The 221,597-nt window shown below is 69.8% G+C and carries 199 protein-coding genes and 3 pseudogenes; 117 read left to right on the top strand and 85 right to left on the bottom strand.

The genetic code is table 11. The features are described 5' to 3' along the window. Window positions 1-412, bottom strand: a 412-nt coding sequence (locus tag ACIA5D_RS31670; protein WP_396034008.1) for a LysR family transcriptional regulator, incomplete at its 3' end; no start/stop codon positions are given. Window positions 413-687: 275 nt separating this feature from the next. Between ACIA5D_RS31670 and ACIA5D_RS31665 the strand changes: the two genes are divergently transcribed. From ACIA5D_RS31665 to ACIA5D_RS31655, 3 genes are all read left to right on the top strand, one after another. Then, window positions 688-1,422, top strand: a complete 735-nt coding sequence (locus ACIA5D_RS31665; RefSeq protein WP_396034007.1) for an SDR family NAD(P)-dependent oxidoreductase — start codon at window positions 688-690, stop codon at window positions 1,420-1,422. 99 nt (window positions 1,423-1,521) lie between these two features. Beyond that, on the top strand, window positions 1,522-2,145 hold the full coding sequence (locus ACIA5D_RS31660) for an NADPH-dependent F420 reductase (protein WP_396034006.1): 624 nt from the start codon (window positions 1,522-1,524) through the stop codon (window positions 2,143-2,145). A 176-nt stretch (window positions 2,146-2,321) separates the two neighbouring features. Further along, the gene (locus ACIA5D_RS31655) at window positions 2,322-2,498 is read left to right on the top strand and encodes a hypothetical protein (RefSeq protein WP_396034005.1); all 177 of its coding nucleotides are present in this window, start codon (window positions 2,322-2,324) and stop codon (window positions 2,496-2,498) included. A gap of 54 nt (window positions 2,499-2,552) precedes the next feature. On the opposite strand, the gene ACIA5D_RS31650 is transcribed toward ACIA5D_RS31655, so the two are convergent. The 5 genes from ACIA5D_RS31650 to ACIA5D_RS31630 all read right to left on the bottom strand — a co-directional run bounded on the left by ACIA5D_RS31650 (window position 2,553) and on the right by ACIA5D_RS31630 (window position 7,474). After that, window positions 2,553-3,797, bottom strand: coding sequence for a serine/threonine-protein kinase (locus ACIA5D_RS31650; RefSeq protein ID WP_396034004.1), 1,245 nt, complete (start codon window positions 3,795-3,797; stop codon window positions 2,553-2,555). A gap of 95 nt (window positions 3,798-3,892) precedes the next feature. Continuing rightward, a complete protein-coding gene (locus ACIA5D_RS31645) occupies window positions 3,893-4,681 on the bottom strand; it encodes an NAD(P)-dependent oxidoreductase (protein WP_396034003.1) in 789 nt (262 codons plus the stop codon). Next, complete coding sequence (locus tag ACIA5D_RS31640; RefSeq protein WP_396034002.1) at window positions 4,678-5,688, bottom strand: amidohydrolase family protein; 1,011 nt, start codon at window positions 5,686-5,688, stop codon at window positions 4,678-4,680. Before ACIA5D_RS31640 ends, ACIA5D_RS31645 begins: the two co-directional genes overlap by 4 nt. Next, a complete protein-coding gene (locus ACIA5D_RS31635) occupies window positions 5,685-6,359 on the bottom strand; it encodes a 4-carboxy-4-hydroxy-2-oxoadipate aldolase/oxaloacetate decarboxylase (protein ID WP_396034001.1) in 675 nt (224 codons plus the stop codon). Before ACIA5D_RS31635 ends, ACIA5D_RS31640 begins: the two co-directional genes overlap by 4 nt. After that, entirely contained in the window at window positions 6,359-7,474 is a 1,116-nt protein-coding gene (locus ACIA5D_RS31630; RefSeq protein WP_396034000.1) for a zinc-binding dehydrogenase, read from the bottom strand. The genes ACIA5D_RS31635 and ACIA5D_RS31630 overlap by 1 nt, the downstream gene beginning before the upstream one ends. A 56-nt stretch (window positions 7,475-7,530) precedes the next feature. On the opposite strand from ACIA5D_RS31630, the gene ACIA5D_RS31625 reads away from it, so the two are divergent. Both ACIA5D_RS31625 and ACIA5D_RS31620 read left to right on the top strand, forming a co-directional pair. Next, window positions 7,531-8,400, top strand: a complete 870-nt coding sequence (locus ACIA5D_RS31625; RefSeq protein WP_396033999.1) for an ABC transporter substrate-binding protein — start codon at window positions 7,531-7,533, stop codon at window positions 8,398-8,400. Window position 8,401: 1 nt separating this feature from the next. After that, entirely contained in the window at window positions 8,402-8,866 is a 465-nt protein-coding gene (locus tag ACIA5D_RS31620; RefSeq protein ID WP_396033998.1) for an RpiB/LacA/LacB family sugar-phosphate isomerase, read from the top strand. On the opposite strand, the gene ACIA5D_RS31615 is transcribed toward ACIA5D_RS31620, so the two are convergent. Genes ACIA5D_RS31615 through ACIA5D_RS31600 form a run of 4 tightly spaced genes read right to left on the bottom strand, consistent with a single transcriptional unit; the run spans window position 8,853 to window position 12,267 of the window. Next, window positions 8,853-9,698: an alpha/beta fold hydrolase gene (locus ACIA5D_RS31615; protein ID WP_396033997.1), complete on the bottom strand. Its 846-nt coding sequence runs from the start codon at window positions 9,696-9,698 to the stop codon at window positions 8,853-8,855. The two genes, ACIA5D_RS31620 and ACIA5D_RS31615, sit on opposite strands and share 14 nt — an antisense overlap. After that, entirely contained in the window at window positions 9,679-10,512 is an 834-nt protein-coding gene (locus tag ACIA5D_RS31610) for a 3-methyl-2-oxobutanoate hydroxymethyltransferase (RefSeq protein ID WP_396033996.1), read from the bottom strand. The genes ACIA5D_RS31615 and ACIA5D_RS31610 overlap by 20 nt, the downstream gene beginning before the upstream one ends. After that, complete coding sequence (locus tag ACIA5D_RS31605) at window positions 10,509-10,958, bottom strand: hypothetical protein (protein ID WP_396033995.1); 450 nt, start codon at window positions 10,956-10,958, stop codon at window positions 10,509-10,511. Before ACIA5D_RS31605 ends, ACIA5D_RS31610 begins: the two co-directional genes overlap by 4 nt. Window positions 10,959-10,962: 4 nt before the next feature. Continuing rightward, window positions 10,963-12,267, bottom strand: a complete 1,305-nt coding sequence (locus ACIA5D_RS31600; RefSeq protein WP_396033994.1) for a Rieske 2Fe-2S domain-containing protein — start codon at window positions 12,265-12,267, stop codon at window positions 10,963-10,965. An 82-nt stretch (window positions 12,268-12,349) separates the two neighbouring features. Between ACIA5D_RS31600 and ACIA5D_RS31595 the strand changes: the two genes are divergently transcribed. The 7 genes from ACIA5D_RS31595 to ACIA5D_RS31565 all read left to right on the top strand — a co-directional run bounded on the left by ACIA5D_RS31595 (window position 12,350) and on the right by ACIA5D_RS31565 (window position 22,082). Next, on the top strand, window positions 12,350-13,588 hold the full coding sequence (locus ACIA5D_RS31595; protein ID WP_396033993.1) for an MFS transporter: 1,239 nt from the start codon (window positions 12,350-12,352) through the stop codon (window positions 13,586-13,588). Between the two features lie 175 nt (window positions 13,589-13,763). Continuing rightward, window positions 13,764-14,816, top strand: coding sequence for an ABC transporter substrate-binding protein (locus ACIA5D_RS31590; RefSeq protein WP_396033992.1), 1,053 nt, complete (start codon window positions 13,764-13,766; stop codon window positions 14,814-14,816). 76 nt (window positions 14,817-14,892) lie between these two features. Then, window positions 14,893-16,659 carry an ABC transporter permease gene (locus tag ACIA5D_RS31585; RefSeq protein ID WP_396033991.1) on the top strand — a complete coding sequence of 589 codons (1,767 nt, stop codon included), beginning with the start codon at window positions 14,893-14,895 and terminating at the stop codon, window positions 16,657-16,659. A 4-nt stretch (window positions 16,660-16,663) separates the two neighbouring features. Beyond that, window positions 16,664-17,797, top strand: coding sequence for an ABC transporter ATP-binding protein (locus tag ACIA5D_RS31580; RefSeq protein WP_396033990.1), 1,134 nt, complete (start codon window positions 16,664-16,666; stop codon window positions 17,795-17,797). A gap of 10 nt (window positions 17,798-17,807) precedes the next feature. After that, on the top strand, window positions 17,808-19,283 hold the full coding sequence (locus tag ACIA5D_RS31575; protein ID WP_396033989.1) for a hypothetical protein: 1,476 nt from the start codon (window positions 17,808-17,810) through the stop codon (window positions 19,281-19,283). Continuing rightward, window positions 19,264-20,055 carry a CbbQ/NirQ/NorQ/GpvN family protein gene (locus tag ACIA5D_RS31570; protein ID WP_396033988.1) on the top strand — a complete coding sequence of 264 codons (792 nt, stop codon included), beginning with the start codon at window positions 19,264-19,266 and terminating at the stop codon, window positions 20,053-20,055. Before ACIA5D_RS31575 ends, ACIA5D_RS31570 begins: the two co-directional genes overlap by 20 nt. Next, a complete protein-coding gene (locus ACIA5D_RS31565; protein WP_396033987.1) occupies window positions 20,052-22,082 on the top strand; it encodes a nitric oxide reductase activation protein NorD in 2,031 nt (676 codons plus the stop codon). Before ACIA5D_RS31570 ends, ACIA5D_RS31565 begins: the two co-directional genes overlap by 4 nt. Here the strand turns inward: ACIA5D_RS31565 and ACIA5D_RS31560 are convergent. After that, window positions 22,055-23,080, bottom strand: coding sequence for a cupin domain-containing protein (locus ACIA5D_RS31560; RefSeq protein ID WP_396033986.1), 1,026 nt, complete (start codon window positions 23,078-23,080; stop codon window positions 22,055-22,057). The genes ACIA5D_RS31565 and ACIA5D_RS31560 overlap by 28 nt on opposite strands. An 85-nt stretch (window positions 23,081-23,165) precedes the next feature. On the opposite strand from ACIA5D_RS31560, the gene ACIA5D_RS31555 reads away from it, so the two are divergent. Continuing rightward, window positions 23,166-24,155, top strand: coding sequence for an ABC transporter substrate-binding protein (locus ACIA5D_RS31555; RefSeq protein WP_396033985.1), 990 nt, complete (start codon window positions 23,166-23,168; stop codon window positions 24,153-24,155). A 52-nt stretch (window positions 24,156-24,207) separates the two neighbouring features. Here ACIA5D_RS31555 and ACIA5D_RS31550 read toward each other — a convergent pair whose 3' ends face one another. After that, window positions 24,208-24,783: a cupin domain-containing protein gene (locus ACIA5D_RS31550; RefSeq protein ID WP_396033984.1), complete on the bottom strand. Its 576-nt coding sequence runs from the start codon at window positions 24,781-24,783 to the stop codon at window positions 24,208-24,210. A gap of 57 nt (window positions 24,784-24,840) precedes the next feature. Continuing rightward, entirely contained in the window at window positions 24,841-25,584 is a 744-nt protein-coding gene (locus ACIA5D_RS31545; protein ID WP_396033983.1) for a class II aldolase/adducin family protein, read from the bottom strand. A 91-nt stretch (window positions 25,585-25,675) separates the two neighbouring features. Here ACIA5D_RS31545 and ACIA5D_RS31540 point away from each other — a divergent pair, with 91 nt between their 5' ends. The 4 genes from ACIA5D_RS31540 (at window position 25,676) to ACIA5D_RS31525 (ending at window position 29,080) form a co-directional block, all read left to right on the top strand. Next, window positions 25,676-26,431 (top strand): FadR/GntR family transcriptional regulator, encoded by a 756-nt coding sequence (locus ACIA5D_RS31540; RefSeq protein ID WP_396033982.1) that lies wholly within the window; start codon window positions 25,676-25,678, stop codon window positions 26,429-26,431. 101 nt (window positions 26,432-26,532) lie between these two features. Next, entirely contained in the window at window positions 26,533-27,513 is a 981-nt protein-coding gene (locus ACIA5D_RS31535) for an NAD(P)/FAD-dependent oxidoreductase (RefSeq protein ID WP_396033981.1), read from the top strand. A gap of 23 nt (window positions 27,514-27,536) precedes the next feature. Next, window positions 27,537-27,866 carry a ferredoxin gene (gene fdxA, locus ACIA5D_RS31530; protein ID WP_396033980.1) on the top strand — a complete coding sequence of 110 codons (330 nt, stop codon included), beginning with the start codon at window positions 27,537-27,539 and terminating at the stop codon, window positions 27,864-27,866. 5 nt (window positions 27,867-27,871) lie between these two features. Beyond that, window positions 27,872-29,080: an MFS transporter gene (locus ACIA5D_RS31525; RefSeq protein WP_396033979.1), complete on the top strand. Its 1,209-nt coding sequence runs from the start codon at window positions 27,872-27,874 to the stop codon at window positions 29,078-29,080. A gap of 290 nt (window positions 29,081-29,370) precedes the next feature. Here the strand turns inward: ACIA5D_RS31525 and ACIA5D_RS31520 are convergent, their stop codons facing one another. Continuing rightward, window positions 29,371-30,447, bottom strand: a complete 1,077-nt coding sequence (locus ACIA5D_RS31520) for an FAD-dependent monooxygenase (protein ID WP_396034016.1) — start codon at window positions 30,445-30,447, stop codon at window positions 29,371-29,373. Here ACIA5D_RS31520 and ACIA5D_RS31515 point away from each other — a divergent pair. From ACIA5D_RS31515 to ACIA5D_RS31490, 6 genes are all read left to right on the top strand, one after another. Further along, window positions 30,346-30,780, top strand: a complete 435-nt coding sequence (locus ACIA5D_RS31515; RefSeq protein ID WP_396034017.1) for a hypothetical protein — start codon at window positions 30,346-30,348, stop codon at window positions 30,778-30,780. The genes ACIA5D_RS31520 and ACIA5D_RS31515 overlap by 102 nt on opposite strands. A gap of 153 nt (window positions 30,781-30,933) precedes the next feature. Next, window positions 30,934-31,980, top strand: a complete 1,047-nt coding sequence (locus ACIA5D_RS31510) for a glycosyl hydrolase 53 family protein (protein ID WP_396033978.1) — start codon at window positions 30,934-30,936, stop codon at window positions 31,978-31,980. 13 nt (window positions 31,981-31,993) lie between these two features. Then, window positions 31,994-33,337: a right-handed parallel beta-helix repeat-containing protein gene (locus tag ACIA5D_RS31505; protein ID WP_396033977.1), complete on the top strand. Its 1,344-nt coding sequence runs from the start codon at window positions 31,994-31,996 to the stop codon at window positions 33,335-33,337. 41 nt (window positions 33,338-33,378) lie between these two features. Next, window positions 33,379-34,890, top strand: a complete 1,512-nt coding sequence (locus tag ACIA5D_RS31500; protein ID WP_396033976.1) for a cellulose binding domain-containing protein — start codon at window positions 33,379-33,381, stop codon at window positions 34,888-34,890. Window positions 34,891-34,899: 9 nt separating this feature from the next. Beyond that, a complete protein-coding gene (locus ACIA5D_RS31495; RefSeq protein ID WP_396033975.1) occupies window positions 34,900-36,069 on the top strand; it encodes a right-handed parallel beta-helix repeat-containing protein in 1,170 nt (389 codons plus the stop codon). 152 nt (window positions 36,070-36,221) lie between these two features. Further along, a complete protein-coding gene (locus tag ACIA5D_RS31490; protein ID WP_396033974.1) occupies window positions 36,222-36,656 on the top strand; it encodes a hypothetical protein in 435 nt (144 codons plus the stop codon). 696 nt (window positions 36,657-37,352) lie between these two features. On the opposite strand, the gene ACIA5D_RS31485 is transcribed toward ACIA5D_RS31490, so the two are convergent. After that, window positions 37,353-38,294, bottom strand: coding sequence for an SDR family oxidoreductase (locus ACIA5D_RS31485; protein ID WP_396033973.1), 942 nt, complete (start codon window positions 38,292-38,294; stop codon window positions 37,353-37,355). 175 nt (window positions 38,295-38,469) lie between these two features. Between ACIA5D_RS31485 and ACIA5D_RS31480 the strand changes: the two genes are divergently transcribed. The 4 genes from ACIA5D_RS31480 to mraY all read left to right on the top strand — a co-directional run bounded on the left by ACIA5D_RS31480 (window position 38,470) and on the right by mraY (window position 42,669). Next, the gene (locus ACIA5D_RS31480) at window positions 38,470-39,294 is read left to right on the top strand and encodes a helix-turn-helix transcriptional regulator (RefSeq protein ID WP_396034015.1); all 825 of its coding nucleotides are present in this window, start codon (window positions 38,470-38,472) and stop codon (window positions 39,292-39,294) included. 131 nt (window positions 39,295-39,425) lie between these two features. Then, window positions 39,426-39,824 carry a ChaB family protein gene (locus tag ACIA5D_RS31475; protein ID WP_396033972.1) on the top strand — a complete coding sequence of 133 codons (399 nt, stop codon included), beginning with the start codon at window positions 39,426-39,428 and terminating at the stop codon, window positions 39,822-39,824. Window positions 39,825-40,181: 357 nt separating this feature from the next. After that, window positions 40,182-41,381: a pectate lyase gene (locus ACIA5D_RS31470; RefSeq protein WP_396033971.1), complete on the top strand. Its 1,200-nt coding sequence runs from the start codon at window positions 40,182-40,184 to the stop codon at window positions 41,379-41,381. A 184-nt stretch (window positions 41,382-41,565) separates the two neighbouring features. Next, window positions 41,566-42,669, top strand: a complete 1,104-nt coding sequence (mraY, locus tag ACIA5D_RS31465) for a phospho-N-acetylmuramoyl-pentapeptide-transferase (RefSeq protein ID WP_396033970.1) — start codon at window positions 41,566-41,568, stop codon at window positions 42,667-42,669. A gap of 47 nt (window positions 42,670-42,716) precedes the next feature. On the opposite strand, the gene ACIA5D_RS31460 is transcribed toward mraY, so the two are convergent. Continuing rightward, a complete protein-coding gene (locus ACIA5D_RS31460; RefSeq protein ID WP_396033969.1) occupies window positions 42,717-43,211 on the bottom strand; it encodes a hypothetical protein in 495 nt (164 codons plus the stop codon). A gap of 177 nt (window positions 43,212-43,388) precedes the next feature. On the opposite strand from ACIA5D_RS31460, the gene ACIA5D_RS31455 reads away from it, so the two are divergent. Then, the gene (locus tag ACIA5D_RS31455) at window positions 43,389-44,408 is read left to right on the top strand and encodes a winged helix-turn-helix domain-containing protein (RefSeq protein WP_396033968.1); all 1,020 of its coding nucleotides are present in this window, start codon (window positions 43,389-43,391) and stop codon (window positions 44,406-44,408) included. A 54-nt stretch (window positions 44,409-44,462) separates the two neighbouring features. Here the strand turns inward: ACIA5D_RS31455 and ACIA5D_RS31450 are convergent, their stop codons facing one another. Next, window positions 44,463-46,469 (bottom strand): M6 family metalloprotease domain-containing protein, encoded by a 2,007-nt coding sequence (locus ACIA5D_RS31450; RefSeq protein ID WP_396033967.1) that lies wholly within the window; start codon window positions 46,467-46,469, stop codon window positions 44,463-44,465. A 17-nt stretch (window positions 46,470-46,486) separates the two neighbouring features. Further along, window positions 46,487-47,389 (bottom strand): LysR family transcriptional regulator, encoded by a 903-nt coding sequence (locus ACIA5D_RS31445; RefSeq protein WP_396033966.1) that lies wholly within the window; start codon window positions 47,387-47,389, stop codon window positions 46,487-46,489. Between the two features lie 71 nt (window positions 47,390-47,460). On the opposite strand from ACIA5D_RS31445, the gene ACIA5D_RS31440 reads away from it, so the two are divergent. Beyond that, on the top strand, window positions 47,461-48,366 hold the full coding sequence (locus tag ACIA5D_RS31440; RefSeq protein WP_396033965.1) for a DMT family transporter: 906 nt from the start codon (window positions 47,461-47,463) through the stop codon (window positions 48,364-48,366). On the opposite strand, the gene ACIA5D_RS31435 is transcribed toward ACIA5D_RS31440, so the two are convergent. Further along, window positions 48,346-50,112: a DUF4153 domain-containing protein gene (locus ACIA5D_RS31435; protein ID WP_396034014.1), complete on the bottom strand. Its 1,767-nt coding sequence runs from the start codon at window positions 50,110-50,112 to the stop codon at window positions 48,346-48,348. The two genes, ACIA5D_RS31440 and ACIA5D_RS31435, sit on opposite strands and share 21 nt — an antisense overlap. A gap of 774 nt (window positions 50,113-50,886) precedes the next feature. On the opposite strand from ACIA5D_RS31435, the gene ACIA5D_RS31430 reads away from it, so the two are divergent. The 3 genes from ACIA5D_RS31430 (at window position 50,887) to ACIA5D_RS31420 (ending at window position 53,935) form a co-directional block, all read left to right on the top strand. After that, window positions 50,887-51,054: a hypothetical protein gene (locus ACIA5D_RS31430; RefSeq protein WP_396033964.1), complete on the top strand. Its 168-nt coding sequence runs from the start codon at window positions 50,887-50,889 to the stop codon at window positions 51,052-51,054. 68 nt (window positions 51,055-51,122) lie between these two features. After that, window positions 51,123-52,244 (top strand): FxsB family cyclophane-forming radical SAM/SPASM peptide maturase, encoded by a 1,122-nt coding sequence (locus ACIA5D_RS31425; RefSeq protein ID WP_396033963.1) that lies wholly within the window; start codon window positions 51,123-51,125, stop codon window positions 52,242-52,244. After that, window positions 52,241-53,935 carry an aKG-HExxH-type peptide beta-hydroxylase gene (locus ACIA5D_RS31420; protein WP_396033962.1) on the top strand — a complete coding sequence of 565 codons (1,695 nt, stop codon included), beginning with the start codon at window positions 52,241-52,243 and terminating at the stop codon, window positions 53,933-53,935. Before ACIA5D_RS31425 ends, ACIA5D_RS31420 begins: the two co-directional genes overlap by 4 nt. A 7-nt stretch (window positions 53,936-53,942) precedes the next feature. On the opposite strand, the gene fxsT is transcribed toward ACIA5D_RS31420, so the two are convergent. The 8 genes from fxsT to ACIA5D_RS31380 all read right to left on the bottom strand — a co-directional run bounded on the left by fxsT (window position 53,943) and on the right by ACIA5D_RS31380 (window position 66,106). Next, window positions 53,943-58,205 carry an FxSxx-COOH system tetratricopeptide repeat protein gene (fxsT, locus tag ACIA5D_RS31415; RefSeq protein WP_396033961.1) on the bottom strand — a complete coding sequence of 1,421 codons (4,263 nt, stop codon included), beginning with the start codon at window positions 58,203-58,205 and terminating at the stop codon, window positions 53,943-53,945. Then, window positions 58,205-59,197 (bottom strand): AAA family ATPase, encoded by a 993-nt coding sequence (locus ACIA5D_RS31410; RefSeq protein ID WP_396033960.1) that lies wholly within the window; start codon window positions 59,195-59,197, stop codon window positions 58,205-58,207. The genes fxsT and ACIA5D_RS31410 overlap by 1 nt, the downstream gene beginning before the upstream one ends. Next, complete coding sequence (locus ACIA5D_RS31405; protein WP_396033959.1) at window positions 59,194-60,720, bottom strand: hypothetical protein; 1,527 nt, start codon at window positions 60,718-60,720, stop codon at window positions 59,194-59,196. Before ACIA5D_RS31405 ends, ACIA5D_RS31410 begins: the two co-directional genes overlap by 4 nt. Window positions 60,721-60,823: 103 nt before the next feature. Then, complete coding sequence (locus tag ACIA5D_RS31400) at window positions 60,824-62,053, bottom strand: hypothetical protein (RefSeq protein WP_396033957.1); 1,230 nt, start codon at window positions 62,051-62,053, stop codon at window positions 60,824-60,826. Between the two features lie 486 nt (window positions 62,054-62,539). Further along, window positions 62,540-63,559 carry a redoxin domain-containing protein gene (locus ACIA5D_RS31395; RefSeq protein WP_396033956.1) on the bottom strand — a complete coding sequence of 340 codons (1,020 nt, stop codon included), beginning with the start codon at window positions 63,557-63,559 and terminating at the stop codon, window positions 62,540-62,542. A gap of 100 nt (window positions 63,560-63,659) precedes the next feature. After that, window positions 63,660-64,886, bottom strand: coding sequence for an epoxide hydrolase family protein (locus ACIA5D_RS31390; protein ID WP_396033955.1), 1,227 nt, complete (start codon window positions 64,884-64,886; stop codon window positions 63,660-63,662). A 153-nt stretch (window positions 64,887-65,039) separates the two neighbouring features. Then, a complete protein-coding gene (locus ACIA5D_RS31385) occupies window positions 65,040-65,720 on the bottom strand; it encodes a response regulator transcription factor (RefSeq protein ID WP_396033954.1) in 681 nt (226 codons plus the stop codon). Then, window positions 65,717-66,106, bottom strand: coding sequence for a response regulator (locus ACIA5D_RS31380; RefSeq protein WP_396033952.1), 390 nt, complete (start codon window positions 66,104-66,106; stop codon window positions 65,717-65,719). Before ACIA5D_RS31380 ends, ACIA5D_RS31385 begins: the two co-directional genes overlap by 4 nt. A 337-nt stretch (window positions 66,107-66,443) precedes the next feature. Here ACIA5D_RS31380 and ACIA5D_RS31375 point away from each other — a divergent pair, with 337 nt between their 5' ends. Together ACIA5D_RS31375 and ACIA5D_RS31370 are read left to right on the top strand one after the other, a co-directional pair. Continuing rightward, entirely contained in the window at window positions 66,444-71,999 is a 5,556-nt protein-coding gene (locus ACIA5D_RS31375) for an AAA family ATPase (protein ID WP_396033951.1), read from the top strand. A gap of 320 nt (window positions 72,000-72,319) precedes the next feature. Next, window positions 72,320-73,078, top strand: a complete 759-nt coding sequence (locus ACIA5D_RS31370) for an ankyrin repeat domain-containing protein (protein WP_396033950.1) — start codon at window positions 72,320-72,322, stop codon at window positions 73,076-73,078. A gap of 127 nt (window positions 73,079-73,205) precedes the next feature. On the opposite strand, the gene ACIA5D_RS31365 is transcribed toward ACIA5D_RS31370, so the two are convergent. Continuing rightward, entirely contained in the window at window positions 73,206-73,613 is a 408-nt protein-coding gene (locus tag ACIA5D_RS31365) for a hypothetical protein (protein WP_396033949.1), read from the bottom strand. 246 nt (window positions 73,614-73,859) lie between these two features. Next, window positions 73,860-74,501 carry a TetR/AcrR family transcriptional regulator gene (locus ACIA5D_RS31360; protein ID WP_396033948.1) on the bottom strand — a complete coding sequence of 214 codons (642 nt, stop codon included), beginning with the start codon at window positions 74,499-74,501 and terminating at the stop codon, window positions 73,860-73,862. A gap of 498 nt (window positions 74,502-74,999) precedes the next feature. Here ACIA5D_RS31360 and ACIA5D_RS31355 point away from each other — a divergent pair, with 498 nt between their 5' ends. Together ACIA5D_RS31355 and ACIA5D_RS31350 are read left to right on the top strand one after the other, a co-directional pair. Beyond that, window positions 75,000-75,491: a hypothetical protein gene (locus tag ACIA5D_RS31355; protein WP_396033947.1), complete on the top strand. Its 492-nt coding sequence runs from the start codon at window positions 75,000-75,002 to the stop codon at window positions 75,489-75,491. A gap of 138 nt (window positions 75,492-75,629) precedes the next feature. After that, the gene (locus ACIA5D_RS31350; protein ID WP_396033946.1) at window positions 75,630-75,914 is read left to right on the top strand and encodes a serine hydrolase; all 285 of its coding nucleotides are present in this window, start codon (window positions 75,630-75,632) and stop codon (window positions 75,912-75,914) included. Between the two features lie 80 nt (window positions 75,915-75,994). On the opposite strand, the gene ACIA5D_RS31345 is transcribed toward ACIA5D_RS31350, so the two are convergent. Genes ACIA5D_RS31345 through ACIA5D_RS31335 form a run of 3 tightly spaced genes read right to left on the bottom strand, consistent with a single transcriptional unit; the run spans window position 75,995 to window position 78,639 of the window. Further along, a complete protein-coding gene (locus ACIA5D_RS31345; protein ID WP_396033945.1) occupies window positions 75,995-77,020 on the bottom strand; it encodes an ABC transporter substrate-binding protein in 1,026 nt (341 codons plus the stop codon). Further along, entirely contained in the window at window positions 77,013-77,852 is an 840-nt protein-coding gene (locus ACIA5D_RS31340) for an ABC transporter permease (protein WP_396033944.1), read from the bottom strand. The genes ACIA5D_RS31345 and ACIA5D_RS31340 overlap by 8 nt, the downstream gene beginning before the upstream one ends. Then, window positions 77,842-78,639, bottom strand: coding sequence for an ABC transporter ATP-binding protein (locus tag ACIA5D_RS31335; RefSeq protein WP_396033943.1), 798 nt, complete (start codon window positions 78,637-78,639; stop codon window positions 77,842-77,844). The genes ACIA5D_RS31340 and ACIA5D_RS31335 overlap by 11 nt, the downstream gene beginning before the upstream one ends. A gap of 168 nt (window positions 78,640-78,807) precedes the next feature. Here ACIA5D_RS31335 and ACIA5D_RS31330 point away from each other — a divergent pair, with 168 nt between their 5' ends. The 3 genes and pseudogenes from ACIA5D_RS31330 to ACIA5D_RS31320 all read left to right on the top strand — a co-directional run. Continuing rightward, window positions 78,808-80,397, top strand: a complete 1,590-nt coding sequence (locus tag ACIA5D_RS31330) for an ATP-binding protein (RefSeq protein ID WP_396033942.1) — start codon at window positions 78,808-78,810, stop codon at window positions 80,395-80,397. Next, window positions 80,394-81,056 (top strand): response regulator, encoded by a 663-nt coding sequence (locus ACIA5D_RS31325; RefSeq protein ID WP_396033941.1) that lies wholly within the window; start codon window positions 80,394-80,396, stop codon window positions 81,054-81,056. The genes ACIA5D_RS31330 and ACIA5D_RS31325 overlap by 4 nt, the downstream gene beginning before the upstream one ends. A 180-nt stretch (window positions 81,057-81,236) precedes the next feature. Beyond that, window positions 81,237-81,458, top strand: a pseudogene (locus ACIA5D_RS31320) (response regulator); the annotation flags it as partial. On the opposite strand, the gene ACIA5D_RS31315 reads toward ACIA5D_RS31320, so the two are convergent. From ACIA5D_RS31315 to ACIA5D_RS31285, 7 genes are all read right to left on the bottom strand, one after another. Continuing rightward, on the bottom strand, window positions 81,415-81,885 hold the full coding sequence (locus ACIA5D_RS31315; RefSeq protein ID WP_396034013.1) for a phosphatase PAP2 family protein: 471 nt from the start codon (window positions 81,883-81,885) through the stop codon (window positions 81,415-81,417). The pseudogene ACIA5D_RS31320 and the gene ACIA5D_RS31315 overlap by 44 nt on opposite strands. A 443-nt stretch (window positions 81,886-82,328) precedes the next feature. Then, the gene (locus ACIA5D_RS31310; protein ID WP_396033940.1) at window positions 82,329-82,850 is read right to left on the bottom strand and encodes a hypothetical protein; all 522 of its coding nucleotides are present in this window, start codon (window positions 82,848-82,850) and stop codon (window positions 82,329-82,331) included. Next, window positions 82,843-83,625 (bottom strand): ABC transporter permease, encoded by a 783-nt coding sequence (locus tag ACIA5D_RS31305; protein WP_396033939.1) that lies wholly within the window; start codon window positions 83,623-83,625, stop codon window positions 82,843-82,845. Before ACIA5D_RS31305 ends, ACIA5D_RS31310 begins: the two co-directional genes overlap by 8 nt. A 2-nt stretch (window positions 83,626-83,627) precedes the next feature. After that, complete coding sequence (locus ACIA5D_RS31300; RefSeq protein WP_396033938.1) at window positions 83,628-84,566, bottom strand: ABC transporter ATP-binding protein; 939 nt, start codon at window positions 84,564-84,566, stop codon at window positions 83,628-83,630. Between the two features lie 43 nt (window positions 84,567-84,609). Next, window positions 84,610-85,938, bottom strand: a complete 1,329-nt coding sequence (locus ACIA5D_RS31295) for a sensor histidine kinase (RefSeq protein WP_396033937.1) — start codon at window positions 85,936-85,938, stop codon at window positions 84,610-84,612. Then, window positions 85,935-86,615: a response regulator transcription factor gene (locus ACIA5D_RS31290; protein WP_396033936.1), complete on the bottom strand. Its 681-nt coding sequence runs from the start codon at window positions 86,613-86,615 to the stop codon at window positions 85,935-85,937. Before ACIA5D_RS31290 ends, ACIA5D_RS31295 begins: the two co-directional genes overlap by 4 nt. A 46-nt stretch (window positions 86,616-86,661) precedes the next feature. Continuing rightward, window positions 86,662-86,910, bottom strand: a complete 249-nt coding sequence (locus ACIA5D_RS31285; protein ID WP_396033935.1) for a hypothetical protein — start codon at window positions 86,908-86,910, stop codon at window positions 86,662-86,664. Between the two features lie 409 nt (window positions 86,911-87,319). Between ACIA5D_RS31285 and ACIA5D_RS31280 the strand changes: the two genes are divergently transcribed. The 4 genes from ACIA5D_RS31280 (at window position 87,320) to ACIA5D_RS31265 (ending at window position 91,109) form a co-directional block, all read left to right on the top strand. Further along, complete coding sequence (locus ACIA5D_RS31280) at window positions 87,320-88,246, top strand: ABC transporter ATP-binding protein (protein WP_396033934.1); 927 nt, start codon at window positions 87,320-87,322, stop codon at window positions 88,244-88,246. After that, window positions 88,243-89,091 carry an ABC transporter permease gene (locus tag ACIA5D_RS31275; protein WP_396033933.1) on the top strand — a complete coding sequence of 283 codons (849 nt, stop codon included), beginning with the start codon at window positions 88,243-88,245 and terminating at the stop codon, window positions 89,089-89,091. Before ACIA5D_RS31280 ends, ACIA5D_RS31275 begins: the two co-directional genes overlap by 4 nt. 78 nt (window positions 89,092-89,169) lie before the next feature. Further along, complete coding sequence (locus ACIA5D_RS31270) at window positions 89,170-90,435, top strand: histidine kinase (RefSeq protein WP_396033932.1); 1,266 nt, start codon at window positions 89,170-89,172, stop codon at window positions 90,433-90,435. Further along, complete coding sequence (locus tag ACIA5D_RS31265; RefSeq protein ID WP_396033931.1) at window positions 90,432-91,109, top strand: response regulator; 678 nt, start codon at window positions 90,432-90,434, stop codon at window positions 91,107-91,109. Before ACIA5D_RS31270 ends, ACIA5D_RS31265 begins: the two co-directional genes overlap by 4 nt. 176 nt (window positions 91,110-91,285) lie before the next feature. Here ACIA5D_RS31265 and ACIA5D_RS31260 read toward each other — a convergent pair whose 3' ends face one another. From ACIA5D_RS31260 to ACIA5D_RS31250, 3 genes are read right to left on the bottom strand one after another with little or no spacing between them, the layout of a single operon-like run. Further along, entirely contained in the window at window positions 91,286-92,059 is a 774-nt protein-coding gene (locus ACIA5D_RS31260) for an ABC transporter permease (protein ID WP_396033930.1), read from the bottom strand. Continuing rightward, a complete protein-coding gene (locus tag ACIA5D_RS31255; protein ID WP_396033929.1) occupies window positions 92,056-93,570 on the bottom strand; it encodes a hypothetical protein in 1,515 nt (504 codons plus the stop codon). The genes ACIA5D_RS31260 and ACIA5D_RS31255 overlap by 4 nt, the downstream gene beginning before the upstream one ends. Then, on the bottom strand, window positions 93,567-94,490 hold the full coding sequence (locus ACIA5D_RS31250; protein WP_396033928.1) for an ATP-binding cassette domain-containing protein: 924 nt from the start codon (window positions 94,488-94,490) through the stop codon (window positions 93,567-93,569). The genes ACIA5D_RS31255 and ACIA5D_RS31250 overlap by 4 nt, the downstream gene beginning before the upstream one ends. Before the next feature lie 146 nt (window positions 94,491-94,636). Between ACIA5D_RS31250 and ACIA5D_RS31245 the strand changes: the two genes are divergently transcribed. Both ACIA5D_RS31245 and ACIA5D_RS31240 read left to right on the top strand, forming a co-directional pair. Beyond that, the gene (locus ACIA5D_RS31245; RefSeq protein ID WP_396033927.1) at window positions 94,637-95,776 is read left to right on the top strand and encodes a sensor histidine kinase; all 1,140 of its coding nucleotides are present in this window, start codon (window positions 94,637-94,639) and stop codon (window positions 95,774-95,776) included. Then, window positions 95,773-96,450, top strand: coding sequence for a response regulator (locus ACIA5D_RS31240; protein WP_396033926.1), 678 nt, complete (start codon window positions 95,773-95,775; stop codon window positions 96,448-96,450). The genes ACIA5D_RS31245 and ACIA5D_RS31240 overlap by 4 nt, the downstream gene beginning before the upstream one ends. A 365-nt stretch (window positions 96,451-96,815) precedes the next feature. Here ACIA5D_RS31240 and ACIA5D_RS31235 read toward each other — a convergent pair whose 3' ends face one another. Continuing rightward, the gene (locus ACIA5D_RS31235) at window positions 96,816-96,995 is read right to left on the bottom strand and encodes a hypothetical protein (protein ID WP_396033925.1); all 180 of its coding nucleotides are present in this window, start codon (window positions 96,993-96,995) and stop codon (window positions 96,816-96,818) included. A gap of 32 nt (window positions 96,996-97,027) precedes the next feature. Here ACIA5D_RS31235 and ACIA5D_RS31230 point away from each other — a divergent pair. The 7 genes and pseudogenes from ACIA5D_RS31230 to ACIA5D_RS31200 form a co-directional block, all read left to right on the top strand. Continuing rightward, window positions 97,028-97,195 (top strand): annotated as a pseudogene (locus tag ACIA5D_RS31230) (response regulator transcription factor); the annotation flags it as partial. A 190-nt stretch (window positions 97,196-97,385) separates the two neighbouring features. Next, window positions 97,386-98,084 (top strand): energy-coupling factor ABC transporter permease, encoded by a 699-nt coding sequence (locus ACIA5D_RS31225; RefSeq protein ID WP_396033924.1) that lies wholly within the window; start codon window positions 97,386-97,388, stop codon window positions 98,082-98,084. Then, a complete protein-coding gene (locus tag ACIA5D_RS31220; protein WP_396033923.1) occupies window positions 98,081-98,464 on the top strand; it encodes a PDGLE domain-containing protein in 384 nt (127 codons plus the stop codon). The genes ACIA5D_RS31225 and ACIA5D_RS31220 overlap by 4 nt, the downstream gene beginning before the upstream one ends. Then, window positions 98,464-99,225, top strand: a complete 762-nt coding sequence (gene cbiQ, locus ACIA5D_RS31215) for a cobalt ECF transporter T component CbiQ (RefSeq protein ID WP_396033922.1) — start codon at window positions 98,464-98,466, stop codon at window positions 99,223-99,225. The genes ACIA5D_RS31220 and cbiQ overlap by 1 nt, the downstream gene beginning before the upstream one ends. Next, window positions 99,222-99,968 carry an energy-coupling factor ABC transporter ATP-binding protein gene (locus tag ACIA5D_RS31210; RefSeq protein WP_396033921.1) on the top strand — a complete coding sequence of 249 codons (747 nt, stop codon included), beginning with the start codon at window positions 99,222-99,224 and terminating at the stop codon, window positions 99,966-99,968. The genes cbiQ and ACIA5D_RS31210 overlap by 4 nt, the downstream gene beginning before the upstream one ends. 110 nt (window positions 99,969-100,078) lie before the next feature. Beyond that, a complete protein-coding gene (locus ACIA5D_RS31205) occupies window positions 100,079-101,035 on the top strand; it encodes a hypothetical protein (RefSeq protein WP_396033920.1) in 957 nt (318 codons plus the stop codon). Further along, window positions 101,035-101,469 carry a MerR family transcriptional regulator gene (locus ACIA5D_RS31200; RefSeq protein ID WP_396034012.1) on the top strand — a complete coding sequence of 145 codons (435 nt, stop codon included), beginning with the start codon at window positions 101,035-101,037 and terminating at the stop codon, window positions 101,467-101,469. Before ACIA5D_RS31205 ends, ACIA5D_RS31200 begins: the two co-directional genes overlap by 1 nt. A gap of 170 nt (window positions 101,470-101,639) precedes the next feature. On the opposite strand, the gene ACIA5D_RS31195 is transcribed toward ACIA5D_RS31200, so the two are convergent. Next, window positions 101,640-102,401 carry a TetR/AcrR family transcriptional regulator gene (locus tag ACIA5D_RS31195; protein ID WP_396033919.1) on the bottom strand — a complete coding sequence of 254 codons (762 nt, stop codon included), beginning with the start codon at window positions 102,399-102,401 and terminating at the stop codon, window positions 101,640-101,642. An 85-nt stretch (window positions 102,402-102,486) separates the two neighbouring features. On the opposite strand from ACIA5D_RS31195, the gene ACIA5D_RS31190 reads away from it, so the two are divergent. Beyond that, window positions 102,487-103,335, top strand: coding sequence for an SDR family oxidoreductase (locus ACIA5D_RS31190; protein ID WP_396033918.1), 849 nt, complete (start codon window positions 102,487-102,489; stop codon window positions 103,333-103,335). 75 nt (window positions 103,336-103,410) lie between these two features. Further along, on the top strand, window positions 103,411-103,827 hold the full coding sequence (locus ACIA5D_RS31185; RefSeq protein WP_396033917.1) for a PPOX class F420-dependent oxidoreductase: 417 nt from the start codon (window positions 103,411-103,413) through the stop codon (window positions 103,825-103,827). Between the two features lie 108 nt (window positions 103,828-103,935). On the opposite strand, the gene ACIA5D_RS31180 is transcribed toward ACIA5D_RS31185, so the two are convergent. Continuing rightward, on the bottom strand, window positions 103,936-104,649 hold the full coding sequence (locus ACIA5D_RS31180; protein WP_396033916.1) for a phosphatase PAP2 family protein: 714 nt from the start codon (window positions 104,647-104,649) through the stop codon (window positions 103,936-103,938). 216 nt (window positions 104,650-104,865) lie between these two features. Next, entirely contained in the window at window positions 104,866-105,429 is a 564-nt protein-coding gene (locus tag ACIA5D_RS31175) for a dihydrofolate reductase family protein (protein WP_396033915.1), read from the bottom strand. Between the two features lie 122 nt (window positions 105,430-105,551). On the opposite strand from ACIA5D_RS31175, the gene ACIA5D_RS31170 reads away from it, so the two are divergent. From ACIA5D_RS31170 to ACIA5D_RS31150, 5 genes are all read left to right on the top strand, one after another. Next, window positions 105,552-106,247, top strand: a complete 696-nt coding sequence (locus ACIA5D_RS31170; RefSeq protein ID WP_396033914.1) for a winged helix-turn-helix transcriptional regulator — start codon at window positions 105,552-105,554, stop codon at window positions 106,245-106,247. A gap of 286 nt (window positions 106,248-106,533) precedes the next feature. Beyond that, entirely contained in the window at window positions 106,534-107,430 is an 897-nt protein-coding gene (locus ACIA5D_RS31165) for an ABC transporter ATP-binding protein (RefSeq protein ID WP_396033913.1), read from the top strand. Next, a complete protein-coding gene (locus ACIA5D_RS31160) occupies window positions 107,427-108,209 on the top strand; it encodes an ABC transporter permease (RefSeq protein ID WP_396033912.1) in 783 nt (260 codons plus the stop codon). The genes ACIA5D_RS31165 and ACIA5D_RS31160 overlap by 4 nt, the downstream gene beginning before the upstream one ends. A gap of 25 nt (window positions 108,210-108,234) precedes the next feature. After that, on the top strand, window positions 108,235-109,383 hold the full coding sequence (locus ACIA5D_RS31155) for a sensor histidine kinase (protein ID WP_396033911.1): 1,149 nt from the start codon (window positions 108,235-108,237) through the stop codon (window positions 109,381-109,383). Beyond that, a complete protein-coding gene (locus ACIA5D_RS31150; RefSeq protein ID WP_396033910.1) occupies window positions 109,380-110,048 on the top strand; it encodes a response regulator in 669 nt (222 codons plus the stop codon). Before ACIA5D_RS31155 ends, ACIA5D_RS31150 begins: the two co-directional genes overlap by 4 nt. Window positions 110,049-110,073: 25 nt before the next feature. On the opposite strand, the gene ACIA5D_RS31145 is transcribed toward ACIA5D_RS31150, so the two are convergent. The 3 genes from ACIA5D_RS31145 to ACIA5D_RS31135 all read right to left on the bottom strand — a co-directional run bounded on the left by ACIA5D_RS31145 (window position 110,074) and on the right by ACIA5D_RS31135 (window position 113,186). Further along, window positions 110,074-112,059 carry a cellulase family glycosylhydrolase gene (locus tag ACIA5D_RS31145; protein WP_396033909.1) on the bottom strand — a complete coding sequence of 662 codons (1,986 nt, stop codon included), beginning with the start codon at window positions 112,057-112,059 and terminating at the stop codon, window positions 110,074-110,076. Window positions 112,060-112,382: 323 nt separating this feature from the next. Then, window positions 112,383-112,700 (bottom strand): hypothetical protein, encoded by a 318-nt coding sequence (locus tag ACIA5D_RS31140; protein WP_396033908.1) that lies wholly within the window; start codon window positions 112,698-112,700, stop codon window positions 112,383-112,385. A gap of 39 nt (window positions 112,701-112,739) precedes the next feature. After that, entirely contained in the window at window positions 112,740-113,186 is a 447-nt protein-coding gene (locus ACIA5D_RS31135) for an Hsp20/alpha crystallin family protein (protein ID WP_396033907.1), read from the bottom strand. A gap of 121 nt (window positions 113,187-113,307) precedes the next feature. Here ACIA5D_RS31135 and ACIA5D_RS31130 point away from each other — a divergent pair, with 121 nt between their 5' ends. The 3 genes from ACIA5D_RS31130 to ACIA5D_RS31120 all read left to right on the top strand — a co-directional run bounded on the left by ACIA5D_RS31130 (window position 113,308) and on the right by ACIA5D_RS31120 (window position 115,912). Continuing rightward, complete coding sequence (locus tag ACIA5D_RS31130; protein WP_396033906.1) at window positions 113,308-113,967, top strand: hypothetical protein; 660 nt, start codon at window positions 113,308-113,310, stop codon at window positions 113,965-113,967. A gap of 137 nt (window positions 113,968-114,104) precedes the next feature. Then, the gene (locus tag ACIA5D_RS31125; protein WP_396033905.1) at window positions 114,105-114,644 is read left to right on the top strand and encodes an ArsR/SmtB family transcription factor; all 540 of its coding nucleotides are present in this window, start codon (window positions 114,105-114,107) and stop codon (window positions 114,642-114,644) included. Then, entirely contained in the window at window positions 114,641-115,912 is a 1,272-nt protein-coding gene (locus tag ACIA5D_RS31120; RefSeq protein ID WP_396033904.1) for an MFS transporter, read from the top strand. The genes ACIA5D_RS31125 and ACIA5D_RS31120 overlap by 4 nt, the downstream gene beginning before the upstream one ends. A gap of 20 nt (window positions 115,913-115,932) precedes the next feature. On the opposite strand, the gene ACIA5D_RS31115 is transcribed toward ACIA5D_RS31120, so the two are convergent. Beyond that, on the bottom strand, window positions 115,933-116,817 hold the full coding sequence (locus ACIA5D_RS31115) for a helix-turn-helix domain-containing protein (RefSeq protein ID WP_396033903.1): 885 nt from the start codon (window positions 116,815-116,817) through the stop codon (window positions 115,933-115,935). Window positions 116,818-116,886: 69 nt separating this feature from the next. On the opposite strand from ACIA5D_RS31115, the gene ACIA5D_RS31110 reads away from it, so the two are divergent. Both ACIA5D_RS31110 and ACIA5D_RS31105 read left to right on the top strand, forming a co-directional pair. Further along, window positions 116,887-117,636, top strand: a complete 750-nt coding sequence (locus tag ACIA5D_RS31110; protein WP_396033902.1) for a phytanoyl-CoA dioxygenase family protein — start codon at window positions 116,887-116,889, stop codon at window positions 117,634-117,636. A 69-nt stretch (window positions 117,637-117,705) separates the two neighbouring features. Beyond that, a complete protein-coding gene (locus tag ACIA5D_RS31105) occupies window positions 117,706-118,590 on the top strand; it encodes an arginase family protein (protein WP_396033901.1) in 885 nt (294 codons plus the stop codon). 126 nt (window positions 118,591-118,716) lie between these two features. On the opposite strand, the gene ACIA5D_RS31100 is transcribed toward ACIA5D_RS31105, so the two are convergent. Then, on the bottom strand, window positions 118,717-119,895 hold the full coding sequence (locus ACIA5D_RS31100) for an MFS transporter (protein ID WP_396033900.1): 1,179 nt from the start codon (window positions 119,893-119,895) through the stop codon (window positions 118,717-118,719). Between the two features lie 16 nt (window positions 119,896-119,911). Here ACIA5D_RS31100 and ACIA5D_RS31095 point away from each other — a divergent pair, with 16 nt between their 5' ends. Further along, window positions 119,912-120,961, top strand: a complete 1,050-nt coding sequence (locus ACIA5D_RS31095; RefSeq protein WP_396033899.1) for a LacI family DNA-binding transcriptional regulator — start codon at window positions 119,912-119,914, stop codon at window positions 120,959-120,961. Window positions 120,962-121,004: 43 nt separating this feature from the next. On the opposite strand, the gene ACIA5D_RS31090 is transcribed toward ACIA5D_RS31095, so the two are convergent. After that, window positions 121,005-121,715, bottom strand: a complete 711-nt coding sequence (locus ACIA5D_RS31090; RefSeq protein WP_396033898.1) for a GntR family transcriptional regulator — start codon at window positions 121,713-121,715, stop codon at window positions 121,005-121,007. A gap of 94 nt (window positions 121,716-121,809) precedes the next feature. Here ACIA5D_RS31090 and ACIA5D_RS31085 point away from each other — a divergent pair, with 94 nt between their 5' ends. The 8 genes from ACIA5D_RS31085 to ACIA5D_RS31050 are packed head-to-tail and all read left to right on the top strand — an operon-like array spanning window position 121,810 to window position 128,788. Then, entirely contained in the window at window positions 121,810-122,610 is an 801-nt protein-coding gene (locus ACIA5D_RS31085) for an FAD binding domain-containing protein (protein ID WP_396033897.1), read from the top strand. A 19-nt stretch (window positions 122,611-122,629) separates the two neighbouring features. Then, the gene (locus tag ACIA5D_RS31080; protein WP_396033896.1) at window positions 122,630-123,130 is read left to right on the top strand and encodes a (2Fe-2S)-binding protein; all 501 of its coding nucleotides are present in this window, start codon (window positions 122,630-122,632) and stop codon (window positions 123,128-123,130) included. Next, window positions 123,130-124,521 (top strand): xanthine dehydrogenase family protein molybdopterin-binding subunit, encoded by a 1,392-nt coding sequence (locus tag ACIA5D_RS31075; protein WP_396033895.1) that lies wholly within the window; start codon window positions 123,130-123,132, stop codon window positions 124,519-124,521. The genes ACIA5D_RS31080 and ACIA5D_RS31075 overlap by 1 nt, the downstream gene beginning before the upstream one ends. Continuing rightward, window positions 124,518-125,537: a xanthine dehydrogenase family protein molybdopterin-binding subunit gene (locus tag ACIA5D_RS31070; protein ID WP_396033894.1), complete on the top strand. Its 1,020-nt coding sequence runs from the start codon at window positions 124,518-124,520 to the stop codon at window positions 125,535-125,537. Before ACIA5D_RS31075 ends, ACIA5D_RS31070 begins: the two co-directional genes overlap by 4 nt. Continuing rightward, on the top strand, window positions 125,537-126,403 hold the full coding sequence (locus tag ACIA5D_RS31065; RefSeq protein WP_396034011.1) for an AAA family ATPase: 867 nt from the start codon (window positions 125,537-125,539) through the stop codon (window positions 126,401-126,403). The genes ACIA5D_RS31070 and ACIA5D_RS31065 overlap by 1 nt, the downstream gene beginning before the upstream one ends. Continuing rightward, window positions 126,390-127,565: a VWA domain-containing protein gene (locus ACIA5D_RS31060; RefSeq protein WP_396033893.1), complete on the top strand. Its 1,176-nt coding sequence runs from the start codon at window positions 126,390-126,392 to the stop codon at window positions 127,563-127,565. The genes ACIA5D_RS31065 and ACIA5D_RS31060 overlap by 14 nt, the downstream gene beginning before the upstream one ends. Then, window positions 127,558-128,484, top strand: a complete 927-nt coding sequence (locus ACIA5D_RS31055; RefSeq protein ID WP_396033892.1) for an amidohydrolase family protein — start codon at window positions 127,558-127,560, stop codon at window positions 128,482-128,484. The genes ACIA5D_RS31060 and ACIA5D_RS31055 overlap by 8 nt, the downstream gene beginning before the upstream one ends. A 25-nt stretch (window positions 128,485-128,509) precedes the next feature. Further along, the gene (locus tag ACIA5D_RS31050) at window positions 128,510-128,788 is read left to right on the top strand and encodes a YciI family protein (protein ID WP_396033891.1); all 279 of its coding nucleotides are present in this window, start codon (window positions 128,510-128,512) and stop codon (window positions 128,786-128,788) included. Here the strand turns inward: ACIA5D_RS31050 and ACIA5D_RS31045 are convergent. Then, window positions 128,763-131,027 (bottom strand): rhamnogalacturonan lyase, encoded by a 2,265-nt coding sequence (locus ACIA5D_RS31045; protein ID WP_396033890.1) that lies wholly within the window; start codon window positions 131,025-131,027, stop codon window positions 128,763-128,765. The genes ACIA5D_RS31050 and ACIA5D_RS31045 overlap by 26 nt on opposite strands. A gap of 422 nt (window positions 131,028-131,449) precedes the next feature. On the opposite strand from ACIA5D_RS31045, the gene ACIA5D_RS31040 reads away from it, so the two are divergent. From ACIA5D_RS31040 to ACIA5D_RS31025, 4 genes are all read left to right on the top strand, one after another. Then, a complete protein-coding gene (locus tag ACIA5D_RS31040; protein ID WP_396033889.1) occupies window positions 131,450-132,469 on the top strand; it encodes a glycosyltransferase family 4 protein in 1,020 nt (339 codons plus the stop codon). A gap of 101 nt (window positions 132,470-132,570) precedes the next feature. Next, on the top strand, window positions 132,571-133,722 hold the full coding sequence (locus ACIA5D_RS31035) for a glycosyltransferase (RefSeq protein WP_396033888.1): 1,152 nt from the start codon (window positions 132,571-132,573) through the stop codon (window positions 133,720-133,722). After that, the gene (locus ACIA5D_RS31030; RefSeq protein WP_396033887.1) at window positions 133,719-134,786 is read left to right on the top strand and encodes a glycosyltransferase; all 1,068 of its coding nucleotides are present in this window, start codon (window positions 133,719-133,721) and stop codon (window positions 134,784-134,786) included. Before ACIA5D_RS31035 ends, ACIA5D_RS31030 begins: the two co-directional genes overlap by 4 nt. 54 nt (window positions 134,787-134,840) lie before the next feature. After that, a complete protein-coding gene (locus ACIA5D_RS31025; protein WP_396033886.1) occupies window positions 134,841-135,824 on the top strand; it encodes a Gfo/Idh/MocA family protein in 984 nt (327 codons plus the stop codon). Between the two features lie 5 nt (window positions 135,825-135,829). On the opposite strand, the gene ACIA5D_RS31020 is transcribed toward ACIA5D_RS31025, so the two are convergent. The 3 genes and pseudogenes from ACIA5D_RS31020 to ACIA5D_RS31010 all read right to left on the bottom strand — a co-directional run bounded on the left by ACIA5D_RS31020 (window position 135,830) and on the right by ACIA5D_RS31010 (window position 138,440). Next, window positions 135,830-137,131 carry a chloride channel protein gene (locus ACIA5D_RS31020; protein ID WP_396033885.1) on the bottom strand — a complete coding sequence of 434 codons (1,302 nt, stop codon included), beginning with the start codon at window positions 137,129-137,131 and terminating at the stop codon, window positions 135,830-135,832. A gap of 76 nt (window positions 137,132-137,207) precedes the next feature. Beyond that, window positions 137,208-137,330 (bottom strand): annotated as a pseudogene (locus ACIA5D_RS31015) (DUF2252 family protein); the annotation flags it as partial. 501 nt (window positions 137,331-137,831) lie between these two features. After that, complete coding sequence (locus ACIA5D_RS31010; protein ID WP_396033884.1) at window positions 137,832-138,440, bottom strand: AAA family ATPase; 609 nt, start codon at window positions 138,438-138,440, stop codon at window positions 137,832-137,834. Window positions 138,441-138,517: 77 nt separating this feature from the next. Here ACIA5D_RS31010 and ACIA5D_RS31005 point away from each other — a divergent pair, with 77 nt between their 5' ends. The 3 genes from ACIA5D_RS31005 to ACIA5D_RS30995 all read left to right on the top strand — a co-directional run bounded on the left by ACIA5D_RS31005 (window position 138,518) and on the right by ACIA5D_RS30995 (window position 141,841). Next, the gene (locus ACIA5D_RS31005; RefSeq protein ID WP_396033883.1) at window positions 138,518-139,900 is read left to right on the top strand and encodes an FGGY family carbohydrate kinase; all 1,383 of its coding nucleotides are present in this window, start codon (window positions 138,518-138,520) and stop codon (window positions 139,898-139,900) included. 29 nt (window positions 139,901-139,929) lie between these two features. Next, window positions 139,930-140,787, top strand: a complete 858-nt coding sequence (locus ACIA5D_RS31000; protein WP_396033882.1) for a tagatose-bisphosphate aldolase — start codon at window positions 139,930-139,932, stop codon at window positions 140,785-140,787. A gap of 76 nt (window positions 140,788-140,863) precedes the next feature. Further along, entirely contained in the window at window positions 140,864-141,841 is a 978-nt protein-coding gene (locus ACIA5D_RS30995) for a LacI family DNA-binding transcriptional regulator (protein WP_396034010.1), read from the top strand. Window positions 141,842-141,883: 42 nt separating this feature from the next. Here the strand turns inward: ACIA5D_RS30995 and ACIA5D_RS30990 are convergent, their stop codons facing one another. Further along, on the bottom strand, window positions 141,884-142,912 hold the full coding sequence (locus ACIA5D_RS30990; RefSeq protein ID WP_396033881.1) for a LacI family DNA-binding transcriptional regulator: 1,029 nt from the start codon (window positions 142,910-142,912) through the stop codon (window positions 141,884-141,886). Between the two features lie 161 nt (window positions 142,913-143,073). Here ACIA5D_RS30990 and ACIA5D_RS30985 point away from each other — a divergent pair, with 161 nt between their 5' ends. The 8 genes from ACIA5D_RS30985 (at window position 143,074) to ACIA5D_RS30950 (ending at window position 151,799) form a co-directional block, all read left to right on the top strand. Then, entirely contained in the window at window positions 143,074-144,099 is a 1,026-nt protein-coding gene (locus ACIA5D_RS30985) for a zinc-dependent alcohol dehydrogenase family protein (RefSeq protein ID WP_396033880.1), read from the top strand. A 24-nt stretch (window positions 144,100-144,123) separates the two neighbouring features. After that, complete coding sequence (locus tag ACIA5D_RS30980; RefSeq protein ID WP_396033879.1) at window positions 144,124-145,641, top strand: xylulokinase; 1,518 nt, start codon at window positions 144,124-144,126, stop codon at window positions 145,639-145,641. Between the two features lie 25 nt (window positions 145,642-145,666). After that, a complete protein-coding gene (locus ACIA5D_RS30975; protein ID WP_396033878.1) occupies window positions 145,667-146,467 on the top strand; it encodes an ATP-binding cassette domain-containing protein in 801 nt (266 codons plus the stop codon). Beyond that, window positions 146,464-147,543: an ABC transporter permease gene (locus ACIA5D_RS30970; protein WP_396033877.1), complete on the top strand. Its 1,080-nt coding sequence runs from the start codon at window positions 146,464-146,466 to the stop codon at window positions 147,541-147,543. The genes ACIA5D_RS30975 and ACIA5D_RS30970 overlap by 4 nt, the downstream gene beginning before the upstream one ends. Window positions 147,544-147,557: 14 nt before the next feature. Continuing rightward, on the top strand, window positions 147,558-148,595 hold the full coding sequence (locus ACIA5D_RS30965; RefSeq protein WP_396033876.1) for an ABC transporter substrate-binding protein: 1,038 nt from the start codon (window positions 147,558-147,560) through the stop codon (window positions 148,593-148,595). A gap of 73 nt (window positions 148,596-148,668) precedes the next feature. After that, the gene (gene sigJ / locus ACIA5D_RS30960) at window positions 148,669-149,613 is read left to right on the top strand and encodes an RNA polymerase sigma factor SigJ (RefSeq protein ID WP_396033875.1); all 945 of its coding nucleotides are present in this window, start codon (window positions 148,669-148,671) and stop codon (window positions 149,611-149,613) included. An 82-nt stretch (window positions 149,614-149,695) separates the two neighbouring features. After that, complete coding sequence (locus tag ACIA5D_RS30955) at window positions 149,696-150,877, top strand: NAD(P)/FAD-dependent oxidoreductase (protein ID WP_396033874.1); 1,182 nt, start codon at window positions 149,696-149,698, stop codon at window positions 150,875-150,877. Window positions 150,878-150,974: 97 nt separating this feature from the next. Next, window positions 150,975-151,799: a lysophospholipase gene (locus ACIA5D_RS30950; RefSeq protein WP_396033873.1), complete on the top strand. Its 825-nt coding sequence runs from the start codon at window positions 150,975-150,977 to the stop codon at window positions 151,797-151,799. Between the two features lie 563 nt (window positions 151,800-152,362). Here ACIA5D_RS30950 and ACIA5D_RS30945 read toward each other — a convergent pair. The 4 genes from ACIA5D_RS30945 to ACIA5D_RS30930 form a co-directional block, all read right to left on the bottom strand. After that, window positions 152,363-154,327, bottom strand: a complete 1,965-nt coding sequence (locus ACIA5D_RS30945; protein ID WP_396034009.1) for an alpha-L-rhamnosidase C-terminal domain-containing protein — start codon at window positions 154,325-154,327, stop codon at window positions 152,363-152,365. Between the two features lie 78 nt (window positions 154,328-154,405). Continuing rightward, a complete protein-coding gene (locus ACIA5D_RS30940; protein WP_396033872.1) occupies window positions 154,406-156,616 on the bottom strand; it encodes an alpha-L-rhamnosidase C-terminal domain-containing protein in 2,211 nt (736 codons plus the stop codon). 818 nt (window positions 156,617-157,434) lie between these two features. Beyond that, window positions 157,435-158,466 (bottom strand): LacI family DNA-binding transcriptional regulator, encoded by a 1,032-nt coding sequence (locus tag ACIA5D_RS30935; RefSeq protein WP_396033871.1) that lies wholly within the window; start codon window positions 158,464-158,466, stop codon window positions 157,435-157,437. A gap of 48 nt (window positions 158,467-158,514) precedes the next feature. Next, window positions 158,515-159,564 carry a LacI family DNA-binding transcriptional regulator gene (locus tag ACIA5D_RS30930; RefSeq protein ID WP_396033870.1) on the bottom strand — a complete coding sequence of 350 codons (1,050 nt, stop codon included), beginning with the start codon at window positions 159,562-159,564 and terminating at the stop codon, window positions 158,515-158,517. A gap of 251 nt (window positions 159,565-159,815) precedes the next feature. Here ACIA5D_RS30930 and ACIA5D_RS30925 point away from each other — a divergent pair, with 251 nt between their 5' ends. The 4 genes from ACIA5D_RS30925 to ACIA5D_RS30910 are packed head-to-tail and all read left to right on the top strand — an operon-like array spanning window position 159,816 to window position 165,542. Further along, on the top strand, window positions 159,816-160,745 hold the full coding sequence (locus tag ACIA5D_RS30925) for a carbohydrate ABC transporter permease (protein WP_396033869.1): 930 nt from the start codon (window positions 159,816-159,818) through the stop codon (window positions 160,743-160,745). After that, window positions 160,742-161,563, top strand: a complete 822-nt coding sequence (locus tag ACIA5D_RS30920) for a carbohydrate ABC transporter permease (protein ID WP_396033868.1) — start codon at window positions 160,742-160,744, stop codon at window positions 161,561-161,563. The genes ACIA5D_RS30925 and ACIA5D_RS30920 overlap by 4 nt, the downstream gene beginning before the upstream one ends. Next, complete coding sequence (locus ACIA5D_RS30915; protein ID WP_396033867.1) at window positions 161,560-164,241, top strand: family 78 glycoside hydrolase catalytic domain; 2,682 nt, start codon at window positions 161,560-161,562, stop codon at window positions 164,239-164,241. Before ACIA5D_RS30920 ends, ACIA5D_RS30915 begins: the two co-directional genes overlap by 4 nt. A 29-nt stretch (window positions 164,242-164,270) precedes the next feature. Next, on the top strand, window positions 164,271-165,542 hold the full coding sequence (locus ACIA5D_RS30910) for an ABC transporter substrate-binding protein (protein ID WP_396033866.1): 1,272 nt from the start codon (window positions 164,271-164,273) through the stop codon (window positions 165,540-165,542). A gap of 119 nt (window positions 165,543-165,661) precedes the next feature. Here ACIA5D_RS30910 and ACIA5D_RS30905 read toward each other — a convergent pair whose 3' ends face one another. Next, on the bottom strand, window positions 165,662-166,918 hold the full coding sequence (locus ACIA5D_RS30905; protein WP_396033865.1) for a glycoside hydrolase family 1 protein: 1,257 nt from the start codon (window positions 166,916-166,918) through the stop codon (window positions 165,662-165,664). Window positions 166,919-166,943: 25 nt separating this feature from the next. On the opposite strand from ACIA5D_RS30905, the gene ACIA5D_RS30900 reads away from it, so the two are divergent. Next, the gene (locus ACIA5D_RS30900; RefSeq protein WP_396033864.1) at window positions 166,944-167,093 is read left to right on the top strand and encodes a hypothetical protein; all 150 of its coding nucleotides are present in this window, start codon (window positions 166,944-166,946) and stop codon (window positions 167,091-167,093) included. 17 nt (window positions 167,094-167,110) lie between these two features. Here ACIA5D_RS30900 and ACIA5D_RS30895 read toward each other — a convergent pair whose 3' ends face one another. Further along, complete coding sequence (locus ACIA5D_RS30895; RefSeq protein ID WP_396033863.1) at window positions 167,111-167,500, bottom strand: nuclear transport factor 2 family protein; 390 nt, start codon at window positions 167,498-167,500, stop codon at window positions 167,111-167,113. Further along, window positions 167,497-169,029 carry an aldehyde dehydrogenase family protein gene (locus ACIA5D_RS30890; RefSeq protein WP_396033862.1) on the bottom strand — a complete coding sequence of 511 codons (1,533 nt, stop codon included), beginning with the start codon at window positions 169,027-169,029 and terminating at the stop codon, window positions 167,497-167,499. Before ACIA5D_RS30890 ends, ACIA5D_RS30895 begins: the two co-directional genes overlap by 4 nt. 205 nt (window positions 169,030-169,234) lie before the next feature. Here ACIA5D_RS30890 and ACIA5D_RS30885 point away from each other — a divergent pair, with 205 nt between their 5' ends. Continuing rightward, complete coding sequence (locus ACIA5D_RS30885) at window positions 169,235-170,242, top strand: helix-turn-helix domain-containing protein (RefSeq protein ID WP_396033861.1); 1,008 nt, start codon at window positions 169,235-169,237, stop codon at window positions 170,240-170,242. A 15-nt stretch (window positions 170,243-170,257) separates the two neighbouring features. Here the strand turns inward: ACIA5D_RS30885 and ACIA5D_RS30880 are convergent, their stop codons facing one another. Genes ACIA5D_RS30880 through ACIA5D_RS30870 form a run of 3 tightly spaced genes read right to left on the bottom strand, consistent with a single transcriptional unit; the run spans window position 170,258 to window position 173,945 of the window. Next, complete coding sequence (locus tag ACIA5D_RS30880) at window positions 170,258-171,775, bottom strand: sugar ABC transporter ATP-binding protein (RefSeq protein WP_396033860.1); 1,518 nt, start codon at window positions 171,773-171,775, stop codon at window positions 170,258-170,260. 2 nt (window positions 171,776-171,777) lie between these two features. Continuing rightward, window positions 171,778-172,854, bottom strand: a complete 1,077-nt coding sequence (locus tag ACIA5D_RS30875) for a sugar ABC transporter substrate-binding protein (protein ID WP_396033859.1) — start codon at window positions 172,852-172,854, stop codon at window positions 171,778-171,780. An 11-nt stretch (window positions 172,855-172,865) separates the two neighbouring features. Then, window positions 172,866-173,945 (bottom strand): ABC transporter permease, encoded by a 1,080-nt coding sequence (locus ACIA5D_RS30870; protein ID WP_396033858.1) that lies wholly within the window; start codon window positions 173,943-173,945, stop codon window positions 172,866-172,868. A gap of 176 nt (window positions 173,946-174,121) precedes the next feature. Between ACIA5D_RS30870 and ACIA5D_RS30865 the strand changes: the two genes are divergently transcribed. From ACIA5D_RS30865 to ACIA5D_RS30825, 9 genes are all read left to right on the top strand, one after another. Next, window positions 174,122-174,934, top strand: coding sequence for an SDR family NAD(P)-dependent oxidoreductase (locus ACIA5D_RS30865; RefSeq protein ID WP_396033857.1), 813 nt, complete (start codon window positions 174,122-174,124; stop codon window positions 174,932-174,934). 12 nt (window positions 174,935-174,946) lie between these two features. Next, window positions 174,947-175,765, top strand: coding sequence for a molybdenum cofactor biosynthesis F family protein (locus ACIA5D_RS30860; RefSeq protein WP_396033856.1), 819 nt, complete (start codon window positions 174,947-174,949; stop codon window positions 175,763-175,765). Continuing rightward, window positions 175,762-177,267 (top strand): GMC family oxidoreductase, encoded by a 1,506-nt coding sequence (locus ACIA5D_RS30855; RefSeq protein ID WP_396033855.1) that lies wholly within the window; start codon window positions 175,762-175,764, stop codon window positions 177,265-177,267. The genes ACIA5D_RS30860 and ACIA5D_RS30855 overlap by 4 nt, the downstream gene beginning before the upstream one ends. Further along, entirely contained in the window at window positions 177,264-178,709 is a 1,446-nt protein-coding gene (locus ACIA5D_RS30850) for a fumarylacetoacetate hydrolase family protein (RefSeq protein WP_396033854.1), read from the top strand. Before ACIA5D_RS30855 ends, ACIA5D_RS30850 begins: the two co-directional genes overlap by 4 nt. Beyond that, window positions 178,706-179,659, top strand: a complete 954-nt coding sequence (gene dapA / locus ACIA5D_RS30845; RefSeq protein ID WP_396033853.1) for a 4-hydroxy-tetrahydrodipicolinate synthase — start codon at window positions 178,706-178,708, stop codon at window positions 179,657-179,659. The genes ACIA5D_RS30850 and dapA overlap by 4 nt, the downstream gene beginning before the upstream one ends. Continuing rightward, window positions 179,656-181,149, top strand: a complete 1,494-nt coding sequence (gene hpaE / locus ACIA5D_RS30840; protein WP_396033852.1) for a 5-carboxymethyl-2-hydroxymuconate semialdehyde dehydrogenase — start codon at window positions 179,656-179,658, stop codon at window positions 181,147-181,149. The genes dapA and hpaE overlap by 4 nt, the downstream gene beginning before the upstream one ends. Window positions 181,150-181,159: 10 nt before the next feature. Then, window positions 181,160-182,191, top strand: a complete 1,032-nt coding sequence (gene hpaD / locus ACIA5D_RS30835) for a 3,4-dihydroxyphenylacetate 2,3-dioxygenase (protein ID WP_396033851.1) — start codon at window positions 181,160-181,162, stop codon at window positions 182,189-182,191. 71 nt (window positions 182,192-182,262) lie between these two features. Continuing rightward, window positions 182,263-183,900, top strand: coding sequence for a carboxylesterase/lipase family protein (locus tag ACIA5D_RS30830; protein WP_396033850.1), 1,638 nt, complete (start codon window positions 182,263-182,265; stop codon window positions 183,898-183,900). A gap of 46 nt (window positions 183,901-183,946) precedes the next feature. Beyond that, window positions 183,947-184,051 carry a hypothetical protein gene (locus tag ACIA5D_RS30825; protein WP_396033849.1) on the top strand — a complete coding sequence of 35 codons (105 nt, stop codon included), beginning with the start codon at window positions 183,947-183,949 and terminating at the stop codon, window positions 184,049-184,051. On the opposite strand, the gene ACIA5D_RS30820 is transcribed toward ACIA5D_RS30825, so the two are convergent. From ACIA5D_RS30820 to ACIA5D_RS30785, 8 genes are all read right to left on the bottom strand, one after another. Beyond that, on the bottom strand, window positions 184,029-184,352 hold the full coding sequence (locus ACIA5D_RS30820) for a hypothetical protein (protein WP_396033848.1): 324 nt from the start codon (window positions 184,350-184,352) through the stop codon (window positions 184,029-184,031). The genes ACIA5D_RS30825 and ACIA5D_RS30820 overlap by 23 nt on opposite strands. Further along, window positions 184,337-185,539 (bottom strand): sensor histidine kinase, encoded by a 1,203-nt coding sequence (locus tag ACIA5D_RS30815; RefSeq protein ID WP_396033847.1) that lies wholly within the window; start codon window positions 185,537-185,539, stop codon window positions 184,337-184,339. The genes ACIA5D_RS30820 and ACIA5D_RS30815 overlap by 16 nt, the downstream gene beginning before the upstream one ends. Then, a complete protein-coding gene (locus ACIA5D_RS30810) occupies window positions 185,536-186,219 on the bottom strand; it encodes a response regulator transcription factor (protein ID WP_396033846.1) in 684 nt (227 codons plus the stop codon). The genes ACIA5D_RS30815 and ACIA5D_RS30810 overlap by 4 nt, the downstream gene beginning before the upstream one ends. Before the next feature lie 7 nt (window positions 186,220-186,226). Next, on the bottom strand, window positions 186,227-187,078 hold the full coding sequence (locus tag ACIA5D_RS30805) for a S1C family serine protease (RefSeq protein WP_396033845.1): 852 nt from the start codon (window positions 187,076-187,078) through the stop codon (window positions 186,227-186,229). 13 nt (window positions 187,079-187,091) lie between these two features. Then, window positions 187,092-188,045 (bottom strand): VWA domain-containing protein, encoded by a 954-nt coding sequence (locus ACIA5D_RS30800; protein ID WP_396033844.1) that lies wholly within the window; start codon window positions 188,043-188,045, stop codon window positions 187,092-187,094. Further along, on the bottom strand, window positions 188,042-189,010 hold the full coding sequence (locus tag ACIA5D_RS30795; protein WP_396033843.1) for a DUF58 domain-containing protein: 969 nt from the start codon (window positions 189,008-189,010) through the stop codon (window positions 188,042-188,044). Before ACIA5D_RS30795 ends, ACIA5D_RS30800 begins: the two co-directional genes overlap by 4 nt. Further along, window positions 189,007-190,002, bottom strand: coding sequence for an AAA family ATPase (locus tag ACIA5D_RS30790; protein WP_396033842.1), 996 nt, complete (start codon window positions 190,000-190,002; stop codon window positions 189,007-189,009). Before ACIA5D_RS30790 ends, ACIA5D_RS30795 begins: the two co-directional genes overlap by 4 nt. A gap of 747 nt (window positions 190,003-190,749) precedes the next feature. Next, window positions 190,750-191,529, bottom strand: coding sequence for an LLM class F420-dependent oxidoreductase (locus tag ACIA5D_RS30785; protein WP_396033841.1), 780 nt, complete (start codon window positions 191,527-191,529; stop codon window positions 190,750-190,752). Window positions 191,530-191,626: 97 nt separating this feature from the next. On the opposite strand from ACIA5D_RS30785, the gene ACIA5D_RS30780 reads away from it, so the two are divergent. Then, complete coding sequence (locus tag ACIA5D_RS30780) at window positions 191,627-192,013, top strand: Rid family detoxifying hydrolase (RefSeq protein WP_396033840.1); 387 nt, start codon at window positions 191,627-191,629, stop codon at window positions 192,011-192,013. Between the two features lie 13 nt (window positions 192,014-192,026). Here the strand turns inward: ACIA5D_RS30780 and ACIA5D_RS30775 are convergent, their stop codons facing one another. The 5 genes from ACIA5D_RS30775 to ACIA5D_RS30755 all read right to left on the bottom strand — a co-directional run bounded on the left by ACIA5D_RS30775 (window position 192,027) and on the right by ACIA5D_RS30755 (window position 196,666). Further along, window positions 192,027-192,776: an IclR family transcriptional regulator gene (locus ACIA5D_RS30775; RefSeq protein ID WP_396033839.1), complete on the bottom strand. Its 750-nt coding sequence runs from the start codon at window positions 192,774-192,776 to the stop codon at window positions 192,027-192,029. Continuing rightward, complete coding sequence (locus ACIA5D_RS30770) at window positions 192,773-193,699, bottom strand: PDR/VanB family oxidoreductase (protein ID WP_396033838.1); 927 nt, start codon at window positions 193,697-193,699, stop codon at window positions 192,773-192,775. The genes ACIA5D_RS30775 and ACIA5D_RS30770 overlap by 4 nt, the downstream gene beginning before the upstream one ends. Further along, complete coding sequence (locus ACIA5D_RS30765; RefSeq protein ID WP_396033837.1) at window positions 193,687-193,863, bottom strand: hypothetical protein; 177 nt, start codon at window positions 193,861-193,863, stop codon at window positions 193,687-193,689. The genes ACIA5D_RS30770 and ACIA5D_RS30765 overlap by 13 nt, the downstream gene beginning before the upstream one ends. Before the next feature lie 41 nt (window positions 193,864-193,904). Next, window positions 193,905-194,930 (bottom strand): Rieske 2Fe-2S domain-containing protein, encoded by a 1,026-nt coding sequence (locus ACIA5D_RS30760; RefSeq protein ID WP_396033836.1) that lies wholly within the window; start codon window positions 194,928-194,930, stop codon window positions 193,905-193,907. 248 nt (window positions 194,931-195,178) lie between these two features. After that, window positions 195,179-196,666 carry a non-reducing end alpha-L-arabinofuranosidase family hydrolase gene (locus ACIA5D_RS30755; RefSeq protein WP_396033835.1) on the bottom strand — a complete coding sequence of 496 codons (1,488 nt, stop codon included), beginning with the start codon at window positions 196,664-196,666 and terminating at the stop codon, window positions 195,179-195,181. Between the two features lie 460 nt (window positions 196,667-197,126). On the opposite strand from ACIA5D_RS30755, the gene ACIA5D_RS30750 reads away from it, so the two are divergent. The 8 genes from ACIA5D_RS30750 (at window position 197,127) to ACIA5D_RS30715 (ending at window position 212,110) form a co-directional block, all read left to right on the top strand. After that, on the top strand, window positions 197,127-198,230 hold the full coding sequence (locus tag ACIA5D_RS30750; RefSeq protein ID WP_396033834.1) for a ricin-type beta-trefoil lectin domain protein: 1,104 nt from the start codon (window positions 197,127-197,129) through the stop codon (window positions 198,228-198,230). A 3-nt stretch (window positions 198,231-198,233) separates the two neighbouring features. After that, a complete protein-coding gene (locus tag ACIA5D_RS30745) occupies window positions 198,234-199,859 on the top strand; it encodes a glycoside hydrolase family 27 protein (protein WP_396033833.1) in 1,626 nt (541 codons plus the stop codon). 17 nt (window positions 199,860-199,876) lie between these two features. Beyond that, a complete protein-coding gene (locus ACIA5D_RS30740) occupies window positions 199,877-201,688 on the top strand; it encodes a family 43 glycosylhydrolase (RefSeq protein ID WP_396033832.1) in 1,812 nt (603 codons plus the stop codon). Window positions 201,689-201,708: 20 nt separating this feature from the next. Further along, window positions 201,709-203,160, top strand: coding sequence for an arabinofuranosidase catalytic domain-containing protein (locus ACIA5D_RS30735; protein ID WP_396033831.1), 1,452 nt, complete (start codon window positions 201,709-201,711; stop codon window positions 203,158-203,160). Window positions 203,161-203,174: 14 nt separating this feature from the next. Continuing rightward, window positions 203,175-205,136: an alpha-L-fucosidase gene (locus ACIA5D_RS30730; RefSeq protein ID WP_396033830.1), complete on the top strand. Its 1,962-nt coding sequence runs from the start codon at window positions 203,175-203,177 to the stop codon at window positions 205,134-205,136. Window positions 205,137-205,173: 37 nt separating this feature from the next. Further along, complete coding sequence (locus tag ACIA5D_RS30725) at window positions 205,174-207,537, top strand: RICIN domain-containing protein (protein ID WP_396033829.1); 2,364 nt, start codon at window positions 205,174-205,176, stop codon at window positions 207,535-207,537. Continuing rightward, window positions 207,534-209,909, top strand: a complete 2,376-nt coding sequence (locus ACIA5D_RS30720) for a ricin-type beta-trefoil lectin domain protein (RefSeq protein WP_396033828.1) — start codon at window positions 207,534-207,536, stop codon at window positions 209,907-209,909. Before ACIA5D_RS30725 ends, ACIA5D_RS30720 begins: the two co-directional genes overlap by 4 nt. Before the next feature lie 179 nt (window positions 209,910-210,088). Next, on the top strand, window positions 210,089-212,110 hold the full coding sequence (locus tag ACIA5D_RS30715) for a right-handed parallel beta-helix repeat-containing protein (RefSeq protein ID WP_396033827.1): 2,022 nt from the start codon (window positions 210,089-210,091) through the stop codon (window positions 212,108-212,110). A 54-nt stretch (window positions 212,111-212,164) separates the two neighbouring features. On the opposite strand, the gene ACIA5D_RS30710 is transcribed toward ACIA5D_RS30715, so the two are convergent. Together ACIA5D_RS30710 and ACIA5D_RS30705 are read right to left on the bottom strand one after the other, a co-directional pair. Next, on the bottom strand, window positions 212,165-212,920 hold the full coding sequence (locus tag ACIA5D_RS30710; RefSeq protein WP_396033825.1) for an SDR family oxidoreductase: 756 nt from the start codon (window positions 212,918-212,920) through the stop codon (window positions 212,165-212,167). Then, entirely contained in the window at window positions 212,917-213,945 is a 1,029-nt protein-coding gene (locus ACIA5D_RS30705; RefSeq protein ID WP_396033824.1) for a zinc-binding dehydrogenase, read from the bottom strand. Before ACIA5D_RS30705 ends, ACIA5D_RS30710 begins: the two co-directional genes overlap by 4 nt. A gap of 112 nt (window positions 213,946-214,057) precedes the next feature. Here ACIA5D_RS30705 and ACIA5D_RS30700 point away from each other — a divergent pair, with 112 nt between their 5' ends. The 5 genes from ACIA5D_RS30700 to ACIA5D_RS30680 all read left to right on the top strand — a co-directional run bounded on the left by ACIA5D_RS30700 (window position 214,058) and on the right by ACIA5D_RS30680 (window position 219,255). Then, window positions 214,058-215,416 carry an ABC transporter substrate-binding protein gene (locus ACIA5D_RS30700; RefSeq protein ID WP_396033823.1) on the top strand — a complete coding sequence of 453 codons (1,359 nt, stop codon included), beginning with the start codon at window positions 214,058-214,060 and terminating at the stop codon, window positions 215,414-215,416. Between the two features lie 83 nt (window positions 215,417-215,499). After that, window positions 215,500-216,345 carry a carbohydrate ABC transporter permease gene (locus tag ACIA5D_RS30695; RefSeq protein WP_396033822.1) on the top strand — a complete coding sequence of 282 codons (846 nt, stop codon included), beginning with the start codon at window positions 215,500-215,502 and terminating at the stop codon, window positions 216,343-216,345. 3 nt (window positions 216,346-216,348) lie between these two features. Next, entirely contained in the window at window positions 216,349-217,248 is a 900-nt protein-coding gene (locus tag ACIA5D_RS30690) for a carbohydrate ABC transporter permease (RefSeq protein WP_396033821.1), read from the top strand. A 28-nt stretch (window positions 217,249-217,276) separates the two neighbouring features. Then, window positions 217,277-218,431: a mandelate racemase/muconate lactonizing enzyme family protein gene (locus ACIA5D_RS30685; protein WP_396033820.1), complete on the top strand. Its 1,155-nt coding sequence runs from the start codon at window positions 217,277-217,279 to the stop codon at window positions 218,429-218,431. Continuing rightward, window positions 218,428-219,255 carry an amidohydrolase family protein gene (locus ACIA5D_RS30680; protein WP_396033819.1) on the top strand — a complete coding sequence of 276 codons (828 nt, stop codon included), beginning with the start codon at window positions 218,428-218,430 and terminating at the stop codon, window positions 219,253-219,255. Before ACIA5D_RS30685 ends, ACIA5D_RS30680 begins: the two co-directional genes overlap by 4 nt. 19 nt (window positions 219,256-219,274) lie before the next feature. Here the strand turns inward: ACIA5D_RS30680 and ACIA5D_RS30675 are convergent, their stop codons facing one another. From ACIA5D_RS30675 to ACIA5D_RS30665, 3 genes are all read right to left on the bottom strand, one after another. Next, window positions 219,275-220,027 carry a FadR/GntR family transcriptional regulator gene (locus ACIA5D_RS30675; RefSeq protein ID WP_396033818.1) on the bottom strand — a complete coding sequence of 251 codons (753 nt, stop codon included), beginning with the start codon at window positions 220,025-220,027 and terminating at the stop codon, window positions 219,275-219,277. A gap of 10 nt (window positions 220,028-220,037) precedes the next feature. Further along, a complete protein-coding gene (locus ACIA5D_RS30670) occupies window positions 220,038-220,805 on the bottom strand; it encodes a FadR/GntR family transcriptional regulator (RefSeq protein WP_396033817.1) in 768 nt (255 codons plus the stop codon). Window positions 220,806-220,884: 79 nt separating this feature from the next. Continuing rightward, a partial coding sequence (locus ACIA5D_RS30665; protein ID WP_396033816.1) for a ricin-type beta-trefoil lectin domain protein occupies window positions 220,885-221,597 on the bottom strand: 713 nt, incomplete at its 5' end.

The following is a 221,597-nucleotide window of genomic DNA, read 5'->3' as shown; positions in this document are numbered from 1 at the left end:
GGCCGTTGAGCAGCATCGTGGCCTGGTCGTCCCATTCGATGCGCTGCATGTCCACGATCACGTTGGGGTGCTGGGTGGCGAACTGCCGTACCGCTGGGGTGACCGCGATGCCCGCCCGGAAGCCGACCGTCAGCCGCTGGCTGCCGCGCGCGGCCATGGTCACCCGGTGGCGGACCGCGTGCGCGGAGGCCAGCAGCGGGCCGGCGTCGGTCAGTAACTGCCGGCCGGCGTCGGTCAGCGCCACGCCGTGGCTGTCCCTTGTCAGCAGCGGGGTGCCGAGATCGTGTTCCAGGGCGCGGATCTGCCGGCTGAGCACTGGCTGGGCGATGTGCAGCTCTTCGGCGGCGCGGCCGAAGTGCAGCTTGTCGGCGACGGCGACGAAGTAGCGCACCTTGCGCAGGTCCAGATCCATGGGGCCTCCCGGTCCGGCGATGCCTTGAGGGTATCGCAACCGCTGAAAGAAGTCTTGGACACCGACTCAGGCCAATGGCACGCTTAATCGGTACCTGATGGAGCCGGAGCGAATTCGATATAAGAATGAGCCGGACCCGTCGTGTCATTTGACGGCATCGACGACACAACCGTTGACAACGGCACTCCGACCAGCCACTGAGTACGTTAAGTAAATAGTCTTGTGTATATGAGAACCGAACAGTTTTGGATACTCATCAATTCAACGGAGTGATCGTGGGAAAGCTCGATGGCAAGGTAGCGGTGATCACCGGCGGATCCACCGGCATGGCACTGGCCGGCGCCGAACTGTTCGTGAAGGAAGGAGCGTACGTCTTCATCCAGGCCCGGCGGCAGGAAGCATTGGACGACGCCGTCAAGCTGATCGGCCACAACGTCACCGCCGTCCAGGGTGACGCGGCCGAACTGGACGACCTGGACCGCTTGTACGACACCGTCAAGCGTGAAAAGGGCTCGATCGACGTGCTGTGGGCCAGTGCCGGGATGGGCGAACCCGCCGTCCTCGGCGAGATCACCGAGGAACAGTTCCACCGCGCCTTCTGGCTCAACGCGCGCGGCACCCTGTTCACCGTGCAGAAGGCGCTGCCGCTGATCAACGACCACGGCTCGATCTTCATGACCGGATCCAACGCCTCCCTCGGCGCCTTCCCTGGCTGGAGCCTCTACGCGGGAAGCAAAGCCGTCCAGCAGGCCTGGGCCCGCGTCTGGCTCAACGAACTGCGCGACCGCAAGATCCGGGTCAACGTCCTGACCCCCGGCCAGGTCGCCACCGCCAAACAGGAAGAACTGTTCGACGAGGCAACCAGGGCCGCATTCGAGTCCCTCATCCCCCGCGGAAAGATGGGCCGACCCGACGAAATCGCCACCGTCGCGCTGTTCCTCGCCTCCGACGACTCCAGTTACGTCAACGGCCTGGAACTGGTCACCGATGGGGGCACCACCGCCATCTGAACACACAACTGGCCCAGAAACGTCGTGCCGACGCTCTGCGCCTGATCCGGCACGAACGAGACAGAGCGACAACTCGGGAACAGGAAGAGAGCACACCTCATGACCAACATCACCCTCATCGGTACGGGGAACATGGCCCGTGCCATCGGCACGCTCGCGGTGGCGGGCGGCAACACCGTCGAGGTCATGGGACGCGATCAGTCCAAGGCCGATCGGCTGGCCAAGGCTCTGGGCGGCGGCGCGACGACGGGCAAGTGGGGCGCCGTCCCGGCCGGGGACATCGTCATTACGGCCCTGTTGTACGACGGTGTCGTTCCGGTCGTCGCCGAGTACGGAGACGCCCTCGCGGGCAAGGTCATCGTCGACATCAGCAACCCTTTCAACGCCACGTTCGACGGACTGGCCCACGGCGAGGAGACGTCGATCGCGCAGGAAGTCGCCAAGGTGGCCCCGGCCAGCGCCGGCGTGGTGAAGGCGTTCAACACCATCTTCCGTAATGTCCTGGAGAAGGGCCGGCCCAACGTCTTCATCGCCGGCGACAATGCGCAGGCCAAGGCGGGCGTGGCGGCATTCATCGAGAGCCTCGGGCTGCGCCCGCTGGACGTCGGCGGCCTGAAAATGGCGCACTGGCTGGAAGGAATGGGCCTGGTCACGGTGGGCCTCGCCGGCAACGGGGTCGGCCACGGGGACTTCGCCCTCGGCGTCGACGAATTTACCGGCTGAGCCCCCGGGGCACTGGCGGGAACCGGCAAGCCGCTGGTCGTAGCGGGCAGCATAGGCTCGTCCGGGAGCCTGGGCCGGCCGGCCACCGAGGAGGACCCTGGCACGCGGTCGGGGACGGGGGCATCCCGTTCCGCGAGATCGCCGAGGCCATCGGCAGCTGTGTGGGCCTGCCCGTCGTGAGCGTTCCCCAGGACGTCCTGATGGTGCCGGGATACTTCGGGTTCCTCGCGAACATCGTCACGCAGAGCTACCCGGCGTCCAACCTCATCACCCGCCGGACCCTCGGCTGGGAACCCACTCAGCCCAGCCTGCTCGCCGACCTGGACAACGGCCATTACTTCCCCGCCAGCTGATGGCAGGGACGGCGGCCGGGCTCGCTGGTGATCGTGATGGTGAGTCAGCCCGGGTCACTTCTTGCCGGGCTTCTTCGGCCGCGGGGGCTTGGCCGCCTTCCCGGGCCCGGCGGGAGCCGGCGCCGACTTTCCCTTCGATACTTGCACGGCCATCGCGCTCGGCGGTTTCCTCGCTGAGCCGGTCGGCTTTCGCTCCGCGGAGACCGGTCGTACGGTGCCCTCCGGCGAGGACGAGGACGAGGACGAGGGCGGGGACGAGGACGGCACCGGCGCACTGGTAGTCACCGCGACGGACGGGGCCGTCACCGCATCGGCTTGGCCCGGCTTCACCGGGCCGTCGTCGGCCCACCAGGCGCCACCCGCGATCAGCACCCCCGCGACCACGCCGGCGGCGATCAGCAGCGCTCGGCCGCGAAGGCGGGTCGTCACCGCGGGCAACGCCACCGTTGGTGCGGCCACGGTGCGCAGCAGGGTCGAGGACGGCAGGCCGGCGACCTCCCCGAATACCTCCGAGACCTCGATCGCACTGGGCCGGTCGGCCGGTCGCTTCGCCAGGCAGCGCGACACGAGCCGGGCAACCGCAGGTGGGAGTCCCGGAAGAGCCGGCAACGGCGCGGGTTTCGCGTACACGTTTGCCTTGACCATCTGGGTGACGGTCGATGCCTGCCACGGCATCTGCCCGGCCAGCGCGAGGTACATCAGCAGGCCGAGGGCGTACACGTCGGTCGCCGGCCGGACCGGGCCGCCCTCGATGCGCTCCGGCGCCAGATAGGCGGGCGTACCCAGCAGTTGCCCGTCGGCGCCGTCGAGCGCACCGACCGCAGCCGAGATGCCGAAGTCGAGCAGCTTCACTCCCGCGCTGGTCACCATGACGTTCGCGGGTTTGACGTCGCGGTGCACGACGCCGTCGGCGTGGGCCGCCGCGAGGGCGGCCGCGACCTGAGCGCCGACCAGCGTCGCCACCTTCCACGGGAGCGGGCCGCCGGTCAGCATGTCGGCCAGGGTCCGGCCGTCCGCCAGCTCCATCACGACGTACGACATCGTGCGGTCCGCGTCGGCGAACTCGCCGTAGTCGTAGACGGCGACGACGTTCGTGTGCCGCAGCCGCGCCGCGGCCCGTGCTTCGTCGCGGATCAATCGCCGCTGGTCAGGGTCACCGGCCAGAACGGCGGACAGCACCTTCACCGCCACCTCGCGGCCCAGCACGTCATCGTCGGCCCGCCACACGTCCGACATTCCGCCCTGACCCAGCCGCTCCCGGAGCCGGTAGCGCCCGGCGATCAGTTGTCCGATCTCCACGGGCCATCTCGTTCCCTCGTGGATCCGGGCGAAACCCTTCGGCGTCGGCGCAGTCCCGCGCAGGAGGTCAGGGCCTGCCCGCACCTGACGACTGGTTACGGCGCCGGCGAGGGCTCAGGGCTGAGCAGCTCGCGGATACTTTCCACGGTGATCGTCGGCATCAGGCGCCGGGATTGCCCGGCCACGGGCAGTTCGCGGTTGACCGCCGCGGCCATCTGCTCGGCGATCGCGATGTCCTTGGCCCACCAGGTGAACTTCATCAGCTCCAGCTCGCGCAGCGTGCGGCTGTCGGTGCCGCCCTCCTGCAGGGCGGCCCGCAGCACGGCGGGCGCCACGCCGTACGCCGCGGCCAGTCGCATTGCCTCGTCGATGGCGACGATCTCGGCCCAGTGGATCAGGTTGCTGGCTGCCTTGCCGACCTGGCCGGCGCCGACCGGGCCCAGTACGTGCCGGCCCGTCGAGATGGCGGCCAGCACCGGGGTGGACCGCTCGACCACCGCTGGGTTGCCGCCGATCAGCAGGTTGAGCGTTCCGGACTCGGCGCCCCGGATTCCGCCGGTCAGGGCTACGTCCAGGACGTCCACGCCGTGGGTGGCGGCCTTCTCGGCGAGGGCTCGGCAGGTCTCGGGACGCACGGACGCGCTGATCGCGATGATCTGACCTGGGTGGGGAGTGGTCAGGAGGCCGTCGACCACCTCGGCCACGTCCTCGTCGGTCGGCACGATGACGAAGACGAAATCGGCTTCGGCCAGGCTCGACACGAGATGGACGCCCGGGATGGCGGCGGCGTGGGGATCCAGCCCGAGGACGTCGAAACCGGCATGGCCCAGTCGCGTGGCGATCGGGCGGCCCATCGCGCCCAGACCGGCGACCCCGACGATCACGACAGCACCTTGTTCAGGCGGGGATACACCCGCCGTACGTTCTCTTCCTCGATCTGCCGCCGGACGGCGAAGGACAGGCCGGCGGCGTCGAGGTAGCGCTTGGTGTCGTCCCACGGCGCGCCGGTCGACGGGTTGTTCCCGCGGACGGCGCCCAGCATCTCGGCGGCGAACAGCAGGTTGGCCGCCGGCACGATCCGGGTCAGCAGGTCGAAGCCGGCCTGGTGGTAGACGCAGGTGTCGAAGAAGACGTTGCCCAGGACGCTCTCGGCCAGCGGCGGCTTGCCCATCCGTACCGACAAGCCCTCGAACCGGCCCCAGTGATAGGGCACGGCGCCGCCGCCGTGCGGGATCACCAAGCGCAGCGTCGGGAAGCGGCTGAACAGGTCGCCCTCGACCAGTTGCATGAAGACCGTGGTGTCGGCGTTCAGGTAGTGGCCGCCCAGCGTGTTCACCGCGGGATTGTCCGAGGACGACACGTGGATCATTGCGGGCACGTCCAGCTCGGCCATCGCCTCGTACAGGGGAAACCAGAACGGATCGGTCAGCGGCCGCGCGGTCCAGAAGCCACCGGACGGGTCGGGGTTGAGGTTGCAGCCGACGAAGCCGAGCTCCTCCACGCAGCGGCGTAGCTCGCGCACCGGCTCGACCATCGATCCGCCGGGCGTCTGTGGCAGCTGGCACACCGCCGCGAACCGGCCCGGGAACAGCGAAGCCACCCGGTGCACCAGGTCGTTGCTGACCCTCGCCCAGTCCCGGGCGATGCCGCGATCCGGGCGGTGGTGCTCCATGCCTGAGGCGCGGGGCGAGATGAGCATGATGTCCTCGCCGCGCTCGTCCATCAGGCGCAGCTGGTTGCCGGCGATGCTGTCGATGATCTCCTGATCGGAGATGAGCGGCGGCCGGGGGCGGCCGAGCGTGCGGTCGTCCATCCAGGCGAGTTGCTTTTTCCGGTACGCGGACAGCGCCGTCGGGGAGGTCGTGTAGTGGCCGTGGCAGTCGATGATCATCGGTAGGTCAGCCCCTTCGCTGCCAGGGCCGCCCGCATGTCCGACACGTCGAGGCTGAGCTCGCCGGCCGCGTACCGCTTGCGGGAGATCGCCTCCTTCTCCTCACGGGCCTGCGACGCGGCCAGCACCTGTCCGGCGTCGGCCCGCGGCACGACCACCACACCGTCGGCGTCGGCCACCACCACGTCGCCGGGGTCGACGATCTGGCCGGCGCAGACGATCGGCACGTTGACGCTGCCGAGAGTCTCCTTCACGGTTCCGGTGGCGGACACGCACGCCGACCAGACGGGAAAGCCCATCCGCTCGAGCTCGGCCACGTCCCGGCAGCCGGCGTCGATGACCAGGCCGCGTACGCCGCGGTGGGTGAGCGCGGTCGCCAGCAGCTCGCCGAAGTAGCCGGCGTCGGAGAACGAGGTCGGCGCGACCACCATGATGTCGCCGGGCCGGCACTGCTCGACCGCGACGTGCAGCATCCAGTTGTCGCCGGGCGGCACGCTCACGGTCACGGCGACGCCGGCGATGTGCGCGCCGGCCCAGATCGGCCGGATGCGCGGCTTGAGCAGGCCGGTGCGTCCCTGTGCTTCGTGCACGGTCGCCACGCCGTACGCGGCCAGCGCGTCGACGATCGGCGCGGGCGTCCGCGGCGGGTTCTGCACGACGACGTGCGCCATCAGAGATCCCGCCACGGCAGCAGCGAGACATGGATGACGCCTTCGCCGATCTCGCCGCCGACCGCCCGGATCGCGGTGTCCACGTCGGACAGCCCGTACGCGTGGGTGGCCAGCTCGTCGAGGGGGAAGCGGTGCGAGGCGAGCTGGGCCAGCGCGAGCTCGCAGGAGCGGAAGCTGTGCCCGCGGGCGCTCTTGATGGTGATCGCCTTCTCGGTGAGCTTCTTGACCGGGAAGTCGGGAAACGCCGCCAGCTCGCCCTGGATCAGCAGCGTGCCCTCGCGGCGCTTGAGCACGTCGATGCCGAGCAGGACCGGCGCGGTGCCGGCGCCCGCGGTGCAGTCCAGCACCACGTCGAAGCCCTTGCCGCCGGTGATGTTGCGCAACTGCTCGCGCGGGTCGCCGGCGGTCACGTCGACGACATGGTCGGCGCCGAGCGCGAGGGCGAGGTCGAGCCGGGCCTTGTCGCGGGCCGTGCCGGTGATCACGATCAGCGAGGCGCCGGCCTGCTTGCACGCCACCACCTGGGACAGGCCCTGCTGACCGGGGCCCTGGATCAGCACCGTGGAGTCGTAGCCGACGCCGCCGTCGACCAGGGCCCACTCGATGCCGTTGGAGAGCGGGGTGACGATGCCGCCGAGCTCGGCGGTGACCGTGCCGGGGACGCGATGCAGCACGGCGTTCCACGGCAGGTACATGTACTGGGCGAAGCCGCCCCAGAGCCGGCCCGGCTTGTCGGACGAGGTGTAGCCGTAGCGCCGGGCATCGGGGTTCGTGCGCCAGTCGGTGTTCTCGCAATGGCGGTACTGCCCGATCCGGCACCACTCGCACTTGTAGCAGCCGACGTAGTGCTCGACGAAGACGCGGTCGCCGTCCTCGACGCCGTGGCGTTCGCGGAACGTGGGCCCCGAGCGCTCGATGATGCCGATGTTCTCGTGGCCCATGATGACCGGATCGGCAAAGGGCGGCTTCGCGTACATCTTCACGTCGGTGCCGCAGATGCCGGCCACCTCGACCCGCAGCAGCGCTCCGTCGCCGGGCACGTCGGGCATCGGGAACTCGCGTATCTCGGTGGTGCCCGGCGCGACGCGTACGGCCGCCAGAGCCTTTTCCGCCATCGGGGAACTCCTGAAGGTCGGTGACTAATGGTCTAACCATTTGGTACCCTAACAGCATGGCGGCGGAGAAGCGACTGACGGCGGTGAGCCGGCCCTCGGGCCTCAACCGGGCTCTGCTCGACGGCACGGTGCGACCGGCCGGGTACGAGTTGGACTGGCAGGACGTCCCGGTGCTCGTGCAGGCGTTCCGGCGGATGGTGCGCGGCAACGAGTTCGACGTGTGCGAGATGGCGGCCACCACCTATCTGGCCGCCAAGGCGTACCGGAAACCGTTCACCGCGCTGCCGGTGTTCCTGGCGCGCGGCTTCCACCACGGCGCGATCCTGCGCGCGGCCGGGGGTCCGATCGAGCACCCCAAGCAGCTGGAGGGCCGCCGGGTCGGCGTGAACCGCGGCTACACGGTGACCACCGGGGTCTGGGCGCGGGCGGTGCTGCAGGAGGAGTACGGCGTCGACCTGTCCCGGATCACCTGGGTGCCCTCCGGCGACGAGCACGTGGCCGAGTTCGAGCCGCCGCCGAACGTGGCGCCGGCGCCGCCGGGGTCGTCGCTGCCGGAGATGGTGGCGTCCGGCGACCTGGCCGCGGTGGTCGGGGTGACCGCCGCCGACGGCCTGGTCCCGCTGATCGAGGATCCGGAGGCGGCCGCCCTGGCCTCGTTCCGGCGCACCGGCCTCCTCCCGATCAACCACCTGGTGGTCGTGCGCGACGAGCTGCTGGCCGCCGATCCCGCCCTCGCGCCCGCCCTGTTCCATGCGTTCGCCGAGGCGAAGAAAATCAACGGCGACGACACCCCCGCGTACGGGATAGAGCCCAACCGCCACGTGCTGACCACACTGATCCGGCACGCCCTCGACCAGCGGATCCTCGCCGCCCCGCCGGTGCTGGAGGAGCTGTTCGCCTCCGGCACCTGGGACCTGGTGGGCTGACATGCGGATCGCGATCGCTGCCGACCACAACGGCGTGGCCCTCAAGGCCCGCCTGATCGCCCACCTGACCGCGCTCGGCCACGACCTCGACGACCGTGGCAGCCACGGCGACGAACAGGTCGACTACCCGGCGCTGTGCGTGGACGTGGGCCACCTGGTGGCCGGCGGCGCGGCCGACCGCGGCATCATCGTCGGCGGCAGCGGCCAGGGCGAGCACATCGCCTGCAACAAGATCCACGGAATCCGCGCCGGCCTGGCCTTCGACCGCTTCACCACCGAGATCTCCCGGCTGAACAACGACAGCAACATGCTGATCCTCGGCGCGAAGGTCCTCGCCGACGACGTGGCGATCGACCTCGCCGACCTGTGGCTGACCACCGGCTTCCGCGGCGGCATTCACCAGCGCCGGGTCGACGCGGTGATGGCGATCGAGAAGGACGAGATCACCCGGGTCAGTGGGCGTTGAGGAACTCCAGCACCCGGGCCGGCGCGGTCGACTCCTGATCGGCCACCGGCATGTCCCAGTAATCGGCGGCCGGGAGGCATTCCTGCAGGTAGCGGGCCGCCGACGGGGCATGCGAGGCGTCCTGCCCCGGGACGATCAGCGCCGGCACGTCGAGGGCCATCAGGTCCTCGGGCTCGGCGCCGGGAACCGTGTCGCGGTCGTAGAGGACCCGGGCGGTCGCGGCCAGCAGCAGCTCGTAGCGGGCCGGGTCGAGCTTCGCGAAGGACTCCGCGAACGCCGGGTCGGTGCGGATCACCGTCACCCACGGGCCGACCCGCGGGTCCTTGGTGAAGCTCGCGTCGCTCGACCGGGCCAGCTCCACCACCGCGTCCAGACCGGCCGAGCGCACGTACGCGGCATGGGTCGCGAAGCGAGCGTGCTGGGTGATCCGGTAGCGCGGGCCGCCCGCGGGGGAGTAGAGCACCAGGCCCCGGGCCAGCGACGGGTGCGCCCGCGCGAGGGCGAGGACCGAGGAGCAGCCCACGCAACCGCCCATCAGGAAGGCGGACGAGAACCCCAAGTGCGACAGCAGGCCGGCGCCCTGGTCGACGTACGAGGACCAGGACAGCCGCTCGACCCGGCCGCCCGAGAGCCCGGACTCCCGCCGGTCGAACGTGATGCACGTGTAGGACGCGGCCAGCCGGGCCAGGATGCCGGTCCTGCGGTAGATGCCGAGCGTCTCCCAGTTCTCCAGGCGGGAGTCGAAGCCGCCGGGGGAGTACATCAGGATCGGCGGGCCGTCGCCGGTCACCGCGTACCGGGTGGTGATCCCGTCAATGACCGTCCTCGGCAACGCGGATCCCTCCTCTGATCTGCTTCCCGGCGCGCACATCCGACGCGTACGCCGAGAGCGCCTCCAGTGCGGTCCGCGCGACCTGCGCGTACGTGTCAAGGGGTTGATCTATCCCGGAGGCCGCGTAACCGATCGCCGCGTGGGCCAGCCGCACCCGCCCGTCCAGCCAGGGCCCGCCGCCGAAGCCGCCCAGCACCGGGATCGACACCGCGTCCACGACGAGCGGACCGGCGACCGGGCCCGAGTTGGTGAAGTCGATCATCGAGGCGCCGGCCGATTCGAGGCGCTTGGCCTCGGCCACCAGCGAGGAGGCCAGCGTCGAGGGAACCTCCGCGCCGGGAGCGGACAGCGACGCGTAGTCGACGCCGTGCCGCAACGCGAGCTGCGGGGTGACGCCCATCTGCGCGAACACCGGCACGCCGGCCCGCCGGACGGCCTCCACCCCGTCGAGGTGGTCCGCGGCCCCGTCCAGCTTCACCAGGTCGGCCCCGGTCTCCTTCACGATGCGGACGGCGGCGCCGACGGCGGCCCGCGGTCCCTGCTGCAGTGGGCCGTACGGGAAGTCGCAGCAGACCAGCGTGCCGGACGAGCCGCGCCGGACCGCCGCCGCCACCACGATCATCTCGTCGAGCGTGACCTGGAAGGGGTTGCTGTGCCCCCACAGGTTGACGCCCACCGAGTCGCCGACGACCAGGAGGTCGGCGCTCGCGCGGACGGCCACCCGGGCCATCTGAAAGTCCCAGGCCACGACACCGACGATCTTCGAACCGGTGCCCTTGCGATCGAGCAGCGCGGGCAGCGTCGGGGGCGTCATGCGCCCACCTCGGACAGGATCTCGACGATGTCCTGCCGGTCCTCGGTCACCAGCAGCACCCGGGCGTGCGGCCGCAGCGCCGCGACCGCCTCGGTGGTCTGGTAGCCCAGCCCGAGCACGATCCCGGCGGTGGTGATGCCCCGGTGGGCGCAGGCGTGCCCGATCGCCGAGGCGGCCGCGGCGCCGTCGTCGGCCGTCGCGATCATCATGGCGAAATCGGCGTCCCGGAGCTCGTCGTCCAGCCGGCCGAGATCGACCGAGGGGATGAACCGGGTGTCGTGCCACGGCAGGCGGACCAGATCCGCGACCACCGTTCCGGCGCCGGGGTCGAGGGCGAAGACCCGGCTCGTGCGTACGCGGGCCGGGGGTTTGTCGATCCGGAAGGCCGCCTCGCGGGCGGTGGCCGCCCATGCGCAGCTGTTGAGGAGCGTGGGAGGAGAGGTCATCGGCTCACACCGTGGTCTGACGGACGCCGGGGGTGGCGGTCAGCGCGTCCTTGCAGGCGTCGAGGAACGACGCGTCCTGCGGCAGCACCGTGGCGACCGACCGCACGCGCTGATGGGCGGTGTCGACGCCGGGCGGGACGACGCCCTTCTCGCGCAGCTCGACGGCGGCGGCGACCAGCTTGCGCCGGGCCTTGATGATGCCGCTGTCCGCGGAGACCAGGCGCTCCTTGGAGCGGTCGACGATCGGGCCCATGCTCTCCTGCAGCGAGGCGTCCTGCATCGCGATGCCCCTGATGCCGGAGAACGTCTCGCCGCGGCGCTGGGCGGCCCGATCCATCAGGTAGTCGTTGTCCTTGTTCTGCAGTGGCCGATAGGTGCCGCCCGGCTCGTACTCGTTGTGCACGCCGTGACCGGCCTTCATCGCCCGCAGCTCGGCGTCGGTGAGCGCCCGCACCGGCAGGTAGTCGAAGGTGTAGACCCAGCAGTTCTCGTCGTCGATCGGCACCCAGAAGTGGCCGTGGACGGGATGGTCGGCGCGCGGCGGGACCATCGTGAACGCGGGCATCACCCAGGGCGTGATCCGCCAGTAGTAGTGGCCCTCCTCGGCGTTGCGCCGGACCCCGACGAACAGGCCGCCCTCGGAGTCGACGACCTCGAAGAACGGGCGCATGTCGTTGAGGTTGTACTCGTTGCCCTTGGAGCCCTTGAACAGCGGGTCGGTCTTGAGCCCGGCGCTGTGCAGCCAGGAGACGTGGCTGGAGTCGATGCCGCCCTCCAGGGCCTGCAGCCAGTTGCTCTCCTGCCAGCGCTTGGACGTGTACGTCTGCTCGGGCGCGACGGTGCAGAACTCGTACTCGGGAAGATCTGGCCGTGTTGCCGGGTCGCCCATGTGCGTCCAGAGGATGTCGCCCACCTTGACCAGCGGGTACGAGGTGAGCTTGACCTTCCGGCAGAACGTGCTGTTGTCGGGCTCGGAGGGCACCTCGACGCACTGACCGGTCACGTCGTACTTCCAGCCGTGGTACGCGCAGCGCAGCCCCGGGCTTTCCCCCTCGGCGAGCTCGTTGTTGCCGAACCAGAGCGAGGCGCCCCGGTGCGCGCAGAACTCGTCGATCAGCCCGTAGTTGCCGGCGCTGTCGCGCACGGCGATCAGGCGCTCGGAGAGCAGCTTGACCCGCACCGGCGGGCCGCCCGGCTCGGGGAGCTCCTCGGCCAGCAGCGCCGGAATCCAGTACTGCCGGAAGAGGTCGCCCATCTCGGTCCCGGGACCGGTCCGGGTCAGCAGCTCGTTGATTTCCTGCTTGAGCATCAAGATCCGCCTTTCGCGACGCCGGATGGCTGCGAGGCAAACTGTAATACCATTTGGCCTCTGAATCGAGAGGGGAGGCTTGATGGGCGTACCCGCGGTCCTGAAGCACCGCGATTTCGATCTCTACTGGTTCGGCGTGGTGTTCTCCCAGATCGGCACGCGGGGGACCGTGGCCGCGAACCTCTACCAGGTGTACGAGCTGAGCCGCTCCACCGCGATCACCGGCCTGGTCGGTCTCGCCCAGGCCGTCTCGCTGGTCGTGCTCAGCCCGCTCGGCGGCGCGTACGCGGACCGCCTCGACCGCCGCCGGCTGCTGCAGGCCACCCAGCTGCTGGCGCTGGTGGTCGCGATCGTGCTGACGGTGCTCACCGAGACCGGCCGGGCGACCACCGCCGAGGTGCTGGTCTGCGTGCTGCTGACCACCGCGGCCGGCACGTTCGACCAGCCGGCCCGCCAGGCGCTGATCCCGGCCATGGTTCCGCGCTCCGAGCTTCCCCAGGCGTTCGCGCTGCTCAACCCGTCCCGCGAGCTGGCCGTGCTGACCGGTCCGGCGCTGGCCGGGCTGTTCATCGCGATCCACGGGCCGGGCCTGATGTACCTGGCCGACGCGGCCACGTACGCGGTGCTGGTGGTCGTTCTCGGGGTTCTGCGGGTGCCGCGGCTGGTGCCGGGCAAGCACCTGCCGGTGCTGCACAGCATCGCCGAGGGCGGCCGGTTCGTGGCGCGGCGGCCGACCATCTGGATGATGATGAGCCTCGATCTGTCGGCCACCCTGTTCGGCGCCTACCGGGTGGTGCTGCCGGCGCTCACGATCACCGTGCTGCACGCCGGGCCGACCGCGTACGGGCTGCTCTCCAGCGCACCCAGCGCGGGCGCGCTGCTCGCCACCGGGCCGGTCGTGCACCTGGTCGGCCGGCCGGGCCGCACCGGGCGGATTCTGCTGATCGGCTCGGCCGGGTACGGGCTGGCCACGCTCCTGCTCGCCCAGTCCCGGACGCTTCTGCTCGCGCTGGCGGCCGGGCTGCTGGTCGGGGCGTTCGACGCGCTCGCCACCACGATCCGGCAGGCCGCCGTGCAGCTGGAGACACCGGACCCGATGCGGGGCCGGGTCACCTCGATCTACCAGATGGCCTCCCGCGGCGGACCGGCGCTCGGCGACACCATCATCGGGGCGGTCGCGGCCGGCCTCGGACCGGTCGCCGCGCTGTCGCTGGGGTCGCTCGTGCCCATCGCCTACGCGGGTCTGCTCGGGGCCCGCAGTCCCCGGCTGCGGGATTACACCTCGGCCGATCCAGCGGACGCGGCTGTCACGGGCCCGTAACTTGCCATTGACAAATGGTCCTACCTTCGGTCCATACTCCAGGAGCTGCGGCGTGATCCAAGACACCCTCATTGCCGGCATCGCTTGAGTCTCTGCGCCACAGCGGCATCTTTCCCTCGAAGGGTTCACGCAGATGAGAGCTCGCGGAGAACGTCACTTCCGATTACTCACGATCATGTCCGCCTCCCTCGTTCTGGCCCTGGCCGCCTGCGGCGGTTCCGGCGGCAGCCCTACCCAGGCCGCCGGCAAGGACCAGAGCCTCGACTCGCTCTCCACCGCCGACCTGGCCGCCGCGGCCGCCAAGGAAGGCACGCTCACCTGGTACACCACCTTCGCCGACGACGACGTCCAGCCCATCGTCGCCGCGTTCAACAAGAAGTACCCGGACGTCCAGGTCAAGCCGCTGCGGCTGTCGGCCGACAAGATCCCGCCCCGGGTGATCACCGAGCAGCGCGGCAAGCAGTACACCGCCGACATCGTCTCGGGCGACTCACCCCAGGTGGCCCAGCTGCTGCAGGCCGGCGCCCTGCAGCCGTACACGCCCAAGGACCAGTCCGCGCTGCCGTCCGGCCTCGCGCTGCCCGAGGGCTACGAGGGGATCGTGTACGTGGTGACCACCGTCATCGCGTACAACCCCGACATCGTGAAGTCCAAGGGCCTGCCGGCGCCGACCGGCTGGGAGGACCTGACCAAGCCGGCCTGGAAGGGCCAGTTCTCGATCGACCCGGGGGCGGTCAACTGGTACGACAGCCTGGTCAACGGGATGGGCCACGACCAGGCGCTGGACCTGCTCAAGCGGCTCGGCGCCAACAAGCCCGTGTTCGTCGAGAGCCACACCCAGGCGCTCACCCAGGTGCAGGCGGGCGAGCCGGCCGGCGCGGCGACCGCGTACGGATACAAGGCCTCCAGCCTCAAGAAGAAGAACGCCAAGACCGTCGAGTTCGTCAACGACGCCCAGCTGCCGTCCTCGCTGACGCTGATCGACGTGGTGAAGAACGCGCCGCACCCGGCGGCCGCCCGGCTCTTCGAGGACTGGATGGTCTCGCAGGAGGGCCAGCAGGCGGTCGTCGACATCACCAACCACACCTCGATCCGCGCCGACGTCAAGAACGACACCGCGGTCTGGGACCCGGCCAAGTGGAAGCCCGCCTGGGGCGAGCCGAACCTGCCGGCGAAGACGTACAACGACGAGCTCAACGAGATGAAGACGGCGCTCCAGGCGCCGTGAACCGGTCCAGCGGCGGTGGGGTATCCCAGCACCGGACGGCCCGCCGCCGCCCGATCCGACCAAAGGGACGCGATCCATGTCGTTGCTCGCGGAACAGCCGACCACCGCACCGCCACCGCCCGAGCCGCCGGCGCCGTACCGGCGGGGATGGCGTGAGCGTCTCGACCCCCGGTACATCACGCTCGCGGTGGCGGCGATCGCCGTCGCCTATCTGGCGCTGGTGCCGGTCGGCACGATGCTCTACGCCAGCTTCCAGTCCGACTTCCTCGGCACCACGCCGAGCACCTGGACGCTGCACAACTATGTGAGCACGTTCTCGGCGCCCGGCATCGGCAGCCTGATCCTCAATTCGTTCGTGTACGCGGCGGCCACCGCGATCGTCTCCACGGTCCTCGGGTTCGGGCTCGCCTGGCTGGTCGTCCGGACCAACACGCCGGCCAAGGGCTTCGCCCGGATCGCCGCGCTCGTCCCGCTGATCCTGCCCGGCATCCTCAACACGGTCGCGTGGAGCCTGCTGCTCTCCCCGCAGCGCGGCCAGGCCAATCTGGCGCTGCACGCGCTGCACCTGCCCCAGTTCAACGTCTACACGCTGGGCGGGATGGTCTTCGTGCAGTCGATGCACGTCGTCCCGGTCGCCTACCTGATGGGCACCGCGTCGTTCACCTCGATGGACTCCTCGCTCGAGGAGGCGGCGCTGGCCTCCGGCTGCTCCCCGGCCCGGACCTTCCGCACCATCACGCTGCGGATCGCCCGCCCGGCGATCCTGTCGGCGGCGCTGCTGATGTTCGTGCAGACCATCTCGACGTTCGAGGTGCCGCAGCTGATCGGCGTCCCGGCCCGGCACTACGTGTTCGTCAGCCGGATCTACTCGGCGCTGCAACAGTTCCCGGCCGACTACGGCACGGTCGGCGTGCTCGGCATCTTCGTGCTGGTGGTGGCGTGCGCCGGGCTGATCCTGTCGCAGAAGGTGGGCCGCGACGGCGCCGTGCAGACCATCACCGGCAAGGGCTTCCGGGCCCGCCCGCAGGACCTCGGCGGCTGGCGCTGGGCAGGGTTCGCCGGCTTCGTCGTCTTCTTCGTGGTCGCGGTGGCGCTGCCGCTGCTCATGTTGCTGTGGGCGTCCTTCCTCCCCACGTACGAGTCACCGTCGGTCGACGCCCTGCACCACCTCAGCCTCACCAACTACTCCCAGGTGCTGCACCGGCCCGGTATCACCGACGCGTTGCGCAACAGCCTGGTCACGGCGTTCGCGTCCGGGCTGATAGTCACCGCCCTGGCCGCGGTCGTCGCCTACCTGACGATCAAGACCCGGATCCGCGGACGCGGGCTGCTGGACGGCCTCGCGACCGTCCCGATCGCGGTGCCCAGCGTCGTGATGGGCGTCGGCATCCTGTACTGGTACCTGGCCGCGCCGCTGCCGTTCCACCTCTACGGCACGCTCACCATCCTCGTCGTCGCCTTCGTGACGATCACCCTCCCGTACGCCATGCGCTACCTCGTCCCCGGCATGGCACAGATCAAGGACGAGCTGGAGGAGGCGGCCACCGCCAGCGGGGCGAACTGGCCGCAGGCGTTCCGCCGGATCTTCATCCCGCTGCTCATGCCGTCGCTGCTGTCCGCGTTCGTCTACACGATGATCGTGGCGTTCCGGGAGATCTCCGCGGCGATCTTCCTCTACACCTCCGACACCGAGGTGGTCTCGGTGCAGGTCTACGACCTGTACTCGTCCGGCAACTACCCGGTGGTTGCCGCACTGGGCGTGCTCATCGTGGTGTTCCTCAGCGCGCTCGCGCTGGTCGTACGGCTGATCAGCCGCCGGTTCGGCATCAAGAACGGAAGTTGACCTCATGATTAAGTTGACCGGGCTCACCAAGCGCTACCCCGGGCGGGCGGTCGCCGCGAACGCCGTCGACGGCATCGACCTCGAGGTCGGCGAGGGCACGCTGACCACGCTGCTCGGCCCCAGCGGCTGCGGCAAGACCACCACCCTGCGACTGATCGCCGGCCTGGAACGGGCCGACGCCGGCACCATCGAGATCGGTGGCCAGGTCGTCTCCGATCCGGCCCGCGGCATCTACGTGGGCGCGCACCGGCGGCCGATCGGGATCGTCTTCCAGTCGTACGCGATCTGGCCGCACATGACCGTCATCGAGAACGTGATGTTCCCGCTGCGGGTCAGCCGCCCCCGCCCGCGCAGGGCCGAGGCCAAGCGCAAGGCCCTCGAAGCCCTCGACCAGGTCGGGCTGGCCGACTTCGCCGACCGCCCGGCGCCCGCCCTCTCCGGCGGCCAGCAGCAGCGGGTCGCCCTGGCCCGCGCGCTCATCCGCGAGCCCAAGGTGCTGCTGCTCGACGAGCCGCTCAGCAACCTGGACAAGGGCTTGCGCGGGCGGATGCGCGACGAGATCCGGGCCGTGCAGCAGCGGCTCGGCATAACCACCGTGTTCGTCACCCACGATCAGGACGAGGCGCTCGCGGTCTCGGACGACGTCGTGGTGATGAACGGCGGCCACATCGTCGAGCGCGGCATCCCGCACGCCATCTACACCTACCCCCGCGACATGTTCACGGCCACGTTTCTCGGCGTCTCCAACAGCCTCACCGGGATCGTCGAGTCGGTCGGCCCGGACGGCGCCACCGTCTCGTTCGGCAAGCGCTCGATGCTGTGCCGGCAGTGCGAGACGGTCGAGGCCGGCCAGGAGGTCAGCGTCTTCATGCGGCCGGAGAGCTTCCGGCTGTCCCGCCGCCAGCACAGCGACGAGGCGTGGACCGGCACCATCGAGTTCTCGATCTACCACGGCGACTGCTGGGACTACCACGTACGCCTCGGCGCCGACCTGCTCAAGGTCCGCGTCTACCGGGAGAAGGTCGGCCTCGAACACGGCGACCTGGTCTTCCTCGAGCCCGACCCGGACAGCGCGATCGTCATGCCCGCGGCGACCGGCCTGGCCGCCGGCCCCGCGGAAGTCAAAGCCACCCGATAGGGAGTCCGTCTTGTCCACACCCGCGCTCCAGGCACCCGGGGTCCCCGCGCCCCTCGACGGTTTCGACTTTCCCGCCCCCCGATTTCCCCGTTACCTGCTGCAGGACCGCACCGACGACATCGAGGAACTGATGCCGCTGGCGCGGGCGCACGTCCGGCGCCGTTACGGCCGCTCCGCGCTCGGCGACGTACGGCCGGGGGACGAGCTACTGATCGTCACCTTCCCGCACCAGCACGAACTGGTCTTCCAGGCCCTGCGGCGGGCGCTGCTCGAGCTGGGCGTGGCCAAGGTCGACCGGATCGACGTGACCGACCTGGGCATGGAGGTCCGCGAATACAGCGCCGCCGACGGCTGGCGGGAGATCACCGACCGGCTGCCGCCGATGATCGAGGAGGGCGTCGAGTTCAACGTCGCGGCGGCGGCGCTCAAGAAGTTCCTCGACGACCGGCCGGGCTTCACCGGGGTGTACGCGGGGGAGGCCGGGCGGTCGCACTGGAAGCGGGCGGCCGGCAAACGGATCCGCAACAACTGGGTCTACTCCACGTACGAGGACTTCATCTCCCGGGCCAACGGTGTGCCGGACGAGATCTGGCGCACCGTGGACCTGATGGTGGTCGATGCGTTCCGCAATGCGTCCGAGGTTCGGATCACCAGTCCCGAGGGCACGGACATCGGCTGGAAGGTCACGCCCGAGCAGGCCGAGCTGTGGCCAAAAGGCGCATACATCTCCGGACATATCCTTGGATCGACGATTCAGGGCATCAGGTTCGGCCACCCCGCCGCGACGTTCCTGCGGGAAGCCAGAACCCTGATGCCGACCCTCAACGGCGTGATCGGCGGAACCAGCAACCACACCGGGTACTACCCGCACATCTCCATCACCATCGAGGGCGGCATGATCTCCGGCATCGAGGGCGGCGGTCGCTACGGCGATCTCTGGCGGGAGGTCGTGGACCGGTACCGGGACGTGCAGTACCCGGGGTTCCCCTACAAGGGGTGGGCGTACTTCAACGACGCGTCGATCGGCACCAACCCCAAGAGCTACCGGCAGATCGAGACGCTCTGGAAGTACAACGACTCCTGGACCAACCTGCCCGAGCGGGCCCAGGCCGGTGTCATCCACTTCGGGTTCGGCGCCGAGCACTGGGACCAGACATTCCTCGACTACGCCAAGCGCAACAAGCTGCCGACCATGCACTTCCCGCACGTGCACAACCTGTTCGCGACCTACCGGATCAAGCGGCGGGACACCGGGGAGTGGTTCACGCTGATCGACAAGGGACGGATCGCCGCGCTCGACCACCCCCGGGTCGTCCGGCTGGCCAGCAGTCTCGGCGGCACCGAGCACCTCGAGTACGACTGGATCCCGGCCCTGCCCGGCATCAACTTCCCCGGCGACTACCGGCGGGACTACGCGGCCGATCCGGTGTCCTGGATCGCCCGCGAGCAACGGGGGGAGTTCGCCGATGTCCGGCACGCTTCTTGAGGCGCCGTTCTATCTGCCGACGGGCGACGAGGTCTCGCTGTTCCGGGCCGCGTACGAGGAACGCATCCCCGTCCTGCTCAAGGGACCCACCGGCTGCGGCAAGACCCGGTTCGTGGAGCACATGGCCTGGCAGCTCACCCACGACCTGGTGACCGTCACCTGCCACGACGACATGACCGCGGCCGACCTCGTCGGGCGCTACCTGCTGAACACCGACGGGACGACGTGGCTGGACGGGCCGCTCACCCAGGCCGTACGGTCCGGGGCGATCTGCTACCTCGACGAGGTCGTGGAGGCGCGCAAGGACACCACGGTCGTCCTGCACTCGCTGACCGACCACCGGCGCACGCTCCCGATCGAGCGCCTCGGCGCCTCGCTCACCGCCCACCCGGACTTCCTGCTGGTCGTCTCCTACAACCCCGGGTACCAGGCCACCGCCAAGGACCTCAAGCCCAGCACCCGGCAGCGGTTCATGGCCATCGAGTTCGGTTATCCGGACGCCGGCCTGGAGGCGGCCATCATCGAGCACGAGTCCGGTGTCGAAGCGGCGACCGCGGAATCGCTGGCCTTCCTGGGGGATCGGCTGCGCAACCTCGACGAGGCCGACCTGATCGAGGGGCCCAGCACCCGGCTGCTGGTGTACGTGGGCGCGCTGATCCGCAAGGGTGTGCCGCCGCTGCGGGCCTGCGACGTCGCCCTGGTGCAGGCGATCAGCGACGACGCGGAGATCCAGGAGGCGGTACGGCGGGTCGCCCGGGCCGTCTTCGCATGAGGCCGGCCTTCGAGGCGGACCAGCTGCCGCTGACCCTGTACTTCCGGGCGTTGTCACGGCGGGGCTGCGAGCTTTCCGCGTACGCCGACGACGCCGACCTCTGGCAACACCCCGACACCCAGACGACGGTACGGCTGCCGCTCACCGCCCCGCCGGTCGACGGCTTCTACGACGTGGCGCTCACCCATCGGGCGCTGCACCACGCGCTCGGCACGTTCACGCCCGACCTCGACGCCCCCGAGCCGCTGTTCCGTCGCCTGCGCCTCTTTTCCGGGAACAGCCGGCCCGCGCTGGAACAGTTCAGCGGGTGGTTCGGGCGGGCGGCGCTGGCGGTCGAGTGCTACGCGCTCGCCGAGGATCTGCGGATCGACGCGGCGGCTATGCGGCGTTTCCCCGGTCTCGCGCCCGCTTTCCGCGGGGTGCAGCGCCAGGCGCTGCAGGACCGGCCGGACCTCACGCTGCTGCCTCCGCGCGCGGCCGTTGCCGAGGCTCTCGTACGGTTCTCGCTCGGCGCCACCTCGGTCATGGCGCCCGGGGAGCTGCGTACGCCGTTGGCGCGCGCCGTCTCCGTGGCCCGCCTGCTGGCGTCGCCCGCGGCCACCGCGGAGTCGTCGGCCGAGGCGGCGATCCGGCTCTACCAGGTCCTCGCGGCGCTGCCCAACGTCGGCGTGCGGCGCAGCGTACGGCCGCTGGCCTTCGCCCGCCTGGACGAGGACGTCGACGACGCCTGGTTCCGGCTGGGGGAGAAGGAGATCCGGCTGGAGGGCGACGAGAAGTTCGACGTCCGCTTCCACCCGGTGCGCTACCGGGACGTGCCCGGCCCCCGCTACGCCGGTCAGCAGGCGTCCGGGATGCCGTTGCAGGAGGCGATCCTGCGGATGACCCCCGACGACGCCTTGTCCGCCGATTCGTCGGACGAGGACACCGACGGCCTGGTCGAGCGGTCGCTGCAGGCCGAGCGGGGCGGCGTCGACGTGACCGCCACCGATCGTCCGGACACCCCGCCCGAGCCGCTGCCGCACGACCACGGCCCGGACCTCGACGACCATCACGACCACGCCCACGGCCACCTGCACGCCCACGGGCGGGACGAGTTCGTGTACCCGGAATGGGACTCGGTCGCCGGACGATACCTGGCCGACTGGACGCTGGTCCGGTCCCGGCGCCCGCGCAGCGAGTCGAAGCCCAAGCCGGAGCGCAGCCACCGCGGCGCCCTGGCCCGGCACGGTCACCTCCTGCCGAACCTGGTCGGTCAGCTGTCCCGCGTCCGTCCGGCCGGCCGCGACTTCGTCCGGCGCAGCCGGCACGGCGACGACCTGGACCTGGACGCGTGCATCGAGGCGCTGATCGACCTGAGTACCGGCGCCGAGCCCAGCGACCGCACGTTCGTCAGCGTTCAGGAGCGCCGCCGGGACGTGGCGGTGGCGTTCGCGATCGACCTGAGCTCGTCGACGGCCGAGCGGCTGCCCGGGACCACCCCGGTGAAACGGATCCTCGACCTGCAGCGGGACGCGGTCAGCCTGTTGCTGGAGGCGCTGGACCAGGTGGGGGACACGTACGGCATCTTCGGGTTCTCCAGCGGCGGGCGCGACGACGTGCGCGTCTGCGTCGTCAAGGACCTGGACGAACGCCGTACGCCCGCGATGCTGCACCGCCTGGCCGGCCTGGTCCCCGATCACACCACACGGATGGGCCCGCCCATCCGCCATCTGACCGCGCGGCTGCGCCGCCACGACGCCGCCACGAAGATCCTGCTGATCATCTCGGACGGCCGTCCCTACGACCTCGACTACGGCCAGCAGTACGGCGACGACCAGGTTCTCGGGTACGCGGTGGGCGACACGGCCCGGGCGCTGGCCGAGGCCCGCGACGCCGGCGTGCGGCCCTACCTGATCACGGTGGACCCGGCCGGCGCCGACTACCTGGGCACGATGTGCAGCCCCCGGGAGTACCACGTCATCGCCGACGCCATGGGACTCCCGGAGGCGCTGGCCTCGCTCTACCTGGTGGCCCGCAACGCGGCGTGACTCTCCTCGTACTCGGGCGCGTTCTCGAGGTAGTGGACCGTGTCGTAGCCCAGGTACTTGAAGATGCGGTTCTGCACGGACAGCAGGTGCAGCGGGGTGCCGTCGGCCGCGAAGTGCTGCACGATCGTGTTCTGGGGGACGTAGAGCGTGTCGCCCTCCCGGATCTCGTGCCGGGTCGGCTCCTTCGCGATGCGCGCGTAGTAGCGCTCGGCGATCTCGGCCTCCACCTCCCAGTGCAGGGAGTACCCCTCGCCCTCGAGGACGTAGACCACCTCGTCCGCCATCTTCCAGTACTTGCCGGACCGGCCGGCCGCCGGAATCTTCTGCTCCTGCACGTCGACCGAGAACTGGCGGTGGTCGGTCTGCTCCTTGCTGTTCATCACCCGGATGTGGCCCATCGGGGTGGTCTCCCACTGCCCGTCCTCGGCCCTGACGACCTTCTTGCGGTCCAGCACGCCCGGCGTCCAGATGCGGGTCCAGTCCTCGCGCTCGCCGAACTTCTCCGGGTTGTCGATCGGGCCCGAGCGACCCTGCTGGATCAGGCCCATGAACATCCACGTCGACTTGGCCTTCATCACCAGGCAGACGGCCCGCTCGTCGTACGGGTTGAAGTGGCGGTGCACCGAGTCCGTGTGCACGAAGACCAGGTCGCCCTTCTTCCAGTCGTACCGCTGATCGTCGTGGATCTCGTAGCCGCGCCCCTCGAGGATGTAGAACGCCGCCTCGTTCTGGTGGCCGTGCCCCCGGTTCGAGCTCTCCGGGGGCAGCTCGACGAAGTGGATCTGCACGGTCTGGGTGAGGAACGGGTCGTCGCCCGGGCCGATCCGCCACCAGGTCCGGGACTTGGCCGAGTCGCCGGAGTGCGCCGCGCTGTCGCCGGTGTCGACCACGACCGAGTCGTCGCGCACCCGCTCGGCGTCGAGCTGCTCGCGGCGGAAGTGGTTGAGGCCGTACGTCTCGGAGTTCAGGCCCCGTACAAATACGCGTCCCTTGGCCATGCTCGTGGCTCGCTTCCTTCTGCTTGTGCGTCGGACCACAGTATAGGACCATTGGTCTAACCATTCTAGGTATCAGGAGGCCTTGGTGGGCAACGTTCACCTCAGCATCGCGACCACGGATTACGACCACTTCCGCGACTTCCGGCTGGGCACGGTCACCGCACAGGGAATCGACCACACCTGGTCGGTTCTCGGGCACCACGAGGTCTTCGCCCGATTCACCGCGCATCGCGAATGGGACGTCGCCGAGCTGTCGATCGCCAAGTTCGCGGCCCAGGTCACCCGGGACGATCCGGACATCGTCGGCCTGCCGGTGATCTGCTCGCGGCTGTTCCGGTTCGGGGCTTTCTATGTGAACAGGCGCAGCGGCATCACGTCGGTCGAGGACCTGCGCGGCAAACGCGTCGGGTCGCCGGAGTGGGCGCATTCGGCCGCCGTCTACATGCGGGGCTGGCTGCACAACGACGTCGGCGTGAAGCTCGACGAGATCGAGTGGTACCAGGCCGGCGCGAACTCGCCGGGCCGGCAGGAGAAGGTCGAGCTCTCGCTGCCCGCCGGCGTCCGGCTCGTCCGGGTCCCCGATCGTTCCCTGTCCGACCTGCTCGCGGCCGGCGACATCGACTGCGCGATCATCGCCCGTCCGCCGGACTGCTTCCTGCGGGGTCACCCCGACGTCGTCCGGCTCCATCCCGATTTCCAGCCGATGGAGGCCGACTACTACGCCCGGACCCACGTCTGGCCGGTCATGCACCTGATGGCGATGCGCCGGGCGGTCCTCGACGAGAACCCGTGGGTCGCGCGCAACCTCTACAACGCGTTCCTGGAATCGAAGAACCGCAGCGTGGAGCGGCTGCTGGACCCGGCGGTCTCGCGCTATCCGTTGCCCTGGCTGGCCACGTACGGGCGGCAGGTCACCGACCAGTTCGGCGGCGATCCCTTCCCGTACGGCATCGAGCCCAACCGGGCCACGTTCGAGCAGTTGCTGACCTATGCGCATCAGCAGGGCATCGCCCACCGCCTCGCCACCCCCGACGAGATCTTCCCGGACGGGATCATGACCAAGGTCGTGGTCTGACCCGGAAGCGCCCGGCGGAGTCCCCTCCCGCCGGGCGCTCGTTCCGCGGATCTCAGCGCTTCACGTTGTGCCCACGGCCCTGCTCGACGGCCTCGGCGAGGAGCCTCCGGGCGTCCTCCGGGTCGAGCTGGACGGCGTGCCGCTCGATGTTGTGCAGCCGCAGCGTGCGCAGCAGCCCGGTGTCCTGGATCGCCAGGTAGCGTGCGGTGTCGTCGGGGTCGAGGTTGAAGTGCTGGTGCCAGGCCCAGCGCGGCGGCGCGAACAGGGTGCCCTCCTGCCATTCGACCGCCTCGATCGGCTCGTCGTCGTAGTTGATCAGCGAGAAGCCGTGCCCCTTGACCACGTACAGGTACGCCTCGGTGGTGTGACGGTGCCGTACGGAGTTGCGGCCCGGCATCAGCTCGGAGATGTGGGCGCCGAGCACCTCGTAGTCGGCCAGGTCGAAGTAGTGCCCGCGGTTCTTGCGCCACGGCCGGGCCGGCAGCTCCATCTTCCGCAGGTCGTCCTCGACGACCAGGCCCTTGGTCGGCGGGTGTTGCCGGTTGAACTCGTCGCGGGCGGCGATCTCCGAGGAGTCCAGGTTCTTCTTCTCGCTGGAGATCACGCCCTTGGGGTACTCGTCGCGCATCCGGTGAGCCTCCTCGGCGGTGGGGCGGGTCGGGTTAATGGTTAGTCCATTGGCAAGTCAATCCGCCGCGGGCAGCCGTGTCAACAGGTGCCGCCACATCGTCTCGACGTTGAACCCGCCGCCGAGATCGGGCAGCCCGGCCAGGTCGTCGTCGCCGATCGCGCGCGGGGTCCCGCCGGCCTGCCGGACCGCGAGCGTGACCCGCGCGAGGGTGTCGAGCGCGAACGCCTGGAGCACGGCGGTCCGGACCGCGGCGACCGGGTCGTCGCCCCCGGCCGCGCTGACCACCCCGTGCCCGCGCAGCACCACGACCGGCCGGTCGCCCATCGCCTCGGCCATGGCCCCGGCCAGCTCATCGGTGGTGACGAGGGCGGAACGGCTCCACACCGGGATGCCGCCGGCCGCCATCCGGGCGCCGGGAATGTCGTACGCGCCGTACACCGGGAGCAGAGGTTCGTCGAGCAGTGAGTGGGTCACGACCGCGGGTGGGTGTGCGTGCGCGACCGCGGTCACCTCCGGCCGCCGGCGGAGCACGCCGGTGTGAATGGGCAGCTCGTTGGGGGGCGTCCAGCCATCGAGGTCGCCGGCCGGGCCCTGGATCGGGACCAGCTTGATGTCCTCGGGCCGGGTGCGGGACAGGCCCGCCTCTCGCGGCCCGCGGCACCGTACGAGAAGATGGTGGTCCCCGGCCCGGGCGCTGATATGACCCAGCACGTGTTCGACCAGGCCGCCGGCCGCCATGACCCGGCAGGCGGTCGCGATCGCTTCCGTCAACGCGGCTGTGATCCGGTCATCCGTCATGTCTGACATGATGGGGCCATTGGTGGACTGGTGGTCATACCTTTAATCGTTAAGATTCAAGTACGGGCTTTCCCCCGAGTGAGGATCCGACATGAGTGAGGGTGTGGTCGCCCCCCGTGAGCCGATGCGGGCCGACGGTGACCTGTACAAGACCGTCTCGTCCAACCGGATGTCCGAGGCGATCGTCGATCAGATCCGCGGGCTGATCCGCAGCGAGCAGCTGCGGCCCGGCGACCGGCTGCCCAGCGAGCGCGACCTCGGCGAGCGGATGGGCGTCAGCCGGGTCACCGTCCGCGAGGCGATGCGGGTGCTCGAGGCCGGCGGCCTCATCGAGATCCGGGTGGGCGCGCGCGGCGGGGCGGTCGTCACGACTCCGTCGTCCAGCAAGATCGGGACGGGTCTGGCCGACCTGATCAGCCTGTCCCCGCTCACCGCGGCCGAGGTGACCGAGGCGCGTCAGGTCTTCGAACTGGGGATCATCCCGATGGTGGTCAACCGCGCGACCGAGGAGGACGTCGCCGAGCTGCGCGCGATGGTCGCCGGGCACCAGGCGGCGCTCAAGCGCGGCGAGTACAACATGCAGATGTCGGCCGAGTTCCACCAGCGCGTGGCCGCGTGCACGCACAACGCGGCGATCGAGATGCTCGTCCACTCGTTCCACGGCCCGCTGCTGATGTCGTTGCGCGAGGCCCAGGTGGCGGCGCCGCTGATGGGCGTCCGCGGCACGAACGAGCACCGCGACTTCGTCGAGGCGGTCGCCCGCCGCGACCTGGAGAAGGCCGAGGAGATCATGCGTGCCCACCTCGACCGGACGGCCCGCCGGGTGAGCCGCAAGAAGTCTTCCTGACCGTCGCAAGAAGACCCCGGCGCCTGTGACGCGCGCCGGGGTCTTCTTGCGTCCGGATCCGTCCTCTGGTCAAATGGTTAGACCATTACGAGGAGGGGTCGATGAGTGATCTCGAGGTCGACATGGTCGTGGTCGGGGCGGGGCCCGTGGGGCTCTACGCCGCGTACTACGCCGGCTTCCGCGGGATGTCGATCGCGGTGGTCGACTCGCTGCCGGAACCCGGCGGGCAGGTCGCCGCGCTCTATCCGGAGAAACTGATCCACGACGTGGCCGGGCTCCCCGGCGTCCGCGGGCGCGATCTGGTCAAATCCCTGCTGCGCCAGGCCGAGTCGTACGCGCCGCGGTGGCTGCTCGGCCAATCCGCGAGCACGATCGAACGGCTCGGCGACGGCCGGATCCGGCTGCACACCACCACCGGCACCGAAGTCGTCACCCGGTCGATCGTCCTGGCGGCCGGAATCGGCACCTTCCGCCCGCGGCCGCTGCCGGCCGGCGGTGAGTACCTCGGCCGCGGCGTCGACTACTTCGTGACCGATCCGGACGCGTACGCCGGGCACGACGTGCTCATCGTCGGCGGCGGAGACAGCGCGGTGGACTGGGCGCTCGCCCTCGAGCCCATTGCCCGTACGGTCACGCTCGTCCACCGGCGCGAGCGCTTCACCGCCCACGAGGCGTCGGTCGCCGAGCTGCGCCGATCCCGGGCCACCGTGCGTACGCCGTACGTCGTCCACGCCCTCAGCGGCGACCGCGAGGTGAGCCGGGCGATCCTGCGCGGCACTGCGGCCGGCGAACTGCACGAGGTCGATTGTTCCCGGGTGGTCGCCGCCCTCGGCTTCACCGCCGACCTCGGCCCGCTGACCGGATGGGGACTGCGGATCGTCGACCGGCACATCGTCGTCGACTCGACCATGGCGACCGGCGTCCCCGGCGTGTACGCGGCCGGCGACGTCACCGAGTACCCCGGCAAGGTCCGTCTGATCTCGGTCGGCTTCGGCGAGGCGGCGCTGGCCGTCAACAACGCGGCCGTCGCCGGTGACCCGTCCGCGCAGCTCTTCCCCGGCCACTCGACCGCCACCGCCTAGCCGCATTGCTGGAAGGATCCGTCATGCCGTTCTTCGTCACCGGCGCGTGCCTCGACGTGCTCGACAAGTCCTGCATCGAGGAGTGCCCGGTCGACTGCATCTACGAAGGGGGTCGCAAGATGTACATCAACCCCCGGGAGTGCATCGACTGCGGCGCCTGCGAGGCGGTCTGCCCGGTCGCCGCGATCGCGTCCGACCTCCCGCTGAGCGAGCCCAACCGGCCGTGGCGCGACGACAACCGGGCGTTCTTCGAGAGCGTGCTGCCCGGCCGCGACGAGCCGCTGGGATCGTCGGGCGGCGCCACCGGCCTGGGCCGGATCGACGCCGACACACCGCTGGCGGCCACCTCCTGAGCGGCATGTTCAGCTCGCTGCGCGAGCCCAACTACCGCCTGTTCTTCGTCGGCCAGCTCGCCTCGGTCATGGGCAACTGGATGCAGACGGTCGCCCAGTCGTTCCTCGTCCTCGACCTGACCCACTCCGGCACCGAACTGGGCCTGACCGTCGCCGCCCGCTACGCGCCGGTCTTCCTGTTCGGCCCGTGGGGCGGCGTGATCGCCGATCGGTTCGACCGGCGCCGGCTGATGTTCGCCACCCAGATCGCCTCGGCCGTGCTGGCCGTCGCCTTCGCGCTGCTGATCGCGCTGGGCCTGATCCGCCTGCCGATGGTCTACCTGCTGGCGATCGGCTTCGGGCTGGTCAACGTCATCGACAACCCGGCACGCCAGTCGATGATCTCCGACCTGGTGAGCCGTGAGCACCTGTCCAACGCCGTGCTCCTCAACTCCATCACCATCAACGCCGCCCGGGTCTTCGGCGCCGCGGCCGGTGGCGTGATCGCGGCCGGCCTCGGCCTCGCGCTGTGCTTCGCGCTGAACGCCCTGTCGTTCGTCATCGTCGTGGTCACGCTGCTGCTGATGGACACCGCCCGGATCGCCCGGTCGCCATCGGCCCCCCGCGCGCCGCGCCAGGTGCGCGAGGGATTCCACTACGTCGCGCGTACGCCCGAACTGCTGTTCCCGCTGCTGATGATCGCGCTCGTCGGGATGCTTGCCTGGGAGTTCCCGGTGAGCCTCCCGTTGCTGGCCGGCCAGACGTTCCATGCCGGCGCCGGCACGTACGGGCTGATGACCTCGGTGATGGGCGCGGGCGCGGTGGCCGGCGGGCTGGTCTCGGCCTCCCGCAAGCACATCGGCACCCGGGCGCTGGCCCTCTCGGCGATCGGCTGGGGCACGGCGATCACGCTGGCCGCCGTCGCGCCAACCCTGCCGATCGAGTACGCGGTGCTCGCGCTCGTCGGATACGGGAGCATCACCTTCAACTCGTACGGGAAAATCGCCCTGCAGATGACCGCCCGCCCCGAGATGCGCGGTCGGGTGATGGCCCTGTGGGCGCTGGCGTGGGTCGGCTCGACCCCGATCGGCGGCCCGATCGTAGGGTGGTTCGGCCAGAACCTGGGCGCCCGCTGGGGGCTGCTGGTCGGCGGGATCCCCACCCTGATCATCGGCCTGGCACTGTATCCGGCGCTGTCGCGCCTGGACCGCCCCGCGGAGACGGCGGTCCGATAAGGGACGCCGATCTCGATACTTGTGTCGCCGACGCGCACACTGCCCGCATGGCTCGCGTCGATGCGATGCCGGCCGCGGGTGCCGGCGGGATCAACCACCGCCAGCAGCCTGGCCGGCCCCGCCGAGATCACGATTACCACCACCGCGTACAGCACCCACTGCACTGCACTGCCCACCCGACGCGGATCGCGCGCATCTGTCCTTGGGTGAGGTCGGCGGCCTGGTCGAGTCCCCACGGGGTCGCCGAATTTCCGGACGGCCCTTCGTTTGCTCGGGTGGACGTGCGAACGTCAGCCGCCGGTGCTGGTGGTCAGGGCGGTCTGGAAGTCGGCCACCGGATCGAGGGACGTTGTGGCACTGCGCCAGGCGACATGCCCGTCGGGGCGGACGAGGACCGCGCCGTCGGCTGCGACGCCGTACAGGTCGGGCCATTGCGGTTCGGCCAGGACGTGGCTGTCGACGGGTACGCCGGGGCAGCGGGCAACGGCGGCGCGCCAGGCGTGGCCGGGCGCGGCGGTCAGCAGGACGAAGCGTTTGTCGAACAGGTCGATGGTGGAGGTCCCATCGGCTCGCCACAGGTGCGGTGCTCGGCGGCCGGGCGCGGCGGTCTGCTGGTAGTCGGCGCCCGCCGGGTCAGCGTCGGGACTGTCGTCGCCGACGATGACCGGCGACGCGTACTGGTAGCCCATGTCGAGCTGGGCCAGGCTGCGTCCGCTGAACGGCACACCGTTCCCGGTGAAGATCCGCGTCCAGGCGGCGCCGGTCTCCTCGGCGTTGCGCCGGCCGACCGGTTCGCGTTCGGCGGCGTAGCTGTCCAGCAGCTTCTCACCGCCGCACCCGTGGACAACGGCGGCGATCTTCCAAGCGAGGTTGTGCACGTCGTGCATCGCCGCGCTGACTCCGGTAGCGCCGGCGGGCGGGAAGCGGTGGGCGGCATCACCGGCCAGGAAGACCGGCCCTTGCGCGTACCGGGCGGCCGACTGCGCGGCTGCCGTCCATGGGCTGGTGGCCAGCACCTCCAGCTTCAGGTCGCCGAGGCCGAGGATCCGGCGGACGACTGTGGCGGGATCGTCGTCGGGAGCGATCGGCCCGGGCCGGCTGATCACCCAACGGTCGTCGGCGTGGGTCCAGATCAAGGCCGCGCCGGTGGCGGTGAGGAAGTAGATTCCCCGCGGGCGAGGACCGGTCAGCGCGCTCAGGTCGGCACGGAACGCGATCATCGTCTGCCGGCCGACGTCCTCCGGGCCGTTCATGGCGATGCCCAGGTGCTGACGTACGCCGCTGCGGGCGCCGTCGGCCGCGATCATCCACCGCGCCCGGACCTCGGCACGGCGGCCCGACGCTCGCTCGACAACCGTGGCCCGCACACCGTCGCCGACGGTCTGGAACGACTCCAGCAGGACGCCCGTGCGCAGCTGTGCGTACGCGTGGCCGCGGGCCAGGAAGCGGCCCGCACCGATCCGGACATCGCCCGAGACATGCAGACCATCGCCGCCAACCGCGAAGGTGCCTTCCGCCGCCACATCGAAGCCATCGCAGCCCACCTCGCCCCCGGCGTCAGCATCGACGACGGCGTGGCCATCTACCTCACCCTCGTCCTGCCCGAGGTCTATCGAACCCTGGTCATCGAACGCGGATGGACCACCGACCGCTACGAAGACTGGCTCGCCGACGCCTTGACCACGCAACTGTTGCCTTGAGGAACCATCAGGACAGGTAGCGATGCGAAAGAGGGCCGGACAACGGTCAAACCGCACCTATTCACTGATGATGTGACTTCTGCTGGTAAGCGCTTTCCTCGCTGCGGTAGGTGTCAATAGATTGACGACCTTCGATACCAGACGGAGGCATCAATGACCAGTGAACCGGCCGAACGTGCCGGCGTGCCGCGACGTAGCCTGCTGCTCGGGACGGCTGCCGGCGCCGGCGCCCTCGCGCTGGGCGTCGGCGCGATCGCGCCCGCGGCGCACGCGGCGGCGGCGTTCGTCAAGGGCGCGGACATCAGCTGGATGCCGCAGATGGAAGCGAAGGGCTACTACTGGAACAACAGTAGCGGCGTGCGGCAGGACCTGTTCACCATCCTCAAGGGCTACGGCATCACGGCGGTCAGCCTGCGCACCTGGGTCAACCCGTCCAGCGACCCGGGCAACGGCCATTGCAGCATCGAGGAGACCGCGCAGGTGGCGCAGCGCGCCAAGAACGCCGGCATGCAGGTGCTCATCGGCTTCCATTTCGGCGACACCTGGAACTCGGTCGGCGTGCAGAACCCGCCGGCGGCCTGGGCCGGCCTGAGTTACAGCCAGATGCTTCAGGCCATGTACGACTACGTCTACCACTCCTGCAACGTCATCAAGTACTACGGCGTGACGCCGGCATGGGTGAAGATCGGCAACGAGACCAACTCCGGCATCTGCAAGCCGACCGGCAGCATCAGCAAGCCGGCCCAGATGACTGGCCTGCTCAACGCCGCGTACGACATGTCCAAGCAGGTCTTCCCGAGCACGCCGGTGCTGGTGCACCTGGCCCAGCCGCAGAACCTGGCCGGCGTCCAGAATTTCCTGGACGCCTACCGCAGCAACGGCGGGAAGTGGGACATCACCGGCCTGTCCTCGTACGCCCAGGGCGGGAACGTGCCCACGGTGCTGGCCAATATGCAGACCATCCAGTCCAGCTACGGCAAGCCGGTCATGCAGGTCGAGTACGGCGGCCCGGTGGGCAAGCCCACCCAGGTGCGCGACTCGCTGAGGGCGTTCGTCACCGGGATCAAGGGCTTCGGTGGACTGGGCACCTTCTTCTGGGAGCCGGAGGGCTACCCGTCCTTCAACAACTACAACAGTTCAGCCTGGGACGAGAGCAGCCGACGGCCCACGGCGGCCATGGACGGTTTCCTCAACGTGTGATCGGGAGCGACTGATGCACCCTGCCGCAACGACGACCCGTGCTCTGCTCATCGCGGCGGTCACGGTCAGCCCCATTGCGATCATCGCCGACGCGGCGACGGCGAGTCACGCAGCGGCCGCGATGGCCTACTACATCGCCCCCAACGGCAACGACGGCGCGGCGGGCACCCAGGCCGCTCCGTGGGCGTCGATCGCCCGCGCCCAAACCGCTGCCCAAGCCGGCGACACGGTCTATTTCCGGGGCGGCACCTACGCCTACAGTCGCGCGAACACCGCCTGTTCGAGCCGGACAGCCCGCGTCGACGCGATCACCCTGAGCAAGAGTGGCGGCTCCGGCAGTCCCATCCGCTACTGGGCATACCCGGGGGAGAAGCCGATCTTCGACTTCTCCCGGATGACCGACGACTGCCGCATCAAAGGCTTCGACGTCACCGGCAGCTGGATCCACCTCAAGGGACTGGAAGTCACCGGCGTACGCCAGAACAACACCCTCAACCATGAATCGTGGGGGATCTGGATCTCCGGCGCCAACAACACCTTCGAGCAGATCAACGTCCACCACATCATGGGTACGGGTCTGTTCGTCAACGGTGGGGGCGGCAACCTCGTGGTGAACTCCGATGCGCACGACAACTACGACTCCCTCAGCTCCAACGGGGCCGGCGAGAGCGGCGACGGATTCGGCGCGCACTACATGCCGGCCGGTGCTCCCAGCAACGTGTTCCGCGGTTGCCGGGCCTGGAACAACTCGGACGACGGCTTCGACCTGATCGACGCCTACTCGCCGGTGGTCATCGAGAGCTCGTGGGCGTGGCGGAACGGCTACGTGCCGGGAACGACCACCGCCGCCGGCAACGGCAACGGGTTCAAGGCGGGCGGCTACGGTGGTGACTACGACGCCGGCGCGGTGAAGCACACCGTTCGCCTCTCGGTCGCCTTCGCCAACCGGGCGGCCGGCTTCTACGCCAACCACCATCCGGTGGCGAACGACTTCTTCAACAACACCAGCTACGGCAACCACCCCGACTTCAACATGTTGGGGGTCGATTCGAGCGGCGCCGCCGTCGGCCAGGGGAACCTGCGCAACAACATCGCCTACGCCGGCACCCTCACGTCGAACATGACCGGCGCGAACGCCTCGTACAACTCGTGGAATCTGGGCCTTCCCCTGTCGGACGGACAGTTCCAGAGCGTCTCGGTATCCGGTTGGGACGCGCCCCGCCAAGCCGGCGGCAGCCTGCCCGTCCTGCCCCAGCTCCACCTCTCCGCGAACAGCACCCTGATCGACAAAGGCACCGCTGTCGGCCTGCCCTACCAGGGCTCGGCGCCGGATCTCGGCGCCTTCGAACAGCGGTAGAAGCCACGCGAAGCTCTCTCGCCAACCGGGAAGGAGGACAGATGCGACTGCGTTCCCGTCCAACGGTCGCTCTCCTCACCACCGGCGCCATCGTCGCCGGCGCCGTCCTCTCCACCGCCCTCGCCGCGCACGCCGCCGCCGGCTGCACGGTCACCTACAAGGTGACCAGCCAATGGCCCGGCGGCTTCGGCGCGAGCGTGGACGTCACCAACCTCGGCGATCCCCTCACCGGTTGGAGGCTGACCTGGTCGTTCACCGCCGGGCAGACGATCAACCAGCTGTGGAACGGCACCGTGACCCAGTCCGGCGCGAGCGTCACGGTCGCCAATGCCGCCTGGAACGGCAGCATCGACACCGGGGCCACCACCTCGTTCGGCTTCAACGCCTCGAACAGCGGCGCGTCCAACACGGTGCCCGCCGCCTTCTTCCTCAACGGCGCCGCCTGCACCGGCAGCACGGCGCCCACCACCTCGACGCCGGCGACCCCGACGACCCCGGCGACCTCCAGCGGGCCCGCCGCCGGCGTCCTCGACCAGGTCAGCACGCCGAGCCGGGTCCGGCCGGCCAACGCCGGAGTGCAGTTCACCTGGCCCGGCACGTACTTCGAAGGACGCTTCCGCGGCACCGGCGTGGGCCTCGTGCTCAACGACGCCAACAACGACTACGTCGTCGAGGTGGACGGGGCGATCGTCGGCACGCTGGTGACGCCGGGGCAGACCACCTATTGGGTCAAGGGCCTGGCGGACCGTGACCACACCGTGCGGCTGGCGAAGCGTACGGAAAGCCCGTGGGCCGTGGGTGAGTTCGACGGCCTGGTCGCCGCGAACGGCGGCGTGATCCTCGCCAAGCCGGCGGCCCGTAGCCGGCAGATCGAGTTCATCGGCGACTCGTGGACCGCCGGCTACGGCGACATGTCCACCACGCGGGACTGCGGCAGCAACGGCGGCGTCACCCGGAACACCAACGCCGACGTCAGCTTCGGCGCGCTGACCGCCAAAGGCTTGAACGCCGGCTACCAGATCAACGCCTGGTCCGGTCTCGGCATGGTGCGCAACTACAACGGCACGAACCCCGATGACAACTTCCGCACCTACTACGACACCGACCTGCAGGCCCTCTACAACAGCGCGACCTGGCAGGTGCCGAGCACCTGGCGACCGCGAGCGGTCGTGATCGGCCTCGGCATCAACGACTTCTCCACCGCGCTCAACTCCGGCGAGAAGTGGGCGACGATCGACGAACTGGCCGCCGACTACCGGACGGCCTATCTGGCGTTCATCGACAAGCTGCGGGCCCGGTACGGCTCCGACACGTTCATCGTGCTCACCTATCCCGATCTGTCGTACCAGACCACCGCGTTCGCCACCTCGATCCAGCAGATCGTCAAGACGCGCAACGACGCGGGCGACTCCCGCGTGTCCGCGGTGTACTACGACGACACGGCCCTCGGACTCGACCACCTCGGCTGCGACTGGCACCCGTCGCAGCACGACCACCGGATCATCGCCGGCGCCCTGACCCAGTACCTCTCGACGCTTCCTCTGACCTGGTAGGAGGTTTCCGTGAAGTCCCTGCTCGCCCTCGCGATCGCCGTGCTCGTCCTGCCGGCGCCGGCCGCCGCCGCGGCCATCACCACCTATTACGTCGCGCCCACCGGCAGCGACAGCAACGCCGGCACCCTGGCCGCGCCGTTCGCCACCATCCAGAAGGCGGTCGCCGTCGTCGCCGCCGGCGACACGATCGCCCTGCGCGGGGGCACCTACAAACTCGACACCACCATCACGATCGCGAAGAGCGGCACCGCGAGCGCGCCCATCACGCTCGCCGCCTACCAGTCGGAGCGCCCGGTCATCGACGCCGAGGCGCTGCCCTACACGCCCGGCGCGGTCGGCTCGACCATCCCCAGCGCGCAGCGCGGCGCGATCCACATGGAGGCTTCCTACTGGCGGATCACCGGCCTCGAGATCGTCCACGGCCCGTACGCGGTCTATTGCAACAACTGCAACAACAACACGTTCGAGCGGTTGTCCACGCACGACAACTACGAGACCGGCTTCCAGTTGCAGGGCACCTCGGCCGGCAACCTGATCCTCAACCTGGACAGCTACCACAACCGGGACCCGCGCAAGAACGGCGAGAGCGCCGATGGCCTGGGCATCAAGGAGGGCAGCGGCACCGGCAACGTGGTGCGCGGCGCACGGCTGTGGAACAACATCGACGACGGCTTCGACGCGTGGGCCTTCACCTCGCCGATCACGATCCAGAACAGCATCGCGTACGGCAACGGCTACAACCGCTGGAGCATCCCCAACTTCTCCGGCGACGGCAACGGCTTCAAGCTGGGCGGCAGCGGCGGCACCGGCCCGGCCGCCGGCCACGCGGTGAGCAACAGCATGTCGTTCGGCAACGCCGCGCACGGCTTCACCGACAACGGCAACACCGGCACCATCACGATCAGCCGCAGCACCGCCTACCAGAACGCGAAGACCGGCTTCGACGTCGACGGCGGCTCCGCCTCGAAGCTGACCGCCAACCTGGCGGTGGGCAACAAGACCGCGGTGGCGCTGGGCTCCTCGACGGCCTCGGGCAACTCGTGGAACATCGGCGGCACCTGGACACTGCTCAGCACCGACCAGTCCACGATCACCGGCGCCCGCAACAGCGACGGCTCGATCCGTACCTCCAACTTCCTGGTGCCGGCCAACGGCGCCGCGGTAGGAGCCAAGATCTAGGTGACCGGCCGCTTCCGGCACGAGCCGGAAGCGGCCGACCGTCACGACCTGCGGCTCCACCAGGGCCAATCGCTGTCCGACGCGCGCGAACGTGGTCATCGGAACCCAGCGGACCCGCACCCCGTCAGAACACCATGCGATGGAGATCATGGTTGCAGCTGTCCGCGTCGGCGCTCATGGCCGCTCTTGGGGCGGGACTGACGTGGGCGACCAACCCGTTGGAGGGCAAGCGCAACGGCCTGACCGTGATCTTCGGCGACCATGCCTCGGCGCCGGCCACCCTGGTCCTCCTCGGCGCACTGATGGTGGTGCTCGCCGGTGTCGTGGCCGCCATGGTGTACCGCCGGAGGATGTTCGCGTGGGCGGCGATCGTGGGCGGCCTGACCGCGCTGAGCTGTGTCAGTTGGTACGGCATCCGGATCAGCGGCGAGCGGGTCCGCGCCATCGGCATGGACAGCGCCGGAAACCTCATCGAGCCGGAGGCGGTCAGCCGCCTTGGCATCGGCTGGTATCTCACAACTGCCTCGCTCCTGACACTGGCTGTGCTCGCCATCGGCCTCATGCGGCGTGCCCGCACCATCTCCTGACCGGATGCCCTGCTGCACCGGGGAGCGAGCAAAGGCACGACCGGACGGCACCGTCGGCGGACAGACGGGGATCGGCGCCTCGATCGCGTGATCGAGACGGTCATGCAGATCCAACGGGTGCCACGTCGACGACCACCAGCAGCGCCTCGTGCCACCCCGATACTCTCGGATTGACCTGTCCGCATCGCAACGATCGGAGCTTCCCCAATGAGCGCCATCGACGATCCCGCCGCAGAGCCCAGCAGGGACCCAGCTCGTGCGGACCGAGCAAACGACGAGCTGGAAGACTGGCTGTCGGATCTTCGCACCGAGGTGGCCGCTGATTCATCTGAATGGATGAACGAAGATTCAGCCGGCCAGCACCCGGCCGACAGGGCGGTTGAGCCCGGCCCGCTTCCCCTCGGCCAACGCGAGACCGGCGTCTCTGAGCCGAGCAGCGGCGGACGACACCGCGCCGCGGACTAAGCGACCCACCGGACCGTTCCATCCAGGTCAGCGTCATCGCCCTCCGGCCGGGCGGACGCGCGATGACAACGGCATAGGACTGACCGGCTGGCAGCCTGATCGACCGCGGGCGACGGCCGCAGGTCTCGGTCCGGGGACGCAGCGCGTTGATTCCGACCTTGCCCATAGTCGTCGGCATCCAACTGGCGTGGCGGATGCCGCGCCCAGTTGAGGTTGGAAGACACCTCGGGCTCAAGCCGGGAACGACGTATGGGCGAGGCGCTCGGAGATCTGCCAGATGCGGGTCGCGTCGTCGGTGCTTCGGAGCCGGGAGTAAACCGTCTGCTCGGCGGGCGCGCCGGACAGGTGCTGAAAACCGCTCGGCCCGTACATCCGGGCACCGCGGGCGTCCGGGCTGGTGGCCGCCAGGAGGGCCGGCAGCAGGGCGGTCTCGGACGTGCCGACGATCAGGCCGCGGCGGGCCAAGGCGTGGATCAGACGAGCCCCGGTGGTTGGCCGGGCCCGGCCCACCTCGGGGCGCGCGGTCAGCAGGCTGGTAGCGGCGACGCCGGGGTGGGCGAGGTTGCTGGTGATACCCCAGTTCCCGGCCTGGCTGCGCCGCTGCAGCTCGAGTCCGAACAGGCCGAACGCGATCTTGGATTGGCTGTAGGCGCGCATGCCGTTGTAGGACTTCTCCCAGTTCAGGTCGTCCCAGTTGATGGCGTTGGAGTTGGCGGCCACGCTGATCTGCGACGTCACCCGGGCCCGGCCGGCGCGCAGCAGGGGCAACAGCTGGGCGACGAGAGCGAAATGCCCGAGGTGGTTCGTGCCGAACTGCAGCTCGTACCCGTCGGCAGTGGTCTGCCGGTCGGGCGGCGTCATGACGCCGGCGTTGTTGACGAGGATCTGGATCGGGCGATCCTCGTCCCGCAGGCGCGCCCCGAGCGCGGCTACCGACTCGAGCGACGAAAGGTCGAGCTCCCGCAACGACACAACAGCCTGCGGGTGCCGGCGCCGGATCGTTGCGATCGCCGCCTCACCCTTGCCGAGATTGCGTACCGGCATGAGCACCTCGGCGCCCGAAGCGGCCAGGCGCGCCGCCAGGCCCAGTCCGACGCCGTCGCTCGCGCCCGTGACCACGGCGAGCTTGCCCGCAAGGCGGGGAACGGCGATGTCGGTCGGCGTACGCGTCATGATGTGCTCCTGGAATCTCGGGCCTCGACGGCGAATGTGTTTCCAGGCTGGCCGCGATCCTCGGGGACATCCACGGCCTGTCGATCCCAGGCTGACCGGGTGGGCCGGCGACGAGAAGGGGGGATCGGCAATCCGTGGCTGCACCCCGTGACCGGCTGGTAGAACCAACCTCGTGATCGATCGAACTGGGCTCGCCGAGTTCCTGCGCCGCCGCCGGGAGTCCCTGCAGCCCGAGGACGTGGGCCTCCCGCGCGGGCAACGCCGGCGCACCAGCGGACTGCGTCGCGAGGAGGTCGCCGCGCTCTGCCACCTCTCCGTCGACTACTACAGCCGGCTCGAGCGCGAGCGCGGCCCGCACCCGTCCGAACGCCTGCTCGCCTCGATCGCGCAGGGCCTGCATCTGTCCCTCGACGAACGCGACCACCTGTTTCGCCTGGCCGGGCACAATCCCCCGGCCCGGGGCTCGATCAGCGAGCACATCAGTCCGGGTCTGCTGCGCATCTTCGACCGTCTGGCCGACAGCCCGGCCGAGATCATCACCGAGCTCGGCGAGACGCTGCGGCAGACCCCGCTCGGCGTCGCGCTCACCGGCGACCTCACGCGCTACACCGGCCCGGCCCGCAGCATCGGCTACCGATGGTTCACCGACCCGGCCACCCGGGCCTTCTATCCACCGGAGGATCACACGCACCACTCCCGCGTCTTCGCCTCCGGGCTGCGCCGGGTCCGCACGCTCCGCGGGCGCAACTCGCGGGCCGCGCACCTCACCGAGCTCCTGCTCGAGCGCAGCGAGGAGTTCCGCACCGTCTGGAGCGAGCACGAGGTCGATGTCGGCTTCGACGACACCAAGCGCGTCGTGCACCCCGAGCTCGGCGACCTCGAGCTTTCCTGCCAGTCGCTGATCGATCCGGGGCAGTCGCACGTCCTGCTGGTCTACACCGCTACCCCCGGTAGCGAGAGCTACGAGAAATTGCAGCTGCTCGCCGCCATCGGGCCGTAACGGCCACCGCTGCCGGGGGTCAGGCGGTGATGTCGCGGAACTGCGGTGGGGCGGTTGCTGGGGTCGGCCGTTTGAAGCGGGAGCGAACGGGCACGCCAATCACTGGCCGTCGTCGTTCGTAGGAGGTTGTCATGCCGGGTCGTGAGGACATGCCGAGCACGCTGAAGCGGTCGCCGAAGAAGGCGCAGGACACCTACGCCGAGACTCACGACTCGGCTGTCGAGCAGTACGGCGAGGGTGAGCGGGCGCATCGCACGGCGTTCTCGGCGGTCAAGCATTCGTTCGAGAAGGTCGGCGACCACTGGGAGCCGAAGGAGCAGAAGGGGCCGAGCGACGCCAAGGCGGCCGGCGGCCGGGACACCGACGCGGAGACGGCCGGTGGGGTGGACGCGAACGCGAGCAAGACGCACCTGCTGGACGTGGCCGGGCGCCTCGACATCAGCGGCCGCTCCCGGATGACGAAGGCCGAGCTGGTCGACGCGATCCAGAAGGCGAACACGGCCGCCACCAGCAAGGCTCGCGCCCGGTGAGTGCCGTGTCCGGCCAGGCACCGGCACCATCGACATCGGCGGTCGGGCCGACTCAGCCCCGTCTTTAATCGGTCAGGCGTCGGCGCTGGAGTCCACGTTGCGCGGCGGTCATGATCCGCACGGTCGGTCAGCCCATGCCGGCGCCGTGTAGCAGTTCTTCGTGTTGGCATCGGCCTTCACGGCTGCCTTTGATCGGCCGGCATCACTGAGGTGCGGCCGGAGCTTCGTGTAACGCACATCACACACGTATCGGACACCTTCTTGTCATCGCATCGACACATCTCTATGCTCCAGGAAAGCGCTTACCTGTGGTCAGCCCACCACGCGACGCGCTCTCGACAACGAGGTGAGACAGAGATGAAACGACCACCCGCTCTACGATGGATCGCCGCAGGGGCCACCGCAGTCGCGGCCGCCGCTATCACGGTGATGTTGCCGCTGTCCTATGCATCGGCCGCTGACAACCTGAGCCTCAACGGCGGCGCCGATGGTTCCAGCAAGGCCAGCGGCACCAGCTACGGCAACGTCAAGGACGGCAACACCAGCACCTACTGGTCGCCGGCCAGCACGCTCGGTTATGTCTCGGTCAAATGGAGCAGCGCCACCACGGTGTCCCAGGCCGTCATCAGGCAGGCCTCCGGCGGCGGCTCGATCAGCGCCTGGCGGCTGCTCAATGCCGACAACGGCGCCGTCCTGGCCAGCGGCAGCGGCAGCCCGAGCACCATCTCGTTCTCCTCGACGTCGCTGAAGAAGCTCACGCTCGACATCACCAACGCGTCCAGCGCGCCGCGGATCGCCGAGTTCGAGACGTACGCCAGCGGCGGCTCGACCCCGACCACGAGCCCTACGACCGGCCCCACCACCAGCCCGACCAGCAACCCCGGCACCCCGACCGGCGCATGGCCGAGCTCGGCCGGTTCAGCCAGCGTGTCCGGGACGGTCTCCGTCTCGGGGACCTTCGACGGTGGCATGAAGACCTACTGCTGTATCGGTGACGGCTCGCAGAACGAGTCCCAGGACCCGATGTTCGAGATCGCGAACGGCGGCACCCTGCAAAATGTCATCCTCGGCTCTCCCGCCGGTGACGGCGTGCACTGCCTGGGAACCTGCACCATCAGGAACGTCTGGTGGAACGACATCGGCGAGGACGCCGCAACCTTCCTGCAAACCAACGGTGGCACCAGCTACGTCATCGGCGGCGGCGCGAGGAACGGCAGCGACAAGACGTTCCAGCACAACGGCAACGGCACCGTCAACATCTCGGGCTTCTACCTCAACGGCGCCGGCAAGCTCTACCGAGCCTGCGGCAACTGCACCAATTCGTACCAGCGCAACGTCGTGGTCAACAACGTGCTGCTGACCGGTGTCGACTACGTCGTCGGCATCAACACCAACTGGGGCGACACCGCCACCATCACCCGCGTCACCGTCAACTCCGGCGCGGTGGTCTGCGGCATGTACAAGGGTGTCGCCAAGGGCAGCGAACCGAGCTACCTCGGCGAAGGCTGGAACACCAGCAACTGCAAGGTGAACAAGAGCGACGTCACCTACCGGTAGGCCGCTGCTACAAGTTCTCCGGGGCCGCTCACCAATGAGGTGGGCGGCCCCAGGGCTGATCCGCTTGCTGCCGGATGGCACGCTCATGCACCGTGACCGAGACCCGCGAACAGATCATCGACTTCTGTCCGGCATTGCGCGGTGGGGACGCCGTGAGAAATCCGGATCTCGTAAAGGCTCGCCCGTGAGGGCGGTCATCGTCGCGGCCGCGGTCGCGTTCATCATCTCGCTGTTCGGCACGCCGGTGGCCATCCGAGTCTTCACCGCGCTCAAGGCCGGCCAGCCGATCCGATCCATCGGCCCGGCCACCCATCTGGCCAAGAAGGGCACCCCCACCATGGGCGGCGTGGCCTTCATCGTGGCCACCGTCTTCGCGTACGTGGCGGGGCACGTCGCCCTGACCACCCTGCCCGACCGGCAGATCGCGCAGGAGGGCCCGACGATGACGGCCCTGGTCCTGCTCGGGCTGTTCGTGTTCTGCGGCGTGGTGGGCTTCCTGGACGACTTCCTCAAGGTGCGCCGGCGCAACTCCGACGGACTGTCCGCCAAAGGCAAGCTGCTCGGCCAGGCGATCGTCGGCGGCGGGTTCGGCATCGCCGCGCTCTACGTGGCCAGCACCAACGGCCAGACCGTGGCGAGCGAGCACATCTCGTTCATCCGGGACATCAGCTGGCTCGACGTCGGCAAGGTCGGCTCGGTGATCGTGTTCGTGTTCGTGATCATGGCGATGTCCAACGGCGTGAACCTCACCGACGGTCTCGACGGCCTCGCCACCGGCGCCTCGATCCTGGTGCTCGGGGCGTACGCGCTGATCGGTTTCTGGCAGTACCGGCACTGGTGCGGCGACACCGACTACGCCCGGGTCAACGACTACTGCTACCAGGTGCGGGATCCCCTGGAGATCGCGATGATCGCCGCCGCCGCGGCGGCCGCCTGTGTGGGCTTCCTGTGGTGGAACACGTCCCCGGCGCGGATCTTCATGGGTGACGTGGGCTCGCTGGCGCTCGGCGGCCTGATCGGCGGGCTCGCGGTGGCGACCCGCACCACGCTGCTTTCGATCTTGATCGGCGGGCTCTTCGTCCTCATCACGACGACCTGGGTGATCCAGATCGTCTCGTTCCGGACCACCGGTAGACGTGTCTTCCGGATGGTGCCGTTGCACCACCATTTCGAGCTGGCCGGCTGGAGCGAGGTCAATATCGTGGTCCGGTTCTGGATCGTGGCCGGCGTCTGCGTGGCGGCCGGCCTGGGCCTGTTCTACTCGGATTTCCTGGCGGCCGTCGGTTAAGAGCCACTCGCGATAGCGCGCAGCGCGTCGAGCACGGCCCGAACCGGTCAGGAAGTGCCGGTGAGCTGCCAGGTGTACGCGCCCTTACCGTCGTTGGCGATGTCGTAGACGATCTTGCCGTCGGCCGAGACGCCGGAGGTGTTGGCCGATTGCCACGCGCAGGTGAAGGCAAGGCTGCCCGAGTCATAGCTGTTGATCGACGGATACCCGGTGCCGGTGCACTTGTTGACGTCGTTCTTCTGCACCCACACCGTGGCCGTGAAGCTGTTGAACCGCTTACCGACGATGAATCCGCCGTCCCAGCTGACGTTGCTGATCGCCTGGTAACTGCCGACATGGTTGTAGAGGCAAAGGTCGACGTAGACGGTGATGTCCGGCTTGCCGGGCAGGGCGATTTTCTTGGCCTGGTAGTACTCCTGGGTGTAGTTGCCTGAGCAGTACTCCACGTCCGCTGCCGCGGCGCTGGTGGCCGGAGCTACGGCGGTGGCCCCGGCTACGGCAGCCGCGACGACCCCGGCGCGGCGCAGTCCCATTCCCCACATCGATGTCCTCCTTGGTTGTCCGGTGCAAACGTCCACGTGTCGGCCATGCCGAACGGGCCGCGGCTTCAGTCTTTGCCGGCCACCTCCGCGTACCAACGTGTTTCGGGCTCGGCCGAAAAGCGACGATGCCCTGAATCGACTAGGTTGGATGAGCACGGGACTGCGGGGGTGGCGTTGGTGTACCGGATTCACTTCACCGCTGCCGACCTGGCAGGCACCCGGGTCGCGGGTTCGCCCCGGCCCTTGCTCGAGGCCCTCATGGCGATGCGCCTGCTGCAGGAACGAACCGAACCGGCGCGCTTCGACGCCTGGCGTCACCAGGTCCGTGCCCGGCTGCGGCAACCGGCTCGGGCCCTGTTCGACCTCGTGCCCGCCCGCGGGTACACGCCGATGTTCCTCGCGCCGAACGCGTCGGGCACCGTGGCCGAGCAACTGGACCTGGTCCGCGGCGCGGATCCGCGGGACATCGCCGCCGAGATGGCCACCTTCGCCGGCCTGCATGCGGTGCCGCGCTGGGCCCGCGATCTCGACCGGGACCCGCGCGCCATCGAGCGCCTTACCGGCATGCTCGGCGAGATGCACACCGCGGCGGTGGCGCCGTACTGGCCGCAGGTCTCGGCCCAATTCACCGCCGACCGCTCCGCTCGCGCCCGGCAATTCCTCGACGGTGGGATCGACCGGCTCCTGGCCGGCCTGCACCCGGGTCACATCCGGTGGCGGCCGCCGGTGTTGGAAGTCCTCACTGTCTCCCGCCGCCGTGGCGAGCTGCATCTCGGCGGACGTGGGCTTCTCCTCGTTCCCACCGTCCTGGGCCCGCCGGCGCCGACGGTCGATACCGCAGGCCCGCAGCCGTACGTGACCTACCCGGCCACCGCCGACACCCAGATCGGCGCCCGGATCATCGCGGCCATGCCGACCGGCCGGGCCCCGATCACCGTGCCGCATCTCGCGGCGTTGCTGGGCCGCACCCGAGCCGCGATCCTGTTCTCGATCGCCGAACGTCCGGGCTGCACCACCACAGAACTGGCCACAGCCACACGGATCAGCCCGTCCAGTGCCAGCGAACACGCCACCGTGCTCCGCGCCGCCGGCCTGATCAGCTCGGCACGGCACCGCCAAACGGTCCTGCACACGCTCACCGCGGCCGGCGACTCCCTGCTCGCAGCCAACGTCCCGGCCGGTGCCGGCGACGAATGAACCTGACCGTCACCCCTCGCGCACTGTCAATGGCGGCCTGCTTCCCGCATGGCCTCACTCGCGGGCAAAGCAGAAGGTCGTCGCGGTGGCGGCCGGGTTGCTCTCCGAGCTGACGGTCACCGTTGTACGGCGGGTGTCCTTCGTCCAGACCTCCACCGACGACGTGTGGCCGGCAGGGATGCCGATCACGGTGCGGGGGAGCGAGGCGCCGGGGGCCGAGACCCGGAAGACGTCGGCGGCTCGGCCGGTGTTGCGGACGGGGATGGTGCAGCGTGTCCAGCCGGAACGGTCGGGGCGGGCCAGGTCCGGGTACGCCTTGACGCCCCGCGCGTAGGGGCCGGCGCCGTCCAGGGAGCGGACGGCCACCTCGTACGAAAGCACGCCTTTGTTGTTGCGGTTGCGGTCGAGGACGTAGAAGTGCAGGCGGTTCTCCGTGTCGACGTACTCGAAGCGGCTGCCTGAGTTGGTGCCGGCGTGGAAGAGGGCGTCGGAGAGCTGGCGGTAGTCGCCGATCGTCATCTTCTGCGGTGTGCCGTCCGGCAGGACGAAGTCGACCTTGTCGATGTCCTGCGGGTTCGCGTCGATCGTCCAGATGAAGGGGGCGGCGTCCTGGTTCTTGGTCTTGGCGAGCAGGACGCCGGAGTCGGGCGTGAACGAGTCGTAGCCCATCCGGTCGACGACCTCGAGCGTGTAGTTGTCGTAGCCGCCGCCGTCGCAGAAGGGGTCGGTCGCGGGATCGCAGGCAGCCGAGTGGTCCCCGCCGTCCAGGGTGACGTTGATTCCGGCCACCCGGCCGTTCTCGACCTCGCGGGCGGTCACCCGAGTCAGCACCACGCCCGAGGTGGCCAGCGTGTCACGAGAGAGCTTCAGCACCCCGTCGTCGTCGACGATGCCGAGCTTCATCTTGTTGCGCAGCATGTGCTGGGCGCCCATCGACGAGCCGGCCGTGCCCGGGATGAGCCAGCGGCTGTGCGGGCCGCCGGGGCCGTTGAACGTGCCCCGGCTGAGCATCTCCCACGGGCCGCTGTAGTCGCGGCGCGCCGGGATGCCGTACGGATTGTTGTAGTTGTCGCCGACGCCGAGGATGTGGCTGAATTCGTGCGCGTACGTCGACATGCCGGAGCTTTCGGCCTGCAGCGAGCTGCCCTGGGCCGCGTTCGGCCAAATGTTGGCCGAGGCCTGCCAGGAGGTCCATTCGACGTAGCGGGTGGCGTTCCAGTTGGGCAGCGCGTCGTCCGGCGGGCCCCAGTCGTCGGTCACGTCCTGTTTGGTCGTGAACTTCATCTGGCCGAACTCCTGCCAGGTGGCCGACTCGTCCTGCCCGGCGGACAGGAAGAAGACGAAGTCGTACTTGGCCGCCTCGGCCTCGCCGACCGCGGCGATCCAGGCGGCGCGCGCGTCGGCACGCAGGTTGCGGCCGCAGGTGTCGCCGGACGGGCATCCCTGGCCGCGCTGCATCTGGGTCTCGATGCCGTACTCATGACTGTCGGCCGGCATCTGGTAGACGCCGAAGGCGCTCAGCTCGATGCCGAACCGGCCGTTCGAATCCTCCATCCAGTACTCATGGATGGTGTGGCCGCGGTTGAGCTTGCCGGGCTTGTTGAGGAAGTCGCGGTAGAACCGCGGCACGTCGGCCCGGGCCAGATTCTGTACGCCGGAGGGGTTTCCGTAGATGGTGGAGTTCGCGGGCCGCGTGACGACGAACGGCTGGTTGGGGTAGTCGACGAGCACGAGGGCGCCGTTGAAGTTGCGCTCCGACCCGCGTACGGCCGGGTCGGCCCAGTCGGTGCCCGGCACCGGCTTGTAGTCCGACCAGGTCATGGTGTCGGGTAGTTCGTAGCGCTGCGGGTCGACCGGCTGTGGGCCTCCGCCTTTGCCGGTCAGGGCGGCGGCCTCGTCGGCCTGCCATGGCTGGGTCTGCGGCCAATGCCGCATCCGCCAGGGCGTGGCGGGGTCGACGCCGTCGGAGGGCGCGGCTATGGCCGGCGAGGCGATGAGGGCGCCGGCCAGGGCCAGCATCGCTGCGGAGGTGGCGGAGACCAGGCGTCGCGCGCTCGTCATGCCGCCATCCTGGCAAATTAATCGACATGCTTCAATCGGGCGATGGCGCGCAGCGCGTCGAGCACTGCCCGGACCGATGCGCGGTGCAGCGTTTCCGGCCTGGTCAGGACGTCGATGTGGCGGCCGGCCGGCAGGTCGGCCAGCGGCCGCAGCACTAGCCGTGGGTCTTCCGGCGTCGTGTGGCCCGGCAGCAGGGCGAGCGCCTCCCCGGCCGCGATCACCGACGCTGCGACCGTGAATTCGTTGATCCGGTGGCGGACGTCGAGGGGCCGCCCGGCCAGCGCCGCGATCGCGGTCAGCACCCCGGTCAGCGGAAATCCTTCGTGCACGCTGATCCACGGCCAGGCGCTCACGTCGGCCGCGGTGAGCCGGTCGTGCGCGGCTAGCGGATGATCGGCCGACATCGCGACGTACAGCGGCTCGTGAATCAGCGGGATCACCGTGAGCCGGTCGGCGGGCCAGGGCGGACTGTGTGCCAGCCGGTGCGCCAGCACCAGGTCGTAGTCGCCGACCAGAGCCGGGAACTCGTTCTGCGCCACGTCTCGGTCCGCGCACCGCACCGGCGGCCCGCCGGTCTCGGCGAGTCGTGTGATCAGCGGCGCGAACCAGGTCAGCCCGGCGCTGTGGAACGCGGCCACGGTGACCGGCGTGCCCGGTGCGTCCAGGTAGTCGCCGACCGCCCGGGACGCCCGGTCGAGCGCGGTCATCACCTCGACCGCGGCCGTTGCCAGGGCCCGGCCCGCCTCGGTCAGCACCAGGCGCCGCCCGCTGCGCTCGGTCAGCGGCACCGGCGCCGACCGTTGCAGGACGTTGAGCTGCTGGGACACCGCGGACGGGGTGATGTGCAGCGCGCGGGCCACCGCGGCGACACTGCCCCGTTCGCCGAGTTCGCGCAGCAGCCTCAGGTGGTGCGGATCCATTAGCCCCACTACATCGTCGATTCACCAGTTGGCGTCTTGTCTACCGTATCGGCGGGTCGCAGGCTTCCGGTGTGAGAGGGGACCTTCTGTTACTGGCCGTGGCCGTGATCTGGGGCAGCAGCTATCTGGCGGCCAAGACGCTGGTCGTGGCCGGCGGGGTGCTGGTGGTGCTGGCGCTGCGCTATCTGGTGTCGATGGTGGCGATGCTGCCGCTGATGACCGTCCGGCGTCCGGCGCGGGCCGAGGTGGCGACCGGACTTCTGCTCGGTTGCACGCAGGCGGCGGTGCTGGCGCTGGAGACGTACGGGGTCTCGCTCACCAGCGCCACCAACGCCGGAGTTCTGATCAGCCTGACCATCCTGCTCACGCCGCTCCTGCAGGGCGGCCTGCCGCCGCGGTTCTTTCTGGCCGCCGCGGTCGCGACCGGCGGAGTGGTGCTTCTGGTCGCGGGGCCCGGTTTGCGTACGCCGTCGGCCGGCGACGCCTTGATGCTGGCCGCCGCCGTGGTCCGTGCCGCACACGTCACGCTGTCCGGGCGGTTAAGCCGGCCCTCCTACGACACGGTCACCCTGACCACGTTGCAGACCGTAGTGGGGGCAGTCGTGTTCACCGTCGCGGCCGGTCCGTCGCTGCTTCCGGCGGCCGCCGGTTTCTCTGGCGACGAGTGGCTGGGCGTGCTCTACCTGGCGCTGGGCTGCAGTGTCTTCGCCTTCGTGGTGCAGTTGTGGGCCGTACGCCGCACCTCGGCCGCCCGGGCGAGCCTGCTGCTCGGCACCGAGCCGGTGTGGGCCGTCCTGATCGGCGTCAGCCTCGGCGGCGAGCACCTGACCGTCCTCGCGGCGGCCGGCATCGCCCTGGTCCTGGCCGGCACCTTCTGGGGCCAGCGGGTCGAACGCGTCCACCGCACGGGCCCGGAGCGGGACGGTGCTCCGGTACCGGACCGGAGCACCGTCACCTCATCGGCGGGTCTTGGGTAGGTCGAACTGGTCGGCTGAGCGGCAGTCCTTCTGGTTGCCGATCGCGGCGGGTCCCAGGTCGGCGAGGGCTTCGCGCGCTCGTTGCCGGCCGAGGTTCCACGCGTACCAGGGGTCGGGTTCCTTGAGGTCCTCCGCGATCCAGCTCAGCGTGCACCGCCGTACGGGATCGGGAAGTTTGGTCAGAGCGGGAGTCGCGTCGGCGGAGAGAGCCCGCAGATACCAGGCGTCGATTTTGCCGGAGCCCTGGTAGCGGGCCGCGTTCCGGCTGGCCACGTAGCCCTCGGGGTCGAGGGCCGCCAGACCGAGCAGCATCAGCACGGCGAGAGCGACAGTGGTCGCGGGGATCCACCGGCCCCGCCACTTGATTCCGGCGACCGCGATCAGCACGAAGATCACGCCGAGCAGCATCTCGGACGCCATCACGAAGATCCGCTCACCGGTGAAGCTGTAGACCCGCTGGTACTCCCACATCCGCGACAGCGCGGACGCCACGATGACGACACTCAAGGCACAGAGCAGACCCAGCAGTACGCGTAGCAGCAGTCGTTCCACCGGCTGGTCCCGTTTCGCCCAGCGAGCCAGGGCCGCGATCAACGCCAGCGACAGCAGCGTCACCGCGACCAGCTGCCAGAAGCCGCTCCGGGCGTACTCCGAGTAGCTGAGCCCGGCCGTCTTCAGCACGTGCCGGCGTCCGCCGAACAGCACGGTGAACTGCACCGCCACGAAACCGCCGAAGAGCAACACCAGCGCGGCGCAGGCCGGCGCCCACTCGATCAGGCCGAGCCTGCCCTTGCCCTCGGTGTCCAGGCTGGATGTCGCCGGCGGCGCGGTCAGCGTGTAGATCCCGGAGACGGCGAGCAGGCCACCGGCCACGGCCAGGAAGATCCACTGGAAGACCGAGCCGATGGCGAAATCGGGGATGGCATCGTCCAGCAGCTCGGAGAACGCGATGTCGGCCGACGACAACAGCGCGCCGAAGACGAGCAGCACCACGACGGTGAGGGCGACCGAGAAGAAGGCCCGCCGGGCGATTCCCGGGTTACGGCCCGTCTTCAGGTGCCGGCGGACCCAGGGGATGCCGGCGAGTGCCGCGTACGGGGCGGCCACCAGGCTGAACAGGATCGACCTGACCTGCCGGCCGCCGACGATCGCCAGCGCGGTGCAGCCGATCGCGCCCAGCACGCTGAACGTCACCAGCCACCACGCGTTGCGGAACGCCAGGATGAGCAGCAGGGCGAGCGCCGCCGCGGCCCAGCCGGCACGGACCAGCCGTTCCCGGCGCGGCAGATCGGCGGACTTCCGGACGCCGAACGCCACTCCCAGCGTCAGCACGAGCCAGCCGAGGAACCAGCCGATACCGACCCGGTCCAGCGGCAGGAAGATCAGGAAGCCGAGGGCGCCGGCGAGCACACCGGCCGGGACGGGCCAGCCCCGGGCTTCCTTCGGTGCGGGCCAATGCTTCTTGCGGAACGTCTGCCAAGGGCTTGGCGGCCGCTCGTACGTGCCGAACGGGCGTATCGGGTGCGGGGGTGCGTACGGCTGAGCAACTATCGCTTCAGGTTTCAGCGGTTGGGGGGTCAGCGGCGGGACTGCTCGGGGTGCCGGGGTCGTGCTCTCGGCCGGTTTCGGGGCGACCGCGGTCGGCGTGGTGGCCGCCGGGATGGTTGCGGACGGCGTGATCGCGGGTTTCTCGGGTTGGTCGGCCGGCTTGGTGACGGCCGGGGCCGACGCCGGGGCCGGGACCATTGGCACGAACAGGGCATACCCCCGCGTACCAGATGGAATCTGGACTGGGATTGCCCATGCCGTTTCACCGTCGGTCCCCGGCCAGACCATCGACGGGATCGCGTCGGTAGGCGGCATGACCAGCAGTTGGGGTGCCGGCACAGAGGCGGCCGGAACGTCTTTGCCGGTGTCCGCGGGAACGGCCTTGGCCGCTTCTGCGGGATCAGAACGCTCTGGTGGCAGGTCCGCCACTGCACCCTCCCTGGTTGCTCGGTGCGCACACCGTAAGCCGTGCGCACCGCAATTTCTACGCGGGGACGGGTCCGTATCGCCGCGACGGCTGGCCGGATTGGCACGGATGCGGGAGCAATGGACGGTCGGTGTCCAGCCCAGACGAAGCTCGCGGTGGGCGGTGATCACGCCGGCGCCGAGGACTTTGACGCCCGCGGTCGAGACGCCGGAGCCGGCTGACGTCGTGCCGGCTCGGTCGGCCACGCGACCGCTCCTGGCCGGCATCGAGGTGATCTGAAACCTGGATCGAGTTTAAATTGGTGTATCTCGATGTGACTTGCCGCGCCCGGCCGGTTCGCTTCGACCCTCGGGCGGCCCGGCCGAATTGGCTGGCTACGGCCGCTCGGACGGATCATGCGGGGTTGTTGCTCGGTTCTGCCGCGTCGGTTCTGCCGCTCGGTTGTGGACTGGAGCGGGCTTCTTGCGCAAGGGGATGACGGTACGTTCAATAGAAGTTACTCAGTGAACTCGGTAACGAGTGCGCCTGCTTACGGGAGTGTCTGGATGACTGAACCCCCCGCCGACAAGGAGACCGCCCTCGTCGACGTGTCCGGCATCCCGATCGACGATTTGCTCCGCAGCTCCGAGAGTGCGCTGCTCGAGTCCTTGCGCCGGGTCGAGGAAGAGCGAGACAACGAGGCCATCGCGGGATTCTCGCAGGGCTTGACTTGACGCAGACCGCCGATCCGCGTCGAGACCCGGGTTCATCGGCCGTTCAGCCGGTACCGTTCCGGGAATTCGTGCTGAAGGTGGCTGGGCGGTGCGATCTGGATTGCGACTACTGCTACATGTTCCACGGCGCCGACCAGCGATGGCCGCAACAACGCGGGATCATGCCGGAATCGGTCGCCGAGCGAATAGCGGTCGCCATCGGTGTCCACGCGCGACGGCATCGGCTCCGGGACGTCGCGGTCATCCTTCACGGCGGCGAGCCTCTGCTGGCCGGGGCGCCACGTCTCGCAGCGATCGCGACCTCGATCCGCGCCCGGATGCCGGCCGGGACCACCGCGCGGGTGAGCGTTCAGACCAACGGGGTGCGGCTCGACGAGGCGATGCTCGGCATGTTCGGTGCGGCGGGAATCCGGATCGCGGTCAGTCTCGACGGCGACGCCCCGAGCCACGATCGTCATCGCCGGCACATGAACGGCGGTGGCAGCCATGCGGCCGTTTCCCGGGCGCTGCGGCTGCTGACCAGGTCCGAACACCGGCCCCTCTTCGCGGGCCTGCTCGGCGTCATCGATCTGGCGAACGACCCGGCCGGGGTCTACCGGGAACTGGCCCGATACGACCCGCCCGTGCTGGATCTCCTTCTGCCGTTCGGGAACTGGTCGGCGCCTCCGCCCGGCCGCCTGCCCGACGACGCGGCACCCTACGGCCGGTGGCTGGCGACGGCCTTCGACACCTGGTACGACTCCCCGCCCGGCCGGCCAGAGGTACGCCTCTTCCGCGAGCTGATCACGCTCGTGTGCGGCGGTCGCAGCCGGAGCGAGCAGATCGGCCTCAGCCCGCCGGCGATGATCGTTTTTAATGTCGACGGTTCGATCGAGCAGTTGGACTCGCTTCGCTCGGCTTTCGAGGGCGCGGTCGACACGGGGATGTCGGTCTTCACGCACGATCTCGATGAGGCGCTCACGCATCCGGCGGTGGCCTCACGGCAGCGCGGCCTCGAGGCATTGGGCGACGAATGCCGGAGGTGCCCGCTGGTAAAGGTCTGCGGCGGCGGGCACTACGCACATCGCTACCGCGCCGGCACCGGGTTCACCAATCCGTCCGTCTACTGCGCGGATCTCACCTATCTGATCCGCCACGTCCAGGACCGTGTTCAGCGGGATGTGACGATTCTCCGGGGGCGAGCTCGATGATCATGCGGCACCGGATTCCCTGGCGATCCTTCGAATCGCTCTGTTCCGGTGCCCCCGATGCCACCGCCCTCGCCGTGCTCGGTTCCGCCCAGCTGAGCAAGCACCTGCTCCTGTTGCGGCTTGTCTCGGACCGGCTTCCGGCCGGCTCCGGCGTAGCCGCGGAGGCGCTGGCTCTCCTGTCTGACCTCGCCCGACGAGATCGGCCCGCCGTCGATCTGGTTCTCGGTTACCCGTACGTCGCGGCCGGGCTGGCCGGCTGCCTGCGGATCCTGCGCAATGGGCTGGACGCGACCCCGGTCGAGGGGTATCTGGCGGCGACCGCGATGGCCGCCGCGATTCACGCCGGCCGGGACGCGGAACTCGACGGCGTCCCGACCGCTCGCTTCCTCCACCTGCCGACCCTGGGCACCGCCGACACCGCCGCGGACGATCGGCTGGTGCGGTGGACGGCCGGGGCCGGGCGACTCACCGTCGGGCAGACCGTGATCGACCCGATGGCATCAGGGGACGACCGGACCGGCTGGACCGGCGTCCGCCGGTTGTTGCCCGGCTCCACGCCGCTGTTCGACGACGTCGACCCGAATCGGGAGTCCGCGAACCTGGCGGCCGGGCTCCGCCTGCCGGCCGCGGAGTTCGTCGTGTGGCGGGACGGTTTCGGGGGCGCCACCGCGGTCCTTCGCCACCGGCACCCCGGCCGGGCCCTGCAGGTCGCCGAGGTTCTGCGGGCCGTCACCCCGCTGGCTGTCCTCCGGCCCGGTCAGGGACGCAGCGCCTCGGCCCGGCAGGCGTACGGTGCTGTCGCCACCACGTTGCCGGGCAACCCCGTGGGTTTCGCGGCCACCTTGATTCACGAGACCCAGCATTCGGTCCTCAACGGGCTGCTCGACCTGGTGGACCTGGTCGACCCGTCCGATCAGGGCCTGGTCTACTCGCCCTGGCGCGCTGATCCCCGGCCCGTCGGCGGGCTGCTGCACGGTTGCTTCGCCTTCCTGGCCATCGCCGAGTTCTGGGCGCGCGAAGATGCGGCCGGCGTCGAGGCCCGCGCTGCCTTCGAACTCGCCCGCACCAGGATCCAGGTGCGTCAGGCGCTCGACACGCTGACCGAAGTCCCGGCCCTCACCGCCGACGGACGATATGTCGTGGGCCGCCTCGCCGAACGTTTCGCCCGGCTGGAGAGCGGTCCGACGCCCGCGTTCGCCGCCCGGCTGGCCGAGCTCGCCGCCGACGACCATCGCTTGTCCTGGCGGTTTCGGCTGCTGGCGCCGGAGCAGTCCGCCGTCGAAGCCGCTGCCAAGGCCTGGGACTCCGGTCTGGCCGCCCCCGCACTGCCGGACGCCGCGCAGGTCGGCTCGGCCGTCGAGACGTTCGTGCCCAACGGCCGGATCCGCCGCCTTGGCTTGATCGCCGCGCAGGGTGCGTCCTCCGCGGGCGAAGGCGGGCCGGACGATCAACTGGCCGGTGGCCGCTATCGGGCCGCAGCGGACGCGTACACGGCCGCCATCAGGTCGAACGACGACGACCTCGGCGCCTGGACCGGGCTCGCGATCGCCGGGGCCCGGCTCGGTGGACCGGGCGCGCGCGTGTGGTCGCACCGCCCCGAGCTGGTCCGGGCGGTGTACCAGGGGCTGGCGGCCACACCCGTCGATCCGCTGGCGTTGGCGGACTGGCTGGCGGGCGGGCCACGGGGATGATGCCGGCCTAGGTCGGCGGCGGCTCGATGTCGGCGTCGATGCGTTGCCGGTTGCGGGCTGCCTGTGAGTCGGGATGGTCGGCCCCGAGCGTACGGACGAAACCCTCCACCGCGGTCCGCCGGAGAACTTCGGCCTCATGCCCGCGCCCGGCGCCTTCGAGGTCGAGCGCGTGATTGAGCATGCAGGCGAGCGTGTAGGGATGGGCCGGCCCGCGGATCGCCTCCTGCCGGGAGAATTCCAGAACCTCCTGGGAGTAGACGCTCGCTTCCTCGTACTCGCCCAGCGCCGCCAGGTCGCTCGCCAAGTTGGTGGTCGCGCAGAGAGCGTACGGATGGTGCACGCTCAGGGCGGCCGTGAGCCTCGTGCGGGCCGTCACGTTGAGTTCCCGGGCCTGGGCGACCTGGCCCAGGCGGCGCAGCACGATGGCGAGGTTGATTCGGCAGACCTCGACGAAGGGGTGCCCGATGAAGTCCCGCTCGTAGATGCGTAACGCGTTCTCGAAGATCTCGCGAGCCCGGTTCAATTCGATCGGGTTTTGGCTGTGCTCGTCGCGCAGCGCGTTACCCAGGCTCATGGCCGCCGCCAGCGTGTGTTCGTGGTTCTCGGGGAACTGGGCGGAGTAGGCCGAGTAGTTCGTCTCGGCTCCTTCCCGCGCTTTGGTGTATCGGCCCAGCTTGCGCATCAGCATGGCGACCGTGCGCCGAGCCATCAGCACGTTCAGGTGCGACGACCCGACCACCGCCTCATGGACGGTGATGGCCTCCTCCTGCATGATGAGGCCCTCGCCGTAATGGCCGAGACCGTAGTAGTCGCGCACCAGGTTGCTGATCGCGAACAGGGTGTCCGGGAAGTCGGCGCCATAGTTCTCGGTCCAAAGACGCACGGACTCGGTGTCCAGGTCGCGTGCCTCGCCGAACTCACCCATGAGACGCAGGTCGACGGCGTAGTTGTTGGCGGTACGAAGGGTGGCGGGGTCGTCGGGACGCAGCACCCGGTGGTGCTGCGCGAGGAGTTCCTTGTCGAACTCCAGGGCCTCCCGGAACCGGCCGAGCGCGCGCAGGTCGGCGCCGTAGCCGTTGGCCGTCACCAGATAGTGGTCGCTGTCCTCGCCCAATGTCTCGTGGAACAGCTGGAGTACCTCGCGGTCGATCTTCTGGGCCTGGTTCAGCTCACCGAGTGACCGCAGCGTCTGTGCGAGGTGCCGCCGGGCCAGCAGGACGAGTTCATCCCGCGCGCCCCACTGCGATTGCCACCGTTGCAAAGTCGACTCGGCCAGGTCCCGGCTGCCGGCGAAGTCGCCCACCACGTAGCGGTAGCGGATCTGGTCGAGGACGACGCGGCGTGCCTCCCGGTCGGTGGACTCGACGATGCCGGACGGCCGGATGTGCGGGGACAGCTGCCCGTGGCGAGCCCGGCCGAGTGGGCCCAGCTCATCGGGGTTGCCGGGATTGGCCAAGGCCAGGATGCTGTGCGCCTGCTCGGGGGTGGTCTGGCGCTGTTCGGGGCTCAGAGTGCGACGCAGCACCGTCTGGACCAGGCGATGCAGCTGGAAGCGCTCCCGCGCCTGGTCGAACTTGACCAGCTCGTAGCGAGCGAGTTCACGCAGTTCGCGGCTGATCGTCGAGCGGTCGGCCATCTGGCGGTTGAGCGGAGTGGGCAGGCCATTCACGTTCCGGGCGTTGTACAGCATGTCGACGAAGATCGGCTCGGGTCCGAAATGCGAGCATAACTGGATCAACTGCGCGGCGGCCTTCGATCGTTGTTGCAACTGGTCGTACGAGACGCCGAAGGTCGCGCCCACGGGGCGCGGGTACTCCCGGGGCAGCTCGACCTCGGCCAGCAGGGCCAGCTTCTCGTCGTACCGGCGTCGGTACTCGGCGGCAGGCAGCCTGGTTTCGGCGTGCCAGGCGGCGGCTTGGTGGAGTGCCAGCGGCAGGTCCTCCAAGAGAGCGGAGAGAGCGTCCGCCTCGTCCCTGGTGAGTGTGGCGGCGCGCCGTTGAAGCAACATCATGCTTTCGTCGCGGGTGAAAACGTCGACCTCGAGGAGCTGACCTTTCGCCTCCCAGGCCGGCTCTCGCGATGTGATGAGCACGTGGCCGTGTCGCTTCGGCTTGGGCAGTAGGTCGGTGATGGTCTCGGGGCCGGCCGCGTTGTCGTAGATCAACAGCCACCGCGACTTGGGATTTCCGCTGGACAGTGCAGCCAGCAGGGTGCGGATGGTCTCCGACTGGTCCGTGCTCTCGGGTAACCGGAGGCGGCGCGACAGATCGACCAGGGAACGGCGGATGTCGGCTGGGTCCTCGGCCGGGATCCACCACACTATCTCGTAGTCGTTGCGGTTGAGGTGGGCGTACTCGTTGGCGAGCGCGGTCTTACCGACGCCGCCGAGCCCGACCATCGCCCGGGGAACGAGAATAGCGGCCCGGTTGGGGTTCTCGATGAGATCCTGACGCAGCCGGTCGAGCAGGTCGTCCCGCCCGATGAAATACGGCGTCCGTTGCGGGACGTCCAAGATCTGCTCCGCGGAGCTGATCGCGAACCTGGCCAACGACCTTGCCGCCGCGGGTATGTCGGACGTTGTCACGTCGAGGTCTCCGTCCCTTGCTGACGCGGTACCTGTGGAATTTTGGTTGGTTATGTCAGATGCGAGATCGTTATCAGGAAATAACCGACTAATCGAGTCCGCTTTGTCCGCGTATGTCCCGCCGAGCAGCCGAAGAACCTGAATGGCAACGTGGGCGAGGGGTCGCTCAGACTCCGACAGTGGCTCACTGTTCGAGCCCATCGTCATAAGAGCGAGGAAGTCGAAGGAGCCGCCGAGTCGGGTCATGACGAATTCCGACACGGCGCTCAGAACGCCGAGGCTTTCACGCCGGGTGAGCTCAGTGAGCAGCTCCTCGCGAACCCCGGGCTGGAAGTCGAAGCTCGGTTCGGTGCCGGGCAGCCGCACCACCAGGCCGCTCAGCAGGATCTCGGCCCAGTGTGTGGTCCGCGCTGAGCCGGACATCGTGCGCTGCACCAGGTGCACGACCGGCAGTTGCAGCACGGCCGCGGACAACAGCGTGGCCAGCCGGTAGGCCCCGGGCGACGCCGACGCGCGAAATCTCTTCACCTGCTGGCGGGCGGCATCCGCCGGATCGACCGGATCGGCATCCTCGAAATCGTCGACGAAGGGCCCGTAGCCGCGGGCCGCGGGATCAAATGCGACGCCCTTCAGGTGTCGTCCGATGCCGCCGGCGAGCATGTGAGCCCACCCATTGAGGGCGCTCGCCGAAAAGTCCAGGACTGGCACCAGCTGACGTCCTAGGCTGTCATCGTCCGGCTGGCGGCCGGTCAGGGGGTCGGTCCCGGCGGGCCGCCACCGTTGCGGCTGACGGGCGGCGAACGGAGCTCCGGTCGCCCATTCGACCGGCACGAACGGGGTCGCGCACCGCCTCCAGAGTCGCTGCGGAAGCAGGTTCAGGATCGCGACGGCGTTGAGTGGGGTCCACGTCGACAGCATGACCCCGACTCGGCCGTCGGCCCAGCCGGCGCCGACGCAGTCGCTGAGCACCAGGATCGCGTGCCGGCCGGTCGGGTCGATCAACTCCCGGGCGTTGCGGCCGACCTGCGCGGCGGTCGTGCCCCCGCTGACCGTCAACGGCGTTCCGGCCGGGGAGTCGCTGTCGAACCGCCACAGCCGGATGTCGCCGAACGCCCCGGACTCTTCGACCGACTGGACCAGGCTGCGAACCTCCTGGACCCATGCCGGGCCGGACGCCGCGTCGTCGACGACTACAGAAAGATTCAGCCAACGGTCCGGGGCCGCCACGAGCGACGGAAGCCAGGCGTCGCTCTCGGCGGCCCGGCGTACGGTCTCGGGCACGTCGACCTCGACCGCCGCCCGGTCCGGGACCGTCCGCTTGACCGGCCGGAACGCCCGCGCGAACGCATTGCGGACCAGCGTCTGGGTCATGGGTGCGCGGACCGGCAGGCCTTGAGGCGCATGCGGGCCGGACGAGTACGGCACCATGACGGCGTCACCGGGCGCCCCGTGTGCCCCGGTCGGCGCCGGCTGTGGGTCCGCATCCGGTGGGGGCGGGTGGTCGGGTGCCGGATGAGTTCCCCGGGCGGCCGGCGCATGGGTTCCCGTCGGCACCGGCGGTTGCGGGGCGGCGGCGGGACCGACGACGGAGGCGAGGTAGACGACCTCCCGCCACTCGTCGGGCGACAGATCCAGCTGCGCCTGTCGGGCTGCCTCGATGAGAGCCGCCAGGCGGGCGCGCTCCATCATGCCTCCGCGCCGGGTCCCAGGTCCCGGAAGATTCGCCGCACCGTACTCAGTCGCCGGGGGCCGTCGAGCTCCAGACCCGAGGTGGCGAAGTACACCGCGTTGAGGAGCTGGTCGGTGGACAAGTCCATCCTCTCGCGCAGAGTGAGGAACTCGTCCACCACGTCGTCGGCCTTGTCGAGCGCCGACTCGCTCAACTGACCGGAGACGATCCGGCTCAGCTTCTCGGCGCTCGGCTGCTGAATGTGTACGCGGACACAACGACGCAAAAAGGGCGGAGGAAACTCCCTCTCCCCGTTGCTTGTGATGACGATCATGGGGAAAGCCGAACATTTCACCTGTGCGTTCCGTATCATCGCCCAGCCGCCCGGATCCGCCGTCTGTACCCGGACCTCACCGGTCTCCGCCTCCCGGGTCAGCTCGGAGATCTCGAACCAGCCGGTCTCCAGGACGTTCAACAGGTCGTTCGGCAGGTCGATGTCGCTCTTGTCGAGTTCGTCGACGAGCAGAACGCGAGGTCGTTCGCGCCCCAGCAGGGCGGTGCCCAGGGGGCCGAGCCGGATGAACTCGCCCACCGACGGGACGCCGTCGCCCTCACCGCGCGTCAGGTTCGCCCGTTGAAGCCGGGCAATGGGGTCGTACTGGTAGAGAGCGTCCTGCAGGCGGGACCGCGTCGTGATCGGCCAGTAGAGAACGGGGCCCAAGTTGAGTTCGTGGGCGATGCTGTGAGCCAGGGTCGACTTGCCGGTGCCGGGCTTGCCGGTGACCAGCAGCGGCCGACGCAACAGCAGGGCGATGTTGGTCAGTTCGACGGCGTCCGGCTCCGGCAGGTATCGACTGCCCGGGCCGTCGCCGTCCGGCGCCTCCGGCACGAACTGTTTCACGACCGGGCCGTCGAACCTGCGCCACGGTGGTGGCGGCTTGAGCCGCTCGATCCCGTCGTGCGGGGTGGTCGCACCGCGATAGATGTGCCACTCGGCCGCCTCGCTCATCGCGCCTCCACAGGGTGCGGGGAACGCAGCCGGGCACGGCCGCGATACCTTTCCGGGATCCGGTCGTAGTCGTCGAAGACGATCACAGTGTGCCGGCCGACCATTCCCGCGTCTTTGCTCGCCAGGGCGCCGAGCCGCAGGTGGAAGACGTGCTTCCACAACGTCAGCAGGCTTTCGCCGCACGCCGCCCGGATGGCCTTCACCAGTTCCAGCGCAGCCGCGTCGTCGCGGCTCCACAGCATGATCGGTGCGCCACCGTGCAGGCCCGCGGTGTAGGCGTCGACGCCGAGGCTCTCGCTGATCGGGAGCGCGGTGAGCATGAGCACGATGGCGGGCGGACCGTCCCGCATCAGTTCGCCGCGTAACGCCTGCACCATGTCGCGCTCGTGAGATTCGATCTCCCGGATCGCCTCGACTCCCGCGGTGGCATCGTGCTGTTTGATCCATCGCCAGTTGCGCCCCCAGGCGCCGTACAGGGATGGATCTTCGAGCCGATCGAAGCTACGAAGGACAAGTGGATAATGCGTGCCTATGGCGGCAGGCATGATCTTCCCGACCTCGCGCTGGTCAAGAGAACTCGTGACCAGGGCACGTGGCACGATCAGCTCCAGCACCCGCTCTTCCTCGGTGCCTCGAAGGCTCTCGGCCAGTTGGTGCATAAGGTCATGGGTGATCGTGATCGCCTCGTTCCAGCCGACGGGGTCGTCGGACTGATACAGCGTTTCCTCTGCCTCGCCCTCGTGCTGGCGCCATGCGGCCAGGTAAAATTGATCAGCTCGCAATTGATCCGGTCGTAGTTCCGCTACTAGATAGAAGCGTCCGCTCGACGCTACGCGATTATCCGTGGCGCGGCAGAGCTTGTCGACTGCCGAGTGGTCCTCGCCTATGCGCCGGCTCACCGAATCCATCCATCGATGGAGCCCGGAGCGGGTGAATTGCGGAGAGCGATGTGCTATGTGGTCGACGAACTCGAACAGTACCGGCAGCCGGCCGGAACGCCCCGGGTAGCTCTCGAGACGCGCGATCAATGCCCCGATATCGGCGGAATCCAAGCCTGCTTCCTGGACGGTCTCACCGCGTCCATAGTAGAAGGCCGCAGCGGCGTCCGCGGGATCGACCGACAGCAGAAGACGTTGCAGGTTCTGGCGTTCGTCCCCCTTCAGCAGGTCCTCCGGGTCGACGAGATCGACGAGTCCCTTGATCGGTTTGAGTCTTGGATCGCCGCGGAAGAGGAACGAAACAATGTCGTAAACGGCTTGCAGGGCGCCCGGATATTCATATGCCGCCGAAATGATCTCCATCAGATCCACGGACGGGTCGTCGTGTCGACTCACGGTCCGCAGACCGGGAAAATCTGCCCCTAACTCGCGGACCAGGTGTTCTCGATGCTCTTGTGCCGGCATCTGTGGCAGGGCGAGAAGACGATCGCAGAGTGTCTGCCGAGTGCGCCGCTGGAACGGTGGGCGATCGAGTGTCACTTTGCTGGCCACCGCCCCTCTCGATGGGTCCGATGGTATTGACATCCGGCAACGCCGACGGCAATCATGATCCACAGTAGACGTCGATCATCGCAGCGAGAGCTTAGCCCGGTCCCCTCGGCGTGCGCGATCATCCATGCCGGTGTCCTCATCCCGCTGTCGGAAATCCGACGAGCCGGACCAGCTGCTGCAGGGGGGCGGAGTCGTATTCGATCGATTGCAGTAATTCGATCAGGGAGTGCAGCCCTCCCCGGATCTGCCCGGCCGCACTGACTATGCCGTCCACGTCGAGGTAGGCGTCCCGCACCCGGGTGATTCGCAGGCCGTACGTCTCGGCCAGTTCGGAGACCACCCGGTCGCGGCCGCTCGGCGTTCGCATGGTCCGTACCGCCCACACCGCGTCGACCAGCGCCCGATGAGCCCGGTCGCCGCCGGCTTCGACGTCTATGACCTCGGCCCTCTTCGCAGTGGCGGCCGGAGGATCGAGGCGGCCCAGCAACACCCGCACGTACGACGCGGCGGCCAGCGATGCGTATCGGTGCCATACGTCGTTCGTGCCACCGCCGTAGTCGGACACCCCACGCACCATGAACCAGTCCACCCGCTGGAGGTACGCCGTATCCGCAACGCCGTCGCCCTCCATGTCGAAGCCGATCAGCCGGAACGCGAGGGCCAACCGGTTGCGCTCGGCCGCGCTGTTGATGAGCTTGCCGCCGCTGCCGATCCAGCCGTGATGGATCTTCGGGCGCCCCAGGACATGGCCGGTCTCCGACGGCGCCGGGTGAAGCACGGGGTTGCCCTCGTCGTCAAGGAGTACATCCGAGCTGCCCGATGGCCGCGAATAGTCCTCGGCGGCGTGGCGGCCGCGGGTATCCATGATGTGCTCCCACGCCCGAATGCCGGATTCGGCGTCCACTTGTAGCCGGCGGGCGGCGTTCTTCAGCGGTACCGACGGGCGGGCGGCCGGACGGCGCAGTTCCTCGTGTCCGTTCCTGGTCGCGCGCACGTGGCCGTACGGGACGATGCCGTCCTCGGCGACGAGGATATCGCCGAGCCGTACGTGTCTGTTGGGCTGGTCCGGTCGGGGCACCCCGCAGGCGATGCCGCACATCACCACCTGGTCGACCCGCCACGTGCGCTGCAGGTTGGCGCATCCGTGGGCGGCCGCCACCCCACCGTCCTCCGTCAGCAGCGACACCACGACCCGGTGCGGCGCGTCCGGTTTCGAACTCGGCACGGAACCGATCCAGTAGGAGCCACCGTCGTCCGATTCCGGCGAATCGACCTCGGCGACCTCGTCCAGCACGGCCAGCACGGCGAAGGCCTCGATCGGCAACGCGGTGAGAATGCCGATCGTGGGGCGGTCGCCGGGTCCCATGGACACATCGTGCCGTAACTGCCCGGGGATGCGCGATCGCTGTTTCGTGGATCCATTCCGGCTACCCCAGCACTGCACCCGCCGAGTGGCTCAAGGGCGCCGCCCGCGCGCATCGCCGGCTCAAGGCAGCGGTCGGCCAACCAGGCGGTGCACAGGTAGCCCATGGTCGGACGCGCTTTGTTCCCGGAAGAGCCAGCCCATTGCGCTGAAGCGCTGTCGACGGCGGAGACGCCGATGCGCTCCATCTGTGCTGTTGTCCGGGTCATGCGGGCCAGTTCCTTTCCGGAGTCGGCCACGTCGCAACCGCGTGTCGTCCGGTTCATCGTCGCCGGGCAGATGCGGTGAGGGCGGCGGTGGCATGCCGTTCGATGGGACACCGGGTGGCGAGGCGCCCGGCCAGTGCCGGGAGTGGGCTGGTGTCTGCCCAGCCGTGCGGCAGGCCCAGCCCGGCGAACCGATCGGCCAGATCGGTGCGGCTCCACTGGCCTACCCGAAGGTGAAGGCGAAGGCTTCGGCGGCGGGCTCCGAGAACACGATCTCGAAGGTCCGCTCCGTGACCGGCGGGTCTTGGCTGACGAGCTGGTACAGCCGCTGCTCGCCGAGCGTGCCGGAGCCGTGCTCGTCCACGTCGGTTCCGTGATCCGGGCCCGGCCGCTGCCCGTCGAGGAGCACCCGGAACGACATCGGCGTTCCCGGCGCGGCCGGTCCCATGACGAGGTTGAGGTCGCGTGCCTGGAACCGGCAGGTGATCCGCCCGCCGGCCGCGCCGAGCCTGACGGCCTGGGCCTCGACCGTCCAGTCGCCCGCCAGGGCCCATTGATTGAGCCTCAGCTCGGCCGGGGCGGTGTAGTCATGCGGCCGGCCCGGCATGATGCCGCCGGGGGAGGCGAAGTTCCTGGTGCGCGTGAAGCCGGTGTAGGTCTCCGGTGATCGCAGGCTGGACCGATCGGCCGGGGCCTCTGCTCCCTGGGCGTCGACCGACACCGGATCGTGGTCGTGGTCGGTCAGCCCCGCCTCGACCAGCAGCTGCTGGATGACCATTTCCGACTGCCGGTATTCGCCTTCGCCGAAGTGGTGGTACCGGATGCGGCCCTGCGCGTCGCCGAAGTACAGCGCAGGCCAGTAGTGATTGTCGAAGGCTCGCCAGACCTCGTGGTCGTTGTCGATCGCGACCGGGTATTCGATTCCCAGGTCGTGCACGGCACGGCGGACGTTGTCCCGGTTGTGCTCGAATCCGAACTCGGGGGTGTGCACGCCGATCACGGTCAGGTCGTGGTCGGCGTACTTTCCGGACCAGGCGCGGAGGTAAGGGACTTGGCGAAGCCAGTTGATGCAGGTGTAGGTCCAGAAGTTGACGAGCACGATCTTGCCGCTCAGATCGGTTGTCGTCAGCGGCGGCGAGTTGAGCCACCCGGTCGCGCCCTCGAGGGAGGCCAGCGTGCCCTCGACGGGCAGCTGGGGTGAGGACGTGTGCAGCCCGGCAGGCGCCGGCGAGCGTGTTTTCATGACAGATCCTGTTCGTTGTGATCGGCCTGGCACCCCGACGGAAATCGGCAGGGACCGAGTGGCTCGATGTTGAGCCACCCGGTCGCCCGCCCTGGTCGCCCTAGCGCAGCGATCGGAAGCCGGCACGTAGCTCGGAGGCGTACAGCTCCGGCTGCTCCCAGGCGGCGAAGTGCCCGCCCCGCTCGACCCTGTTGTAGTGGATCAGGTTGGGGTACGCCTGCTCCGCCCAGCTCCGCGGAGCCTGGTAGATCTCGTCGGGGAAGACGCTGACGGCGACCGGGACGGTGACGTTCTTGACAGCGACGTAGCTGAACTTGGACTCCCAGTACAGCCGCGAGGCAGAGACACCCGTCCTCGTCAGCCAGAACAGCGTGATGTTGTCCAGAACGTCGTCGCGGCTCAGGCCTTCCTGCTGACCGGCGAATGCCCGTGTGATCATCTGTTGGCTGGCCGGGTCGTGGTCGAGGATGAACGCCGCCAGGAAGACCGGTGAGTCGGTCAGTCCGTACAGCGTCTGCGGGCGCAACCCCATCATGAGCCCGATGGCGTACGGATAGAGGTCGCCCAGCTGCTCCGCCGTGCGCCGTTCGTCGTCCGAGAGACCCGCCGGGATCGGGCTGCCGATCTGAGCGCCCTTGTCGATGGCGGGCGGCACCACCCCGGCGAAGTTGGTGTGGATGCCGAGCAGCTCCGGCGGCGCCGGCTCGGGCGTCGAGGGCTCGTCACGACCGCCGGCCATGACATCGACCACGACTCCACCCCAGTCCCCGCCGGCCGCCACGAACTTCGTGTAGCCGAGGCGCTTCATGAGGGTCACCCAGGCGCGCCCGATGCGGGCCGGGTCCCATCCGCTCGTGGCCGGCTTGCCCGAGAATCCGTAACCGGGCATGTTCGGGATGACCACGTGGAAGGCGTCGGCGGCGCTGCCGCCGTGCGCGGTGGGGTTGGTGAGCAGGTCGACGATCTTCATCTGTTCGATGAACGAGCCGGGCCATCCGTGGCAGACGACGAGTGGCAGCGCGTTCTCGTGCTGGGAGCGGACGTGGACGAAGTGGATGTCGAGGCCGTCGATCTCAGTGACGAATTGCGGCACGGCGTTCAGCTTCGCCTCGCACCTGCGCCAGTCGTACTTGTCGTGCCAGTACCGGGCGACGGCCTGCATCGTCGCGAGCGGCACGCCCTGCGACTGGTCGTCGACGGTCTCCTTCTCGGGCCAGCGGGTGGCCGCGATGCGCGAGCGAAGGTCCTCGAGATCCGCTTGGGGGATCTCGATGGTGAACGGCCGGACAGCGCTCTCTGCCGCTGACTTGTCAACCGTGGCGGTCATGGGTTCCTCCTTGGTTTGCGGACGGTCGTATCCGGAGCCGGCGCTTTCTCACTCATTTCCGAAGGTGAGGCCGGTCCGATGGGGCCCATAACCGAAGGTACGCATGAATGCGAGAAGGTCTATTGCACGATGGTGTTGACCGATACTTTGGTATCAGGCCTGCGGGGCATGCGGCACGTCGAGCGCCATGGCTATTCGCACCAGGTCGGCAAGTGAATCGACCCGCATCTTGCGCATGACCTTGCCCCGATGGGCCTTCACCGTGATCTCGCTGATGCCGAGCTCCGCGCCGATCTGCTTGTTCAGCAGGCCGGAGACCACCAGAGCCATGATCTCCCGTTCGCGCGGGGTCAGGGACGCGTGACGATTTCTGAACGCATGCAGCTCTGTTTCTCGCGCTACTTCGATGCGACTGCGCTCAAGGGCCTGCCTGATGGCGCTCAGTAGCACGTCGTCATGGAACGGCTTTGTCAGAAATTCGGCCGCGCCCGCTTTCATCGCGCGCACCGACGTCGGCACGTCCCCAAAACCGGTAATGAAGATGATGGGCATGTCCGTCCGGTCGACGATGCGTTTCTGGAGATCGAGACCATTGAGGTCGGGCAGCGACACATCGAGCACCAGACAGCTCGGACCGCCGAGACGCCGATGGGCCAGGAAGTCCGTCGCCGACGGGAAGGTCTCGGGGTGCCAGCCGGCCGCGAGAATCATCAGTTCCAGCGATTCCCGGACTGATATGTCGTCGTCAACGACGAATACGACGGGCGGGACAATGGTGGCGGGCGCGAGTTGCGCTGCCCGTGACCCGAATTCCGCTTCGTCCGCAGAGCTCATGTGGCACCGTCGGGCGGAGCATCCGGCCGCCGCAGTGCGGACTCCAGCGCCTCCAGCAACGCCGCCTCGCTGAACGGCTTGAACAGGCATTCGACGGCTCCTCCCGCGAGCAGGCGCGGACGTAGGCTCCTGTCCCCACTGGCAGTGATGAACACGATGGGAATCATCTGCCTCCGCCGCGTCAGCTCTTGTTGGACCTCTGGCCCGGACATCCCGGGCATCGCGATGTCGAGGAGCAGACAGTTGGTCCTGCCGACCATGTCTGAGCCGAGGAACTCTTCGGCCGACGAGAACGCTTCGGCGGCAAAGCCGAATTGGCGCAGCAGATCCGGCAGCGACTCACGTACGGACTCGTCGTCGTCGACGACCGTGACCAGTGAGAGCACCTGAGGAGAGCCGCCTGCACCGCCAGCCTTCACTTCGGTCCTTCCCGTGACGTCAGCCCCGGGACGAACGCTACGCGCCCCCTGGGCGAGTCTCTATTGTGCTTTGGTGTTGCGCCGCGGCAGGACCCCGGCCGGTCGCACCACCACGTACGAGCCTGCCGTCGACCTGATGACGGACCGCCCGAGTCGGCGTACGGTCCGGTCATGGGCATCGCCTTGCCGGGCTTCTCCGGCCGCTGACGGTCTACTCCCCAGCTGCCTCCCGGGCACGCCAGGAACACGTGTGCGAGGCGTCGCGGGCGAAGGGAAGACCTTGAGCCTGGGAGGAGACCCGACGATGAAGGCGTCCACTCTGTTCGGTGCTGGTTGGGACGACGACGCGGTAGAGGTGCTTTGGAAAGATGGTGAGCGTCTCTTCTGCCGGTTATGGCACGGTGGCGCCGACGGCGATAAGCACGCTTTCATACCCTTTCCCGTCGGCACCGAGCAACCGACGTCCGAAAGCATCACTCGCCTTCGACACGAATACAAGCTGAGAGATTACGTCGACCGTGCGTGGGCCCTTCGGCCGCTGGCCCTCGTGCACGAGCGCGGGCGCATGATGCTGGTCGTCGACTACACCGGAGGCGAGCCCCTCGATCGCCTCATCGACGGTCCCATGGAACTCGGACGCTTTCTCGAACTGGCCGTCGCGCTGACCACCGCACTCGGCCGGCTCCATGGAGCGGGAGTCATTCACAAGGACATCAAGCCGGCCAACGTGCTCGCCGACGCCGCGACCAGGAGAGTCTGGCTTACCGGTTTCGGCATCGCGACCGCATCCGCGCGCGAGCGCCAGGCGCCGACGCCGCCGGAGATCATCGCGGGCACGCTGGCGTACATGGCCCCCGAGCAGACCGGCCGCATGAACCGCTCCGTGGATGCTCGCAGCGATCTTTACGCGTTGGGTGTGACCCTCTACCAGATGCTCACCGGCGTCCTGCCGTTTGCCGCGGCGGATCCCATGGAGCTGGTGCATTGCCATGTCGCGCGCCGACCCGTGCCGCCCGCCGAACAGGCGCCTGGCGTCTCCGCGGCGGTCTCGGCTGTCGTCATGAAGCTGCTGGCCAAGACACCGGAGGACCGGTATCAGACCGCGGCCGGTGTGAACAACGACCTGAGACGCTGCCTGACGCTGCACCGGCGCGGGGTCCGGATCGAGCCGTTCGCCCTGGCGGTGCACGACATCCCCGATGTCCTCCGCATTCCCGAGACGCTGTACGGACGCGAGCGGAGCATCCAGGAGCTGGCCGCCGCGTTCGAGCGTGTCGCCGCTGAGGGCAGCACCGAGTTGGTGCTCGTGTCCGGGTACTCCGGAATCGGCAAGTCATCGGTCGTCGACGAATTTCGGCGTACGACGAGTTCGTCGGACGCCTTCTTCGCCGCGGGAAAGTGTGACCAATCCACCCGCGACATCCCGTACGCCACCCTCGCCCAGGCATTGCACGGCCTCGTACAGATGATCCTGCGCAGCAGCGAAGCGGAGCTCGCGCGCTGGCGCGCGTCCATCGAGCACGCCGTCGTCCCGAACGGCCGGCTCATCACCGGTCTCGTTCCCGAACTGGAGCTGGTGATCGGCGAGCAGCCTGGGGTGCCGGACCTGCCGCCGCGAGACTCGCGCAACCGCTTCCAGATGACATTTCGCGCGTTCCTGCGGGTGTTCTCCCGCTCCGGGCGTCCGCTGGTGCTGTTTCTCGACGATCTGCAATGGGTCGACGCCGCCACCCTGGGTCTGGTCGAGGACCTGGTTGGTCGCCGTGAGACGCGCCACCTCCTGCTGATCGGCGCCTATCGCGACAACGAGGTCGATCGGGCGCACCCGCTCATGCGGGCGCTGGATGCCCTGCGTGGCGGCGGCACGCGGATAGGGGCGGTCGTGCTTTCGCCACTCACCCTGGATGACGTGTGCCGGCTCATCGCTCACGCCGTGCATGCCGGCGAAGAGCGCGTACGGCCGCTTGCCCGCCTGGTGGTCGAAAAGACCGGCGGCAATCCTTTCTTCACGATTCAGTTGCTGACCGAGCTTGCCGCCGGGTCGCTTCTGTTCTTCGATGCCGGTGCCGCGGCGTGGCGGTGGAACCTCGCCGGGATCGGTGTGAAGGGCTATACGGACAACCTGGCGCAGTTGATGGTCGGAAAACTGCAACGCTTGCCCGTATCGGCGCAGGAGGGGTTGAAGGAACTCGCCTGTCTGGGCAGCATCGCGGAGTTCGCCAGGCTCGCCGTCGTTCGGGAAAGTTCGGAGGAGGAAGTCCACGCGACGTTCCGGGAGGCCGCGCGAGCGGGCCTCGTGATACGCCTCCACGATACGTATCTGTTCGCGCACGACCGCGTGCAGGAGGCGGCATATGCACTCATCCCGCATGCGTCGCGGCCCGAGATGCACCTGCGTATCGGGCGTCGGCTCCGCGAAGCGAGCGACGGGGAGCCCACCACGGAGCATGTCTTCGACATCGTCGCCCAGCTGAATCGTGGCGTCGGCTCGATCGCCGACGCCGCCGAGCGAAGGAGGTTGCTCCAGCTGAACGTCCTCGCCGGGATGAAGGCAAAGGCCGGGATCGCCTACACCGCTGCGCGGGACTATCTCGGCCAGGCGGCGGCCCTCGTGACCGAGGAAGCCTGGGGACAGCATTACGACGAGACGCTACAGCTTTATCTTGCTCTCGCCGAGTGCGAATACCTGATCGGCAGGTTCGATTCGGCGGACCGGCTGTTCGAGCTGATGCTGGTCAACGCGCACTCGGATCTCGACCGTACCAGGATCTACGGCTTGCGCATCAAGGTCTATCAGGCCAGTAGCCGATACGACGAGAGCGTCGTCCTGGCGCTCGAAGCGCTGCGACTGTTCGGTGTCGTCTTCCCCGACTCGGACGACGAGACAGCGGCGGCGACGGCCGCGGAGTTCCGCGCAGTGTCCGTCAATCTCGGCGGGCGCCGCATCAGCGATCTGCTCGACGCGCCGGTAGCCGATGACGCCGAGGTGCGGGCCATCATCGGACTGCTCGTCGAGGCGGCACCCGGCGCATACAACGGCCGACCGCAACTATTTCCGTTGGTAACCATGAAGGCAGTGAATTTCGCGCTGCGATACGGCAATACCGAGCAGGCCAGCTACGCCTATGCGGTGCATGCGTTGACACTCGTGTCGACCTATGGCGACGCAGCGCAGGCGTTCGCGTTCTCCGAGATGGCGCTGCGGCTCAACGACAAGTTCGGCAATGCGCGCCTCCGCGGCGCGCTCCTGCACCTGCACGGCAACCACGTCAACTTCTGGCGCCGCCATTTCGCCACCGCCGTCCCGATTCTTGACCAGGCGTTTCATGCGTGCCTCGAAGTCGGCGACTTCGTCTACGCCGGCCATATCGCCTTCTTGGCCGTCTGGCAGGCGATCGAGAGAGGTGACCCGCTCGAGGAAGTGCAGAAGCTGGCCGAACGTAACGCCGAGTTTGCCGGCCAGACCCACATTGATGCGGTGTATCACACCATCGCTCTCCAGCAACAGTTCATCGCGAGCCTCCGAGGGAGGACGAGCGATCGCCTGGCCATCGGCGCGACCGGATTCGACGAGGAGGCGTCGCTCGACGCGATCTCCAGGTCTTCGTTCGGCTGCGGCATCGTCTTTCATCAGGTCATGAAGCAGGTGCTCGCCTTTCTGCACGGCCAGTTCGCCGGGGCTCTGGAGGCCGCGGGCGAGGCGGAGCTGATGCTCGACGCCGCGAGGGCGACGCCGATCGAGGCGACCCACCACTTCTACCACGCCCTCACCTTGACCGCGCTGTACCCAGCGGCGCCCGCGAATGAGCAGGAGCAGTTCACCCGGGTTCTCGAGGGCAAGCTGAAGAAGCTCAGAATCTGGGCCGAGGACTGCCCGCAGAACTATCGCAACCGCTACGCACTCGTACTGGCCGAGATCGCGCGGACCGAAGGCCGGACGGCTGAGGCCATGGATCTTTACGAGGACGCGATCCGGTCCGCCCGGGACAACGGCTTCGCGCAGCAGGAGGCGCTGGCGTTCGAGCTGGCCGCGCGCTTCTACGCGGATCGCGGTTTCGCCACGTTCGCTCACGCGTATCGAAGGAACGCGCGCAGCTGTTATCACCGCTGGGGCGCGCAGGGCAAGGTGCGACAAATGGAGGAGATATACCCGGAACTGCGCGAGGAGATCGCGGCGCCGCACACACCGACCGTGATCGCGGACACCGTGGAACATCTCGACCTCGCGACGGTGATCAAGGTCTCCGAAACGGTATCGGGCGAGATCGTTCTGGAGAAGTTGCTCGACACGGTCATGCGCAGTGCCATCGAATACGCGGGCGCCGAACGAGGCTTGTTGATTCTTCCGCAAGGTGACGGGCTTCGGATAGAAGCGGCGGTCACGAGCCACGGCAATGAGGTCGCGGTCGTTCTGCCCGAAGCGGAAGTGACTGGCGCAGATTTGCCGGATTCAGTGCTCCGTTACGTCCTGCGCACCCACGAGAGCGTCCTCGAGCACAATGCCTCGGCGGAGGGCGCGTTCGCTGCCGACCCCTATGTTCGCCATCATCGAGCACGGTCCGTGCTCTGCCTGCCGCTGCTCAAGCAGTCCCGATTGCTCGGGGTGTTGTACTTGGAGAACAACCTTGCGCCGCATGTCTTCACGCCGGCGCGAGTGACGGTGCTCAAGCTGCTTGCTTCCGATGCTGCCATCTCGATGGAAAATACCCGTCTCTATACCGATCTCCAGGAGCGCGAGTCACGCGTGCGGCGGCTGGTGGATGCCAACATCATTGGGATCTTCATCTGGAACGTCGACGGTCGCATCATCCAGGCCAACGAGGCGTTTCTTGGTATCACGGGACACCAGCATGACGATCTCGTATCGGGCAGAATGCGCTGGAATGAGTTGACGCCGGCCGACTGGGTCGAATCCGACGAGCGCGGTCTTGCCAATCTGCAAGTGAGCGGTATCGCGCAGCCGTACGAGAAGGAGTTCTTCCGGAAAGACGGAACCCGCGTGTCCGTCCTGGTCGGCTCGGCGGTCTACGACAACACGCAGAATGAAGGCATCGCCTTCGTGGTGGATCTGAGCGAGCGCAAGGCGGCCGAGGAGGCTGCTCGTGCGAGCGAGCGGCGTTACCACGACATTCAATCGAAATTGACGCACGCCAACAGAATCGCCGCCATCGCCCAGCTGGGAGCGTCGACCGCGCATGAGATCAGCCAGCCGCTGTCGGGCATCATCACCAATGCCAGCACCAGCCTTCGCATGCTGGACGCCGACCCCCCGAATCTGGCGGGCGCACGCGAAACGGCGCGTCGCACGCTTCGCGACGGGAACCGTGCCGCCGATGTGGTCGCGCGTCTGCGCGCTCTGTTCAGCAAGAAGCTGCTGACTCTGGAACCCCTGGACCTGAACGAGGCCGCGCGGGAGGTCATTGCGCTGTCGTCGAGCGAGCTTCGGAGAAGCCATGTGGACGTTCGGGCGGAGTTCGCCGACGACCTCCCCTCCGTTGCGGGCGATCGTGTGCAGCTTCAGCAAGTCATCCTGAACCTTCTCCGGAATGCGTCCGAGGCGATGGACGGCATCGATGATCGACCAAGACGCATGGTCATCAGGACCGCCCGAAGTGAACACGATGACGTGCGGCTGAGCGTGGAGGACGTCGGGGTGGGGTTCGACATTGTTGAGGTGGACAGTCTCTTCGAGGCCTTCTACACGACCAAGACCGACGGCATGGGTATCGGACTGTCGGTCAGTCGATCCATCATCGAGAGCCATGGGGGGCGCCTCTGGGCAGCAGCGAATGATGGTCCGGGAATCACGCTGGCGTTCTCCATTCCCATTGCGATCGACAGCCTTCCGGCATTTCCTTGACGCCCTTTCCGCCGGCGCGATGTCGTCGAGGACCTGGAACGACCGATGACCCGACCCGTCGGTGCGCACCGACAGCAGCGTGAGCAGAGAGATTCCGTCATAACTGCATCGACAGGATCGCGGGCGCCACCAAGCCGAACCACCTGCAGGGCGCTGTCGCGGCCCTCGATGTCGATCTTGCCGAGCCCACCACTCGCCGCCGCGATCGCCGCCATCGTGTACGGCTTCGAGACGACCTGGAGGAGCCGAGCGGACTCCTGCGCGGTAGGTCCGTCGACCAAACCCCGCGTATCTGTCACGCTTGTCGCAGTCATGACTCGGTGAAGGAGGCGCCCATGTCTGCTCACAACGAGGAACTGCTGGCAGCCGCTGAGACCTCCAACATCGAGGCCGTGAAAGCCGCGCTGGAGGCCGGCGCGGACGTCGACGCACGAGGCCCCGGGGGCCGGACCGCCCTGATGTCGGCGTCGGCGCGCAGCTTCATCCAGATCATGGAGGTGCTGCTGGGTGCGGGTGCCTCCGTCGACCTGCAAGGCGCGCTGGGGGAGACCGCCTTGATCCTCGCCGCGAGCGGTCGTGGCGGAGAGTCGATCCAGTTGCTGCTCGACAACGGCGCAGATCCCAACCTCGGCGATCGCGACAAGAAGCGGCCGCTGATGTGGATGGTCGACACCCAGTTCCACCGAGGGTCCGACACCTCCGCGAACGTCGCACCACTGGTCCGGGCCGGGGCGCGCATCGACGACCGTGACGACGCGGACCGCACGGCGCTCATGTGGGCCGTGACGGGGCTCGGCACATCGTTCGATGTCCGGCCTTCCGTCATCGCCGCACTGGTGGAGAACGGCGCCGACGTGGGCGCCACGGACGTCAACGGCGAGACCGCCATGTTCCATCTGGTGCGCTACGTCGACGACGCGCTGGCCCTGGACCAGGGTGCTGCCTGCATCCGGGTCCTTCTCGAAGCAGGGGCGAACCCCAACGCGGAGAACAACGAGAAAAAGACGCCGCTCGCTGTCGTCGACCCCAGGAACCACCTGGTGCTCGACCTCCTTCGCGACCTGGGCTTCACCGCTTAGCAGACGGCGGGCCCCGGAACATCGAGGAGATCGGCAATCTGGAGAACTTCCTTCCAAGCCTGTACGAGGAGCGCGCCGACCAGGAGCCGTAACCGACCAGGGTCACCCGAACGATCCCCGATAGGAATCAGGGGCCGGTCAGCGACTCCACGTGCCCGACGCCGAAGTAGTAGACAGCGTGGCCGCCGTTGCCGGCCATCAGGTGGCTGATACCGACCCGGTCCGGATATGACGCCGGCACGACCACGAGCGACTCACCTTTGCGCAGGCCTTCGTCGTAAAGCTTGATGATCTCGGCGTGGTAGCCCCAGCTCTCGAAGAACTTGAGGACTCGTTGCCCGATCCCGTGCGGCTCGGGGTCGAGGATGCGTAGGCCGTCGGCGCCGTGCAAGATGCCGACGATGTCCGTCTCGATGCCCAGGCCGGGCAGTGCCGCCATGATTGGTACGCAGTGCCGGCCGCCTGGGACGAGTCCCGCGACCGCTTCCACCGGCCGAAGCCCGAAAATCTTGACATTCTCCAGCGGCCCGGTCATGGCTCCTCCCTCACGGTGATTGTCACGCCCGTATCGTAGACCACATCGAGTTGGACTCGAAAGTCCATCCTGCGTCGGGCGAACGACTGCTGCAAGCGATGGCAGGAGCTGCTGATCATCATGTGCAAGGCATATCGAATGGGCCTGTTTGTCCTGGTCGCCACTGCAGGCCGATGCTGACTGAGCTGGAACCTAGGGGTCCGAGTCAATGCCTGCGCTTCGACTGGACACCTGGCATTGTGGACTTTATAGTCCGGTAGTGCTCGCTTTGAAGGTCTCGACGTGTGCCAGGGCCATGTCCAAGGCCACCCGCATCGGCTCCGCGTCGTGTGCTGTCTGAGCCAGCAGATAGCCGCCCTGAACGGCGGCGATCACCGCTACGGACAGCGTCGCCGGGTCGGCGTCGGCGCGCAGCGTGCCGTTGTCGCGCATTCGCTGGAAGCCGTCCGCGAGCAACCGTTCCCAGGTGGCGAAGTGGCCGGCCAGTGCCTGCCGGGCGGCCTCGTCGGTGTCGGACAACTCTGCCGCGAGGGTGCCGATCTCACAGCCGTGCGCGCCGCTGCGCAGCGTGTTGCGTTGCAGCACGGCGTCGCGCCACCGGCGCAGCCCGGCAAACGAGCTGACGCCGCGCAGCAATTGGTACTGACGCTCCAGCACCACCCCGGCCTGATGCGTGACGACCTCGCGGACCAGTGCCTCCTTGGCCGCGAAGTGGTGGTAGAGCTGGGACTTGCTGGTGCCGCTCGCGAGCCTGACCTCGTCGAGGGTGGTGGCGGCGACACCTTTGGCGGCCATCAGCTCAGCGGCGGCCAGCACGATGCGTTCCCGGGTGGCCGCACCCCGCGCGGTCAGCCGGGCGCCCTCGCTCCTGACCGGCGGGTCGACCACGGCCGCCAGGTTACCCGACCGCCGGGACGACGAACGTCTGCCGGGCGGGCACCAAGGAGGAGAGATCAGATGACGTGCCGTGCCGATCGTGACCTGGGAAACCATCCATGAGTCTGGCGATAGAAGTCGAGCGCGCTCCCCACCTCTGCAACCGATTTGTGGGCGGCGGTGTTGTGCCGCGTGTCCGGCATCTCGGGGCCAACGGGTTACCCTCGTGGCTCTCGTTTGTTCCTCGCGGTCAGCGTGGTTGTATCTCGACGCGAAGTATGCGGTCGTCACCGGGCCGCGAATCGGTGGCTCGATTGCGTAGTGCTTCGGCCTGCGGGTGCGGCCGGGCAGTCTGTACGGCGGGATCGGCCGTGGTGCATCGGCGGCTACCGGTGCCGCTCGCGACGTTCATGTCGGGTGGGCGGTAGCATCGACTTTGTGCGGCAACCGGTCCGTGAGCCGGCGATGACGCGGGCCGCATTGTGGGGACGATCACGAGAGCGGGCTGTAGTGAGCATCCACTTGTCCAGGGGAGGCGCGCTGCGGCGGGTCGTGCTCAGTTGCGACGTGGCGGGATGCCCGATCCAGTTGGAGCCGCCGGCCACCGAGGCGTGGCGCAATGACACCGACGCCCGATCTTGGGCTCGTGATCACGCCGTCGGCTGGACGTCGGACCCGATCCGCCAGACAGACTACTGCCCGGACCACGCCCAGTTCAGTGATGTCCCGGTTGCCGACCACGCCCCGCCGCGGCCAACGGCAACCGCTCGGGATCGTTCCGGCAATCCGCTCAACCGCGATGAATACACCGAAGGTCTGCGGGAGCGGCTCGTCGACGGTGACCGGTCCGGGGGACGAACTCTGACGCTGATGGCGGCTCAGGCTTCGGTCGCGGCCCGGCTGCTGGACGAACTGGCAGGCGTATACCGCGGTGAAAGCCTGGGGACACTTGCCCAGGAGCTTTCCGCACTACTTGACGGCAGGCTCCGCGACCGGGACTGACAGCCGATCAGCGAGTCACCGGCTTTCTCAAACCTCTTGCAGGCGCCGCGGCACTATCCGCAGGCGAATCTTGCCGGCGGGTGACAGGCGACGCCGTCACGCCGCTTTCACCGACTCGCCGCCACGGCGGCCTCCGGCGTGCTCGCCGAGGTGCGCGACACCCGATGGGCCTGGCAGGGCAGCAGCGGCGTCGCCGAGCTCGGCAATACCCGGCGGGTTCCGGTCAACGGCCGGTTCCGGGCGGGCAGTGTCACGAAGTCGTTCGTGGCCGCCGCCGTGCTGGGGTTGGTGGGGAGCGCCGCATCGCGCTGGACGACACGGTCGAACGATGGCTGCCCGGGAACAGTCCCCGCGGGCGACCGGATCACCGTGCACCACCTGTTGCAGCACACCAGCGGCATCGTCAACACCTGGTGGGGCTGACCGGGCCGGGGGTGCCATGGGGGTCGGGGGAGCGTGGTCATGCCGGCATCGGCCTCGGTGCCGGCATGACCATGTCGAAGCTAGCCGGCGACCTTCGCCGTGAACTGTGTGGTGTACGTCTTGGCCAGGTCGACCTTGTCCTTCTTGCCCTTGACGTTGGGCGAGAACTGGCTGAGCACCTCGAGCACGTTCGTCGCCCCCTCCGGTTTCATCAGGCCGTCGCCGTTGAACATCCCGATCGTGTCGTGCACCGCCTTGGCGTAGAGCTGAGGGTCGCCGGCGGCGTACTCCGTGGGCATCTTGGCGGCGATCTCGTCGGCGCTGTGGCCCTTGATCCAGCGCAGCGTCTTGACCAGCGCGTTGGCCAGTTTCTGGACCTGCTCGGGGTGACTGTCGACCCAGGCGCAGTCCATGTAGAGGGAGCTGGCCGGGTAGAGGCCGCCGAGCGCCTGCCGGGCGCCCTCCTCCGTACGCATGTCAAGCAGCACTTTGCCCTTGCCGGTGCTGATCAGCTTGGCCGCGGTGGGGTCGGTGGTCATGCCGGCGTCGATCCCGCCGTTGTCGATCGCGGCGATGAAGGTCTGCCCGGCGCCGGCCTTGACGGTGGTGTAGTCGGCGCTGGTCAGGCCGCCCTTGGTGGCGAGGTACTGGGTGAGGAAGTCGGTGGACGACCCGGGGCTGGTGACCCCCATCTTCCGGCCCTTGAAGTCGGCCGGGGTCCTGATGGACGAGGCCTTGCCGGCCGCGACGATCTCCACCTCGCCGGGCACGTCGGCCATCTGCACGACGCTGGTGATGCATTTGCCCTTGGTCTGCAGGTCGATGGTGTGGTCGTAGAAGCCGACCACGCCCTGCACGTCGCCGGAGATCAGCACGTTCTCGGCGGTCGCGCCGGACGGCTCGGTGAGCAGTTGCACGTTCAGGCCCTCGGCCTTGTATCCGCCGAGTTGCTCGGTCAGCTTCGCGGGCAGGTAGATCACCTTGTCGATGCCACCGACCATGATCTTGATGGTTTCGGGGGTGGAGGAGGCGGAATCGGGGCTGGTGCCGCGGCACCCGGCCAGCGCGACAGCGAGGATGGCGGCGAGAGCCAGAGATTTACGCATTGTGGCCTCCAGACGAGACGGGTGGGCGCCACCGGAGGAGCCGGTTCTCCAGCAGCGTGAGCAGCCACTCGGCGAGCAGCGCGACGACCGTGATGATGATCATTCCGGCGTAGATGCCGGCCGCGTCGAAGGTGCCCTGGGCGTTGGCGATGAGCAGGCCCAGGCCCTTGTCGGCGCCCGCGTACTCGCCGACCACCGCGCCGATGAGCGCGAAGCCGAACGCGGCATGCAGCGAGGCGAAGATCCAGCTGGTGGCGCTGGGCACGACGATCGAGGTGAGCACCTGGGCGCGGGAGGCGCCGAGGATGCGGGCGTTGTCGACCAGGTTGCGGTCGACCTCGCGGGCGCCCTGGAAGGCGTTGAAGAACACCGCGAAGAAGACCAGCACCACGGCGGTGGCGACCTTGGAGGTCAGTCCCAGGCCGAACCAGATGATGAACAGCGAGGCCAGCACGATCCGGGGAACGGCGTTGGCGGCCTTGATGAACGGAGCGGCGACCTCGGCGGCGAACCGGGCCCGGCCGAGCAGGATGCCCAGCACGACGCCGGCCACCGCGCCGATCACGAAGCCGAGAACCGCCTCCTCGAGCGTGACGGCGAGCTGCGTCCAGATCGAGCCGAACGCGGTGCCGTCGGTGAACCAGTCGACCAGCCGTCCCCAGATGGCCGAGGGCTTGGAGTAGAAGAACGGGTCGATCCAGTGCGTGGCGGCCAGCTCCCAGGTGCCCAGCCAGAGAACCACGAACGCCAGGCGTACCAGCCAGAGCCGTAGCCTGCGCCGGTCCGGCCGGGCGATGGTGAGCTCCAGCGGCGCGGTCATCTCAGCCTGCACGACTCGCCTCCTTCCGGGCGCGGGCGACCTCGTCACGGAGGCTGTCCCAGATCTCGCGGTACGCGGCGACGAACTCGGGGGTCATCCGGATCTCCTCGACGTCGCGCGGCCGGGCCAGCGGCACGTCGAAGATCGCCTTGACCGTGGCCGGGCTGGAGGTCATCACCACCACCCGGTCGGCGAGCGCGATCGCCTCCTCGAGGTCGTGCGTGACGAAGACGACCGCCGCGCCGGTGCCCTGCCACAGCCGCAGCAACTCGTCCTGCATCAGCTGGCGGGTCTGCACGTCCAGCGCGCTGAACGGCTCGTCCATCAACATGATCCGCGGCTCGTTGACCAGGGTCTGGGCCAGCGCCACCCGCTTGCGCATGCCGCCGGAGAGCTGATGCGGGTAGTAGTCGGCGAAGCCCGCCAGCCCGACCCGCTCGACCCAGCCCATCGCCTGTTTCCGGGCCTCCGTCTTTCCCCGGCCGCGGTAGCGCGGGCCGGACGCGACGTTGTCGACCACCGAGCGCCAGGGCAGCACGGCGTCGGCCTGGAACATGTAGCCGACTCCGTCGGGGATGCCGCGCACCGGCGCGCCGTCCACCTCGACCTCGCCGCTGGACGGCGGCTCGAGCCCGGAGACCAGCGACAGCGTCGTCGACTTGCCGCAGCCGGTCGGGCCGACCACGGCCACGAACTCGCCGGCCGCCACCTCGAACGTGAGATCCCGGACGGCGGTGTGCGGTCGGCCACCCGTGCCGGGGAAACGCTTGGTCGCATTCCGCAACGCGATTACCGTCAAGACGAGCGCCTCCTCTGATGTAACGCGAACGTTTCGATTCCGCGACCGTAGGAAGTCAGACCGGCGGCCGGAATCCTTGCGGGCGTTGCGGCGCTAACCCGCGTTGACCGCGTATTGCGCGTTCTGCTCATGGACGCGGTCCGCCGTCGGTGGCGTTACAGTGCGGGCATGCCGCGCCGGCCCGTCCCGTTCGCCTGGCAGGTCATGGGCCTGCAGGTCGGCCTGCTCGTGGTGGTCTTCGGCCTGGGCTGCGCGCTGATCGGCTGGCTGTTCGATCGAGAGCTCACCGACCAGTACGGCAGCCGTGCGCTCGCCGTCGCGCACACCCTGGCCGCCGATCCGGCGATCGTGTCGGCGGCGGCCGTCGAGGACCCCGGCGGCGCGTTGCCGGCCCGCGCCGAGTCGGCCCGCGTGGCGAGCGGCGCGCTGTTCGTGGTGATCACCGACCGGAACGGCATCCGGCTCGCCCACCCGATTCCGGAGCGCATCCACGAGCCGGTCAGCACCGATCCCTCGGCCGTGCTCGCCGGCCGGGACATGGTCAATGTGGAGCGCGGAACGCTGGGCCTGTCGGCCCGCGGCAAGACACCGCTTCGCGCGGCGGACGGCAGCGTGGTCGGCGAGGTCAGCGTCGGGTTCAAGGTGGCCGACATCCGCGGGTACGTGTGGCAGCAGCTCGGTCTGGCCGGGATCGTCGCCGGGTGCGCGCTGCTGCTCGGGGTGGCCGGCTCGGCGCTGCTCAGCCGCCGGCTCAAGCGACTGACCCTGGGCCTGGAACCGGCCGAGCTGGCCGAGCTCGTGCGCGAGCGGGAGGCCGTGCTGCGCGGGATCAGCGAGGGCGTGCTGGCCGTCGACGCCACCGGGCGGGTCTCGGTGTGCAACAACGAGGCGCTGCGGTTGCTCGGCGCCGGTCCGGCGCCGGGCACTCTCGTCACCGAGGCGGGGTTGCCGCCGGGGCTGGTGGCCGTGTTCGAGCGGCGGGCGGCCGACAACGTGATCACCGTGGCCGGCGACCGGGTTCTGGTCGTCAACTACCGGGCGGTCCGCCGCGACGGCCGCGACCTGGGCGGCGTGCTGACCCTCCGGGACCGCACCGACCTGGAGAACGTGACCCGTGAGCTCGACTCGGTGCGCACCCTCAGCAACGCGCTGCGCGCCTCCCGGCACGAGTTCGCGAACCGGCTGCACGTGCTCTCCGGCCTGCTCCAGAACGGCTACCGCGACGAAGCCCTCGAATACCTGCACGCGGTCGCCGGCGGCGCACTGACCGCAGCCGGGCCGGCCGGCGCCGTCGACGACCCGTACCTGCAGGCTTTCGTCGCGGCGAAGACCGCGGAAGCCGCCGAGCGAGACGTACGGCTGATGCTGTCGGACACCAGCTGGGTCGGCACCCGGGTCACCGCTCCGGTCGAGGTGACCACGGTGCTCGGCATCCTCGTCGACAACGCGCTGGAGGCCGCCCGCCTCGGCGCCCGGCGCCCGGCCTGGGTCGACCTCGCGCTGCTGTCCGACGACGACGCGCTGCACATCTCGGTGGTGGACTCCGGCGACGGCCTGGACCCGGCGATCGGCGCCGAGATCTTCACGGCCGGCGTCACCACCCGCGGCGAGCAGGGCCGCGGACTCGGCCTGTCGCTGGCCCGGCAGGCCGCCCGCCAGCTCGGCGGCGACGTCAGCCTGGCCACTGCGGCCGGCGACGGCCACGGCGCGGTCTTCGAGGCGCGGCTGCCGCACGCGCTGGTGCCGGTCGCCTCGTGATCCACGTGCTCGTCGTCGAGGACGACTTCCGGGTGGCGCAAGTACACGTGGACTTCACCGCCCGGGTGGCCGGCTTCGCGGTCGCCGGCACCGCGCGGACGGCCGCCGAGTGCCGCTCTTTCCTCGCCGCCCGCCCGGTCGACCTGGTGCTGCTGGACAGCTACCTGCCGGACGAGCCGGGCCTCGACCTGCTGGCCTGTCTGACGGTCGACACCATCATGCTGACCGCCGCGTCGGATGCTGCCTCGGTGCGGCTAGCGCTCGCCCGCGGTGCGCTGAACTACCTGGTCAAGCCGTTCACCGCCGAACAGCTGGCGGAGCGGCTGACGGCGTACCGGCGGTATCGGACAGCGCTGGCCGGGGAACGCCACCTGGGGCAGGAGGAAATCGATCGGATGTGGAGGCTGCTGCACGAAGGCGACCGGCCGGCCGCTCCCAAGGGGCAGTCGGCGGTGACCGTGCGGCTGGTCAGCGAGGCGCTGCGGCACGCCGGCCAGCCGCGCACCGCCGCCGAGATCGCCGACGAGCTGGGCATCTCCCGGGCGACGGCCCAGCGGTATCTGGCTGCGCTCGCACGGGACGGCACGGCCGAGATGCGCCTGCGCTACGGCACAACCGGCCGCCCCGAACATCGCTACCGCTGGGTGGCGATCGGCTGAGCCGCTCTCCGGCGCGGTGGCGATCGCCTTCGTCGTGCTTGCCAGCATCCTCAACGCCGCCGACGTACGCCCAGGCGTCGGCGCAGCGAGACCAGCATGGCCGCCACGGTAGCCGCGGCGCCCGGCGCTCGGCGGCCATCTTCAGCGGATTTTCAGGGGTCGGGGGGTCAGGCTGGGGGGATGCGTGTGTTGGTGGTGGAGGATGAGGTCAGCCTGGCCGAGACGGTCCGCGACGGGCTGACTGAGGCCGGGTTCGTGGTCGACGTGGTGCACGACGGGGTGGACGGGTTGTGGCAGGCCACCGAGACGCCCCATGGGGTGTACGACGTGATCGTGCTGGACATCATGTTGCCCGGGCTCAGCGGGTACGAGGTGTGCCGGCAACTGCGCGCACCGCGCCGAGGGCGAACACGATCGTTCCGACGAACAACCACGCTCCGAGTACGTCGGTGGGCCAGTGCACCACCAACGCCACTCGGCTGACCCCCACGGCCACGGCCCAGGCCAGCGCCGCAGCCGTGAGCGCCCACCGTTGCCAGGTCCGCCGGAGCAGCCGCCCGCCCACCACGATCACCGCCACCGCGGCTACCGCGCTGGCGGTCGTGTGACCGGACGGAAACGACCACCCCGCGGCCGCGACAAGCCGGTCGGCAGGGCGCGGGCGAGCCACGAGATTCACCACGATCAGGCGAAAGCCGATGCAGGTGAGGACAGCCACCGCTACGAATACGGCATCTTGCCGGCGGCGGGCCGCGGCCAACCCGAGGACCGCGAGCACGGCGCCGATCGTGACAACGACCGGGCCGCCGGTAGCCGTGATCGCCGACATCGACGCTCGCCAAGCCGGGTGGCCGAGCGCCGCCCTCAGCGCGGCCGCGCTGATCGCCGCATCGACGCGCAACAGGGGCGCGAAGCGGGTGACGACCAGGATCAGCAAAGTCAGGAACAGCGAGGCAGCCAGGCCGGCGCAGATCAGGAGGCTGCGTCGCGACACCGGTCGACCGTACACCTACAAGTTGTAGGAGACGGCGTCACCGGCTTTCACCGTTTCCTCAGGATCCGGTCGATAATGTCCGGCCGGCCGGCCCGCCGGCGTGGAAAGGCGACGAAGGGGCCGCTGTCGACGCGATCCAGAAATGTCATCGGGTCGGCTGATTCCGTCCGTTCAGATTTCGCCCGGCGCCATCGGCGCCGGTACGGGAGTTGCCCGGAGGCTCGGCTCGCCGGCGGCACCCAGTATTCGGGACCGCCGTCGAGCCCGCCCATCCGGGATCAACAAGGGTGGGTCCGGCGCCTGCGCAGCAGGCCGGCGAGGACCGCGATGGCGGCCGGGACGGCGATGATGACCGGCAGCGCGCCGGCGGCGTTGATGGTGCGCCGGTTGGCCACGGTGACCCGGACCGGAACGCTGACCGTCAACGGCTGCGTCGCGGCGGCCGGCGCCGTGGGCACGAGCACGATGTAGATGTCGAACGTGCCGGCGTTGACCGCCTGGATCGTCCATTCCAGAAGGCCGGGCGTTGCCGGCACGGGTTGGGTGCGTTCGCTCGACCAGTCCTCCGGGTCCACGTACACGTCAGGGGTAAGGCTGACCACGTTCAGGTGGGCGATCAGCGGCCCCGGGCCGGCGTCGGCGGGATGGCGGGAGGTGAGCGTGAACCGGTCCCCGATGCCGACCGAGACGGTGGACCGGTCGAAGGTCAGCGGTTCGGGCGGCTGCGCCGCAGCCGGCGGCGACGCGAGGACCAGGGTGGCGGCGGCCGCAAGCCCCGCGACGAGGCTGCGGCTATTCATGGGTACGTCCCAACGCGTTCGCCATCGCGGCAGCACCCCAGGCCCGGAGCGCGACGGCCGCGAGCACGGCGATCAGAGCGGGCGACAGCAGGAGGCCGAGAGGGTGATTCCACGCGTGGCCGGTCACCACGACATCGCCGGCGAAGCGCAGCGCGGCGCTGACCGGGTTGAGCCAGCTCAACAGGTCACCGAACCAGCTCTGGGGCAGCCCGCGAGGCAATTGGGTGGGCGCGAACAGGGCCAGCAACAGCAGCAGGCTGGCGCCGAGGCTGGTTCGGTTGGTGGTCGCCAGGCAGCTGATCAGCAGCGCGAGCAGCGACAGCGCGGCGGCCAGGATGGTACCGGCCAGCAGGCCCGAATAGATGGCCGGCCAGGCGGCGGACACACCCCGGCCGAGCACCCACAGGTACGGCAGGACGATCGCGTACCCGGCGAACCACCAGGACATCGCGGCCAGCCATTTGCCGAGCAGGATTCCCGGCCGGCGGGCGGGCGTGACGAGCAGGGCCTCCAGCGTGGCGCGTTCCCGCTCGCCGCTGACCCCGTCGGCGGCGAGCACGAGGGTGACGAGCGCGCCCACCGCGATGGCGACCTTCAGCACGAGGTTGACCGCCTCGCGCTGCTCCAGGAAGTTCAGCACCTGGTTCGTGGCGGCCAGATAGGTGATCACGCTCAACAGGACGCTGAACGCCAGGAGCAGCAGCGGCCCGCGCCCGCCACACCACAGTTCGCGCAGTTCGCGACCGGCGACTATCCAGGCCGTACTCGAGGTCATGCTCATACCGCACCCGCCGCGGTGAGGTGCATGAATGCATCGCTGAGCCGCGGCGCGTCGATGTCCAGCCCGACCACGTCTATGTCCGCGTCGACCAGCGCCCGCAGGATCGCGTTGAGTCCGGTGGTGGCGCCGGGCAGGCGAACGGTTACGGTGTCCGGCCGGGCCGGATCGAGGCCGGCGTCCGGATGGATCCGCTGGAGGACGCCGGCGGCGCGCTCGGCCGTCCGGGACGGCACCCGGATCCGGGCCGTCCGCGGGGCCGCCGCCATCGCGGTCACTTCATCGACGGTTCCGCTGGCCAGTACCCGCCCCAGCGACAGGATCAGCACACGGCGGCACAGATCCTCCACGTCCGGCAGGCTGTGCGTGCTCAGCAACACGGTGGTGCCGCGCTCGGCCGCGATGCGCCGGATCAGGGCGCTGACCTCCCGCTGGCCGGCCGGATCCAGGCCCAGGGAAGGCTCGTCCAGGAAGACCACGGCCGGCTCGTTGAGCAGCGCGCGGGCGATCCCGAGCCGCTGCCGCATGCCCCGGCTGTACGTGCCGACCGGGGTGCCCGCGCGCTCGGCGAGCCCGACCTCGGCCAGCGCGCGGCGCGCGGCGCGTACCGCGGCGTCCCGGTCGAGCCCGAACAGCCGTCCATGCACGCTCAGCGTCTCCAGCCCGGTCTCCCGGCCGCGATAGCCGGTGCTCTCCGGCAGGACGCCGATGCGCGCGCGGATGGCGCCGGGCCGGGTGTGCGGGATCCCGGCGATGGCGAACCCGCCGGCCGTCGGGGCCAGGACCGTGGTGAGGATGCGGATGACAGTGGTCTTGCCGGCCCCGTTGGGTCCGAGCAGGCCGACGATGTCGCCCGCGGCAGCGCGCAGGTGGAACCCGTCCAGCGCGGTGCGGGCACCGTACCTTTTGGACAAGCCCTCCGCTTCAATCGTGGTCACGGCCGCAGGCTAGGCCGCCCCGGCTGAAAGCAGTCTTAAAATGTCATTGCTCGGCGGCGGCCGGCAGGTGGACGGCGAAGCTGGTCCACCCGTCTTCGCTCCCCACCTCGATGGCGCCCAGATGCGCGGCGACGATCTCCGCCACGATCGCCAGACCCAGCCCGGCGCCGCCGTCGCGCCGGGCGCGGGCATCGTCGAGGCGGGTGAACCGCTCGAAGACGCGTACGCGGTCCGCGTCCGGGATCGGCGGGCCGTCGTTGGCCACCACGAGCCGTACCCCGCCGCCCGTCTCGCACACCGACAACCGCACTGTCGACTCGGCGTGCCGCATCGCGTTGTCGACGAGGTTGCGCAGCATGCGGGCCAACCTGGCCAGGTCACCGTCGACCCGGCCGGCCCCGATGCCGGTGGCGTCCACCCGGATGCCGCGTTCCCGGACCCGCCGCGCCTCGGCGAGCACCAGGTCGTCAAGGTCGACCTTTTCGTGGCGCCGCCGGGTCGGGCTCTCGTCGGCGCGGGCCAGCTCCAGCAGGTCATCCACCAACTGCTGCTGCCGCCGCGCCTCCACCAGCAGGTCGGTCGCCATGCGGCGGATGTCCACCGCGGCCGGGTCGGCGAGCGCCACCTCCAACTCGTGGCGGATCGCGGTGACCGGGCTACGCAGCTCGTGCGACGCGTCGGAGACGAAGCGGCGCTGCCGCTCCTGTGCGGCCTGCAACCGGGCGAGCATCGCGTTCATCGTGCCGGCCAACCGGGCAATCTCGTCGGTTCCCGCGGGCTGAGGGACACGCCGCGTCAGGTCCCGGTCGGTGATCTCCCCGACCCGCCGCCGGATCGCCTCCACCGGCGCCAGCGTGCGACCCATCGTCGCCCACGTGGTCACCGCGACCAGCGCCACCAGCAACGGGATCCCGGCCGCGAGCAGCACAGCCAGGACGGCGGTGCCCTCGGTGACCGGGTCCATCGTCTGCGCCACCGTCACCAGGTACCGTCCCCCGGCGGCGGACAGGGCCACCACGAGACACGGGCACCCGTCGCCGGCGGGCAGCCGGCCGGCCACAGCGGACTCGCCGGCTCGCAGCCGCGTCAGCGGCGGGCGCTGGCCCAGGCGGGGCGTCGCCGCGACCACGGTGCCGCCACCGTCGATGATCTGCGCCAGCCAGTCCTCCTCGTCGGCCAGCGCGATGTCCGCCGGCCGTGCCCCGGCGTCCAGAAGCGCGGCGATGCGCTCGGCGCGCAGCCGGGCATTGGTAGTCACCTGATCGGTCAACGTGTGCCGCAGGGCGAGCACCAGTAACAGACCGCCCACCGCCAGCGCGACGCCGACGATCGCCGCCGCGGCCGCGGTGGTGCGACCCCGGACGCCGGTCACGCGTCCTCGGGCAGGCGCAACCGGTAGCCGGACCCGCGTACGGTCTGCACGTCCTGCCGCCCGAACGGGAGATCCACCTTCCGCCGCAGGTACCGCACGTAGACCTCGACAATGTTCGGGTCACCGTCGAAGTCCTCGTCCCACACGTGCGCCAGGACGTCCCTTTTGGACACCACGTGACCGGCGTTGCGCGCCAGGTACTCCAGGACGGAGAACTCGCGGGCGGTCAGGCTCAGCATCACCGGACCGCGCCACGCGCGGCGCCTGCCCGGATCTACCATGAGGTCGCCGGCGCGCAGCACGGCCGGTCGCTTCGGCGCGCCCCGGCGCAGCAACGCCCGCAACCGTGCCACCAGAATCGCGTGCGAGAACGGCTTGACCAGGTAGTCGTCCGCGCCGGTGTCGAGCGCCTCGACCTGATCGTCCACGCCATCCTTCGCGGTCAGCATGAGGATGGGCGTCCAGTTCGCCTCGTCCCGCAGGGTCCGGCACAGCACGAAACCGTTCATTCCCGGCAGCATGATGTCCAGCACGATCGCGTCGTACGGGTTCTCTCGCGCCCGCCAGAGACCTTCCACACCGTCGGCGGCGACATCCACGGCGAACCCGTCGGTCGTGAGGCCACGCTTCAGCGACGCCGCCAGCCGGCGCTCGTCCTCGACCAGCAGTAGTCTCACGCCACCTCCCGGCGCGCATCCTCGCATTCGCGGGCTGAACCTGAGCTTAATCCGGCCGGCGCCGGCCGCCTGCGCTGGATTTCAGAGGTCCCGCCGGGGCCAGGTAACAGATCAGCACGGAAATCCCGTCGTCGTCGACGACATGCGGAAAGGCCACGTTCGACTTGACGATCTCGACGGACAGCGCAGCCCAAACGAGCAGCGCGACCAGCACGGCCCGGCGCAGCGCCATCCGCGCCGGCGATCGCGCCGGCCCGGTCAGGCGGGCGTAGGCGGCGCCGCGAAGAAGGTCCACCACGTTCGACAGCCGCCGGCGCCGCCCTTCGCGCCAAGCAGGCCCGCACCGGCCAGGTGAGCAAAGATCAGGGTTTCTCCCGGGATCAACCGATGGCTCGGCGGCGGTCAGCCCGGCCGCACCCGGGGCGCTCCGTCTCACCGACTACACCGGCAACGACGGCCCCACGTCCACCGTGATCCTCGACGGGGCGATCGGTGACTTCGGCACGGCACAGCGGGCCGTCTCCGACGGCAAGCACACCGGCGAGACGGCGGCCCTGACCGCGACCGGACCGACCCCTAGTACCGCGGTACCACTTCACGGGCCGAAGATCAGACCGCGGTACGACGGATCGCCGCCCGCCCGGATCTAGCGTTTTCCCCAGGCGCCACGGACAACGGCGCACCGGACTCCGAGGGCGGAAGCGATGATCGAGGCACGACAGCTCACCAAACGGTACGGCGACAAGACCGCCGTCGACGGGGTGGACTTCACCGTCCGGCCGGGCGCGGTGACCGGCTTCCTGGGGCCGAACGGCGCCGGCAAATCCACCACCATGCGCATGATCATCGGGCTGGACGCGCCGACGTCCGGGACGGTGACCGTGAACGGCCGCCGCTACGCCCAGCATTCCGCGCCGCTGCACGAGGTCGGCGCGCTGCTCGAGGCCCGGTCGATCCACCCCGGCCGGTCGGCGTTCGACCATCTGATGGCCCTCGCGTACACCCATGGCATCTCCCGGGCCCGGGTGTCCGAGGTGATCGAGCTGACCGGGTTGCAGTCGGTGGCCCGCAAGCGTGCCGGCGCCTTCTCGCTCGGCATGGGCCAGCGCCTGGGCATCGCCGCGGCGGTGCTCGGCGATCCGCAGACGATCATGCTGGACGAGCCGGTCAACGGGCTCGACCCGGAGGGCGTGCTCTGGATCCGGAATCTGCTGACCGGGCTGGCCGCCGAGGGCCGTACCGTGTTCGTTTCGTCGCACCTGATGAGCGAGATGGCGCTGGTCGCCGATCATCTGATCGTCGTCGGCCGCGGCCGGGTGCTGGCCGACACCACGGTGCGGGATCTGGTTCTGCAAGCCGGCGGCGACACCGTCGTGGTCGCCACCGCCGACCCCGCGCAGCTGCGCCGGGTGCTCGCCGGGCCGGGCGTGGAGATCACCGGGCAGCCCGGGTCGGAACAGCTGACCGTGACCGGCCTGCCGGCCCGGGAGATCGGCCGCAAGGCCGCCGAGCACCGCCTCGCCCTGTTCGAGCTCACCGCCAAGACCGTCTCGCTCGAGGAGGCCTTCATGGAACTCACCAAGGAATCCGTCGAATACCACGCCGCTAGCACCCCTGCGAGGGCCGCATGAGCATCGTCGCCGAAACCCGGCCGGCCCGGACCGCGCCGGCCCGGCCCACCGACCCCCACCTCAAGGTGACCCCGCGTCGGGTGGTGCGCTCGGAATGGGCCAAGCTGTGGTCGCTGCGCTCGACCTGGATCACGCTCGGACTCGGTCTGCTGTTTCTGCTCGCCTTCGGCACGATCGCCGCGCTGCGCTACAAGTTGATGCTCAACTCCGGCCAGCCGATGGATCCGGACTTCGCCGATGCCACCGCGTACAGCCTCGCTCTGTTCGGGGTGCCGTTCTCGTTGATCGCACTCGGAGTGCTCGGCGTGCTGACCGCGTCCGGCGAGTACACGTCGGGCATGATCCGCTCGACGCTGGCGGCCGTCCCGCGCCGCCTGCCGGTGCTCTGGTCCAAGGCCGCCGTCTACGGCGCCATCGCCTTCGCCACCGCGGTGGTCGGCGCGCTGGCCGGGTTCCTGATCAGCAGCGGTGTGCTGTCCGGTACACCGATCGGGATGACCCTCGCCGACGGTGGCGTCCTGCGCGGCCTGCTCGGCGTGGGGGTCTATCTGGGGCTGGTCGGCGTCATCGGCGTCGCGCTCGGCACCCTGCTGCGCTCCACCGCGGGGGGCATCTCGGCCCTGGTCGGCACGTTCCTGCTGGTACCCGGGCTGATGTCGCTGCTGCCCAAGTCCTGGCGAGCTGATCTCACCCCGTACCTGCCCAGCAACGCCGGGGAATCCATCTTCGCCTTGCACCACTCCACCGGAACGCTGTCGGCCGGTGCTGGACTGCTGGTGCTGCTCGGCTGGACCGCGCTCGCGCTCGGCGGCGCCGCGTACCGGCTGATGCGGTCGGACGCCTGACCGGTGCTCCCGACAGTCGTGCGACGCGGCGTCCGGCGCAGCCGGGTGCCGCTCGTCGCTTTGCCGGAGGATGAACGCGTGAGCGGAGAGGACAACGCGGCCGGCGACCTGGCCGGGCACCCGATGACCGCCCGGCTGTTCCAGGCCGGGCGCCGGCTGCGCCAATGGGACGCCCGGCACCGATGGGTGCTCGACACCGCCGGGGTCCTCGTCATCGCGCTGCTGTTCTGCATTCCGGACCTCTTTGACGACCGGGGGCCGTCGGACGCGCCGATCACCTTCACCGAGCGCCCGCTCGCGCAGATGATCCTGCTCCAGGCCGCGCTGGTGCTGCCGCTGTGGTGGCGGCGCCGCGCCCCGCTTGCCGCGTTCTACGCCGTGCTCGCGGTCTTCGTGGCCGAGTGGACCGCGGGGATCATGCTGCGCGCGGACGTCGCCGTCCTGGTCGCCGTCTACAGCCTGGTGCTGCACGGCCGGCTGCACCGCCTGCCCTGGGCCGTGCCGGGCCTGGCCGTGGCGGTCACCATCGTGGTGGTGCGGCTGTCCGGTGTCGTGTCGGTCTGGGACGTGCTGTTCTTCGTCGCCAGCGTCGGAACGGCGGCCGCCGCGCTGGCGTTCGCGATCCGGATCCGCCGCGCCCAGCTCGCCGCCCTGCGCGAACGCGCCGTGCGGCTGGAGACCGAACGCGACCAGCGCAGCCGGCTGGCCACCGCGACCGAACGCGCCCGGGTCGCCCGCGAGATGCACGACATCCTCGGCCACAGCCTCTCGGTGATCATCACGCTCGCCGACGGCGGCCGGTACGCGGCGAACGTCGCTCCCGAACGCACCAAGGAGGCGCTCCAGCTGATCGGCGACACCGGCCGCGGCTCCCTCGCCGAGCTGCGCCGCATGCTCGGCGTGCTGCGCGAGCAGACCGACGAGCCCGACCTCAGCCCGCAACCGGGCATCGCCGACGTCGACCCGCTGTGCCGGCAGATCCGGGCCGCCGGACCGCGGATCGAATACCACAGCGGCGGGGCTGTCGACGTCCTCGACGCCGGCGTGCAACTGGCCGCCTACCGCATCGTGCAGGAGGCGCTGACCAACTCGCTCAAGCACGCCGGCCCGCACACCCGGATCGACCTGGCCCTGCGCGTCGACGGCACCCGCCTGCGGATCACCGTCCGCGACACCGGCCCGCCCGCCGGTGAACCGCCCGCACCCGCCACCGGCGAGGGCCACGGTCTGATCGGCATGCGCGAGCGCGCCGCCCTCTACGGCGGAACCGTCACGGCCGGACCGGTTCCCGGCGGCGGTTGGTCCGTGGCGGCCGACATCGATCTCGAAAGCGAACCGGCATGATCACCGTACTCATCGTGGACGACCAGCCGCTGCAGCGCTTCGGCTTCCGGATCCTGCTGGAGAGCAACCCGGACACCGAGGTGATCGGCGAGGCCGGCAACGGCACCGAAGCGGTACGCCAGGCCGTCGCGTTGCGCCCCGACGTCGTCCTGATGGACGTGCGGATGCCCGGCATGGACGGGATCGAGGCCACCAGGCGGATCATCGCGGACGGCGGCCGGTCGCACATCCTCATCCTCACGACGTTCGATCTCGACGAGTACGTGCACGCCGCGCTGCGAGCCGGCGCCAGCGGGTTCCTGCTCAAGGACGCGTACCCGGAGGAGCTGCTGGCCGGCATCCGGGCCGTCGCCGCGGGCGACGCGGTGATCGCGCCCGCCCTGACCCGGCGTTTGCTCGACACCTTCGCCGACCGCTTCGGCGACGGCTCGGCCGGCGGGCGACCGGCCACCGACCCGCGGCTCGGCACGCTGACCGACCGCGAGCGCGAGATCTTGCTGGCGATCGGCCGTGGCTGGACCAACCGCGAGATCGCCGAGCGGCTGGTGCTGTCCGAGTCCACGGTCAAGACCCACGTCGGCCGGGTCCTGGCCAAGATCGGCGCGCGGGACCGCGTCCAGGCCGTCATCTTCGCGTACGACCTCGGCCTGACCCGCCCGCACCAGCCCGGCTGAGCCTCGCCTCCTCGAACCGGACGGAATTGGGCCCGTTTGAGGTCGTAGCCGTGGCGCTCGCTCTCCTCAAGGAGGGTCAATAGCGCGTATGAGACTGTCGTGGCGCGGGACTATACCGCCCAGGTATACCGGCCCGGAATACCGGACCTGATGATTCACAAGGAGCCGGACAAACCTCAGCCGGCGTCGCGGAGACGAAAGACGAGGAGCCCGGCGACGACGGCGACGCCGGCGTAAGCGGACAGCACTCCGATGCCGGCCCACGGTCCGACATGTTCGGCGGTGAGGTTGCGCGTGGATTGGATGGCCAGCCCGGCGTCCATGGGGGAGTAGCGGTGCAGCCGGTGCTGCCACCGTGGATCGGAGATGAACGTCGCGATCACGGGAGCGCCGTAGATCAGCGCCAGCACGGCAGTGAGCGCGCCCGCAGTGTCCCGCAGTATCAGCCCCATCCCTACCCCCAGCGCCGCGGTCAGCCCCAGGTAGATCGACGTGCCCAGCGCGGCCCGCTGCAGAAGTGGGTCGGAGAGCGAGATCTGCGGGTATCCGGTGTGCGGCAGCGCGGCTCGGGCAGCCGCGATCGAACCGGCCGCCGCGGCTGCGCCGGACAGAAGGGCCAGGACGACGAGCGCCACGAGCTTTCCGAGCACTACGGAGATTCGGCGCGGAACGGCGGCCAGGGTCGGCTGGATCGTGCGGGTGGCGTACTCGGCCGTCACGGCCATGACCGCGAGGATGATGACCGCTACCTGTCCGAGGCGTACGCCGGCCAGGCTGAGCTTGCCCGTATCGGTGAGGCAGGGCGCGTCGCAGTGGGACGCGTCCAGCGTGGCGACGATGGCGAAGCCTAAGGCCACCGTGCCGGCGACGGCGCCGAGCAGCAGCCACAGCGTGCTCGGAAGTGTCCTCAGCTTGGTCCACTCCGAGCGCAGGACCCGCAGGGCGCTCACGTGTCGGTCCGCCGCAGGCGCCACCAGGCCAGCCCGAGCGCGAGGGCGGCGTAGGCAGCCACAACGCCGATGCCCGCCCAGGGCCCGATCATCGCCCAAGGCTCGGCCAGGGTGATGGTCGGCGGTTTGGCTCGCTCCGTCGCCAGGCCGCCGGCGAGCGTGGTGTACATGAGCCAGCGCGGCGACGTGCCGGGCAGCACCGTGCCGAGAATGACCGGCATCAGCACGAGCACGATCGTCAGGGTGATCGCGATGGCGCTGCGGCGTAGCAGCATTCCGACGCTCATGCCGAAGACGGCGACCAGGGCCATGAATCCGGCAGTCAGGAGCAAGGCTCGAAGCACGGGGCCATCCGTCAGAGACGGTGCGGGGAAGGCCGGCTCGGTGAACCCGTGGCTGCGCAGCGTCGGCAACGCCAGCACGAAGGCCGCGACGACGCCGACCAAGCTGACGACGTACGCCGAAAGCCCCAGGACGATCGCCTTCGCCGCGAGAACCCGCCCGCGCCGCGGCGTGGCCGCGAAGGTCGTGCGGATCATCGCTCGGCGGTACTCGGCGGTGGCGAACAGCACGCCGACGCCGATCAGGGCCATGATCCCGGCGATGACACCGATGAGCGCACCCTCCACGAGGTCGTCGTCGGGGGGATTCGGGCCGACCATGCCGGTGCCCGTCACGGCGAAGGCGTTGCCGGACGCCGAGTACTCGCCGCCGCCCTCCGAGTCCACTTTCTCCGGTTTCTCCAGGCCCGCGGGGACGCCGACCTGCTCACCCCGGAACTGCGCCGCCGAGGTGAGGACAACGCTGTCGAACGTCGCCGTTGCCCGGGTCGGGCGCCCGCCGGCGGACGAAGTGCCACCGCCGCGCGACACGTAGATCGACGGCGCGGACGAGACGTACAAGCCGACCTCGGCGGTCGCGGGCAGGTTCGCCGGCGTCGCGGCACCGATCCGCTGCCAGGTGGCGCCGTCTGCCGACTCGTACCCGGTGATGGTGTTGCCGGCACGCACGAGCCGCAACCATCGGGTACCGCGGCTCGCGCTTCCCTTGCGGTCGTCGGTGAAATCGGTGTGCATGCGTACGCCGTGGGCGCCGGTCAGCATGACCGCCGAATAGGAGGACCCGGGCCGCGTCCCGTCCTTGATCATGATTCCGGCGGCCGCGCCGGCGAACGGGTCGGGGTTGCGCAACAGTGTCATCTGCTCGCCGCCCATGCGCACCTGGCTGCGCTCCTGGGGCGGGATGAGGGACGCGACTCGTACCGTGAGGGTCAGGTCCCCGCTGACCGGCTGGTGCACGAAGTAGAAGCTGTCGCTGACCGGCTCGCCATCAGGCGCGGAGACCAGGTCGGTGTTCTGGTTGACGTCGGTGCGATTGCCGGAGGCGGCGAGCACGCTGAGCCCGATGGTCAGCACGGTGGCGGCCAGGAGGGTGACGACCCAGCGGCTCACCGACCGCAGCTTGGTCCACTCGGCCAGCAGCAGGCGAGGGAAGGATTCGCCGGCAGTCATCGGACGGTCTCCCCGGGCGCGAACTCGATGACTCCCCGCGTGAGGTCCATGTACGCCTCCTCCAGCGTGGCCCGGTGCCGCCGCAGCTCGGAGAAGGGGATCGTGGCCTCGGTCAGCAGCGCCGCGACGCGGTCGCCGGGCAGCCCGTCGACCGTCACGGTGTCGGCGCCGGCCACGGTCACCGTCGCGCCCGCGTTGGCGAGGACGGTCGTCGCCTCGGTCCGCTGGGCGGTGACCACTTCGACGCGCTCCTTCGAGGCCGCGGCGAGGAGCTTGGCCATGCTCATGTCGGCGACCAGCCGGCCGCGGCCGATGACGATGAGGTGGTCGGCAGTGTCCTCCAGCTCGCCCATGAGATGACTGGAGATCAGGACCACCCGGCCCTCGGCGGCGAGCGACCTCAGCAGGCCGCGGATCCAGACGATGCCGTCCGGGTCGAGCCCGTTGACCGGCTCGTCGAACATCAGCACCGGCGGGTCGCCGAGCAACGCGGCGGCGATACCCAGCCGCTGCTGCATGCCGAGGGAGAAGCCGCCCGCCCGGCGGCGCCCCGCCGAGGCCAGGCCGACCTGGTCCAGCACCTCGTCCACCCGGCGCTTGGGGATGCCGTTGCTGTGGGCCAGCCAGAGCAGGTGGTGGCGAGCTCGCCGGCTCGGATGCAGCGCCGAGGCGTCGAGCAGCGCGCCGACCTGCGTCAGGGGCGTACGCAGGGAGCGATAGGGCTTCCCGCCGACCAGGGCGTCCCCCTCGTCGGGCGCGTCCAGCCCCAGGATCAGCCGCATGGTGGTGGACTTCCCGGCGCCGTTGGGCCCGACGAATCCGGTTACCTCGCCGGGGCGGACGGTGAACGACAGCCCGTCCACGGCGACGGTGGTGCGATAGCGCTTACGCAGCGCGCGAACCTCGATGGATGGCTCCATGCCAGGCAGGTTAGGCGCGGCGGCCCGGCCCGCGCGTCACGGCGCAGAGGGGTCTTGGCAGGCGGCAGGTCTCCCCCGTGCAGGGGAGGAGGCATCCCTGGCAGGGTGGACGACGGCGGCCTCCCGGGCCGGTCACAATGGCTGACATGACGGTACCCCGGGCCCGGCCGGCGGCGCTCGGCGCGGTGACGGCGGTCCTCGGCCTGGCCGCCGCCGCCGAGTCGGTCGTCTGGGCCGGCGACCGGCCGCTCGGGTACGTCCCTGCCTTGATCGCCATCGCCGTCGTCGCCCCGCTGGCCCTGGTACGCCTCTGGCCGGTGACCGCCGCGCTGCTGTCGACCGTGGCGTGTCTGTCGGGATTGCTGATGTCCTGTCCGGTCACCGCGACCGGAGCCGGCGTCCTCGCGGCGCTCTTCGCGGTCGCCGGGCGAAACCGTCCGCTCCGGAGCGCTGCCCTGCCGTTGGCGCCGTTGGTCGTTTTCGCGGTGTGGCCGGGGTCGGCCGCCGTGCCCGGCGGCCGCGCGCTCACCCTCGGTCTGCTGGGCATCGCGGCGATGGCAGCGGCAAGCGGCGCCGCGGTGCGGCTGGGCGAAGAGCGCCGCCGCCGGCGCGCCACCGAGCAATCGGCCGCCGCCTCGCTCTTGGAGTACGCCGCTCGCGGCGAACGGGCCCGCATCGCCCGGGAGCTGCACGACGTCGTGGCGCACCACATCACCATGATCGCGTTGCAGGCCGAGGCGGCCCGCCTGGCCACGCCCGGGCTGCCCCCGGAAGGCGCCCGGCAGCTGACCGCCATCGGCGACACCGCGCGCACCGCCCTGACCGAAATGCGGCGGTTGTTGGGTATTCTGCGGGAGGACGCGGAGACCGAACCGGTCCCGCGCCGGCCCCAACCCGGCCTGCGCCAGCTCAACGTCCTCCTCGACGAGATACGCGACGCCGGGTCGGGCGGAGTGCGCCTCATCGTGAGCGGTCCGGTTGAACCCCTCGACCACGGCATCGAGCTGGCGGCGTACCGCATCGTGCAGGAGGCGCTCACCAACGCCCGGCGGTACGCGCCCGGCGCGGCCGTCGACGTCGAGCTGCGCTACGGCCAGGATGAGCTGCGCGTACGCGTCTATGACAACGGGCCGGGGCCGTCCTCGGTTGACGGCGCGTCAGGGCATGGGCTGGCCGGGATGCGGGAGCGGGCCGCGATGGCCGGCGGGCAGGTGACCGCCGGGCCGGGTCCGCGCGCGGGCTTCCTGGTCGAGGCGGTCATGCCGACCAAGGGGGCGGCCGGGTGACTCGCATAGTGGTGGTCGATGACCAGGATGTCGTCCGGGCGGCGTTCGAGGTCCTGCTCGCCACCCAGCCCGACTTCGCGGTGGTGGGTTCGGCCTGCGACGGCGAGCAGGCGGTGCGGCTGTGCCGGGAACTGCGGCCCGATGTGGTGCTGATGGACATTCGCATGCCGGGCATGGACGGCATCACTGCGACCCGTCGCATCCTGTCCGCGCCCGGCCCGCTAGGTGCCGGGCCGGTACCCCGGATTCTGATCCTGACGACGTTCGACCTCGACGAGCATGTGTACGACGCGCTCGACGCGGGAGCGAGCGGGTTCCTGCTCAAGGACGCGACTGCCGAGCGCCTGTTCGACGCCGTGCGCGTCGTCGCGGCGGGCGAGGCGTTGCTGGCCCCGACGGTGACCCGCCGTCTCGTCGCCGAATTCTCCCGCTTACGGGTACGCCGTCGCGAGCCGGACGCCGCGCTGCGGACGTTGACGGCCCGGGAGACCGAGGTGCTGCGGCTGATCGCCGAAGGGTTGTCGAATCCCGAGATTGCCGCCCGGCTCGTCGTCGGCGAGGAAACCGTCAAGTCCCACGTCAGCAGAGTCCTGGCCAAGCTGGCTCTGCGGGACCGAACTCAGGCGGTCGTCGTCGCCTACGAGTCCGGCCTGATCGTCCCCGGCGACCGCTGAGCCGGCCCGGCCCGGTGCGCGATGATCACCAACTGGGCGCGATCGCGGGCGGGGTGGATCAAACTGTGGTCGGTATGGTCGACATGGGTCTCGCTCGGCGTCGCCGCCGCGTTCACCTTCGGTCTGGGCCTGGCCGACACGGTCAGCGCCGTACGTGCCTGGGAGACCATGGCGGCTGCCGCGACCCGGCAGGCGCCACGGCCGCGCTGTTCGCGGTGGTGTTCCTCGCCTACGGCGCGGCCAAGGCCCTCGAGCTCGACCTGGCGCTGTATCTCGTCGCCGCGCTCGGACTCGGCGCCTGGCGCTCGACCCGGGACGTGTGACGGGCACGAACGCTGCGGCGTGACGCCTCGAGACCGTCGCGCTCAGACGTCGCGGCGGCGGATCACCACGATGGCCAGGGCGACGACGGCGAGCGGCCACGCGGCGTAGACGATCCACGACTCGCGCACCGGGGCATAGAGCGAACCCACGGCCTCCGGTACGCCGTGCGCGTGGGTCAGCCGTTGCCAGGCGCTGAGGATCATCGCGTGATGGATCTCCATGGTCAGCGGCCGCCGGCGCCGGCGGCTTCCTGGTCCTGACCTTGGTGGGCAGAGGCCTGTCCAACGCCGAGATCGCAGAACATCTCACCATCACCAGCACCACCGCCAAGACGTACGTCGGAAGGCTCCTCAGCAAACTCGACGCCCGGGACCGCGTCCATCTGGTGATCATCGCCTACCAGGCGGGCCTGGTCTCCTAGGACGCGAGGTTCCCGTTCGCGAGCCGCAATCGGCGCGTGCCTCGCAGTGAACGGTTGGGTTAGCCGGCGTGCCAGGCGCGGCGAGGAGAATCGCCATGTCGTATCAATTGCAAGTCCTTGGCAATAGCCTAAGTTGGGCCATATGCTCCCGGAAACCGGCCGCGCAGGGCCGGTGAGCCTGGGAGGCGACATGGACACAGTGGCGATGCACATCGCCAACGGCATCGTGAACGGGCCGGTCTCGGCCGTGTTCGCCCTCTTCGCAGCGGCAGCGCTGGCACTCTGCGTGTACAAGGCGCGCGCCGATCTCGACGAGCGGCTGGCGCCGATGGCGGGCCTGGTCGCGGCGTTCATCTTCGCTGTGCAGATGCTGAACTTCCAGGTGCTGCCCGGCGTCTCGGGGCATCTGCTCGGCGGCACCCTCGCGGTCATCCTGGCCGGCCCGTGGGTGGGCGCGCTGTGTGTCTCGACCGTGCTGATCGTGCAGTGCCTGCTGTTCGCCGACGGCGGCCTCACCGCCATCGGCCTGAACATCACGAACATGGCGCTGATCGGCACCGCCGCCGGATATCTGCTGGTCGCGGGGCTGCTGCGGGTGCTGCCGAAGAGCCCGGCCGGGCTGGGCGCGACCGCGCTGATCGCCTCGATCATCAGCGTGACCGTCGCCTCGCAGGGCTTCGTCCTGGAGTACGCGCTCGGCGGCACCACCGAGCTCTCGATCCCGACGATCTCGGCCACGATGGCCGGCGTGCACGTGCTGATCGGCATCGGCGAGGGCTTGATCGCCGCCACCACGGTCGCGACGGTCGCCCGGGTGCGGCCCGACCTGGTGTACGCGCTGCGCCACTTCCGCAAGCCCGCCGCCGTCGAGATCGCAGTGCCGGCATGAACAGGAAGCTCGGCTGGTTCCTGGCCGGTGGCCTGCTGGTCGCGTTGCTGCTCGCCGGCGTGGTCAGCAACGTCGCCTCGTCCAGCCCGGACGGCCTGGACGCGACCGCCCGCGACGGCTGCACGTTCAACGCCGACGACGAGATCACCGGCGGCACCTGCATGCTCCAGCAGGAGCAGGACCACCAGCTCGCGGACGGCCCGCTCGCGGACTACGGGATCAAGGGCATCGACAACGCGTACGTCTCGACGGGGCTGGCCGGGGTGGCCGGAGTGCTGATCACCTTCGGGGCGGGCGGCGGCCTGTTCTGGCTGGCCCGGCGGCGCGGCGGCAACCCGGCGGCGGCCGGCTCGACGAGTAAGACCGGCGCCGGCGCCTGATGGGCGCCGGTCACGCGCACCCGCTGCACCTGGACCGGGACAGCCCGGTCCATCGGCTGGCGCCCGAGGTGAAGATCGTGGCGGTGCTGCTGTTCACGATCGTCGTGGTGATCACCCCGCGGACGGAGTTCGTCGCGTTCGCGGGGTACGCCCTGCTGCTGGCCGTTGTCGCGATGCTCGCCCGGGCGCCGGCCGGCTGGCTGGCCAGGCGGGCCACCATCGAGCTGCCGTTCGTGCTGCTCGCGATCGCGCTGCCGTTCCTCGGCCACGGGGAGCGCGTCGAGTGGCTGGGCATGTCGCTGTCGGTCGACGGGCTCTACGGCGCGTGGAACATCTTCGCCAAAGGCACCCTGGGCGTGCTGGCGTCGCTGATGCTCGCCGCGTCCACCACGATGCGCGACCTGATCCTCGGCCTCGACCGGCTGCGCTGCCCGCAGGTGTTCACCCAGATCGCCACATTCATGCTGCGCTACCTCGACGTGCTCGCCGACGACGCCCGCCGCATGCACATCGCCCGCCTGTCCCGCGGCTACGACCCCCGCTTCCTGTGGCAGGTCAAGGCGTTCGCGGTCGGAGTGGGCGCGCTGTTCCTGCGCGCCTACGAGCGCGGCGAGCGGGTCTACCTGGCGATGGTGTCGCGCGGCTACACCGGTCGGCTCCCGGTCCTCGAGACCACCCGGACGCCGGTCGGGCAATGGGTCGCCGCGGGCGCGCTGCCCGCCGCATCCGCCGGGATCGCCCTGGCTACGGTGCTGTCATGACCCCGTCGCTGCGCATCGCCGGCCTGCACTTCGCCTACCCGGACGGCAGTGTCGCGCTACGCGGCGTCGACCTGACCGTGGCGCCCGGCGAACGCGTCGCCCTGCTCGGCCCCAACGGCGCCGGCAAGACCACCCTCGTGCTGCACCTCAACGGGATCCTGCACGGCGGCGCCGGCACGATCGAGGTGGCCGGGATGCGCGTCGACCCGGCCGACCGGCCCGGGCTGGCCGAGATCCGCCGCCGGGTGGGCATCGTCTTCCAGGACCCGGATGACCAGCTGTTCATGCCCACGGTCGCCGAGGACGTCGCGTTCGGCCCGGCCAACCTGGGCCTGCGCGGCGACGAGCTGCGGCAACGGGTGGACGAGGCGCTGGAGGCGGTCGGCATGGCCGAGCACCGCGATCAGGTGCCGCATCACCTCTCGTTCGGCCAGCGCCGCCGGGTCGCGGTCGCCACCGTCCTCGCGATGCGTCCCGAGATCCTGGTGCTCGACGAACCGTCGTCCAATCTCGACCCGGCCAGCCGTCGAGAGCTCGCCGAGATCCTCCAGGGGCTTCCGGTCACGGTCCTCATGGTGACGCACGATCTCCCGTACGCGATGCAGCTCTGCCCCCGCTCGGTCATCCTCGACACCGGCCGGATCGCCGCCGACGCCCCCACCGCCGACCTGCTGGCCGAGCCGGATCTGCTACGCGCGCACCGCCTCGAACTGCCGTTCGGCTTCCAGCCGGCCAGCGCGTAAACAGCGGTTCGCCCGGGCTCCACACTTGCATTCGGTACCTGGGTACAGGCTTACCGTCGAGTGGATGGCGCCACACCGGTGCCGGAACCACCTGCTCGAAGGAGCCTGTGATGTCGTTCGACGTCCCCGAGGCGTGCACGTTACCCACGGCCGAGCGGCCATTGCGTCTGGCCGAGTTCGATGACCTGTTCGCCACGGCCGTACGCCGGGTCGACCCGATCAGCGCCACCCACGCCCGGTTGCACCTGACCGGCCCGGCCGGATTGACAGCCCGGGTGCGGGATCTGGCCGCGCGGGAGACCGAGTGCTGCTCGTTCTTCGCCTTCACCACCACCCCGGAACCGGCCGGCGACGGCGAAGCCCTGGTCCTCGACATCGAGGTCCCGGCCGCGTACGCCGACGTGCTCGCCTCCCTTGCTCAGCGCGCCGTCGCCGTCTCCGCCGGCACTCACCGGCGCCTGACCGACGCGGTCACCGCCCGGCTCGACGGGGTGCAGGCCGACCTCGCCGAAGTGAACCGGCAGGCCCTCGAAGCCGGGCCGGGAACCCCCGGCTGGGCGAAGACGATCAGCGCAAGCGCGTCGCTGTCCGAAGACGCCGGCCGGTTGCACGCGGTGGCCGCCGCGCTGACCACCACGACGCACGACGGGCCGTGCGGGGACAGCTGTGGCTGCACCAGCGCGCTGGCCGCCACGGGCACCGCCTACCATTTCCCGCACGACCCGGCGTCGGGCGAGGCGGCGCTCTCCTGTGACCTTGCCGCCGACGGCGGCGACGTGCACCATCGGATCGGCGTCTGGCAGCAGGCCCTCGGCCGCGTCGAGCGCCGGGACCCGCTACCGGACACGCCCAACGGAGTGGCACTGCGGTTCCCGTTCGACGTCGACCTCGCCGGCACCCTGGGCCGGCTCGCCGCCGCGGAGTACCGATGCTGCTCGTTCGGCAGCTACACCCTCATCGTCGACGGCGCCGGCCTGCGCCTGGAGATCCGCATGCCCGCCGAGGCCGCCGACACCATGGCCGCCGTGGTCGGCGTCCCGGACCGAGAAGAAGCGACGGCATCGTGATGGACGGATTGCGGACCGGCGAGGTCGCGGAACAGGCCGGCGTCAACATTCAAACCCTGCGCTACTACGAGCGCCGCGGACTGCTCGCCGAGCCGCACCGCTCGATCGGCGGGCACCGGCTCTACCCGCCCGACACCGTCGCCCTGCTCAACGTCATCAAGGCCGCGCAGCGACTCGGGTTCACCCTCGACGAGGTCGCCGAGCTCCTCGACGCCGGCCGGCGCCGGCACCCGACCCCGGACCTGCGCGAACGAGCCATCAACAAGATCGCCGAGATCGACCAGAAGATCGCCGACCTCAGCGCGATCCGCACCACCCTCACCCAGGTCGTCGGCGCCCGCTGCGACAGCCTCACCAACTGCACCTGCGCCGACTGCCCGATCCCGTACCTGACCATCGGCACCGCCGAGCGACCCTCAGGAGACTGCGCATGAGCCGGCCGACTCCGGTGGTGGTCGACAACACGCCGCCGCGGCGCAGCAAGGTCACCGGCGGCCTGGCGGCCTGGCGGCGCTGGCCTGCGCCGCCTGCTGCGCACTGCCGGTCCTCATCGCCACCGGTGTGCTCACCGGCGCCGGCGCGGCGGTCGTTTGACGCCTTGGGCTCATCGGTTGGCATTCACTGGTGTCTCGGCGATGTCGGCCGCCCGTGCGGGTGTCTGGGTGATGCGGTCGAGCCACTCGACCAGCAGCTGTCGCTCGGAGTCGCTGAGCACTCGCAGTTGTGGTGCGAGAGCCCGTAGGGCGACGGCCGTCGCGAGGGTTCCGTCCGGTGCCTCGGGCGGGGCGTCGGTCAGGATGCGGCCCAGGACGGCCTCCATCATCGCGTCGCCGAGGCCGGGATCGCGCCGCTCCTGCGGTGTTGCCAGCAGTGTCTGAATGGTTCCGACGCCCGCGGCCTGGATGAGGTCGACCGCGTGCGGCTCGGGGACCCGCAGTCGCCCGGCTGTCGCCAGCCGATGGACGCGTGTCTCCAGAATCTGTCGGCCCGTGCGGGCGGCCCCTGAGTTGAGCACGCGTTCTGGGTCGCTCAGCAGGCGGAACACGGCCGGGTTGGCGAGACCGAACTCGATCTGTTTGCGCCAGCTCGCGCGTAGATCATCGAGTGGGTCGACGTCCGCCGCCGTGGCCGCCGCCACGCGCGCGGCCTTGTCCGAGACGAACGTGGCCATGACATGCTCGGCCACCGCCTCGAGCAGACCGTCCTTGTCGCCGAACAGGCGGTAGATGGTCGGGGCCTGGACGCCGGCCCGCTCGGCGACGCCACGCGTCGTCACGGCGCCGGGTCCGCTCTCGTGCAACAGCCACGCCGCGGCGTCGATGATCGCCGCCCGGGTGTCTGCCCGGCTCTTGACCACGTCACTCACGAACCAACGATAACACCGACTTGATATCAGTGGTTACGGGCGCTACGGTCCATCTGTTTCCACTGATAACGCGAAGGGTGAACCAGTGATTATCGTGACCGGAGCGACCGGAGCCCTCAACGGCGCGACCGTCGACCACCTCCTCGAACGTCTGCCCGCGAGCCAGGTCGCGGTCGCCGTACGCGACACCGCGAAGGCCGAACGCTTCGCGCAGCGTGGCGTCGAGGTTCGGCGCGGCGACTACGCCGACCCCGGCTCCCTGCCGGCGGCGTTCACCGGCGCCGACCAGTTGCTGCTCGTCTCCTCCAACGACCCGGCCGCGGACGCGACCAGCCTGCACCGCGCAGCGGTCGATGCCGCGCTCACGGCCGGTGTGAGACGGATCCTCTACACCAGCCACCAGGCCGCCGCACCGGACAACCCCTTCTTCCCTGGACAAGACCACTTCGCCACCGAGCAGCTCCTGGCCGCCTCCGGGATCCCCTGGACCTCGTTACGCAACGGGTTCTACGCCCACAGCCTCCAGTGGCTCGCCGGTCCGTGGCGCGAGACGGGTGTGATCGCTGTGCCCGGCGACGGACCGGTTTCCTGGACGGCTCGCGAGGACGCCGCCGAGGCAGCCGCCGTGATCCTCGCGTCTGACGGCGGGTACGACGGCCCGACCACCATCACCGCGCCCGCGGCCCCGACCTTCGCCGAACTCGCCGCGATCGCCTCCGAACTGTCGGGACGAACCGTCCGCTACCAACAGATGGACGAGCAGGACTGGATCGCCGCGCAGTTCGCCGCCGGACAACCGGAGCACATGACGCGCTTCCTGCTGGGCTTCTACCAGGCCGCGCAGGGCGGCTTCTTCGCCGGTGTCGACCCGCTGCTCGGCGAACTGCTCGGCCGCCAACCGCGCAGCGCGCGAGACGCCCTACGCTGGTTGTGACCGTTCCCACCAACCTCGCTGCTGTCGCGCCCGCGCTCTTGACTTCGACTCAGGTTCAACATGCAGCCTGACGGAATGACCTTCACTGAGTTCGAGATCGCCTACCTCGAGGAACAGCCGCTGGGACGCCTCGCCACGCTGCGCCCCGACGGCACACTGCAGAACAGCCCGGTCGGTTTCCGCTACAACCATGCTCTCGGCACGATTGATATCGGTGGCCACAACCTGACGTCGAGCCGCAAATACCGCAACGTCGCGGCGAACGGGCAGGTCGCCTTCGTCGTCGACGACGTGCCGTCACTCAGCCCGTGGAAGGTGCGCTGCCTGGAGATCCGAGGTACCGCCGAGGCGGTCGAGAAGCCGTCCGACTCGGCCTACGGCAACGACGACCCGATCATCCGGGTACGGGCTCGGCGGATCATCAGCTACGGCACCGAGGAGCAGGGCGCCATTCCGGGCCAAGTGCAGCCCTACAACCGCAACGTCTCATGAGTTTCCGGCTTCGAACGCCACCGAGTGGTAACGAGTTCTGGCCGGCATGGCCCTGATCGGGGAGCCGGCCGCGCGCTGACGCCGGCTCGCCGTCGTGGTTCGCGGAGTTCAGCGCTGACCTGCCAGCGCCGGCAGCCGGTCGAAATCCTCCCGCGGCAACGATGTCATCGTGCCGACGCGCCGTGGTCCGACCGATCCGGCCAACAACCAGCACAGAGTGGTCAGGGTTGCTCCGGCGATCGCATCGACGAGGTAGTGGTTCGCGGTGCACAGGACGGTGATCACCATGGCCACCGGCAGGGTAACCGCGACAAGCCGGAGCAGCGCGTGCTGGGACGCGGCCGCGATGGCCAGCCCCATGACCAAGTCCCAGCCGACGTGCAGACTTGGCATGGCGGCGTACTGGTTGGTGAACATCGCCGGCTGCAACACCCGGTAGGCGTGCGCACCGACCGTGACGGTGTCGGTCATGCCGAGACCGGCCAGCCGCGGTGGTGCCACCGGGAACGTCGCGAAGATGACCAGCCCGATCCCGCCGGACACCAGCATCGTGTTGCGGGCCCGCAGATAGACGGCGGGATGCCGCCGCGCCAGCCAGATCAGCGTCATCGCGATGACTGGCCAATGACCCCAGATGTAGATGCCGTTCAATACCGTACGCAAGAACGGCATGCTCATCACCGACGCCTGCCATCCGGGTTCGTGAAAGAGCCCGAGCGCGCGTTCCAGGCCGACCACGGAATGCGCGTTGCGTACGGCCTCGGCGGTGGCTGCCTGGGTAGCGCCCCGGACCAGGAAGTACGCCGCGACGGCGGCGACCATGACGGCCAGTTGTGGCAGCAGACGTACCCGCTCGACGGTGTTTCCCCGTGGCCGCAGCCGTCTTCTCCCCGTGATCATCGACATGCTTCGTAGCCTGGCCGAGCCATCCGGCCGAGCCATCCGGCATCGACTCCGACGTCACCCTGAATTCCGCTGTGCCGCGCCCCGTAAGGGGCTTGATCGGAGCCTGCTCGCGCCTGGGGTGGGGCGTGTGGCCTACGAGCTGTAGGGGGGTGGCCCGGCGGGGCGGTAGTCGTAGCAGGCGATTCTGCCGTCGAGGATGCGGTGGTCGACGAGTTCGAGGGCCAGGTCGGGGGTGCCGGCCAGCGCTGGTTGCTGCCCGGATTGGCCCAGTACCACGGGGAAGACGAGAAGTCGAAGGTGGTCGACCAGGCCAGCATCCAGGAACTGCCGGGCCAGCGACAGGCTGCCGATGGTGCGCGTGTCTTCGTCGCCGGTTTGTTTGAGGTTACGGACCTCGTCGATGGCGTCGTTGGCGCACAACGTCGCGCCGGGCCAGTCGACAGAGGTCAGGGTCCGCGAGAACACGATCGTCGGGGTGGTGACCATGCGGTGCCATCCGGCATCGCGAACCTCGTCGGGCAGTTCGTTGAGCGCCGTGTAGGTCCGCCGACCCATGAGCGCGCGATGTGGCCGGTCGGCGTGCTCGTTGATCCACTTCTCCAGGTCGGGACCGTAGAAGCCGAAGTAGCCCGGCGACCGTGATCCGAACGCGTACCCGTCCACGCTGACGAAAACGTCGATGCTCAGTTCGACCATGGGCTCGCTCCTCGTCTCACCGGGTATCGGCGGAGCGTGGTCGACACCGCCGGCCCTCGTCTCGATTACTTGCAAAAGAAGAGCATGCTTGCAACTACGAAGTCAAGCGATAGCATGGGCGGATGCGAACGCGCAGCTACGGACAGTTCTGCGGGCTGGCCCGTGCCGCAGAGATGCTCGGCCAGCGATGGACCCTGATGGTGCTGCGCGACCTGCTGGTCGCCCCGCGGCGCTACACCGACCTGCTGTCCGGCCTGCCCGGCATCCCGACGAACGTGCTCTCCACGCGCCTGAAGGAACTTGAACAAGACGGGCTGGTCATGCGTGAGGCACGCTCAGGCGCCGACCGGTCCGTGGTCTACCGGCTGACCCCACGCGCCGAAGCGCTTCAACCCGCCCTCGACGCGTTGGCCCGATGGGGCGCAGCCGACATGCACGCGCCTCGCGAAGGCGAGATCATCACGGAAGCATCCCTGGTCAGCGCGCTACGAGCCGGCATCCGCGCAGACGCTCCCCGGCCGGCGTCACGCCGCACCTACCAGGTCGCCATCGCAGACGTGACGGTCCACGTCACCCTCGACACCGACGCCGTTCATGTCGCACCAGGCCCGCACCCCCACCCACACCTCATCATCACGGCCGGCCCAGAACTACGTGACCTGCTCGCGGGCACCCTCGACCCCACCCAAGCGGTCGCCGACGGCACCCTCCAGCTGTCCGGCGACAGCTCAGCATTGGGCGACTTCGCCGCCTCCTTCCACGTCCCGTACCGAGACGAACCCTCCGCCACCCCTGCCACCCCCGAGACCCGTCGGTGACCAGGGACGCAGGTACCTGACACCACGGCCATCGGACCTGCACGCACATCGGCAAATCCGGACGCTGCCGAAGGCCGACCCCAGCCACCGCGGTGTCAACTAGCGGGCTTCGGCTCAAGGACGCGACGCCTGCAGGTCACGGGAACGCCGCTACGCCCGCAGCCGGCGGTGTTCGTGACAAGGACATCAGGCGGAGACGCGTACGACCTGAGGTGGATACCGCGGGCACGAGGAGTGCGACCTGAGACGGTCGATGCCGCGCGGCCCAGCTTCTAGCGTCGGTCGCATGATTGAGGCACACGCGCTGACCAAGCGATACGGGAGCAAGACCGCGGTCGACGGGCTGTCGTTCACGGTGCGGCCGGGGCAGGTGACCGGCTTCCTCGGACCGAACGGCGCCGGAAAGTCGACGACCATGCGAATGATCATCGGGTTGGACCGGCCCCATGGCGGCCGGGTGACCGTGGCCGGCCGCCCCTACCGGGAGCATCCCGCGCCGCTGCACGAAGTGGGGGCGCTGCTCGAGGCGAAGTCCATCCACAAGGGGCGGACGGCGCGGACGCACCTGCTGGCGCTTGCCCAGACGCACGGGATCCCCGCCGGCCGGGTGGACGAGGTGCTGGGCCTGGTCGGGTTGGAGCAGGTGGCCGGCCGGCGGGCCGGCGGATTCTCGCTCGGCATGAGTCAGCGGCTGGGCATCGCCACCGCCCTGCTCGGCGATCCGGCCGCGGTCATCCTGGACGAGCCGGTCAACGGGCTCGACCCGGACGGCGTGCTGTGGATCCGCACGCTGCTGAAGAGCCTGGCCGCCGAGGGACGCACCGTGTTCGTCTCCAGCCATCTGATGAGCGAGATGGCGGTGACGGCCGAGCACCTGATCATCATCGGACGGGGGCGGTTGCTGGCCGACACCACGCTGGACGACCTGATCACCAGGGTCGGGGTGGGCAGTGTGCTGGTGCGCTCGCCGGACGCCGGGCGGCTGCGCGACGCCCTGGTGGCCGGCGACGCCACGGTCACCGCCACCGAGCCGGGACTGCTACGCGTGACCGGGCTGCCCGCCGAGCGGATCGGCGATCTCGCGTTCCGGCACGGGATCGCCGTCCACGAGCTGACCCCGCAACGCGCCTCGCTGGAGCAGGCGTACATGGAACTCACCCGCGACACCTTGGAGTACCGATGAGAGTGACGTTGCCCCGCGTGATCCACGCGGAATGGACCAAGCTCCGCGCGCTGCGCTCCACCTGGATCGTGCTGGCCGCCACCGCGGTCGTGGTGATCGGCCTGGCCGCCGGGGCCGCGTACGCGCAGCACCGCCACATCACCCAGGGCGGCCCGGCGCCGACGACGGCCGAGGCGGTCGGCGGCGCGCTGCTCGGCATCGACCTGATGTCGCTGGTCTTCGGGGTGTTCGGGGTGCTGCTGATGACCGGCGAGTACGGTTCCGGGCTGATCCGGGCCACGCTCGCCGCGGTACCCCGCCGCACGCCCGTGCTGTGGGCCAAGGCCGCCACGCTGGTCGCGCTCGCCACCCCGCTGATCGCCGCGGCGTGCCTGGGCGGGCTGCTGGCCGGCCGGGCCATCCTCGGCGCGGACGGCCCGTCGCTCGGCGACCCGGGCGTGCTGCGCGCGGCCCTGGGCGGCGCCGCCGCGGCGGTGGCGTCGGGCCTGCTGGGCCTGGGCATCGGCGCCATGCTGCGGCACACGGCCGGCGCCATCACGACGCTGGTGGCGGCGACCATGGTGGTGCCGGCGCTGCTGCCGTTCGCGCTGCCCGAGTCGATCAGCGACGACGTGGTACGGTTCGTGCCCACCGCGGCCGGTCAGGCGATGTACGCCATCGACAGCAGCAACAACCCGTTCCCGATGCTGTCGCCAGGCGGCGGGGCCGCCGTGCTCGCGCTCTGGGTCGCGGCCCTTCTCGCCGGCGGAGCCGTCGTCCTGCTCCGCCGCGACGCCTGACCCGGCCCCGACCATGGGGGAGGCCGTGCTCGCCATCCGCGCCGTCGCCCGGCGTCACCCGCGCTGGGCCGACGCCGGACTGGCGGCCGCCGCGGCGGCGCTCGGCATTCCCGGCACCGTGCAGGCGCATCCGGGCGTACTCGAATGGCTGTGTTACTGCCTGATATTCGTGCCGCTGGTGTGGCGGCGCCGGGCGCCGGTCGTGGTCTTCTGGGTCTTGTTCGTGCTCGTCGAGGCATCCGACGCCGCCGGGCTCGACCTGCCGGGCACCGTCCTCGTGATGCCGATCGCCATCTACGCGATCGCCCGGTACCGTCCCCGCCGGTACCTGCTGCCGGTCGCGGTCGCGGTGGAGGCCGCCCTGGTGGTGGCCTGGATCGTGGATGACGAGCCGTGGAGCAGCCTGATCCCGGTCAACGCCATCCTGATCGCCATCGCTCTGCTCGGCACGAACCTCAGCACCCGCCGGGCGTACCTGGACCAGCTGGAGGAGCGCGCCCGACGGCTGGAACGCGAACGGGACCAGCGCGCCCAGCTCGCCGCCGCCGCCGAGCGCGCCCGGATCGCGCGCGAGATGCACGATGTGGTGGCGCACAACTTGACCGTCATCGTGGCCCTCGCGGACGCCGCGGCGCTCACCGCGACCGCGGCCCCGGAAGAGGCCGCCGACAAGATGGCGATGGTGGCCGCCAGCGGACGGGAGGCGCTCCACGAGATGCGGCGCATGCTCGGCGTCCTGCACGCCGACGAGCCGGCCTCCGACCGCGACCCCCAGCCGGGGCTGGCCGACCTCGACCGGCTGGTCGGGCAGGTCCGCGCCGCCGGCCTGCGGGTGGCACTGACCCAGCAGGGCGAGCCGGGCCGGTGGGGACCGGGCGCCGGCCTCGCGGTGTACCGGATCGTGCAGGAGGCCCTGACGAACACGATCAAGCACGCCGGACCGGCCGCGACGGCGCACGTCCGTCTCGGCTACACGCCCGGCGGCGTGGAGGTCGAGGTCACCGACGACGGCGTACGCCGCCCGGCCGCTCCCGCACCGGCCGATGCGCACGGGCTGACCGGCATGGCGGAGCGTGCGGCGTCGTACGGTGGCCGGCTGGACGCGGGCCCGCTGCCCGGCCAGGGTTGGCGGGTACACGCGCACCTGCCGTTCGACGAGAGCGGAGCCTCATGACCACCGTGCTGCTGGTCGACGACCAACCCCTGCTGCGTCTCGCGTACCGCACCGTGCTGGACCTCCAGAGCGACCTCGCCGTGGTGGGCGAGGCCGGCGACGGCCGGCAGGCAGTGGCGATGGCCCGCGCGCTACGCCCCGACGTGATCCTCATGGACATCCGGATGCCGGTGCTGGACGGCGTCGAGGCCACCCGGCAGATCATCGCCGCCGGCCTCGACGCGCGTGTCGTCGTGCTGACCACGTTCGACCTCGACGAGTACGTGCACGCCGCCCTGCGCGCCGGGGCGAGCGGGTTCCTGCTCAAGGACGTGCCCCCGACCGACCTGGTGAGCGGGATCCGGGCGGTGGCGGCGGGCGACGCCGTGGTCGCGCCGGCGGTGACCCGCCGGCTGCTGGACAGGTTCACCCGCCACCTGCCGGGCCCGGACACCGGAGGGTCGGCCGTCGAGGAGCAGCTGGCCGACCTGACCGAGCGGGAACGGGAGGTGTTCGTGCAGGTGGCCCGCGGACTGTCCAATCTGGAGATCGCCGAGCGGCTGGCGGTCTCCGACGCGACGGTGAAGAGCCACATCGGACGGATCCTCGCCAAGCTGGCGCTGCGCGACCGCGTCCAGGTAGTGGTCTACGCCTACGAGAACGGCATCGTCCGGCCCGGCGGCTAGCGGCGCCGCCGGGCCGGCGAGAGTCTCATTCGACGCGCACGTTGTCCAGATCGACCGTGCCCGGGTTGATGTAGACCCAGAGGACGCGTACGTCGTTGAGCGCCGTGGTGTCGCAGGACATGCTGGTCTGCAGGTCGATCGATGCCGTTGTCGTGGTGTCCTGATTGATCCAGGTGAAGCCGGACTGGCACCAGGCATACCCGTCGCCGGTCTGCACCGCGATGGCGGCGTTGGTGCCGGCCGCCGGGCTGGTGCGCAGGTCGTACTTCAGCGCCGACCGGTTCGACATATCGACCGGCTCGGCGAAGGTGACGCCGAACCAGCCGCCGTCGGCCGCCGCGATGCGCAAGCCGTGGGCGCCGTCGGTGGCGAACTCGGTGGTCTGCTCGACCGTGCCGGCGTTGGTCTGCCACGATGCGGATGCCCAGCCCTCGACTCCATCTTCGAACGAGTAGAGCACCTGTGCCGCGGCCGGGTCCGGCTTCACCGTGACGGTCACGGTGGCCACATTGGACGATCGACCCGCCAAATCCTTTATCACGTACGGGGTGACAGCGCGTCCAGCGAATCCGGCGAGCGGGGTGAAGGTGACCGTTCCGGCGCTGTCGGCGGTGAACATGCCGCCGGTGACGGTGGCGCTGGTCTGCCGTCCGGCGGCGGCCGGGTCCAGGTCGAGGCTCGCCGGGCGGACCTTGGTGCGGTAGGCGATGTCGTTGGCGGCCGGTTGCAGCGTCACCGGGGTGTTCGCCTCGGTGATCGCGGTGTCGTTGTCGGCGACCGGCGGCAGCGACCGCTGCCCGGAGCTGATCTCCGTGGTGGCATTCGAGATCGTGGTGCAGACCGGGCTGGGACAGTAGACGGTGAACCCGTCGTAGTCCGGGTACAGCGTGCCGTCGTCCTGCGATCCGGAGAGGATCCAATACAAGAAGCCGCTGCCACCCGTACGCGAGAAGGTGTTGATCCAGTCTTGATAGACCGGATTGCGGGTGGCCTTGTCCTTCCAGCCGAACTCGCCGAGCATCACGGCCTTGCCGAGCGCCTTGGCGGCGGTGTTGTGCCGGGTGATGTAGTCGTCGGCCCACTGCGGGGTGCGGTTGCCCCAGCCGTCCGGATACAGGTGGTACGACATCACGTCGACGGCCGGCAGCGAGGCCAGAGCGATGCTGTCCACGCCCTCGCCGCAGTTGTCGATCCAGTCCGGGGCGTCTGGGCCGTCGCAGAAGAAGCCCTCGTCGCCGACGCTCACCAGGTGGTTGCGGTCGAGCGACTTGAGGTACGCGGTCATCTCGCCGGCCCAGTCGGTCAGGGTGGTCGTGGTGCAGTGGTCGCTCTGCGGGTAGACGCCGGAGCCCTTGCAACGCGGCTCGTTGCCGAGCTCCCACGTCATGATCGTCGGGTCGTCCTTGTACCTGACGCCGGTGATCGTGTTGACCCGGTTGAGGATGTGGTCGAGGTAGTCCTTGTACCAGCCCTTGATCACCGGGTCGGTGTAGAAGTCGTCGTGGTAGGAGGCGCCGCGCCAGCGTACGTACTGGTCGATGCCGCCGAAGTCGGACCAGTTGTTGGTCAGCGGCAGCACCAGGCGCTGGCCGGCTCGCCGGGCGGCGTCGATGACGTCGTCGAGGCGTTCCAGGCCGTCCGGGCCGTCGTTGAAGGCGGGCTTATCGCCGTCGAAGTACTGGAAGTACACGCCGTCCGGCGCCGGGGCGACGGAGTTGCTGCCGTCGGCGTTGCCGATCAGGCCGAACGCCCAGGTCCGCATCACGTCGAAGCCGGCCGCCTGCGCGTCGGCGAAGACGTCGTCGACCATCGCCCGGCTCTTGTAGAACAGGTAGTAGTTGTTGGTGCCGCCGAACCGGAAGGGCTTGCCGTTCAGCTTGAGCATGCTGCCGGTCCGAGTGACGAACCCGGCGTTCGCAGCGGGGTGGGTCGCGGGTGCTGCGACGGCGGGTCCGGCCGCGACGAGCGCGCCGGCCACGGCCGCGAGCACGGCGACGAGACGTCTCCGCATGCCACGGTCTCCTTGGAGGTCGATGCCCGGTCGCATCGACCAGGACCAATGCCCAAGCTAGCAGTTGCGCAAGCAATCCGGGAGCGCTCCCACGCCGCGTCATTGTCGGGCCAGGTTGCGCCGCCACGGGGGCCGCGTGCTCGATCTCCATCTCGATACCGCGTTCGACCCTCCCTTCTCCTTCGCCGTGTGGCCGCTGAGGCCGGCGGTCTGGTGCCGGCCCCAGCGGCGCGGTGGGAGGTGGAATCAGGACTCGGGACGGTGTGGGCGCCGGGGGCTCCGCGTCCTGGGATTTCCTTGGATCAGTCCCTCGTGTGGGCTTATCAGGGAGGCGATCGTGGGTTGTTGCCGGCGGCGCCGGGCCGGCGCTCGTCGTCCCCGGCCGCCGATGTCGGCGAGGGGCCGGGTTGCGGAGGGGAGGGTGCCGGCCGCGCGGCGGATGGGGCGGGTGGCGCCGGTGGCGTGGGCGGGTCGTCGAAGCTGGCGCCGATGAGGGCGTCGAACTCGGCGCGGACCAGATCGGGGTCGCCGCAGATGAGTTCGGTGAACGCTTCGTCGAACCCGCGGTCCCACTCCGGGGACAACGCGGTGCCCGCCTGCGCTACGGGGTTGCTGGTCATGCCGGTCACCACCCGCCACATCCGGTTTCCTTGCAAGGGCTGACGTGACGAACCGCCAGGTCAGCCGGTGATCACCTTCTGCTCGGTGTGTTCACGCCCGGCAACGGTGATCTTGCGGGGCTTGGCCTTCTCCGCGATCGGGATCCGCACGACCAGCACGCCGTTGTCGTACGCGGCGTCGATGTGGTCGGTGTCCAACGCGTCGCCGAGGAACAGCTGCCGGGAGAACACCCCGAGCGGGCGTTCGCTCAGCTGCACCGTGGCCTGCTCGCCCAGGTCGATGGGGCGGCGCTCGGCGCGCACGGTCAGCACGTTGCGTTCCACGTCGATGTCGATCGCGTCGGCGTCCACCCCGGGAAGGTCGAACGCGATCACGAACTCGTCGCCGTTGCGGTACGCGTCGGCGGGCATCGCCGTCGGCCGTGACCAGGTCCCGGTCGCCGGGACACCGAACAGTTGCTGGGCGATCCGGTTGACCTCGGTGAAGGGTTCGCTGCGCATCAACATGGTTCCCACCTCCTGCGGTCTCGACTTGGCAGTCAATGCGCGATACCGTCTTTCTAACACGTCATCGCGCCGATGACAAGTAGTTCGTCATCTGGAAGATGACGTCGAGAGGAGAAGGTGGATGCTCGACACCCCTGCCGTCGCGAGCCCACCGCCCGAGGACCACGATCTCGCCGTAGTCGCTGCCGCGATCGCCGCCACCGCGCACGCGGTTCAGCAGCCCACCGTCGAAAGATCGCCGGTGAGCGGCGCTGAACTGCTCGACGCCCTGGTGCTGCTGCGCTGGGCCCAGAGCGAGCTGGCCGGCCTCGAGCCGGTCCTGATCGCTGCAGCCCGCGCTGCCGGGGTCTCCTGGCAAGCTCTCGCGCCCGCACTGGGGGTGGCCAGCCGCCAGGCCGCCGAGCGGCGCTACCTGCGCAGCGTCTCCGCCCCTACCAACCAGCCGAGCGACACCCGTGACGACCGGGTACAGGCCGAACGCGACCGCCGCGCCGTGCGCCGCGCCGTCACCCAATGGGCCAACGACAACACCGCCGACCTGCGCCGGCTCGCCGGCCAAATCACCGCCCTGACCGACCTCGGCGAAGCCGCCACCGACGACCTCGCGCAACTGCACCAAGCCCTCGGTGACCCTGACGCGACCGCCCTGCCCGATCTGCTCGCCGCGGCCCACCAACATCTCCCCGACCATCCCGACCTCGCCGCACAGATCGACACCATCACCACGCGCACCAACCAGATCCGCCGGCAGCCCCCACAGCGCAGCGGGGAAACCTCCTGAGCCACGCGAAGGTCCAGCTGTGGTGGGGAACAACTCCGAGCCTCCAGCGTCCAGCTCACCACCGGCCGTCTTGAGAGCCGGAAGACCCGTACGGAATCCTCTTGCGCAATGGTCAAGAATCGTTGACCATTGAGCGCGTGCCTATCGATGATCTTCCCGAGACGTTTCACGTCACCACTGACGAGCAGCTACGCGCCGTCTCCAATCTCACGCGTCACCGGATCATGGCCGTGCTCCGCTTCGAGCCGGCGACGATTACGCAGATCGCCGCGCGGGTGGGCCTCGCGAAGGGGAGCTCCAGCTACCACGTGCGGCTGCTCGAGCGGGCCGGCCTGGTGAAGGTGGTGCGGACGCGGAAGGTGCGGGGAGTCACCGAGCGGTACTACGCGATGGCCGCGCGGTCGATCGAGCTGCCGGATCCGGGCGAGGGAGGGCCGGATGTGCTGTTGCGGCATGCGGTGGCGGACCTGGAAGCAGCGCCGGTGGACGGCGAGCGACACGTACGGATGGCGCACCTGCGGCTCACCGAGGAGCAGTTCGCGGAACTGGGGGCGCGGCTGGAGGCACTGGCGGACGAGTACCGGGAGCTGTCCGATCCGTCGCTGCCGGACGTGTCACTCGTCTTCGCGCTGTTCCGGCCGGCGCAGCCCGAGCAGGCCGAAGGGGACGCCAGGTGACCTCAGACGTTCGGAAGTTGCCGGCCGGGTTCGGACGGCTGTGGGCCGCGCAGACGGTGTCCTCGCTCGGTGACGGGGTGACGCATGCCGCGCTGCCGCTGCTCGCGTTGACGCTGACACGCAATCCGATGGCGCTCGCCGTTGTCACGGCCGCCGGGACGCTGCCGTGGCTGCTCTTCGGGGTGCTCGGCGGTGCGCTGGTGGACCGCTGGGACCGCCGGCGCACGATGTGGGTCGCGGACGCGGCGCGTGCGATGCTGCTCGCGATACCGGCGGCAGCGGCCGCGTTCGACGTGCTGAGCATTCCGCTGCTCGCGGCCGTCGCCTTCCTGCTGGGCCTCGGCGGACTCTTCTTCGACACGGCCGCGACGGCCTATCTGCCGGATCTGCTCGGCCGCGAACCCGCGCTCCTGGAGCGCGCCAACGCCCGCATGCGCGGCACCCAGACCGCGGCGTCCGGCTTCGCGGGGCCGCCCGCGGGCAGTGCTCTGCTCGCGCTCGGACGGGCGGTTCCGCTGCTCGCCGACGCGGTGTCGTTCGCGCTCTCCGCACTGCTCGTGCGGTCGCTGCCGGCCGCACCCCGGCCCGTACCGCAGGCCCGTGAGTCGCTGCTTCGGCAGGCGCGGGCCGGCGCCTCGTACGTCTTCCGGGACCGGTTGCTGCTCGGGCTCGCGCTGCGTCCGGCGGTCGGGAACATCGCCTTCCTAGCCGTGGAGACCGTCCTCGCCCTCTTCGCGCACGATCGTCTCGGCATCGGCGCCTTCGGCTTCGGCCTGCTCCTCACGGCCGAGGCCACCGGCGGTCTGCTCGGCGCGGGCATCGCCTCCTTCCTCGGCCGGCGACTCGGCACCGGCGCCGCGCTCACCTGTACGGCCGCGGTCGAGGGACTCGCCATCCTGGGCCTTGCCGTCGCCCCGAACCCGTATGTCGCCGGCCTCGCGCTCGCCGTCTGCGGGGCAGGCATGGGCGCCACGATGGTGCTCGCGCCCTCCCTCCGACAGGCGATCGTCCCCGCCCACCTGATGGGCCGGGTCGCCTCCACCTCCCGCATGCTCGCCATGTGCGCCGCCCCGTTCGGCGCCTTCCTCGGCGGCTGGCTGGCCACCACCTACGACGTACGCACCCCGCTCTTCGCCGCCGCCGGACTCCTCCTCACCATGACCGCCGTGACGGCATCCATGACCAGCAACCGCCGGGTCGAGGCAGCACTGCTTGGCGCTGCCTCGACCGGCGATCCCGTTAGGGAGAAGGCACCCGCATCGGTGTGACGCTCTCGCAGAGCCGACGTTCAGTTCCCCGTGCGGTACGGACCGCCCGGCGCGATGGCTTGGCTGCGCCGGCGATATTCGGTCGGGGTCAGGCCTACCAGCGCACGGAAGCGGCGGGCGAAGTAAGTCGGGTCGCCCCAGCCCACGGCGGCGCCGATCTGGGCGGCGGAACGGGGGGTGTGCGCCAGCAGCGTGGCGGCTCGTTCGGCGCGGACTCGGGCCAGGTAGTTCATCGGGGTCAGGCCGGTGTGCTGGAGGAACAGGCGGCCCAGATAGGCGGGATCCAGGTTGACCGCCCCGGCCAGGTCGTCCAGTCGCCACGGCGTTGCCGGTGTCGCCTCCAGCCGGGCGACGGTCGCGGCCACGGCGGGATGAGCCGGTGGCTCGGCGGTGGCGGGCTCGCGGCCGTCGGCCAGCACGCCGAGCAGAGTGACCAGCCGGCCCAGCACCCGGCCGGGCCGGGGCCGGGCGCGAGCAAGCTCGCGTTCCAGCTGGGTGATCTCCTCGATGGCATCGGCGGCGGCGGCCCGGTCGACCGTCGTGGTGGCGACGCCGTGCGTGGCGGGCGCCGTCGGGTCGGTCCACAACAGGCGGCGCAGCATCGGGAGGTCGTACAGGGCAGCCAGCTCGGCCCGGAGCGCCTGGGCGGACAGGCAGCAGTTGCCGACGGTCAGGTCGGCGCAGGCTTGGAAACCGTGCCAGGCCCCGGGCCGTAGCACGAATACCTCGCCGGCGCGTACCTCTTGCGAACCCTGGCTGGTCACGTGCCGGCCGCGACCGGCCCCGATCACGGCGATCTCGAGGAAGTCGTGGGCGTGCGACTCGACCTCAGCGCTCAGCCGGTGGACGCCGCCCCAGATCGGCCCGGCGGCGAACAGGGCGTGCTCGTGAAGGGTCGAGGGCATGTCGGGATCGTACGACTGCTGGCCGCTATCGGCCTAGCCCCGAAGGGCAGCCGTCACGAGACTGAACGCATGAGAGAACTGGTGTCCGACGAGCAGGTTGCCGCGTATCGGGAGCACGGTTTCGTCCGAGTTCAAGGGGTCCTCGATCGCGACCAGGTCGAGCATTTCCGGGGGAGCGCCGAGGCGTTCCTCAAGGCCCACCGGGCGGAGAGCCTGGAAACGCAGGGCACGTTCAGCCAACTGGTCAATGTCTGGCAGCGCGACGACGACCTTCGCGCGCTCACCCTCGACACGCGGCTCGGCCGGATCGCCGAGCAGTTGGCCGGCTTTCCGCTGCGGCTCTGGCACGACCAGATGCTGGTCAAGGAGCCGCACAACAATGTCGCCACCGAGTTCCACCAGGACCGGCCGTACTGGCCGCACGCCGGCGACCGGCTCCCGTTGTCGGCGTGGATCGCACTGGTCGATGTGCCACCCGAGCGGGGCTGCATGACCTTCCTGCCCGGCACCCAGGACCGCACCGGCCTGCAACCGCAGGACCTTCATCACGAGGAGGACCTCTTCGAGATGGACCCGTCGCTGCGCTGGATTCCTCGCGTCACCGTGCCGCTGCGGGCCGGGGACTGCACCTTCCACAGTGGCTACACCGGCCACATGGCCCTGCCCAACCGCACCGACCTGGCCCGGCTCGCCCACGTCGTCATCTACATCGACGCGGCCACCACCTACAACGGCGCCCCGCACGTCGTCACCGATCCACTCGGCCTGGCCGTCGGCGACCGGCTCGACGGCGACACCTTCCCTCGGGCGTGGGCCTGATCCGATACAGCAGCGGCGGCTGTCCCATCGGCAGGCGGTCCGGGGGAGTCCTCTCTACGATGAGTCATCATGTCTGGGCTGTCTTCGATTCGGTTGCTCGAGCTTCCGTACGACTCGGGGCACTACGGGGTGCGCATGGGTGCGGGGCCGTTGGCCTTGATCGAGGCCGGAGCCGCTCGAGGGCTTCGCGACCGTGGCCATACCGTGCAGCAGCAGCGCCTCTCCCCGCGTTCGGCATGGCAAACCGAGCTGGTCACCGCTTTCGAACTGCACCGGGTGATTGCCGCCGAGACGGTCGCGGCTCAGGCTGCGGGGCAGGTGCCGATGCTGCTGTCGGGCAATTGCAATGCCACTCTCGGCGTGCTGGCCGGCCTGTCCACGTCCGTACGGCGTCTGGGGCTCGTGTGGTTCGACGCGCATGGCGACTTCAACACTCCGGAGACTGACCCCGGCGGATTTCTTGACGGTCAAGGCGTTGCCATGATTACCGGCCGTTGCTGGCGGGCTGCGACTTCGACGGGGCCCGGGTTCCGCCCTCTGGCCGACGAACAGGTCCTGCTCGTGGGCACCCGTAGCCTGGACGCGCGGGAGGCGGAGGCCCTGCGCGACAGCGGAATCGTCGCGCTCCGGCCGGTCCAGGCTCGTGACGGCAGTTCCGTGGCCGCCGCGGTGGCGTCCCTGGCGGAACGAGCGGATCGCGTGCATGTCCATATCGATCTCGATGTGTACGATCCGTCGATAGCGCCGGCCAACAGCTACGCGGCGCCGGACGGTCTGCTTGCCGATGAGGTGCATGCCGTCCTGCGTCGCGTTGCCGGGCGGATGCCGATCACTTCGGCGACGCTGTCGGCGTGGGATCCCACCTGCGACAACGACGGACGCATGCGCGGGGTCGCCCTGGATTTGCTCTACGTACTGGCCGACCTGGCCCGTCCTGTACCAGCACCGGGATGAGCCGGCAGTGGCCAAGATCGTGTTATTCCACTCCGGTTGACGCTCACCCACCGGGTCTGCGTGTCGGACCTGGCTGGAGTTCGCCTCGGCCGGCAGGTCGGACGGCTCCTTCACGCAGATGGGCTTCTACGTCGACGAGGTGGAGGCGGCGGTCGCTCGAAGGCCGGTCCACAGCAGAAGGGCGCAGGCGCCGATAAGGACGGGTTCGAGCGCGAAGCCGACGGCCAGGCCGTAGCGGTCCGCGAGGGTGCCGATCACATAGGGGGAAGCGGCGCTGACCAGGCCGATGACCAGTTGCGAGCGGGCGTTGGCGCGGTCCTCGCGGCCGTCGGCGGCGTCCAGGGTCAGCGCGATGGCGAGCGGATAGAGGTTCGCGATGCCGGCGCCGCACACGAACAGGCCCAGGATCGCCGGAGCCGGCCGTCCGGCCAGCCAGAACAGGGCGAAGCCGGCGCCGGTGATCGCCAGCGACGCGTAGAGCAGTGCGACGCTGCGGCCGGGCCGGCGGGTGATCCGTGCGCCGAGCAGCCGTCCGATCAGGATGCCGAGATAGTTGGCGCCCAGCGCGGTGCCGGCGGCCGCAGCGGACAGGCCGGTGCCGAGGAGCAACTGCGGACCGAAATACACGATGCAGAACTCGATCGCCACGCTGCACGCGGTCAGCACGATGAACAACCAGCAGGCAGCGGGCAGCCCGCCGGCTCCCGCCACAACGTGACGCGCGGGTGGCGCCGGCAGTGGTTGGCGGCGGAAGCGCACGTAAAGCACCGCGAGGACGATGGCCGGGAGGGCGAAGGCGGCGCGCCAGCCCACCACAGCGGCGGCCAGCGCGCCCAGGACCAGTGGAGCGACCACCGCCGACGCGCCGGCGCCGATGTTGGCCTCGGTCAGCGCGCGGTCCCGCTGGGAGCCGTGCCGGTCCGACAGGATCGCCTGGAGCACGGCGAGCATCGTCGTGCCGGCCAGACCCATCAACCCGGCCGCGAGCAGGGTGGCCGGCACGCCCGTTCCGAGGGTGAACAGGCCGGCGCCGGCCACGGTGACCAGGGCCGAGCACCACAGCAGCGCCCTCCTCGCCAGGCGGCCGGCCACCCACGCGAAGCCGGCTCCGGCCAGGGCCGCGCCGACCGACCACAACACCGAGTAGAAGCCGACCAATGTGTAGGAGAATCCGAGCTCATCGCGGAGCAGCGTCACCGCCGGGCCGAAGGCATAGAGCCAGAAGGTGTACGCCGCGAGCGCTGCGTACGACAGCACGGTAGGCGCATCCCGGACGAAGTCGGCCTTCGCTGTGTATCGGTACACAAGTAGAGTCTGTGCCATGACCCGACCCGTCGGCAACCCGAAACGGCGGCCGACCCTGCGCCAGGTGGCCAGCGCCGCCGGCGTCTCCCCGATGACGGTCTCCTACGCCTACTCCCAGCCGGACCGGGTCTCGGCCGAGGCCGCGGCAAAGGTCCGCGCCGCGGCCGAACAGCTCGGCTATCCCGGCCCCAACCCGGCTGCACGCTCTCTGCGCAGCGGACGAGTCGGCTCGCTGGGCGTCGTGCTCGGCGAACGGCTGAGCTACGCCTTCGACGACCCGCAAGCGGCGCGCTTCCTCGCCGGGGTCTCCGACGTGTGCGCGGCCGAGGGCATTGGACTCACACTCGTCCCGATCACCGGCGCGCCTACCGACGCCCAGCGTGTCGCCCAGGCGGCCGTGGACGGCTTCGTCGTCTGGACCACCAGCGACGACGATCCGGTCCTGGATGCCGTCGCCGCCACCGGCCTGCCCGCGGTGATCCACGCCGGCCCGCACCGGCACGGCATGCCGGTGATCGGCATCGACGACCGCGCTGCCGCCGAAGCGATCGGGCGGGTGGCGTTCAGGGCGGCGCGGCGGCCGCTCGTGCTCAGTTTCCCGCTCGATCGCGGCCGCACCCGGCAGCTGCTCACCGGCGACGAGGTGGGCGAGGTGCGGTTCCCGGTCACCCGCGACCGATGGGCGGGCTTCCGTGCCGCCTGGACCGGACCGGGCCTGCGGATGGCGGTGTGCCCGGTCAACAACGTCAACGAGGGCGAGGCCTTCGCCCGCGAGCTGCTCCAGAGCGCCGAACCGCCGGACGCCATCGCCGCGATGAGCGACGAGCTCGCGCTGGGCGCCCTGATCGCCGCCGCCGCGGCGGGCCTGCGAGTCCCCGGCGACCTGGCCGTGACCGGCTGGGACGACAGCGCCGCCGCCGCACCCGCCGGGCTGACCACTCTCGCCCAGTCGCTGCGCGACCAGGGAGCACGGTGCGCCCGGACGGCGCTCGGGAGCGGGACCGAACCCTCGGCGCGCGACGATTGGCACCTCGTGGTGCGCACGACCACACGCCCCGATCCATGACCTGCGCACGTATCCCGGTACGGCAATCCGGGATCGGCGGCGCTTACGAGGCTGCCCCGAGGAACCGCACCGTGCGCGCGGCGCCGTGCATGTCGTGGGGGAGATCTGCGTACGCCCACTGGTGAGCACGCGTGTGCAGGCAGGCGGCCTCGACATCGCCGGTCTCGAGAACAGCGAGGAGCTCGGCATGCTCGTCGGCCACATGGTCGAGCTCGGGGTTGATGACCATCAGGGCGATGGCGGTCCGAGCCTCGATCTGCAGCGCCTCCCAGGCCCGCTCCAGCAGGAAGTTCTTGCCGGCCAGGATCACCCGGCGGTGGAAGCGCGTGCTGGCCAGGCCGATGGCCCGGACGTCGTCGACGGTCGCGCAGCGGTACATGTCCTCGACGTCGCCGCGCATCGTCTCCAGGGGCAGTTGACCGTTGAGCATCGCCAGTCGCGTAGCGGCTTCCTCCAGGGCCGCGCGGACCACGTACGCCTCCCGGATCGTCTGTTCGACGAACGGCAGGACATGACGCCCGCGCCGGGGCCGGCTCTCGACGAGCCCCAGACCCTCGAGCTCCCGGAGGGCTTCGCGCACCGGCGCCTGACTCGTCCCGAAATCCGCGGCGATCTTGGTTTCGATCAGCCGCTCGCCGCTCTTGAGCTCACCCGACACGATCAGCTTCACCAAGCCGTCCCGGATGCCGTCGCTCAGGGTCGGCTTCGGCGGGCGGATCGGGTGTGCGCCGCCGGCCGGCGCTTCGGTGGTCACGCACATCCTCCCCATAGGGCGCCCGCGATGGTGTCGTTGACCAGCATACTTAGAGCGTATACCTTGATTATCGATATCGATAATGGGGTGTCGCATGCTGACTGAGGTTCACGTCCCGGATGATGTCTCTGCTGCGGTGAGCCTGATCGCCTCGGGCGCCACGGTGCTCGGCGGCGGTACGAGCGTGATGCCGCGGCTCAACGATCACGCGTCGCCCCCGACCGAGCTCGTGAGCTTGCGGCGCATGGGTCTGGCGAACGTCGGCCTGGCCGGCTCGACGGTGACGATCGGCGCGGCCACGACGCTGTCCCAGGTCGAGCACGACGCGCGGCTCGAGATCCTGAACCCCGTCGTGCGCTCGATCGCCTCGGTGCCGGTCCGTAGTCTGGCCACGGTCGGGGGCAACCTGTTCGCCCGCCGGCCGCACGGTGACCTGGCCGTCGCGTTGGTCGCGTTGAACGCACGCGTCGCGTTCGTCGGTGAAGAGGGTACCGGCGAGCTGCCGGCCGAGGAGTTCGTCGCGGCCGATCGTCCGCCGGCACTCGTCACGACCGTCGTCTTCGAACTCCCCGGACCAGGCGCCTTCAAGTACGTCAAAGCGGCCCGGCGCCGGTTCAACTCCGCGTCCATCGTCACCGTCGCGGCAACGGTCACCGAGTCCGACGGGGTCGTCAGTGAGGCGCGCGTCGCCCTCGGCGGAATCGGCGATCGGGTCGTCCGGGCGTACGCGGTCGAGGAGGCGCTGGCCGGCAGGCGGCTGACCGACTCGACGATACAAGCGGCCGCACAGGCCGGCCTCGGCGAACTCGCACCGGCCGATGACGCGTACGCCTCCGCGTGGTACCGCACGCGCGTCTTCCCTGTCCACCTCCGGCGAGCGCTGCTCGGCCGCTGACCGCGATCAAGGACCCGCCATGTCGGTAAGAATCGTCAGTCTCAAGGTCAACGGCGTCGACAAAGCGTTCATGGCGAAGCCGGAGACAACTCTGCTGCTCGCCTTGCGTGAGCAACTCGGCCTGATGGGCGCCAAGCGCGGTTGTGCGCAGGGCGCGTGCGGCTCGTGCACGGTCCTTCTCGACGGGGCGCCCGTGGTGTCCTGCCTCGTGCCCGTGGTCACCGTCGCCGGCGGCGATGTCGGCACGGTCGAAGGGCTGGCCGACGGGCCGCGGCTCAGCGACGTCCAGCAGGCCTTCCTCGACGGCTTCGCCACCCAGTGCGGCTTCTGCACACCAGGGATGATCATGTCTGCGGTGGCTCTCCTCGCGCGGAACCCGAGCCCGAGCAGGGACGAGATCAGCGAAGCGATCAGCGGGAACGTGTGCCGCTGCACGGGGTACGAGCCGATCGTCAGCGCCATTCTCGATGCCGCCGAACGGCGCCGCCGCTCGCTCACCGGCGAGGAGGCGAAACTCTGATGCCACGCATCAGCCCGATCGATCGGAACTACTTCAAGGACGAGCGCGAGCGCGGGTCCAATTTCAACGTCATCGGGACCGCCGTCCAGCGCTCGGACGCGCTCGGTCATGTCACCGGGCGCACCCAGTTCTTCGAGGACCGGACCTTCCCGGATCTCGCGTACGTCAAGATCCATCGGTCGGTCCATCATCACGCGCTCCTCGACGACGTCGACTGCTCCGAGGCGCTGCGGGTTCCCGGTGTCCTGCGGGTCATCACGCATCGCGACATCCCGTCGAACTGGTACACCGTGCTGCGGCTGATCGGCATCGAACCCAACGATGAGCCGGTCCTGGCCGAGGACCGCGTCCTCTACCGCGGCGAGCCCATCGTGGCGGTGGTGGCCGACTCCGAGGCGGCCGCGATCGAGGGCGTCAGCCGGGTGAAGGTCAGCTACACCGAGCTGCCCGCGGTCTTCGACGTCGAGCAGGCGATGTCCGCGGACGCGCCGGTCATCAAGCAGGCGGGCACGAACTACTTCGTCTACGAGGGCCACCACGCGCGGCGTCTGCGTTTCGGCGACGTCGAGAAGGGCTTCGCCGAGGCGGACCGCATCTTCGAGTGGCGGTACAGCTCGTCGCCGATCGAGCACGCGCCGACCGAGACGACCGGCTGCGTCGTCGTACCGCAGAGCGGCGGGCGCCTGCTGATCCACAGCAACACCCAGGCCGCGTTCTTCACGCTCGACAACACCGCGCTGATCCTCGACCGGCCGTTCACCGACCTGCAGGTCAAGGGCGGCACCGTCGGCGGCGGCTTCGGCGGCAAGGTCGACGTCATGGTCGAGCCGCTGGCCTGCGTCGCGGCCATGCTCACCAACCGGCCGGTCAAGTTCGTGTACACGCGCGAGGAGGAGATGCAGGTCTCGTCGCCCCGGGCCGCGGAACGCATCTACATCAAGGACGGCGTCATGAACGACGGACGCATCCTCGCCCGCAAGATCATGCTGTACGTGGACGCCGGCGCCTACTCGCGACACTCGCCGTACGGCACGACCAAGGCGTGCGCTCACCTGCCCGGCCCGTACACGATTCCGAACGTCTACGCCGACTGCCACTGCGTGTACACCAACCGGACCCCGTCCAGCGCGATGCGCGGATTCGGTGTCACCATCGCCGACTTCGCCATCGAGTCGCAGATGGATCGCATCGCCCGGGCGCTCGACATCGACCCGCTGCAGTTCCGGCTGCGCAACGCCTACCGCGACGGCGACATGAAGGCGCACCGCAAGATCGCGTCAGGCACCGCCCTGATCGAGGTCATCCAGCGGGCCGCCGCCCTGGCCGGGCACGAGCTGCCCGCCGAATACCTCGCGATGTCGTCGTCCACCCCGAGAGGAGCCGGAGCATGACGCTGCTGCGCGGCCGCGGATACGCCTCGGTCAACTACCCCACCGGCATGAATCTCGGCGGCGACCCGTCGCAGGCGCTGATCCATGCGACGACCATGGGCGGCTTCGTGGTCAGCCTTTCGTCGGTGGACCTCGGACAAGGGCTGAAGACCGTCGTTGCCCAATGCGCCGCGGAGACCCTGGGCATCCCGATGGAGAACGTCATCGTCGACACGGCCGACACCGACACCGGCCCGCATTGCATGGGCACCTTCGCCAGCCGTGGCACCCACCGGGTCGGCAACGCGGTGATCATGGCCGCTCGCGAGGCCCGCGAGGTGATGCTGGCGGTGGCCGCCGACGAGCTCGAGGTCGACGCCGGTGACCTGGAGACCGACGGCACCGGCTACGTCCGGCTCAAGGGCAGTCCGGAGACGAAGATCCACATTCAGGACATCGCGCTGGCCGCCCACTTCAAGCAGGGCCGGACCATCTCCGGCCGGGGGATCTACCTCAAGGAACGCAACTATCCGGTTCCGGAGACCGGCGAGATGGACCCGGACTCCTGCCAGGCCCACGCCTGCACGGTGGCCGAGGTCGAGGTCGACGACGAGACCGGCGTGGTCACCGTCCTGAGCCTGCACAACGCGTACGAGATCGGCCGGGCCCTCAATCCCGCCATGGCCACCCAGCAGGTCGAGGGCGGCGCCTGGATGGGTGTCTCGCACGCCATCTTCGAGTCGACCGAGCCGTACTACCCGATGTCGCGGGAACACGGGCCGGTCGACTTCTGCGAGTACCTCATGCCGGGGCCGGCCGAGATCCCGGCGCAGACCAGCGTGATCCTGGAACGCCCGGCGTCGAACGGGCCGTTCGGCGCGAAGGGCATCGGCGAGATGACCGCCAACGCGCCGATCCCGGCGATCGCGAACGCCATCTTCGACGCCTGCGGTGTCCGGCTGACCACCATGCCGTTCACTCCGGAGTCGGTCCTGCGCGGGCTCGACGCCCTGCGGGCCGGCGAACCGGCGGCGTGATGCTGCCCGACCACGACACGATCAGCCGGCAGCTGCGGGACCGGAAGTACTTCGCCGACGAAGGCCTGCTGACCGCGGTGCGGCTGGCGATCGCCCTCGGCCGCCCCCTGCTGCTGGAGGGGGAGCCCGGCGTCGGCAAGACACAGATCTCGCACGTGCTGGCGGACGCGCTCGGGCGCGAACTGATCCGGCTGCAGTGCTACGAGGGGATCGACGTCTCCCAGGTGCTCTACGAGTGGGACTATCCCAAGCAGCTGCTGAGCCTGCGAGCCGCCGAGGTCGACGGCACCACCGCCGGCGACCTGTACGCGAGCGAGTTCCTCCTCGAGCGTCCGCTCCTTCGCGCGCTGCGCAGCCGGACCGGCGCCGTGCTGCTCATCGACGAGATCGACCGGGCGGACAGCGAGTTCGAGGCGTTCCTGCTCGAGTTCCTGGACGGGTTCCGGATCACGATCCCGGAGATCGGCACGGTCGCCGCCGCCGTGCCACCCGTCGTGGTGCTCACCTCCAACCGGACCCGGGAACTGCACGACGCGCTCAAACGGCGCTGCCTGTACCACTGGATACCCTTCCCGGACCCCGAGCGCGAACGCGCGATCGTCGAGGCGCAGGCCCCCGGGCTCAGCGCCCGCAGCGCCGCGCAGCTGGTGCGGTCGGTCAACGTCATCCGGTCGCTGAGTCCGTTGAAGCGGCCGGGCATCGCCGAAGCCATCGCCTGGGCACAGGGCTCGCTCGCCCTCGCCGGCGAGGGTGCTCAGTGGACCGACGCCCTGCGCGCGTCCCTGGGACTGGTGCTGAAGAACGAAGAGGACTGCGCGCTGGTCGCGGCGCACGCCACCGAGGTCTTCGGCGATGACGACCGCTGAGCCGCTGGTGGCCCGGACTCAGGACCATCTCTTCCGCTTCCTCCGCGGCCTGCGCGCCCAGGGGCTGCCCGTGCCGGCGGCCAAGCAGCTCGACTTCTTCGCCGGCATCGAAGCACTCTCGCCGTCGACCGTCGGGCAGCTGTACTGGGTGGGCGCCGCGACGCTCGTGACCTCCGAGTCCGGCCGTGACGTCTACGACGAGGTGTTCCAGCGCTTCTTCGGGATCCCGGCCGACGTGCTCGTGATGACCGACGAGCCGGCCGCCGACCCGGACGGCGAGCAGGAGCACGACGAGGAGACGATCGCCGGCGAGGCGAACGGCACAGCCGACGCCGTCGTCCTCGACCAGCCGGGCGGGGCCGGTCTTGCGGCGGGCGGGCCCAGCCCGGACGCCGCGATGCGGTTCGCCGGCACCGAGCCTCGCGCCCGCGAAGTCATGCGGCAGATCTGCCGCGAGATACCCCGGGCAGTCCCGGCCATCCGGTCCCGGCGGAGCCGGCCCGGCGGTCGCCGCCAACGCGTGGACATGCGCGCCGTCCGCCACGAGTCCCGGCGGACCTACGGCGAGATCATGCGGCTTCGCTGGCGGCACCGACCGCTACGCGAGCGTCGTGTGCTGCTGCTCATCGACGTGTCCGGCTCGATGAAGCAGTACAGCGCGAACCACCTCCGGTTCGCCCATGCGATGGTCGTGACCTGCGACCGGGCCGAGGTGTTCACCCTCGGCACCCGGCTGACCAGGGTGACCCCGGTCCTGCGCACACCCGACGTGGATACCGCGCTCGCCGCGCTGGCGCAGGTCGTGCTGGACGCCGACGGCGGAACCCGGATCGGCGCCAGTCTGCACAGCTTTCTCAGCAACACCCACTTCGTGACCATGGCCCGCGGCGCCCTCGTCCTGGTGCTCTCCGACGGGCTCGAGCGCGGGGACTGCACGGCAATGATCAACGCGACACGTCGGCTGTCGCAGCTCGCCCACCGGCTGCACTGGTGGTCACCGCTCGCGTGCGACCCCGCGTACCGGCCCCTGACCCGGGGCATGTCGGCGGTGCGCGCGGACCTGGACTCCTTGACGGGGGTCCGAGACCTCGAAACGGCGCTCACCGCCGTACGCCGAAGGTTCGCCGGGCTCCCGGCCACCCGAAGGGGCAGTCATGTCTGAGGGCACGCTCTACTCCGGCGCCATTGTCGACGCGCACCACCACGTGTGGCGCCAGGCCGACATGCCCTGGCTGTCCGGTCCGATGGTCCCGCGGATCTTCGGACCGTACGAGCCCATCCGGCGTGACTACCTGATCCAGGAGTACCGCGACGACGCGATCTCGGCCGGCATCGGGGCTTCGGTGTACGTGCAGCCGAACTGGCCGATGGACCGCGTCGTCGACGAGGTCCGCTGGATCGCCGGGCTGCACGAGCAGACCGGCTGGCCGATGGCCATGGTGGGCTGCGCCGACCTGTTCTCCACCGACGCCGCCGAGGTCATGCGGACCCAGCAGGCGATCAGTCCGCTCGTCGTGGGCACCCGCCTTCAGCTGCACTGGCACGAGCGCCCGGAGTTCCGCTTCGCCGACGGCCCCGACCGGATGAAGGACCCGGTCTTCCGCGACAACATCGCCGCCCTGCGCGACCTCGGCTGGCTCTTCGAGCTCCAGGTGTTCTCCGGGCAGATGCACGACGCCGCCGACCTCGTCGCCCAGAATCCCGATGTGCCGTTCGTCCTGGTGCACGCGGGGATGCTCACCGATCACACCGACCCGGCCGTGGTCGCCGCCTGGCGAGCCGGCCTGCGCGAACTGGCCGCCTGCCCGAACGTCGTCGTCAAACTGACCGGTCAGGGAACCTTCGTCCACCGCGTCGACCCCGGCCTGCTGCGGTTCGTCGCCGGCGAGATCCTCGACCGGTTCGGCTCCGCCCGGGCCATGTTCGGCACCAACCTCCCCGTCGAGAAGCTGTGGACGTCGTCGGCCGCGTTGACCGACGCGTGGAAACGAGCGCTGTCCGACCGGACCGGCGACGAACAGGCGGACGTCTTCGCCCGTACCGCCCGCCGGGTCTACGGCCTCGCCGACCCCGGCGCGTGACATCCTCCGAAGAAAGGAACAGGCCATGGCCCATTTCATCCTCACGTACGGGTACAACGACACTCCGCTGCGCGCCGAGCGGCGTCCCGATCACCTGGAACACCTCGCCACCCTGGAGGCGGCCGGTTCCCTCGTGCTCGCCGGCCCGCTGGCCGACCTCAGCGGCGGCATCATCGTGCTCGCTGCCGACGACATCGAGGCCGCTCGGGCGCTGGTCGAGCAGGACCCCTACACCCAGCTCGACGTGACCAAGGACCGGGTGCTGAAGGAGTGGAAGATCACCGTCGGGCTGGCAGCCCGGTAGCGGGGGACAGCGGCACCTTCGCCCAATCGGTGTCCGAGGCCAGATAGAAGCTCGGGTACGACGGCTGGTTGTAGGTGGTCTGCTGCCGGGCCACTTCGACCCGGTACTGCGGGTCGTGCATCAGCGTGTAGAGCTTGTGGCCGGTCAGCTCGGTGCTCAGGTAGATGCGGATCGCCGAGCTGTCCGCCGTCCGCAGCAGCAGCTCCTCGCGCCAGTCGCCGAAGATGTCGGCGATCAGGCTGGCGTTGCCCTTGGTGCCGTTGTTGGCCAGCGTGCCGGTGGCGGTCAGCACCGGGCCCCGCTTCCAGTCGTCGATGGTCGGGGTGACGTCGATGGCGCCGTTGAGGATCTGTGTGGTCATGTCACCCGCCCAGCGGATGCTCTGGTTGGTGCCGGGGATGGCGGTGGTGAGGACTTCGCCGGTGGCCTTGTGCAGGCCGAGCGCGTCGGAGCCGCCGGGCAGGCTCGCCCAGTTCTCGATGCCGCGCACCTCCGGCAGCACGTCGCCGATCATCGCGCGCCCGGTGTCGCGGCCCGAGTAGGCGCCGAACAACACCTCGCCGGTGGCGGCGTCGCGCATCGCCATCCCGTACGGCGCGAAGGTCGCACCCTCGTGCGCGGTGAAGATCTCCAGTCCCGGCCGATCCGGGTCGATGTCGGTGACGTGCATGGCGTCGCCGTGGCCGAGCCGTACGTACTCGCCCGGCGCGGCGCTGCCCTCGGGCAGGGTGGCGAACGACGAGTAGAGCAGGGAACCGTCGTGGTCGATGGTCGCGCTGCCGTACACGATCTCCTGCTTGCCGTCGCCGTCCACGTCGGCCACGCTCAGCGAGTGGTCGCCCTGGGTGGTGATCGTGGCGAACTCGGGGTTGGTCCCGTCCCGGCCGTGTGGCGAGTCGTTGAACGGATTCGTCATCGGCACCCAGCCCGAGTCCACGTACCAGTTCTCGGTGAGCCGGTGACCGTTCCACCCGTACGCGATGATGGTTGTTCTTGTGTAGTAACCGCGGGCGAAGATCGCGGACGGGTGCCGGCCGTCGAGGTAGGCGACGCCGGACAGGAACCGGTCGACCCGGTTGCCCGGCTCGATCCGGGCCATCGCGTAGTCGCCCCACATCAGGCCGTCGTCGGTGCGGACCGGCTTGTACCGGACGGTTTGCAGCTCGCGGCCGGTTGCCCCCTCGAAGACCGTCAGGTACTCCGGCCCGTCCACGATGAAACCGGCGAAGTTGCGCAGCGCGTTGCGGGTGCTGCGGGCCGGCGCATAGACGTCCATGAAGTAGTCGGTCAGTGCTTTCGCATCGCCGTAACCGGGCGCGAGTCCCAACGCCTCCTCCACCGTCGCCGGCCAATGCCCGGCCACCACCTCGGGGTGCGCACGCCAGCCCTCGAACATCCGCACCACGTGCTCGTAGTAGTCGGCGGCGCTCATCCGGTAGTCGTCGGTGTTGCGGTAGCCGGCTTTGAGGTCCGCCTTCGGCAGGGTGATGTGCTTCTCGGACGCCACCGAGCCGTCGGGCCGGAATCGGGTGATCCGCGTGCCCGGGGCGGTCTTGAACATCATCTCCGAGCGGCCGTCGCCGTCGAAGTCGTAGACCAGGAACTGCGTGTAGTGCGCGCCGGCCCGGACATTCACGCCCAGGTCGATGCGATACAGCTGGGTGCCATCCAATTCGTACGCGTCGATGTAGACGTTCCCGGTGTAACCGACCTGGGAGACGTCCTTGGAGTTGGACGGGTCCCACTTGACGACGTACTCGTATTGGCCGTCGCCGTCCACGTCGCCGACGCTCATGTCGTTGGCCGAGTAGGTGTACGCCTCGCCGGCCGGGGTGACGCCGCCGGCGGGCCTGTTCAGCGGCAGGTCGTAGTGGTTGCCGGACCAGGGGGTGGCGGTCGCGCTGCGACCGCCGTGGACCGCCGCGACCTGGTACTTCGACGCGGCGGTGCCGGCCCTGTCGAGGTAGTTGGTGCTGTCGGTGACGGTGGCGATCCGCCGGCCGTCCCGGTAGACGTGGAAGTCGGCGCCGGTCAGTCCGGTGGCCGAGTGTCCGGTGGCCTCCGGCCCGAGCAGCCGCCAGCTGAGAAAGACACCCTCGGTGGTGGCCGCGGCGACCAGGCCGCGGTCGAGGTGTTCCAACTCGATGCCGGCGCGGCCACCCGCCTGGGCGGGCGCCGGTGAGCAGGCCAGGATCAGGGTCGCCGCGAGGACGGCTCGGGCGGTACGGCGAAGGCTCATCCGGATCTCCCGCGGGTGGAGGTAAGCGCTTTCCCGGAAGTCTCCATCGAGGTTCGTCTCTGGTCAACACGGGCTACGGCGAGCTGTGACGAACAATGTCAGACCGAATAGGCGGTCATAGTGCTGTAAATCCGTGCGAAACCCTACGCACAAAAAATCAACTCTGAGAACGGGCCGCGCTCTGTGGCGCATCGGCCGCCGAAGGACGAGTGTGGGCGCAGCCGGTCGCCGCCGCCACCTTGCGACGCCTCATCGGGGCCGCTCGACCGCGCAGTCACTCCAGCCACCCTGGTCCCCGGTGCTGTGGGTTCAACGACCACGAGATGGACAGCGGGTGTCATGAGCAACGCCACCAATGCCGCCGACAGGACGAGGAATACCGCGGGCTTCATCGTCGTGCCGCGGCGAGAAGGCGCGGCGTAGTGCGAGTAGCCCTGCTCGGGCCGGTTGCGTGGCGGACGCCACCCCACGACTACGGACCGTGGGAACGAGTGACGGGCCTTCTGGCTGAAGGGCTGACGGCACGGGGCGTCGACGTGACGCTGTTCGCGACCCTGGACTCGGTCACCTCGGCGCGTCTCGACGGGGTGTGTCCCCGGGGTTACGCCGGCGATCCCACGATGGACGGGCGGGTCTGGGAGGCGTTGCACGTCTCCCACGCGCTGGCCCGCTCGGCGGAGTTCGACCTGGTGCACAACCACCTGGACTGGCTGCCGCTCGCCTTCGCCGCACACTGCGGCGCCCCGATGCTCACCACGGTGCACGGCTTCTCGGGCCCGGGAATCATGCCCGCGTACACCCGGGCCGAGCCGGGCTCCTCATTCGTGTCCATTTCGAGCTCCGACCGCAGAGCCGACATCGACTATGTCGCCACCGTGCATCACGGTGTCGATGTCGACGAGCTTCCGTTCAGCGCGGACGCGGGTCCCGGACTGGTCGTCCTCGGCCGCATCCATCCCGACAAGGGGATCCACACCGCCATCGAGATAGCCCGGCGGGCCGGTCGGCGGCTGACCATCTGCGGCATCGTCCAGGACGAGCGGTACTTCGGCGAGCAGGTGGCGCCGCACGTCGACGGTGACCGGGTCGTCTTCGCCGGCGCGGTCGGGCCTCGGCGCCGGGCCGAGGTGCTCGGCGCGAGCGCGGCATTGCTGCACCCGATCGACTTCGACGAGCCGTTCGGCCTTTCGGTGGTGGAGTCGATGGTCTGTGGCACACCGGTGGTGGCGTTCCGGCGCGGCTCCATGCCGGAAGTCGTCGACGAGGGCATCACCGGGTCGCTGGTCCACACCGTGGAGCAGGCCGTCGACGCCGTGGCCCGGATCGAAGACCTCGACCGCGCCCGCTGCCGCGCGCGGGCCACCCGGCGATTCGACGCCGGCCGGATGGTCGACGACTACCTGGCCGTCTACGAAAAGGTCGCCCGCCGCCCGCGTAGCTGATCAGCATCCGTTCCGCTGCCATACACGCTGGCCGCTGGGCGCCTGTATCGCGTGAGGTCACCAGTGTTCGCGCTGGCGGCCGATGACCGGAAGGCCGGCACATGACGATCGAGTACGGCTTGCTCAGCACCCACCCGCCGACCCTCTGCGGGCTGGCGACATTCAACGCCGCCCTGGCCGCCCAGTTGACCATCGCTGGTGTCTCGGGCGGTGTCGTCCGCGTCACGGCCGCCGGTGACGATCAACGCCCCACGCGCGGCGTCGTGCACACCTGGTCGGCGAACAGCGCGGCCGGATGGCGGGACGCCGCCGACGCCCTCAGCGCCTTCGACGTGGCCATCGTCCAGCACGAGTACGGCATCTACCCGGGCACCGACGGCGAGGACGTCGTACGACTGTTGCACCAGCTGACGGTGCCGAGCATCGTCGTGCTGCACACGGTGCTGGCCCAGCCCACCGCCGGGCAGCGGTCCGTGCTGGAGCAGGTGGTGGACGCGGCCGGCGCCGTGGTGACGATGACCGGCACGGGACGGGATCGGCTCCTGCTCGGCTACGGAGTGGACGCTGCCAAGGTGTCGGTCATTCCGCACGGCGTCGGCCGGCACACCGTCGCGGCCGCCGCGCGGCCCCGGCGGTCGCACCTGCTGACCTGGGGGCTGCTCGGCCCCGGCAAGGGCGTCGAGTGGACGCTGCGAGCCCTCGCCCGCATGCGGCATCTCGATCCGGCGCCCACGTACACGGTGGCCGGGCAGACCCATCCGAAGGTCATCGAACGTGAGGGTGAGGCGTATCGGCAGAGCCTGCACCGCCTGGGTGTCAAGCTCGGCGTCGACCACATGGTCAGATACGAGGCCGACTACCAGGACCCGGACACGCTGAGCGCGCTCATCGCGTCCGCGGATGTGGTGGTCCTCCCGTACGACTCCCGGGAGCAGGTCACGTCGGGGGTGCTCATCGAAGCCGTCGCCGCGGGCGTGCCGGTGGTCGCCACGGCCTTTCCGCACGCTGTCGAACTGCTCACCGACGGTCGCGGGTACATCGTCGCGCATCAGGACCCGGCGGCGCTTGCCGGCGCGATTCGGCGGACACTGGCCGAGGCTGGTCCGTCCGCCCGGAACGTGGGCAGCGATCGGGCAGCCCGGGCCTCGACAGGTTCGCCTCTGCAGTGGCCGGCGGTCGCCGAACGCTACGAGACGCTCGCCCGGCGGCTCGTCACGGCCGGCTCGACGACGGTCAACGCGGAATCGACGTGACCACCCGCGCCGAGCGGCACCCGGCCGCACCGGCGAACGGCGTCGCCTCGTCGGCCGGCACTCATGCGCCGGCGCCGACCTTCGCCCACCTGACCCGGCTGACCGACGACACCGGGCTGTTCGAACACGCCCGGCACGCCATCGTGCGGCGCGAGCACGGCTACTGCACCGACGATGTCGCCCGAGGGCTGGTCGTCGCCAGCCGGGAGCCGCATCCACCGGCCGAGGTACTCCGCCTCGCGGAGTGCTACCTGGCCTTTCTCACCCATGCCCAGGACCCCGACGGCGCCTTCCACAACCGGCTCGGGTACGACCGCCGGTGGAGCGACAAACCGGGCCTCGGCGACTGGTGGGGGCGGGCACTGTGGGGTCTGGGCACCGCCGCGGCCCGTAGCCCCGCGGCATGGATCCGCCACGACGCCATCCTCGCCTTCGACGCCGGCGCCGTACGCCGCTCTCCGGCGCCGCACGCGATGGCCTTCGCCGGCCTGGGCGCCGCCGAGGTGCTGCGCGCTTATCCGGACAACGAAGGTGCGGCCGATCTGCTGAGCGCCGCCGCGGCCGCGGTCGGCGTGCCCGGCGACGATCCACGGTGGCAGTGGCCACATCCCCGCCTTACATACGCCAACGCCGCGCTCGCCGAGGTCGTCGTCCTCGCCGGGCACCGCGACGGCGACGGCACGCTGCTCGCCGCCGGGCTGCGGATGCTCGGATGGCTACGCGATGTCCAGGTCGCCGACGGACGGCTGTCCGTCCTCCCGGCGAAAGGCTGGCAACGTGGCGGACCGCGCCTGCGGCACGACCAGCAACCGATCGAGGTCGCCGCGCTGGCCGACGCCAGCGTCACCGCCGCGGCGGTGACCGGCGACCCCGCCTGGAACGCCGTCGTACGGCAGGCGGTCGGGTGGTTCCTCGGCGACAACGACATCGGCGTCGCGATGTGGGATCCCGCAACCGGCGGCGGGTACGACGGGCTGACCCTGCATGGCCCGAACCTCAATCAGGGCGCCGAGTCGACCCTCGCCCTCATCTCCACGATGCAGCACGCCCGGTCCCTGCCATAACCAGCCCGGCAAGGGTGCTAGAACTGACCCTCTCGTCTCAGGAGGTCGACGGCTGTGCGAATAGGTGTGCTCGGCGCCGCGCGGATCGCGCCCGCCGCGCTGATGAAACCCGCCCGCATCGTCGAGGGCGTCGAGGTTGCCGCCGTCGCGGCCCGCGACCGGCGGCGGGCCGAGGCGTTCGCGGCCAAGCACGGCGTGCCGGCGGTGCACGACTCGTACGCCGCGTTGGTGGCCGACCCCTCGCTGGACGCGGTCTACATTCCGCTGCCCAACGGACTGCACGGCCAGTGGACGCTGGCCGCGCTCGAGGCCGGCAAGCACGTGCTCTGCGAGAAGCCGTTCACGGCCAACGCGGCCCAGGCACGCGAGGTTGCCGTCGCGGCCGAAGGCACCGGCCTGGTGGTGATGGAGGCGTTCCACTACCGCTACCACCCGCTCGTGCGCCGCATGCAGGAGGTTGTCCGCAGTGGAGAGCTGGGCGCCGTGCGGCGGGTGGAGACGTCGATGTGCTTTCCGCTGCCGAGATTCTCCGACATCCGGTACAACTTCGGGCTCGCCGGCGGCGCGTTGATGGACGCCGGCTGCTACGCCGTGCATTGCCTGCGCCTTCTCTCCGGCGGCGAGCCGGTGGTCACCTCGGCCACCGCGCTGACGCTGCGCCGGGACCGCCGCATCGACCGGGCGATGACCGCGCAGTTCGCTCTCCCGGTCGGCGCCACCGGCCGGATCCGTGCCTCGATGTGGTCGCGGACCCTGCTCAGCATCCGGGCCCGGGTCGTCGGCGAACACGGCGTCATGACGGTCGACAACTACGCGGCGCCACAGCTGCCCTCGCGTTTCATCGTCACCGTGCGGGGCAAGCGCCGCCGCGAACGGTTCGGCGGCGACTCGACGTACACGCACCAGTTGCGCGCCTTCGCGGCCGCGGTCCGTGGCGAATCGACAAACCTCACCCCGCCGCAGGACTCGCAAGCCACGATGTCGTTGATCGACGCCATCTACACGGCGGCCGGCCTCCCGCTGCGCGGGCAACCGTAGACGCTTCAATGGGTCATCGGCTTCGCACGCGGCCGGATGCCGGCGCTGTTCGTCCGGCGAGTCACAAAGACGTACTTAATAGACTCGATGGCGAGGAACGCGGTGACGACCGCGATCAGGACGGGCGCGGTCTGCAGCGCACCCACCTGAGTCATGAACGCGGCGAGCAGCACCACCGCGAACGGCGCCGAGACCAAGGCTCCGGGCACAGCCGCGAGCATGCACGTGAAGGTCAGCCCCAGGGGCATGCCGGGGAATACCTGGTGTACGAGCACGCCGGCCGTCCCTCCGATGAACAGCGCCGGGAAGATCGGCCCGCCGACGAACCCGCTCGCCTCGCTGACGGCGAAGGTGAGAATCTTGGCGACCACCAGAGCGGCCAGCAGGCCCGCGCCGAGTGTCCCGCCCGTCTCCAGCACGCTCTTGAGCTGGTCGCTGCCCGTGAACATGGTCAGCGGCAGGATCACGCCGACGATGCCGAACAGCAGGCCGCCGATCAGCGGCCGAACGATCGCCGGCACCCTGAGCCGACCGAACAGCCCGACCGCAAGCTTGATCACGGCGACCAGCACCGTAACCACCACAGCTGACAAGAGACCGAGGCCGACGCCGGCCGCCAACTGCCAGTCCTCGAACTTGTACGCGGGCACGCTGTACGCGTCGAGGAAGAACGCGCCCGCGACGACGAAGTAGATCCCGAACGAGACGCTGGAGGAAACGATCGTCGCGATCAGCGTCTTGGCCATGCGTTGCCCGCCCGGGCGGGCGACCTCCACGATCAGCATGACCACGATCAGCGTGCTGGAGAACAACCCGCCGTAGGCGCCGGCGAACCCGGCCAGCGTGTTCACCTTCTTGTCCTCGTCGCTGAACCCTCGTCGCCGGGACACCCACTCGGCGGCCCCGCCGCCCATGGACCCGAGCGCCTGCTCCGGGCCGAGACTGGCGCCTCCGATCAACGACGCGGCCGAGACGGCGACGATCCCAGGAACCGATCGAACGTCGACATGCGCGTGTTCGAGGTCTTCGATCAGGCTCGGGATTTTGGCCGGAAGGTGGGTCAACCGGCGCAAGACCCCGACCACGAGCCCCGCGCCCGCCGCGACACCCACCCACCACCAATGCCCGCCGAACCACCCGGGATCCGAAGCCGAGTACCAGTTGTCCCCGAACCCGATCAACCCCATGAACAGCAGGGCGGCACATGCGCCGAAGACGCCGAGCCCGAGCGCGTACGCCATCAGCACCCAGAACTGCGGCGTCTGCGGGAACGGTGGTGCCGGCGCGGATCCTGACGTGGCGCTCATCCGGCTGCTCCCCGCATCGTGGCTGGATTTCGGTGGTGGCTTCAGCTCGCCCGTCTTTCACGGCGGCCTGGAGCGTGGCGTAGTCGTGTTCGTTCTGGTCGGCGTACTTCTCGGCGAAATCGGCGATCGCCTCGTCGAACTTGCTGGAGCCGCCGAGGTAGGCGGCCAGAACGATGCGGTCGCCGGATCGTGCGTGCGCCCGGTCCTCCGCCGCACGGCACCCGCGCCCGTCATCGTCATGGTCACTCCTCCGCGCTGTCGTTCAGGAACCCCCGGCAGCCGGCTCAGGTCCGTGGGCGAGAGCTCGGGCGCCAGTCGACGCCGCGCGTTCCCTGCGCTGCGGCCACCCCGGCGGCCACCTGGCACTCCTTCCTGCTCCCCGGGCCGCGGCCGTCTGCAAAAGCCCAGACCGCCACCCCACACAATCGGCCCAACGCCCTGGGATGGCATCCTCCGGGACGGGTTAACCGGCGTGCCTGCTCGCCCGCGCCGAGTGCCGCCCGTCGCGGCGGGGTGGTGGCTGAGTTGGGGTTGCCATGGCCGGGGGTCGTGCTTGGTCACTGTGAGTGCCGCCCGTCGCGGCCATCCGTGGGTTGCCGCCTCCCGAACTCGGCACGACCACAGAGCTGTGCGTATAGGTGAGCAGAGCAAAGCGCGGCGATGGCAGATCAGGCGGGACCGAGACGATCGCCCGCAAGCTTCAAAGTGGGTCTGAGCCAGACTCCGACCCGGAACGTGTCCAGGTGGCCCGGCGCCCGAGGGCGGCCAGGACTCGCCGGAGCTGTTGATCGGTGGTGTGCGCGGCGTCGATGGCGAGCACCGGTACGGCCGGGGGAGGGGCCGGCGGCGGCGGCGTCCGGTGCCGGTCCCGTCCTTCCCCGCGTTGTGCCCGGCGCGCGGCGAACAGGTCGGCGTCGCCATCTATGTGGATCATGAGGAGGGTGGCGGGGTCCGACGCCTCGCGTAGCAGATCCCAATCCTTGCCGCCGCGCAGTTCGGCCGTGAACGGTGCGACCAGGACGGCCTGGCCCGCGGTGGACAGGGTGTCACGCGTTACAGCGCGCAGGGCGGCATAGCGGCCATCGCGGATCGCTTCGTGGTGCGGCGACGCGAGCCAGTGATCGCCGAAGATGTCCGCCGGAAGGTGGTCGAGCAGCGGATTCGTGATGGAGTCCAGGTCGAGCATCGGCGCCCCGAGGGCCGCCGCGAGAGCTCGGCCGAGCGTCGATTTGCCGCTTCCCGCTACTCCGGCGATGGCCACGACAAGGGGCTCGACCGGTTGACAATCCATCGAGGGGGGCCACATCATGAAGGCCATGTTACCGGTGACATGTTCCGTCGTGACACCGGTGACATGAGGAAATCCCAGCGGCTAGGAGAACTCCTGTGGCAGACCCTGCCGGCCCCCCGTCACGCCTGGTTGCGGGCATCGACCTCGGCAGCACCAGCATGAAGATGCTCGTCACCGACGAGGCCGGCGCCGAGATCGGCGCCGCGCAGGTGCCGACGCCGTGGAGCTCCGGCCCGGGCGGCATCACCGAGATGACGGCCGATGCGCTCCTCGGCGCCGTACGATCGCTGCTCGACGCCGGCGCCCGTGCGGTCGCCGCGGCGACCGCGGCGCCGATCGACGCCATCGCGATCGCGGGCATGGCGGAGACCGGCATGATCATCGACCGGTACGGCGCTGCCATCGCCCCCGGAATGGCGTGGTTCGACCCGCGGGGTGGCGACCAGGCCGCGGCCTTTCCTGCCGAGATCCACGCCGAGTTCGCCGGCCGCACCGGTCTGCCGCTGGGCGCGCAGGTCAGCGTGGCGAAGCTGGCCTGGCTGCGCGACCAGGGTGTGCCGCTGCCCGGCTCGCGCTGGCTCAACCTGCCGGAGTTCGTCGCGGCCACCCTCGGCGGCAGCACCGCGCTGGAGCAGTCGCTGACCTCGCGGACCGGGCTGCTCGACCAGGACACCGGCCGCCCGTGGCCCCGGATGCTCGACGTCCTGGGAATCGACGAGACATTCCTGCCGGCACTGGTCGAAGCCGGCACTCCGCTCGGCGAGGCGAGCATCGGCGTGGTCCCGGACAGCATGGCCGGCGCGCTGCTGACCGTCGCCGGACACGACCACCTCGTCGCGGCCGAGGCCACCGGCCGGCTGCCGGCCGACCACTACCACGTGTCCATGGGCACGGCCGAGGTTCTGCTGCGCGTGATCGACGGTCCGCTCGGCTTCGACGCCCGGCGCCGCCTCGCCGACCATCTGATCAACGAGGTCCGCCACGTCGTACCCGGCAAGCACGTGCTCGTCGCCGGGGTGAAGACCGGACTCCTGCTGCGCCGGATCCTGCAGACCGCCGGCATCCACGACCGGCCGGGCCGCGACCACCTCGACAGCGCCGTCATGGCGTTGCCCTATGAGGGAAGGCTGCCCGCCGACGCCATCGACGTCTCCGGGGCACGCAATGACGACGGCGTCCTCAAACTGACCGTCCGCACCGACGGCATCAGCCCGGCCGAGGCGTTCGGCGCGGTGCTGCGCCACAGCAACGACGAGATCGCGCTGCTGATCGAAGCCATGGACCGGGAACTGCCACCCGCGGCCACCGCCACCCTCACCGGCGGCTGGGCCAGCATGGCCGCGGTGCGGCGCGCCCGGGCCCGCGTCCTGCCGTCGATGACGGCGTCGGCCCGCGACCAGGAGACCGCGTACGGGGCCACCCGGGTCGCCGCACGCGTGCTGAACACGACCCCACCCAAGATTGGAACCGCATCGTGAACCCGCTGACCACCATCGAACGACGAGGCATGTCCGCGATCTCCACCCCCGGCGGCCGGATGCTCATCGTCGCCGCCGACCAGCGCAACGGCATGAAGGCGGCGATGGACGACGCGCCGGACGGACCCGCGTCGATCAGCACCGCCGAGCTGGCCGCGGCGAAGGCCGACCTCGTCCGCTACCTGGCCAACAACGCCCCGGCCATCCTGCTCGACCCGGAGGTCGCGCTGCCGGCCGTCGTCGACGACGGCGTCCTGATCCGGGGCACCTCGCTGGTCGTCGGCATGGACGCCTCCGGGTTCGAGACCGTCGACGGGCTGCGGCACACCCTGTTCGTGCCGGGCATGACCGCCCGGCGCGTGCGTGAGCTCGGTGGCGACGCCGCCAAGATGCTGTGGTACCTGCGCCCGGACCGGCAGGACGAGCAGTCCCGCGTCGCTGCCGAGATGAGCGCGCTCATCCGGGCGTGCACGGCCGAGGGCGTACTGCTGATCGTCGAGCTGTTGACCTATCGCCTCGAGGACGAGACCGAGGAGCAGTACGCGGCGGCATTCCCCGGCCTCGTGGCCGACGGCGCCCGGCTGGCCGTCGCGTGCGGGGCGAAGGTGCTGAAGCTCCAGTATCCCGGCTCCGCGCGGGGCTGCGCCGCGGTCACCGCCGCCGCCGACGGCGTGCCGTGGGCCGTGCTGTCGGCCGGCGTCGACCACGAGACCTTCCTCGTGCAGGTCACTACCGCGATGGCGAACGGCGCCGGCGGGGCGATGGCGGGCCGCTCGCTGTGGAAGGACAGCCTGTCGGTGTCGCACGATCTCCGTAAGGACTATCTGACCAAGCGCGCCCTGCCCCGCCTGTACGAGCTTGCGGAGGCGGTGGACGGCCGCCGCTGAATCCTTGGCGTTACAGCAGCTCGGATATGCTGCGGCAGCGCTCACGACACGACCGGGAGGTGGCCCTGTGGCGACGATGCGGGAGGTGGCCGCGCGCGCCGGCGTGAGCGCGAAGACGGTTTCCCGGGTGTTCAACAACGACCCGCACGTGCTCCCCGAGACCCGTTCCCACGTGGAGCAGGTCATGACGGAGCTCAACTACGTCCCCAACGTCCTCGCCACGACCTTCCGCGCCGGCCGGTCCTCGGCCATCGGCGTGGCCGTTCCGGACGTCGTCGACCCCTTCTTCGCCGCGATCGCCCGGGCCGTCGACGGCATTGCCCGCGACCGGGGCGTGGCCACCCTGCTCACGAATCTCGGCGACGATCCGGGCCGCGAACGCGACATCCTCGAGTCGTTGCTCAGCCGCCGGCTCGCCGGCCTGATCGTCGCCCCGATCGGGGTCGATCACTCGTGGCTGAAACGATGGACGGACAGCACGCCCGTGGTGTTCGTCGATCGGGCGCCGGGCGGCCTGTCCGCCGACACCTTCGCCGACAACGACGAGGCCGGCGGTTACCTGGCCACCCGCCACCTGATCGAGCACGGCCACCGGCGGATCGCGTACGTCGCCGACGCCCTGCACCTGTCCACCGAGACCAACCGCCTGGCCGGCTATCGCCGCGCGCTCACCGAGGCCGGCATCGAACCGGACGACGAGTTGGTGGCGGCGAACGTCAACGACCGCGAGGCCACCGAGGCCGCGGTGACCCGGCTGCTCGGCCTGGCCGACCGCCCGACCGCCATCTTCTCCTCCAACGCCCGCAGCTCGATGCTGGTGGTGCACGCGCTGCCGGCGAACGAGTTGGCCGTCGTCGGGTTCGGCGACTTCCCGATGGCCGACATCCTGCACCCCGCCCTGACCGTGATCGATCAGGATCCCGACCAGATCGGCCGGTTCGCCGCGAATCGCGTGTTCGAGCGCGTGGACCATCCGAAACGCCGCCTGCGGCGCACCACGATCCTCGACGTCACGCTGATCGAACGCGAGTCCTGCAAGGTCACTCGGCGCTGAGCCGAGGCCTGTTCGGGCAGGCAGGTCAAGGTTGTAGGGCGGCTACATCGCCAGCGCCGCGGCGGAGGGGGCCGGCAGGCTTTCCTGGCCGCAACATGACTCACGGGCGATCAGCGGCACCGGCAGAACGATCTGCCGCTTGAGCCGGCGCCGGGGGTGCTCGATCCGCTCGAACAGCCGGGTCGCGGCCGCCCGGCCGACCGAGGCCGGGTCCTGGTCGATGACCGTCGGCGCCGGCTGGATGACCTCGGACAGGGGGAAGTCGCCGAAGCTGACCAGGGGGACGGACCGGTAGCCCGCGACTCGCAGTGCCGGGATGATGCCGATGGTGGACCAGGCGTTGGAGGAGAACAGCGCGGTGGGTGGCGCGTCGGTGTTCAGCAGGTCGACGGCGGCGGTGCCGGCCTCGCGTCCGGTTCTGGGTCCGAATCGGATCAGGCTTGGATCCCGGGTGACTCCGGCGTCGCGAAGGGCGTCGCGATAGCCCTTGAAACGGCGGGCCGTGGTGGCGGTGGCGATGTTGTCGCCGATGAAGGCGATGCGGTGATGCCCGTGCCCGATCAGGTGCTCGGTGGCCGCATAGGCGCCGCCGTGGTCGTCCTCGACAACGCTGTCGGCGACGACGCCGGACGGCGGACGGTCGATGAAGACGATGGCCATCCGGTCCTGCCATGGCTTCAGGTAGGACTGGTCCGCGGACACGGGGGTCGTGATGAGACCGTTCAGCTGCCGGCGCAGCAGGGCCTCGACCCGGGTCTGCTCCTCGGCGCCGTCCTGCCCGAGGCTGGTGACCAGCACCGCGAGCCCGCGTGATCGGGCGATCTGCTCGATCTCGCGGGTGAGACGCGCGAAGAACGGGTCGGAGAGATCGGGTATGGCCACGCCGATCGCGGCGTCACGCCCGGAGCGGAAGGTGCGGGCCAGCTCGTTCGGCACGTAGTTGAGCTCGGCGATGGACTGCTCCACCCGCCGACGGACGTCGGCCGACACGTACCGGTCGTTGTTGATGACCCGGGACACGGACTTGGCGCTGACGCCGGCGTGCTCCGCGACTTGGCGCATCGTGCTCATCTGCTCGACCTCCCGCAGAGAACATACGTCGGCGCCGTCGCCGTGTCACCGGTGACATATTGTCAAGATTTTCTATCTGACACCGGTGACAGACACCGGTGTCATGTCCTAGTGTTCGTTTCCATCGGGTTAACAACGCGGTCACCGAGGAGCGGAAGACATTGAAAGCCGTTGTGTACGACGCCCCGCGCAGCTACGCCGTGAAGGACATCTCCGTCCCGCGGGCGGGCGCCGGCGAGGTGCTCATCAAGGTCGGCCAGGTCGGGGTGTGCGGCACCGACCTGCACATCCACGAGGGCGACTTCAACGCTGTCTTCCCGCTGATCCCGGGCCATGAGCTGGTCGGCGTGGTGGAACAGCTCGGCGAGGGTGTCACCGGCCTGCGGGTCGGCGAGCAGGTGACGGTCAACCCGAATGTGAACTGCGGGCACTGCTCCTACTGCCGTGCCGGTCGCCTGATCCTCTGCGAGAACCTCAAGGGCTACGGCAGCAACTTCCCGGGCTTCTTCGCCGAGTACGTCGCCGTCCCGCAGACCCTGGTCTTCTCCGTCGACGGCCTGCCCGCCGACACTGCCGTGTTCACCGAGCCGGCCGGCTGCGCGATGCACGGACTGGAGACTCTCGACCTCCGGCCCGGATCGAGCGTGCTGGTTTTCGGCGCCGGACCGACCGGGCTGCTGCTGGCGCAGCTGATCGCGCACGGCGGGGCATCCTCGGTGACAGTTGCCGCCCCGACGGCCTTCAAACTCGACACCGCCGCGGCGCTGGGCATCGGCCGGACCGTACAGATCAGCCGGGACGATCCCGAGGCCGACATCGCCGTCCTCAAGCAGGCCTCGCCGGGCGGGGACGGCTACGACGTCGTCGTCGAGGCAACCGGCTCGCCACGGATCGGCGGCATCTGCGTGCCACTGACCCGCAACGGCGGCACGGTTCTGGTGTACGGCGTCACCCGGAACGAGGACATCGTCGCCGTCCATCCGTTCGACGTCTTCCGCCGCGAGATCACGATCAAGGGCTCGTTCGCCGAGATCTCGTCCTTCGGCGCCGCCATCGCCGCGCTGCGCGGCGGCCGCGCGAGGACCGACGGGATCATCACCCACCGCTTCTCGCTGGACGACTACGGCAAGGCCCTCGATGCCCTGCAGAACGACCCCACGGTCCACAAGGTCGTCATCGTTCCCTGACCCGTCGAAGGAGGTGATCCGACCATGTCGCAGACCGTGCTGGGTATCGACCTGGGCACCAGCTCAGTGAAAGCGGTGGTCGCCCGCCTCGACGGGACGGTCGTCGCGCTGGCCCGTCGCGACTACCCGGTCTCCAGCCCCCACCCCGGGTGGAGCGAGACGCCGGCGAGCGACTGGCTCGACGCCTCGGCGGCGGCGGTGCGCGCGGCGGTCGCCCAGGCCGGCTCGCAGCCCGGCGCGATCGGGATGTCCGGCCAGATGCATGGAGTCGTGCTGGCGGCCGAGGACGGCCGTGCGGTCCGGCCGGCCGTGCTCTGGTCCGACGCCCGGGCCGTCGACCAGATCGAGGAGTACCGCCGGCTGCCGGAGCCGCTGCTCGCCCGGCTGGGCAATCCCCTCAGCCCGGGCATGGCGGGACCGCTGCTGGCCTGGCTGGCGATCCACGAGGCGGCGACGTACCGGGGCGCGCGCTGGGCGTTGCAGCCCAAGGACTGGCTGCGGGCCCAGCTGACCGGCCGGTTCGTCACGGAACCCAGCGACGGGTCGGCCACCCTGCTCTACGACATCTCCGGCGACAGCTGGGACACGGAGCTGCTCGCCGCCCTCGGGCTCGACGCGGGCAAGCTCCCGCCGATTCTGGATCGTTCCGCCGCGCCGGCCGGCACGCTGACCGCGGACGCGGCGGCACGGCTCGGCCTGCGCCCCGGCGTGCCGATCGCGGCGGGCGCCGCCGACGCCGCCGCCGCGGCGCTCGGCTCACAACTGACCGAGCCGGGAACGATGCAGCTGACCATCGGCACCGGCGCACAGCTCGTCATGCCCATTGCCGAACGCCCCGAGCCGTTGCCGGCGCACCCCGTCACGCACCTCCACCGCGCCGCCACCGACACCGGCTGGTATCGGCTGGGCGCCGTGCTCAACGGCGGCCTCACTCTGGACTGGGTCCGCCGTTCCCTCGGCGCCCGCTGGCCCGAGCTCTACGCGGCCGCCGCGGTCGCACCGCAGGCCGATGATCCGTACTTCCTGCCGCACGTCAACGGCGAACGGACGCCGTACCTCGACCCTGCCCTGCGCGGCGCCTGGACCGGCCTCGGGCCCTGCCACGACCGTACCCATCTGCTGCGCGCGGCCCTGGAAGGTGTCGCCTTCGCCATCCGGGACGCCCTCGACAGCCTCGACCCCACCGGCCAGATCCCTCAACTACGACTCGCCGGCGGCGGCACCGCCGACCCGGCGTGGCGGCAGATGCTCGCCGACGTGCTCGGCCGGACCCTCGTGCCGGTCGAGGTGCCCGCGGCATCGGGGCTCGGCGCCGCCCTCCTCGGCGCCCGCGCCGCCGGCATGACCGACCGCTTTCCACCCAGCCACCCGCTCACCGCATCCAGCAACGACCCCTGCAGCCACCGGCACGATCTCTACGACGGGCGTCATGCGGCCTTCCGCCGCAAGGTTCGCGCCCTGCGTGACAGCGACAGCGACAGCACCACGGCCGGCACGTACGCCGGCTCGGCGCCGTACAGCGCCGCTTCTCTGAGCGGTTAGACGCACACCGAAAGGTGATCCCCTCATGGCACCACTTCTCGAGGCGCGCGGCCTGTCGCGAAGCTTCGGACACGTCCGCGCACTGGACAACGCGTCCTTCGACATCGATGCCGGTGAGGTTGTCGCGCTGATCGGCGACAACGGGGCCGGCAAGTCCACCATGGTCAAGGCCCTCACCGGCAATCTCGACATCGACGCCGGCGACCTGTACTTCGAGGGCCGGCAGGTCACCATCACCAGCCCGCATCAGGCCTCGGAGATGGGCATGGAGGTCGTCTACCAGGACCTCGCTCTCGCCCCCCACCTCAACCCGGTGCAGAACATGTTCCTGGGCCGCGAGATCCCCCGCAAAGGGCTGCTCGGCTCTCTCGGGTTCATGGACGAGAAGCGGATGCGCGCCAAGGCCGAGGCCGGCTTCGCGGACCTCGGCGGCACCGTCCGTTCCTTCACCTCGCCCGTCGGCTCGATGTCCGGCGGTCAGCGTCAGCAGATCGCGATCGTCCGGGCCATCAGCTGGGCCGACAAGATCGTGTTCCTGGACGAGCCGACCGCCGCGCTCGGCGTCGTGCAGACCAAGAACGTCCTGGACACCATCAAACGCGTACGCGACAAGGGCATCGCCGTCGTGCTCATCTCCCACTCCATGCCCCACGTTCTGGAGGTCGCCGACCGCATCCAGGTCATGCGCCTGGGCACCCGGGTCACCACCCTGCCCGCCGCGGGCACGACCGTCGAACAGTTGGTCGGCGCGATGACCGGCGCCCTGGACGTGCAGACCAACGACCGCAAGAACTCCGCCGCCACCCTTGAGGACAGCGCGTCATGAGCGTCATCACCCCTCCCGGCCAGGCCCCCGACCAGCAAGCCGTCGTCGAGGCGCCGCCGCGGCAGTCCTACCTCAAACGCATCGCGAGCATGCAATCCGTCTGGATCCTCGGGGTCCTGGTCGTCATCGTTGCCGCCTTCTCCGCGGCCGCCGGCACCAAGTTCCTGTCCACCAGCAACTTCTCGCTCATCTCCCAGAACATCGCCGTCTGGGCCGTGCTCGGTGTCGGCATGACCTTCGTCATCATCACCTCGGGCATCGACCTGTCCATCGGCTCGGTGCTGGTCTTCTCCTCCGTCATCGCGGCGAAGCTGATGGAATCGGTCGGTGGTAACGGCTGGTCCACCGCGGCCGTCGGCATCCTCGGGGCGCTCGTGTCCGGGATCGCCTGGGGCACGCTCAACGGCTTCCTCATCGCCAAAGCCAAGATCCCACCGCTGATCGTCACGCTCGGCGCGCTGTCCGTCGCGCTCGGCCTGGCCCAGGTCATCACGGGCGGCATCGACATCCGCTCGGTCCCGGAGTCGCTGACCGACTTCAACACCTACATCAAGATCGCCGGCGTCCCGGCGCTGCCCTTCGTCGCCCTGATCGTCGTGATCATCGGCGGGATCGTGCTGCACAAGACGAAGTTCGGCCGCTACACCTACGCGGTCGGCTCCAACGAGCTCGGCGCACGCCGGGTCGGCATCAACGTCGATCGACACCTGATCATGGTGTACGCGGTGTCGGGCGCCTGCGCCGGACTGGGCGCGGTGCTGGCTCTGGCGCAGTTCGGCACCACCACGATCGCCGGGCAGTCGCTGACCAATCTCAACGTCATCGCGGCCGTCGTCATCGGCGGAACCTCGATCTTCGGCGGCGAAGGCTCGATCTTCGGCACCGTCGTCGGCCTGTTCATCCCGGCCGTGCTGCAGGCCGGCTTCGTGATCGTCGGCGTCGAGGCCTTCTGGCAGGGCGTCGCCGTCGGTTCCGTCCTCGTCGCCGCCGTCTATGTCGACCAGTCACGCCGGGCCGCCGCGCTGCGCGGCAGTTCCCGGCCTTCCTTCCTCTCCCTGCTCAGGACCAAGAAGTAAAGGATCCCGTCCCGATGAACAAATCCAGAATCCTCGCCGCGGCCGGCAGTGTCGCCGTGGTCGCCGTTCTCACCGCGTGTACCAGCTCCAAGCCGACCGAGAGCGCCGCCAACACGGCCGCCGCCGACCCCAACGCCCCGGCCGCCTCCGCCGCCGTCGCGCCCGAGAAGGCGAAGAAGAACTACAACATCGTGTTCATCCAGGGCGTCGCCGGCGACGAGTTCTACATCACCATGCAATGCGGAATCGAGGCCGAGGCCGCCAAGCTCGGCGTCAACGTCAAGACCCAGGGCCCGCAGAAGTTCGACCCCACTCTGCAGAAGCCGATCCTCGACTCGGCGGTGGCCGCCAAGCCCGACGCCATCCTCATCGCCCCCACCGACGTCACCGCCATGCAGACGCCGCTGCAACAGGCCGCGGCGGCCGGCATCAAGGTCATCCTCGTCGACACCACGACCAAGGATCCCTCGTACGCGGCCAGCGCCATCGCCTCGGACAACGTCGGCGGGGGGAAGGCGGCCTTCGACGCCATCAAGAAGCTGAACCCCGATGGCGGCAAGGTCATGGTGATGTCCACCGATCCGGGCGTCTCCACCGTCGACCTGCGCATCCAGGGTTTCGAAGAGGCCGCCAAGGCGGATTCGAAGTTCCAGTACCTGCCGGTGCAGTACTCCCACAACGACCCGGCGACGGCCTCCAACCTGATCAGCTCCGCGCTGCAGAAGGACCCGGACATCGTCGGCGTCTTCGCCGCCAACCTGTTCGCGGCCGAAGGCACCGCCACCGGCGTGCGTCAGGCCGGCAAGACCGGCACCGTCAAGATCGTCGGCTTCGACGCCGGCCCGAACCAGATCAAGGCGCTGCAGGAAGGCACCGTGCAGGGCCTGGTCGCCCAGCAGCCCGGGATCATCGGCCAGTACGGCATCGATGAGGCCGTGGCCGCCCTCGACGGCGGTCAGATCACCCCGAAGATCCAGACCGGCTTCACCACCATCACCAAGGACAACCTCAACGGCGAGGGCGGCCAGGCCGCGTACAAGTCCGACTGCTGATCAGTGAGCGCGGCGGCTCCCCTGCCCCGATGGAGCCGGGGAGCCGCCCGCGTTGTCCGGCTAAAATTCGGGCATGGGGCTGAGCGGGCACGACGTCGAACGGTTCGAGGCGTCCCGGCCCCGGCTGCAGGCCATCGCGTACCGGATGCTCGGGTCGGCCTCCGAGGCCGAGGACGCCGTGCAAGAGACGTTTCTGCGGTGGCAGGGCGCCGACGTCGATCGCGTCGAGGTGCCCGAGGCCTGGCTGACCAAGGTGCTCACCAACCTGTGCCTCAACCAGCTGACCTCGGCCCGCGCGCGCCGGGAGACCTATGTCGGGGAATGGCTTCCCGAGCCGCTGCTGGCCGGCGATCCGTTGCTGGGGCCGGCCGAGACCGTGGAGCAGCGTGAGTCGGTGTCGTTCGCGGTTCTGGCGATGATGGAGCGCCTCCCGGCCGGCGAGCGGGCCGTGTACGTGCTGCGGGAGGCGTTCGACTATCCGCACCGGGAGATCGGGGCGATCCTCGACATCAGCGAGAGCGCCAGCCAGCAGATTCTGCACCGGGCCAAGAAGCACGTGGCGGAGGGGAAGGCCCGCGTCGAGTTGGACGAAGGGGCCGCCCGGCGGGTGGTCGAGGAGTTCCTGGCAGCGGCGATCAGTGGCGACACGCAGCCGTTGGTGCGGCTGCTCACGGCCGATGTCGTGTCGAGCGCGGACGGGGGCGGCAAGATCCCGGCTCGGACGAAGGCGTTCTCGGGGGCGCCGGCGGTGGCCAAGTTCCTCCGGGGATTGTTCAAGCCCAGCGAGGCCAAGCGGGCCGTGGTGGGCGGGGAGCCCGAGGTGTACGCGTGGGTGGCCAACGGGGATCCCGCGGTGGTCGCCGTCCTCGACGGGCGGGTCGTCGGCGTGATGTGCCTGGAGGTCACGGCCGACGGGATCGCCGCGGTGCAAAACCAGGTCAATCCCGACAAGCTCGAGAGGGCCACGGCGGTCTGGGCGCGCTCGGATCATGGAAAGCCGCTGTTCACAGCGTTCTGAGACCTGCTTCACACCCACTCCTGTCAGGAAACGGCGGGCTGCCCGGTTCAAGGGGCAGAACCCGAAGACAGGAGCGAGGAAAATGCAGCACCGCATCATCGTTCTCGGCGCCGGATACGCCGGGGCCATCGCCGCCGGCCGCCTGGCCCGGCGCCTCCGGCCGGCGGACGTCGCGATCACCCTCGTGAACGCCGAGCCCGACTTCGTCGAGCGCGTCCGCATGCATCAGGTAGCGAGCGGTCAGGACCTCAAGCCGCGGCCGTTCCGCGAGATGTTCGCCGGCACCGGGGTACGCGTCGAGGTCGCTAAGGTCACCGGCGTGGACGTCGAACGCAGGACCGTCACGATCGAGAACGGCGAGCTGGCGTACGACACCCTGGTCTACGCCCTCGGCAGCGGCTGGAACCCGGGGGACGTCCCGGGCGTCGTCGAGCACGCCCACCAACTCGCCAGCCGGCCAGGCGCGCTGCGGCTACGCGAGCGGCTGAACGGCCTGACCGCCGGGCAGACCGTGGTGGTGGTCGGCGGCGGCCTCACCGGCATCGAGGCCACCACCGAGATCGCCGAGGCGCACCCGGACCTGGCCGTCAGCCTCGCCGCCCGCGGCGGCCTCGGCGACTGGCTCTCGGCCAAGGGCCGCGCCCACGTGCGCAAGGTCTTCGACCGCCTCGGGATCACCGTGTACGAGAACTGCGAGGTCACCGAGGTCGGCGCCGACCGGATCACGACCGCCGACGGCACCGTCATCCCGGCCACGGTCACCCTGTGGACCACCGGGTTCGCGGTCCACCCGATCGCCCGGGCGACCGCCCTCGAGCTGGCCGGGACCGGCCAGATCGTGGTCGACGCGACCATGCGATCGGTCTCGCACCCGGACGTGTACGCCATCGGCGACGCCGCCCTGGCCATGGGCGCCGGCAACAAGCCGCTGCGGATGTCGTGCGCCTCGGGAACCCCGATGGCGTGGCAGGCCGCCGACGCGATCGCGGCCCGGCTCACCGGCGGCAAGATGCCGAACGCGCCGCTGCGCTACTTCAACCAATGCATCTCGCTGGGCCGCAAGCAAGGCCTGATTCAGTACGTGACGGCCGACGACCGGCCGGTGTCCGCGATCCTCACCGGCCGGACGGCCGCCGTCTACAAGGAACTGATCTGCAAGGGCGCGGTCTGGGGCGTCGAGCACCCGCTGATGGGCCTTCCGGTCCGGCCCCGCCCGGTGATCGCGGAGCCCGCCGGGCACGACCTGGTCTCGCCGGCCGGCTGAGGACCATCCGGCCGGCGTGCGAGCCGAGAACCGGTTTCCCGGCAAAAGGCCTTACGATGCCGGCGCAGGCGCGCACACAACTACCCCTGGAGACCGCATGGCCGAGACGCACGCCGAGGGCCGGCTGGTCTCCGGGCAGTACTGGCAGAGCTGGAGCGGCGAGGCGCCCGTCGGACTGGTCATCGTGGTGCACGGCGTACACGAGCACAGCGGCCGGTACCGCCCGGTCGCCGAGCGACTTGTCGCCGCCGGCTACGACGTCCATGCCGTGGACCATCCGGGGCATGGCCGGTCGCCGGGCAAGCGGGGCAACATCACGAGCATGGCCGCGGCCGTGGACGGCGTGGATGCGTTGACCCGGCTGGCCGCCCAGAGCGTCCCGGGCGTACCGGTGTTCGTCTATGGGCACAGCCTCGGCGGGCTGATCGCCTTGCAGTATCTGACGGGACAGCCCGCCGACCGCGTACGCGGCGGGGTCATCTCCGCGCCGGCATTGGACACCAGCGCCGCCACCACGGCGCAGAAACGACTGGCGCCGCTGGTCTCCGCCCTGTTGCCCAACCTCGGCATGCTCGCGCTCGACCTCGACACGATCAGCCGTGACCCCGAGGTGGTCCGCGCCTACCGCGACGATCCGCTGAACCACCTCGGCAAGATGACCGCCCGCACCGGCACCGAGCTGATGCTGACGGCCACCGCGATGCCATCCCGGCTTGCGGGGCTCACGCTGCCGCTGTTCGTTCTGCACGGCGGGGCGGACCGGCTCGTGCCACCGGCGGCCGGCGCCCTCGTACGCGAGCACGCCGGCTCACCGGACCTCACCTTGAAGATTTACGAAGGGCTCTACCACGAACCCCACAACGAGCCGGAGCGCGACCAGGTGCTCGCCGACATCGTGAGCTGGCTCGACGCCCACCGATGACGGCCGCGGCCTTGGCGGCGGATGAAACGGATGGAGCGGCGAACCGGTCGTTGCCGCGCCGGCTCAGCCAGCGGGAGGTCGTGGTCACCCGAAGCCGGTGTCTGGGGGACCTTGCCAGTACCCGTTTCCCCAGAACCTTCCTGCGTGGGTTGTCGCGGCTCGCCGAACCCCAGGATCGGCATCTGCACGCCACTGTTCAAGGTGACATTCGGAATGGTGACGGACATGGTGAAGCCCTACTCGTGTTGCGCGCTGTCGGCTGAGACAGCGCCGGCCGAGGCGCCCGGGCCGGCTCCCGCCCCACGCTACGAGCCCGCACCCGGCCGAGGGAGTTGCTGCCATTGCCCCTCTCCGCAACATCACCCGGTCAGCCGGCGTCTTCCTGGCCTGCGCAGCCGTCACGGGGGCCGCCCTTCTGACACTCGCGTTGGCGGGCCGAGCATCACGACACCCGGGCGAGATCGCCCAAGGCGCCGTCGGGTGAGCAGCCCCCGAGAAGATCTCGACCGGGAACGTGGCACTCGGCGTACCGGCACGCACGCCTGCCGGGACGCCGAGCGTTCTCAGGACGTTGAGCTGAACTCGAAAGTTCCCGCGCCGACGGAGTAGATGTCGTAGAGGCCGTTGCGTTGGACGAACGTGGCGCCCGACGTCATGGCGGTGCTGGTTGCGGACGTCGAGGCCAGCGGTACCCAGATCTGGCCGCTGGTTCCGGCCGGCGAGGTGACCTGCAGGTGGAACTGCCCGGACGTGTCCCGCGCCCATTTGACGGCCAGCGAGCCGCCCGCGGTGGGCACCTGTCCCTGGGCCCAGGCGAGGGAGCTGGCCTGGGGTTTGACCTGCCAGGTGGTGTATCCGGGGTTGACGGCCGTGGCGCCGAGGACGTTCTCGGTGAGCAGCTGGGTCGGTCCGGCGCCCCAGGCGTGGGCGAGGCTGTCGAAGCCGCGGGACGGGAGGCCGTTGCTGTTGACGAACTCCCAGAAGGTACCGGTGTAGTAGCCGCTGTTCGGGTCGACCTGGATGCCCCAGAGGCGGCGCATCAGGTCGAGCGCGCCGGCGGTGTCGCCGCTCCCGAAGCGGGCCATGGCCTCCCAGGTGTTGTTGAGCGGTTCGATGGTGTGGCCGTAGGGGTCGGCCATGCTCGGCGCGGGCTGGGAGATCTGGCTGCCGTGGGCCTGCCACCGTGCCTTGAAGTAGCTCAGGATGCCGGCGATCTTGTCGGCGGGCGCGACGCCGAGGCGGATCGCGTTGACATTGGCGTCGAGCGGGAAGACGTTGGGCCTGCTGTTGGTGTGCTGGTAGAGCCCGGCCGAGGTGTTGAACAGGCGGGCGTTGATCGCGGTCTTCAGGGCGTTGGCCTTGTTCGTGTACTCGGTCACCTTGGCGGCGGTGCCGGCCTTGCCCTCCATCCAGATCATGTTCTGGAGCAGCTCGTAGTAGGCGAGGTTGTACTCGGTGACCTCACCGCTCTGACTGGTCTGCCAGTAGTCGTTGTCGTTGGTGACGACGAGCCCGTTGGCGTCCAGTCTGGTCGCGTGGTAGGCGGTGGCGGCTTCCAGCTTGGACCGCAGGCCGCTGATGAAGGTTCTGTCGTTGGTGTAGCGGTAGTACTGGACGGCGATGATCGCGGAGTAGGCCGAGTACGTCATGGCGTAGTCGAAGGCGCCGCAGCCGCGGAACCCGACCGCGCTGGTGAGCCGGCCGTTCGAGCTCTGCAGGTTGACGATGCTGTTGATCGAGCCCTTGATGTAGGCGGCGCTGTTGGAGCCCAGCGACAGCTGGGCGACCGGGTTGGTGATCATGAGGTCGCCGGACCAGATGGCGCGGTCGCGTTTGGCGCCGTCGAAGATGACCGGGACGTTGAAGCAGGAGGAGACGCCGGTGGGCACCATGTCCATCTGGGCCGTGTACGCGCCGGCGTACCACATGCGGTTCAGCTGGTCGTCGCTGGAGATGAAGTAGCCCTGGTACTTGTCGGCGGTGGCCCGGTAGGCCTTGAAGTTGACGCCGGCGCCGGTCAGGGTGACGCTCCCGGCGGTGGTGAGCTGAACGGCGGCGAACCGGAAGCCGCCGCGGAGCGCGCCGGTGTAGGTGCGGGCGCCGTTGACGCTGAACGTGACCGGCGATCCGTTGTCGTTGTTGTAGATCCCGTTGCTGGCGGTCAGGTAGGGCAGCGCCTCGCTGGTGGCGACCCGGACGGTGCCCGTGCCGCCGCTGGAGACGGTGATGAAGGGCGTGCCGCCGACCTCCTTGCCGAAGTCGAGAATGACCGTTGCCGGGGAGCCGGTGGAGGAGGTGGTCAGGACGGTGGCGCCGCTGCCCTGGCCGGCCAGGCCGGCCGCGTTGGTGACCGAGCCGCTGGTGCGGGTGACGGTTGCGGCTCGGACGCTGTCGCTGGTGGGGGCCGGCACGAGACTCTGCCAGTTCGGGTTGGCCGGCCAGGTGGGCAATGCGGCCGCGGCCCGCCCGGGAACGGCGGTGGCGGCGATCAGGCAGACGACGGCGCCGACGAGAGTTCTGCTGGTCATGCGGTTCACGGGGCTTCTCCTTGGTGGGGAACCGCATGGCCGCGCCGGGGGCCCGCGCGGCCATGCGGTGTCGGAGGATCAGCGCAGAACGGTGATGCTGTAGGCGCCACCCGGCACGGACAGCCGGGCGTACCCGTCGGTGACGGTCGGGCGCACGGTGCGGCCGTTGACGATGATCTTGCTGTGCTTGCCGGCGGGGACGGCGATCGTGCCGGAGGTGTTGCGCGGGGTGGTGACGTGCAGCTCGAACCGGCTGCAGTTGCCGGTCTGCTCCCAGTCGGCGCTGATGTCGCCGTACGCGGTGGGCACGACGCCCTTGGCCCAGCCGAGCCGGCCGGGGCGTGGCTGGATCAGCCAGGTCGAGTAGCCGGCGCCGACCGGGCTGATGCCCAGGATCTGCTGGGTCAGCTGCACGCTCGGTGAGGCGGCCCAGCCGTGGGCGAGGCTGGCGGTGGCGCGGTTGACGCCGCCGTCGTTGTTCTTGAACTCCCACAGCCCGCCGGTGTAAAGCGGATTGCGGGGGTCGACCATGGGACCCCACGTGCGGCGCATGAGGGCGAGCGCCCCGTCGACGTCGTTGACGGCGAATCGGCCGGCGGTCTCCATGCCGTTGCCGAACGGCTCGATGGTGTGCCCGGTCGGGTCCTGCAGGCCGGGGCCGAGGATCGCGCCGTACGGCGTCCACAGTGTCTCCAGCGCGCGTAGCACGCTCGCCCGCCGGTCGGCCGGGACGAAGTCGTACTGCAACGCGAGGGCGTTGGCGTCCTCGACCATCACATCCGGGTGGTCGGTGCTCTGCCCGTACGCGCCCAAGGTGGGATTCCACAGGCGCGCGTTGACCGCGGTCTTGATGGCGTCGGCCGTGGCGTCGTAGCCGTCGGCGTCGGCGGCGGAGCCGACGGTGCGCTCGAGCCAGGCCATCTCGCGCAGCAGGATGTAGAAGTCGATCGAGTACTTGGTGACCTCGCCGGTCTGGGTGGCCTGCCAGAAGTCGCGGTCGTTGGAGGCCACCAGGTTGTTCGCGGTCAGGAAGGTGGCGTTGTAGGCGAGCTCGCGGCGCAGGTTCGGCAGGCGGCTGACGATGTAGTCGGTGTCGCCGGTGTAGCGGTAGTAGTCGATGGCGGCGCGGGCACCGTACCCGGAATAGTTGTTGGAGTAGAACAGCGGCGACCCGGCGGGCGAGGTGCGCTTGGCGAAGTCGGGCGAGCCGGGCAGTGCGCCGTCGGCCCGCTGGGTGGCGAACAGCGCCTCCAGCGAGGACTTGAGGTACGAGGCGCCGACGTCGCCAAGGGTGCTGAGGATGGTCGGCCCCTGCACGAGCAGGTCGCCGGTCCAGATGCTGCGGTCGCGTTTGGCGCCGTCGTAGATGCGCTCGTCCGGCAGCCCGTTGAGCCCGGCCGGCTTCATGTTCAGCTGCAGCGTGTAGGCGCCGGAATACCACATCCGGTTGAGCTGGTCGTCGCTGGACAGGAACCAGCCGCGGTAGTCGCGGGCGGTGGCCCGGTAGGCCTGGAAGTCGACCTCCAGCCCGGACAACGTGACGGTGCCGGGCGTGGTGAGCGTGAGCAGGATGAACCGGAATCCGCCGTGGAATCCGCCGGCGACCCGGCCGGGCGCGGTGACCTGGAGCGTGTCGGGTCCGCCGACGCCGGCCAGGCCGCGTGACTCGTCGGAGGCCGGTGCGCCGGGGGTGGTGGCGACGGCGGCGCCTGCGGCGACCGCCTGGTCGAGCGGCCGGTCCAGGTCGATGGTGCGTGCGGTGGCGTCAAAGCCGGTGATCGTACGGGTCTGAGCGCCGCCGAAGGTGATGGTGTTGCCGATTTCGAGGTTCGCGGCGGAGGCGACCGTTACCTGGCTCGCCCCCGCGGCAGCGTCCACGGACGTCGTGGTCGCGGCCGGGCGGCGCAGGTATTGGCGTGCCTCACCGGTCACCAGGTTCAGCGTGACGGCTCCGCTGACCTGTGTGATGTCCAGGCTGGGTGTTCCGGCGATGTCCTTGCCGAAGTCGAGCAGGACCGAGGCGGGCGTCTTCCCGGCGACGGTGGTCAGCGTGGCCGGCTTGCCGTGGCGGCGCACCAGCGATTCCGGGTGGGTGACCTGGCCGCGGCCTTCGGCGCGGACGGCCGTGACCTGGTCGGAGCCGGGACCGAGTACGTAGGACTGCCACGATCGGGAGGATGCTGCGGCGGGCGACGGGGCCGTGGCGAGACCGGTGACCAGCACCAGCCCGACGACCAGCGTTCGCCGCGCCGCGGACGCGCGTGGCGGGAAGATCGTAAGACGGGACAACGTCGTTCCTTTCTCGATGGGAACGAGCTTTGTAACGTTTCATTGGGTCGCAACCGCGTGGGCAACCCGGTCATGACACGGCTGGAGCCGTACCCGTCCTTCGAGGAGGGCGCGACCCAGCGAGTGTGAGAAACGTTTCTCACATGTTTCGCAGACCATAAGCATCGATGTCGTCGCGGGTCAAGGGACTTGGCTGTCAGGCTTTATCGAGGACGCTTGACGGCACCGCGATGCGCTCCTATGGTCCACCGTGGACATGGGTAACGTTTCTCAATCTGAGGCGATCGGCAGACCCGGCAGCACAACATCGCATGCCCGTTGCGCAGGTTATGAAACGTTCAAGTCTCCGCCGTGCCTGAGCCTGCGTCCTTCCGGTACTGGTCGTCCACCGCTCCTGGCGGCAACATGATCCGCCGATTCGCGGCCACCCGCGGTCGCCGCCGTGTCGTCCGGATCACGGCGGAGATCGTCTCGGCCGGCGCTCACCGGCCTGCTTCGCACGTCGACTTCCTGCTCGACCAGTGCCAGGCCCTCGCCAAGGCGCTGCAGATCGATTTCACCGCCCTGGCCGCCGCGCAGGAAGGCGGCGATGTCCTCGGCGCGAACGCCGTGCTCATGGACGCCTTCGAGACCTACGTCCGAGGCGCGCTGGCAGACCGCCGAGAGAGCCGGGGTCTGCCGCGCGACCCGATCGCCGCATTCACCGCGTCCGGCTACGCCGCGGCGCGCGTCGGCGGCCTCCAGGCGAGTTGGGGGCCTGACGCCGAATGTCTGCCCACCGCCCTCGCCCGGCCCGCGCCTCCGGCGGATTGCCCGCCTCAGGCGACGGCAGCTGTGGTGCGCCGGACGACCAGGGTGGGCGTCAACTTCACATGGGCGGTCCGGCGGTCGCGCTCGGCGATGCGCTCCACCAGGAGCCGGGCGGCGTTCGCGCCCATCTGGCGACCGTCCTGGTCGACGCTGGTCAGCGAGACCGGACCGAACGCGGCCAGGGCGCTGTTGTCGTAGCCGGCCACCGAGATGTCGCCGGGGACGGAGAGACCGGCCTCGGCGATCGCCTCCATCGCGCCGAGCGCGACGACGTCCGCGCCGGCGAAGATCGCGGTGGGCCGGACCGGCCGGGTCAGCAGCGCCTTCGCCCCCAGATAGCCGCCCTCGTGGGTGTAGCTGGTGGACGCGATGTCGATCTCGTCGCCGAGTCCGCGGGCGCGCATCGCTTCGCGGTAGCCGTTGGCGCGCTGCGCGTTGGGCATCTCCGCGAGGCGTACCGGATCGGTCTCGTTGTGCTCGATGTGCGCGATGCGGCGGTGGCCGAGATCGGCGAGGTGGTCGACGACCAGGGCGGCGCCGAACACGTCGTCGTCGGTGACGGTGTCATACGTGGCGGAGGGCCCGTGCCGGCCGACGACAACGGTCGGAACGCTGCGGGCGACGGTGTTGAGGCGCGTCTTGGCCGAAACCGGGGCGATCAGGACGAGACCGTCCATGCTGCGGTCGATCATCGCTTCGATGACCCGGGCCTCGGCCTTCTCGCCGTTGCAGCCGGGCGCGAGCAGCACCTGGTAGTCGGTGCCGGCCAGCTGTGTGGTCATGCCGTCGAGAATGTCGGCGAAGAACAGGTTACGCAGGTCGGGGAGCATCACGCCGATCGTGTACGTCTGACCGCGTAGCCCCCGGGCGGCGGCCGAGGGCCGGTACCCGAGCTCGGCGATGGACTGCTGCACCTTGGCGCGCATCGCGGGGCTGGCCCCGTACGCGTTGCGCAGGACCTTGGAGACCGCGGTGGTGGACACCTGGGCGTGACGGGCGACGTCGACGATCGTGATCCGTCGGGGCGCTGACTTCTCCACCAGGTCTCCTCTGCGGTTTCGGAACAACCGGTAGCACGAGCGTACTGATCATCTGGGTGAACGGGGCGGTGCGGCGGTCGTGCGCCGGGTGACCAGGGTGGGGGAGAAGGTCACCTGGGAGGTCGGCCGAGCCGGATCGGCGATGCGATCGAGCAGCAGCCGGGCCGCGGTGGCGCCGATCTGGTGGCCGGCCTGGTCGACCGTGGTGAGCGAGACAGGTCCGAACCGGGCGAAGCTGATGTCGTCGTAGCCGGCCACCGAGATGTCACCGGGCACCGTCAGCCCGGCTTCGGTGAGCGCGTCGAGGACCCCGATCGCCACGATGTCGGCGCCGGCGAAAATCGCGGTGGGGCGGTCACGGCGCTCGAGCAGCAGGCGAGTGCCGCGATAGCCCCCTTCCCGGTTGTAGGTGGTGGAGACGATGTCGATCCGGTCGCCGAGCCCGTGGGCGCGCATGGCGTGCCGGTATCCGTCGGCGCGCCGGGCGTTGGGCATTTCGACGCGGCGAATCGGGTCGGCCTCGTCGTGCTCGATGTGCGCGATGTGGCGATGGCCCAGGCCGGCAAGGTGGGCGACGACCAGTCCCGCTCCGATGAAGTCGTCGTCGGCGACGATGTCGTAGCCCGCTGCAGGGCCGTGCCTGCCGATCACCACCGTCGGCACGGTGTGCGCGACCCGCTGGAGGCGCACCCGCGAGGCGATGGGCGCGACCAGCAGGAGGCCGTCCATGCTGCGGTCGATCATCGCGTCGGTGACCCGCTGTTCGCCGGTCTCGTCGTCGTGGCTCGACGACATCAGCAGCTGGTACTCGGTTCCGCTCAGGTGTTCGGTGACGCCGTCGAGGATGTCGGCGAAGAACGGGTTGCGGATGTCGGGCAGCACCACGCCGAGCGTGTACGTCCGTCCGCGCAGGGCCCTCGCCGTCGCCGACGGGCGGTAGCCGAGCTGCTCGACGGCGGCCAGCACGCGGGAGCGCATCTGGGCGCTCGTGCCCGAGGCTTTGCGGACCACCTTCGACACGGCCGTCGTCGACACTCCGGCGTGCCGGGCCACGTCGACGATCGTCACCCGGCGGCTTGAAGTCGTCGGTCGCGGCATGCCAGCTCCTTGGGTCGAGCAACGTTACCCACACTAAGGATCTGCACCGGGTAACGCTAGATCAGCAAAAGTACCCGCGCCTCTTGACGCTGTTCGGCATCGGCTCTTAGTGTCTGCGAAACATCTTGGAAAACGTTACCCACATCACGATCGCTGTCCTGCCGCCGTGGGGTCGTGGCCCGGTCACTTTGCGCAACCTGGTCCCGGTGCCTCAAGGCCCACCTGAAACGCTTCAACAAAGTGGGTTCCCCATGACAATCGATACGAAAGCCCCACCGGCGCCCGGCGTGGTGACCGCGACGCGGTCGCGGCGGCGCACCGCCCCGCCCTGGTGGTTCGTCCTGCCGGCCATGCTGCTGTTCGCGTTCGTCGTGCTGGTGCCGAGCGCTCGCGGCGTCTACTACGCCTTCACCGACTGGGACGGCCTCGACCCGCAGTTCGCCTTCGTCGGGCTGCAGAACTTCGTCGACATGCTGGACGACCCGAACGCGCTGCAGGCGGTGTGGCACACGATCCTGATCGCGGTCGCCATCACGGTGATCCAGAACGGCATCGGTCTGCTGCTGGCCCTCGGGGTCAACACGATGATCAAGACCCGGAACTTCCTGCGGGTGCTGCTGTTCGCCCCGGCGGTGGTGACCCCGATCGTCACCGCCTACCTGTGGCGCAACCTGCTCGGCCCGGACGGCGCGGTCAACAGCCTGCTGAGCGCCGTCGGCCTGGGGTCGTGGCAGCAGGACTGGCTCGGCAACCCGCGCCTGGCGATCTGGATGATCGTGCTGGTCATCGTGTGGCAGTTCGCCGGTTACTCGATGGTGATCTTCCTGGCCGGACTGCAGTCGATCCCGCGGGAGATCTACGAGGCCGCCGCCCTCGACGGCACCGGGCCGTTCCGCCGGTTCTGGTACGTCGTCCGGCCGCTGCTGGCGCCGGCCATCACGATCAACCTGATGCTGTCGATCATCGGCGGGATCAAGCTGTTCGACCAGGTGTACGCGCTCACCGGCGGCGGCCCGGGGCACGCGACCGACACCATCTCCACGCTGATCTACAAGGACGCCTTCACCCTCGGCGAGTTCGGCTACAGCATCGCCCTCGCGGTCGTGCTGACGGTCATCGTCGCCATCGCCTCGGCCGGCCAGTACACCGTCCTGTCCCGCAACGAGAGGGCGGCGTCGTGAACCGCTACACCAAACGCACGTTCCTGCTCGAGATGGTCATGGCCGCGGTCGCGATCGTGTTCGCCTTCCCGGTCTACGTGCTGGTCAACCTCGCCCTGCGGCCGTCGTCGGACACGTCGTCGCCGATCCACCCGACCACCGCCCCGACGCTGGACAACTTCGGGCAGGCGTGGCAGCAGGGCGGCCTCGGCGGCGCCCTGATCAACAGCCTCGTGGTCACCGCGGTCAGCGTGCTGATCGTCCTGACCGTGTCGTCGCTCGCGGCCTACCCGCTGGCCCGATCCACCGCGAACTGGTCCCGCGGCACCTTCCTGCTGATCATGCTCGGCCTGATCCTCCCGTTCCAGCTCGCCTCGCTGCCGCTCTATCAGACGATCCGCGACCTGGGACTGCTCGGCTCGGTGTGGTCGCTGGTGCTGTTCTACTCCGGCCTGCAGGTGCCGTTCACCACGTTCCTCTACGTCGGGTTCCTCCGCGCGTTGCCGCGCGACTTCGAGGACGCCGCCTTCATCGACGGCTGCACCCCGCTCGAGAGCTTCCGGTACGTCGTCTTCCCGATGCTCAAACCGATCACGGTGACCGCGCTGGTGCTCAACGCGGTCAGCGTCTGGAACGACTTCTTCACCCCGCTGCTCTACCTGTCCGGCAGCACCAACCAGACCATGCCGGTCGCCATCGCCGGCTTCTTCGGCCAGTACGTCTCCGACTGGAACCTCGTCTTCGCCGCCCTGCTGATCAGCATCGTCCCGGTCCTGGCGGTCTACCTCTCGCTGCAACGCAGCATCATCAACGGCTTCGCCGGAGGACTCAAAGGATGACCCCGTACGCCCTCACCACCGAACAACGCGTCGAGCCGCTGGGACTGGGCGAGCCCCGCCCCCGGCTGTCCTGGAAGCTCGACGGCGACCGTCGCGGCGCCGCGCAGACCGCGTACCGGATCATCGCCGCCGCAAGCGGGACCGACCTGGACGATCCCACCCGGCTGGTGTGGGACAGCGGCCGCCGCGACAGCGGCGAGACGCTGCTGATCGGCTGGGACGGCCCCGCGCTGCAGTCGGGCACCCGCTACCACTGGCGCGTCGAGGTCTGGGACGAGACCGGCACCCCGGCCGGCGCCGCGCAGACCTGGTTCGAGACCGGCCTGCTGCACCCCGGCGAATGGACAGCGGTCTGGATCGGCCGTGACCGGGTGGGCCTGCCACCGGTCGACCCGCCCACCGACGAGGAACGGTCCTACCCCGACCCGGCCCTGGCGCCGCTGTACCTGCGACGTGCGTTCGAGCTCGCCGAACGGCCGGTCCGGGCGAGGCTGTACGCCACCGCCCGCGGCGTCTACGAGCCGCGGCTCAACGGCGAACGGGTCGGCGACCTCGAGCTCGCGCCCGGCTGGACGGAATACGACCGGCGCCTTCAGTACCAGACGTACGACATCACCGGGCAGCTGCGCGCCGGCGTGAACGTCGTCGCGGCGATCGTGGCCGATGGCTGGTGGAGCGGCCACGTCGGCTTCGACCCGAGCCGTCCGGCCCGGCACTACGGCGCCGCGCCGGCGTACCTGGCCCAGCTCGTCCTGGACTTCGCCGACGGCTCCCGGCGGGTCATCGCCACCGACGGCGGCTGGAGCGAGCAGCCCGGCGGGATCCGCGCGGCCGACCTGTTGATGGGACAGTTCGTCGACTCCCGGCGGGAACCGGACGGCTGGGACACCACGATCGGCGGCGCCGGGTTCATGCCCGTCGCGGTGCTCGACCACGAAATCGGCCCCCTGGTCGCCGAGCCGGACGCGCCGATCCGGGTCACCGCCGGCCTGCCCGCCATCGCCGTCGACCGGCGAGGGCCGGACCGCGTCATCGTCGACTTCGGGCAGAACCTCGTGGGCCGCGTCCGGTTGCGCATTCGCGGCGCCGAGCCGGGCCGGCGCATCGTGCTCCGTCATGCCGAGGTGCTCGCCGACGGCGAGCTCTACCTCGACAACCTGCGCCGGGCGAAGGCCACCGACGTGTACGTGGCCGCCGGCGGCGACGAAGTCTTCGAGCCGCAGTTCACGTTCCACGGGTTCCGCTACGCCGAGATCAGCGGCTACCCGGGCGACCTGGCCGCCGCCGACGTCAGCGCCCGGGTTCTGCACAACGACACCCCGTGGACCGGCACGTTCGCCTGCTCCGATCCGATGGTCGAGCAGTTGCAGTCGAACATCGTGTGGGGTCAGCGCGGCAACTTCGTCGCGGTGCCCACCGACTGCCCGCAGCGTGACGAGCGCCTCGGCTGGCTGGCCGACGCCCAGGTGTTCGCGCCGACCGCGACCCGCAACGCCGACGTGTCCGCGTTCTTCGCCCGCTGGATGCGTGACGTCGTCGACGGCCAGAACGCGGACGGGGCATTCCGCGACGTCGCGCCGATCCTGGTGCTCGACCGCGAGGGCGCACCGGCGTGGGGTGACGGCGGCGTGATCATCCCGTGGCTGCTGTGGCGCACCTACGGCGACCGGCGCACGCTCGAGCACAGCTTCGACGCGATGGTGGCCTGGGTCGAGCACATCCGGCGGCACAACCCGGACCTGCTGTGGCGGCACCGCACCGGCAACTCGTACGGCGACTGGCTTCAGGTCGACGCCGAGACTCCACGCGATGTCCTCGCCACCGCCTATTTCGCGCGCAGCACCCGGATCGTCGCGGACGCCGCCGAGGTGCTGAACCGCCTGGATCAGGCGGCGGAGTACCGGGAGCTGCACACCCGGATCCGATCGGCGTTCGCCGACGCGTACATCGGTGACGACGGCACGGTCGAGGGTGGCACCCAGACGGCGTACCTCATGGCCCTGGCCTTTGATCTGATGCCGCCCGAGCTGGTCGACGCGGCGGTGGACCACCTGGCCGCCGACATCGAGAAGCGGGGCAACCGGCTGACCACCGGGTTCGTCGGTGTTCCGCTGCTGTGCCCGGTGCTGTCCGAGTACGGCCGCAGCGACCTGGCCTATGCGTTGCTGCACCAGGATGAGTTCCCGTCCTGGGGCTACTCGATCCGGCACGGCGCCACCACGATCTGGGAGCGCTGGGACGGCTGGACCGAGCACGGCGGCTTCCAGTCCGCCGCGATGAACTCGTTCAACCATTACAGCCTCGGCAGCATCGGCGACTGGCTCTACGGCCACGTCGCCGGCATCGGACAGACCCCCGGCTCGGTCGCCTACCGCACGCTGCTGCTGCGTCCCCGGCCCGGCGGCAACCTGACCTGGGCCCGCGCCGAGCAGGACACCGCCCGCGGACGGGTCGCCTGCGGCTGGTCGATCACCGACGACCGGCTCACCGTGACCGTCACGGTGCCGCCGGGCAGCACCGCCGTACTGGAGATCCCCACCGCCGACCCCGGCAGCGTGCGCGAGGACGACGTGCCCGCCGCCGACCGGCCCGGGGTTCTCGGGGTCGAGCCGTCCGCCGCTGGGGTCACCCTGCGGCTGACGTCCGGCCGCTTCACCTTCATCGCAAACCCCGCTTGATCACGACAATCTCCGGCGTAGGAGACACCATGAAAACCCGCAAACTGACCGCGCTCGCGGCAGCTCTGACCACTATTACGCTCGCGGCCGCCTGCAGCGGTGGCACCAACGCCAACTCCGGCGGCGGCGGCGGCGACAACAAGACGCTGACCATCGCCTCGGTCGACCAGGGCTCCATCGAGAAGGTCGTCGACGCGTTCAAGGCCGCCAACCCCGGGGTGACCGTCAACCTCACCACGGCCGGCGCCGACCAGTATCAGCAGCAGATCCGCACCCAGTTGTCCTCGGGCACCGCGCCGGACGTGATGACCGTGTGGCCCGGCAACGGCAACCCGGGCGCGACGTACGTCCTCGCGAAGCCCGGCTACCTGCTCGACCTGTCCGACCAGCCGTGGGCGTCCCAGCTTCCCGACTCGTTCCAGAAGGTCGCCCAGTACGACGGCAAGACCTACAACGCCCTGTTCGGCCTCAACGGCATCGGCGCGGTCTACAACGACGACGCCATGACCAAGGCCGGGCTCACCGCGCCGGCGACGTGGACCGACATGATCGCCTTCTGCAAGGCGGCCGCGGCCAAGGGCACTCCCGCCTACGCGCTGGGCATCCAGGACAACTGGGTCACCCAGCTGGTGCTGTACTCGCTGGTCGCCACCACCGTCTACAGCACCGACAAGGACTTCGACACCAAGATGGCCGCGGGCCAGGCCACCTTCGCGAACTCGCCGTGGACCACCGCCATGGCCAAGTACCAGGAGATGAACAAGGCCGGCTGCTTCCAGAAGAACCCGCTCGGCACCAACTACGAGGCCAGCCAGACCCTCGCCGCCACCGGCAAGACCCTCGGCATCGTCCAGGGCAACTGGGTCATCGCCCTGCTCAAGGGAAAGAACCCCAGCGGCAAGTTCACCATGAAGGCGCTGCCGGCCACCGACGACACGGCGACGTTCATCATGCCGGCCGCCGCGGGCGCCGGTTACGGCGTGAACGCCAAGGCGAAGAACAAGGAGCTGGCGCTGAAGTTCATCACGTTCGTCATGTCGCCCGAGGGCATGAAGGTCTTCAACGACGCGCAGGGCAGCCTGCCGACGCTGGCTGCCGCCGGCAGCACCGTCGACCCGGGCCTGACCGAGCTCACCACGTTCGTCAAGGACAACAAGACCGTGCCGTTCATGGACCAGCTGTGGCCCAACGCCAAGGTCCAGCAGACCATGCTCAGCGGTCTGCAGGAGATCTTCAGCAACCAATCCACCGCCGACAAGGTCCTCACCGCCATGGACCAGGACTACAAAGCCGGCTCCTGAGCCGGAGGCCGGGGCCCCCGGGGCCCCGGCCCTCACGATTGACGGGACCGAGGCCGCCGCCAGGCTGAACGCGCCGGGCGCGCCGACCGTCACGGCGAGCTGACGACGCGCTGCGGGTGTCAGGAGCGGCCGCGTTCGGTGGCCGTCGGCTTCGCGCCGGCACGTGGTTGGTCGTGCAGTGCGTCCAGGCGCCCGGTGGTGGCCAGCCGGGCGAAGGCGTACGCGCTGGGTTTGGGGGTACGGGTGAAGTTCTTGTCCCGGTCGACGGCGACCAGTCCGAACTTCGGGCGGTATCCCTCGGCCCATTCGAAGTTGTCGAATGCCGACCAATGCAGGTAGCCCCGGACGTCGACGCCCTCGGCCCGGGCGTGGGCGACGGCGGTCAGGTGGGACTCGAGGTAGGCGAGACGTTCGGTGTCGTCCTCGGTCGCGATGCCATTCTCGGTGATGTAGAGGGGAAGCCCGGTCTGTGCGGCCCGGTGCAGGACCTGACGCAGGCCGTCGGGGTGGACCGCCCAGCCCATCTGGGTCAGCTGCGATCCGGTTGGCGGGTCGGCGAACAGGGTGGGGGAGGCGGGATCGACCCACTGCTTGCGGTAGTACTGGACGCCGAGCCAGTCGCCGCGGTCCGCACCGGTCAGCCCGTCCAGGTACAGGTCGACGAGCTCGCCCTGCATGAGGCGGCACAGCGCCCGGCAGGTCTCGTCGTCGCGGGCGCGCGCCAGCAGCGGCAGTTGCACGACCAGGCCGCTGCGGGATTCGCCCGGCCCGTTGTCGACGGCCCGCACCGCAGCCTGATGTGCTTGTAGAAGCACCCGGCCGACCCGCTTCCACAGCGTCGGATTGGTGATGCCGGGCGGATGTATGCCCTCGAGATAGCCGTGCAGGGCGACCATCTGTGGCTCGTTGATGGTGCATACGAAGGGCATGAGGTCACCCAGTTCCGCGACGACCCTCCGGCAGTACCGGTCGAACAGCGCGATCGCGTCCGGAGCAAGCCATCCACCCCGGGCGGCGAACCAGCGCGGCAGGGTGAAGTGGTGCAGGGTGATGAAGCCGGTCATGCCGTTCTCGGCCAGTGCGGTCAGGACCCGGCGGTAATGTGCCAGGCTCGCCCGGCTGAACTCGCCCGGCGCCGGCTCGATGCGGGACCACTCCAGGGAGAGCCGGTGCGCGTTGTGGCCCAGGGCCTTCAGGAGCGCGAAGTCCTCGTCGTAGCGGTGGAAATGGTCGATGCCGTCGATGGACGATTCCCGGGCGGCGGTGCCGGGGGCGTGTTCGAAGTCCCACCAGTCGTTGTTGACCGTTCCGCCCTCGACCTGGTGCGCGGCCGTGGCGGCGCCCCACAGGAAATCGGCCGGGAAATCGCTGTGCAAGGTGCTCCTTCGCGGTAGTTCTCACATGAGGGCGAGTGCGGCCACCGTCGCCACCGGCATGTCGGCGCTCGGCCACCACCTGGCATCGGCGGTGATCAACGCGTTGGAGGGCAGGCCAACCGTCCCCGGCCCCGGCCAGGACGTGATCCAACTGGTTCGCCGCGCCAGCGCCTGACGCGTCGGTCTCCCCGGTCATGAGAGCGCGGAGGCGACCAGATGGGTGTCGACATACTGCTCGAACCGCACGACGACGCCGCCCTCGACGGTCCAGTGGTGCACGAACCGTGCGGCCATTGCCTTGCCGCTGGCGCGGTAGGTGCCGGCGTAGGTCCCGAACGCGACCACCTCCTGGCCCTCGCTGACGAAATGCTCGGGCACGGCCTGGAAGTCGGCCCACTCCGCGGTGATGCGGTCGAAGACATTCTCCCGGACAGCCTCGGGCCCGACGTAGGTGCCCGCGTACGGGAAGCCGGCCATCTCGGTCCACCTGACGTCCGGCGACAGTGGTGCCAGCATCCCGGCCAGATCGCCTTTGGCGGAGGCCGCGTAGTGGTCCTGGATCGCGTGCAATGGGGTGCTCATGCGGACTCCTGCCTCAGGTTCATGAAAACGCCCTTGATCTCGGTGTAGGCGTCGATGGCGGCGGGGCCCATTTCACGACCGACGCCGCTGGCCTTGAACCCGCCCCACGGACCGGCAGCGTCGGGCACGTGCAGCATGTTGACGAAGATCGCCCCGGCCCGCACGGCCGCCGCGAGCTGGTGGGCCGTGCTCACGTCGCGGGTCCAGACCGACGCGGCGAGGCCGTAGTCGGTGTCGTTGGCCCGGGCCACCAGTTCGTCGGCGTCGTCGTAGGTGAGGATGGGAATCACCGGACCGAAGATCTCCTCGCGGGCCAGGGCCATGTCGTCTCGGACGCCGGTGAAGACCGTCGGCTCGTAGAAGTAGCCGGCGCTGAGGTCACCCGCGCTGCGGCGTCCTCCGGTCACGAGCTCCGCGCCCTCGGCGACGCCCCGGCGCACGTCCCGGTCGACCCGATCCACGTGCTCCTGGGTGATCAGCGGCCCGAGCTCGGTGCCCGGGGACAGGCCCGGTCCGAGCTGGAGACCGGCGGCCAGGGCGGCGACCTTCTCGGCGAACTCGTCCGCTCGGGCGCGGTCGACGTAGAAGCGCGAGTACGCCGCGCAGACCTGCCCGCTGTTGAAGAGGGCGCCATGGACGGCGCCGTGGACCGCCGCGTCGATGTCGGCATCCCGGGCGACGATCATGGGAGCCTTGCCGCCCAGCTCCAGCGTCGTGCGTTTGAGGTCGTCCGCGCTGGTGCGCAGGATCTCCTGGCCCACGGCCGTCGATCCGGTGAACGACACTTTGTGCACGCCGCGGTGGCGGGTCAGCGCGCGGCCGACGTCGGGACCCCCGGTGACCAGGTTGATCACCCCGGGCGGGAAGCCGGCTTCCTGGCACAGCTCCACGAGGCGGATCGTGGTCAACGGCGTCTGCTCGGCCGGCTTGAGCACGACCGTGTTGCCGCAGGCGAGGGCGGGCGCCAGCTTCCAGGCGGCGATCATCATGGGAAAGTTCCAGGGGGTGATGAGCGCACACACGCCGACGGGCTCGCGCCGCGTGTAGTGGAAGACATCGGGGTCGGCGACCGGGCCGGTGCTGCCCTGGATCTTCGTGGTCCAGCCGGCGAAGTACCGGAAATGCTCGGCGGTCGCCGCCACGCTGACATTGCGGGCCACGCCGAGCGGCTGCCCGTTGTCCAGGGTTTCCAGCCGCGCCAGCTCGTCGGCGTTGGCCTCGACCAGGTCCGCGACCCGCCAGAGCAGCTTGGCGAGCGCAGGCTTCGGCAGACCTGCCCAGGCCGGGTCCGCCAGCGCGGTGCCGGCCGCCCGGACCGCCTCGTCCACGTCGCTGTCGGAGGCGGCCGCGACGTCGGCGAGGACCCGGCCGTTGGCGGGGTTGCGGGTCGGAAACGTCGCAGCGGTGGAGCCGGCTCGCCAGTCGTGCCCGATGAGCAGCGCCGTGGCCGGGGCATCGCCGCCGGATTCGTCACCGGTCACCGGCCCGGTCGGGAATCCGCCTGGTCGGTGCTGCACCGTCGTGGACATCGCGTGGACCTTCCGGTCGGGAGAGGAGCGCGGTGGGCGCGCCGTCTCTGGAGTTTGCGGCCGGCGACCAGGACATGCTTGTCCCTGGGAGGACTGGGCTTGTCTGTGGGTCATCGACCGCGTGACGGCAGCGGCTCTGGCAACCGGCGGGCGGGCATTGTAGGTTGCGTACTCGACAGTCTGGCGACACGGTGATTGGAGTCTCGTGTCAACTCTGTTACGCACGACCGAGGTGTGCCCGGCCGACCGGGCCGACTACTGGCGCGTGGCCGCGTCGAAGTCGTTCGTCGATCTGAACTTCACCGTGCCCGAGCCGGTGAAGTTCCGCGGCGAGATCATTACCGAGAACATCGGCGGGGTGACGGTCAGCCGAGTTACCGCCGGAGCCCACACGGCCGAGCGCACCGAGCGCCACATCGCCCGCGCGCACGACGACGGCTACTACAAGCTCAGCATGCCGGTACGGGGATATCTCCTGATCAGCCAGGACGGTCGCGAGGCGCCCCTGCTGCCGGGGGACCTGGCGATCTACGACACCAGCCGCCCGTACCAGGTGTCGTTCAGTGACACGTGTCAGATGCTGGTGCTGATGTTTCCGCACCGCGACCTGCGACTGTCGCAGCGGGCGATGGGCGACCTCACGGCACGACGGGTCTCGGGACGCCAGGGCATCGGCGGCCTCGTCGCTCCGCTGCTGGTCAACCTCGTCTCCCAGATCGAGGAACTCGGCACCTTCACGGCCCCGAGGCTGGCCGACAACCTGGTCGACCTGCTCACCACCCTGTACGCGGAGCAGCTCGGCGAGGCCGCGCGGCCGACCGACGCGATGCAGGTCCTGCTGACGCGGATCAAGTCCTTCATCGAAGCGAACCTGGACGACGCCGACCTCACGCCCGACGCGGTCGCCGCCGCGTGCCACGTCTCGACCGGCTACCTGCACAAGCTGTTCCGCGCGACGGGCACGTCGGTCGGGCGCTTCATCCGGGACCGTCGTCTCGAGCAATGCCGCCGGGACCTGCTCGACCCGGGGCAGGTGGAGACGGCCGTCAGCAGCATCGGGGCGCACTGGGGATTCCTGGACGCGGCACATTTCAGCCGTACGTTCAAGGCGACGTACGGGGTCTCTCCGCGGGAGTATCGCCTGAGCCGCGACGCCTTCGGGCACGTGGAGATGGCAGCGACCGCAGACCGGGCCGGCCAGGCCACTGACTGACCGGGCCGGCGCTGGTCATGCCGTGGCGTTCATCTCCTCCAGCAGCGTGTGGCGGTTGAGGTCGGCGCCGGTGAGCTCGGCCGCGATCCGGCCACGGCGGAAGACCACGACCCGGTCGCACAGCGATACCAGCTCGTCGAGGTCGGTCGAGCAGATCAGAGTCACGCACCGCGTGCCGACCGTGCGGATGAGGTCGTGCATCTCCGCCTTCGCGCCGACATCGACGCCGCGGGTGGGATCGTCGAGGAGCAGGACGGACGGCATCGCCTCGAGCCATTTGGCCAGCACCACCTTCTGCTGGTTCCCGCCGGAGAGCATGCCCGTACGCTGCTCGACGCCGGAGGCCCTGATCCCTAGCTTGTCGACCTGCTGCTGGGCGCGCCTGCGCAAGACAGGCCGGCGGATCACGGCGCCGTCCCGGGCGAGCGAGACCGACCGAACCTGGGCGATGTTCGTCCAGATCGGCTTGTCGTGCATGAGCCCGAACTGCCGGTCGCCGGAGACGAGCGCGATGCCGCTGCGGACCGCGCTGCGCAGACCTCTGGGCAGGCGTCGCCGGCCGCGGCCGCCCGCGTCCGCGGGGAGGCGCAACCCACCGGCGGCGGCCGGGCGCCCACCGGAGAGAGCGCGCAGCAGCTCGTTGTGGCCCGCGCCGACAACCCCGGCGAGGCCGACGATCTCGCCCTGCCGGGCGTGGACCGTGACACCGTGCAGGACGCCGGGAACGGTGATGTCCTCGGCCACAAGCCCGTCCTGGTGTGCCGGCCCGGCCTCTTCCGGGGCGGTCCGGCCGGCGGCGGGCGTCGGCGGCGGCCGGTCGCCGAGCATTGCCGCGACGATTCGCCCGACGGTCATGTCCTCGCGGCGGGCCGCGGCAACGGCGACGTCGCCGTCGCGCAACACGGTCACGTGGTCGCTGACCGCCATCGCCTCCTCGAGGATGTGGCTGACGAACACCACACCGACCCGGCGATCCCGCAGCGCCCGGAGCACATGCAGCAACCGGGCCGAGCCGGCGTCGTCGAGCGCCGAGGTCGGCTCGTCGAGTATCAGCACCCGTGGGTTCGTCAGCAGCGCCTTGGCGATCTCGACGAGCTGACGCTGCGCCAGCGTCAGCGAACCGACGAGGGCGCGCGGCGAGACGTGCAGGCCCAGCTCCGCGAGCACCGGCTCAGCCAGCACGGTCATCGCCCTGCGGTCGAACAGGCCGAACCGCAGGATCTCCCTTTTGGTGAAGAGGTTGGCGAGCACATCGAGGTCGGGGAAGAGGTTGAGCTCCTGCGACACCACGGCGACGCCGTGCCGGGCCGCGTCCGCGGTGTCGTGAAACCGGACCGGGGCGCCGTCGACGAGAATCTGCCCCGTGTCCTGACGGACCGCACCGGTGAGAATCTTGACGATCGTCGACTTGCCGGCGCCGTTCTCGCCGAGCAGCGCGTGCACCGTCCCGGGTGCGACCCGCAGGTCGCACCCCTTCAGCGCGGTGACGCCGCCGTACGACTTGCTGATGCCGACGGCCTCGATGACGTGCATGGCTAGTTGGCCTCGGACAGCGGCTTGATCGGCGGGTTCGCGAGCTGCTTGGCGATCTCGGGCTTGAAGTACGCGGCCCGTGTTTCCGGGTTCGCCTGCCGGGCCGCGATGCTGTCCACGTTCGACTTGTCGACGAGGAGGTTGCCCGAGTTCCACCAGCCCTCCGGGATCGGCGTGCAGGTGCGCTTGGCCTGGATCAGCAGATGCACCGCGATGTACCCCTTCATCCAGTGTTCCGGGGAGGAGAGCGCGAAGACCGAGCCGGACTGGACCGCGGCGACGGCCTCCGGGGGAAGGTCGGCCGAGCCGGCCAGGAACGTCTTGCTGGTCTGCTTCTTGATGAGCGGGAGCGAGACACCGTCCTGACCGCCGACACCGATGAAGGCGGCCGCGTCGGGGTGCGCCTGCGACAGGCTCTTCCAGGCGTTGTAGTTGTCGGTCGGCTGGGACTTGCTGTCGAACGGCCCGCTGATCTTCATCCCGGGCAACTTGCTCTTGATCACGGACTGCAGCCCGTCCATGCGCTGCACCAGCAGCGGCAACGACGGGATGTCGTTGCCGAGCACGACCTCCCCGTTCGCGGGGGGATTCTGCTTGACGAACGCCTCGCCGAGAAGGACTCCGAGCGCCGTGTTGCTGTTGCCGATGTACGTCTTGACCTGGGTGCCGGCGGGCGGCGCGGCGTCCACCGCGATCACCGGTGTCTTGTCGGCCGTGACCTCGTTGAGGGGCCGGACGAACAGGTCCGGGGTGACGGTCTGGTAGGCGATGCCGTCGGTCGCCGTCTTCGACGCCGCCTGGAACAGCGCTACCGCCTTGGGCCCGTCGACGCTGGTCGGGGCCACCTCGTTGAGTTTGACGTTGCCGTCCTCGTCGGCGGCGGCCTTGGCGCCCAGCGCCATCTCCTGGAACGGGTTCTGGTCGGTCGAGGCGTACACGAAGGCCATGTTCAGCTTGCTCGTGGCGGTGTCGCAGCCGCCGCTGCCGGCGGCGTCCGAACCGCCGGAGCCGCAGCCGGACAGCGCAAGCAGGCCGGCCGCGGCAAGAGGTCCGATGCGACGTACGGTATTGGGATTCATCGATATTCCTTTCACTGTTCGGTGAGAGAAGGCTGGAGTGCGGGTTGGCCGGCCTCCCGGCGGCGACGCACGAGGCTGTCGATGCCGACGGCCACGAGGATCACCAGCCCGGTGGCGAAGGCGCTCCAGTTGGCGGGAATGCTGAAGTAGGTGAGGCCGGCGGCGACGACGTTGAGCAGGACCGCGCCGCAGACCGCGCCGATGACCGTCGCCGTTCCCCCGCGCAGCGGGGTGCCGCCGATGACCGCGGCGGCTATCGCCTGCAGCTCGAAGCCCGTGCCGATCGTGGGGTCGCCGGAGGTGAAGTAGGCCAGGCCCAGGCAGCCTCCGATGCCCGCCAGCACGCCGACCAGCACCAGAACCTGCATGCGGACGCGGGCCACCGAGATGCCCGCGAACGCGGCCGCCTCGGGGTTGGAGCCGACGGCGAGCACGCGGTATCCGAACGGGGTGTGGTGCAGCACCAGCCCCAGCACGAGCGCGACGGCGACCAGCACGATCACGCTGATCGGGACGCCACCGATTTCGCCGCCGAGGACGGTGAAGAAGGAGTCCTCGACGGGAAGGCCGACGACCTGCTGGCCGCCGGTCAGGGCGATGGCCAGTCCGCGGAAGACCGAAAGGGTCGCCAGGGTCGCGACGATTGTCGGGATTCGGATGAATGTCACCACGGTCGCGTTCACCAGGCCCAGCAGCGCCCCCGCCACGATCCCGATCCCGCCGGCCATCCACGCGTTCACGCCGTGGGAGATGAGCAGGCCGGTCGCGATGAGGCACAGGCCGAACTGCGAACCGACCGACAGATCGATCTCGCGCATCGCGACGAGGTACGACATGCCGACCGCGAGGAGCCCGACGTAGGTCGACGCCTGCAGGATGTCGAGCAGCTGATTGGGCTTGAGGAAGGTCGGGTGTACAGCACCGATGATGCCCACCAGCAGCACGGTCGCGAGTACCACGCTCGCGGCCGGCGCCCGCAGGACACGCCGCAGGGCCCGGGTCTTCCGGCCCGGCCGGCCGCTTCCCACCGGCGCCTGCGGTGCCGGTGCCCCGGCGGTCGGAGCCGCCGTCGAGGTGCTGTCTGTGTTCACGCCAACCTCGCCTTTGAAGGATTCGTAGCGGACCGCCGTCAGCGTCGGTGATGAGCCGGGCGGCGCGCTTGACTGTGTCTGCTCAGGGCTTGTCGGCCAGTGCTCGGCCGCCGTCGGGGCGTCGCCCGGGACGGAGCGGGCTTCCTAACCTCTAGTTCCGTGAAGGGAGGGTGGTCATGACGCAGAGTCGACCCGCTGGACGCTTCGCCGGGCGGACAGTCCTGGTGACCGGGGCCGGGACCGGCATCGGTGCAGCCGTCTGCCGCCGGATCGCCGGCGAGGGGGGCAATCTGGTGCTCACCGGCCGGCGGGAAGCGCCGTTGAAGGAGGTCGCCGCCGGGCTGGCCGCACCGGCGATCGTCGTCCCGGCCGACGTGGCGGTGGCCGAGCAGGTCCAGGGCGTGGTGGCCGCGGGCATCCAGGCGTTCGGCTCCCTGGACGTTGTGGTGGCGAACGCCGGCGGGCACGTGCCGGGAGCGGCCGCGGACGTCGACGACGACGCCTGGCGCTTCAGCATCCACGCCAATCTCGACAGCGCCTTCGTCACCGTCCGTGCCGCGTTGCCGCACCTCGTACGCGCCCGGGGAAACGTCGTCGTGGTCTCCTCGATCGCCGGGTTGTTCGCCGGTCCCGGGGTCGTCGGCTACGTGACCAGCAAGCACGCCTTGATCGGGTTGACCCGGTCGCTGGCCCGCGATTACGGGCGGTTCGGTGTCCGCGCGAACGTCGTATGTCCCGGCTGGGTGCGCACCGCGATGGCGGACGAGCAGATGGACGACCTCGGCCGCAAGCTGGACCTCGGCCGCGACGAGGCGTACGCGCTGGTCAGCAAGGACACTCCGCTGGCTCGGGTGGCCGAGCCCGACGAAGTCGCCGCCGTCATAGCGTTCCTCGCCTCGCCCGAGGCGTCGGCGATGACGGGGTCGGTCGTGGTCGCCGACTGCGGCGCCGGCGCCGTCGACCTGCCCACTCTCGCATTCTCCGATTGAGGACGTGGATACATGAACGAGACGATCAGCCCGGCCGACCTCGCGCCGTGGTCGGGGGAGGCCCGGCCGGACGGCTGGAAGGGCATGGACGACTTCGCCCGCGGCATCGACGGCAACCGTATTGCCGGTACGGCCGCCCTGACCGGATCGAGCCTCTCCGTCGACCTCGACGACGGGGACCGGCTCGACCTCGGCTTCGTCTCGGCCGACCGGGTCCGCTGGGCCGGCGGCGACCGTTCGGGCGACGACTGGTACGAGGCGGTCGAGGTGCGTCCCGGCGTCTTCTTCGTGACCCTGACCTTCGCCGGAGAACCGCTGCGGGCGTCGGTGCTCGTCGTCGACGTCAATCGCGGCCGCAGTCTGGCGGTCGAGTCGCACATCGCTGGGGAGCCCACGCCCGGCCGGCCCCGGGTCAGCCAGACCTTCCGCCCCGGCACCGTGGCGGGAACCCCGGCGCTCGGCGCGCCCGCGGCGCCCACCCGGGACCTGATCGGCTGGCGGGCCCTCTACCGCTACAGTCCGAACCACCTGTATGAGCACATCTACCTGAGCAGCGAGCGGTACGCGTGGCAGTGCCTCGTCGGTGAGCAGCGCGGGCACGGGGACGTCGACCTCGCGAGCACCTGGTCGCTGGGCGACGGCCTCTACGTGTTCACGTTCCGCGAGTTCCTCATCCCCGTGGCCGCGACCTGGCTGTACGACCTCACCGCGATGCGCACCACCGGCGTGTTCTTCGGGCTGGGCGCCACCGGCGCGGCGCAGTGCGCGCCTGGAGGCGCGATCATCACCGAGTTGGGCCGCGTCAGCTACCCCGACGAGCAGCCGATATGACCAGCTCCGCGGGGCACGCCGACGTGCTGGTCATCGGCGCGGGCAGCGCCGGCTGCGCCCTCACCCGCCGGCTGATCGACGCCAGCCGCTCCGTCGTCCTGCTGGAGGCCGGGGACCAGACTGTCCGGGAGGCGGTCACCGACCCGCTGCGCATGCACGAACTGTGGCACACGTCAGTCGACTGGGACTTCCACACGGTGCCGCAGGAGTTCGCGCACCGCCGCCGCCTGCATCTGCCCCGCGGCAAAGTGGTCGGCGGGTCGCACGCGCTGAACGCGATGATCTGGGTCCGCGGCAACGCGGCCGACTACGACACGTGGGCCTCGCTGGGTAACACCGACTGGTCATGGGCCCTGGTCAAGCCCGTGTTCGAGCGCATCGAGAAGAGGCATGAGGTCCTCACCGCCTACCAGCCACACCCGGTGCACCGCTCCATCGTCGAGGCGGCCGTCGAGTACGGGCTGCCCTACAACGCCGACTACAACGGCGAGACCCAGGACGGCGTCTCGTACGTGCAGCTCACCGTGCGCGACGGGCGCCGGCTGATGACGGCCGACGCGTATCTGGGACCGGTGCTGGACGATCCGCTCCTGTCGCTGGTGTCGTCGGCGAAGGTACGGCGGCTGCTGTTCGACGGGACACGCTGCATCGGCGCCGAATACGAGAAGGACGGCGAGGTCCGCACGGTCACGGCCGACCGGACGGTCCTGTGCGCCGGGGCGCTCGGCTCACCCATCCTGCTCCAGCGGTCCGGCGTCGGCGACGGCGACGACTTGCGGGCACTGGACATCCCGGTCGTGGCGGCGCTGCGGGGCGTGGGCCGTAATCTTCAGGACCACTGGCTCGTTCCGGTCGTGCTCGGGGTCGACCGGGCGGTCACGCCGATGGCGGGTCTTCCGGTCTGCCAGAGCCATCTGTTCTGGCGCAGCCGTTCCGATCTCGCGGTTCCCGACCTGCAGCCCTTGATGTTCGGCGCTTCGCTGGTCACGGACTGGATGCAACCGCCGGAGCATGGCATCACCTTCATGGCCGGCATCGTGCGGCCGGCCAGCCACGGAACCGTGCGGCTGACCGTCGCGGATCCGTCCGTGGACCCGGTCGCCGCAGCCGACATCGACCCCCGAGCGCTCAGCGCCCCCGAGGACGTCGACGCCATGATCGCGGCCGTACGACTGTGCCGCGAGATCGCCGCTCAGCCTGCTCTCCGGGCGGGGTGGGGCGCTCGCGAGGTGTACCCGGCGTCGCTGGGGACCACGACGGACCTGCTGCGGGACTACGTCCGGGAGACCGTCGTGACCTATCACCACCAGGCCGGCACCTGTGCGATGGGAGCGGGCGACGACGCGGTGGTCGACCAGGGGCTCCGAGTGCACGGCGTCGACGACCTGTGGGTCGCGGATGCCTCGGTGATGCCGGCCGTCCCGACGGGCAACACGAACGCCCCGGTCGTGATGATCGCCGAGCGGGCCGCCGACCTGCTGCTCGCGGGGACGGCATCGTGAGCCCGGCACACCCCCTGGGCCTGGCTCCCTCCAAGATCATCGCCGTGCACCTGAACTACAAGAGCAGGGCGGCCGAGCGCGGCAGGACCCCGTCGGCGCCCTCGTACTTCCTCAAGCCGCCCTCGTCGCTGTCCTGCCACGACGCCGTGATCGAGCGACCCGCCGGCTGCCGGTTGATGGCCTTCGAGGGTGAGATCGCGCTCGTGATCGGACCGACCGCCCGCGGTGTCGCGCCCGAGCGGGCCATGGACCACGTGCAGTGGATCACGGTCGCCAACGACGCGGGCGTCTACGACCTGCGCTACGCCGACCGCGGCGCCAACCTGCGCTCCAAGGGCGCGGACGGCTTCACCCCGGTCGGACCCGTTCTCGTGGACCCGGCATCCGTCGACCTGGCGAACCTGCGACTGCGCACCTGGGTCAACGGCACGCTCGTCCAAGACGCGACCACCGCCGACATGATCTTCTCCTTCGACCAGATCGTCGCCGACCTCTCCCGTCTCATGACGCTCGAGGCGGGCGACGTCATCCTGACCGGCACCCCCGCCGGCGCCTCGGTGGTGGAACCGGGCGACACCGTCGAGGTGGAGCTCGGCACGTCCGGCCGTCTGTCCAACACGATCGTCGATGCCCGCGTTCCGCTCGCCCCGTACGGCGCCATGCCTCGCTTCACCGAGACGGACCGCGCGGACGCCTACGGCGGCGTGCTCGACGAAGCGCGCCCACGGCGGCTGGACGAGCCGACCACGGCACTGCTGAACGGCGTCTCGACGGCCACGCTGTCGTCGGTGCTGCGCAAGCGCGGCCTGGAGCACATGTTCATCGAAGGAGTACGACCCGCGCGCCCCGACCTGCGCCTGCTGGGCACCGCTCACACGCTGGAGTACCTGCCCCTGCGCGAGGACCTGTTCGCCGCCCGCGGTGGCGGGATGAACGCACAGAAGCGCGCGGTCGAGGAGATCGGCCCCGGGCAGGTGCTCGTGATCGGAGCGCGCGGCGAGGCGGGCTCGGGCACGATCGGCGACATCCTCGCCCTGCGGGCGCTGCGGCGCGGCGCCACCGGCATCGTGACCGACGGCGGTCTTCGCGACAGCCCGTCGTTCGCCGCACTCGATCTGCCGACCTATCACGGCCCCGCCCACGCGGCGGTGCTCGGCCGGCGTCACGTGCCATGGGCCGTCGGCGTGGCGGTGGCCTGCGGAGGTGTGCTGGTGGAGCCGGGCGACATCCTGGTCGGCGACGCCGAGGGCGTCATCGTGATCCCTCCCGGCATCGCCCCGGAGGTCGCCGCCGAGGCGGCCGAGCAGGAACGCCAGGAACGGTTCATCCACGAGCAGGTGTCGGCCGGAGCGTCGATCGAAGGCCTGTACCCGCTGGGGCCTGCACGCCGGGCGCAGTACCAGGCGTGGGTCGCATCCCACCCAGATGAGGAGTCGCGGTGAAGTTCCGTTCGGACCCGTCGGCGGTACGGGGGGCGTTCAGCGCCCTCGTCACCCCGTTCACCCCGACCGGCGAGGTCGACCACGACAGCCTCGCCGCCCTGACGCGCTGGCAACTGGCGTCCGGAAGCCATGGCGTGTCGATCGGCGGATCCACCGGCGAGCCCAGCGCACAATCGACGGCCGAACGTATTGCCGGGATGCGCACGACGGCGCAGACCATCAACGACCAGGTGCCATTCCTGCCCGGTACGGGGACGGCCAAGCTGGACGAGACGATCGAGCTCACCGCGGCCGCCCGCGATCTCGGCGCCGACCTCTGCCTGGTCATCACCCCGTACTACGCACGACCCACCCAGGAGGGGCTGTACCGCTGGTACTCCGCCATCTGCGCGGAGTTTCCCGACCTGCCGATCGTCGCGTACAACGTGCCGGTCCGGACGGCCGTGGAGATCGACCCGCAGACGCTGGCGCGGCTGCGCCGTGGCCACGACAACTTCGTCGGGGTCAAGGAGACGACCAAGGACTTCGAGCACTTCTCGCACGTGTTGCATCAGTGCGGCCGCGACTTCCTCGTCTGGTCGGGCATCGAGTTGCTGTGCCTTCCGTTGCTGGCGCTGGGCGGCAGCGGCTTCATCAGCGCGCTCAGCAACATCGCACCGGCGGCGACCGCGCAGATGTACGAACGGTGGGAAGCCGGCGACGTCGAGGGTGCTCGCGACCTGCATTACGCGCTGCACCCCCTGGCGTCGCTTCTCTTCGTCGAGACCAACCCGGCCCCGGCCAAGTACGTCCTGCAGCAGTGGGGGCGGATCTCATCCGCCCACGTCCGGGCGCCGCTGGCGTCGCCGGGCGATGCCGCCGTCCGGCGGATCCACGGTTTGCTCGCCGACGCGGCCGGGCTCATCGATCCGGGGACCGGCGTCCCCCGTCCGGCAGGAGGGCACGCGTGACCCGACCCGACGGCCTGCCCGAGCAGATCCTGCATTTCATCGGCGGCAAGCAGGTGCCCAGCGTCTCCGGGGCCACCTTCGAGAACCTCCACCCCGTCACGAACCAGGCTTACTGCACGGTTGCGGCGGGCGCCGCCGCCGACGTGTCGGCCGCGGTGGCCGCCGCGCACGCCGCCTTCGTCGACGGCCCGTGGGCCGGCCTGCTGCCCCGCGCGCGAGCCAAGGTGCTGCACAAGATCGCGGACGCCATCGTGTCCCGCGATGAACGCATCGCCCAGCTCGAAGCCTGGGACACCGGGCTGCCGATCACCCAGGCACGCGGCCAGGCCCGCCGCGCCGCGGAGAACTTCCGCTTCTTCGCCGACCTCATCGTCGGCCTGAACGAGGACGCCTTCCGGGTGGGCGACGTCCAGCTGAACTATGTCGTGCGGCAACCCAAAGGTGTCGCCGGACTGATCACCCCGTGGAACACGCCGTTCATGCTCGAGACCTGGAAGCTCGCACCCAGCCTCGCGGCCGGGTGCACCGTCGTGCTGAAACCGGCCGAGTGGACACCCCTGTCCGCGAGCCTGCTGCCGCAGATCATGGCGGAGGCCGGGGTGCCCGAGGGCGTCTTCAACATCGTCCACGGCATCGGCGAGGACGCGGGCGCCGCACTTGTCGCGCACCCCGACGTCCCCCTGATCTCCTTCACCGGCGAAACCACCACCGGCCAGATCATCATGCGTAGCGGCGCCGACCATCTCAAGGCACTGTCCATGGAACTCGGCGGAAAGTCACCGTGCGTGGTGTTCGCGGACGCCGACCTGGACAAAGCCCTGGACGGCGCCGTCTTCGGCGTGTTCTCCCTCAACGGCGAGCGCTGCACGGCCGGCTCGCGCATCCTCGTCCAACGGTCGATCTACGACGACTTCGTCGCCCGGCTCGCCGAGCGCGCCCGTAACGTCACGGTCGGGCCACCGAGCGACCCGGCGACCCAGATCGGCGCCCTCGTGCATCCGGAGCACTACGAACGCGTCCTGGCCTACGTCGCGATCGGGCAGGCCGAAGGCGCCCGGCTGGTGGCCGGCGGCCGGCGCCCGGACCATCTCGCCGAGGGCAACTTCCTCGCCGCCACCGTCTTCGCCGATGTCACACCCGAGATGCGGATCTTTCAAGAGGAGATCTTCGGCCCGGTGGTCTGCGTGACGCCGTTCGAGAACGAGGACGAGGCAGTCTCGCTGGCCAACGACACCCGGTACGGCCTTGCCGCGTACATCTGGACCAGCGACCTCAAGCGTGGTCACCGGGTAGCGCGATCCATTCAGTCCGGGATGACCTGGCTCAACAGCCACAACGTCCGAGACCTGCGCACACCCTTCGGCGGCATCAAGGCCAGCGGCCTCGGACACGAGGGCGGCCACCACAGCATCGACTTCTACACCGACCAGCGCGTCATCCACGTCGCCGTCGGCGATCCCGGGACGCCAAAGTTCGGCGTCGCACCGTAAGGGAGGCATCATGCCCGAGATCCAAGCGCCCGACATCGTCCGCGCCGCTTACGCCGAACTGGTCGTGACCGACCTGGCCGCGAGCCGCTGGTTCTGGGTCGACATGCTGGGCTTCGTCGTCTCCGCCGAACAGGACGACGCCCTGTACCTGCGCGGGCACGACGAACTCACCCACCACAGCCTGGTATTGCGCACGGGCGGACGCCCGGCCGCGGCGGCGATCGCGTATCGGGTCCGCTCCGCCGCCGACCTCGACCGCGCACAGGTGTTTTTCGCCGAGCGAGGGTGCGCCGTGCAGCGCCGTCCGTCCGGGGCGACGACCGGCGTCGGCGAGGCCGTGCGGGTGGTCGACCCGCTCGGCTTCACCGTCGAGTTCTTCTACGCCATCGACCGGGCCGAACGCCTGATCCAGCGGTACGACCTGCATCGAGGCGCGCAAATCGCCCGGCTGGACCATTTCAACCTCGTCGTGCCCGACATCCCCGCCGCCTACTCGCACTACGCGTCCCTGGGCTTCGGCTGCTCGGAGACCATCGAGGACGAGCACCAGATGTACGCCGCGTGGATGTTCCGCAAGCAGACGGTTCACGATGTCGCGTTCACCGCCGGCGCCGGACCGCGGCTGCATCACCTCGGGTTCGCCACCCACGAGAGCCACCACGTGCTGACGACATGCGACCTCTTCGGCGCGGCCCGGAAACAGCACCACATCGAACGCGGTCCCGGCCGGCACGGCGTCTCGAACGCCTTCTACGTCTACCTGCGCGACCCCGACGGCCACCGGATCGAGGTCTATACCAGCGACTACTTCACCGGCGACCCCGACCACGAGACCTACCGGTGGAGCGTGCACGACGACCGCCGGCGCGACTATTGGGGCAACGCGGTGATCCCCTCGTGGTACGCGGAGGCGACCACGGTTCTGGACCTCGACGCCCGCGAACAGCCGCTGACGGACCTGGTCGGCGGTCGGCCAGAGGTCCAGGTCGGCGCCGACGGTCTGGGCTCGATCACCAGGATCACCGAACCACCGACGAAGTGACAGCAACGGGGCCGGTCGGCTCCGTTCGTCGTTGAAACGTGTCAATGAATTCTCTCCGAAAGGGAGGTCCGATGGTGAGCTCAGGGATGACCCGCAGGACGATGATCGGCGGCGCGCTGTCCGCGGCCGCCGCGATGAGCCTGCCGTTGCCGGCGCAAGCGCACGGCGCCACGCGAAAGGACGAGGCAGCGACCCGGTACGGCAAGGTGCGCGGCCGGCGCGAGGACGGCATCGTCAAGTTCCTCGGCGTGCCCTACGCCAAGCCGCCGCTTGGCAAGCTTCGGTTCAAGGCCCCGCAGCCGCCCACGAGCTGGTCCGGCGTACGTGACGCGGTGAGCTTTCCGAACCCGGCGTTCCAGGCGGCGGGCAACGAGATGGGCCCCACCGGCAACGGCCGCATGCCGGCGCCGTCCGAGGACTGCCTCTACCTCAACATCTGGACGCCCGCCGCCGACCACCGGCGCCGGCCGGTGATGTTCTACAACCACGGTGGCGGCTACATGATCGGCTCTGGCTCGGCCACCGGGCAGGATGGCACCCACCTGGCGCAGCTCTACGACGTGGTGGTGGTTGAGTCCAACCACCGGCTGGGCCTGTTCGGCTACCTGTTCCTCGGCGATCTGGCCGGCGGTGACTACGCTGCCAACCAGGGGATGCTGGACATTCTCGCGGCGCTGCGCTGGACCCGGGAGAACATCGAGAACTTCGGCGGCGACCCCGACAACATCATGGTCTGGGGCGAGAGTGGCGGCGGCGCCAAGACCGCGGCCGTCTACACCATGCCGGATGCCGCGCGGCTGTTCCACAAGGCCTCGATCGAGAGCGCCGCGCCGCTGCGCTTCGCCACCCGCCAAGGCGCCACCGCTCGCGCCGAGCGGACACTCGGGCTGCTGGGACTGACCAAGGCGGACATTCCCCGGCTGTACGAGATTCCGGCCGCGCGACTGCTCGAGATCCAGCAGTCCGAAGCCGCCAACGGCGAGGCGCCCTGGGGCGACCCCGACCCGGTCCCCGGCTTCGGCGCGTTCGTCGACGGCCGCGTCATCCCGCGGCATCCGTTCGCCGACGGTGCCGCGCCGTTCTCGGCCGGCAAACCGCTGATGGTCGGCACCTGCCGCGACGAGACGGTGTTCTTCAGTCTCTTCGGGCCGCCCGACATCTTCAGCATCGACGAGGCCGGCCTGCGCCGGGAGCTGAGCGGCACGTATCAGGGCGCCGAGCTGGACGAGATCATCGCGACCTTCGACCGGTCGCGTCCCGGCGCGACGCCCGCGCAGCTGTACTTCGCGATCACCACGTCGCCCATCTGGCGCGACGCGATCAAGATCGCGGAGGCCAAAGCGGCGCAGCACGCCGCGCCCGTCTACATGTACCAGCTCGCCTACAAGAACCCGGACTTCGTGCCCGGCACCACCTTCCCCCTCGGCTCGCCGCACGCCTCCGACATCAACCTCAAGTTCGCCAACACCGACAAGAACCTCGACTTCTTCCTCTACGCCGACCAATCGCCAGGGCGGCTGGCGACCGCACGGCACATGAGCGGGCTGTGGGCGGGCTTCGCCCATGACAGCCGTCCCAGCGCGACACATGTGCCGAGATGGCCCGCCTACACGCCGAAGAGCCGCGCCACGATGTGGATCGACGCCGAGTGCAAGATCGTCAACGACCCGGACAGAGCCGAGCGGCTGTTCTGGAAGAACCACGCCTGAGCGTCCAGCCGCTACTGCGTGCAAGAACAGCTGGGCCCGCCACGACGTGCGCGCCCGCACGACCGGCACCAAGCGAATGCACCATCCCGTGGTCGGCCCGCTGGAGCTGACCTTCGAGGTGCTGGCCATCAGCCTCTGGCCTGGGCCGTAACGCTCTGCTGCGTCGCGGCCCAGGCAGCGAGCAGTTCAAGGCCGTCGCCGGAAGGGTCCCCGGCTGCCGAGTAGGTCAGGATCGTCAGACCGTCATTGCCGGGCAGCTCGAGCGCTTCGTAAGCCAGGTCGAGCTCGCCGATGGCGGGGTGGCGCAGGCGCTTGGTGCCGTTGAACCTCATGGAGTTGACCCGGCAGTGCCGTGCTGGCGGCGAACATGGGCGCGTAGAGGGCCATGCCGAGCGGGTTCGCTGCCAGGATGTCGAAACGGGCGGTGTACAGCTGCTCAGCGCGGGGGCCACGGATTCATGATCGGGGGCGGTTGGTCGTCGGCGTGGTCGGTGGCGGGCAGCCAGAGCACGAAGGTGCTTCCCTGGCCGAGCGTCGAGAAGGCGGTGACGTGGCCGCCGTGCGATTCGGCGATCTGGCGGACGATGGCCAGGCCGAGGCCGGTGCGTCGCTCTCTGCTGCGACGGTTGCCGTCGGTGGCGGTGCCACGCCAGAACCGGTCGAAGACGCGGGGCAGATCCTCGGCGGCGATGCCCGGGCCCTCATCGGCGACGGCCATCCACAGCCAGGATCCGGTCCGGCCGGTCGCGATGGTCACGGTTGATCGGTCGGGTGCCAGGCGTACGGCGTTGGACACGAGGTTGCCGACGGCGCGGCGCAGGGCGTCGGCGTCGCCGATCAGGCGTAGGCCGTCGGTGGTGGCGTACCGCAGGTGCAGCGGCCGGTCGGGCAGGAACCACTCCTCGCCGGCTTCGCGGGCGATGGCGGTCAGGTCGACCTCGGTGTCGGTGAGGGTGTCGGTGTCGCGGCGGGCGGTGGCCAGCAGATCCTCGACCAGCCGGGCCATGCGGCTGGTGGCCCGGTCGATCACCTCCACCGACCGGGCCCGTTCCGGCTCGGTGGCCTCCGGGGCGGTGAGGGTGGCGTCCAGGTGGGTCCGGATGATGGCGAGGGGACTGCGCAGCTCGTGCGAGGCGTCGTCGATGAGTTGCCGCTGGGCGCGGAACGCGTGGTCCAGGCGGTCGAGCATGGAGTCGATGGTGTCGGCCAGGTCGCGAAGCTCATCCTGCGGGCCGGCCAGGCGGATGCGCCGGGACAGGTCGGTGGCCTGGATCTCCCGAGCGGTGCGGGTGATCGCCCCGACCGGGCGCAGCACCCGCCCGGAAAGGATCCAGCCGACGCCGAGGCTGACGACGAACAGGCCGCCGAGCGCGATCAACGAGTACGTACGCAAGGTCTGCAGGGTGTTGTAGTTGATCGCCGCTTCGATCTCGCTCACCTCGGCGACCGTGGTAGTGCCCACGTACCTCCAGTTCTCGTAGATCTTCGCCGTGCGCTCGTTGATCGGCTGCGGTGAGGTGGTCCGCTCGACCGCGAAGTACGTGATGCCCAGCGCCGCGCCGCCGAGGGCGAACAGCAGCGTCGAATAGACGACGGTCAGCCGGAAACGGATCGACCGGACGACCTCCGGGCGCTTCACGACCGGCTCCCGCTCAGCCGGTAGCCGCTGCCCACGACGGTTTCGATCGAGCCCTCGCCCAGCTTGCGGCGCAGCGTGCCGACCGTGACCCGGACGGTCTGGGTGAACGGGTCGGCGTTGGCGTCCCACACGTGCTCGAGCAACTCCTCGCTGGATACGACCTTGCCCGGCCTCGTCATCAGGTATTCCAGGACACCGAATTCCTTGCGGGTCAGGTTCAGCGGGACGGCACGGACGGTGACCTCGTGCCGGGCGGTGTCGAGCACGATGTCACCGACGGTGAGGCAGGCCGTGGTGCCGTTGGTGTCGCGGCGCAGCAGGGCCCGGATCCGGGCCTGGAGCTCGGCGAGATGGAACGGTTTGACCAGGTAGTCGTCGGCGCCGTCGTCGAGGCCCCGGACCCGGTCGGAGAGGTCGCCGCGCGCGGTCAGCATGAGTACCCGCAGCTCGTGGTTTCCGGGAGTGGGGATCTCGCCGGTGCGCACCGACCGGCAGAGCGTGAAGCCGTCACCGTCGGGCAGGTTGACGTCCAGCAGCATCAGGTCGTACGCGTTGACGGTCAGCTGCTCGTAGGCCTGGGCAGCGTCCGCGGCCAGGTCCACGGCGTAGCCGGCCCGGGTCAGGCCCACGCGCAGGCCCTCGGCCAGGTCTTCCTCGTCCTCTACCACCAGCAGTCGCATGATTCGACTATCCCCGGGCGATGATGTCATCGGTGACCTGCCGGGCGCGCTCGATGGGTACGGCGAAGCCGATCCCGATCGACCCGCCGCCCTCCAAGGTCGCGATCGCGGTGTTGACGCCGACGACCTCACCGCGCGCGTTGACCAGCGGGCCGCCGGAGTTGCCGGGGTTGACGGAGGCGTCGGTCTGCACCGCCGTCTGCCGGGCGGCGCCGCCCAGACGGACCTGGCGGTCGAGGGCGCTGACGATGCCGGCGGTGACCGTGCCGGACAACCCCAGCGGTGAGCCGACGGCCAGCACCGGCTCGCCCACCCGGGTGCGGCTCGGATCGGCGAACGCCAGCGGGCGCAATGCGGCCGACGGTGACACCCGCAGCACCGCGATGTCGTTGCCCGGGTCGGTGCCGACCACGTCGGCGTCGAGGCGCCGCCCGTCCGATCCGACGATGGTCACCGCTCCGCCGGCCGCGACGACATGGTTGTTGGTGACGATGTGGCCCCGGTCGTCGAACACGAAGCCGGATCCGGAAGCACCGCCGGACGCGGTACGCACCTGCACCGACACGACGCCGGGAAGGGTTCGCGCGGCTGCGCCCACCAGGTCGGCGGGGCCCCCGCTCGAGGTGTACGGCGTTGGCGGCGGCCCGTCGCGGCCGGCCAGATAGCCGGCCGCTCCGCCGGCGCCGGCCGCGACCACGACGACGGCGAGGCCGGTGATGAGCAGCATGGGCGGGCGCCGCGCCGCCGAGCGGGCGGACGGCGGCAGCACGGACGATGGTGCGACGAACGACGGTGGGTCGACGGTGGGAGAGACGAACTCGGGTCCGCGGGCTGCGGGGCCAAGGCCGGTGGTCGACATGGAGGGTGTCCCTTCAGGGCAGGCGGGCGAACCAGAGCAGGGACGCCAGCGCGGCCAGGAGAGCCAAGGCGAGGCCGGCGCCGATGAAGCGGGCGGAGACGTCCTGTGTCTCGGTGCGGTAACCGACCGAGCTGCCGATGTCGGCGTACGCGTCCCGTAGCTCGTCGGCGTTGCCGGCCTCGAAGTAGTTGCCGCCGGTCGCGTCCGCGACCGCTTGCAGCGTCTGGCCGTCGACCGGGACCGGGGTGTTGCCCCAGACCACCCCGGCAGCGGTGCCGAAGGAGATGCTGTCCACCGGCACGCCGAGCTCGGCCGCCAGGCCGGCCGCCTGGGCCGGGTCCTGCCCGGAGGTGTTGGCGCCGTCGGAGAGCAGCACCACACGGGCCGGCGGGATGTCCTCGCCCGCCTCCGCGTCGAGGCTGCGGATGGAGTCCAGGGCGGTGGCGATCGCCTCGCCGATGGCGGTGCCGCCGCCCGGTCCGGCGATTCCCTCGGCCAGCCAGTCGATGCCGGCGCCGACCGCCGCCCGGTCGGTGACCGGCGGAACCAGGACCGTGGCGGTCCCGCTGAAGGCGACCAGCCCGACGTTGAACTGTTCCGGCAGGTCGGCGACGAACTCGCGGGCGGCCGCTTTGGCCGCGGCCAGCCGATCCGGGGCAACGTCGGTGGCGCCCATCGAGCCGGACACGTCCACCGCCACCAGCACGGTCGCCCGGTCCCGGGGCACCTGCACCTCGGCCTGCGGCCGGGCGAACCCGGCCACCAGCAGGGCGAGCATGGCCAGGAACAGGCTCGCCGGCAGGTGCCGGCGCCAGCCCGGTCGTTTCGGCGCGACCCGGCCGAGAAGCTTGAGGTTGGTGAATCGGACGGCGTAGCGGCTGCGGCGGCGCTGCGCGATCACGTACGCGACCGCCAGCGCGACGACACCGGTCAGCAACCACAGCCGTTCCGGGGAAAGCCAGTTCATGCTCGGGCACCTCCGTTGCGGGCGGCGCGGGCGAGGCGGCGTTGCGCTCGTACGTGCCGGACGATGTCGGCCACCCAGTCGCGATCGGTGCGCAGCCGCAGGTGGGCGGCGCCGGATCGGCGTACGGCGGCGGTGATGGTGTCTTGTTGCCGTTGAGCGGCAGCCGCGTAACGCTCGCGCAGGCGCCGGCCCGCGGTGGACACCTCGCGGCGGTGCCCGGTCTCCGGGTCGACCAGGGTGAGCAGGCCGACGTCGGGCAGGTCCTGCTCGCGCGGGTCGCCGACCTGGACGGCCAGAACCTGGTGCCGGATGGCGAGCCGGCGCAGCGGCCGCTCCCAGTTCGGGGCAGCGGGTCCGAGGCCGTCCTGGTCGAGGCCGTCCAGGAAGTCCGAGATCACCACCGTCAGGCCCCGGCGGCCCGCCGACCGGTGCTGGCCCCCGATGGCGGTCGCCAGGCCGGTCTGCTGGTCGGCCGGCAGCGCCCGCGGCGCGGTGAGCAAGGTTCGCAGGATGGCGAGCAGATGCGGGCGGCCGCCCCGCGCCGGGAAACGCCGGACGCCGTCGGCGGTGAGCAGGTGGGCGCCGAGCCGGTTGCCGGCGCCGGTGGTGAGGAAGCCGACCGCCGCGGCCGCGGCGGTCGCCAGTTCCCGCTTCTCGAAGTCGGCGGTGCCGAAGTCCATGCTGGCGGTCGCGTCGACCAGCACCAGCGTGCCGAGTTCACGGTCGGCGTCGACGGTGCGCACGTGCGGCACATTCGTGCGCGCGGTCACCGACCAGTCCATCCGGCGCACCTCGTCCTCGCCGGGCTGGTATTCGCGGCTGCCCGCCGGCTCGCTGCCCGGGCCGGGCAGAAGGCCGAGGTAGGAGCCGTGCAGCAGCCCGTCCAGCCGCCGGGTGATCATCAGTTCCAGCCGGCGCAGCCGTCGTTCGGGAGTCAGCTCGTTCAGCGATGCGCCCTCGATCACGCCGCCACCCCCAGACCCGCGCCGGTGTTCTCCTGCGCCGGCGCGATCAGCGGCAGAGGTACGGCCTCGACGATGCGCCGCACGATGCTCTCGGCCGGCACGTCGTCGGCGACCGCGTCGAAGGAGAGCACGAGCCGGTGCGCGAGCACGTCCGGGGCGAGGTCCACGATGTCGCCGGGCAGGACGTAGTCGCGGCCGCGCAGCAGGGCCAGGGCACGGGCGGCGGCGACCAGGCCGAGGGTGGCGCGCGGGCTGGCCCCGTACGCAAGCTCGGGAATGTCCTTCCGGGTCGCCATCACCAGCCGGACCACGTATTCGGCCAGGGCGTGATGCACGAAGACGTCCCGGGCCCGGGCCTGCAGCGCGGCGAGCTTGGCGGTGTCGAGCACCGGACGGGCGCTCGGCCGTACGCCGCCCATCCGGTACAGGATGCCGAGCTCCTCCTGCTCGCTCGGATAGTCCACGACCACCCGCATCAGGAAGCGATCTCGCTGCGCCTCGGGCAGCTGGTAGACGCCTTCGCTCTCGATCGGGTTCTGGGTGGCAAGGACCAGGAACGGCTGCGGTACGGGGTAGGTGCGGCCGCCGATGGACACGTGCCCCTCGGCCATCACCTCGAGCAGAGCCGACTGGACCTTCGCCGGCGCCCGGTTGATCTCGTCGGCCAGCACCAGGTTCGCCATCACCGGGCCGAGCTCGACGTCGAAGCTTTCCCGGCTGGCCCGGTATATCCGGGTGCCGAGGATGTCCGACGGCACCAGGTCCGGGGTGAACTGGATGCGGTGGAAGCTGCCGCCCACGGCGACGGCGAGCGTTTCGGCGGCAAGGGTCTTGGCGACGCCGGGCACGCCTTCGAGCAGACAGTGGCCGCCGGCGAGCAGCGCGGTCATCAGCCGCTCGACCAGCCGGTCCTGCCCGACGATCACCTTCTTCACCTCGAACAGCGTCTGTTCGAGCAACTGCACGTCAGCGCCTGCGGAAATGTCGGTCATGGTTCTCCTCGGTGACGACGGGGGCGGACGCCCGAGCCCGGGGGTGGCGTCGAGCGCCCGCCCTGGCCTCCCATGACAGCGGGCAGCACCGAAAACGGACCGAAGACGGAACTTTCCCCTGGCTTTCGCCCCGGCCTGATGAGCTGCCGACAGGGTTTCCGCCGGCGGGGGGAGGAGAGCCATGCGTAGAACGTGGGTCCTGGCGGAAGCTACGGCCGGCTGCGTACGGTCCAGGTCGCCCGCTGATGCGACTCACCGAGCTGGGCGTCCGCCGATTCGCTTTGCTGAGGCTGAACGCATGGCATGAAGGAAAGGGACAGTGAGTTGCTCCTGACCACCGGTATGAGACTGCTGCTCGTCGTGGCCCTTGGGCTTGCGGCGCTCGGCTGGGTCACCACGACCAGACCGGCCGATCCGCCGACCGCCGACTCCGCCGTTCTCCTTGTCACCGAAAGCCCAGCACGAACGCTCTACGGCGACTGCCCGCGCTACGACGGCGGGCGGTCCATCGTCTTTGAGGGAGCACCATGACCACGATCGCTGTTGTCGGCGCAGGCCGCGCGCCGCCGCCCGCACGTCAGGAGAACAGCGGGGCGTCGCTCGCGCATCACGCGGCAATACGACAGTCAGGCTGGTTGATCTCGGTCGATTGGCCAGGGTCCGGAAACGGGAAGCACCAATGCCGCCGGCACCGTCGAGGACGCCGATGTCACCAACGTCGACGTGCGCTGCGGATAGCCGGACGGGTCATGCGTTGATCTCGTCGCGCCAGGCGAGCCATCGGCGCAGCTCAGTGAGGTCGCAGCCGGGACCGTCGGTCTCGACGGTGAACAGGGTGACGCCGGTGTCCAGCAGGGCCGGGCCCGTCTCGGCCGGGCTGCCGGACACCGCGGCCGAGATCTCGATCTCGGCGGGGTCGCGGCCGACGTCCGCGCAGTGCTGCCGGAGGATGCCGGTCTTGCGCTCGATCGTGTGGGCGTCGCCGAAGCTGTGCCAGATATCGGCGTGCTTCGCGACCAGGCGCAGGGTCTTCTTCTCGCCGCCGCCGCCGATCAGGACCGGGATCTTGCGGGTCGGCGGCGGGTTCAGCGCGCCGAACCGGGCCTCGATGCGCGGCAGCGCCTCGGCGAGGTCGTCGAGGCGGCCGCCGGCGGTGCCGAAGTCGTAGCCGTATTCCTGGTAGTCCCGCTCGAACCAGCCGGAGCCGATGCCGAGGATCAGGCGGCCGTCGCCGATCCGGTCGACGGTGCGGGCCATGTCGGCGAGCAGGTCCGGGTTGCGGTAGCTGTTGCAGGTCACCAGCGCGCCGATCTCGACCCGGGAGGTCTGCTCGGCCCAGGCGGCCAGCATTGTCCAGCACTCGAAGTGCAGGCCGTCCGGGTCGCCGGACAGCGGGAAGAAGTGATCCCAGTTGAACAGGATGTCCGTGCCCAGGTCTTCCGCCTCGGCGACGGCACGGCGGATGCCGCGGTAGTCGGCATGCTGTGGCTGGATCTGAAGACCGATCCGGACGGGCCTCGAAGTCATGATCACAGCCTAGGCGCTGGAACCCGCGTGGCGCGCCGCGTGCACAATCGCGACGGTGGCAACGAAGGACGGTGGCAATGAAGGGACGTGGAGAATCGTGGACCGACAAGTGATCTCGACCGGGCAGGCGCCCCCGGCGATCGGACCGTACAGCCAGGCCATCGTGGCCGGCGGCCTGGTGTTCTGCTCCGGCACGGCGGGCATCGACCCGGTCACCGGCGAGATTCCGGCGGGGATCGCCGAGCAGACCCGGCTCGCGTTGCGCAACCTGGAGGCGATCCTCACCGCCGCCGGGGCGTCGCTGTCGACGCTGGTCAAGACCACGATCTTCTACCGGGACCTGGCCGACTTCGCGACCATCAACGAGATCTACGCGGCCCACATGCCGGACCCGCCGCCGGCCCGCTCGGCCCCGGCCGGCGCTCAGCTGCCGCGCGGTCTGCTGATCTCGATCGAGGCGATCGCAACGGTCACGCCATCGTGACCCGCCTGGGTGGTCATGACCGCAGCGCGCGGGTGATGCCTTGTGCGGTGGCCCGCACCGCCGGGGCCAGCGCGGCCGGCAGGGCCGTTCCGGCCGCCACCACGATCGACACGGCTGCCACCACCTCGCCGTCGGCGGCGCGGATCGGTGCGGCCACCGAGAGCGAGTCCATGGTCACCTGGCGGTCGTTCACCGCGAAGCCGTGCGCCCGGACGTCCGCGAGGATCTTGCGCAGCGCGTCCGGGTCGGTGACGGTGAGCGGGGTGAACCGGGTGAGGGGAGCGGCGAGCACGGACTCCTGAATCTCGGCCGGCGCGTGCGCCAGCAGCACCCGGCCGACGCCGGTGGGATGCAGCGGGAAGCGGCCGCCCACCCTGGTCAGCACGGGGACGGCGTGCCGGCCGGCGAGCCGCTCCACGTAGACCGATTCGACCCCCTCGCGAACCGCCAGCTGCACGTTCTCCCGGGTGACGGCGAACAGGTCTTCCATGTACGGCAGGGCCCGCTCGCGCAGGCCGAGGCCGCGCGGGGCCAGCGAGGCGATTTCCCAGAGCCGCAGACCGACCCGGTGCCGGCCGTCGGCGTCGCGTTCCAGCAGGCCGCACTGAACCAGCTCGGCCACGAGGCGATGCGTGGTCGTCAGGGGCAGGCCGGCGCGGCGGGACAGCTGGGTCAGCGTCAGGGCCGGCCGGTCCGGCGTGAACGCCGTCAGCAGTTGGGTGGCCCGCCGCAGCACCGGCCCGGTCGTGCCCCTGGAAGTCATAGATCCAGGATCAGCCGTGGACCGGCCGCGCGGGAGACGCAGATGAACATCGTGTCGTTCGCCGCTCGTTCCCCGGGCGTCAGCAGGCTGTCCCGATGGTCGACCTCCCCGCCGAGCACAGCCGTCTCACACGTGCCGCAGGTTCCTTCGGTGCACGACCAGAGCACCTCGATGCCGGCGTCCTCGACGGCTCGCAGGATCGACTGGCCGGGTGACACGGTCAGGGTGCGGCCGGTGCGGGTCAACTCCACCTCGAACGAGTCGGCGCGGACCGGCTCGCCCTGCTCCTTCGGGGCGAAGCGCTCCAGATGCAGCGGCCGGCCGGCGCAGCGCTGCTCGATCGCCGTCAGCAGCGGTTCCGGTCCGCAGCAGTAGACCGGCGTGCCCGCCGGCTCGTCCGCGAGGATCGCGTCGAGGTCGAGCAGACCGGTCTCGTCCTGGGGATGAAGGGACACCTGGGCCCCGTACGCGGAGCAGAGCGCCGACCGGAAGGCCATGGAGCCCCGGCTGCGGCCGCCGTAGTGCAGCCGCCACTGCGCGCCGGCCGCCGCGGCGGCGGCCATCATGGGCAGCAGTGGGGTGATGCCGATGCCACCCGCGACGAACAGGTAGCGGGTGGCCGGCACGAGCGGGAAGTGGTTGCGCGGGCCGCGTACCTCGATCAGGTCGCCCTCGTGGAGCTCGTGCACCGCCAGCGAGCCGCCGCGGCCGTCCGGCTCGCGGAGCACGGCGATTCGCCAGACCGTGCGGTCGGCCGGGTCACCGCAGAGCGAGTACTGACGCACGACGTCGGCGGCCGGCACCAGGTCGATGTGCGCACCTGGCGTCCAGGCCGGCAGGTCGGACCCGGACGGGTCACGCAGGTCGAGCGCCACGACACCGTCGGCAACCGCCTCGCGCCGGCTGATGGTCAGCCGCTGCACGGGTCTTCCCGGCGTACGGGGGATGGATGGTCCGGATGGGCAAGCAGCCACCGCCACATGGCGACCGGATCGTCCGCGACCGATTCGGCGCCGCAGTGGCAGCGCCCGCGCAACTGGTCGGAGCCCGGCACCCAGTCGACCTGCAGCACTCTGCGGCTGATCATGGAAGGGCCGATCATCGAGGGGCCGATCATCGAGGGGTTGGTCATCGGAGCTTGGCGATCATCCGGCGGGCGGCGAGACCGCCGGTGTCGATGTTGATCGACAGTTCCTGGTATCCGTCCGGCTCGGTGGCGATGACCTGCTCGAGGACGTTGAGCGCGGCCACGTCCTGCAGGACGACGGTCCGGTTGTTCTCGGCCAGGAAGTCGGACACGCCCTGGTCGTCGAGGGCGAAATCGCGGGCCACCGCCCAGAAGTCGTGTGTCGAGTGCTCGGTCTCCGGAGTGAGCGCGTAGACCACCTCGACGTGGAACGCGTCGGGGTCGGCGCCGTCCGCGCCGGGCGGCACCCCGACCGGCGCGATCCGGCTGTGCAGCAGGTAGAGGCAGGGCGGCGTGAACTCGATGTCCTGCCAGCGGGTGATCCGGCCGGTGATGCCGGTGCTCTTGGCGTAGAAGGGCGGGCAGGCGGCATCGGCCATCCGCCGGGAGACGTACACGATCCCGGCCTCCTCGTCGACCCGGGTGACGATCGGCGTGTCGGCGACCTCCGGCGTGCCGATGTAGCCGCCGTGCAGGTAGGTCTCGTGGGACAGGTCGAGCAGGTTGTCGACCAGCAGGCTGTACCGGGCGGCCAGCGGTTCCATCCCGGAGACCGTGGTCCAGCCCGGCATGTCGAGCCACGGCGCCCGGGGAATGCCGGTGGAGCCGGCGTTGACCGGATCGCCGATGAAGACCCAGACGAAGCCGTCGAGCTCGGTCACGGGATAGGACGTGAGCCGAGCCGTACGCGGGATCCGGGTCTGGCCCGGCACGGCCACGCAGGCGCCGCCCCGGTCGTAGGTGAAGCCGTGATAGCCGCAGACCACGGTGTCGCCGACCAGATGACTGGGCGACTGGGAGAGCGGGAATCGCCGATGCACGCAGCGGTCGCTCATCGCGGCGACATCCCCGGCCTCGGTCCGCCAGAACAGGATGGACTCGCCGCAGACGGTGCGGCTGAACAGTTCCCGGCCGATCTCCCGGCCGTACGCCGCCACGTACCACTGGTTCCGTACGAATTCGCTCATCGGCTCAGCGTGACGGCAGTCACCCCGGACCGGTCCGGCTCTTCCGGATTTCGGAAGTAGCCGTCACGAGGAGGCGGCCTGTACTTCGCGGCCATCCCGCTGGACCAGACCAAGGCGGTCAAGTACGTCACGCTGCCCGAGGTCAGCCACGGCCCGGTCGCCGGCCCGGCCATGCACGTGTTCGCGGTGGCCGCCCCGTCCGGTGCGTGACGGGGCGGCCTCGGGACCTCAGTCAGGTCTGTGTCCCGTCACGGTTGCCGGGTGAGCACGGCGGGCCGGTAGGGGAGCAGGCCGTAGTCGCCGCCGGAGCTGGTGGCTCGCCCTTGGTAGAGCAGTTGGAGGTTGCAGGGGTCGATGGTCATGGTCTGGTCGGCGGTGGAGCGGATCAGGTCGCCGTGGCTGATGTCGTTGGTCCAGGTGGCGCCGCTGTTGGCTTTGCCGGCGAAGGGGTTGCTTTCGGTGGCGGCTTGTGGTGTCCAGGTGCCGGCGAGGCTGGTGGCGGTGAAGGAGCGGAAGTAGCGGCCTTGGCTTCCGATGGCCTCGACGATCATGAGGTATTGGTTCTGGCCTGCGACTTTGTAGACCTGGGGTGCTTCGAAGAGGTTGTTGGTGGAGTCGGTCATGATGGTGGTGTAGGTGGAGCCGAAGTTGCCGGGGAAGTTCCCGATGGGCATGCTGGCGCGGTAGATCTTGCCGTTGTCGCCGGCGAAGAACAGGTACATGTTGCTGCTGTCGGCGATGAGGGTTTGGTCGATGGGGCCGGTGCCGGAGCCTGAGATGCTGCCGGTGAACAGGGTTTGTGCGGAGGACCAGCCGTTGGGGTTGGTGGGGTCGCTGGAGGTTTTGTAGGAGAAGGCGGTCGGGCCCCATTGGTAGGCGAGTATCCAGATGCTCTTGGGCGCGAAGTAGAACAGTGTTGGTGCGACGGTGCCCGAGGTCATGCCGTTCTGGCTGGCTGAGGCCATGTCGGACCAGTTGGTGAAGACTCCGAAGTTCATCGAGCCCCAGGTCGATCCGTTGTCGTGCGTCGTGGCGTAGACGAGGTGCCGGCCGTTGTAGGGGACGGTGGTGAAGTCCTTGAGCGAAGCCCAGCCTGACTTGGGAGTCGCCAGCGCCCCGGTCGAGCTCCACCGATAGGACGACGGAAGGGAACACGTGCCGCCGGTCGGCGTCGTCGTGGGGGTGGAGCCACCGACCCGGGCGAGCGCCCACTGCTGATTGGTGCCGTTCCAGTCGGCGTACTGGACGATGTTGCCGCCGTCGGTGGTGGCGGCGCCCTGCACCTCGACGGCCTTGCCGCTGTTCCGGTTGATCAGCTGGATGTAACCGTCGATGTCCTGAATGCTGAACTGCTGGTTGGCGGCGTTGCTGTCGGTCCACTGGACGATGGAGCCGCCGTCGGCGGTGGACCAGTTGTAGACGTCGAGGACCTTGCCGGACAGTCGTGACTTGAGCCGGTAGTAGCCGCCGCCGGAGTCGACGAACTGCCACTGCTGCTGGTTCTGGTCATTGCGCGACCACTGAGTGATCCGCGCCCCGTCGTTGGTGGCCAGGTTGTAGACGTCGAGCGCCTTTCCGCTGTTGCGGTTGACCAGCACGTACCAGGCGCTGGTGTCGATGGTCGCGGCCGACGCCGCAGGAGCGTTCACGAACGTGAGCACGCCACCGGCCAGCGTGGTCAACGCAGCGGCTGCCGCCGTGAGCCATCGGCGGCGTCGGTGCGGGGATGGATTCACGTAGTCCTCCTGATGTTGCTGACGCGCGGTGGATCGCGAAGCGTCGGCGATTACGTTTCGTCGATGTTAACCTTCACAACTTCCCAGTCAAGAATGGGATTTATCCAATTGGGCACTGAAAACTTGTTATGTACGCGCCGGTCGAAAGTCGTCGTCGATTTCCTCGGGCCGTCCACCGGTCGGCGTTGCCCCGGTAAGTGCTGGCTTGACCTGCTGATATCCGTTCCAGCCGGGGATGAGCACGATACTCGCTTCGCGAGACGTACCGTTCCATCGACGAATGCCACTTGAAGGTGCGGAAACATTCTGGCAATCTCACGGATCAGGCTGTTAACGTTCGCATCCATTCCCATCATCTCCCCGCGACGCGGAGTCGGATGCGCGTGGCGCTGTTATCGCTAACACGATCGGTTTCGGCTGCTCCGGCTCGACGGAGCGTGCTTCGAAAGGAGACATCCCCGTGCGCAGAAGAAGACGCTGGTTGGTGGCCACGGCGCTCAGCGCCATGGTGGCGGCAGCCGGCATCGCTCTCCCGGCCGGCAGCGCGGCCGCGGAGTCGAACGGCGGCGTGCGGGTCATGCCGCTGGGCGACTCCATCACCGAGGGCACCCAGGTCCCCGGCGGTTACCGCATCGGCCTGTGGCAGCGGATGGCCGCCGCCGGCTACCGGGTCGATCTGGTCGGCACGCAGTTCAACGGGCCGGCCGCGCTCGGCGATCACGATCACGAAGGCCATCCCGGGTGGCGGATCGACCAGATCGACGCCAACATCAACGGATGGCTGGCCGGCGCCGGCCCCCGGACCGTGCTGCTGCACATCGGCACCAACGACGTGCTGCAGAACTACAACCTCGGCGGCGCACCGAACCGGCTGTCCACCCTCATCGACCACATCACCGCGGCGGCGCCGTCGGCCGACGTGTTCGTGGCCACGATCATCCCGTTGAGCTCCGCGAGCCAGGAATCCGCCGCGCGCACCTTCAACGCCGCCGTTCCCGGGATCGTGCAGGCCAAGGTCAACGCCGGCAAGCGGGTCCACCTCGTCGACATGCATGCCGCGCTGACCACCGCGGATCTCATCGACGGCATCCACCCCACGGCCACCGGTTACGACAAGATGGCCGCCGCCTGGTACGCGGCGCTGCGCTCCGTGCCCGGATCCATCGGCACTCCCGGCAGTTCCAGCACCGACGGCGCGTTGGTCGGCGCCGCCTCCGGCCGCTGCCTCGACGTGCCGGGCGGCAACACCGCCAACGGCACCCAGCCGATCATCTGGGACTGCAGCGGCGCCGCCAACCAGCGCTGGACTCTCAGCGGCCAGACCCTGCAGGCCGTCGGCAAATGCCTGGACTCACCCACCAACGCCACCGCGGGCGCCAAGGCGCAGCTGTGGGACTGCCACGGCGGCACCAACCAGCGGTGGAATCTGAACTCCAACGGCACGATCAGCAATGCCCAGTCCGGTCTCTGCCTGGACGTCAGCGGCAACGCCACCACCAACGGCACACAGGTCGTCCTGTGGACCTGCACCGCCGCCGCGAACCAACAATGGACAAGGCGGTAACCGATGAGACGGCTGAAGACCGCGCTCGTTGCGGGGCTGCTACTGGTTTCCGGCGCTTTGAGCGTCGTTTCCGCCCCCGCCGCGCAGGCCTTGGAGAACGGCGTGGCCCGCACGCCGCCGATGGGCTGGAACAGCTGGAACACGTTCGGCTGCAACATCAACGAGACGCTGATCCGGCAGATGGCCGACGCCATCGTCAGCAGCGGGATGCGGGACCTCGGCTACCAGTACGTCGTGGTGGACGACTGCTGGTTCAACCCGAACCGCGACTCGGCCGGCAACTTGCAGGGCGATTCGTCGCGCTTCCCCAGCGGGATGAAAGCCCTCGGCGACTACCTGCACGGCAAGGGCCTGAAGTTCGGGCTCTACGAGGTGCCGGTCGACAAGACCTGCGCCCAGTACTTCAGCTCGTACCCGGGCGCGACCGGCAGCCAGGGCCACGAGGCCCAGGACGCCAGGCAGTTCGCCGCCTGGGGCGTCGACTACCTCAAGTACGACTGGTGCTCGCCGAACGGCACCATCGACGAGCAGGTCGCCACGTTCGCCAAGATGCGCGACGCGCTGGCATCCACCGGCCGGCCGATCGTCTACAGCATCAATCCCAACAGCATCCACGCCAAGACCGGCCCGCAGCGCAACTGGGGCGACGTGGCCAACATGTGGCGCACCACCGAGGACATCACCAACGCCTGGGACACCGGCCAGACCAACGGCTACCCGATGGGCATTCAGAACATCGTCAACGTCACCGTGCCGCTGGCCGGATACGCCCGGCCGGGCGCCTTCAACGACCCGGACATGATGGAGGTCGGCCGCGGCGGCATGACCGACACCGAGATGCGCAGCCACTTCGCGCTGTGGGCGATGCTGGCCTCGCCGCTGATCGCCGGCAACGACATCCGCAGCATGAACACCGCCACGCAGACGATCCTGAAGAACCAGAACCTGATCGCGATCAACCAGGACTCCCTCGGCCTGCAGGCGACGCAGATCTCGAACGACGGCACGCGCCGGGTGCTGGCCAAGCGATTGTCCAACGGCGACGTCGCGGTGGCATTGTTCAACCAGGGCAGCGGCACCACGACCATCTCCACCACGGCCGCCGCGATCGGCAAGACCGGCGACTCGTTCACCCTGCGCGACGCCTGGAGCGGTGCGACGAGCACCAGCACCGGGTCGATCAGTGCCTCCGTGCCGGGCCACGGCACCGTGGTGTACCGGGTCAGTGGCGGCGGCACCGGCACTCCCTCCGGTGCCACCACCCTGGTCAGCGCCGCGTCCGGCCGCTGCCTGGACGTGCCGAACAGCAGCACCGCCAACGGAACCCAGCCGGTCATCTGGGACTGCAACAGCGGCGCCAACCAGCGCTGGACCAGTTCCGGCCAGACGCTGCAGGCGCTCGGCAAGTGCCTCGACGCCCCGGTCAACGCCACCGCCGGCGCCAAGGCGCAGCTGTGGGACTGCAACGGCGGCGCCAACCAGCAGTGGACGCTCAACAGCGACGGCACCATCCGCGGCACCCAGTCCGGGCTGTGCCTCGACGTCGACCACAACCTCACGGCGAACGGCACTCTCGTCCTGCTCTGGACCTGCAGCGCCGCCGCCAACCAGCGATGGTCCCGCGTCTGATCCCCTTAGGAGTCTCCTTGCGCTCGAAGCTCATCGGCGGCCTCATGACAGTCGCGATGCTGTGCCTCGCCGCCCTGCTCGCGCCGGCCGCCCACGCCGACAACCCGATCGTCCAGACCATCTACACAGCCGACCCGGCGCCGCTGGTCTACAACGGCCGCGTCTACCTCTACACCGGGCACGACGAGGACAACTCCACCTACTTCACGATGAAGGAGTGGCGGGTCTGGTCGTCGGCCGACATGGTCAACTGGACCGACCACGGCTCGCCGCTGAACCTGGCCAGCTTCAGCTGGGCCAGCGCCAACGCCTGGGCCGGGCAGACCGTCTACCGCAACGGCAAGTTCTACTGGTACGTGCCGATGACCGTGCGGGCCACCGGGCAGATGGGCATCGGCGTGGCTGTCTCGAACAGCCCTACCGGGCCCTTCACCGACGCGATCGGCCGTCCCCTGGTCAGCAACGGCCAGATCGACCCGACCGTGTTCGTCGACGACGACGGACAGGCGTACCTGTACTGGGGAAACCCCGACCTCTGGTACGTCCGGCTGAACGCCGACATGACCTCGTACTCGGGAAGCCCCACCAAGATCACTCTGACCACGGCCGGCTTCGGCGCCCGTACCGGTGACGCCAACCGCCCGACGCTCTTCGAAGAGGGGCCGTGGGTGTACAAGCGCAACGGCCTGTACTACATCGTCTTCGCGGCGAAGTGCTGCTCGGAGTTCATCGCGTACTCGACCGCGACCGGGCCGACCGGGCCGTGGACCTACCGCGGCACGGTCATGCCGACCCAGGGCAGCAGCTTCACCAACCACCCCGGCGTGATCGACTTCAACGGCGGATCGTACTTCTTCTACCACAACGGAGCACTGCCCGCAGGCGGCGGCTACACCCGGTCCGTGGCGGTGGAGAAGTTCAGCTACAACTCCGACGGCACCATCCCGACGATCACCATGACCAGCGCGGGCGCACCCCAGGTCGGCACGCTCAACCCGTACGTGCGCCAGGAGGCCGAGACCATCGCCTGGGAGAGCGGGGTGGAGACGGAGCCCGCCAGCGAGGGCGGCATGAACGTCGGTTACATCGACAACGGCGACTACATCAAGGTGAAGGGCGTCGCCTTCGGCGGCGGCGCGACCTCGTTCTCCGCGCGGGTCGCCTCGGCCGCGTCCGGTGGCACCATCGAGCTCCGTCTCGGCAGCCCGACCGGCGCGGTGGTCGGAACCTGCACGGTCCCCGGCACCGGCGGCTGGCAGACGTGGACGACGGTCACCTGCCCGGTCAGCGGCGCCACCGGCACGCAGGACCTGTACCTGCGATTCACCGGTGGCGGGGGCTCGCTGTTCAACGTGAACTGGTGGCAGTTCAGCGGGTCGGCCGCCACCACCGACGCGATCTCCAACGGCAACACCGAGAACGGCGCCACCGGCTGGCGACTGTTCGGCGCCGGGACGCTGACGTCGAACACGAGCGTGGCGCACGGCGGAACCCGGTCACTGGCGATCACCGGCCGCACGGCGTCGTGGAACGGCATCGCGCAGGACGTGACGTCCCGCTTGACCAACGGCAAGACCTACACCGCGAGCGCCTGGGTGCGGACCCAGAGCGGCACCCCGGCGGCCCGCGCCACGCTGGCAATCACGGCGGGCGGCTCGACCAGCTACGTGTCGCTGACCCCCTCGACGACGGTCAACTCCAGCGGCTGGACGCAACTGTCCGGCACGGCCGCGGTGTCGTGGAGCGGGACCCTGTCGAGCGCCACGTTCTACGTCGAGACCGACTCCGGCACCGACGGCTACTACCTCGACGACGTGTCGCTCCAGTAGTGACCACTTTAGGAGGAACCGTGCGTCTTATCGTCGGTACCGCGGTGAGCCTCATCCTCGCCGCCACAGCCGTCACCGTCACCCAGCAAGCGGCCTCGGCCGCCGTCGTGGGCACCCCGGCCCGCATCGTCGGCGCGGCGTCGGGACGCTGCCTCGACGTCCCGAACTCCAGCACCACCAACGGCGCGCAGACGCAGCTCTACGACTGCACCGGCGCCGCCAACCAGTCCTGGACCTACACCACCACCAAACAACTCACCGTGTACGGCAACAAGTGCCTCGACGCGTCCGGCCGGGGCACCACCAACGGCACCGCCGTCGTCATCTGGGACTGCAACGGCCAGACCAACCAGCAGTGGAACGTGAACGCCGACGGCACCGTCACCGGCGTTCAGTCGGGCCTTTGCCTCGACGCGAACGGGGCGGCCACCGCGAACGGCACGAAGATCATTCTCTGGTCCTGCAACGGCCAGGCCAATCAGCGGTGGAGCCAGGGCACCTCGACCGCGGCCGGCGGGCCTTGCGACCTCTATGCCGCCGGCGGCACTCCCTGCGTGGCCGCCCACAGCACGGTGCGGGCGCTTTACGGCTCCTACCGCGGCAACCTCTACCAGGTGCGGCGCGCCTCCGACAGCGGCACCCGGAACATCGGCGCGCTCAGCAACGGCGCGGCCGACGCCGCCGGTCAGGACTCCTTCTGCGCCTCGACGACGTGCGTGGTCACCGTGGTGTACGACCAGTCCGGCCACGGCAACGATCTTTGGTACCAGGGATCCTCAGCGGTGCCCGGGTCACCGCAGAGCAAGCCGGCCGTCGCGACAACCGAGTCGCTGAGCGTCGGCGGCGCCAAGGCCTACTCCCTGTACATCAACCCCGGCAACAGCTACTGGCGCGACGGGCATCTGACCGGCGTACCCACCGGCAGCGCGCCGGAAGGCATGTACATGGTCACCAGCGGCACCCACGTCAACAGCGGATGCTGCTTCGACTACGGCAACAGCGAGACCACCCGCAAGGCCGACGCCGCCGGCGCGATGGACGCCATCAACTTCGGCAAGCAGTGCTGGTTCGGCGGCTGTTCGGGAACCGGTCCGTGGGTGCAGGCCGACCTCGAATGGGGTCTCTTCCCCGGCGGCAGCACCTCGTGGAACCCGAACCAGCGGGCCTTCACCAGCAAGTTCGTGACCGCGACGCTCAAGAACAACGGAACCTCGCGGTTCGCCATCAAGGGCAGCGACGCGCAGTCCGGCAGCCTGGTGACGCTCTGGGACGGCGCCCTTCCCTCGGGATACAACCCGATGAAGAAGCAGGGCGCGATCGTGCTCGGCAGCGGCGGTGACTGCTGCAAGCCCGACGGCGGCGCGAACCTGAGCGCCGGGACCTTCTACGAGGGCGCCATGGTGGCCGGCTACCCGTCCGATGCCACCGAGAACGCCGTGCACGCCAACATCGTCGCCGCCGGCTATCGCTGACAAGGAGTGATCCCATGACCGCCACTCGACGGGCCTTCCTTACCGCCGCCACCGCTGTCGGCGCGGCCGGCCTTCTGCGCGTGAAGCCCGCCCTCGCCGCACCGTCCAGTTACTCCGCCTCGTGGTCGTCGGTCGACCAGCATCCGCCGGCGCCGGAATGGTTCCAGGACGCCAAGTTCGGGATCTACTACCACTGGGGAGCGTTCAGCGTTCCCGCCTACGTCAACGAGTGGTATCCGCGGAACATGTACAACAACGGCTCGAACGAGAACAACCATCACAAGGCCGTGTACGGGGATCCGTCGGCGTGGCCGTACCACAACTTCATCAACGGCGCGCGCGACAAGGCCGGCAACTGGGTCCAGTTCGCCCCCAAGCTGGCCTCGGCCGGGGGCGCGTTCGACCCCGGCGCCTGGGCCCAGCTCTTCGCCGACGCCGGTGCGAAGTTCGCCGGACCGGTCGCCGAGCACCACGACGGCTTCTCGATGTGGAACAGCAGCGTCAACGAGTGGAACTCGGTGACGCGGGGTCCTCGCCTGGACCTGTTGCGCCTGCACGCCGACGCCATCCGCGGCAAGGGCCTCAAACTCATGGTCGCGATGCACCACGCGTACAACTTCACCGGTTTCTACCAGTGGGTGCCCAGCCAGTCGGACGCCGGCCTGCGGAAGCTCTATGGCCAGCTGGGCGCTTCGGCCGAGCAACAGCTCTGGTACGACAAGCTGCGCGAGGTCATCGACGGTTACCAGCCCGACATCATCTGGCAGGACTTCAACCTCACGCAGCTGCCCGAGTCCCGGCGGCTGGACTTCCTGGCCTACTACTACAACCGGGCGATCGCGTGGGACAGGGAAGTCGTCGCGACCTACAAGGACGGCTTCAACAACCGCGGCGAGGTCTTCGACTTCGAGCGGGGCGGCCCGGCCGGCATCCAGACGCCGTACTGGTTGACGGATGACAGCATCAGCAGCTCGAGCTGGTGCTACACCGTCGGGATCGGCTACTACCCGACCAACGCGCTGCTGCACGCGCTCATCGACCGGGTGAGCAAGAACGGCAACATGGTCCTCAACATCGCGCCGATGGCCGACGGCACGATCCCGTCCGGGCAGCAGACGATCCTGCGCGGCATCGGCGACTATCTGAAGCGTTTCGGCGAGTCGATCTACGCCACCCGGGCCTGGTCCGCCTTCGGCGAGGGGCCCACCCAGATGGGCGGGGGAACGTTCCAGACACCGCGGACCGGAACCTCGCAGGACGTCCGCTTCACCCGCAGCAAGGACAGCCGCGTCCTGTACGCCACCCTGCTCGGCTGGCCCGGCGGGACCGCGCACCTCACCACGTTGAGCTCCAACCGGATCAACCTCGGCACCCTGACCTCGGTGCAGTTGCTGGGCAGCACCGCCGGCACCTACATCGACCTTCCCACCCGCACCCAGGACGGCGGCGGCCTGCACATCACTCTGCCCTCCACCACCCCGTACAGCGCCCCGGCCTACGTGCTGAAGCTGACCTTCTCGGGGACCATCCCCGCGCTCGGTTCCGGCAGCACCGGCCTACCCACCGGCTGGGCGAGAATCACCAACGTCGCCACGGGCCTGGTCCTGGACGGCGGCGGCAACGTCGCGTCCGGCTCGCAGCTCAAGCAGTGGAACTACGACGGCAGCACCAACCTGCATTGGCAGCTGGTGGCGCTCGGCAGCGGCTGGTACCGCCTGGTCAACCGGACCAACGGACTGGTCGCCGACAGCGGTGGCAACACCACCAACGGCGCCATGGCGATCGAGACCTCCTGGAACGGCGGGAACAACCAGCAGTGGCGGCTCAACGACATGGGCGGCGGCCGCTACCAGATCATCAACCGGGGTACGGGCACGGCCCTCGACAGCGGCGGAGTCAGCACCGTCGGCGCGCCGGTGAAGCTCTGGGCGCCCGACGCCAGCACGAATCTGCAATGGACGATCGCCGCGGTCTGACGGCCGATCCGCCCTCGACCCCGACAGGGAGAACTCCGTGCCCCGACCGATGCTGACCGTGGCCGCGACGGCCGCGCTGACCACCGTGGCCGCGGCCGTCGCCGTGGCGGCCCAGTCCGGGCCGGCCTTCGCCGCCGGCGCCACCATCTACGCCGCTCCGTCCGGTAGCGGGACCAGTTGCACCGCCGCCCAACCGTGCTCGCTGACCGCGGCCCAGACGGCGGTGCGGTCACTGACCAGCTCGATGTCCGGCGACATCGTCGTCCAGTTGGCCGACGGGGTCTACCGGCAGTCGTCGCCGTTGCGGCTGACCGCCGCCGACTCCGGCACGAACGGCTACCGTGTGGTGTGGCAAGCCGCTCCGTCGGCCCATCCCGTGATCAGCGGCGCCCGGGCGGTCACCGGGTGGTCGCTCGCCGACTCCGGCCGCAACATCTGGCGGGCCAACGTGGGCGCCGGGATCGACAGCCGCCAGCTCTATGTCAACGGCGCCGTGGCCACGCGGGCCCGCACCCAGGTCAACCGGGCCGACTTCACCGCGGACAGCACCGGTCTGCGCTTCACCAACAGCGCCCTGAGCTACCTGAACAACCTGGCGAACCAGAGCCGCATCCAGATGGAGAGCATCAACTCCTTCACCGATCGGTACGTGTCGGTGCAACGCATCAACGGCAACCTGATCACGATGCAGCAACCCGGGTGGAGCAACAACAACTTCGGGTACGACACCTTCACCCAGCCGCACCGGGCCGGCCCGCTCTACCTGAGCAACGCCTACGAGTTCCTGGACTCGCCGGGGGAGTGGTACCTCGATCCCGGAACCGGCGCGCTGTCCTACATCCCGCTCGCCGGGCAGAGCATGAGCACCGCCGCTGTGGAGCTGCCGACGCTTCAGTCCCTGGTTCAGGTCGGCGGCACCTACGACGCACCCGCGCACCACATCACCTTCAGCGGGATCACCTTCACCGGCACGAGCTGGCTCGGGCCGAGCAGCAGCCAGGGGTACGCCGACCAGCAGACCGGCGCCTACATCTCCGGCACCTGGAACTGGCCCAGTTTCAGCTCCTGCCATGACGGCTGCACCCAGTTCGAGGCCACGCGACCGAACTGGGTGCAGTCGCCCGCCGCCGTGCAGGTCTCCGCGGCCAACAACATCACGTTCACCGATTCCCAGTTCCTGAATCTGGGGCAGACAGCGATCGGCATCGGTAACGACCCCAGCGCCCACGGCAGCGGCGTCGGGCTGGGTACGAGCAACATCACGGTCACCCGGTCCGAGATCGCCCGGGACGTCGCCGGCGGCATCGTCGTCGGCGGAGTGCGGGCCGACGCCCACCATCCGGGCGACACCCGGATGGTCAACCGGGACATCACCATCAGCAACAACCGCCTGCACGACCTGGGCACCGACCATCGCGGCATCGTGTCGGTCCTCGCCACGTACGTCACCAACGCCACCGTGTCGCACAACGAGGTCTACAACCTGCCGTACACCGGGATGTCCATCGGTTACGGCTGGGGCTCCAACGACGCCGGTGGCAGCAACCACTATGCCGACCGAGGGCTGTACAACTACCAGCCGCGCTACTCGACGGCCACCACCGCGTCCGGCAACCAGCTCGTCGGCAACTACGTGCACGACGTCATGCAGCAGATGAACGACGGCGGCTGCATCTACACGCTGTCGGCCAATCCCGGCAGCCTGATCAGCGACAACTACTGCCTGCGGACCAACGGCTTCTTCGGGCTCTACTTCGACGAGGGTTCGCGCTACTACACCGCCCGCACCAACGTCTTCTCCTCCACCGGCACCTGGGCCACCGCCAATTACTGGTTCGCCGAGAACATGGGCAACTTCACCGTCACCGGCAACTGGTCGACCAACGGCAGCACGAACGTCACCAACGGCGACCGCGGCAACGTCGTGTCGGGGAACGTGACGGTGACGAACGGCAACTGGCCCTCGGGCGCGCAGGCCGTGATGTCGGCGGCCGGGCCACAGAGCGGGGGCAGCGGGCAGAGCCTGCGGATCACCGGCGTTCAGTCCGGGCGCTGCCTCGATGCCGGCACCGGCGCCAACGGTGTCCAGTCGCAGCTGTGGGACTGCGGGACCGGGACGAGCCAGCAGTGGACCTACACCACCGGCAAACAGCTGAGGGTGTACGGGAACAAGTGCCTCGACGCGTCCGGACAGGGCACCGCCAGCGGCACCGCGGTGATCGTCTGGGACTGCGCCACGCAGGCCAATCAGCAGTGGAACCTCAACGCCAACGGCACCATCACCGGCGTGCAGTCCGGGCTGTGCCTCGACGCCATCGGCAACGCGACCGCGAACGGCACCAAGGTCGATCTCTGGACCTGCCACGGCGGCGCCAATCAGCAGTGGAAGGGCTTCTCATGAGAACACGCGGTTGGCCGGCGGCGGCCGTACTGCTGGTGGTGCTGGCCGGCCTGCTGGTCGCGTTCCCGGCGCCGGCACAGGCGGCGACGGCGATCACCATCAATGGCACGTCGGGTGGACGGACCTTCGACGGCGTCGGGGCCATCAGCGGTGGCGGCGGCAACAGCCGCCTGCTGTTCGACTACCCGGAGCCTCAGCGCAGCGACATCCTCGACTACCTGTTCAAGCCGGGCTACGGCGCGGCGATGCAGATCATGAAGGTGGAGATCGGCGGGGACACCAACTCGACCTCCGGCGCGGAACCGAGCCACGAGCACACCCGCGGCAACGTCAACTGCGACCGCGGGTACGAGTGGTGGCTGATGGGTCAGGCGAAGGCGCGTAACCCGAACATCAAGCTCGTCGGGTTGTCGTGGGGCGCGCCCGGCTGGATCGGCAACGGCAACTTCTGGTCCAGCGATGCGATCGACTACCTGATCGCTTGGCTCGGCTGTGCCGCCTCGCACGGGCTGACGATCGACTATCTCGGCGGCTGGAACGAACGCGGCCGGGATCTGACCTGGTACAAGAACCTGCGCTCGGCGCTGAACGCGCGCGGGTACCCGAACGTGAAGATCGTGGCCTCCGACGAGTTCGGCTGGGGATCGGCGGACGACGCGCAGCGCGACTCCGCCTTCGCCGCCGCCGTGTCGGTGTTCGGCAGCCACTACGTCTGCGGCTACCGCAGCGCGCAGACCGACTGCCCGAGCTCGACGACCGCCGTGAACTCCGGCAAGGCGCTGTGGGCCAGCGAGAACGGCTCCGACGACTACAACGCCGGCGCGCCGGCCCTGGCCCGCGGCATCAACCGTGACTACATCGACGGGAAGATGACCGCCTACCTCAACTGGCCGGTCATCGCCGCCATCACACCGAACGTCCCGTGGGGGACCACGGGTGTCGCGGTAGCGCCGCAACCCTGGTCGGGCTATTACTCGATCGGCCGGAACACCTGGGTCATGGCCCACACCACCCAGTTCACCGCGCCTGGCTGGCGATACCTGGACGGGGCCAGCGGCTACCTCGGCGGCAACCGCAGCAACGGCAGCTACGTCTCGCTGAAGTCCACCAACAACAGCGACTACAGCACGGTCATCGAGACGATGGACGCCACCTCGGCGCAGGACCTCACGCTCACCGCCACCGGCGGCTTGTCGACCGGGACCGTGCACGTGTGGTCCACCAACGTCAGGTCGACCAACCCGGCCGACCACTTCGTCAAGCGCAGCGACATCACCCCGTCCAACGGGACGTTCTCGCTGACGGTCCAGCCGGGTTACGTCTACAGCCTCACCACCACGACGGGCCAGGGCAAGGGCGCTGCGACCAGCCCGGCGCAGGGCAGCCTCGCCCTGCCCTACGGCGATGACTTCGACAGCTACCAGAGCGGGCGAGAAGCGAAGTACCTGATGGACCACCAGGGCTCGTTCGAGGTGGCGGCCTGCGGCGGCGGTCGTACCGGTCAATGCGTACGCCAGATGTCCGAGCAGACGCCGATCTTCTGGACCTCGGGCCACGCCGAGCCGTTCAGCCTGCTGGGCGACCTCAGCTGGCGCAACTACACCGTCTCCTCCGACGTCATGCTGGAGAAGTCCGGCTACGCCCAGCTCGTCGGCCGGGCCACGAACTACAACCACGAGGGCCCGCAGAACCTCAACGCCTACTACCTGCGGGTGGCCGACAACGGCTCGTGGTCCATCCGCAGCAACAGCACCAGCGGCAACCAGCGCACTCTGGTCAGCGGCACCGTGCCGGCCCTGGGCACCGGCCGCTGGCACAAGCTGTCGCTCACCCTCAACGGCAGCACCCTGACCGCCGCCATCGACGGCGCCACCGTGGGCACCGTATCCGACTCCACGTGGGTGGCCGGCCAGATCGGGTACGCCACCGGCCAGGGCGTGACGGCCCAGTTCGACAACCTGTCGGTCACCCCGCTCGGAGGCGGCCCCGGCGCCACCGGGGAGATCCGCGGCGCGGGCTCCAACCGGTGCCTGGACGTCAACGCGCAGAGCCAGTCCGACGGGGCTACCGTGCAGATCTGGGACTGCAACGGCGGCGCCAACCAGCGATGGACGCTGACCTCCACCAACCAGCTCACCGTGTACGGCAACAAGTGCCTCGACGCGCCGAGCGCCGCCACCGGCGCCCGGATCCGGATCTGGTCCTGTACGGGCGCGGCCAACCAGCAATGGCGGGTCAATTCCGACGGCACCATCACGGGCGTCGCATCCAGCCTGTGCCTGGACGTGACCGGCGCGGCGACCACCAACGGCGCGGCGATCGAGCTGTGGACCTGCAACGGCGGCAGCAACCAGCAGTGGATCAGGTCCTGAGGGGTCGGTGACGGCCGCCGTCCGGCGGCGCAAGAGCTCAGGGGGCTGGGGATCCAGGCAGGGGGATTCCCAGCCCTCTGACGTCGCGCCCCTTGACGTGCATCAGCGTCGCTAGTAGACGTAATACATCACACGTCTCATGTTTCGCTGGTAACCGTCCAGAAAAGAGGCAGCAACAGGTGAGATCACGCCTCGTGGCATCCGCCGCATGTGCCGGCCTTGTCACCGTCACCGCACTGACCCTCAACGCCGGGCCGGCGCTCGCCGCTCCCTGGCATCCGGGCCGGACCACCACCATCGTCGTCTCGCCCACCGGCAACGACCATCACCGCGGCACCCCCGCCAAGCCGCTGCGCACGTTGGCCGCCGCCCAGGCCAGGGCGCGCGCGGCGGCCCGTGCCGGCAGCGCGGTCACCGTCGTGCTGAAGAGCGGCACCTACCAACTCCAGCGGCCGCTGCGGTTCACCGCCGCCGACTCGGGCACCCGGGCGAAGCCGGTGATCTGGACCGCGGCGCCCGGCGCGCATCCGGTCGTCTCGGGTGGGCGCGACGTGACCGGCTGGCGGCCGTACGACGCCGGCAAGAACATCTTCGTCGCTCGCGTGCCCAAGGGGAGCGACAGCCGCCAGCTCTACCGGAACGACCTGGCGGCGCCGCGGGCCGCGATCAAGATCTCCCGCAGCGACGTCACCGTCACGCCGTCCGGCCTGCAGATGAACAATCCCGCGCTGAGCTATCTCGCGACCCTGCCGGATCAGAGCCGGATCGAGGTCGAGAGCCAGGGGTCGTTCACCGATCGGTACGCGCCGGTGCAGAGCATCAGCGGGACGACGATCACCATGCAGCAGCCCGCCTGGCAGAACAACAACTGGGGCTACGACACGCTGGCGCGCCCGTTCGCGGGCGGGCAGCTCTTCCTGGAGAACGCGTACGCGTTCCTCCAGGAGGGACAGTGGTATCTGGACCCGGCCGCCGGCCGGCTGTACTACCGTGCCGCCGCCGGCGAGAACCCGAACGACCAGTCCTTCGTGCTGCCGTCACTCGAGTCGCTGGTGCAGATCGCGGGCACCTACACCCATCCGGTGCATGACCTGTCGTTCGCCGGCATCCAGCTCTCGTACTCCACCTGGCTGTCGCCGGGCACGGCAATCGGCTACGCCGACCAGCAGAACGGCGCCTTCATCCCGAGGGCGTACCCCCAGCCGGCCGACTACCTGACCAGCTGCCAGTCCGGTTGCCCGCAGTTCGAGGGGGCCCGCAACGGGTGGAATCAGGTGCCGGCGGCAGTTCAGGTGGCGGCCGCCACCCGGATCCGCTTCGCCGGCAACACGTTCGCCCACCTCGGGCAGGTGGGGCTGGGCATCGGCCTGGACGCCAACGCCAACGGTGCCGGGATCGGCCTGGGCGCGAGTGAGGTGACGGTGCACCACAACCTGTTCACCGATCTCGGCGGCGCGGGCGTTGTGGCGGGCGGGGTGCAGCCCGACGCGCATCATCCCAGCGATCCGGCGATGGTCCTGCGCGACGTCACCATCGACAACAACCTCGTGACGGATGTCGCCAAGGACTACAAGGAGATGTCCGGCATCCTCTCCACCTACGCCGACCACACCGTGATCGCCAACAACGAGGTGTCGAACCTCGCCTACGACGGCATCGACGTCGGGTGGGGCTGGGGAGCCAACGACGCGGGTGGCAGCCAGGACTACCAGAACCGCGGCCTCTACGCGTATCAGCCGATCTATACGACCCCTACGACGCTCCGGGACACCCAGGTCGTCGACAACCGCATCCACGGCGTCAAGAAGGTGTTCCACGACGGTGGAAGCCTCTACAACCTGTCCGCGAACCCCGGCGCCGTCTTCAGCGGGAACTACATCTACGACACTCAGCGCACCGTGGGGCTCTACCTGGACGAGGGATCGCGGTACGTGACCGCGAGGAACAACGTCGTCCAGGACTGCGGGGTGTGGGTGTTCACCAACTCCTACGGGACGATCAACAACACGAGCGACAACGTGCTTCAGCACAACTGGTACAACTCGGGTGTCACGCAGACGCCCAACGCCGCGCAACACAACAACCAGCTCATCGACAACGTGCAGGTGACCGGCACCGCATGGCCGGCCGACGCTCAGCAGGTGATCGCGAACGCCGGCATCGAGCCCGCGCTGCGCACCTTCCCGGGCGTCACGCCCTGAGTCCGGCGCGCCGGGGTGGGGGAGCCGGCCGGCTACCCCACCCCGGCACGGGGATCAGCGGCCGAGCCAGCCGCCGTCCACCGCGAGGATCGCGCCGGAGACGTAGTCGGACGCGGCCGAGCAGAGGAAGACCACCGCGCCCGCGAGGTCGTCGGCGCGTCCCCATCGGCCCGCGGGGATCCGGTCCAGGATCGATCGCGACCGTTCCGGGTCGGCGCGCAGCGCCTCGGTGTTGTCGGTGGCGATGTAACCCGGTGCGATGGCGTTGACGTTGACTCCCTGGCCGGCCCACTCGTTGGCCAGGGCCCGGGTCAGGCCGGCGATGCCCGACTTCGCCGCCGTGTAGCCCGGCACGTTGATGCCGCCCTGGAAGCTCAACATGCTCGCGGTGAACACGATCTTGCCGCTGCCGCGTGCCAGCATCGGCTGGGAGAGCACCTGGGTCAGGGCGAACTGGCTGGACAGGTTCACCTCGAGCACCCGGTCCCACCACTGCAGCGGATGCTGCGCGGCGGGCGCGCGTTCGATCGTTCCCGCGTTGTTGACCAGGATGTCCGGCGCCCGCTCGGCCAGCTCGTCGCCGAGCGCCAGCACGGCGCCGCGGTCGGCGAAGTCCACCGCGTGTCCGTCGAACGAACGGCCGAGCCTCCGCACGGACGAGGCGACCTCGTCGTCGTCCCGCAGCGTCGCGCTGACACCGATGATGTCCGCGCCCGCCCCGGCGAGCGCCTCGGCCATGGCGCGGCCGATGCCGCGGCGCGCGCCGGTGACGACGGCGAGGCGCCCGTGAAGGTCGAACAGGCCGCTCACGCCCGTGCCTCCCCGGCCACGTCGACCAGGATCTTCATGGCCCGCCCGGCCGAGAGCTCCTCGATCGCGGAAGCCGTCTCCGCCAGCGGGACGACGGCGGAGATGAGGGCCTCGGCCGGGATCGGGCCGGCCATGAGCAACTCGACGGCACGATCGAAGTCGGAGCGTTGGTAGACCCGGGTGCCGAGCAGCCGCAGCTCACGCCAGAACACCCGCTGCAGGTCGATCTCGCGCGGCGCGGCGTGGATGGCGACGACGACGATGGTGCCCCGGACCTTGGCCAGCGCGGTCGTGGACCGGGCCGCGGCCGCTGCGCCGGACACCTCGAACACGACGTCCGCCCCGACCCCGCCGGTCCATCGCTCCACCAGCCGATCCAGGTCCTCCGATCCGGGATCGACCACCCGGAATCCGAGCGCGGCGATCCGGCCGCGGCGCGTGGCGTCGACCTCCGCGACGAGGACGTCGGCGCCGGCCTCCCGCGCGACGGTGGCGATGAGCACCCCGATCGGGCCGCCGCCGAGCACGACCGCGCGGTCGCCGATCTGGAGCTCCGATCGCCGCACGTCGTGCACCGCCACGGCGACCGGCTCGACCAGCGCGGCGATCCTCAGATCCAGGCCCGGCGGAAGCGGCACGGCGATCGACGACGGCACGTTCCAGCGCTGCTGGAGACCGCCGGGCGAGTCGATGCCGACGAAGACCAGGTTCTGGCAGATGTGCTGATGACCGGCGAGGCAGGCGGCGCAGGTGCCGTCCCAGATCAGCGGCATCACCGTGAGCGGGTCGCCGATCGACCAACCTTGCACGCCGGCGCCGATCGCGGCCACCGTGCCGGAGGTCTCGTGGCCGAAGACCAGCGGAGTCCGGACTCGCGCGTCCATGTCGCCGTGGGCGATGTGCAGGTCGGTCCCGCAGAGGCCGCAGTAGGCGACCGCGATCTGCAGCTCGCCGGGGCCGGGCGGCTCGGCGTCGAGCGTCACCGTCTCCAGGCGACCGTGGCCCAGGTATGCCGCAGCCTTCATCCGGACGTCCCTTCTCGTGCTCGGAAGCTCTTGCAAACATCATACGTATGCTCTTATATTTCGTGGCGATCAACTCCCCGTCAATACGGTCTCTCCAACAAAGGACCTCAATATGGGTGGAATCGCACGATCTTCACGCGTCATCGGCGGCGCCGGGGTTCTAGCCCTCGCCTTGGCGCTGGCCGCCTGCGGAGGCGGCAGCAAAGGTGGCGGCGACTCGGCCGGCTCCTACGGCTTTCCGCAGGTCGCTCAGGACGACAAGGCCGAGATCACGGTGTGGGTGGACGCCGACCGCTCGGGCGCGGCGGACGCCTTCAAGAAGGCCAACCCCGACGTGCCGATCAAGGTGGTCACCTACGACGGCTCCGCGAACGGGTCCAACTCGTTCCGCACCAAGATGCAACTGTTCGACCGGGCCGGCAGTGGCTGGCCCGACGTCGTGTTCTCGACCCAGAACAACGATGCGGCGTGGGCGAGCCAGAAGTCCGGCGGCAAGCAGGCGTTCGCCGCGGTACTCGGCGGCGGGCTGGTCCCCAAGGCCACGCTCGACGGGTTCACGCCCGGCTCGCTCGACCCGTGCACGGTGGAGGGCAAGGTCTACTGCCTGCGCAACGATCTCGCTCAGGCGGTGCTCTGGTACAACAAGAGCCTGCTGACGAAGTTCGGCTACGCGGTGCCGACGACCTGGGAGGAATACCAGGCGCTCGGCGAGAAGGTGGCGCGGGAGCACCCGGGCTACATCGTCGGGACCGTCGGCGACGCGTGGACCCCGGAGGTCTTCTTCTGGGCCAGCAAGTGCCAGGCGAACGGCGTCACCGGCCCCACGTCCGTCACGGTCGACACCGACACGACGGAGTGCAAGCGGGCCGCCTCCATGCTCGACACCCTCATCAAGAACGGCACCACCCCCAACGTCAGCGTCTTCACGCCCGAGTTCGTCAAGAAGTACTCGGGCAAGGTCCTGATGATGCCCGGCCCGGCCTGGTATGCCGGCGCCATCTTCAACAACCCGCAGTCGCTGAACGTGCCCAAGGGGCAGCTCGGCGTCGCCGCCCCGCCGGCCTGGCAGGGCGACACCGCGGTGACCGGCAACGTCGGTGGCGGAACATGGTTCATCAGCAGCCATGCGAAGAACCTGAAGGCCGCGGCGAAGTTCGCCGAGTTCGTCACCACTGCCGACGACTACCAGGTGAACCTGGCACCCGGTTACCCGGCCTTCGCGGCCGCCGCCGACAAATGGGTCAAGAAGCAGGAGTCGAGCGGCTACTACGCGACCGACCTGCAGCCGATCATCAAGGCCGGCACGGAGATCTGGGACGGCTGGGGTTCCGGGATCTTCAGCCAGGAGGCGATCTGGGCCAAGACCATGACCCCGGCCATCGCCGACGGCAAGAGCCTGGTCGCCATGCTTCCCGAATGGGAAACGGCGATCAAGAACCAGGCCCAGGTCAACGGCTACACGGTCAAATGACCGCTCTGGAACAGACCGCACGGCCGGCGGCGCTCCCACGCCGCCGGCCGGGTGGCCGGCGATCCGGCGGCGGCCGGAGCGCGATGAGCTACGGCTTCGTCGCCCTCTACACGGCCCTGACCGTGGCCTTCGGGATCCTGCCCGCCCTGTACGCGCTGTACCTCGCCTTCACCGACGAGAACGGCGGCTTCGCCGGGCTGGCCAACTTCAGCAAGGTCGTCGACGACTTCCGCTTCCTGCCCGCCGTCGGGCACGTCGCGTACTTCCTGGTGATCTGGCTGATCGCGCTGGTCGTGCTCGTGACGGTCCTCGCGGTCGCCGTGCACGCCATCCGGTTGCGCTGGCTCGGCAGCAGCCTGCGGCTGGTCTTCTATCTCCCCGGGGCGCTGGCGGGCGCGTCGAGCGTGCTGCTCTGGCTGTTCCTGCTGGACCCGACCGCCAGCCCGGTCGGCGGCCTGCTGCGGCTTCTGGGCCTCTCCAGCTTCGTCCAGGTCATCGTGCCCGCCCACCTGCCACTGATCTTCGCCATCATCGCGTTCTGGACCGGCGCCGGCGGCTGGATTGTGATCATGTACGGCGCGCTCAACAACATCAGCGCCGAGGTGATCGAGGCCGCCCGCATCGACGGCGCCGGCCCGATCCAGATCGCCTGGCGCATCCAGCTGCCGATGCTGCGCAAGTGGATCTCGTACATGGGGATCATGTCGCTCGCCGCGGGCACCCAGCTCTTCGTCGAGCCGCAACTGCTGTCGCAGGCCAGCAACGCGGTCGTGCCCAACGACTATTCGCTCAACCAGCTTGCCTATCAGTACGCGTTCCAGCAGAACGACTTCAACGGCGCGGCGGCCATCTCGTTGCTGCTGCTGGTCATCGCCCTCGCGCTCTCGGCGGTGTTCGTGTTGCGCGGCGGCCTGTTCGAGACGGACTGAGCAATGACGACAGCAACAACCGGCCGGCAGTCCGGTCTCGGCGGCTGGAGCGGCCGTACGATCGTCGGGGTCGTCCTCGCGATCTTCGTGCTGTTCTTCGTCATCCCGATCGTCTGGCTGCTGCTGGCGACGACGAAGTCGGCGCGTGACCTCATCGTGCGTAACCCGTTCGCCCCGGGCGCGCTCGGCGACCTGAGAACCAACTGGCACCAGCTCTTCGCGTTCCAGGACGGCGCGGTCACGACCTGGGTGGCCAACTCGGCGCTGTATTCGGTGGGCGCGCTGGTGATCACCCTGATCGCCAGCATCCCGGCCGGCTACGCGCTGGCCCTGACCCAGTTCCGGTTCCGGCGGCTGTTGCTGATCCTCACCCTGATCGTCATGCTGATCCCGAACACCGCGCTCGTCCTGCCCATCTTCCTGGAGTTGAACACCCTGGGCCTGATCGGCAGCCCGCTCTCGGTGATCCTGCCGATGTCGTTCTTCCCGTTCGGGGTCTACCTCACCTACATCTATTTCTCGACGAGCATCCCGCGGGACCTGCTCTCCGCGGCCCGGATCGACGGATGCTCGGAGTTCCAGGTGTTCGCCCGGGTGGCCCTGCCGCTGGCCGCCCCGATCGTCGCCCTCGTCGCCTTCTTCAGCTTCGTGCAGAGCTGGAACAACTTCTTCCTGCCGTTCGTGATGCTGCCCTCCAGCGACGGATATCCGATCCAGGTGGGACTCACGTCCCTGCTCGCGTCCACGCCGGCGTTCAATCCCAGTTCCGCCGGGACGCAATCCGTACAGCTGCCGACCCTCGCGCTGGCGACGGTGATCTCGGTGCTGCCGGTGCTGATCGTCTTCCTCTTCTCCCAGCGTTTCCTCGTCGCCGGCATGACGGCGGGCGGCACGAAGGAATGAGCCGAACACCTGCCGAGAAGGAGCAACTGTGAAGGTCACCGGATACCGTAGCCTGACGACCGAGCACGACTGGGGGCGGCTGATCGGCGACGCCAACGGAGTGATGTCCCGGCCACGCACCGACGTACACGTGCTGATCCTGGAGACCGACGCCGGAATCGACGGTGTTGGCGTCGGCCCGCACGGCGACATCGATCGAGTCTTCGACGCCGTGGAAGGGCAGGACCCGCGGGGCGTTTCGGCGCTCTACGACCGGATGCTCGCCTGGGTCTTCAAGACCGGGCATGCGGGCGCGACGTTCGGCGCGATCGGCGCGATCGACATGGCACTGTGGGATCTCAAGGCGAAGGCCGCGGGCGAGCCCCTGTGGCGTACGCTCGGCGCCCTCGACCGGTTCGTGCCGGGTTATGCCTCCGGCCTCGACATCGCGCTCGACGACGAGGGGCTGGTCCACCTCTACTCGGAGTTCGCCGACCGTGGATTCAGCAGCGGCAAGCTCAAGGGCGGCCGGGACCTGACCGGCGACCTCCGCCGGCTGCAGATCCTGCGTGACCTGCTCGGCCGCAACTCGACAAACCCCGGCCTCATGTTCGACGCCAACGAATCCTGGAACCGCTCGCAGGCCGTCCGGTACGTGACCGCGCTGGAGCGCAAGGTCGATCTCGCCTGGATCGAGGAGCCGGTGCGCCGGTGGGACGCCGCCGGGCTCGCCTCGGTGCGCCGGGGTATCCGGGCCGCCGTCGCGACCGGCGAGAACCTCACCGGCCTCGAGCAGTACCGGCCGTTGCTGGACGCCGACGCGGTCGACATCGTGCAGGTGGGCAACGTATGGGGCATCACCCATTTCCTCCGGGTGGCCGCGGTGGCGCACAGCCGCGACCTGCCGGTCAGCCCGGTGGCCTACCACACCAACCCGGTGGCGCACGCGGCCGCGGCCGTACCGAACCATCTGGCCTTCGAGGTCCAAGGCCTCACCTCACCGATCGGCCTCCACGTGGACCAGGAGTACTGCGACGGCGGGATCGTTCTGGGCGACGAACCGGGAATCGGGATCCGGGTCGACGAGGAGCAGATCGTCGCCGCCCGGGCCGGCGACGCGCCCGCACAGGACGCGGGGCCGCACGTCCGGCCCAGCCGCGCCGGGCTGCGCCTGGTTCCCGACTCGCCCCGTGACCGGTCGTGAGGCCGGCCCTGGACAGCCATGTCCACCTCTGGGACCGGACGACCGATCCGCAACCGTGGATCGACCCGGCGACGATGCCGGCGATCGACCGCGACTTCCTCCCCGGCGATCTGGAACGGATGCTCAAGGCGACCGGCATGGGCGCAGCGGTGGTGGTGCAGTCCAGCAACAGCGCCGCCGAGACGCGGCGCCTGCTGGGGCACCGCACGCCGGGCATCGCCGGAGTGGTGGGCTGGATCGACCTCACCGCCGACCCGGCCGGGCAGCTCGACGAGCTCGATGCCGTGGCGCCGGGCCGGCTCGTCGGGATCCGGCATCTGGTGCATCTCGATCCCGATCCCGCCTGGCTGGCCCGGCCCGCGGTCGAGGCGGGTCTGGCCCGGCTGGGTGAACGCGGCCTCGGCTTCGACCTGGTGCTGCGGTGGTGGCAGCTGCCGCTGGCCGCCTCGCTTGCCGGGGCGCGTGCCGACGTCGGCTTCGTCGTCGATCACCTCGGCGGGGTCGCCGAAGCGGACGACGCCCAGGTCTGGGCCGGGAACCTGCGCGATCTGGCCCGCCGCCCCAACACCTGGGCCAAGGTCTCCGGACTGGCCGGGCTCGTGACGGACGATCCGGACGGCGTGCGTCGCGCGATGGATGCCGCGCTCGAGTTCTTCGGCCCGCGGCGGCTCATGTACGGATCCGACTGGCCGGTCGCCGAGTTGGGCGTGGGCGCCGTCCGCTGGCGGGAGACGGTCGACACGCTGGTCGCCGAGCTGAGCCCGGCCGAGCGCGCGGCGATCCTCTCCGAGACCGGCGCGGCCTTCTACCGGCTCGGCCGATGACGGACGGGACGAGGCAGATCTAGGCCTCCGGCTCGCCGCGGGCGGGGTCGAACCGGCGTCGCTGCCAGGAGCCGATGATGTGGTCGCGCATCGCCTGTTCCGCCGCGGCGACGTCCTGGCGGGCGATCGCGTCGACGACCATGGCGTGCTGGTCGAGGGTCGAGCTGAAGGCGCCCTCGTACTGCATCCCGTGGTACCTCGTGCTCTCCAACGCCCGCCGGTACAGGCGCTTGGTGATGTTCTCGGCCAGGCGGTTCCGGGAAAGCTCCATCACCGTGAGGTGGAAGACCACGTCCGCCTCGTTGAAGGAATCGCTCTCGTGCTGCATTTGCCGCATCACCTGCAGCGCGTTCTCGACGCGGGTCAGCTCCTCGGGCGTGCGGTTGGCGGCCACCGCGGCGGCCATGGCGGCCTCCAGGTTTCCCCGCACGATGGTCAGCTCGTCCAGCACGCCCAGCGACTCGTCGTTGTCGATGAGCGCGGAGAGCACGGTCGGGTCCAGCATGTTCCACGACCCGGATCGCGCCACCTGCGTTCCGCGCCCCTGACTGACGATCAGCAGGCCCTTCTCCTCGAGCCGCTTGGCCGACTCGCGGATCACCGTGCGGCTCACGCCGAAGTGCTCGCTGAGCGGCCCCTCGGGCGGCAGCAGCTCGCCCTCGGCCAGCTGCCCGGTGACGATCAGCTCGACCAGCTCGGCCACGACCGCGACGCTCAGCCTCTCGGCGCGGCGGCGAGGAGGGAGCTTGAACGCGTCGGATGGGGCCGTCATGGCTGGTACCTTACCCATCGCGCTGCAGCCGGGCCGGGTCGCCGGGACCGCCGCGGCGAACGAGCCAGGCCTCGGTGATGTGCGTGAACATGGCCTCGGCGGCGCGGCCCGGGTCCCGAGCCGCGATGCACTCGTAGATGCGGCGGTGACCCTGGTTGGAAGCCACGCACAGGGCTCGCTCCGGCCGGCCCATGTAGCGCGCGGTGTTGATCACCTGGCTCTCGAGCGAGCGCACCACGGCACGGGCGATGCGATTCCCGGATGCCCGCATGATGGTGTCGTGGAACGAGCGGTCGTGGTCGGCGTACGAGACGTGGTCGTCGACCAGGCCGTCCATCTGGTCGACGAGCGCCGCCAGCCGCTCGATGACCTCCGGCCCGGCCATTCGCGCGGTCACGTTGGCCATGTCCGCCTCCAGCACCCGGCGCGTGGCGACGAGGTCGTCGAGGACGATCACGCCGTCGTCCTCGGCGATGGTCGCGCTCAGCACGAGCTCGTCCAGCATGTCCCAGTTGGCCGGCGACGTGACGACCGTCCCGGAACCTTGGCGGACCTGCACCAGCCCCTTTTCCTGGAGGAGCTTCACGGCTTCGCGTACGACCGTCCGGCTGACCCCGAAGCCCTCGACCAGGACCGGCTCAGGCGGCAGGCTGGTGCCCGGCGGATGGACGCCGTGCACGATGCTCTCCACGAGCTCGGCCGTGATCGCCTGCGCGAGGTTGGCCGGTCGCCTCGGCCGCGCGGGCGGAAAGGCCCTGCTCACCGTTGATCCCGTCATGCTGTCTGTCCTCCGGTGCGCTGTAGCCACCATCCTCAGACATAATACGTATCAACTCTTCGCTGCCGACTCGCCGTGATCAGCTCAGGCTGAACCTCTGGTTGGCCTGCCCGCTGCAGTCGTAGATCTGCACCTGCTGGCCGTTTCCGGTTCCCCAGACGTCAAGGCAGCGTCCGGACTGAACGCCGGTGATGGTGCCGTTGGAGTTCACGTTCCACTGCTGGTTGGCTTGCCCGTTGCAGCTGTAGATCTGCACGGCCGAGCCGTTGCCCGAGCCGGCGGCGTCCAGGCACCTGCTGCCGTACACGGTCAGCTGTCTGCTCGAGGTGAGGGTCCAGGCCTGGTTGCTCTGGCCGTTGCAGTCGTAGAGCTGGACCCGGGTGCCGTTGGTCTGCGACGAGCTCGGCACGTCGATGCACCGGCCGGACTGGGCGCCGACGATCCGGCCGCCGCCGCTCGGCGGGGTCGAGGGCGAGGAGCTGCTGCCGGACGGCGTCGGCGAGGACGGGTTGACCGGGCCGGCCGAGTTGAGGGCGTTGAGCACCGAGGTGTACGCGGCCTTCTTGTTGCCGCTGCCGTCGAACAGCAGCGGGCTCTCGCCGGAGCGCCAGGAGTCGCTGTCCCGGACGCCCCAGACCGTGATGCCGATGCAGCGGGACACGTTGAGGCAGGCCTGGGTCAGCCCGGCGTACTGGGAGGTCGAGGCGTTGGTGACGTCGGCCTCGGTCAGGGCCACGTCCACGCCCAGGGCGGCAAAGCTCGACAGGGTGGTCTGGAAGTTGCTGGGCAGCG

This window comes from Actinoplanes sp. NPDC051513 (genome assembly GCF_044454685.1).
Lineage (GTDB): Bacteria > Actinomycetota > Actinomycetes > Mycobacteriales > Micromonosporaceae > Actinoplanes.
The sequence above is the reverse complement of the archived record's forward strand: the minus strand, read 5'-3'. Positions and strand labels throughout refer to the sequence as shown.

What these genes read in the sequence shown, in the direction of transcription:
- ACIA5D_RS31400 (WP_396033957.1), bottom strand. Translation starts at nt 62,053, where the DNA reads ATGGGACCCGGCGACCGCCCCACGATCGGCATTCTCACCGCGTTGCCG.
- ACIA5D_RS30955 (WP_396033874.1), top strand. Translation starts at nt 149,696, where the DNA reads ATGCAGCACCGCATCATCGTTCTCGGCGCCGGATACGCCGGGGCCATC.
- ACIA5D_RS31065 (WP_396034011.1), top strand. Translation starts at nt 125,537, where the DNA reads ATGCTGCCCGACCACGACACGATCAGCCGGCAGCTGCGGGACCGGAAG.
- ACIA5D_RS30990 (WP_396033881.1), bottom strand. Translation starts at nt 142,912, where the DNA reads ATGAGCACGATGCGCCAAGTCGCGGAGCACGCCGGCGTCAGCGCCAAG.
- ACIA5D_RS31390 (WP_396033955.1), bottom strand. Translation starts at nt 64,886, where the DNA reads ATGACCGCCACGGTTGACAAGTCAGCGGCAGAGAGCGCTGTCCGGCCG.
- ACIA5D_RS31140 (WP_396033908.1), bottom strand. Translation starts at nt 112,700, where the DNA reads ATGTGGCGGGTGGTGACCGGCATGACCAGCAACCCCGTAGCGCAGGCG.
- ACIA5D_RS30860 (WP_396033856.1), top strand. Translation starts at nt 174,947, where the DNA reads ATGAACGAGACGATCAGCCCGGCCGACCTCGCGCCGTGGTCGGGGGAG.
- ACIA5D_RS31500 (WP_396033976.1), top strand. Translation starts at nt 33,379, where the DNA reads ATGCGACTGCGTTCCCGTCCAACGGTCGCTCTCCTCACCACCGGCGCC.
- fdxA (WP_396033980.1), top strand. Translation starts at nt 27,537, where the DNA reads ATGCCGTTCTTCGTCACCGGCGCGTGCCTCGACGTGCTCGACAAGTCC.
- ACIA5D_RS31135 (WP_396033907.1), bottom strand. Translation starts at nt 113,186, where the DNA reads ATGTTGATGCGCAGCGAACCCTTCACCGAGGTCAACCGGATCGCCCAG.
- ACIA5D_RS31435 (WP_396034014.1), bottom strand. Translation starts at nt 50,112, where the DNA reads ATGGTCCCGGCCCCGGCGTCGGCCCCGGCCGTCACCAAGCCGGCCGAC.
- ACIA5D_RS31075 (WP_396033895.1), top strand. Translation starts at nt 123,130, where the DNA reads ATGCCACGCATCAGCCCGATCGATCGGAACTACTTCAAGGACGAGCGC.
- ACIA5D_RS31275 (WP_396033933.1), top strand. Translation starts at nt 88,243, where the DNA reads ATGAGCATCGTCGCCGAAACCCGGCCGGCCCGGACCGCGCCGGCCCGG.
- ACIA5D_RS30945 (WP_396034009.1), bottom strand. Translation starts at nt 154,327, where the DNA reads ATGACCAGCAGAACTCTCGTCGGCGCCGTCGTCTGCCTGATCGCCGCC.
- ACIA5D_RS30785 (WP_396033841.1), bottom strand. Translation starts at nt 191,529, where the DNA reads ATGACTTCGAGGCCCGTCCGGATCGGTCTTCAGATCCAGCCACAGCAT.
- ACIA5D_RS31160 (WP_396033912.1), top strand. Translation starts at nt 107,427, where the DNA reads ATGAGAGTGACGTTGCCCCGCGTGATCCACGCGGAATGGACCAAGCTC.
- ACIA5D_RS30930 (WP_396033870.1), bottom strand. Translation starts at nt 159,564, where the DNA reads ATGCCGCGACCGACGACTTCAAGCCGCCGGGTGACGATCGTCGACGTG.
- ACIA5D_RS30950 (WP_396033873.1), top strand. Translation starts at nt 150,975, where the DNA reads ATGGCCGAGACGCACGCCGAGGGCCGGCTGGTCTCCGGGCAGTACTGG.
- ACIA5D_RS30700 (WP_396033823.1), top strand. Translation starts at nt 214,058, where the DNA reads ATGGGTGGAATCGCACGATCTTCACGCGTCATCGGCGGCGCCGGGGTT.
- ACIA5D_RS31620 (WP_396033998.1), top strand. Translation starts at nt 8,402, where the DNA reads ATGCGGATCGCGATCGCTGCCGACCACAACGGCGTGGCCCTCAAGGCC.
- ACIA5D_RS31330 (WP_396033942.1), top strand. Translation starts at nt 78,808, where the DNA reads ATGCCGCGCCGGCCCGTCCCGTTCGCCTGGCAGGTCATGGGCCTGCAG.
- ACIA5D_RS30760 (WP_396033836.1), bottom strand. Translation starts at nt 194,930, where the DNA reads ATGAGCGAATTCGTACGGAACCAGTGGTACGTGGCGGCGTACGGCCGG.
- ACIA5D_RS30965 (WP_396033876.1), top strand. Translation starts at nt 147,558, where the DNA reads ATGAACAAATCCAGAATCCTCGCCGCGGCCGGCAGTGTCGCCGTGGTC.
- ACIA5D_RS31640 (WP_396034002.1), bottom strand. Translation starts at nt 5,688, where the DNA reads ATGATCATCGACTGCCACGGCCACTACACGACCTCCCCGACGGCGCTG.
- ACIA5D_RS31430 (WP_396033964.1), top strand. Translation starts at nt 50,887, where the DNA reads ATGACTGAACCCCCCGCCGACAAGGAGACCGCCCTCGTCGACGTGTCC.
- ACIA5D_RS31265 (WP_396033931.1), top strand. Translation starts at nt 90,432, where the DNA reads ATGATCACCGTACTCATCGTGGACGACCAGCCGCTGCAGCGCTTCGGC.
- ACIA5D_RS31605 (WP_396033995.1), bottom strand. Translation starts at nt 10,958, where the DNA reads ATGACCTCTCCTCCCACGCTCCTCAACAGCTGCGCATGGGCGGCCACC.
- ACIA5D_RS31110 (WP_396033902.1), top strand. Translation starts at nt 116,887, where the DNA reads ATGAGAGAACTGGTGTCCGACGAGCAGGTTGCCGCGTATCGGGAGCAC.
- ACIA5D_RS31080 (WP_396033896.1), top strand. Translation starts at nt 122,630, where the DNA reads ATGTCGGTAAGAATCGTCAGTCTCAAGGTCAACGGCGTCGACAAAGCG.
- ACIA5D_RS31580 (WP_396033990.1), top strand. Translation starts at nt 16,664, where the DNA reads ATGATTAAGTTGACCGGGCTCACCAAGCGCTACCCCGGGCGGGCGGTC.
- ACIA5D_RS31565 (WP_396033987.1), top strand. Translation starts at nt 20,052, where the DNA reads ATGAGGCCGGCCTTCGAGGCGGACCAGCTGCCGCTGACCCTGTACTTC.
- ACIA5D_RS30915 (WP_396033867.1), top strand. Translation starts at nt 161,560, where the DNA reads ATGACCCCGTACGCCCTCACCACCGAACAACGCGTCGAGCCGCTGGGA.
- ACIA5D_RS31130 (WP_396033906.1), top strand. Translation starts at nt 113,308, where the DNA reads ATGCTCGACACCCCTGCCGTCGCGAGCCCACCGCCCGAGGACCACGAT.
- ACIA5D_RS30855 (WP_396033855.1), top strand. Translation starts at nt 175,762, where the DNA reads ATGACCAGCTCCGCGGGGCACGCCGACGTGCTGGTCATCGGCGCGGGC.
- cbiQ (WP_396033922.1), top strand. Translation starts at nt 98,464, where the DNA reads ATGGGCGCCGGTCACGCGCACCCGCTGCACCTGGACCGGGACAGCCCG.
- ACIA5D_RS30995 (WP_396034010.1), top strand. Translation starts at nt 140,864, where the DNA reads ATGCGGGAGGTGGCCGCGCGCGCCGGCGTGAGCGCGAAGACGGTTTCC.
- ACIA5D_RS31660 (WP_396034006.1), top strand. Translation starts at nt 1,522, where the DNA reads ATGACCAACATCACCCTCATCGGTACGGGGAACATGGCCCGTGCCATC.
- ACIA5D_RS31000 (WP_396033882.1), top strand. Translation starts at nt 139,930, where the DNA reads ATGTCCGCGATCTCCACCCCCGGCGGCCGGATGCTCATCGTCGCCGCC.
- ACIA5D_RS31310 (WP_396033940.1), bottom strand. Translation starts at nt 82,850, where the DNA reads ATGAATAGCCGCAGCCTCGTCGCGGGGCTTGCGGCCGCCGCCACCCTG.
- ACIA5D_RS31045 (WP_396033890.1), bottom strand. Translation starts at nt 131,027, where the DNA reads ATGAGCCTTCGCCGTACCGCCCGAGCCGTCCTCGCGGCGACCCTGATC.
- ACIA5D_RS31315 (WP_396034013.1), bottom strand. Translation starts at nt 81,885, where the DNA reads ATGTCGGCGATCACGGCTACCGGCGGCCCGGTCGTTGTCACGATCGGC.
- ACIA5D_RS30910 (WP_396033866.1), top strand. Translation starts at nt 164,271, where the DNA reads ATGAAAACCCGCAAACTGACCGCGCTCGCGGCAGCTCTGACCACTATT.
- ACIA5D_RS31445 (WP_396033966.1), bottom strand. Translation starts at nt 47,389, where the DNA reads ATGGATCCGCACCACCTGAGGCTGCTGCGCGAACTCGGCGAACGGGGC.
- ACIA5D_RS31175 (WP_396033915.1), bottom strand. Translation starts at nt 105,429, where the DNA reads ATGGTCGAACTGAGCATCGACGTTTTCGTCAGCGTGGACGGGTACGCG.
- ACIA5D_RS30975 (WP_396033878.1), top strand. Translation starts at nt 145,667, where the DNA reads ATGGCACCACTTCTCGAGGCGCGCGGCCTGTCGCGAAGCTTCGGACAC.
- ACIA5D_RS31185 (WP_396033917.1), top strand. Translation starts at nt 103,411, where the DNA reads ATGACCTTCACTGAGTTCGAGATCGCCTACCTCGAGGAACAGCCGCTG.
- ACIA5D_RS31225 (WP_396033924.1), top strand. Translation starts at nt 97,386, where the DNA reads ATGGACACAGTGGCGATGCACATCGCCAACGGCATCGTGAACGGGCCG.
- ACIA5D_RS31220 (WP_396033923.1), top strand. Translation starts at nt 98,081, where the DNA reads ATGAACAGGAAGCTCGGCTGGTTCCTGGCCGGTGGCCTGCTGGTCGCG.
- ACIA5D_RS30875 (WP_396033859.1), bottom strand. Translation starts at nt 172,854, where the DNA reads ATGAATCCCAATACCGTACGTCGCATCGGACCTCTTGCCGCGGCCGGC.
- ACIA5D_RS31570 (WP_396033988.1), top strand. Translation starts at nt 19,264, where the DNA reads ATGTCCGGCACGCTTCTTGAGGCGCCGTTCTATCTGCCGACGGGCGAC.
- ACIA5D_RS31095 (WP_396033899.1), top strand. Translation starts at nt 119,912, where the DNA reads ATGACCCGACCCGTCGGCAACCCGAAACGGCGGCCGACCCTGCGCCAG.
- ACIA5D_RS31010 (WP_396033884.1), bottom strand. Translation starts at nt 138,440, where the DNA reads ATGATGTGGCCCCCCTCGATGGATTGTCAACCGGTCGAGCCCCTTGTC.
- hpaD (WP_396033851.1), top strand. Translation starts at nt 181,160, where the DNA reads ATGCCCGAGATCCAAGCGCCCGACATCGTCCGCGCCGCTTACGCCGAA.
- ACIA5D_RS30890 (WP_396033862.1), bottom strand. Translation starts at nt 169,029, where the DNA reads ATGTCCACGACGGTGCAGCACCGACCAGGCGGATTCCCGACCGGGCCG.
- ACIA5D_RS30805 (WP_396033845.1), bottom strand. Translation starts at nt 187,078, where the DNA reads ATGTCGACCACCGGCCTTGGCCCCGCAGCCCGCGGACCCGAGTTCGTC.
- ACIA5D_RS31245 (WP_396033927.1), top strand. Translation starts at nt 94,637, where the DNA reads ATGACGGTACCCCGGGCCCGGCCGGCGGCGCTCGGCGCGGTGACGGCG.
- ACIA5D_RS31535 (WP_396033981.1), top strand. Translation starts at nt 26,533, where the DNA reads ATGAGTGATCTCGAGGTCGACATGGTCGTGGTCGGGGCGGGGCCCGTG.
- sigJ (WP_396033875.1), top strand. Translation starts at nt 148,669, where the DNA reads ATGGGGCTGAGCGGGCACGACGTCGAACGGTTCGAGGCGTCCCGGCCC.
- ACIA5D_RS31055 (WP_396033892.1), top strand. Translation starts at nt 127,558, where the DNA reads ATGTCTGAGGGCACGCTCTACTCCGGCGCCATTGTCGACGCGCACCAC.
- ACIA5D_RS31595 (WP_396033993.1), top strand. Translation starts at nt 12,350, where the DNA reads ATGGGCGTACCCGCGGTCCTGAAGCACCGCGATTTCGATCTCTACTGG.
- ACIA5D_RS30745 (WP_396033833.1), top strand. Translation starts at nt 198,234, where the DNA reads ATGAGACGGCTGAAGACCGCGCTCGTTGCGGGGCTGCTACTGGTTTCC.
- ACIA5D_RS31395 (WP_396033956.1), bottom strand. Translation starts at nt 63,559, where the DNA reads ATGAAAACACGCTCGCCGGCGCCTGCCGGGCTGCACACGTCCTCACCC.
- ACIA5D_RS31060 (WP_396033893.1), top strand. Translation starts at nt 126,390, where the DNA reads ATGACGACCGCTGAGCCGCTGGTGGCCCGGACTCAGGACCATCTCTTC.
- ACIA5D_RS31410 (WP_396033960.1), bottom strand. Translation starts at nt 59,197, where the DNA reads ATGAGCGAGGCGGCCGAGTGGCACATCTATCGCGGTGCGACCACCCCG.
- ACIA5D_RS31205 (WP_396033920.1), top strand. Translation starts at nt 100,079, where the DNA reads ATGTCGTTCGACGTCCCCGAGGCGTGCACGTTACCCACGGCCGAGCGG.
- ACIA5D_RS31420 (WP_396033962.1), top strand. Translation starts at nt 52,241, where the DNA reads ATGATCATGCGGCACCGGATTCCCTGGCGATCCTTCGAATCGCTCTGT.
- ACIA5D_RS31525 (WP_396033979.1), top strand. Translation starts at nt 27,872, where the DNA reads ATGTTCAGCTCGCTGCGCGAGCCCAACTACCGCCTGTTCTTCGTCGGC.
- ACIA5D_RS31630 (WP_396034000.1), bottom strand. Translation starts at nt 7,474, where the DNA reads ATGGCGGAAAAGGCTCTGGCGGCCGTACGCGTCGCGCCGGGCACCACC.
- ACIA5D_RS31385 (WP_396033954.1), bottom strand. Translation starts at nt 65,720, where the DNA reads ATGAGCTCTGCGGACGAAGCGGAATTCGGGTCACGGGCAGCGCAACTC.
- ACIA5D_RS31200 (WP_396034012.1), top strand. Translation starts at nt 101,035, where the DNA reads ATGGACGGATTGCGGACCGGCGAGGTCGCGGAACAGGCCGGCGTCAAC.
- ACIA5D_RS31470 (WP_396033971.1), top strand. Translation starts at nt 40,182, where the DNA reads ATGAAACGACCACCCGCTCTACGATGGATCGCCGCAGGGGCCACCGCA.
- ACIA5D_RS31050 (WP_396033891.1), top strand. Translation starts at nt 128,510, where the DNA reads ATGGCCCATTTCATCCTCACGTACGGGTACAACGACACTCCGCTGCGC.
- ACIA5D_RS31625 (WP_396033999.1), top strand. Translation starts at nt 7,531, where the DNA reads ATGGCGGCGGAGAAGCGACTGACGGCGGTGAGCCGGCCCTCGGGCCTC.
- ACIA5D_RS31450 (WP_396033967.1), bottom strand. Translation starts at nt 46,469, where the DNA reads ATGACGAGCGCGCGACGCCTGGTCTCCGCCACCTCCGCAGCGATGCTG.
- ACIA5D_RS30895 (WP_396033863.1), bottom strand. Translation starts at nt 167,500, where the DNA reads ATGAGCACCCCATTGCACGCGATCCAGGACCACTACGCGGCCTCCGCC.
- ACIA5D_RS31540 (WP_396033982.1), top strand. Translation starts at nt 25,676, where the DNA reads ATGAGTGAGGGTGTGGTCGCCCCCCGTGAGCCGATGCGGGCCGACGGT.
- ACIA5D_RS31485 (WP_396033973.1), bottom strand. Translation starts at nt 38,294, where the DNA reads ATGACGCGTACGCCGACCGACATCGCCGTTCCCCGCCTTGCGGGCAAG.
- ACIA5D_RS31560 (WP_396033986.1), bottom strand. Translation starts at nt 23,080, where the DNA reads ATGGCCAAGGGACGCGTATTTGTACGGGGCCTGAACTCCGAGACGTAC.
- ACIA5D_RS31035 (WP_396033888.1), top strand. Translation starts at nt 132,571, where the DNA reads ATGACGATCGAGTACGGCTTGCTCAGCACCCACCCGCCGACCCTCTGC.
- ACIA5D_RS30695 (WP_396033822.1), top strand. Translation starts at nt 215,500, where the DNA reads ATGAGCTACGGCTTCGTCGCCCTCTACACGGCCCTGACCGTGGCCTTC.
- ACIA5D_RS31170 (WP_396033914.1), top strand. Translation starts at nt 105,552, where the DNA reads ATGCGAACGCGCAGCTACGGACAGTTCTGCGGGCTGGCCCGTGCCGCA.
- ACIA5D_RS30900 (WP_396033864.1), top strand. Translation starts at nt 166,944, where the DNA reads ATGAGGGCGAGTGCGGCCACCGTCGCCACCGGCATGTCGGCGCTCGGC.
- ACIA5D_RS30790 (WP_396033842.1), bottom strand. Translation starts at nt 190,002, where the DNA reads ATGACCGACATTTCCGCAGGCGCTGACGTGCAGTTGCTCGAACAGACG.
- ACIA5D_RS31070 (WP_396033894.1), top strand. Translation starts at nt 124,518, where the DNA reads ATGACGCTGCTGCGCGGCCGCGGATACGCCTCGGTCAACTACCCCACC.
- ACIA5D_RS31405 (WP_396033959.1), bottom strand. Translation starts at nt 60,720, where the DNA reads ATGTCAATACCATCGGACCCATCGAGAGGGGCGGTGGCCAGCAAAGTG.
- ACIA5D_RS31635 (WP_396034001.1), bottom strand. Translation starts at nt 6,359, where the DNA reads ATGGCGCACGTCGTCGTGCAGAACCCGCCGCGGACGCCCGCGCCGATC.
- ACIA5D_RS31020 (WP_396033885.1), bottom strand. Translation starts at nt 137,131, where the DNA reads ATGAGCGCCACGTCAGGATCCGCGCCGGCACCACCGTTCCCGCAGACG.
- ACIA5D_RS31550 (WP_396033984.1), bottom strand. Translation starts at nt 24,783, where the DNA reads ATGCGCGACGAGTACCCCAAGGGCGTGATCTCCAGCGAGAAGAAGAAC.
- ACIA5D_RS30810 (WP_396033846.1), bottom strand. Translation starts at nt 186,219, where the DNA reads ATGCGACTGCTGGTGGTAGAGGACGAGGAAGACCTGGCCGAGGGCCTG.
- ACIA5D_RS30675 (WP_396033818.1), bottom strand. Translation starts at nt 220,027, where the DNA reads ATGACGGCCCCATCCGACGCGTTCAAGCTCCCTCCTCGCCGCCGCGCC.
- ACIA5D_RS31545 (WP_396033983.1), bottom strand. Translation starts at nt 25,584, where the DNA reads ATGACGGATGACCGGATCACAGCCGCGTTGACGGAAGCGATCGCGACC.
- ACIA5D_RS31505 (WP_396033977.1), top strand. Translation starts at nt 31,994, where the DNA reads ATGCACCCTGCCGCAACGACGACCCGTGCTCTGCTCATCGCGGCGGTC.
- ACIA5D_RS30720 (WP_396033828.1), top strand. Translation starts at nt 207,534, where the DNA reads ATGAGAACACGCGGTTGGCCGGCGGCGGCCGTACTGCTGGTGGTGCTG.
- ACIA5D_RS31210 (WP_396033921.1), top strand. Translation starts at nt 99,222, where the DNA reads ATGACCCCGTCGCTGCGCATCGCCGGCCTGCACTTCGCCTACCCGGAC.
- ACIA5D_RS31280 (WP_396033934.1), top strand. Translation starts at nt 87,320, where the DNA reads ATGATCGAGGCACGACAGCTCACCAAACGGTACGGCGACAAGACCGCC.
- ACIA5D_RS31150 (WP_396033910.1), top strand. Translation starts at nt 109,380, where the DNA reads ATGACCACCGTGCTGCTGGTCGACGACCAACCCCTGCTGCGTCTCGCG.
- ACIA5D_RS30970 (WP_396033877.1), top strand. Translation starts at nt 146,464, where the DNA reads ATGAGCGTCATCACCCCTCCCGGCCAGGCCCCCGACCAGCAAGCCGTC.
- ACIA5D_RS30980 (WP_396033879.1), top strand. Translation starts at nt 144,124, where the DNA reads ATGTCGCAGACCGTGCTGGGTATCGACCTGGGCACCAGCTCAGTGAAA.
- ACIA5D_RS31105 (WP_396033901.1), top strand. Translation starts at nt 117,706, where the DNA reads ATGTCTGGGCTGTCTTCGATTCGGTTGCTCGAGCTTCCGTACGACTCG.
- ACIA5D_RS30800 (WP_396033844.1), bottom strand. Translation starts at nt 188,045, where the DNA reads ATGAACTGGCTTTCCCCGGAACGGCTGTGGTTGCTGACCGGTGTCGTC.
- ACIA5D_RS30690 (WP_396033821.1), top strand. Translation starts at nt 216,349, where the DNA reads ATGACGACAGCAACAACCGGCCGGCAGTCCGGTCTCGGCGGCTGGAGC.
- ACIA5D_RS31145 (WP_396033909.1), bottom strand. Translation starts at nt 112,059, where the DNA reads ATGCGGAGACGTCTCGTCGCCGTGCTCGCGGCCGTGGCCGGCGCGCTC.
- ACIA5D_RS31365 (WP_396033949.1), bottom strand. Translation starts at nt 73,613, where the DNA reads ATGACCGGGCCGCTGGAGAATGTCAAGATTTTCGGGCTTCGGCCGGTG.
- fxsT (WP_396033961.1), bottom strand. Translation starts at nt 58,205, where the DNA reads ATGGAGCGCGCCCGCCTGGCGGCTCTCATCGAGGCAGCCCGACAGGCG.
- ACIA5D_RS31345 (WP_396033945.1), bottom strand. Translation starts at nt 77,020, where the DNA reads ATGCGTAAATCTCTGGCTCTCGCCGCCATCCTCGCTGTCGCGCTGGCC.
- ACIA5D_RS31115 (WP_396033903.1), bottom strand. Translation starts at nt 116,817, where the DNA reads ATGCCCTCGACCCTTCACGAGCACGCCCTGTTCGCCGCCGGGCCGATC.
- ACIA5D_RS31610 (WP_396033996.1), bottom strand. Translation starts at nt 10,512, where the DNA reads ATGACGCCCCCGACGCTGCCCGCGCTGCTCGATCGCAAGGGCACCGGT.
- ACIA5D_RS31305 (WP_396033939.1), bottom strand. Translation starts at nt 83,625, where the DNA reads ATGACCTCGAGTACGGCCTGGATAGTCGCCGGTCGCGAACTGCGCGAA.
- ACIA5D_RS30925 (WP_396033869.1), top strand. Translation starts at nt 159,816, where the DNA reads ATGACAATCGATACGAAAGCCCCACCGGCGCCCGGCGTGGTGACCGCG.
- ACIA5D_RS30705 (WP_396033824.1), bottom strand. Translation starts at nt 213,945, where the DNA reads ATGAAGGCTGCGGCATACCTGGGCCACGGTCGCCTGGAGACGGTGACG.
- ACIA5D_RS30880 (WP_396033860.1), bottom strand. Translation starts at nt 171,775, where the DNA reads ATGCACGTCATCGAGGCCGTCGGCATCAGCAAGTCGTACGGCGGCGTC.
- ACIA5D_RS31590 (WP_396033992.1), top strand. Translation starts at nt 13,764, where the DNA reads ATGTCCGCCTCCCTCGTTCTGGCCCTGGCCGCCTGCGGCGGTTCCGGC.
- ACIA5D_RS31165 (WP_396033913.1), top strand. Translation starts at nt 106,534, where the DNA reads ATGATTGAGGCACACGCGCTGACCAAGCGATACGGGAGCAAGACCGCG.
- ACIA5D_RS30830 (WP_396033850.1), top strand. Translation starts at nt 182,263, where the DNA reads ATGGTGAGCTCAGGGATGACCCGCAGGACGATGATCGGCGGCGCGCTG.
- ACIA5D_RS30775 (WP_396033839.1), bottom strand. Translation starts at nt 192,776, where the DNA reads ATGACTTCCAGGGGCACGACCGGGCCGGTGCTGCGGCGGGCCACCCAA.
- ACIA5D_RS31255 (WP_396033929.1), bottom strand. Translation starts at nt 93,570, where the DNA reads ATGACTGCCGGCGAATCCTTCCCTCGCCTGCTGCTGGCCGAGTGGACC.
- ACIA5D_RS31180 (WP_396033916.1), bottom strand. Translation starts at nt 104,649, where the DNA reads ATGGTCGCCGCCGTCGCGGCGTACTTCCTGGTCCGGGGCGCTACCCAG.
- ACIA5D_RS31510 (WP_396033978.1), top strand. Translation starts at nt 30,934, where the DNA reads ATGACCAGTGAACCGGCCGAACGTGCCGGCGTGCCGCGACGTAGCCTG.
- ACIA5D_RS31475 (WP_396033972.1), top strand. Translation starts at nt 39,426, where the DNA reads ATGCCGGGTCGTGAGGACATGCCGAGCACGCTGAAGCGGTCGCCGAAG.
- ACIA5D_RS31235 (WP_396033925.1), bottom strand. Translation starts at nt 96,995, where the DNA reads ATGGAGATCCATCACGCGATGATCCTCAGCGCCTGGCAACGGCTGACC.
- ACIA5D_RS31600 (WP_396033994.1), bottom strand. Translation starts at nt 12,267, where the DNA reads ATGCTCAAGCAGGAAATCAACGAGCTGCTGACCCGGACCGGTCCCGGG.
- ACIA5D_RS31585 (WP_396033991.1), top strand. Translation starts at nt 14,893, where the DNA reads ATGTCGTTGCTCGCGGAACAGCCGACCACCGCACCGCCACCGCCCGAG.
- ACIA5D_RS30730 (WP_396033830.1), top strand. Translation starts at nt 203,175, where the DNA reads ATGACCGCCACTCGACGGGCCTTCCTTACCGCCGCCACCGCTGTCGGC.
- ACIA5D_RS30765 (WP_396033837.1), bottom strand. Translation starts at nt 193,863, where the DNA reads ATGATCAGCCGCAGAGTGCTGCAGGTCGACTGGGTGCCGGGCTCCGAC.
- ACIA5D_RS30670 (WP_396033817.1), bottom strand. Translation starts at nt 220,805, where the DNA reads ATGACGGGATCAACGGTGAGCAGGGCCTTTCCGCCCGCGCGGCCGAGG.
- ACIA5D_RS31375 (WP_396033951.1), top strand. Translation starts at nt 66,444, where the DNA reads ATGAAGGCGTCCACTCTGTTCGGTGCTGGTTGGGACGACGACGCGGTA.
- ACIA5D_RS31460 (WP_396033969.1), bottom strand. Translation starts at nt 43,211, where the DNA reads ATGTGGGGAATGGGACTGCGCCGCGCCGGGGTCGTCGCGGCTGCCGTA.
- ACIA5D_RS31085 (WP_396033897.1), top strand. Translation starts at nt 121,810, where the DNA reads ATGCTGACTGAGGTTCACGTCCCGGATGATGTCTCTGCTGCGGTGAGC.
- ACIA5D_RS31250 (WP_396033928.1), bottom strand. Translation starts at nt 94,490, where the DNA reads ATGGAGCCATCCATCGAGGTTCGCGCGCTGCGTAAGCGCTATCGCACC.
- ACIA5D_RS30865 (WP_396033857.1), top strand. Translation starts at nt 174,122, where the DNA reads ATGACGCAGAGTCGACCCGCTGGACGCTTCGCCGGGCGGACAGTCCTG.